This is a genomic window from Tsukamurella ocularis (assembly GCF_024807615.1).
Taxonomy (GTDB): domain Bacteria; phylum Actinomycetota; class Actinomycetes; order Mycobacteriales; family Mycobacteriaceae; genus Tsukamurella; species Tsukamurella ocularis.
This window is the reverse complement of the sequence record NZ_JANUCJ010000002.1, coordinates 1-225,905: the sequence shown is the minus strand read 5'-3', so window position 1 is coordinate 225,905 and position 225,905 is coordinate 1. Positions and strand designations below refer to the sequence as shown.

Annotated in this window: 223 protein-coding genes, 1 tRNA gene, 1 rRNA gene and 2 riboswitches (1 of these 227 running past the window's edge); of the genes, 112 read left to right on the top strand and 113 right to left on the bottom strand. The window is 70.7% G+C overall.

The genetic code is table 11. From position 1 onward, the window contains the following. Both mshC and HNP44_RS07125 read left to right on the top strand, forming a co-directional pair. On the top strand, window positions 1-281 hold the end of the coding sequence (mshC, locus tag HNP44_RS07130) for a cysteine--1-D-myo-inosityl 2-amino-2-deoxy-alpha-D-glucopyranoside ligase (protein WP_259143512.1). It extends 964 nt beyond the left edge of the window; the window shows 281 of its 1,245 coding nt (coding positions 965-1,245); its start codon lies off the left edge, out of view; its stop codon occupies window positions 279-281. Between the two features lie 25 nt (window positions 282-306). After that, window positions 307-618, top strand: a complete 312-nt coding sequence (locus HNP44_RS07125) for a hypothetical protein (RefSeq protein WP_259143513.1) — start codon at window positions 307-309, stop codon at window positions 616-618. Between the two features lie 19 nt (window positions 619-637). Here the strand turns inward: HNP44_RS07125 and HNP44_RS07120 are convergent, their stop codons facing one another. Continuing rightward, window positions 638-1,501, bottom strand: coding sequence for a PAC2 family protein (locus HNP44_RS07120; RefSeq protein ID WP_255604208.1), 864 nt, complete (start codon window positions 1,499-1,501; stop codon window positions 638-640). 53 nt (window positions 1,502-1,554) lie between these two features. Between HNP44_RS07120 and metH the strand changes: the two genes are divergently transcribed. Together metH and HNP44_RS07110 are read left to right on the top strand one after the other, a co-directional pair. Further along, the gene (gene metH / locus HNP44_RS07115) at window positions 1,555-5,160 is read left to right on the top strand and encodes a methionine synthase (protein WP_259143514.1); all 3,606 of its coding nucleotides are present in this window, start codon (window positions 1,555-1,557) and stop codon (window positions 5,158-5,160) included. Between the two features lie 6 nt (window positions 5,161-5,166). Next, window positions 5,167-5,343 (top strand): hypothetical protein, encoded by a 177-nt coding sequence (locus HNP44_RS07110; protein ID WP_259143516.1) that lies wholly within the window; start codon window positions 5,167-5,169, stop codon window positions 5,341-5,343. 20 nt (window positions 5,344-5,363) lie between these two features. On the opposite strand, the gene HNP44_RS07105 is transcribed toward HNP44_RS07110, so the two are convergent. After that, the gene (locus tag HNP44_RS07105) at window positions 5,364-5,732 is read right to left on the bottom strand and encodes a Uma2 family endonuclease (protein WP_374758752.1); all 369 of its coding nucleotides are present in this window, start codon (window positions 5,730-5,732) and stop codon (window positions 5,364-5,366) included. Between HNP44_RS07105 and HNP44_RS07100 the strand changes: the two genes are divergently transcribed. Next, entirely contained in the window at window positions 5,731-6,606 is an 876-nt protein-coding gene (locus HNP44_RS07100; protein ID WP_259143518.1) for a DUF2268 domain-containing protein, read from the top strand. The two genes, HNP44_RS07105 and HNP44_RS07100, sit on opposite strands and share 2 nt — an antisense overlap. Here the strand turns inward: HNP44_RS07100 and HNP44_RS07095 are convergent. Then, window positions 6,593-8,305, bottom strand: coding sequence for a bifunctional metallophosphatase/5'-nucleotidase (locus HNP44_RS07095; RefSeq protein WP_259143521.1), 1,713 nt, complete (start codon window positions 8,303-8,305; stop codon window positions 6,593-6,595). The two genes, HNP44_RS07100 and HNP44_RS07095, sit on opposite strands and share 14 nt — an antisense overlap. Window positions 8,306-8,389: 84 nt before the next feature. Here HNP44_RS07095 and HNP44_RS07090 point away from each other — a divergent pair, with 84 nt between their 5' ends. Next, window positions 8,390-9,052: an HAD family hydrolase gene (locus HNP44_RS07090; RefSeq protein WP_259143522.1), complete on the top strand. Its 663-nt coding sequence runs from the start codon at window positions 8,390-8,392 to the stop codon at window positions 9,050-9,052. Here HNP44_RS07090 and HNP44_RS07085 read toward each other — a convergent pair. Both HNP44_RS07085 and HNP44_RS07080 read right to left on the bottom strand, forming a co-directional pair. Beyond that, on the bottom strand, window positions 9,039-9,437 hold the full coding sequence (locus HNP44_RS07085) for a hypothetical protein (protein ID WP_259143523.1): 399 nt from the start codon (window positions 9,435-9,437) through the stop codon (window positions 9,039-9,041). The two genes, HNP44_RS07090 and HNP44_RS07085, sit on opposite strands and share 14 nt — an antisense overlap. A 116-nt stretch (window positions 9,438-9,553) precedes the next feature. Beyond that, window positions 9,554-11,452, bottom strand: a complete 1,899-nt coding sequence (locus HNP44_RS07080) for an alpha/beta hydrolase (RefSeq protein ID WP_259172111.1) — start codon at window positions 11,450-11,452, stop codon at window positions 9,554-9,556. 36 nt (window positions 11,453-11,488) lie between these two features. Here HNP44_RS07080 and HNP44_RS07075 point away from each other — a divergent pair, with 36 nt between their 5' ends. Together HNP44_RS07075 and hisG are read left to right on the top strand one after the other, a co-directional pair. Then, window positions 11,489-11,752, top strand: coding sequence for a phosphoribosyl-ATP diphosphatase (locus HNP44_RS07075; protein ID WP_068535820.1), 264 nt, complete (start codon window positions 11,489-11,491; stop codon window positions 11,750-11,752). 23 nt (window positions 11,753-11,775) lie between these two features. Then, complete coding sequence (hisG, locus tag HNP44_RS07070) at window positions 11,776-12,621, top strand: ATP phosphoribosyltransferase (RefSeq protein WP_224651288.1); 846 nt, start codon at window positions 11,776-11,778, stop codon at window positions 12,619-12,621. A 28-nt stretch (window positions 12,622-12,649) separates the two neighbouring features. Here hisG and HNP44_RS07065 read toward each other — a convergent pair whose 3' ends face one another. Continuing rightward, entirely contained in the window at window positions 12,650-13,480 is an 831-nt protein-coding gene (locus HNP44_RS07065; RefSeq protein WP_259143525.1) for a thioesterase family protein, read from the bottom strand. Window positions 13,481-13,544: 64 nt separating this feature from the next. Between HNP44_RS07065 and HNP44_RS07060 the strand changes: the two genes are divergently transcribed. The 5 genes from HNP44_RS07060 to HNP44_RS07040 all read left to right on the top strand — a co-directional run bounded on the left by HNP44_RS07060 (window position 13,545) and on the right by HNP44_RS07040 (window position 20,828). Then, window positions 13,545-14,372, top strand: coding sequence for a tRNA (adenine-N1)-methyltransferase (locus HNP44_RS07060; RefSeq protein WP_259143527.1), 828 nt, complete (start codon window positions 13,545-13,547; stop codon window positions 14,370-14,372). A gap of 33 nt (window positions 14,373-14,405) precedes the next feature. Then, window positions 14,406-16,133, top strand: coding sequence for a proteasome ATPase (arc, locus tag HNP44_RS07055; protein ID WP_259143531.1), 1,728 nt, complete (start codon window positions 14,406-14,408; stop codon window positions 16,131-16,133). 69 nt (window positions 16,134-16,202) lie between these two features. Further along, on the top strand, window positions 16,203-18,803 hold the full coding sequence (locus HNP44_RS07050) for an ATP-binding cassette domain-containing protein (RefSeq protein WP_259143533.1): 2,601 nt from the start codon (window positions 16,203-16,205) through the stop codon (window positions 18,801-18,803). Window positions 18,804-18,874: 71 nt separating this feature from the next. Continuing rightward, window positions 18,875-20,365: a depupylase/deamidase Dop gene (dop, locus tag HNP44_RS07045; RefSeq protein ID WP_259143534.1), complete on the top strand. Its 1,491-nt coding sequence runs from the start codon at window positions 18,875-18,877 to the stop codon at window positions 20,363-20,365. Window positions 20,366-20,369: 4 nt separating this feature from the next. Then, window positions 20,370-20,828: a nitroreductase family deazaflavin-dependent oxidoreductase gene (locus tag HNP44_RS07040; RefSeq protein WP_259143538.1), complete on the top strand. Its 459-nt coding sequence runs from the start codon at window positions 20,370-20,372 to the stop codon at window positions 20,826-20,828. A gap of 114 nt (window positions 20,829-20,942) precedes the next feature. Here HNP44_RS07040 and HNP44_RS07035 read toward each other — a convergent pair whose 3' ends face one another. After that, the gene (locus HNP44_RS07035) at window positions 20,943-21,131 is read right to left on the bottom strand and encodes a hypothetical protein (protein WP_259143539.1); all 189 of its coding nucleotides are present in this window, start codon (window positions 21,129-21,131) and stop codon (window positions 20,943-20,945) included. Window positions 21,132-21,403: 272 nt separating this feature from the next. Here HNP44_RS07035 and HNP44_RS07030 point away from each other — a divergent pair, with 272 nt between their 5' ends. From HNP44_RS07030 to HNP44_RS06985, 10 genes are all read left to right on the top strand, one after another. Next, entirely contained in the window at window positions 21,404-21,598 is a 195-nt protein-coding gene (locus HNP44_RS07030) for a ubiquitin-like protein Pup (RefSeq protein ID WP_224647175.1), read from the top strand. Next, window positions 21,595-22,371: a proteasome subunit beta gene (gene prcB, locus HNP44_RS07025; RefSeq protein WP_259143540.1), complete on the top strand. Its 777-nt coding sequence runs from the start codon at window positions 21,595-21,597 to the stop codon at window positions 22,369-22,371. The genes HNP44_RS07030 and prcB overlap by 4 nt, the downstream gene beginning before the upstream one ends. After that, window positions 22,368-23,078 carry a proteasome subunit alpha gene (gene prcA, locus HNP44_RS07020; RefSeq protein ID WP_259143541.1) on the top strand — a complete coding sequence of 237 codons (711 nt, stop codon included), beginning with the start codon at window positions 22,368-22,370 and terminating at the stop codon, window positions 23,076-23,078. The genes prcB and prcA overlap by 4 nt, the downstream gene beginning before the upstream one ends. A 1,529-nt stretch (window positions 23,079-24,607) precedes the next feature. Next, the gene (gene pafA / locus HNP44_RS07015; protein ID WP_259143543.1) at window positions 24,608-25,966 is read left to right on the top strand and encodes a Pup--protein ligase; all 1,359 of its coding nucleotides are present in this window, start codon (window positions 24,608-24,610) and stop codon (window positions 25,964-25,966) included. Window positions 25,967-26,020: 54 nt separating this feature from the next. Beyond that, window positions 26,021-26,995 carry a helix-turn-helix transcriptional regulator gene (locus tag HNP44_RS07010; RefSeq protein WP_259143544.1) on the top strand — a complete coding sequence of 325 codons (975 nt, stop codon included), beginning with the start codon at window positions 26,021-26,023 and terminating at the stop codon, window positions 26,993-26,995. Continuing rightward, window positions 26,992-27,966, top strand: a complete 975-nt coding sequence (locus HNP44_RS07005) for a helix-turn-helix transcriptional regulator (protein WP_259143546.1) — start codon at window positions 26,992-26,994, stop codon at window positions 27,964-27,966. The genes HNP44_RS07010 and HNP44_RS07005 overlap by 4 nt, the downstream gene beginning before the upstream one ends. A gap of 95 nt (window positions 27,967-28,061) precedes the next feature. Further along, window positions 28,062-28,316 carry a Sec-independent protein translocase subunit TatA gene (gene tatA, locus HNP44_RS07000; protein ID WP_259143548.1) on the top strand — a complete coding sequence of 85 codons (255 nt, stop codon included), beginning with the start codon at window positions 28,062-28,064 and terminating at the stop codon, window positions 28,314-28,316. 12 nt (window positions 28,317-28,328) lie between these two features. Continuing rightward, complete coding sequence (tatC, locus tag HNP44_RS06995; protein ID WP_259143550.1) at window positions 28,329-29,336, top strand: twin-arginine translocase subunit TatC; 1,008 nt, start codon at window positions 28,329-28,331, stop codon at window positions 29,334-29,336. After that, window positions 29,323-32,073 carry a DEAD/DEAH box helicase gene (locus HNP44_RS06990; RefSeq protein ID WP_259143552.1) on the top strand — a complete coding sequence of 917 codons (2,751 nt, stop codon included), beginning with the start codon at window positions 29,323-29,325 and terminating at the stop codon, window positions 32,071-32,073. Before tatC ends, HNP44_RS06990 begins: the two co-directional genes overlap by 14 nt. Before the next feature lie 70 nt (window positions 32,074-32,143). Then, a complete protein-coding gene (locus tag HNP44_RS06985; RefSeq protein WP_259143553.1) occupies window positions 32,144-32,797 on the top strand; it encodes a DUF4333 domain-containing protein in 654 nt (217 codons plus the stop codon). Between the two features lie 37 nt (window positions 32,798-32,834). On the opposite strand, the gene HNP44_RS06980 is transcribed toward HNP44_RS06985, so the two are convergent. Further along, entirely contained in the window at window positions 32,835-33,788 is a 954-nt protein-coding gene (locus tag HNP44_RS06980) for a 5'-3' exonuclease (protein WP_259143554.1), read from the bottom strand. A gap of 17 nt (window positions 33,789-33,805) precedes the next feature. Between HNP44_RS06980 and HNP44_RS06975 the strand changes: the two genes are divergently transcribed. After that, window positions 33,806-34,930, top strand: a complete 1,125-nt coding sequence (locus HNP44_RS06975; protein WP_259143555.1) for a M24 family metallopeptidase — start codon at window positions 33,806-33,808, stop codon at window positions 34,928-34,930. Between the two features lie 21 nt (window positions 34,931-34,951). After that, a complete protein-coding gene (locus HNP44_RS06970) occupies window positions 34,952-36,397 on the top strand; it encodes a sugar porter family MFS transporter (RefSeq protein ID WP_259143557.1) in 1,446 nt (481 codons plus the stop codon). 13 nt (window positions 36,398-36,410) lie between these two features. On the opposite strand, the gene HNP44_RS06965 is transcribed toward HNP44_RS06970, so the two are convergent. Next, a complete protein-coding gene (locus tag HNP44_RS06965) occupies window positions 36,411-36,812 on the bottom strand; it encodes a PPOX class F420-dependent oxidoreductase (protein ID WP_259143559.1) in 402 nt (133 codons plus the stop codon). 41 nt (window positions 36,813-36,853) lie between these two features. Here HNP44_RS06965 and HNP44_RS06960 point away from each other — a divergent pair, with 41 nt between their 5' ends. From HNP44_RS06960 to HNP44_RS06930, 7 genes are all read left to right on the top strand, one after another. After that, a complete protein-coding gene (locus HNP44_RS06960) occupies window positions 36,854-37,639 on the top strand; it encodes an SDR family NAD(P)-dependent oxidoreductase (protein WP_259143560.1) in 786 nt (261 codons plus the stop codon). Next, window positions 37,636-38,775 carry a precorrin-6y C5,15-methyltransferase (decarboxylating) subunit CbiE gene (gene cbiE, locus HNP44_RS06955; protein WP_259143562.1) on the top strand — a complete coding sequence of 380 codons (1,140 nt, stop codon included), beginning with the start codon at window positions 37,636-37,638 and terminating at the stop codon, window positions 38,773-38,775. Before HNP44_RS06960 ends, cbiE begins: the two co-directional genes overlap by 4 nt. After that, window positions 38,772-39,530 carry a precorrin-4 C(11)-methyltransferase gene (gene cobM, locus HNP44_RS06950; RefSeq protein ID WP_259143565.1) on the top strand — a complete coding sequence of 253 codons (759 nt, stop codon included), beginning with the start codon at window positions 38,772-38,774 and terminating at the stop codon, window positions 39,528-39,530. The genes cbiE and cobM overlap by 4 nt, the downstream gene beginning before the upstream one ends. Continuing rightward, the gene (locus HNP44_RS06945) at window positions 39,530-40,273 is read left to right on the top strand and encodes a cobalt-precorrin-6A reductase (RefSeq protein WP_259143568.1); all 744 of its coding nucleotides are present in this window, start codon (window positions 39,530-39,532) and stop codon (window positions 40,271-40,273) included. The genes cobM and HNP44_RS06945 overlap by 1 nt, the downstream gene beginning before the upstream one ends. Window positions 40,274-40,398: 125 nt before the next feature. Continuing rightward, window positions 40,399-40,728, top strand: a complete 330-nt coding sequence (locus HNP44_RS06940) for a nuclear transport factor 2 family protein (protein ID WP_259143569.1) — start codon at window positions 40,399-40,401, stop codon at window positions 40,726-40,728. 38 nt (window positions 40,729-40,766) lie between these two features. After that, on the top strand, window positions 40,767-40,994 hold the full coding sequence (locus HNP44_RS06935) for a hypothetical protein (protein ID WP_259143571.1): 228 nt from the start codon (window positions 40,767-40,769) through the stop codon (window positions 40,992-40,994). 7 nt (window positions 40,995-41,001) lie between these two features. Continuing rightward, window positions 41,002-41,589 (top strand): cysteine hydrolase, encoded by a 588-nt coding sequence (locus HNP44_RS06930; protein ID WP_259143572.1) that lies wholly within the window; start codon window positions 41,002-41,004, stop codon window positions 41,587-41,589. A gap of 11 nt (window positions 41,590-41,600) precedes the next feature. Here the strand turns inward: HNP44_RS06930 and HNP44_RS06925 are convergent, their stop codons facing one another. From HNP44_RS06925 to HNP44_RS06885, 9 genes are all read right to left on the bottom strand, one after another. Then, complete coding sequence (locus tag HNP44_RS06925) at window positions 41,601-42,032, bottom strand: PPOX class F420-dependent oxidoreductase (protein ID WP_259143573.1); 432 nt, start codon at window positions 42,030-42,032, stop codon at window positions 41,601-41,603. A gap of 54 nt (window positions 42,033-42,086) precedes the next feature. Continuing rightward, a complete protein-coding gene (locus HNP44_RS06920) occupies window positions 42,087-43,298 on the bottom strand; it encodes an MFS transporter (RefSeq protein WP_259143575.1) in 1,212 nt (403 codons plus the stop codon). Beyond that, complete coding sequence (locus HNP44_RS06915; protein ID WP_259143577.1) at window positions 43,295-44,203, bottom strand: alpha/beta hydrolase; 909 nt, start codon at window positions 44,201-44,203, stop codon at window positions 43,295-43,297. The genes HNP44_RS06920 and HNP44_RS06915 overlap by 4 nt, the downstream gene beginning before the upstream one ends. Window positions 44,204-44,289: 86 nt before the next feature. After that, on the bottom strand, window positions 44,290-45,135 hold the full coding sequence (locus HNP44_RS06910) for a helix-turn-helix domain-containing protein (protein WP_259143579.1): 846 nt from the start codon (window positions 45,133-45,135) through the stop codon (window positions 44,290-44,292). Window positions 45,136-45,214: 79 nt separating this feature from the next. Beyond that, a complete protein-coding gene (locus tag HNP44_RS06905) occupies window positions 45,215-45,505 on the bottom strand; it encodes a DUF1330 domain-containing protein (protein ID WP_259172117.1) in 291 nt (96 codons plus the stop codon). Between the two features lie 16 nt (window positions 45,506-45,521). Then, window positions 45,522-46,994 (bottom strand): precorrin-2 C(20)-methyltransferase, encoded by a 1,473-nt coding sequence (locus tag HNP44_RS06900; protein WP_259143583.1) that lies wholly within the window; start codon window positions 46,992-46,994, stop codon window positions 45,522-45,524. Further along, window positions 46,991-47,626: a precorrin-8X methylmutase gene (locus tag HNP44_RS06895; protein ID WP_259143585.1), complete on the bottom strand. Its 636-nt coding sequence runs from the start codon at window positions 47,624-47,626 to the stop codon at window positions 46,991-46,993. Before HNP44_RS06895 ends, HNP44_RS06900 begins: the two co-directional genes overlap by 4 nt. A gap of 9 nt (window positions 47,627-47,635) precedes the next feature. Further along, complete coding sequence (locus HNP44_RS06890) at window positions 47,636-48,655, bottom strand: precorrin-3B synthase (protein ID WP_445515063.1); 1,020 nt, start codon at window positions 48,653-48,655, stop codon at window positions 47,636-47,638. A 41-nt stretch (window positions 48,656-48,696) separates the two neighbouring features. Then, the gene (locus HNP44_RS06885; protein ID WP_259143586.1) at window positions 48,697-49,761 is read right to left on the bottom strand and encodes a beta-ketoacyl-ACP synthase 3; all 1,065 of its coding nucleotides are present in this window, start codon (window positions 49,759-49,761) and stop codon (window positions 48,697-48,699) included. A 168-nt stretch (window positions 49,762-49,929) separates the two neighbouring features. Here HNP44_RS06885 and HNP44_RS06880 point away from each other — a divergent pair, with 168 nt between their 5' ends. From HNP44_RS06880 to HNP44_RS06850, 7 genes are all read left to right on the top strand, one after another. Continuing rightward, a complete protein-coding gene (locus HNP44_RS06880; RefSeq protein ID WP_259143588.1) occupies window positions 49,930-50,547 on the top strand; it encodes a TetR/AcrR family transcriptional regulator in 618 nt (205 codons plus the stop codon). Next, window positions 50,544-51,026, top strand: a complete 483-nt coding sequence (locus HNP44_RS06875; protein WP_259143589.1) for an FAS1-like dehydratase domain-containing protein — start codon at window positions 50,544-50,546, stop codon at window positions 51,024-51,026. Before HNP44_RS06880 ends, HNP44_RS06875 begins: the two co-directional genes overlap by 4 nt. A gap of 108 nt (window positions 51,027-51,134) precedes the next feature. Continuing rightward, window positions 51,135-54,707: a cobaltochelatase subunit CobN gene (gene cobN, locus HNP44_RS06870; RefSeq protein ID WP_259143590.1), complete on the top strand. Its 3,573-nt coding sequence runs from the start codon at window positions 51,135-51,137 to the stop codon at window positions 54,705-54,707. A gap of 112 nt (window positions 54,708-54,819) precedes the next feature. Further along, window positions 54,820-55,347 (top strand): FxsA family protein, encoded by a 528-nt coding sequence (locus tag HNP44_RS06865; protein WP_259143591.1) that lies wholly within the window; start codon window positions 54,820-54,822, stop codon window positions 55,345-55,347. Window positions 55,348-55,365: 18 nt separating this feature from the next. Continuing rightward, on the top strand, window positions 55,366-56,928 hold the full coding sequence (locus HNP44_RS06860; protein WP_259143592.1) for an amidohydrolase: 1,563 nt from the start codon (window positions 55,366-55,368) through the stop codon (window positions 56,926-56,928). After that, window positions 56,925-58,460 (top strand): apolipoprotein N-acyltransferase, encoded by a 1,536-nt coding sequence (lnt, locus tag HNP44_RS06855; protein ID WP_259143593.1) that lies wholly within the window; start codon window positions 56,925-56,927, stop codon window positions 58,458-58,460. The genes HNP44_RS06860 and lnt overlap by 4 nt, the downstream gene beginning before the upstream one ends. Continuing rightward, window positions 58,457-59,215, top strand: coding sequence for a polyprenol monophosphomannose synthase (locus HNP44_RS06850; RefSeq protein WP_259143594.1), 759 nt, complete (start codon window positions 58,457-58,459; stop codon window positions 59,213-59,215). The genes lnt and HNP44_RS06850 overlap by 4 nt, the downstream gene beginning before the upstream one ends. 68 nt (window positions 59,216-59,283) lie before the next feature. On the opposite strand, the gene HNP44_RS06845 is transcribed toward HNP44_RS06850, so the two are convergent. Further along, window positions 59,284-59,619, bottom strand: coding sequence for an RNA polymerase-binding protein RbpA (locus HNP44_RS06845; RefSeq protein WP_068534369.1), 336 nt, complete (start codon window positions 59,617-59,619; stop codon window positions 59,284-59,286). 65 nt (window positions 59,620-59,684) lie between these two features. Here HNP44_RS06845 and HNP44_RS06840 point away from each other — a divergent pair, with 65 nt between their 5' ends. The 4 genes from HNP44_RS06840 to HNP44_RS06825 are packed head-to-tail and all read left to right on the top strand — an operon-like array spanning window position 59,685 to window position 62,166. After that, window positions 59,685-60,020, top strand: coding sequence for a hypothetical protein (locus HNP44_RS06840; protein WP_259143596.1), 336 nt, complete (start codon window positions 59,685-59,687; stop codon window positions 60,018-60,020). Between the two features lie 30 nt (window positions 60,021-60,050). Then, window positions 60,051-60,863, top strand: a complete 813-nt coding sequence (locus HNP44_RS06835) for a hypothetical protein (RefSeq protein ID WP_259143598.1) — start codon at window positions 60,051-60,053, stop codon at window positions 60,861-60,863. Then, entirely contained in the window at window positions 60,845-61,471 is a 627-nt protein-coding gene (locus tag HNP44_RS06830; RefSeq protein ID WP_259143599.1) for a CPBP family intramembrane glutamic endopeptidase, read from the top strand. Before HNP44_RS06835 ends, HNP44_RS06830 begins: the two co-directional genes overlap by 19 nt. Before the next feature lie 38 nt (window positions 61,472-61,509). Next, window positions 61,510-62,166, top strand: a complete 657-nt coding sequence (locus HNP44_RS06825; RefSeq protein WP_259143601.1) for a L,D-transpeptidase — start codon at window positions 61,510-61,512, stop codon at window positions 62,164-62,166. 89 nt (window positions 62,167-62,255) lie between these two features. Here the strand turns inward: HNP44_RS06825 and HNP44_RS06820 are convergent, their stop codons facing one another. Together HNP44_RS06820 and HNP44_RS06815 are read right to left on the bottom strand one after the other, a co-directional pair. Then, on the bottom strand, window positions 62,256-63,740 hold the full coding sequence (locus HNP44_RS06820; protein WP_259143603.1) for a flavin-containing monooxygenase: 1,485 nt from the start codon (window positions 63,738-63,740) through the stop codon (window positions 62,256-62,258). Window positions 63,741-63,861: 121 nt separating this feature from the next. Next, window positions 63,862-64,326 carry a Rieske (2Fe-2S) protein gene (locus HNP44_RS06815; RefSeq protein ID WP_259143800.1) on the bottom strand — a complete coding sequence of 155 codons (465 nt, stop codon included), beginning with the start codon at window positions 64,324-64,326 and terminating at the stop codon, window positions 63,862-63,864. A gap of 29 nt (window positions 64,327-64,355) precedes the next feature. Here HNP44_RS06815 and HNP44_RS06810 point away from each other — a divergent pair, with 29 nt between their 5' ends. Further along, on the top strand, window positions 64,356-64,841 hold the full coding sequence (locus HNP44_RS06810; RefSeq protein WP_259143605.1) for a DUF2231 domain-containing protein: 486 nt from the start codon (window positions 64,356-64,358) through the stop codon (window positions 64,839-64,841). A gap of 46 nt (window positions 64,842-64,887) precedes the next feature. Here the strand turns inward: HNP44_RS06810 and HNP44_RS06805 are convergent, their stop codons facing one another. Next, entirely contained in the window at window positions 64,888-65,406 is a 519-nt protein-coding gene (locus tag HNP44_RS06805) for a gamma carbonic anhydrase family protein (RefSeq protein WP_224647102.1), read from the bottom strand. 11 nt (window positions 65,407-65,417) lie between these two features. Next, window positions 65,418-66,140: a VIT1/CCC1 transporter family protein gene (locus HNP44_RS06800; RefSeq protein WP_259143606.1), complete on the bottom strand. Its 723-nt coding sequence runs from the start codon at window positions 66,138-66,140 to the stop codon at window positions 65,418-65,420. A 27-nt stretch (window positions 66,141-66,167) separates the two neighbouring features. Here HNP44_RS06800 and HNP44_RS06795 point away from each other — a divergent pair, with 27 nt between their 5' ends. Continuing rightward, the gene (locus tag HNP44_RS06795; RefSeq protein WP_259143607.1) at window positions 66,168-67,325 is read left to right on the top strand and encodes an iron-containing alcohol dehydrogenase; all 1,158 of its coding nucleotides are present in this window, start codon (window positions 66,168-66,170) and stop codon (window positions 67,323-67,325) included. Here the strand turns inward: HNP44_RS06795 and HNP44_RS06790 are convergent. The 4 genes from HNP44_RS06790 to HNP44_RS06775 all read right to left on the bottom strand — a co-directional run bounded on the left by HNP44_RS06790 (window position 67,322) and on the right by HNP44_RS06775 (window position 70,745). After that, window positions 67,322-68,725 (bottom strand): PE-PPE domain-containing protein, encoded by a 1,404-nt coding sequence (locus HNP44_RS06790; protein WP_259143608.1) that lies wholly within the window; start codon window positions 68,723-68,725, stop codon window positions 67,322-67,324. The genes HNP44_RS06795 and HNP44_RS06790 overlap by 4 nt on opposite strands. Before the next feature lie 181 nt (window positions 68,726-68,906). After that, window positions 68,907-69,542, bottom strand: a complete 636-nt coding sequence (locus tag HNP44_RS06785) for a DUF305 domain-containing protein (RefSeq protein ID WP_259143609.1) — start codon at window positions 69,540-69,542, stop codon at window positions 68,907-68,909. A gap of 81 nt (window positions 69,543-69,623) precedes the next feature. Then, window positions 69,624-70,037 (bottom strand): hypothetical protein, encoded by a 414-nt coding sequence (locus tag HNP44_RS06780; RefSeq protein ID WP_259143610.1) that lies wholly within the window; start codon window positions 70,035-70,037, stop codon window positions 69,624-69,626. Between the two features lie 30 nt (window positions 70,038-70,067). Beyond that, window positions 70,068-70,745 carry a FadR/GntR family transcriptional regulator gene (locus HNP44_RS06775; protein WP_259143611.1) on the bottom strand — a complete coding sequence of 226 codons (678 nt, stop codon included), beginning with the start codon at window positions 70,743-70,745 and terminating at the stop codon, window positions 70,068-70,070. Between the two features lie 84 nt (window positions 70,746-70,829). Here HNP44_RS06775 and HNP44_RS06770 point away from each other — a divergent pair, with 84 nt between their 5' ends. After that, the gene (locus tag HNP44_RS06770) at window positions 70,830-72,068 is read left to right on the top strand and encodes an MFS transporter (RefSeq protein ID WP_259143612.1); all 1,239 of its coding nucleotides are present in this window, start codon (window positions 70,830-70,832) and stop codon (window positions 72,066-72,068) included. A 1-nt stretch (window position 72,069) separates the two neighbouring features. Here the strand turns inward: HNP44_RS06770 and HNP44_RS06765 are convergent, their stop codons facing one another. From HNP44_RS06765 to HNP44_RS06730, 9 genes are all read right to left on the bottom strand, one after another. After that, on the bottom strand, window positions 72,070-72,657 hold the full coding sequence (locus HNP44_RS06765) for a vitamin K epoxide reductase family protein (protein ID WP_259143614.1): 588 nt from the start codon (window positions 72,655-72,657) through the stop codon (window positions 72,070-72,072). Between the two features lie 60 nt (window positions 72,658-72,717). Further along, complete coding sequence (locus tag HNP44_RS06760; RefSeq protein WP_259143616.1) at window positions 72,718-75,084, bottom strand: excinuclease ABC subunit UvrA; 2,367 nt, start codon at window positions 75,082-75,084, stop codon at window positions 72,718-72,720. 164 nt (window positions 75,085-75,248) lie between these two features. Beyond that, window positions 75,249-75,737, bottom strand: a complete 489-nt coding sequence (locus tag HNP44_RS06755) for a hypothetical protein (RefSeq protein ID WP_259143617.1) — start codon at window positions 75,735-75,737, stop codon at window positions 75,249-75,251. A 597-nt stretch (window positions 75,738-76,334) separates the two neighbouring features. Further along, window positions 76,335-76,496 (bottom strand): hexameric tyrosine-coordinated heme protein, encoded by a 162-nt coding sequence (locus tag HNP44_RS20900; protein WP_374758770.1) that lies wholly within the window; start codon window positions 76,494-76,496, stop codon window positions 76,335-76,337. A 105-nt stretch (window positions 76,497-76,601) separates the two neighbouring features. Then, window positions 76,602-77,111: a TspO/MBR family protein gene (locus HNP44_RS06750; protein WP_259143619.1), complete on the bottom strand. Its 510-nt coding sequence runs from the start codon at window positions 77,109-77,111 to the stop codon at window positions 76,602-76,604. Window positions 77,112-77,287: 176 nt separating this feature from the next. Next, entirely contained in the window at window positions 77,288-77,728 is a 441-nt protein-coding gene (locus HNP44_RS06745; protein ID WP_259143620.1) for an arsenate-mycothiol transferase ArsC, read from the bottom strand. Then, on the bottom strand, window positions 77,728-78,843 hold the full coding sequence (gene arsB, locus HNP44_RS06740; RefSeq protein WP_259143621.1) for an ACR3 family arsenite efflux transporter: 1,116 nt from the start codon (window positions 78,841-78,843) through the stop codon (window positions 77,728-77,730). The genes HNP44_RS06745 and arsB overlap by 1 nt, the downstream gene beginning before the upstream one ends. Continuing rightward, window positions 78,840-79,214, bottom strand: coding sequence for an ArsR/SmtB family transcription factor (locus HNP44_RS06735; protein ID WP_259143622.1), 375 nt, complete (start codon window positions 79,212-79,214; stop codon window positions 78,840-78,842). Before HNP44_RS06735 ends, arsB begins: the two co-directional genes overlap by 4 nt. Window positions 79,215-79,400: 186 nt before the next feature. After that, window positions 79,401-80,255 (bottom strand): SDR family oxidoreductase, encoded by an 855-nt coding sequence (locus HNP44_RS06730; protein ID WP_259143623.1) that lies wholly within the window; start codon window positions 80,253-80,255, stop codon window positions 79,401-79,403. Window positions 80,256-80,348: 93 nt separating this feature from the next. Between HNP44_RS06730 and HNP44_RS06725 the strand changes: the two genes are divergently transcribed. After that, window positions 80,349-80,714 carry a winged helix-turn-helix transcriptional regulator gene (locus HNP44_RS06725; RefSeq protein ID WP_259143624.1) on the top strand — a complete coding sequence of 122 codons (366 nt, stop codon included), beginning with the start codon at window positions 80,349-80,351 and terminating at the stop codon, window positions 80,712-80,714. Window positions 80,715-80,730: 16 nt separating this feature from the next. On the opposite strand, the gene HNP44_RS06720 is transcribed toward HNP44_RS06725, so the two are convergent. Next, window positions 80,731-81,333, bottom strand: a complete 603-nt coding sequence (locus HNP44_RS06720) for a TetR/AcrR family transcriptional regulator (RefSeq protein ID WP_259143626.1) — start codon at window positions 81,331-81,333, stop codon at window positions 80,731-80,733. Window positions 81,334-81,399: 66 nt separating this feature from the next. Between HNP44_RS06720 and HNP44_RS06715 the strand changes: the two genes are divergently transcribed. Together HNP44_RS06715 and HNP44_RS06710 are read left to right on the top strand one after the other, a co-directional pair. Next, on the top strand, window positions 81,400-82,929 hold the full coding sequence (locus HNP44_RS06715; RefSeq protein ID WP_259143627.1) for a flavin-containing monooxygenase: 1,530 nt from the start codon (window positions 81,400-81,402) through the stop codon (window positions 82,927-82,929). Continuing rightward, window positions 82,926-83,795 carry an SDR family NAD(P)-dependent oxidoreductase gene (locus HNP44_RS06710; RefSeq protein ID WP_259143628.1) on the top strand — a complete coding sequence of 290 codons (870 nt, stop codon included), beginning with the start codon at window positions 82,926-82,928 and terminating at the stop codon, window positions 83,793-83,795. The genes HNP44_RS06715 and HNP44_RS06710 overlap by 4 nt, the downstream gene beginning before the upstream one ends. A 52-nt stretch (window positions 83,796-83,847) precedes the next feature. Here HNP44_RS06710 and HNP44_RS06705 read toward each other — a convergent pair whose 3' ends face one another. Continuing rightward, window positions 83,848-84,522, bottom strand: a complete 675-nt coding sequence (locus HNP44_RS06705) for a cation transporter (protein ID WP_259256858.1) — start codon at window positions 84,520-84,522, stop codon at window positions 83,848-83,850. Next, the gene (locus tag HNP44_RS06700) at window positions 84,522-84,851 is read right to left on the bottom strand and encodes an ArsR/SmtB family transcription factor (protein WP_259143630.1); all 330 of its coding nucleotides are present in this window, start codon (window positions 84,849-84,851) and stop codon (window positions 84,522-84,524) included. The genes HNP44_RS06705 and HNP44_RS06700 overlap by 1 nt, the downstream gene beginning before the upstream one ends. Before the next feature lie 129 nt (window positions 84,852-84,980). Here HNP44_RS06700 and HNP44_RS06695 point away from each other — a divergent pair, with 129 nt between their 5' ends. After that, on the top strand, window positions 84,981-85,793 hold the full coding sequence (locus HNP44_RS06695; RefSeq protein WP_259143631.1) for a DUF998 domain-containing protein: 813 nt from the start codon (window positions 84,981-84,983) through the stop codon (window positions 85,791-85,793). 177 nt (window positions 85,794-85,970) lie between these two features. Here the strand turns inward: HNP44_RS06695 and HNP44_RS06685 are convergent, their stop codons facing one another. Beyond that, window positions 85,971-87,527: a 5-oxoprolinase subunit B/C family protein gene (locus HNP44_RS06685; protein ID WP_259143632.1), complete on the bottom strand. Its 1,557-nt coding sequence runs from the start codon at window positions 87,525-87,527 to the stop codon at window positions 85,971-85,973. Further along, window positions 87,514-88,854, bottom strand: a complete 1,341-nt coding sequence (locus tag HNP44_RS06680; RefSeq protein WP_259143633.1) for an MFS transporter — start codon at window positions 88,852-88,854, stop codon at window positions 87,514-87,516. Before HNP44_RS06680 ends, HNP44_RS06685 begins: the two co-directional genes overlap by 14 nt. Window positions 88,855-88,982: 128 nt before the next feature. Between HNP44_RS06680 and HNP44_RS06675 the strand changes: the two genes are divergently transcribed. Next, entirely contained in the window at window positions 88,983-89,645 is a 663-nt protein-coding gene (locus HNP44_RS06675) for a GntR family transcriptional regulator (protein ID WP_259143634.1), read from the top strand. Between the two features lie 24 nt (window positions 89,646-89,669). On the opposite strand, the gene HNP44_RS06670 is transcribed toward HNP44_RS06675, so the two are convergent. Further along, complete coding sequence (locus HNP44_RS06670; RefSeq protein ID WP_259143635.1) at window positions 89,670-90,296, bottom strand: LysE family translocator; 627 nt, start codon at window positions 90,294-90,296, stop codon at window positions 89,670-89,672. A gap of 154 nt (window positions 90,297-90,450) precedes the next feature. On the opposite strand from HNP44_RS06670, the gene HNP44_RS06665 reads away from it, so the two are divergent. From HNP44_RS06665 to HNP44_RS06650, 4 genes are all read left to right on the top strand, one after another. Continuing rightward, window positions 90,451-91,845 carry an MFS transporter gene (locus tag HNP44_RS06665; protein WP_310437664.1) on the top strand — a complete coding sequence of 465 codons (1,395 nt, stop codon included), beginning with the start codon at window positions 90,451-90,453 and terminating at the stop codon, window positions 91,843-91,845. A gap of 6 nt (window positions 91,846-91,851) precedes the next feature. Then, window positions 91,852-93,054 carry a lipase family protein gene (locus HNP44_RS06660; RefSeq protein WP_445515050.1) on the top strand — a complete coding sequence of 401 codons (1,203 nt, stop codon included), beginning with the start codon at window positions 91,852-91,854 and terminating at the stop codon, window positions 93,052-93,054. A gap of 4 nt (window positions 93,055-93,058) precedes the next feature. Beyond that, on the top strand, window positions 93,059-93,886 hold the full coding sequence (locus HNP44_RS06655; protein ID WP_259143637.1) for an SDR family NAD(P)-dependent oxidoreductase: 828 nt from the start codon (window positions 93,059-93,061) through the stop codon (window positions 93,884-93,886). A gap of 121 nt (window positions 93,887-94,007) precedes the next feature. Then, entirely contained in the window at window positions 94,008-94,613 is a 606-nt protein-coding gene (locus HNP44_RS06650) for a TetR/AcrR family transcriptional regulator (RefSeq protein WP_259143638.1), read from the top strand. Window positions 94,614-94,665: 52 nt separating this feature from the next. Here HNP44_RS06650 and HNP44_RS06645 read toward each other — a convergent pair whose 3' ends face one another. Then, the gene (locus HNP44_RS06645; protein ID WP_259143639.1) at window positions 94,666-96,903 is read right to left on the bottom strand and encodes an NADP-dependent isocitrate dehydrogenase; all 2,238 of its coding nucleotides are present in this window, start codon (window positions 96,901-96,903) and stop codon (window positions 94,666-94,668) included. A gap of 157 nt (window positions 96,904-97,060) precedes the next feature. Here HNP44_RS06645 and HNP44_RS06640 point away from each other — a divergent pair, with 157 nt between their 5' ends. Continuing rightward, the gene (locus tag HNP44_RS06640) at window positions 97,061-98,005 is read left to right on the top strand and encodes a DUF808 domain-containing protein (RefSeq protein ID WP_259143641.1); all 945 of its coding nucleotides are present in this window, start codon (window positions 97,061-97,063) and stop codon (window positions 98,003-98,005) included. Window positions 98,006-98,080: 75 nt separating this feature from the next. Here HNP44_RS06640 and HNP44_RS06635 read toward each other — a convergent pair whose 3' ends face one another. Further along, window positions 98,081-98,773 (bottom strand): lysoplasmalogenase, encoded by a 693-nt coding sequence (locus HNP44_RS06635; RefSeq protein WP_259143643.1) that lies wholly within the window; start codon window positions 98,771-98,773, stop codon window positions 98,081-98,083. Between the two features lie 28 nt (window positions 98,774-98,801). Here HNP44_RS06635 and HNP44_RS06630 point away from each other — a divergent pair, with 28 nt between their 5' ends. The 4 genes from HNP44_RS06630 to HNP44_RS06615 all read left to right on the top strand — a co-directional run bounded on the left by HNP44_RS06630 (window position 98,802) and on the right by HNP44_RS06615 (window position 104,052). Continuing rightward, window positions 98,802-100,085, top strand: coding sequence for a beta-lactamase family protein (locus tag HNP44_RS06630; protein ID WP_259143646.1), 1,284 nt, complete (start codon window positions 98,802-98,804; stop codon window positions 100,083-100,085). 196 nt (window positions 100,086-100,281) lie between these two features. Continuing rightward, window positions 100,282-102,495, top strand: a complete 2,214-nt coding sequence (katG, locus tag HNP44_RS06625; protein WP_259143648.1) for a catalase/peroxidase HPI — start codon at window positions 100,282-100,284, stop codon at window positions 102,493-102,495. Window positions 102,496-102,634: 139 nt separating this feature from the next. After that, on the top strand, window positions 102,635-103,402 hold the full coding sequence (locus HNP44_RS06620) for a thioesterase family protein (RefSeq protein WP_259143650.1): 768 nt from the start codon (window positions 102,635-102,637) through the stop codon (window positions 103,400-103,402). A 62-nt stretch (window positions 103,403-103,464) separates the two neighbouring features. Next, a complete protein-coding gene (locus HNP44_RS06615) occupies window positions 103,465-104,052 on the top strand; it encodes an LGFP repeat-containing protein (RefSeq protein WP_259143652.1) in 588 nt (195 codons plus the stop codon). 13 nt (window positions 104,053-104,065) lie between these two features. Here the strand turns inward: HNP44_RS06615 and HNP44_RS06610 are convergent, their stop codons facing one another. Next, window positions 104,066-104,923 (bottom strand): class I SAM-dependent methyltransferase, encoded by an 858-nt coding sequence (locus HNP44_RS06610; protein WP_259143653.1) that lies wholly within the window; start codon window positions 104,921-104,923, stop codon window positions 104,066-104,068. Between the two features lie 61 nt (window positions 104,924-104,984). Beyond that, window positions 104,985-106,403: a hypothetical protein gene (locus HNP44_RS06605; protein ID WP_259143654.1), complete on the bottom strand. Its 1,419-nt coding sequence runs from the start codon at window positions 106,401-106,403 to the stop codon at window positions 104,985-104,987. A 111-nt stretch (window positions 106,404-106,514) separates the two neighbouring features. On the opposite strand from HNP44_RS06605, the gene HNP44_RS06600 reads away from it, so the two are divergent. After that, window positions 106,515-107,885 (top strand): sugar transferase, encoded by a 1,371-nt coding sequence (locus HNP44_RS06600; protein WP_259143655.1) that lies wholly within the window; start codon window positions 106,515-106,517, stop codon window positions 107,883-107,885. On the opposite strand, the gene HNP44_RS06595 is transcribed toward HNP44_RS06600, so the two are convergent. Genes HNP44_RS06595 through HNP44_RS06585 form a run of 3 tightly spaced genes read right to left on the bottom strand, consistent with a single transcriptional unit; the run spans window position 107,882 to window position 109,597 of the window. Beyond that, a complete protein-coding gene (locus tag HNP44_RS06595; protein ID WP_259143657.1) occupies window positions 107,882-108,241 on the bottom strand; it encodes a holo-ACP synthase in 360 nt (119 codons plus the stop codon). The two genes, HNP44_RS06600 and HNP44_RS06595, sit on opposite strands and share 4 nt — an antisense overlap. Before the next feature lie 5 nt (window positions 108,242-108,246). Next, window positions 108,247-109,350 (bottom strand): glycosyltransferase, encoded by a 1,104-nt coding sequence (locus tag HNP44_RS06590; protein ID WP_259172119.1) that lies wholly within the window; start codon window positions 109,348-109,350, stop codon window positions 108,247-108,249. A 10-nt stretch (window positions 109,351-109,360) separates the two neighbouring features. Beyond that, window positions 109,361-109,597, bottom strand: coding sequence for an acyl carrier protein (locus tag HNP44_RS06585; protein WP_259143659.1), 237 nt, complete (start codon window positions 109,595-109,597; stop codon window positions 109,361-109,363). 124 nt (window positions 109,598-109,721) lie between these two features. On the opposite strand from HNP44_RS06585, the gene HNP44_RS06580 reads away from it, so the two are divergent. The 7 genes from HNP44_RS06580 to HNP44_RS06550 are packed head-to-tail and all read left to right on the top strand — an operon-like array spanning window position 109,722 to window position 117,268. Then, window positions 109,722-110,690 carry an amino acid--[acyl-carrier-protein] ligase gene (locus tag HNP44_RS06580; protein ID WP_259143660.1) on the top strand — a complete coding sequence of 323 codons (969 nt, stop codon included), beginning with the start codon at window positions 109,722-109,724 and terminating at the stop codon, window positions 110,688-110,690. Beyond that, the gene (locus HNP44_RS06575) at window positions 110,687-111,751 is read left to right on the top strand and encodes a glycosyltransferase family 4 protein (RefSeq protein ID WP_259143661.1); all 1,065 of its coding nucleotides are present in this window, start codon (window positions 110,687-110,689) and stop codon (window positions 111,749-111,751) included. The genes HNP44_RS06580 and HNP44_RS06575 overlap by 4 nt, the downstream gene beginning before the upstream one ends. After that, complete coding sequence (locus tag HNP44_RS06570; protein WP_259143662.1) at window positions 111,748-112,887, top strand: glycosyltransferase; 1,140 nt, start codon at window positions 111,748-111,750, stop codon at window positions 112,885-112,887. The genes HNP44_RS06575 and HNP44_RS06570 overlap by 4 nt, the downstream gene beginning before the upstream one ends. Beyond that, window positions 112,884-114,131 (top strand): lipopolysaccharide biosynthesis protein, encoded by a 1,248-nt coding sequence (locus HNP44_RS06565; protein ID WP_259143663.1) that lies wholly within the window; start codon window positions 112,884-112,886, stop codon window positions 114,129-114,131. The genes HNP44_RS06570 and HNP44_RS06565 overlap by 4 nt, the downstream gene beginning before the upstream one ends. Next, complete coding sequence (locus HNP44_RS06560) at window positions 114,128-115,123, top strand: CgeB family protein (protein WP_259143664.1); 996 nt, start codon at window positions 114,128-114,130, stop codon at window positions 115,121-115,123. Before HNP44_RS06565 ends, HNP44_RS06560 begins: the two co-directional genes overlap by 4 nt. Then, complete coding sequence (locus HNP44_RS06555) at window positions 115,110-116,714, top strand: hypothetical protein (protein ID WP_259143665.1); 1,605 nt, start codon at window positions 115,110-115,112, stop codon at window positions 116,712-116,714. The genes HNP44_RS06560 and HNP44_RS06555 overlap by 14 nt, the downstream gene beginning before the upstream one ends. After that, entirely contained in the window at window positions 116,699-117,268 is a 570-nt protein-coding gene (locus HNP44_RS06550) for a YdcF family protein (RefSeq protein ID WP_259143666.1), read from the top strand. The genes HNP44_RS06555 and HNP44_RS06550 overlap by 16 nt, the downstream gene beginning before the upstream one ends. Here HNP44_RS06550 and HNP44_RS06545 read toward each other — a convergent pair. From HNP44_RS06545 to HNP44_RS06535, 3 genes are read right to left on the bottom strand one after another with little or no spacing between them, the layout of a single operon-like run. Further along, entirely contained in the window at window positions 117,240-118,484 is a 1,245-nt protein-coding gene (locus tag HNP44_RS06545) for an APC family permease (RefSeq protein WP_445515054.1), read from the bottom strand. The genes HNP44_RS06550 and HNP44_RS06545 overlap by 29 nt on opposite strands. Window positions 118,485-118,495: 11 nt before the next feature. Further along, entirely contained in the window at window positions 118,496-118,951 is a 456-nt protein-coding gene (locus HNP44_RS06540) for an SRPBCC family protein (protein ID WP_259143670.1), read from the bottom strand. A gap of 46 nt (window positions 118,952-118,997) precedes the next feature. Further along, entirely contained in the window at window positions 118,998-119,735 is a 738-nt protein-coding gene (locus HNP44_RS06535) for a hypothetical protein (protein ID WP_259143671.1), read from the bottom strand. A gap of 116 nt (window positions 119,736-119,851) precedes the next feature. Here HNP44_RS06535 and HNP44_RS06530 point away from each other — a divergent pair, with 116 nt between their 5' ends. The 3 genes from HNP44_RS06530 to HNP44_RS06520 all read left to right on the top strand — a co-directional run bounded on the left by HNP44_RS06530 (window position 119,852) and on the right by HNP44_RS06520 (window position 122,820). After that, entirely contained in the window at window positions 119,852-121,018 is a 1,167-nt protein-coding gene (locus tag HNP44_RS06530; protein WP_259143672.1) for a zinc-binding dehydrogenase, read from the top strand. A gap of 14 nt (window positions 121,019-121,032) precedes the next feature. Then, window positions 121,033-121,884 (top strand): exodeoxyribonuclease III, encoded by an 852-nt coding sequence (locus tag HNP44_RS06525; RefSeq protein WP_259143802.1) that lies wholly within the window; start codon window positions 121,033-121,035, stop codon window positions 121,882-121,884. 66 nt (window positions 121,885-121,950) lie between these two features. Further along, window positions 121,951-122,820 (top strand): MetQ/NlpA family ABC transporter substrate-binding protein, encoded by an 870-nt coding sequence (locus HNP44_RS06520; RefSeq protein ID WP_259143673.1) that lies wholly within the window; start codon window positions 121,951-121,953, stop codon window positions 122,818-122,820. Here the strand turns inward: HNP44_RS06520 and HNP44_RS06515 are convergent. Genes HNP44_RS06515 through HNP44_RS06500 form a run of 4 tightly spaced genes read right to left on the bottom strand, consistent with a single transcriptional unit; the run spans window position 122,753 to window position 126,409 of the window. After that, on the bottom strand, window positions 122,753-123,931 hold the full coding sequence (locus tag HNP44_RS06515; RefSeq protein WP_259143674.1) for a cation:proton antiporter: 1,179 nt from the start codon (window positions 123,929-123,931) through the stop codon (window positions 122,753-122,755). The genes HNP44_RS06520 and HNP44_RS06515 overlap by 68 nt on opposite strands. A 10-nt stretch (window positions 123,932-123,941) precedes the next feature. Beyond that, window positions 123,942-124,451, bottom strand: a complete 510-nt coding sequence (locus HNP44_RS06510; protein WP_259143675.1) for a hypothetical protein — start codon at window positions 124,449-124,451, stop codon at window positions 123,942-123,944. Next, complete coding sequence (locus HNP44_RS06505) at window positions 124,448-125,584, bottom strand: alpha-hydroxy-acid oxidizing protein (protein ID WP_259143803.1); 1,137 nt, start codon at window positions 125,582-125,584, stop codon at window positions 124,448-124,450. The genes HNP44_RS06510 and HNP44_RS06505 overlap by 4 nt, the downstream gene beginning before the upstream one ends. A gap of 27 nt (window positions 125,585-125,611) precedes the next feature. Then, a complete protein-coding gene (locus tag HNP44_RS06500) occupies window positions 125,612-126,409 on the bottom strand; it encodes an alpha/beta fold hydrolase (RefSeq protein WP_259143676.1) in 798 nt (265 codons plus the stop codon). Between the two features lie 76 nt (window positions 126,410-126,485). On the opposite strand from HNP44_RS06500, the gene HNP44_RS06495 reads away from it, so the two are divergent. Next, entirely contained in the window at window positions 126,486-126,929 is a 444-nt protein-coding gene (locus tag HNP44_RS06495) for a flavodoxin domain-containing protein (protein ID WP_259143677.1), read from the top strand. Window positions 126,930-127,009: 80 nt separating this feature from the next. Here the strand turns inward: HNP44_RS06495 and HNP44_RS06490 are convergent, their stop codons facing one another. Genes HNP44_RS06490 through HNP44_RS06475 form a run of 4 tightly spaced genes read right to left on the bottom strand, consistent with a single transcriptional unit; the run spans window position 127,010 to window position 129,968 of the window. Beyond that, entirely contained in the window at window positions 127,010-127,507 is a 498-nt protein-coding gene (locus HNP44_RS06490) for a DUF4395 domain-containing protein (RefSeq protein ID WP_259143678.1), read from the bottom strand. 57 nt (window positions 127,508-127,564) lie between these two features. Further along, complete coding sequence (locus tag HNP44_RS06485; RefSeq protein ID WP_259143679.1) at window positions 127,565-127,999, bottom strand: MarR family winged helix-turn-helix transcriptional regulator; 435 nt, start codon at window positions 127,997-127,999, stop codon at window positions 127,565-127,567. A gap of 6 nt (window positions 128,000-128,005) precedes the next feature. Next, a complete protein-coding gene (locus HNP44_RS06480) occupies window positions 128,006-129,397 on the bottom strand; it encodes a flotillin family protein (protein WP_259143680.1) in 1,392 nt (463 codons plus the stop codon). 43 nt (window positions 129,398-129,440) lie between these two features. Then, window positions 129,441-129,968 carry a hypothetical protein gene (locus HNP44_RS06475; RefSeq protein ID WP_259143681.1) on the bottom strand — a complete coding sequence of 176 codons (528 nt, stop codon included), beginning with the start codon at window positions 129,966-129,968 and terminating at the stop codon, window positions 129,441-129,443. A 112-nt stretch (window positions 129,969-130,080) separates the two neighbouring features. Between HNP44_RS06475 and HNP44_RS06470 the strand changes: the two genes are divergently transcribed. Together HNP44_RS06470 and HNP44_RS06465 are read left to right on the top strand one after the other, a co-directional pair. Further along, a complete protein-coding gene (locus HNP44_RS06470) occupies window positions 130,081-131,457 on the top strand; it encodes an MFS transporter (protein WP_259143682.1) in 1,377 nt (458 codons plus the stop codon). Next, window positions 131,447-131,863 carry a MarR family winged helix-turn-helix transcriptional regulator gene (locus tag HNP44_RS06465; RefSeq protein ID WP_259143683.1) on the top strand — a complete coding sequence of 139 codons (417 nt, stop codon included), beginning with the start codon at window positions 131,447-131,449 and terminating at the stop codon, window positions 131,861-131,863. The genes HNP44_RS06470 and HNP44_RS06465 overlap by 11 nt, the downstream gene beginning before the upstream one ends. Here HNP44_RS06465 and HNP44_RS06460 read toward each other — a convergent pair. Then, entirely contained in the window at window positions 131,804-133,360 is a 1,557-nt protein-coding gene (locus HNP44_RS06460; RefSeq protein ID WP_259143684.1) for a DUF4407 domain-containing protein, read from the bottom strand. The two genes, HNP44_RS06465 and HNP44_RS06460, sit on opposite strands and share 60 nt — an antisense overlap. Before the next feature lie 168 nt (window positions 133,361-133,528). Between HNP44_RS06460 and HNP44_RS06455 the strand changes: the two genes are divergently transcribed. The 4 genes from HNP44_RS06455 to HNP44_RS06440 all read left to right on the top strand — a co-directional run bounded on the left by HNP44_RS06455 (window position 133,529) and on the right by HNP44_RS06440 (window position 136,023). Then, a complete protein-coding gene (locus HNP44_RS06455) occupies window positions 133,529-133,816 on the top strand; it encodes a YiaA/YiaB family inner membrane protein (protein ID WP_259143685.1) in 288 nt (95 codons plus the stop codon). 65 nt (window positions 133,817-133,881) lie between these two features. Then, window positions 133,882-134,520 (top strand): TetR/AcrR family transcriptional regulator, encoded by a 639-nt coding sequence (locus HNP44_RS06450; RefSeq protein WP_259143686.1) that lies wholly within the window; start codon window positions 133,882-133,884, stop codon window positions 134,518-134,520. Further along, window positions 134,517-135,743: a glycosyltransferase gene (locus tag HNP44_RS06445; protein ID WP_259143687.1), complete on the top strand. Its 1,227-nt coding sequence runs from the start codon at window positions 134,517-134,519 to the stop codon at window positions 135,741-135,743. Before HNP44_RS06450 ends, HNP44_RS06445 begins: the two co-directional genes overlap by 4 nt. A gap of 10 nt (window positions 135,744-135,753) precedes the next feature. Next, the gene (locus HNP44_RS06440) at window positions 135,754-136,023 is read left to right on the top strand and encodes a F0F1 ATP synthase subunit C (RefSeq protein ID WP_224651818.1); all 270 of its coding nucleotides are present in this window, start codon (window positions 135,754-135,756) and stop codon (window positions 136,021-136,023) included. A 6-nt stretch (window positions 136,024-136,029) separates the two neighbouring features. On the opposite strand, the gene HNP44_RS06435 is transcribed toward HNP44_RS06440, so the two are convergent. From HNP44_RS06435 to HNP44_RS06410, 6 genes are read right to left on the bottom strand one after another with little or no spacing between them, the layout of a single operon-like run. Beyond that, on the bottom strand, window positions 136,030-136,911 hold the full coding sequence (locus HNP44_RS06435; protein WP_259143688.1) for a hypothetical protein: 882 nt from the start codon (window positions 136,909-136,911) through the stop codon (window positions 136,030-136,032). Beyond that, window positions 136,908-138,725 (bottom strand): exodeoxyribonuclease V subunit alpha, encoded by a 1,818-nt coding sequence (recD, locus tag HNP44_RS06430; protein ID WP_259143689.1) that lies wholly within the window; start codon window positions 138,723-138,725, stop codon window positions 136,908-136,910. The genes HNP44_RS06435 and recD overlap by 4 nt, the downstream gene beginning before the upstream one ends. Beyond that, entirely contained in the window at window positions 138,722-142,075 is a 3,354-nt protein-coding gene (locus tag HNP44_RS06425) for a UvrD-helicase domain-containing protein (RefSeq protein WP_259143690.1), read from the bottom strand. The genes recD and HNP44_RS06425 overlap by 4 nt, the downstream gene beginning before the upstream one ends. Further along, a complete protein-coding gene (recC, locus tag HNP44_RS06420) occupies window positions 142,075-145,389 on the bottom strand; it encodes an exodeoxyribonuclease V subunit gamma (protein WP_259143691.1) in 3,315 nt (1,104 codons plus the stop codon). Before recC ends, HNP44_RS06425 begins: the two co-directional genes overlap by 1 nt. Window positions 145,390-145,420: 31 nt before the next feature. Beyond that, window positions 145,421-146,227 carry an HAD family hydrolase gene (locus tag HNP44_RS06415; RefSeq protein ID WP_259143692.1) on the bottom strand — a complete coding sequence of 269 codons (807 nt, stop codon included), beginning with the start codon at window positions 146,225-146,227 and terminating at the stop codon, window positions 145,421-145,423. Window positions 146,228-146,249: 22 nt separating this feature from the next. Beyond that, complete coding sequence (locus tag HNP44_RS06410; RefSeq protein ID WP_259143693.1) at window positions 146,250-146,681, bottom strand: type II toxin-antitoxin system Rv0910 family toxin; 432 nt, start codon at window positions 146,679-146,681, stop codon at window positions 146,250-146,252. An 80-nt stretch (window positions 146,682-146,761) separates the two neighbouring features. Here HNP44_RS06410 and HNP44_RS06405 point away from each other — a divergent pair, with 80 nt between their 5' ends. Together HNP44_RS06405 and HNP44_RS06400 are read left to right on the top strand one after the other, a co-directional pair. Next, window positions 146,762-147,610 carry a DMT family transporter gene (locus HNP44_RS06405; RefSeq protein WP_259143694.1) on the top strand — a complete coding sequence of 283 codons (849 nt, stop codon included), beginning with the start codon at window positions 146,762-146,764 and terminating at the stop codon, window positions 147,608-147,610. Window positions 147,611-147,629: 19 nt separating this feature from the next. Continuing rightward, window positions 147,630-148,142 (top strand): DUF1990 family protein, encoded by a 513-nt coding sequence (locus HNP44_RS06400; protein WP_259143695.1) that lies wholly within the window; start codon window positions 147,630-147,632, stop codon window positions 148,140-148,142. Here the strand turns inward: HNP44_RS06400 and HNP44_RS06395 are convergent. Continuing rightward, entirely contained in the window at window positions 148,139-148,573 is a 435-nt protein-coding gene (locus HNP44_RS06395; protein ID WP_259143696.1) for an acyl-CoA thioesterase, read from the bottom strand. The two genes, HNP44_RS06400 and HNP44_RS06395, sit on opposite strands and share 4 nt — an antisense overlap. 49 nt (window positions 148,574-148,622) lie before the next feature. On the opposite strand from HNP44_RS06395, the gene modA reads away from it, so the two are divergent. The 3 genes from modA to HNP44_RS06380 are packed head-to-tail and all read left to right on the top strand — an operon-like array spanning window position 148,623 to window position 151,182. Beyond that, window positions 148,623-149,405 (top strand): molybdate ABC transporter substrate-binding protein, encoded by a 783-nt coding sequence (gene modA, locus HNP44_RS06390; RefSeq protein ID WP_259143697.1) that lies wholly within the window; start codon window positions 148,623-148,625, stop codon window positions 149,403-149,405. Then, window positions 149,402-150,202 (top strand): ABC transporter permease, encoded by an 801-nt coding sequence (locus HNP44_RS06385; RefSeq protein ID WP_374758769.1) that lies wholly within the window; start codon window positions 149,402-149,404, stop codon window positions 150,200-150,202. The genes modA and HNP44_RS06385 overlap by 4 nt, the downstream gene beginning before the upstream one ends. After that, window positions 150,190-151,182, top strand: a complete 993-nt coding sequence (locus HNP44_RS06380) for a sulfate/molybdate ABC transporter ATP-binding protein (protein ID WP_259143699.1) — start codon at window positions 150,190-150,192, stop codon at window positions 151,180-151,182. The genes HNP44_RS06385 and HNP44_RS06380 overlap by 13 nt, the downstream gene beginning before the upstream one ends. On the opposite strand, the gene HNP44_RS06375 is transcribed toward HNP44_RS06380, so the two are convergent. Then, on the bottom strand, window positions 151,151-151,870 hold the full coding sequence (locus HNP44_RS06375) for a PadR family transcriptional regulator (protein WP_259143700.1): 720 nt from the start codon (window positions 151,868-151,870) through the stop codon (window positions 151,151-151,153). The genes HNP44_RS06380 and HNP44_RS06375 overlap by 32 nt on opposite strands. A gap of 147 nt (window positions 151,871-152,017) precedes the next feature. Beyond that, window positions 152,018-152,890, bottom strand: coding sequence for a hypothetical protein (locus HNP44_RS06370; protein ID WP_259143701.1), 873 nt, complete (start codon window positions 152,888-152,890; stop codon window positions 152,018-152,020). Between the two features lie 92 nt (window positions 152,891-152,982). Between HNP44_RS06370 and HNP44_RS06365 the strand changes: the two genes are divergently transcribed. Then, entirely contained in the window at window positions 152,983-153,501 is a 519-nt protein-coding gene (locus HNP44_RS06365) for a GNAT family N-acetyltransferase (protein ID WP_259143702.1), read from the top strand. Here HNP44_RS06365 and HNP44_RS06360 read toward each other — a convergent pair. Then, a complete protein-coding gene (locus tag HNP44_RS06360) occupies window positions 153,401-154,420 on the bottom strand; it encodes an EamA family transporter (protein WP_259143703.1) in 1,020 nt (339 codons plus the stop codon). The genes HNP44_RS06365 and HNP44_RS06360 overlap by 101 nt on opposite strands. A gap of 84 nt (window positions 154,421-154,504) precedes the next feature. Here HNP44_RS06360 and HNP44_RS06355 point away from each other — a divergent pair, with 84 nt between their 5' ends. Beyond that, entirely contained in the window at window positions 154,505-155,074 is a 570-nt protein-coding gene (locus tag HNP44_RS06355; protein WP_259143705.1) for a CGNR zinc finger domain-containing protein, read from the top strand. 70 nt (window positions 155,075-155,144) lie between these two features. After that, window positions 155,145-156,605 (top strand): NAD(P)/FAD-dependent oxidoreductase, encoded by a 1,461-nt coding sequence (locus tag HNP44_RS06350; protein ID WP_259143706.1) that lies wholly within the window; start codon window positions 155,145-155,147, stop codon window positions 156,603-156,605. A gap of 86 nt (window positions 156,606-156,691) precedes the next feature. Here HNP44_RS06350 and HNP44_RS06345 read toward each other — a convergent pair whose 3' ends face one another. Beyond that, window positions 156,692-157,117, bottom strand: coding sequence for a PaaI family thioesterase (locus HNP44_RS06345; RefSeq protein WP_259143708.1), 426 nt, complete (start codon window positions 157,115-157,117; stop codon window positions 156,692-156,694). 132 nt (window positions 157,118-157,249) lie between these two features. Here HNP44_RS06345 and HNP44_RS06340 point away from each other — a divergent pair, with 132 nt between their 5' ends. The 12 genes from HNP44_RS06340 (at window position 157,250) to HNP44_RS06285 (ending at window position 168,895) form a co-directional block, all read left to right on the top strand. After that, window positions 157,250-157,483, top strand: a complete 234-nt coding sequence (locus HNP44_RS06340) for a PspC domain-containing protein (protein ID WP_259143710.1) — start codon at window positions 157,250-157,252, stop codon at window positions 157,481-157,483. Between the two features lie 286 nt (window positions 157,484-157,769). Beyond that, window positions 157,770-158,156, top strand: coding sequence for a BlaI/MecI/CopY family transcriptional regulator (locus tag HNP44_RS06335; RefSeq protein ID WP_224650832.1), 387 nt, complete (start codon window positions 157,770-157,772; stop codon window positions 158,154-158,156). A gap of 21 nt (window positions 158,157-158,177) precedes the next feature. Further along, window positions 158,178-159,119 (top strand): M56 family metallopeptidase, encoded by a 942-nt coding sequence (locus HNP44_RS06330; protein WP_259143712.1) that lies wholly within the window; start codon window positions 158,178-158,180, stop codon window positions 159,117-159,119. A 47-nt stretch (window positions 159,120-159,166) separates the two neighbouring features. Then, window positions 159,167-159,658, top strand: a complete 492-nt coding sequence (locus tag HNP44_RS06325; protein ID WP_259143714.1) for a TM2 domain-containing protein — start codon at window positions 159,167-159,169, stop codon at window positions 159,656-159,658. Window positions 159,659-159,723: 65 nt separating this feature from the next. After that, the gene (locus tag HNP44_RS06320) at window positions 159,724-161,163 is read left to right on the top strand and encodes a GMP reductase (protein ID WP_259143716.1); all 1,440 of its coding nucleotides are present in this window, start codon (window positions 159,724-159,726) and stop codon (window positions 161,161-161,163) included. 133 nt (window positions 161,164-161,296) lie between these two features. Then, window positions 161,297-162,637 carry a hemolysin family protein gene (locus tag HNP44_RS06315; protein ID WP_259143718.1) on the top strand — a complete coding sequence of 447 codons (1,341 nt, stop codon included), beginning with the start codon at window positions 161,297-161,299 and terminating at the stop codon, window positions 162,635-162,637. Beyond that, entirely contained in the window at window positions 162,630-163,703 is a 1,074-nt protein-coding gene (locus tag HNP44_RS06310) for a hemolysin family protein (protein ID WP_259143719.1), read from the top strand. The genes HNP44_RS06315 and HNP44_RS06310 overlap by 8 nt, the downstream gene beginning before the upstream one ends. 155 nt (window positions 163,704-163,858) lie before the next feature. Further along, window positions 163,859-165,013 (top strand): GGDEF domain-containing protein, encoded by a 1,155-nt coding sequence (locus HNP44_RS06305; RefSeq protein WP_310437663.1) that lies wholly within the window; start codon window positions 163,859-163,861, stop codon window positions 165,011-165,013. Then, a complete protein-coding gene (locus tag HNP44_RS06300) occupies window positions 165,010-165,906 on the top strand; it encodes a 3-methyladenine DNA glycosylase (protein WP_259143720.1) in 897 nt (298 codons plus the stop codon). Before HNP44_RS06305 ends, HNP44_RS06300 begins: the two co-directional genes overlap by 4 nt. Beyond that, a riboswitch (cobalamin riboswitch) is annotated at window positions 165,906-166,042 on the top strand. (Overlaps the previous gene by 1 nt.) Before the next feature lie 105 nt (window positions 166,043-166,147). Continuing rightward, window positions 166,148-167,119: a FecCD family ABC transporter permease gene (locus HNP44_RS06295; protein ID WP_374758768.1), complete on the top strand. Its 972-nt coding sequence runs from the start codon at window positions 166,148-166,150 to the stop codon at window positions 167,117-167,119. Beyond that, the gene (locus HNP44_RS06290) at window positions 167,119-167,895 is read left to right on the top strand and encodes an ABC transporter ATP-binding protein (RefSeq protein WP_259143721.1); all 777 of its coding nucleotides are present in this window, start codon (window positions 167,119-167,121) and stop codon (window positions 167,893-167,895) included. The genes HNP44_RS06295 and HNP44_RS06290 overlap by 1 nt, the downstream gene beginning before the upstream one ends. 1 nt (window position 167,896) lies before the next feature. Continuing rightward, window positions 167,897-168,895 carry an ABC transporter substrate-binding protein gene (locus HNP44_RS06285; protein WP_259143722.1) on the top strand — a complete coding sequence of 333 codons (999 nt, stop codon included), beginning with the start codon at window positions 167,897-167,899 and terminating at the stop codon, window positions 168,893-168,895. 51 nt (window positions 168,896-168,946) lie between these two features. Here the strand turns inward: HNP44_RS06285 and HNP44_RS06280 are convergent, their stop codons facing one another. Then, entirely contained in the window at window positions 168,947-169,768 is an 822-nt protein-coding gene (locus HNP44_RS06280; protein WP_259143723.1) for an LppX_LprAFG lipoprotein, read from the bottom strand. A gap of 458 nt (window positions 169,769-170,226) precedes the next feature. Here HNP44_RS06280 and HNP44_RS06275 point away from each other — a divergent pair, with 458 nt between their 5' ends. The 6 genes from HNP44_RS06275 to HNP44_RS06250 are packed head-to-tail and all read left to right on the top strand — an operon-like array spanning window position 170,227 to window position 178,810. Next, window positions 170,227-171,657: a fatty acid desaturase gene (locus HNP44_RS06275; RefSeq protein WP_259143806.1), complete on the top strand. Its 1,431-nt coding sequence runs from the start codon at window positions 170,227-170,229 to the stop codon at window positions 171,655-171,657. 10 nt (window positions 171,658-171,667) lie between these two features. Continuing rightward, window positions 171,668-172,885, top strand: a complete 1,218-nt coding sequence (locus HNP44_RS06270) for a type III polyketide synthase (RefSeq protein ID WP_259143724.1) — start codon at window positions 171,668-171,670, stop codon at window positions 172,883-172,885. A gap of 7 nt (window positions 172,886-172,892) precedes the next feature. Then, entirely contained in the window at window positions 172,893-174,617 is a 1,725-nt protein-coding gene (locus HNP44_RS06265) for an ATP-binding cassette domain-containing protein (RefSeq protein WP_259143725.1), read from the top strand. Between the two features lie 41 nt (window positions 174,618-174,658). Further along, window positions 174,659-176,848: a malate synthase G gene (locus HNP44_RS06260; protein WP_259143726.1), complete on the top strand. Its 2,190-nt coding sequence runs from the start codon at window positions 174,659-174,661 to the stop codon at window positions 176,846-176,848. Window positions 176,849-176,892: 44 nt separating this feature from the next. Beyond that, window positions 176,893-177,696 (top strand): spermidine synthase, encoded by an 804-nt coding sequence (locus HNP44_RS06255; RefSeq protein ID WP_259143727.1) that lies wholly within the window; start codon window positions 176,893-176,895, stop codon window positions 177,694-177,696. A 10-nt stretch (window positions 177,697-177,706) separates the two neighbouring features. Further along, complete coding sequence (locus HNP44_RS06250) at window positions 177,707-178,810, top strand: substrate-binding domain-containing protein (protein WP_259143729.1); 1,104 nt, start codon at window positions 177,707-177,709, stop codon at window positions 178,808-178,810. Between the two features lie 103 nt (window positions 178,811-178,913). Here HNP44_RS06250 and HNP44_RS06245 read toward each other — a convergent pair whose 3' ends face one another. After that, window positions 178,914-180,173: a hypothetical protein gene (locus HNP44_RS06245; RefSeq protein WP_259143730.1), complete on the bottom strand. Its 1,260-nt coding sequence runs from the start codon at window positions 180,171-180,173 to the stop codon at window positions 178,914-178,916. A gap of 189 nt (window positions 180,174-180,362) precedes the next feature. On the opposite strand from HNP44_RS06245, the gene HNP44_RS06240 reads away from it, so the two are divergent. After that, the gene (locus tag HNP44_RS06240) at window positions 180,363-180,590 is read left to right on the top strand and encodes an antitoxin (RefSeq protein ID WP_259143731.1); all 228 of its coding nucleotides are present in this window, start codon (window positions 180,363-180,365) and stop codon (window positions 180,588-180,590) included. A gap of 64 nt (window positions 180,591-180,654) precedes the next feature. Here the strand turns inward: HNP44_RS06240 and gcvP are convergent, their stop codons facing one another. From gcvP to HNP44_RS06195, 9 genes are all read right to left on the bottom strand, one after another. Beyond that, on the bottom strand, window positions 180,655-183,486 hold the full coding sequence (gene gcvP / locus HNP44_RS06235; RefSeq protein WP_259143732.1) for an aminomethyl-transferring glycine dehydrogenase: 2,832 nt from the start codon (window positions 183,484-183,486) through the stop codon (window positions 180,655-180,657). Between the two features lie 56 nt (window positions 183,487-183,542). Further along, window positions 183,543-183,651: riboswitch (glycine riboswitch) on the bottom strand. A 72-nt stretch (window positions 183,652-183,723) separates the two neighbouring features. Next, window positions 183,724-184,308: a MerR family transcriptional regulator gene (locus HNP44_RS06230; RefSeq protein WP_259143808.1), complete on the bottom strand. Its 585-nt coding sequence runs from the start codon at window positions 184,306-184,308 to the stop codon at window positions 183,724-183,726. Window positions 184,309-184,553: 245 nt separating this feature from the next. Further along, window positions 184,554-185,072, bottom strand: a complete 519-nt coding sequence (locus HNP44_RS06225; protein ID WP_259143733.1) for a bifunctional nuclease family protein — start codon at window positions 185,070-185,072, stop codon at window positions 184,554-184,556. 83 nt (window positions 185,073-185,155) lie between these two features. Next, complete coding sequence (gene ftsR / locus HNP44_RS06220; protein WP_445515051.1) at window positions 185,156-185,890, bottom strand: transcriptional regulator FtsR; 735 nt, start codon at window positions 185,888-185,890, stop codon at window positions 185,156-185,158. Between the two features lie 5 nt (window positions 185,891-185,895). Beyond that, window positions 185,896-186,336, bottom strand: coding sequence for an oxoglutarate dehydrogenase inhibitor Odhl (gene odhI / locus HNP44_RS06215; protein ID WP_259143734.1), 441 nt, complete (start codon window positions 186,334-186,336; stop codon window positions 185,896-185,898). 137 nt (window positions 186,337-186,473) lie between these two features. Beyond that, a complete protein-coding gene (gcvH, locus tag HNP44_RS06210) occupies window positions 186,474-186,878 on the bottom strand; it encodes a glycine cleavage system protein GcvH (protein ID WP_224647836.1) in 405 nt (134 codons plus the stop codon). Between the two features lie 89 nt (window positions 186,879-186,967). Beyond that, complete coding sequence (locus HNP44_RS06205; RefSeq protein ID WP_259143810.1) at window positions 186,968-187,522, bottom strand: CDP-alcohol phosphatidyltransferase family protein; 555 nt, start codon at window positions 187,520-187,522, stop codon at window positions 186,968-186,970. Window positions 187,523-187,601: 79 nt separating this feature from the next. Further along, a complete protein-coding gene (gene secA2, locus HNP44_RS06200) occupies window positions 187,602-189,908 on the bottom strand; it encodes an accessory Sec system translocase SecA2 (RefSeq protein WP_259143735.1) in 2,307 nt (768 codons plus the stop codon). 69 nt (window positions 189,909-189,977) lie between these two features. Beyond that, window positions 189,978-191,459: a M28 family peptidase gene (locus HNP44_RS06195; protein ID WP_259143737.1), complete on the bottom strand. Its 1,482-nt coding sequence runs from the start codon at window positions 191,457-191,459 to the stop codon at window positions 189,978-189,980. Between the two features lie 38 nt (window positions 191,460-191,497). Between HNP44_RS06195 and HNP44_RS06190 the strand changes: the two genes are divergently transcribed. Then, window positions 191,498-191,959 (top strand): OsmC family protein, encoded by a 462-nt coding sequence (locus HNP44_RS06190; RefSeq protein ID WP_259143739.1) that lies wholly within the window; start codon window positions 191,498-191,500, stop codon window positions 191,957-191,959. A 7-nt stretch (window positions 191,960-191,966) separates the two neighbouring features. Here HNP44_RS06190 and HNP44_RS06185 read toward each other — a convergent pair whose 3' ends face one another. Continuing rightward, on the bottom strand, window positions 191,967-192,800 hold the full coding sequence (locus HNP44_RS06185; protein ID WP_259143741.1) for an alpha/beta fold hydrolase: 834 nt from the start codon (window positions 192,798-192,800) through the stop codon (window positions 191,967-191,969). A gap of 53 nt (window positions 192,801-192,853) precedes the next feature. On the opposite strand from HNP44_RS06185, the gene HNP44_RS06180 reads away from it, so the two are divergent. Beyond that, window positions 192,854-193,423, top strand: a complete 570-nt coding sequence (locus tag HNP44_RS06180; RefSeq protein ID WP_259256857.1) for a maleylpyruvate isomerase N-terminal domain-containing protein — start codon at window positions 192,854-192,856, stop codon at window positions 193,421-193,423. A 37-nt stretch (window positions 193,424-193,460) separates the two neighbouring features. Here the strand turns inward: HNP44_RS06180 and HNP44_RS06175 are convergent, their stop codons facing one another. Next, window positions 193,461-194,132 (bottom strand): LpqN/LpqT family lipoprotein, encoded by a 672-nt coding sequence (locus HNP44_RS06175; RefSeq protein WP_259143745.1) that lies wholly within the window; start codon window positions 194,130-194,132, stop codon window positions 193,461-193,463. 52 nt (window positions 194,133-194,184) lie between these two features. Further along, window positions 194,185-194,625 carry a nitroreductase family deazaflavin-dependent oxidoreductase gene (locus HNP44_RS06170; protein ID WP_259256856.1) on the bottom strand — a complete coding sequence of 147 codons (441 nt, stop codon included), beginning with the start codon at window positions 194,623-194,625 and terminating at the stop codon, window positions 194,185-194,187. Between the two features lie 61 nt (window positions 194,626-194,686). Between HNP44_RS06170 and HNP44_RS06165 the strand changes: the two genes are divergently transcribed. Further along, a complete protein-coding gene (locus tag HNP44_RS06165; RefSeq protein WP_259143747.1) occupies window positions 194,687-195,298 on the top strand; it encodes a DJ-1/PfpI family protein in 612 nt (203 codons plus the stop codon). Between the two features lie 583 nt (window positions 195,299-195,881). On the opposite strand, the gene HNP44_RS06160 is transcribed toward HNP44_RS06165, so the two are convergent. The 4 genes from HNP44_RS06160 to HNP44_RS06145 all read right to left on the bottom strand — a co-directional run bounded on the left by HNP44_RS06160 (window position 195,882) and on the right by HNP44_RS06145 (window position 199,413). After that, entirely contained in the window at window positions 195,882-197,237 is a 1,356-nt protein-coding gene (locus HNP44_RS06160; protein WP_259143748.1) for an ApeA N-terminal domain 1-containing protein, read from the bottom strand. A 711-nt stretch (window positions 197,238-197,948) separates the two neighbouring features. After that, complete coding sequence (locus HNP44_RS06155; RefSeq protein ID WP_259143749.1) at window positions 197,949-198,527, bottom strand: hypothetical protein; 579 nt, start codon at window positions 198,525-198,527, stop codon at window positions 197,949-197,951. Between the two features lie 266 nt (window positions 198,528-198,793). Beyond that, window positions 198,794-198,867, bottom strand: a tRNA-Pro gene (locus tag HNP44_RS06150). Between the two features lie 72 nt (window positions 198,868-198,939). Next, complete coding sequence (locus HNP44_RS06145) at window positions 198,940-199,413, bottom strand: hypothetical protein (RefSeq protein WP_259143750.1); 474 nt, start codon at window positions 199,411-199,413, stop codon at window positions 198,940-198,942. A gap of 69 nt (window positions 199,414-199,482) precedes the next feature. On the opposite strand from HNP44_RS06145, the gene HNP44_RS06140 reads away from it, so the two are divergent. Both HNP44_RS06140 and HNP44_RS06135 read left to right on the top strand, forming a co-directional pair. Then, the gene (locus tag HNP44_RS06140) at window positions 199,483-200,544 is read left to right on the top strand and encodes a PQQ-dependent sugar dehydrogenase (protein ID WP_259143752.1); all 1,062 of its coding nucleotides are present in this window, start codon (window positions 199,483-199,485) and stop codon (window positions 200,542-200,544) included. A 39-nt stretch (window positions 200,545-200,583) separates the two neighbouring features. Next, window positions 200,584-201,039 (top strand): hypothetical protein, encoded by a 456-nt coding sequence (locus HNP44_RS06135; RefSeq protein ID WP_259143753.1) that lies wholly within the window; start codon window positions 200,584-200,586, stop codon window positions 201,037-201,039. Between the two features lie 9 nt (window positions 201,040-201,048). Here the strand turns inward: HNP44_RS06135 and HNP44_RS06130 are convergent, their stop codons facing one another. The 3 genes from HNP44_RS06130 to HNP44_RS06120 form a co-directional block, all read right to left on the bottom strand. Continuing rightward, on the bottom strand, window positions 201,049-201,783 hold the full coding sequence (locus tag HNP44_RS06130) for a tyrosine-protein phosphatase (protein WP_259143755.1): 735 nt from the start codon (window positions 201,781-201,783) through the stop codon (window positions 201,049-201,051). 46 nt (window positions 201,784-201,829) lie between these two features. Continuing rightward, window positions 201,830-202,303, bottom strand: a complete 474-nt coding sequence (locus HNP44_RS06125; protein WP_259143757.1) for a hypothetical protein — start codon at window positions 202,301-202,303, stop codon at window positions 201,830-201,832. 68 nt (window positions 202,304-202,371) lie between these two features. Further along, window positions 202,372-203,751: a DUF2252 domain-containing protein gene (locus tag HNP44_RS06120; protein WP_259143759.1), complete on the bottom strand. Its 1,380-nt coding sequence runs from the start codon at window positions 203,749-203,751 to the stop codon at window positions 202,372-202,374. A 109-nt stretch (window positions 203,752-203,860) separates the two neighbouring features. Between HNP44_RS06120 and HNP44_RS06115 the strand changes: the two genes are divergently transcribed. Together HNP44_RS06115 and HNP44_RS06110 are read left to right on the top strand one after the other, a co-directional pair. Next, window positions 203,861-204,649, top strand: coding sequence for a siderophore-interacting protein (locus HNP44_RS06115; RefSeq protein WP_259143760.1), 789 nt, complete (start codon window positions 203,861-203,863; stop codon window positions 204,647-204,649). 126 nt (window positions 204,650-204,775) lie between these two features. Then, a complete protein-coding gene (locus HNP44_RS06110) occupies window positions 204,776-205,909 on the top strand; it encodes an MlaD family protein (protein WP_259143761.1) in 1,134 nt (377 codons plus the stop codon). Between the two features lie 25 nt (window positions 205,910-205,934). Here the strand turns inward: HNP44_RS06110 and HNP44_RS06105 are convergent, their stop codons facing one another. The 20 genes from HNP44_RS06105 to rrf form a co-directional block, all read right to left on the bottom strand. Next, the gene (locus tag HNP44_RS06105) at window positions 205,935-207,251 is read right to left on the bottom strand and encodes an MFS transporter (RefSeq protein WP_259143762.1); all 1,317 of its coding nucleotides are present in this window, start codon (window positions 207,249-207,251) and stop codon (window positions 205,935-205,937) included. Between the two features lie 4 nt (window positions 207,252-207,255). After that, complete coding sequence (der, locus tag HNP44_RS06100) at window positions 207,256-208,698, bottom strand: ribosome biogenesis GTPase Der (RefSeq protein WP_259143763.1); 1,443 nt, start codon at window positions 208,696-208,698, stop codon at window positions 207,256-207,258. Further along, window positions 208,695-209,378, bottom strand: coding sequence for a (d)CMP kinase (cmk, locus tag HNP44_RS06095; RefSeq protein WP_259143811.1), 684 nt, complete (start codon window positions 209,376-209,378; stop codon window positions 208,695-208,697). Before cmk ends, der begins: the two co-directional genes overlap by 4 nt. A 14-nt stretch (window positions 209,379-209,392) precedes the next feature. After that, entirely contained in the window at window positions 209,393-210,337 is a 945-nt protein-coding gene (locus tag HNP44_RS06090) for a pseudouridine synthase (RefSeq protein WP_259143764.1), read from the bottom strand. A gap of 42 nt (window positions 210,338-210,379) precedes the next feature. Next, window positions 210,380-210,973: a hypothetical protein gene (locus HNP44_RS06085; protein ID WP_259143765.1), complete on the bottom strand. Its 594-nt coding sequence runs from the start codon at window positions 210,971-210,973 to the stop codon at window positions 210,380-210,382. After that, window positions 210,966-211,619: an SMC-Scp complex subunit ScpB gene (gene scpB / locus HNP44_RS06080; protein ID WP_259143766.1), complete on the bottom strand. Its 654-nt coding sequence runs from the start codon at window positions 211,617-211,619 to the stop codon at window positions 210,966-210,968. Before scpB ends, HNP44_RS06085 begins: the two co-directional genes overlap by 8 nt. After that, window positions 211,616-212,521, bottom strand: coding sequence for a segregation and condensation protein A (locus HNP44_RS06075; protein ID WP_374758751.1), 906 nt, complete (start codon window positions 212,519-212,521; stop codon window positions 211,616-211,618). Before HNP44_RS06075 ends, scpB begins: the two co-directional genes overlap by 4 nt. Further along, window positions 212,518-213,405 (bottom strand): ParA family protein, encoded by an 888-nt coding sequence (locus HNP44_RS06070; RefSeq protein WP_374758767.1) that lies wholly within the window; start codon window positions 213,403-213,405, stop codon window positions 212,518-212,520. Before HNP44_RS06070 ends, HNP44_RS06075 begins: the two co-directional genes overlap by 4 nt. A gap of 501 nt (window positions 213,406-213,906) precedes the next feature. Continuing rightward, window positions 213,907-214,851, bottom strand: a complete 945-nt coding sequence (gene xerD, locus HNP44_RS06065) for a site-specific tyrosine recombinase XerD (protein WP_374758750.1) — start codon at window positions 214,849-214,851, stop codon at window positions 213,907-213,909. A 2-nt stretch (window positions 214,852-214,853) separates the two neighbouring features. Beyond that, entirely contained in the window at window positions 214,854-215,537 is a 684-nt protein-coding gene (locus HNP44_RS06060) for an NUDIX domain-containing protein (RefSeq protein ID WP_224647805.1), read from the bottom strand. Beyond that, window positions 215,518-217,251, bottom strand: coding sequence for a CTP synthase (locus HNP44_RS06055; RefSeq protein WP_259143767.1), 1,734 nt, complete (start codon window positions 217,249-217,251; stop codon window positions 215,518-215,520). Before HNP44_RS06055 ends, HNP44_RS06060 begins: the two co-directional genes overlap by 20 nt. Before the next feature lie 66 nt (window positions 217,252-217,317). After that, window positions 217,318-218,238, bottom strand: a complete 921-nt coding sequence (locus HNP44_RS06050; RefSeq protein WP_259256855.1) for a copper transporter — start codon at window positions 218,236-218,238, stop codon at window positions 217,318-217,320. Further along, window positions 218,239-219,429 (bottom strand): putative cytokinetic ring protein SteA, encoded by a 1,191-nt coding sequence (steA, locus tag HNP44_RS06045; RefSeq protein ID WP_259143769.1) that lies wholly within the window; start codon window positions 219,427-219,429, stop codon window positions 218,239-218,241. A 174-nt stretch (window positions 219,430-219,603) separates the two neighbouring features. Continuing rightward, complete coding sequence (recN, locus tag HNP44_RS06040; protein WP_259143770.1) at window positions 219,604-221,385, bottom strand: DNA repair protein RecN; 1,782 nt, start codon at window positions 221,383-221,385, stop codon at window positions 219,604-219,606. 4 nt (window positions 221,386-221,389) lie between these two features. Then, entirely contained in the window at window positions 221,390-222,295 is a 906-nt protein-coding gene (locus HNP44_RS06035) for an NAD kinase (protein WP_259143771.1), read from the bottom strand. Then, window positions 222,292-223,116, bottom strand: a complete 825-nt coding sequence (locus HNP44_RS06030) for a TlyA family RNA methyltransferase (RefSeq protein WP_259143772.1) — start codon at window positions 223,114-223,116, stop codon at window positions 222,292-222,294. The genes HNP44_RS06035 and HNP44_RS06030 overlap by 4 nt, the downstream gene beginning before the upstream one ends. Then, a complete protein-coding gene (locus tag HNP44_RS06025; RefSeq protein ID WP_259143773.1) occupies window positions 223,116-223,334 on the bottom strand; it encodes a hypothetical protein in 219 nt (72 codons plus the stop codon). The genes HNP44_RS06030 and HNP44_RS06025 overlap by 1 nt, the downstream gene beginning before the upstream one ends. A gap of 10 nt (window positions 223,335-223,344) precedes the next feature. Continuing rightward, window positions 223,345-224,295, bottom strand: coding sequence for an HAD-IIA family hydrolase (locus HNP44_RS06020; RefSeq protein WP_259143775.1), 951 nt, complete (start codon window positions 224,293-224,295; stop codon window positions 223,345-223,347). Then, entirely contained in the window at window positions 224,292-225,689 is a 1,398-nt protein-coding gene (locus HNP44_RS06015; RefSeq protein WP_259143776.1) for a hypothetical protein, read from the bottom strand. Before HNP44_RS06015 ends, HNP44_RS06020 begins: the two co-directional genes overlap by 4 nt. Window positions 225,690-225,827: 138 nt before the next feature. Further along, window positions 225,828-225,905 (bottom strand): 5S ribosomal RNA (gene rrf / locus HNP44_RS20935); the annotation flags it as partial.

Here is a 225,905-nt window from a genome sequence, read left to right as displayed (position 1 = left end):
ACCGGCAGGACCGGCCGTGGTCCGACGAGGTACTGCAGCGGGCGCTGGCGCGACTGGACCTGTGGCGCCGGGCTTTCCAGGCGTCGTCCGCGCCGGACGGCGCGGAGCTCATCGCACGCGTCCGGCGCTACCTTGCGGACGATCTCGACACCCCGCACGCCCTCACCGCGATCGACACCTGGGCAGAGAAGGCCGTCACCGTCGGCGGTCCGGATGCGGGCGCACCGGCCGCCGTCGCCCTCGCGGTCGACGCGCTGCTCGGCGTACCTGCGGCGGCCTGACAGCGCGACACGCTATATTGCGCCTGTGAGGACCGTCAGCGAGCTGGCCCCGGATCTGACCGAGGGCGTGTGGACCGTACAGACCCGCACGTCCACGTATGTGGTCGATCTGGGGGAGATGACCCTGATGCGCGCGCCGGGTATCGGCGGCGACGCCGAGGGGGAGCAATGGAGCATCAGCGCGCTGCGCCGTGACTCGGAGGACATTCCGCTGCTGGGCATCAAGAGCTGCCGGGTGGGCGAGTCGGCGCAGTTCTGGGTCCGCGCCGCCGACGATCCAGACGTGCGTACCTGGCGCATCACCACGCCGGTCGTCTCCATCGAGCGGATCGGCTAGCGCCACCCGCTCCCCACCACTACGGTCCCGTGCCCGGGTCGCGGCGGCGCAGGTACTTCTCGAACTCCTCCGCGATGGCGTCGGCATCGATGTGCTGCTCGACGTCCTTGGCCTCCGCGTCCCCGCGCTCCTCGAGCCCGCGCACGTAGTCGGCGATGTCCTCGTCATCCTCGGTCATCTCCGTCACGGACGCCTCCCACGCCTCGGCGCGCGTGGGCAGGTCACCAAGCGGCACTGCGAGGTCGAGCGCGTGCTCCACGCGCTGTAGCAGGGCGACGGTGGCCTTCGGGTTCGGGGGCTGGGAGACGTAGTGCGGCACCGCGGCCCAGAACGAGACCGCGGGGAAGCCGGAGCGCACGCACGCGTCCTGCAGGACGCCGGTGATCCCGGTGGGTCCCTCGTACCGGTTCTGCTCAAGGCCGAAGCGCTTCGCCGAGTCGGCGTCGTAGCCGGCGCCGGTCACGGGGACGGGGCGGGTGTGCGGCGTGTCCGCGAGCAGCGAACCCAGGATCACGACGCTATCGATGTGCAACTCGGTGAAGATCGCGAGCAACTGGTCGCAGAACGCGCGCCAGCGGAAGTTCGGTTCCGTGCCGCGGAGAAGCACGACGTCGCGGTCGGCTTTGGGCGGCCGGCACACAGACAGCGTCGTCGACGGCCACTCGACTGCGCGGGTCACGCCGTCGACCTGCTTGATGATCGGCCGGTTGACCTGGAAGTCGTAGAAGTCGTCCGAGTCGACCTCGGTGATGAGTTTCGCGTCCCAGGTCAGCTCGAGGTGCTCGACGGCTCCCGACGCGGCGTCACCCGCATCGTTCCAGCCCTCGAACGCCGCGATGAGGACCGGGCGGTCGAGCTCAGGGAAGGACGTCACTTCGATCAGAGTACGCGCCGGTCGTGACGATTCGATTTGCCCGCACCCACTACCCTGGGAGTATGACCCGTACGCATCAGCAGCCGCTGCAGTCGAGTTTCCTGGAGGCGGCGTCGAGCCGTGTTCTGATAGGCGACGGTGCGATGGGCACGATGCTGCAGGCAGCGGAGCTGACCCTGGATGATTTCCTGGGGTTGGAGGGCTGCAATGAGATCCTCAACGACACCCGGCCGGACGTGCTGGAGGAGATCCACCGCGCCTATTTCGCCGCCGGCGCGGACGCGGTGGAGACGAACACCTTCGGCTGCAACCTGAGCAACCTGGGCGATTACGACATCGCCGATCGCATCCGGGAGCTGTCGGAGAAGGGCGTCGCGATCGCCCGGAAGGTCGCCGACGAGTTCGCTGCGGACGGTAGGCCTCGGTTCGTCCTGGGCTCGATCGGGCCCGGGACCAAGCTGCCGACGCTGGGCCACACGTCGTTCGCGGTGATCCGCGACGCCTACGCGGAGGCCGCGCGCGGCATGCTCGACGGCGGCGCGGACGCCTTCCTCATCGAGACCTGCCAGGACATCCTGCAGTCGAAGGCCGCGGTCCTGGGCTGTCAGGACGCGATGGACGAGCTCGGCCGGCGCATCCCGGTCATCGTGCACGTCACGGTGGAGACGACCGGCACGATGCTGCTCGGCTCGGAGATCGGTGCTGCACTGACGGCGCTGGAGCCCCTGGGCATTGACATGATCGGTCTGAATTGCGCGACCGGGCCGGCGGAGATGAGCGAGCACCTGCGGCACCTGTCGCGGCACTCGACCATCCCCGTCTCCGTCATGCCGAACGCCGGGCTGCCGGTGCTGGGGAAGAACGGCGCCGAGTACCCGCTCACGCCGGAGGAACTGGCGGTCGCCCTGTCGGGCTTCGTGTCCGAGTTCGGGCTGAGCTTCGTGGGCGGCTGCTGCGGCACCACCCCCGAGCACATCCGGCAGGTCGCCGAGGCGGTGCGGGCCACCGAGCGCCTGCAGCGCGTCCCGGACACCGAGAGTGCGATCAGCTCGCTGTACACGTCGGTGCCGTTCGCGCAGGACGCGTCGATCCTGATGATCGCCGAGCGCACGAACTCGAACGGCTCCAAGGCCTTCCGCGACGCGATGCTCGCGGGCGATCACGACAAGTGCGTCGACATCGCCAAGGACCAGATCCGCGACGGCGCGCACATGCTGGACCTGAACGTCGATTACGTGGGCCGCGACGGCGCGGTGGACATGGCGGCGCTGGCCGCGCGCCTGGCGACGGCGTCGACGCTGCCGGTGATGATCGACTCGACCGAGCCGGAGGTCATCAAGGCCGGGCTGGAGCACCTCGGCGGACGGTGCGCCGTGAACTCGGTGAACTACGAGGACGGCGACGGCCCGCAGTCGCGATTCGTGAAGATCATGGAGCAGGTCAAGGCGCACGGCGCGGCGGTCGTGGCGCTGACCATCGACGAGGAGGGGCAGGCCCGCACCGCGGAGTGGAAGGTGCGGATCGCCGAGCGGCTCATCGCGGACCTCACCGGCAACTGGGGGCTGAGCCTCGACGACATCATCATCGATCCGCTGGTGTTCCCTATCTCGACCGGCCAGGAGGAGGTCCGGCGCGACGCGCTCGAGACTATCGAGGCGGTCAAGATCCTGCACGCGAAGTACCCGAGCCTGCATTTCACTGTCGGCCTGTCGAACGTGAGCTTCGGCCTGAACCCGGCCGCGCGGCAGGTGCTGAACTCCGTGTTCCTGCACGAGCTGACCGAGGCGGGGCTCGACTCCGCCATCCTGCACGCGTCGAAGATCCTGCCGATGAGCAAGATCGAGGACGTCCAGCGCGAAACGGCGCTGGACCTGGTCTACGACCGCCGCGGCACCGACGGCCTGCAGTCGGGCGGTGACGCCGACTACAACCCGCTGTCGAAGCTCATGGAGCTGTTCGAGGGCGTCTCCGCGGCCGGGGCGCGCGAGTCCCGCGCGCAGGAGCTCGCGAAGCTGCCGCTGTTCGAGCGGCTGGAGCGCCGCATCGTCGACGGCGAGCGGGAGGGCCTGGACGCCGACCTCGATGAGGCCATGACGACGGTGCCGCCGCTGAAGATCATCAACGACACGCTGCTCTCCGGCATGAAGACGGTGGGCGAGCTGTTCGGCTCCGGTCAGATGCAGCTGCCCTTCGTGCTGCAGTCCGCTGAGGTGATGAAGCTGGCTGTCGCATACCTCGAGCCGCACATGGAGAAGTCCGAGGACGACGCCGGCAAGGGCCGGATCGTGCTGGCGACCGTCAAGGGCGACGTGCACGACATCGGCAAGAACCTTGTGGACATCATCCTGAGCAACAACGGCTACGAGGTCGTCAACATCGGCATCAAGCAGCCTATCGCGGCCATCGTGGAGGCGGCCGAGGACAAGCACGCCGACGTCATCGGCATGTCCGGCTTGCTGGTGAAGTCAACGGTGGTGATGAAGGAGAACCTCGAGGAGCTCAATACTCGCGGCCTGGGGGAGAAGTACCCCGTGTTGCTCGGCGGCGCCGCCCTCACCCGTGCCTACGTCGAGAACGACCTGGCCGAGGTCTACGCGGGCGAGGTCAGCTACGCCCGCGACGCCTTCGAGGGCCTGCGCCTCATGGACGACATCATGGCGGTCAAGCGCGGGATCGGCCCGGATCCGGATAGCCCCGAGGCCCTCGCGGCCGCGGAGAAGGCCCGCGAGCGCAAGGAACGGCACGCCCGCAGCCGCCGCATCGCTGAGAAGCGCAAGGCCGAGGCCGCGCCTGTTGTGGTGCCCGACCGCTCCGACGTGGCGCTGGACTTCGAAGTCGCCACCCCGCCGTTCTGGGGCACCCGCGTGGTCAAGGGCATCGCGATCAGCGAGTACGCGTCCCTGCTCGACGAGCGCGCCCTGTTCTTCGGGCAGTGGGGCCTGCGCGGTGCCCGCAAGGGGGAGGGCCCGTCGTACGAGGAACTGGTGGAGACCGAGGGCAGGCCGCGGCTGCGGTACTGGCTCGACAAACTCAAGTCGGAGAAGATCCTCGACCACGCTGCCGTGGTCTACGGCTACTTCCCGGCGGTGAGCCACGGCAACGTCATCGACGTGCTGGAGTCGCCGGAACCGGATGCGCCCGTGCGGTACTCGTTCGAGTTCCCGCGGCAGCAGCGGGGCCGGTTCCTCGCGATCTCGGACTTCATCCGCGACCGCGAGACCGCGATCGCCCGCGGCGAGGTCGATGTCCTGCCCTTCCAGCTGGTCACCATGGGACAACCGATTGCGGACGCCGCGAACGAGCTGTTCGCGGCCAACAGCTACCGCGACTACCTGGAGCTGCACGGCATCGGCGTCCAGCTCACCGAGGCGCTCGCGGAGCGCTGGCACCAGCGGGTGCGGCAGGAGCTGATCCTGCCCGGCGGCCGGAAGGTCGCGGACACGGATCCGTCAGCGGTCACCGACTTCTTCGACCTCAAGTACCTCGGCGCGCGCTACAGCTTCGGCTACGGGGCCTGCCCGGACCTCGAGGACCGCGCGAAGATGGTCGACCTGCTCCAGCCCGAGCGCATCGGCGTCGAGCTGTCCGAGGAACTGCAACTGCACCCGGAGCAGTCCACCGACGCCTTCGTCCTCACCCACCCCGAGGCCAAGTACTTCAACACGTAGGCCGCAATGGACGACTACCGCCTGCACCTGCAGGCCGGCGAGCCCGGCGACGAGGGCGCCTGGTTCTGGCGACTCGACGACGCCGCGGGCCTGCAGATCGCGGCGTCCTGGGCGGTATCGCTCGCGGATGCTCTCGATGCCGTGAAGAAGGTGTCCACAGATCTCGGCCTGGACGACACCTGACGGCCAGGCCGAGGTCTGCGTCAGCGCAGCGCGGACAGATCGACGACGAGGGGGAGGCGTCCGTCGACAGCGACGCGGTCGGCCACGGTCGGGCCCTCGTACGCGCCGTCCACCAACGTGAGCACCTCGGCGGATGGGCCGTCGAGGTCGCCGATCCAGTAGTGCCGGATCCCGGCGACGGCGTACTCGGCGCGTTTGATCACGCGGTCGGTGCGCCCGGACCCGGGCGACAGGATCTCGACGGCAAGGAGTACGTCGGCCGCGGTGAGTCCTCCAGCGTGAGCAACGCGGGATCGGATGGGGCGGTCATGGCCCGAGGCTACTGCGAACGACCGACACGCGGAAGGGCTTGACTCTCCTGTCACGGGAGGTCCTAGCGTCGCGGACATGAAGATCACCGTCCTGGACACGTACACCGCGATGCGCGAGATCCTGTGTGCGCCCGAGGGGGAGCGCGCGGCGCTGCTGGAGGAGATGTGGCGGCCGGTCGCGGGCATGTACCGGTACTTCCCGGGTCCCGTCGACCTGGTCGCGATGCACGTCGCCTCTTCCGGGTTCCCGCTCGACCGCGACACCGACGCCTGCCTCGCCGCGATCGAGCGGCTCCGTGCCGCGGACGCGTGGGGCCGGATCGAGCGAGCGCTGCGGAAGGCGGCTGAACGGCTCGCGGACGCCCTCCGCCGCGTCGACCTGCCCGAGGTCACGGTCCTGTTGGTCGTCGGTGACCCGTCGGACCGCATCTACCTCGACGAGGCGCTCGGCCTCACCGCGAACGGCAGCGTCACCGGCTACCTGTACCTCAACGTCTGGCCGTCGCCCGAGAACCTGGACCGGCTGGAGGCCATGGCGGTCCACGAGTTCGACCACAACGTGCGCTACGCGCCCGGCGGTGTCGTCTGGGACCCGGCGACGGTCACCGTCGGGGAGCAGATCGTCTCCGAGGGGCTGGCGGACGCCCTGGCCCGCGAGCTGTACGGCGAGGAGCTGGGCCCAGCGCGCATCGGCGTCCCACATCGCCACGACGACGCGCTCTACGCCACCGTCGTAGACAACCTCGGCGTCACCGGCATGCAGAACTTCGCCTCGTGGGTGCTCGGCGACGCGATCGCAGGCCGGTTCGGTGCGCCCCCGATCGGTGTTCCGACGGGCGCGGGCTACGCGGTGGGCAACCGCCTCGTCGACGCCTACCTGGCGGCGACGGGCCGCACCGCCAGCGAGGCCGTGCACGCCGACGCGCGCGAGATCATCGCTACAGCTTGGTGACCCGGCTGGTGGGCACCTGCAGGTCCGGGGTGGCCTGCAGGTACTTCTCCAGCGCGTCGAGGTCGATGCCGCCGACGGCGAGCTCGGTCGACTGGGTGAACACGCTGAAGCCGTCACCGCCCGCGGCGAGGAAGTTGTTCGTGGTCACCCGGTACTTCGCGACGGGGTTCAGCGGCTGGTCGCCGACCTTGACGCTCTCGCGCACCACCTTCCGGTTCGGCGCGCCGTTCGGGTCGTAGCTGTAGGTGATGCCCGACGGTGCCAGGATCGTGGTCTTCGCGGGGTTCTGCCACTGCTGCTCGAGCAGGTCGATGATCTGCTGGCCGGTGAGCGAGACGGTGACCACCTGATTGCCGAAGGGCTGCACCGTGTACGCCGCACCGTAGGTCACGTCGCCGCCCTTGAGATCGGCGCGGACGCCGCCCGGGTTCATGAGCGCGATCTGCCCGGCCGCCTCGTTCGGCGGGCGGGTGGTGAAGAGCATCGCGTCCGCGATCACATCGCCGAGCGGCGAGTCGCCGCCGGGGAAGGCCTCCCGCTTGAGCTCGGTGGGGATCTTGCCGATCACCCGGTCGGCGCGCGGTTTGGCCTCCTTCTCGTAGAACTCGACGAGGCGCTGCGTCGCGGCGTCGGCGGGGAGGTCCCGGCTCACGACCCGGTTGACGGCCGTCGCCTTGGCCGCGGGGCCGCTGAAGTCGAGCGTGATGTCGGTGATGAGGCGGCCGTACGACGCCGCCTGGGTGACGGTGCGGCCGTCGATGGAGCAGTTGTAGGCCTGGTGCGAGTGTGCCGTGACCAGGGAGGTCACCGCCGGGTCGATCCGCTTAGCCAGGTCGGGCACAGGCGCGGAGACGTCCTTGCAGGCGTTCGGATCGGCCTCGCCCGAGCCCTTCTGCGCGCCGCCGTCGTGCATGGTCGCGACGATGGCCTGCGCGCCAGCAGACTTGATTTCGGGCACGTACCTGTTGATCGCGTCGGCCTCGTCGCCGAAGCTGTAGCCGCGCACGCCCTCCGGGGCGACGATGGTCGCGGTCTCCGGGGTGACGGTGCCGATCACGGCGATCTTCTTCCCACCGACCTCGAACATCTTCCACGGGACGGTGCCGGGTGGCAGCTGTCCCTGCTCGTTGGTGACGTTCGCGGCGAGGTACTGGTACGCCGCGCCGGTGAAGGGCTCGCCGGGCTCGCAGGCCTGGGGCGCGCAGCCGCCCTTCTGCAGCCGCTCCAGTTCGATGGTGCCGTGGTCGAACTCGTGGTTGCCCACCGAGCTCGCCTGCAGCCCCACGGAGTTGAGGAACTTGATCGTCGGCTCGTCGCGGAACAGCGCGGAGACCAGCGGGCTGGCGCTCACCAGGTCGCCCGCCGCGACGGTGAGGGTGTTCGGGTACTGCTCCTTGAGCCGCTGCAGGGCGGTGGCGAAGTACGCGGCGCCGCCGGCCTCCTTGCCGCCGATCTTCCCGGTGGAGCCCGTGGGCGGCTGGAGGTTGCCGTGGAAGTCGTTGAACGCCAGGAGGTGCACCTGGTCCGGGCTCGCTGCCGGCAGATCGTCGACGCCGGGCACGGTGAAGCTCGCCTTCGCGGTCGACGACGCTGCGCCCGAGGACGACGGTGCCGCATCGTTCCCGGAGCTTCCACAGCTCGCGAGGAGCGCGGCGGTCGCGGTCAGGGCCAGGGCGGTGTGCAGCCTGCGATTGCGCATGTCAGGAATTCGAACACAGACAGTCATCGTTCGGGTGACGAATGAATTAACACCCCGTGCGCGCACCGACCTAGGGTGGGCGGCATGACCACTCCGTCGCTGCCCGCCGCGGTCCTGTTCGATATGGACGGCACCCTCCTCGACTCCGAGAAGCTCTGGGACATCGCCGTCGCCGAGTTCACACGGGACCTGGGGATGGAGATCACGCCGGAGGCGCGGGAGTCGACGCTGGGCAACGCCACCGCTGACGCGCTGCGCAAGCTCTTCGACTTCGCGCAGGTCCCGGAGGCCGATCGGGACTACGCCGGCGCGGAGCGGTGGGTGTCGAACCGGGTGGTCGAGCTGTTCGACGGCGGCATCCCGTGGCAGCCCGGAGCCCGGGAGACGCTTGATCTGCTGGCCGCCGCGGACGTCCCGCTGGTGCTGGTCACGAACACGATCCGCGAGGTGACCGAGCACGCGCTCGGTACCCTCGGCCGCGACCGGTTCGTCGCCACGGTGTGCGGCGACGAGGTGCCCAGCCCCAAGCCGGCCCCGGATCCCTACCTGCGCGGCGCAGAGCTCGCAGGCTTCCGTCCGGCGGACTGCGTCGCCGTCGAGGACTCGCCGACCGGTTCGCGGTCCGCCCTCGCTGCGGGGTGCACCGTCCTGACGGTGGGGCCCGAGCCGGTGCTTGACGGTGCCCGCCACCTCGGCACGCTGTCGGGCGCCGGTCTCGCCGACTTCGCGCCGCTCAGCCGACGCTGAACGAAGCGTCGCCGGCGCGACAGACGGCCGGCGTCTCCGCCGTCGGGGAGCAACGCCACCCGCCCGTCTCGACGGTGACGGGCTGACCGTCCGCGTGGGCCGCGGCGGCGGCGTAGGCGCGCGCCGCCCGCAGGACTCGGACGCAGTTCGCCGATCCGGTGCGGATCACGACCTGCGCGTCGTCCTGCCCGGTCGCGACGGAGCCGCAGACCGTGCCCGAGGCCGCCAGTTCGACGGTGCCGGCGGGCGCGGACACGGAGGCGGAAGCGGTACCCGCAACGGCGGAGAAGCTCACCGCACTCGATTCCGTGTCGTCGTTCTGTGCCGCGCATCCCGCGGCCGGAAGCAGGAGGAGGGCGCACACCGCTGACCAACGTGGGTTCATTTCCAGGAAGCTAGCGGCGACGGCGGCCGCGCGCTCGCTCAGAGGCCCCGAAGGTGTTGGGCATCACGGTTCCCGCGGCGATCCGCTGCGCCGGCGGGCGGGAAGCGTCGGCGCGACTACTTCTCCGCGCCGTCGATGGCGGCACTGGCCATGACGGCCATCCGCACCCGCTCCGTGTCCGCGGACGTCCAGCCGGCGGGCGGAAGCACGGCGGCGAAAGCGTCGACCATCGCGGTCCCGTAGTTGTGTCCGTGCCCGTCGGGCACCCCGGCGGCGTTGGCCAGGTCCGCGGAGACCTGCCAGAACGTGACGAACGGATACCAAGCCATCGCGGGGCTGCGGTCGCGGCCGGGCGGCTCGCGGAGCCAGTCCGGTTGGCGCAGGATCAATTCCGGCGACCACCACACCACCGGGTCCGACGGGTGCTGGACGTAGACGATGTGCGGCGCGAGCCACTCAACCCCGCCGCTGCCGCCGTCGCCGGTCAGCGGCCGCTGACCGTCGGTGAAGCGGACGATCAGCCCGTCGGTGTACGTGGGCAGTACCTCGGGCGTACCGAGGTCGCGGCGGTCCGTGATCGCCGAGTGGATCGGATTCGCGCGCGGAGGACCGAGCCAGACGACACCGTCGACCTTGTCGCGAATATCAGACAGCCCGGCGAAGGCGCCCTCGCCGGCCCGGGAGCCCAGGCTCTCGCCCATGACGAGCAGTTTCGGACGCGCCGGGGCGGGCCGGGCGCGCACGTCGGCGACGACTGCGTCGATGAGCCGCTTCCCGGACCGCAGCGAGGCCTCACCGTCGGTGAGGAACGAGATCCAGCTGGGCAGGTACGAGTACTGCATCGCGACCAGGGCGACGTCCCCGTCGTACATGAGCTCGACGGCGCGGGCGGCGGTCGGGTTCACCCACCCGGATCCGGTGGTCGGCACCACCACGACGTGGCGGCGATCGAGTGCGCCAGTGCGGGCGAGCTCGCGGTGCACCAGCGCGATCCGGTCCTCGGGCGTGCCGGCGTTCTCCAGCCCCACGTAGACCCGCACGGGCTCGGTGACGGGGCGCGTGGTGAACCGGGCGATCTCCGCGGCCCGGAGCCCGCCGGAGACGAACTTGCGGCCCTCGTTCCCCAGCCCCGACCACTGCGCGGCGGAGCCCTCGGACCCTGACCGCCACGCCTCCGGCGGCTGCGGGAACTCGGCCAGTTGCTGGTCGTTGGTCGACGAGGCGAGGGTGTTCGCGGTCGCGGTGAAGGCACGGAAGCCCACGTCGTTGACCGTGAAGACCACGAGGACAACGACTAGCGCGAAGCCGAGCACCTTCGCTGCCGGCTGCGGCACGCGCAGGTACCGATTGGCCCGGCGAGCCAGGAACAAGCCGAGGTCGCGGAGCACCCGGAACATGGAGATCAGCACCGTGGACACCAGGAAGGCGACGATGGGTGTCAGCACGTACCAGACGTTCGAGCCAGGCGGCATGCCCATGAGCGCCCGGACGTCGTCCTGCCAGCGCTTCGCGGCCACCATCATGGCGAGCCCGCCGAGGAGGACGCCGAGCACGATGAGCGCCCGCCATACCGGCACGAAGCGGGCCCGCCGCGGATTGTCACGGATCGGGTGCGCCCGCACCAGCAGATCGACGATCACCCACTTGAGGAACACGCCGATCGCGTAGCCGATCACCGCGTTGATCCCCGAGACGATGCCCTGGAAGAACCACGACCGGGGGAGCAGCGACACCGTCAGGCTGCTCATCAGGAACAGGCCGCCGACGAACAGCCCCGCGAAGTCGAGGTGCAACAGGCTCCACGCCCACGCGAACAGAGGATGCCGGGCCGCGAACTCGTCGTAGTTCTCGCGCAGGAAACGGTCGGGGTCCCGCGCAGCGCGCACGAACCGCAGCCGCGCCCGGATCAGGGCGCGGGTGTACCGGTACTGGGTTGCGCCCTTCGCGGGCGGGGTGCCGGGCCCGTCCGCATCCGGGGCCGACGGTGCCGTCGCCTCGGTCACACTGCCCTCCACACGGACCACTCTAGTTCGCGTGGGACAATGACCTCCGTGAAGACCATGGAGACGCTGTTCGCGGAGTTGGCCGCCAAGGCCGAGGAGCGGCCCGCCGGGAGCGGGACCGTCGAGGCGCTGGACCGCGGTATCCATTTCCTGGGCAAGAAGGTGCTCGAGGAGGCGGGCGAGGTGTGGATCGCCGCCGAGCATCAGAGCGACGAGGACCTCGCCGAGGAGGCCTCGCAGCTGCTGTACTGGCTGCAGGTGCTGCTCGTCAAGCGCGGCCTGACGCTCGACGACGTCTACTCCTACCTCTGACTTTCCCCGAAGGAACCACTCACATGTTGCGGGTCGCCGTACCGAACAAGGGCGCGCTCTCCGAGGCCGCCGCTGCCATCCTCAGCGAGGCGGGCTACCGCCGCCGCTCCGACGCGAAGGACCTCACGGTCCTCGACAACGCCAACGAGGTGGAGTTTTTCTTCCTCCGCCCCAAGGACATCGCCCTGTACGTCGGCTCGGGTGAGCTGGACATGGGCATCACCGGCCGCGATCTCGCGCTGGACTCGGGCGCCGAGTTCACCGAGCGCCTCGCGCTGGGCTTCGGCCGCTCCACCTTCCGCTACGCCGGCCCGGCCGGCCAGGAGTGGACCGTCGCCGATCTGGGCGGCAAGCGGGTCGCCACGTCATACCCCAACCTGGTGCGCCGGGACCTCGCGAACCGGGGCCTCGACGCCGAGGTGATCCGCCTCGACGGTGCCGTCGAGATCTCCATCCAGCTCGGCGTGGCCGACCTCATCGCCGACGTCGTGGAGTCCGGCCGTTCCCTGCGGCAGAACAACCTGGTCGCCTTCGGTGACTCCCTCTGCGATTCCGAGGGTGTGCTGATCGAACGCGTCGGCCTCGACTCGGACCGCGCCCGCGACCAGCTCACCGCGCGGCTCAAGGGCGTCGTCTTCGGCCGCCAGTACGTGATGCTCGATTACGACTGCCCGCGCACCCTGCTCGACGGTGCCATCGCCGTCACCCCCGGCCTGGAGTCGCCGACGGTGGCCCCCATGGCCGACGACAACTGGGTCGCGGTGCGCGCCATGGTGCTTCGCAAGGAGGCCAACGACGTGATGGACGACCTCGCCGAGCTAGGCGCCAAGGCGATCCTCATGACGGACATCCGCAGCTGCCGGTTCTGACAGCGGCCGCCGCGTCTCTGCGCTGCCCTCAGCGGGCGGCGACGAGGAGCGTCTGCGCGCCGACGGCGAAGGCCCCAGCACCGTCGTAGAGGCGCGAAACGGTCGTGCCGATGCCCTCGCCCCCGACCAGCTGGTCGCCGAGCAGGCCGACCCAGCCGTCGACGGGCTGCGGCGACCGGTGGAAATGCACTGTCATGTCCATGTTCATCCAGGTCACGGCGGTGGGGTCGAGGTAGGCGGAGATGCCGTTCGCGGCGTCGACCACCGAGAAGACCTGCACCAGTGGCGAGGGCTCCTCACCGGCGACGAGCGGCATCTTCGCCCGGATCCAGCACTGCTTGACGCCGTCCGGCCCGTCCGGGCCGTCGACGAACCTCCAGTCGCACGCGGCCAAGAAGCCCTGGTCCTTCAGGTGCCGGAAGAAGTCGGGCATGAGTCCTTGCGAGGCGCCCGCCGGCGGAAGGGCGGGGGAGAGGTCCCGCGCGATGGCGGTGGTGTCCGACGCGGCGAGCGCCCAGGCCTGCGCCCTGGCGACGGTGCGGTACTCCCCGGCACCGTCGACGCAGTCCATCTCCGCCGCGATGAGCGAGATCGTGCGGCCGGGCCGCGCGACCCAGGCCCGCACGCGGGTGCGTGTGATCGGCACGACGCCGAGGAGGTCGATCGTCACGCGGGAGACCCGCCCGCCGTCGCCGACCAGCTTCTCCATGGCGCGCACCATGATCGCCGCGGGCGGCGCGCCGTGCTGCATGGTGTCCGCCCACACGCTGGCGGTGGACGGCGTCGGGTCGAAGACCTCGTACTCGAACCCGTCGGCGTCGACGGTCCCGGCGGAGTGGAAGAACGCGCTATCGGCCATGCACCAGTCCTACCGATAGGTCGGATTCGCTCCGCGACCGGGGTGGCTGGGAAGATATCGCACCATGGCGAACAGTGGACCCTTCGTGGTGGGCGACCGAGTACAGCTGACGGACGCGAAGGGCCGGAAGTTCACCGTCCATCTGGAGGCGGGCAAGGAGTTCCACACGCACAAGGGCGGCATCCGGCACGACGAGCTCATCGGCGCCCCCGAGGGCAGCGTGGTCAAGGCCGTCAACGGCACCCCGTACCTCGCGCTGCGGCCTCTGCTCACGGATTACGTGCTGTCGATGCCTCGCGGCGCGCAGGTGATCTACCCCAAGGACGCCGCGCAGATCGTGGCCGAGGGCGACATCTTCCCCGGCGCGCGGGTGCTCGAGGCCGGAGCCGGTTCCGGCGCCCTGACCTGCTCGCTCCTGCGCGCCGTCGGCCCCGAGGGCTCGGTGACCAGCTGGGAGGTCCGCGAGGACCACGCCGAGTACGCGGCGAAGAACGTCGAGGAGTTCTTCGGCGGGCGCCCCGAGAACTGGAACCTGCAGCTCGGTGACCTCGCCGCGTACGACGGCCCCCAGGTCGACCGCGTGGTCCTCGACATGCTCGCCCCGTGGGACGTCCTCGACGCTGTCGGCAAGGCTCTGGTGCCGGGCGGCGTGCTCACCGTCTACGTCGCTACCACCACGCAGTTGTCGAAGGTGGTCGAGGCGATGCGCGAGCAGGCCATCTGGACGGAGCCGCGGTCCTGGGAGGCGCTGGTGCGCGAGTGGCACGTCGTCGGCCTCGCGGTGCGGCCCTCGCACCGGATGCAGGGCCACACCGCGTTCCTCATCACGTGCCGGCGCCTGGCCGGCGGCACGGTTGCGCCGCGTCCGCAGCGGCGGTCCAACAAGGGGTAGCGTGAGAAGTCCCCACGGAAAGGGAGTTCACTCGTGACGGAACCGGATCCGACCCGTCCCTCGGCCGCGTCGGCGGACTCGTCCGCCCCGCAGGCCACGTCCGCGGCCGTGCTGCGCGAGCGCGTCGACGCGCTCACCACCCGCAACGCGAAGCTGCTCGAGACGCTGCGCGATGCCCGCAATCAGCTGCTCACGCTCCGCGAGGAGGTCGAGCGGCTGGGGCAGCCCCCGTCGGGCTACGGCGTGCTCCTGGGCACCTACGAGGACGACACGGTGGACGTCTTCACGTCCGGGCGCAAGATGCGGCTCACGTGCTCCCCGAACCTGGACGTCGTCAGCTTCCGCACGGGCCAGACGGTGCGCCTCAACGAGGCGCTGACCGTGGTCGAGGCGGGGGAGTACGAGACGGTGGGCGAGATCTCCACGCTCCGCGAGATCCTGGATGACGGGACCCGCGCCCTGGTCGTCGGGCATGCCGACGAGGAGCGCGTGGTGCGCCTGGCCGCGCCGCTGGCCCTGCAGGCCTCCGAGGATCCCGGTCTCGACGAGTTCGGGCTGCCGAACCGCAAGCTGCGCATCGGAGACTCGCTGCTGGTCGACACCAAGGCCGGCTACGCCTTCGAGCGCATCCCCAAGGCCGAGGTCGAGGATCTGGTCCTGGAGGAGGTGCCGGACGTCGACTACTCGGACATCGGCGGCCTGGGCCGGCAGATCGAGCTGATCCGCGACGCCGTCGAGCTGCCCTTCCTGCACAAGGACCTGTTCAAGGACTACTCGCTGCGTCCGCCCAAGGGCGTGCTGCTCTACGGCCCGCCCGGCAACGGCAAGACGCTCATCGCGAAGGCCGTGGCGAACTCGCTCGCGAAGAAGATCGCCGAGGTTCGCGGCGACGACTCGCGCGAGGTCAAGTCCTACTTCCTCAACATCAAGGGCCCCGAGCTGCTGAACAAGTTCGTCGGCGAGACCGAGCGGCACATCCGCCTGATCTTCCAGCGGGCCCGCGAGAAGGCGTCCGAGGGCACGCCCGTCATCGTCTTCTTCGACGAGATGGACTCGATCTTCCGCACCCGTGGCTCGGGCGTCAGCTCGGACGTCGAGACCACCGTCGTGCCGCAGCTGCTCTCGGAGATCGACGGTGTCGAAGGGCTTGAGAACGTCATCGTGATCGGCGCCTCCAACCGCGAGGACATGATCGATCCGGCGATCCTCCGCCCCGGTCGACTCGACGTGAAGATCAAGATCGAGAGGCCCGACGCCGAGGGCGCGATCGACATCTTCTCGAAGTACCTCACGCCCGAGCTCCCGATCCACGAGGACGATCTGGCCGAGTTCGACGGTGACCGCGAGGCCTGCGTGAAGGCGATGATCGAGCGCGTCGTCGAGCGGATGTACGCGGAGACCGACGACAACCGGTTCCTGGAGGTGACCTACGCCAACGGCGACAAGGAGGTCATGTACTTCAAGGACTTCAACTCCGGCGCGATGATCCAGAACGTCGTGGACCGGGCGAAGAAGCACGCTATCAAGAGCTTCCTCGAGACGGGACAGCCCGGCTTGCGGATCACGCATCTGTTGGAGTCCATCGTCGACGAGTTCGCCGAGAACGAGGACCTGCCCAACACGACCAACCCCGACGACTGGGCGCGGATCTCGGGCAAGAAGGGCGAGCGGATCGTGTACATCCGCACGCTGGTGACCGGCAAGAACTCGAGCGCCTCCCGGGCTATCGACACGGAGAACAACACCGGCCAGTACCTGTAGGGCGCTGCAGTCGCACAACAAGCGCGGCATAAGCCCAGGGCAAGCGGCGTCTGAATAGAATGCTCCGTGATGAGTACGGATACTGCGGTTCTCACCGTCACAGTGGACGGGCAGACGCTGACCTTCGCCCCCGGTAAGACGGTGACCTTCGGGCGCACCCTCGAATCGGACGTGACGATCAACCACCCGTTGGTCTCGCGGACGCACGCCGTGGCGTCCGCGGGACCGACGGGGTGGATCCTCACGGACCGCAGCACGAACGGCGTGTTCGTGGGCGGGGTCCGGCGCCCGACGATCGCGCTGAGCGGCACCCAGCAGCTGATGTTCGGTGACCCGCGGACAGGCGCTCCCGTCACCTTCTCGGCGGCAACCAGGTCGAACACGCCGCCCCCGCCGCCGCCCCGGACTCCGCCGCCCGCTGCCGCGCAGCAACCGGTCCAGCAGCTCCCGGCGGCGCGCCGCGCACCGTCGAATCCGGTGCCCCGGACGCCCCCGCCGCCCGCGACCGGCGGCATCCCGTCGAACGCGGGACCGGTATCGGGGCCGCCGCCCACCCCGGCGCCCCCGTCTCGCCCGATGCAGCTGCCCCCGCGCCAGCAGGCACCGTCGGCCCCGATCCCCGCGCAGCAGGCCCCGGTCCCGTCCCGCCCGACGGGCGACGTCGCGCCGCACCTGCGCGCCATGGCCGGTAACACCGGTCTGTACCAGGTGGCGAAGATGCCCTCGCGGCCCGTCGGCACCGGCCAGCTGACGATCGGCCGCACGCCCGACAACGACATCGCGATCGGTGACATGCTGGTCTCGCGCCGCCACGCCCGCCTGCTCACGGGCCCGCAGGGCCTGGTCATCGAGGACCTGGGCTCGGCAAACGGTACGCAGGTCAACGGCCGGCGCATCGGAGGCCCGACGTCCTTGCGCGACGGCGACCTGGTCACCGTCGGCAACTCAGACCTCATCGTCGAGCAGGGCCGGCTCGAGCGCCCGAAGGCCCAGCAGTTCGCGGGCGCCGGCCTGGCGGTACAGGGCATCACGCTCACCGTCGACGGCAACAAGACGCTGCTGCACGGGGTCGACTTCCGCGCCGCCCCGGGCACGCTGACGGCCGTGATCGGCCCGTCGGGCGCCGGCAAGTCGACGGTGTCCCGGGTGGTCTCGGGCGCCGTCACGCCGACGGCGGGCCGGGTCGAGTTCGAGGGCCGCGACGTGCACCGCGACTTCGACGCGCTCCGCTCCCGCATCGGCATGGTCCCGCAGGACGACGTACTGCACCGCCAGCTCACGCTGCAGCAGGCGCTCCGGTTCGCCGCGGAGTTGCGCCTGCCTCCTGACATGTCGAAGGCCGACCGCGACCAGGTGATCGACGGCGTGCTCGCGGAGCTGCAGCTCACCGAGCACAAGCAGACCCGCGTGGACAAGCTCTCCGGCGGCCAGCGCAAGCGCGCGTCCGTCGCCATGGAGCTCCTCACCGGTCCGTCGCTGCTCATCCTCGATGAGCCCACGTCGGGTCTCGACCCGGCGCTGGACCGCCAGGTCATGCAGACCCTGCGCCGCCTGGCCGACGCAGGGCGCGTCGTGATCGTCGTGACCCACTCGCTGACTCACATCGACATGTGCGACCAGGTCCTGCTGCTCGCGCCCGGCGGCAAGACCGCGTACTGCGGCTCGCCGAAGGGCGTGAAGGCCGCGATGGGCACGAGCGACTGGGCCGAGATCTTCGATTTCGCCGCCAAGCAGCCCGACGTGGCATGGCAGCGGTACCGGTCGGCGCACCCCGCCCCGCCGCCGCCCGCGCCCACGGGCGCGCCGCCGTCCCCTACGAAGGCGCGGAAGACCTCGGTGCGCAAGCAGCTTTCGGTGATCGCGCGACGCCAGGTCCGGCTGATCCTCGCCGACCGTGCCTACCTCGTCTTCCTGCTGCTGTTGCCGCTCGTACTCGGCGGGATCACCTTGCTCGTGCCCGCGGACGACGGCCTGGCCTCGCCGTACTCGCTCCCGGACGGCTACAGCGGCGCGAAGATGATCCTCGTCCTGCTGGTCGTGGGCGCCTGTTTCATGGGCGCCGCCCTGACCTCGCGTGATCTCGTCGGCGAGCGCGCGATCTTCCAGCGCGAACGTGCCGTCGGACTCGGGTCGGGCGCGTATCTGTCGGCGAAGACGCTGGTGTACTTCATCGCGGCCGCCATCCAGGCGGCCATGATGATGGCGATCGTCATCGTCGGTGTGAAGCAGTCGACGGCGCAGGGATCGGTGCTGGCCAGCGCGCCCGTCGAGCTGGTCATCGACATCGCGGTTCTCGCGTGCGTGTCCACGCTGGTGGGCCTGCTGATCTCCGCGCTGGCCAGGTCCAGCGAGCAGGTGATGCCCATGCTCGTGGTTGTCGTCATGGTGCAGCTGGTGATGAGCGGCGGACTGTTCACGCTGCACGATCGCGTGGGCCTGGAGCAGATCTCGTGGCTGTTCCCGTCGCGCTGGGGCTTCGCGGCGAGCGCGTCCACCGTCGAGCTGCAGAAGCAGATCGACGCGGTCTCCGGGCGGCCGACCATGCAAGCGATCGATCCCCTGTGGGACTCGACGCCCATGCACTGGGGCATCTCGATCGGCGTGCTCGCACTGATGGCGGTCGCGCTGTGGGCCGCGACGCGCTGGCGGATCGGGCGGCAGTCGGCCTGATGGACGGGTGATGGTCGCCGCCGCCGGGAGCGGGGCGAGCGGGCGGGATCAGCCCCGATAGGCTGGACACCATGCAGCGCATCATCGGGACCGAGGTCGAGTACGGGATCTCCGCGCCGAAGGATCCCACCGCCAATCCGATCCTCACGTCCACCCAGGCGGTGCTCGCCTACGCGGCGGCCGCGGCGGTGCCGCGCGCCAAGCGCACCCGGTGGGACTACGACCTGGAATCGCCGCTACGCGACGCCCGCGGCTTCGATCTCGGCCGCGGCGGCCCGGCGCCGATCATCGACGCCGACGAGATCGGCGCGGCCAATATGATCCTCACCAACGGCGCGCGGCTCTACGTCGACCACGCGCACCCCGAGTACTCCGCGCCCGAGGTCACCGACCCGCTCGACGCGGTGATCTGGGACAAGGCGGGGGAGCGGGTGATGGATGCAGCGGCTCGCTACGCCTCGACGGTGCCCGGCGCCCCGGCGCTGCAGTTGTACAAGAACAACATCGACGGCAAGGGCGCCTCGTACGGCACGCACGAGAACTATCTGTGCCGGCGCGAGACCCCCTTCGCGTCGATCGTCACCGGCCTGACGCCCTTCTTCGTGACCCGGCAGGTCTTCACCGGCAGCGGCCGCGTCGGCATCGGCGCCAACGGCGACGAGCCGGGCTTCCAGCTCTCGCAGCGAGCCGACTACATCGAGGTCGAGGTGGGTCTCGAGACCACCCTCAAGCGCGGCATCATCAACACCCGCGACGAGCCGCACGCCGATCCGGACAAGTACCGCCGGTTGCACGTGATCATCGGCGATGCCAACCTCGCCGAGACCTCCACGTACCTCAAGGTGGGCACGTCGGCGCTGGTCCTGGACCTGATCGAGGCGGGCGTCGACCTGTCGGACCTGCAGCTCGCGACCCCGGTGACCGCGGTGCACCAGGTCTCGCGCGACCTTTCGTTGACGGGAGTGCTCGAGCTTGCGGACGGCCGGACGATGACGGCGCTCGATCTTCAGCGCGCCTACGCCGACCGCGTCGGCGCCTTCCTGGACGGGTCCGATGACGCCCGCGCGTTGGACGTCCATGCCACCTGGGTGCGCGTCCTCGACACCCTGGCCGACGATCCGCTGCGGCTCGCGGACGAGCTCGACTGGCCGGCCAAGCTACGCCTGCTCGAGGGCATCCGGCAGCGCGAGGGCCTGGGCTGGGCGGCGTCGAAGCTGCAGCTCGTGGACCTGCAGTACTCCGACGTGCGACTCGACAAGGGCCTGTACAACCGGCTCGTCGCCCGCGGGTCGATGAAGCGTCTGGTCACCGAGCAGCAGGTGATGGACGCCGTCACCGCGCCGCCCGAGTCCACCCGCGCCTACTTCCGCGGCGAGTGCATGCGCCGCTTCGGTACCGAGATCGCCGCCGCCAGCTGGGATTCCGTCATCTTCGACGTCGGCGCCGAGTCGCTGGTCCGGATACCCACCCTGGAGCCGCTGCGCGGCACCAAGGAGCACGTCGGCCGGTTGCTCGACGACGCCGCCTCCGCGCGCGAGCTCGTCGATTCTCTGCGAGGCTAGGGCCATGGACATCGGTCGCGAAGTGGGGAAGCTCTACGCCAAGGCCTTCCCGGAGGTGCTCAAGGCGCACGGCGAGCTCTACGTGCGCTCCGGCGGCCGCATCGGGCACAAGATGCTCTTCGGTGTGCCCAGCCTCATCGTGCGCACCGTCGGGGCGAAGTCGAGCGAGCCCCGCACCACGGTCCTCACCTACGTGCGCGACGGTGACGACTACGTCGTAGTCGCCTCCATGGGCGGCGCTCCCCGTAATCCGGCCTGGTTCCACAACATGGTCAAGGCCGGCACCGTCGACGTGCAGGTCGCGACCGACCGCTTCCCGGCCACCGTCGAGGCGCTGAAGCCCGGCGACACCGACTACCAGCGGCTCTGGGACCTCGCCGATGCCAACAACGGCGGCCGCTACACCGCCTACCAGCGCAAGACGACGCGCCCGATCCCGGTGGTCCGCCTCCGCCCCGCCTGATCGACGGCACCCGCATCCGCTGACGAACACTTTCCGAAGCGTTCTGCGACGGTTTCGGCCCGGCGAGTCGCAGAACGCTTCGAGAAGTGTTGCCCGTGACGGCGGACCGTCGGGCTACATGCCGATGGCGAGGTTTCGGGCGTATCCGACGCGGTTGAAGACGACGTGTAGGGCCGCACAGGAGTGCACGGGCACGCTCGTGGTGGACGAACGCCCCTCAGGACCGAAGACGGTGACCTGCACGAATCCCTGCGCGCGGTCCTCCCTGGCGACCAGGAAGAACAGCGAGACGAGACACACCACGAAGGCGGCCTACGACGGCGAGCACCATCGCCCACGTGGGGATCTCTCGCGTCGTCACGCCGTGATTCGTCACAGTCCATTGTGCGCCGGTGATTGGGAAGGTCCCGGTCGGGCGATCACCTCGGTTCGGGTGCAATGGATGTCGCCGATCCTCGCGAGCACCGGTTCGGACGTGCCGGGCGGCGTGTACGGATCCACGAGAGCAGTCCAGGCCGGTAGTGTTGGCACATCGGGTCATGCGGCCCGGATTCGGTCGCTAAGGAGGCAGCGAGATGGCGCAGGAGCAGGTCAAGCGTGGCGGCGGCGGAGATGACGAGGATGCCACGGGTGCACCGTCGGGTGCCGGCCAGGAGCGCATCGAGAAGCTGACCGACGAGACGGACGATCTGCTGGACGAGATCGACGACGTGCTCGAGGAGAACGCCGAGGACTTCGTGCGTGCGTACGTGCAGAAGGGCGGCCAGTGACGCCGCTGCGCGGCGGATCGTCGTTCGTCGAGCACCTCGCCGCGGTGGCCCCCGAGGCGCTGCCCGGCCGGGGTACCGGGTCCGACGGTGCGCCCGACGTCCCGCACGGCACCACGATCGTCGCCGTGGCCTTCGACGGCGGAGTGCTGCTCGCGGGTGATCGCCGCGCCACCATGGGCAATCTCATCGCGCAGCGCGACATCGTCAAGACCTTCGTCACCGACGAGTTGACCGCGGTCGGCATCGCCGGAACCGCGGGGATCGCCAAGCAAATCGTGAAGCTGTTCACGGTGGAGTTGGAGCACTACGAGAAGATCGAGGGCGTGCCCCTGACCTTCGAGGGCAAGGCGAATCGCCTGGCCGGCATGGTGCGCAGCAATTTCGGCGCCGCGCTGCAGGGCCTCGCCGCCGTACCGCTCCTGGTCGGCTTCGACGAGGCGCAGGCCCGCGGCCGGATCGTCTCCTACGACGTCACCGGCGACTGGCACGACGAGGTGGGCTACCACTCGATCGGCTCGGGCTCTGCGTGGGCGAAGTCGTCGATCAAGAAGCGCTTCCGCCCCGGTCTCGACGCCGACGGTGCGCTGGACGTGGCCGCGGAGGCCCTGTTCGACGCGGCCGACGACGACACCGCGACCGGTGGTCCCGACGTGCTCCGCAAGCTCTATCCGACGGCGATAGCCATCACCGCGGACGGCGCCGTCGAGGTGTCTGAGGAGGACGTGGCCGCCGCGACCGTCCGAGTGATCGCGGCGAGGGGAGGCGAGCAGTGACGTTCCCGTACTACGCGTCCGCCGAGCAGATCATGCGCGATCGCTCGGAGCTGGCGCGCAAGGGCATCGCCCGCGGTCGCAGCGTCGTGGTGCTCAAGTACGCCGACGGGGTGGTCTTCGTCGCCGATAACCCGAGCTCGCTGAACAAGATCAGCGAGATCTACGACCGCATCGGCTTCGCCGCCGTGGGCAAGTACAACGAGTTCGAGTCGCTGCGCCGCGCGGGCATCCAGTTCGCCGACACCCGCGGCTACCAGTACTCGCGGCGCGATGTGACCGGCTGGTCGCTGACCAACGCCTACGCCTCGACGCTGGGCACCGTCTTCACCGAGCAGGCGAAGCCCTATGAGGTGGAGCTGTGCGTCGCCGAGGTCGGGACGCCCGAGAACACCGGCTCGCGGCTCTACCGCGTGGGCTATGACGGTTCCGTCGGCGACGAGAAGCAGTTCGTGGTGATGGGCGGGCAGACCGAGTCGATCACGCCGGTGCTCACCGAGGGCTACGCCGAGGACCTGGACCTGGCTGGCGCCGTGGCGCTGGCGGTGAAGGCACTGAGCGCGCCGGCACCGTCGAACGGATCGGCCGCGACGGCGGAGCCGAAGAACTTCGCGGCAGGTGAGCTCGAGATCGCGATCCTGGACCACACCCGCCCGCGCCGGGCCTTCAAGCGGCTCTCGGACGAGCGGGTTGCGCAGTTCCTTGAGTAATTCGTGATTCGATGACAGAAATAGACAAATACTTCAGGAGGGCAAGGAATGCCAACACTCCCTGACCCACATTGGAGGAATCGTGCTGACTTGGCGGTGCAGGTCGAGTCGAATAGTGCTGCAGTCGACGTAAACAACTCGTACGACGGGAAGTTCAGGCGGGAGCAGAATTGCCTATACTTCTCGAGAGACAAAGTTAGACTTCGGGCTGAAGTTCTGAACCTTGACGTCCCAAGCAGTTCGACCGAGTCCAGCGAGAGGTCAATCTCTGGGAACGCTGGACTATCTGGTTCTTCGATTGGCGCAGGGCGTAAGATCTCAACTACGAGGCAGACGGCCCCGATATCCGGCGACGAGCTATCGATTGCAGATGAGGTTGCCGCCCTGACAGCATCCAGTCAAGTGAGCGATGTGTCTGAATTGGGATATGGTCGAGTCCGCGCGCGATTCACAGTTGGAATTCTGTCCGATTCATTCGGAGAACACAATTCCTGGCTTGATAGCGCGATGTGGTGGACGGGCTACACGGCCGATGGGTCGGCGATATTTCTAACTTCAAGCATCAAGCACTTCCGTTCGCCAGTTGCTCAGTGCTCGCGAAGACTGTTGGAGCTTGGCAACGATATCCAGTTCACATGGAATCCGTCTGGGATCGGTGGCGCCGCAGCGCTGCTAAGATCCACGGTAGATTGGGCCGACTCAACAAGTACGACCATCGATACGGGAGATTGTCATGCTAGTGACGCGAGCCGAAGAATTGGGTCGGATTGGCCAGACAGGGTAGTTGAGTCCTTCAACTCCGGAGTGCAACGGGGAGAAGTTGTCCTAAATGCCGGGTGGGTCGATTGCGTCTTCCAGGCGCATTCAATCGGGCTGACCAGTTCTGGACGACGTGTGATAACCGGATCGCCGCTATGGGTGCTCAAGGTAGATGATCCACCGTATGGATGGTACTCGATTCCGGCACTCCGACGTCCCGAGTTCAGGACCGCGAGTCGTTATCAGTGCTTCGCAGAATGGAACGGAACATCGTGGACCGGGCGCCTCGGAATCGACGTCGGGTTCAACTCTGAGGTTGAGGACGTAGGCGAGATCATCCAGCACGCTCGGTCGAGATTGCCCGACCGGCCAAATATCGACAGTTTCTACTCATCGTACTGGGAGACGCGCCAGTACGGGTTGGATGTAGATCCCGACCAGAACTTCTACTCATACGACCTCGGCGACCGACGTGCAGTTCTTGACATGGAGGAATCTTTCAAACACAAGAGGGTGCCACTTCGAGAGGCATTGCTCTTTAGATTTCGAGGACGCCGCGCCGACACCGACGATTCAGGTGAAATATTGCGCCTCGGCTATTGAGCCCACGCTGTGGGCGCCGATGTTGGTTCAGGGTCGCTTCGTAAGGCGCTCGACCGGTTCGTCGCGTCTCGAATCGCTCTGCGGGGAGCGGACGAGATGTTCGTAGCGTTCGGTGGCAACACGACCGCGAGGGCGGATCCGTGGCACCCGCGGGGTATGTTCGTGACGTGCAGCGCCGAATCATGGGAATCGAGACCGAGTTCGGTGTCACGTGTACTTTTCACGGGCACCGTCGACTGAGCCCGGACGAGATCGCCCGGTACCTGTTCCGGCGCGTGGTCTCCTGGGGCCGCAGCTCGAACGTCTTCCTGCAGAACGGCTCGCGCCTCTACCTCGACGTGGGCAGCCATCCCGAGTACGCGACCGCGGAGTGCGATTCGGTGCTCCAGCTGGTCACGCACGACAAGGCGGGCGAGCGCGTCCTCGAGGACCTGCTACTCGACGCCGAGCAGCGGCTGCAGGACGAGGGCATCGGCGGCGACATCTACCTGTTCAAGAACAACACCGATTCGGCGGGCAACTCCTACGGCTGCCACGAGAACTACCTCGTGGGTCGCGTCGGGGAGTTCTCCCGCATCGCCGACGTGCTGCTGCCCTTCCTGGTGACCCGGCAGCTGATCTGCGGGGCCGGCAAGGTCCTGCTCACGCCGAAGAACGCGACCTATTGTTTGAGCCAGCGCGCCGAGCACATCTGGGAGGGCGTCTCCAGCGCCACCACCCGCAGCCGGCCCATCATCAACACTCGCGACGAGCCGCACGCCGACGCGGAGAAGTACCGCCGCCTGCACGTGATCGTGGGCGACTCGAACATGTCCGAGACCACCACGATGCTCAAGGTGGGCACCGCCCACCTCGTGCTCGAGATGATCGAGGCGGGCGTCCAGTTCCGCGACTTCTCACTCGACAACCCGATTCGCGCCATCCGCGAGGTCAGCCATGACACCACCGGCCGGCACGAGGTACGGCTCGCGGGCGGCAGGCAGGCGGGCGCGCTCGACATCCAGCGCGAGTACTACGGCAAGGCCGTCGAGTACCTCGCCACCCGCGAGCCCGACGAGCAGCTCGCGAAGGTCGTCGACCTGTGGGGCCGCACGCTGGACGCTGTCGAGTCGCAGGACTTCTCCGGCATCGACACCGAGATCGACTGGGTGATCAAGCGCAAGCTCTTCCAGCGCTACCTGGACAAGTACTCGATGGACCTGTCCGATCCGAAGATCGCGCAGCTCGACCTCGCGTACCACGACATCAAGCGCGGCCGCGGCGTCTTCGACGTGCTGCAGCGCCGCGGACTGGCCGCGCGGGTGACCACCGACGAGGCCGTCGACGCCGCCGTGAAAAACCCGCCGGAGACCACCCGAGCGAAGCTTCGCGGCGACTTCATCACCGCCGCGCAGGCCGCCGGCCGCGACTTCACCGTCGACTGGGTGCATCTCAAGCTCAACGACCAGGCGCAGCGCACCGTGCTGTGCAAGGACCCGTTCCGCAACGTGGACGAGCGTGTCGAGCGGCTCATCGCCTCGATGTGACGCGGCATCGCGTCGATCCGGGCTGAGCGCGCGCATAGAACGTAAGATCGACACGTGGCCACTTCACGGATCGAGCGTCTCACCAACCTGGTGATATGCCTTCTGTACACCCAACGACCGCTCGATCGGGACTACATCCGGACGAACGTCTTCGGGTACGACCCGGACTCGGACGACGAGGCCTTCGAGCGGATGTTCGAGCGTGACAAGGCCGACCTGCGCGAACTCGGGGTCCCCATCGAAGTGGCCCCGGTCTCCCGGATCAACTCCGCCGTCGGCTACCGCATCGCCCTCGACGAGTACGCCCTCGGCGACATCGACCTCGACACCGAGGAGGCGACCGCAGTGGCCGTCGCCTCGGCCCTGTGGCAATCACCGGAGCTGTCCGCCGCGGCTCAATCCGCGGTGCAGAAGCTGCGCGCCGGCGGCATGGACGTCGATGGCCCCGGCGCGGGAGTGAGCCCCGGCATCGCCCCCGATCGCGGGGCCGAGGGGGCGCTGCTCGCCATGCTCGAGGGCGTCGACCGACGGCGCCAGGTCACCTTTGAGCACCGCGCCAACCCGGCCCAGCCGTACGTCGACCGCACCCTGCATCCGTGGGGCGTGGTCACGTTCCGCGGCAGCGCCTACGCCGTCGGACACGACGTCGCGCGTGACGCGGTGCGCACCTTCAAGCTCAGCCGTGTTCGGGGCGGCTCCGTCACGGGCAGTCCCGCGACCGTCCGGCCGCCGGAGGGCTTCGACCTCCATGCGCATGTCGTGGCCACCGTTGCCGAGCGCGATCCGGTCGGCACGGCCCGGCTGTGGGTCGCGCAGGGCAAGGGGGACGGGCTGCGCCGGCTCGCCTCGACCCAGGCCGACGGTGACTTCCGGGGACGGCCCGGTACGGAACTGACGGTGGAGATGCGGTCGGTGGACGCCGTGGCCCGCGAGGTCAGCGGCCTCGGGCCGGACGCGGTGGTGTTCGAGCCGCAGCAGTTGCGCGACGCCGTGGTCGAACGACTCACTGCACTGGTGGGGGAGCGATGAGCACGCAGTCGAAGCAGCCGAGCCGGCAGATGCAGCGCTTGGCGCGCTGGCTCAACGTGATCCCGTACTTCCGCACCCACCCCGATGCCCACCTCGAACGGGCGGCGGCCGACCTCGGCGTCACCGTCGCACAGCTGCGCAAGGACATCACGGGCCTGACGATGTGCGGGCTGCCCGGCATGTTCCCCGGCGACCTCATCGAGATCGACTACGACGAGGACGGGGTCGACATCGAGTTCAGCGCCAACCTCGACCGCCCGCTCAAGCTCACCGGCCCCGAGGCCGCGTCGCTACTGCTCGCCCTGCGGGCGCTCGCAGACTCGCCCGGCGTCGCGGACCCCGCCGCCGTGCTGCGGGCCATCGCCAAGCTGGAGGCGGCCGTCGCCGGCGCGGGCCGCGACACCGTCGCCTCGATCGACGGCGCGCAGGACGCGGGCCCCGTCGCCGCCATCGCGAGCACCGTCCGCGGTGCCCTCCGCGATGGCCGCGCGCTGCACCTGCGCTACTACTCCGCCACCCGAGACGCTGCCACCGAGCGGGACGTGGATCCCATCGCCCTCGACACCTTCGCCGGGCACAGCTACCTGCAGGCCTGGTGCCGCAGCAGCGAGGGCCTGCGGATGTTCCGGCTCGACCGGATCGACGAGGTCGTCGTCCTCGACGAGGCCGCGTCGGTGCCGCAGCACGTCGAGCCCGCGTCGGGCCTGTTCGACGGTGCCGCCGCTGACGAGCTGACCACCGCCACGCTCGAGGTCGGGCCCGGCGCCGCCTGGGCGCTGGAGTACCACCCGTTCACGGTGCGCACCGACGAGCCTGGCGGCGCAGTGACCGCGACGATGCAGTACGCGACCGAGGCCTGGATGGTGCGGTTCGTGCTCAGCTTCGGTGGCGAGCTGACGGTGCGCGGCCCGCAATCCCTGGCCGACGCCGTCGCCGACCGGGCGGCGGCCGGGCTCGCGAACTATTCATGAAGTGGACATGTCCGGCGGGACTCCAGCGGGCACTTCGGGTGGACGCGGTCCGGTAGTCTCAGAAGAGATATTCGCGAAGTTAGTGAGGCAGCATCATGGGGCTCACCCATTCTCCTTGGGCATGGATCGTCATCGCCGTCGTCCTGCTGATCCTGTTCGGCGGCAAGAAGCTGCCGGATGCCGCGCGCGGGCTCGGTCGTTCGATGCGCATTTTCAAGAGCGAGATGGACGAGATGAAGACCGAGGGTGACGGCAAGGCCGCCGCCCCGAAGCCGCAGGCACAGGTCACCGACCAGCCGATCGACGTTCAGACGGTGCAGCCGTCCGAGGCCGATCACAAGTCGGCGTAGCCGCCTGCCCCTTTGAAGATCCCGTTCGATCCGCGTCGTCGTCGTGCCGTCGTCAATCCCGACGGCACGATGTCGATCGTGGAGCACCTGTACGAGCTGCGCGCCCGACTGCTCTGGTCCCTCGCCGCGATCGTGCTCACCTCGATCGTCGGCTTCTGGTGGTACAGCCACGGGCCTTTCGGGCTGCCGTCCACCGGCCATCTGCTCGTAGGACCGTACTGTGACCTGCCCGCCACGTCGCGTGCCGAGATCACCCGGGACGGCGAGTGTCGGCTGCTCGCGACGGGTGTTTTCGATCAGTTCAACCTGCGGCTCAAGGTGGCGGTCGCCACCGGAGTACTGCTGGCGTGCCCGGTGTGGCTCTACCAGATCTGGGCATTCATCGTTCCCGCGCTGCACCGCAACGAGAAGCGCTACACCGCGACCTTCGTCAGCCTGGCGGGCACGCTCTTCGTCAGCGGCGCGGTGCTGGGCTACTTCATGATCACCAGCGCCTTCCGGTTCTTTCTCACCGTCGGCAACGAGACCCAGGTGACGGCCCTGCAGGGGCCGGAGTACTTCAGCTTCGTGCTCACGGTGATGGCGATCTTCGGCGTGAGCTTCGAATTGCCGCTGTTCATCGTTGCGTTGAACATGGTCGGCGTGCTGCCCTACGCCAAGCTGGTGAAGTGGCGCCGCGGCCTGCTCCTGTCCATGTTCATCTTTTCCGCCGTGATCACTCCGTCCGGAGATCCGTTCACCATGCTCGCGCTGGGCGCGGCGCTCGCCGTACTCCTCGAGCTGTCGATTCAGTTCGCCCGCTTCCACGACCGGCGCAAGGCCAAGCGCAGCGTCGGCGCGGATGCCTGGACGGGCGAACTCGATGACGAAGCGGCGTCGCCGGCACCGTCGGCCCCGCAGCCGATCGGCGCGTCCACGGGCCCGTCGGGCAGCGCCCTCACCGCCCCGGCCCCCGTCGGGCAGCCGGACAAGCTGACGCGCACGTCGATCCCGCGTTCGGGGTTCGATGACGTCCTCTGAGTTCGACAGCTTCACCGCCGCCCTCGAGTTCACCCTCGACCCGTTCCAGGTCCAGGGCTGCCGTGCGCTCGAGCAGGGCCGCGGCGTGCTCGTGTGCGCTCCGACGGGTGCAGGCAAGACCGTGGTCGGCGAGTTCGCCGTCCACCTCGCCCTGGCCGGCGGTACCAAGTGCTTCTACACGACGCCGATCAAGGCGCTATCGAACCAGAAGCACGCCGAGCTGACCGCACGATATGGCGCCCACAATGTCGGGCTGCTCACGGGCGACACCGCGATCAACTCCTCCGCGCCCGTGGTCGTGATGACCACCGAGGTGCTGCGGAACATGCTGTACGCGAACTCGCCCACCCTCGACGGCCTGAGCCACGTGGTGATGGACGAGGTGCACTACCTCGCGGACCGGTTCCGCGGTGCGGTCTGGGAGGAGGTGATCCTGCATCTGCCCCAGGAGGTGCGGCTGGTCAGCCTCTCGGCGACGGTCTCCAACGCCGAGGAGTTCGGAGCGTGGATCGCCGAGGTCCGTGGCAGCACCGAGGTGATCGTCGACGAACACCGACCGGTGCCGCTGTGGCAGCACATGCTCGTGGGCCGCCGGCTCTTCGATCTGTTCGACACGAAGGCCTTGCGCGCCGCCCAGGAATCCGGCCAGAAGAATCTCGTCCTCGACGCCGACCTGGTGCGCTACGTCAAGCAGCGCGAATCGCTGGACCGCAGCTTCGAGCCCGGCATCAACAGCCGCACCGGGCGGCGTACCGGCGGCCGGGGCCGCCCACAGGCGACCCGCCGACCGATCCCGCGACCCGATGTCATCGCGCTGCTCGACGCCGAGGGCCTGCTGCCGGCGATCACTTTCGTCTTCTCGCGCTCCGGCTGCGAGCAAGCGCTCACGCAGTGCCTCCGGTCGCCCGTCGTCCTCACGGACCAGGCGCAGGCCGACGAGATCGGCCGCGTCGTCGACAAGCACATCGCCGAGTTCGCGCCCGCCGATCTCGAGCTGCTCGGGTACGAGGAATGGCGCGCCGCGCTGCTCCGCGGCTTCGCGGCGCACCACGCCGGCATGCTGCCCGCCTTCCGGCACGCGGTCGAGGAGCTCTTCGTCAAGGGCCTGGTGCGGGCCGTCTTCGCCACCGAGACCCTGGCGCTCGGCATCAACATGCCCGCGCGCACCGTCGTGCTCGAGCGCCTCGTCAAGTACAACGGCGAGTCGCACGTCGAGCTCACGCCCGGCGAGTACACGCAACTCACGGGCCGCGCCGGACGGCGCGGCATCGACGTCGAGGGCCACGCCGTGGTGCTCTGGCAGACCGGCGTGCGCCCGCAGGAGGTGGCCGGGCTCGCCGGCGCGCGCACGTTCCCGCTGGTCAGCTCGTTCTCTCCCGGCTACAACATGTCGATCAACCTGCTCGACCGCCTCGGGCGACTCGGCGCCGAGCGCCTGCTCGAGGCCAGCTTCGCGCAGTTCCAGGCCGACCGGTCCGTCGTCGGGCTGGCCAAGCGCGTCGAGCGCGGAGAGAAGGAGTTGGCGACCCTCAGCGCCCAAATCACCGAGGCCGCCGGCGGCGCCGACTATCTCGAGTACGTGCGGCTCCGGGAGGCCGTCCGAGCTCGGGAGCGGTCACTGCGTCGTGAGCACCTCGCGGACCGGCACGACGGCGCGGCCACCGCGCTCGCGGAGCTGCGCCGCGGCGACGTCATCGCCGTGACCGGCGGCCGCCGCCGGGGCCTCGCCCTCGTCGTGGAGCCGTCCGGCGACCGGCGCGACCCCAAGCCGGTGGTCGTGACCGAGAGCAGCTGGTCGGGCCGCGTCGGTGCCTCCGACTTCGTGGGCGACGTCGCGGTTCTCGGCACGCTCCGGGTGCCGAAGAACGCCGACTACCGGTCGGGCCGCGGCAAGCGCGACCTGGCGTCCACCCTGCGCAACAGCAATATCGCCGCGCCGCGGCAGCAGGCGAAGGCGGCGCGCCCCGCAGCATCGGACACGCAGCTCGCAGACCTGCGCGCCCGGATGCGGGCGCACCCCGCGCACACCGGGCAGCGCGCCTCCGAGCTGGACCGTCTCGCCGAGCGCTACGCGCGGCTCGAGCGCGAGGTCACGGCCTCGGCGGCGACGGTCCGTGCCACCACCTCCTCGCTCGCCGTCACCTTCGAGCGGATCGTCGCGCTGCTCGGCGACCGCGGCTACATCGAGACCGGCGACGGAGAGTCGGAGCTCACCGAGGCCGGGCATCGCTTGGCGCGCGTGTACAGCGAGTCCGACCTGCTGGTGTGCGAGTGCATCGAGGACGGTGTCTTCGACGGTCTCGACCCGGCCGGCCTGGCCGCGGTGGTCAGCGCGCTCGTCTTCGAGTCCCGCGGCGAACGCGGCGGCATGCTCCTGACCGGCGAGAAGGTGCCCGGCGCGGTCCGCTCGGCGATCCGCGACATCGCGGATCGGTGGACCGACATCGTCTCCGCCGAGGCCGCGCATCGCCTGGAGCCCAGCCGCGAGCCGGACATCGGCTTCGTCGCCCCCATGCACCAATGGGCCGGGGGCGGCACGCTCGCCGCGGTGCTGCTGGCGGCGGGCGAGCGGGGCCGGCCGCTGCCGGCGGGAGACTTCGTCCGCTGGTGCCGACAGGTGATCGATCTGCTCGATCAGATCAAGCAGACCTCGTTCGACACCCGCCCGGGGTTGGCGGCCGTCGCCACCGCGGCGATCGCATCCGTCCGGCGCGGCGTCGTCGCGGAATCGGGCTGATGATCGGGTATCTTGACCGAAGAGGCGTACGTCGCGGGCCGTCGGCCGGCGACAGGGGAGGAGTGGACACATGAGCAACCCGCAGGATCCGAACCAGTGGGCGCAGCAGGGCTGGCAGCAGCCGGGGCAGCAGCAGCCGCAGGATCAGACCCAGATCGCACCGCAGTACGGCCAGCAGGGTTTCGGTGCGCCGACGGGTGATCAGACCCAGATCTCGCCGCAGTACCAGGGACAATGGGGCCAGCAGCCGCAGCCGCAGGGCCAGCAGTTCGGCGGCTACCAGCAGCAGCCCTCGCAGTTCGGACAGGACCAGTTCGGCCAGCAGCCGGGCCAGCCCGCGCAGTTCGCAGGCCAGCAGTTCGGACAGCAGTTCGGCCAGCCGCAGCCCGTCGGCCCCAAGAAGTCGAAGACCGGCCTCATCGTGGGCATCGCCGCCGCGGCGATCATCGCCATCGTGGCCATCGTCGTTCTCGTCGGCTGGCTGACCGGCGCCTTCTTCAGCAAGAAGTTCGACAACGCCAAGGTCAACGAGGGCGTGACGAAGGTCCTCAACGACAGCTACAACGAGACCGATACCAAGGACGTCGACTGCAAGACCGACGGCGTCAAGGTCAAGACCGGCGAGACCTTCACCTGCAGCGCCACCATCGGCGGCAAGCAGAAGACCGTCGAGGTCAAGGTGCTCGACGACAACGGCAAGTACCAGGTGGGCGCACCCTCCTGATACCGGTGGCCCGCGGGGGTTCCCGCGGGCCGACCCGTCAGCCCGCGAGGGCGGCGAGCAGGCGCTCCACCTGCGCTCCGATCCGCAGTTCCTCGGCCAGTTCGGCCAGGCGCTGCGGATCGCGTGCTTCTCGGGGCATCGCGTCGGAACCGGACAGCGCGACGTCCGCGTCGCGCTGCACCCAGACCACGTCCCAGGCGGCGTCGAGGTAGTCCGCCGACGCGGCGATCGACGTCGCCGCCCGGGCGGCCAGCGGCGACGGGGTCCGCGCCGCGGCCTCGCGGATCGCGGCGAGGGAGCCGTACTCCAGCAGCAGTTTGGAGGCCGTCTTCTCGCCGATGCCGGGCACGCCGGGCAGCCCGTCGGACGGATCGCCGCGCAGCAGGGCGAGCTCGGCATAGGCCTCGCCGGCCCGGTCCAGAGGCAGGCCGTACTTCTCCGCCACCTCGGCCGGCCCGAACATCTCGGCCTTGGCGATGCCGCGGCCGATGTACAGGCACCGCACGCCGGGCGGGGTGTCGTCGGCCACCTGCAACAGGTCGCGGTCGCCCGAGACCACGATGACCGGGTCGTTCTGCTCGCGCGCGGCCAGGGTGCCGAGCACGTCGTCCGCCTCCAGGCCGACGGCGCCGCCCGTCGCAATCCCGACGGCGTCGAGCACTTCGAGAATCATGTCCACCTGGGGCGAGAGGGTGTCGGGCACCTCCTCTGCACTGCCGTCGCCCTCCTCCGCCACGCGGTGGGTCTTGTACGTGGGCAGCAGCTCCACCCGGAAAGCGGGCCGCCAGTCCAGGTCGAGGCACGCCACGAGCCGTCCCGGCCGATGCGTGGTGATCAGCTGCGAGGTCATGTCGAGGAAGCCGCGCAGCGCGTTGACCGAGCGGCCGTCGTCGGCCTTCACCTTGTCGGGGATCGCGTAGAAGGCCCGGAACCAGAGCCCGGCGGAGTCGAGCAGCATCAGTGGGCGCGCGTCGTTCGTCACGGGAATCATCGTGTCACAATCGGATCATGAGTAACCCCCAGTCCTTTCCCGCCTCGGTGTACGCGACCCGTCTCACCCGGGCCCAGCAGCTCGCGGCCGCGGCCGGCACTCCGCTCGTCATCACGCCCGGGCCCGATCTCGCGTACCTCACCGGCATCGTCAGCGAATCCTTCGAGCGCCTCACCGCTCTCGTGGTCACGGATGCCGGCTTCGGCTTGGTGGTACCGCGCCTCGAGCTGGCGATCCTCAAGGACTCCTCGGTGCCCGGACTGCCCGCGGCCGGGGTCGAGGTCGCCGTCCACGACTGGGTCGACGGTGACGACCCGTACGCCCTGGTCCTGGGCCTCCTGTCCGGTCCGTCGACGGTGGCCGTGGCCGATGCCGTGCCCGCGCTGCACCTCGTGCCGCTGCTCGACCGGGGCCTGAGCGTGCGCCTGGCGACCGAAGTCCTGCGCCGGCTGCGGATGATCAAGGACGCCGCCGAGCTCGACGAGCTGCGGGCCGCGGGCGCCGCGATCGACCGTGTCCACGCCCGCGTCGGCGACTTCCTCAAGGTCGGGCGCACGGAGCGAGAGGTGGCCGACGACATCGCCGCCGCCATCGTCGAGGAGGGCCACACCGAGGCCGCGTTCATCATCGTGGGATCGGGCCCGCACGGCGCCGACCCGCACCACGAAGTCTCGGACCGCGTGGTCGAGGCCGGCGACGTGGTCGTCGTCGACATCGGCGGCCCGCTCGCCTCGGGGTACAACTCGGACTGCACCCGCACCTACGCCATGGGTGAGCCGTCGGCACAGATCCTGGAGCAGTACGCGCTGCTCGAGCGGGCCCAGCGTGCCTCCGTCGACGCCGTGCGGCCGGGCGTGAGCGCCGAGTCCATCGACGCCGCGGGCCGCGATCTGCTCGCCGACGCCGGACTGGGGGAGTTCTTCGTCCACCGCACCGGGCACGGGATCGGGCTGTCGGTCCACGAGGAGCCCTACATCGTTGCGGGCAACGACATTCCGGTCGAACCGGGCATGGCCTTCTCGATCGAGCCGGGAATCTACTTCAGTGGCCGATGGGGAGCGCGGATCGAGGATATCGTCATCGTCACCGAGGACGGCTGCGAGCCACTGAACACGAGGCCCCACAGCTTGACGATCCTCTAGGAGCGACACAGCGGAGGCATCATGACGCACGGCGGCGGCACCACGGCCGATGGGCCCTCGATCTTCGAGGAGGGCGACGGCAACAGCAGCCGCGTCGTCCAGATCGCGATCGTCGCCGCGATGGGTGGCCTCCTCTTCGGCTACGACAGCGCCGTCATCAACGGCGCCACGAAGGCCATCGAGGGCCGCTTCGACATCCACGGCTACACGCTCGGCTTCGCCGTCGCCTCCGCGCTGCTGGGCGCCGCCGCGGGTGCGATGACGGCCGGCCGCATCGCGGACCGGATCGGCCGCCTGCGCGTCATGCAGATCGCGGCGGTGCTGTTCTTCCTCAGCGCCATCGGCTGCGCCTTCGCCACCCACACCTGGATCCTCATCCTGTTCCGCGTGGTCGGCGGCGTCGGCGTCGGCGTGGCGTCGGTGATCGCCCCCGCCTACATCGCGGAGGTCTCGCCGGCCCGGATCCGCGGGCGGCTGGGGTCGCTGCAGCAGATGGCGATCGTGCTCGGCATCTTCCTCTCACTGCTTATCGACTGGCTGCTGGCCTCCCTCGCGGGCGGCGCATCGAACGACCTGTGGTTCGGGCTGGAGGCATGGCGGTGGATGTTCCTCGTCATGGCGATTCCGGCGATCGTCTACGGCGTGTCGTCCACCATGATCCCCGAGTCGCCGCGCTACTTGGTGTCCCGGCACCGCATCCCCGAGGCCCGCAAGGTCCTCACGATGCTGCTCGGCGAGAAGAACATGGACATCACGGTCACCCGCATCGAGGAGAGCCTCGCGGGCGAGGAGAAGCACTCGTGGCGCGACCTGGTTCGGCCCGGCGGCGGTATCTACCCGATCGTCTGGGTGGGCCTGTTGCTGTCGATCTTCCAGCAGGCCGTGGGCATCAACGTGATCTTCTACTACTCGAACATGCTGTGGCAGGCCGTCGGCTTCGAGGAGTCGCAGTCGAATCTGATCAGCGTCTTCACCTCGATCGTCAACGTCATCGTCACCATCGTCGCCATCATGCTGGTGGATCGGATCGGGCGCCGGCCGCTGCTGCTCATCGGCTCGATCGGCATGGCCGTCTCGCTCGCCACGATGGCGGTCTGCTTCAGCACCGCCGAGATCATCGACGGGAAGCCCTCGCTCACCGGCGTGGTCGGCGTGCTCGCCCTCGTCGCGGCGAACCTGTTCGTGATCTTCTTCGGCGTCAGCTGGGGCCCGGTGGTGTGGGTGTTACTGGGCGAGATGTTCCCGAACCGCATCCGGGGCGCGGCGCTCTCGCTCGCTGCGGCCGCGCAGTGGGCCGCCAACTGGGCCATCACCGTGACCTTCCCGAAGATGGAGGGCAACCTCGCGCTGGCCTACGGGCTGTACGCGACGTTCGCGTTGCTGTCGCTGCTGTTCGTCTACCGGTTCGTGCCCGAGACCAAGGGCAAGTCGCTGGAGGACATGGACGGGAACATCCCCGCGCGCTAGCCGCTCCCGCCCGTCAACCGCGGAGCGTGCTCGATCCCAGCACTCGGGTCACGTCGATCTCGATCACCACGCGCTTCGGGTTCTCCCGCGGCGGCTTGTAGCGCACCGCGTAGCGCGCCTCGGCGTCGCGCACCGACTCGGGGTCGGCGAGTACTCGCGCCGGCCCCTCCAGGGTGAGCCAGCGGGCACCGTCGACCTGGGTCAGTGCGGCGTACCCGCCCCTTCCTGCGTTGCGGGCCTTCTGGCTGTCGCCGGAGGTGATGACGCGGGCGATGCCGGTGGCAGGGTCGTACGTGAACGCGATCGCCACGGTGTGCGGCGTCCCGTCGGCGCGCAGAGTGCTCAGCGTCGCGAGGTGACGGTCGGTCACGAAGGCGAGGGCATCGGGATTGAGGACGGGGCGGTCGTTCGGCACACCGTCACGGTAGCGGGACGGTGCGCGTCTAGTCTGGTCCGGTGAGTGCGGACAGGATTCCCGACGGGGCGGTGCTCCTCCTGGGCGGCCGGAGCGAGGTCGGCCTGGAGGTGGCGCGGAGGATCGCGCCGGGCCGCGACGTGATCCTTGCGGCCCGCCGTTCAGAGTACCTGGACGAGCAGATCGCGGCGCTGCGCGAGGTCGGCGCCACCGGCGTCTTCCCGATCGAGTTCGACGCGGACCGCACCGAGCGGCACGCCGCTTTCCTGGACGAGGTGGCCGACCGGTTCGGCCGCATCGGCGTCGCGGTCGTCGCCTTCGGCATCCTCGGCGACCAGGCCCGGGCCGAGGCCGATCCCACGCACGCCGTCCAGATCGCGCAGACCGACTACGTGGCGCAGGTGTCCATCCTGCTGGGGCTGGCGAAACTGCTGCGCGCCCAGGACGACCGGGACGGAGGCCGGGGAGCCATCGTCGCCTTCTCATCGGTCGCCGGGGTTCGGGTGCGCAAGGCGAACTTCGTCTACGGCAGTACCAAGGCGGGCCTCGACGGATTCGTCCAGGGCTTCACGGACTCGCTGCACGGCAGCGGGATCCAGGTGGTGCTCGCTCGCCCGGGATTCATCGTCGGGGCGATGACGCGCGAGCTCATGGCGTCCGGGGTGAAGCCCGCGCCGTTCAGCCGCACCGCGCCCCAGGTGGCGGAGGCGACGGTGCAGGCGCTGCGTCGTGGCCGCCGCGTCGTGTGGATCCCGCCGGTGCTGCGCCCGCTGTACGCCGGGCTGCGATTCGTCCCCCAGGCCGCCTGGCGGCGGATGCCGCGATGACGGTGACCGTGGTCGGCATCGGTGCCGACGGCTGGCTCGGGCTGACCGACGGTGCGCGCCGTGCCCTCCTCGACGCGACCGTCGTCCACGGCGCGCCCCGTCAGCTCGAGTTCCTGCCGAAGGGGCTGGCCGACGAGGTCGCGCGCCCGTGGCCGTCGCCGCTGCTGCCGGCGATCGACGGGCTGGCCGACGGGGGGCACGTGCTGGCCAGCGGCGATCCGATGTTCTACGGCGTGGGCGCGACGATCGCGCGCCGCCGCCCTGATCTCGACCTGCACGTGATCCCGCACCTGTCGTCGTTCGCGCTGGCCTGCGCCCGGTTGCGATGGCCGGCCGAGGAGGTCACTGTGGTCTCCGCGGTGGCGCGGGACCCGTCGCCGGTGGTCCGCGCCGTCCGCGACGGTCGGCGGACCCTCGTCCTCAGCGAGTCCGCCACCACGCCCTTCCTCGTTGCGGATCTGCTGCGCGATGCCGGCCTCTCGGCGACGATGACGGTCCTGGAGCAGCTCGGCGGGCCCCGCGAGAAGGTCCGCCCGTTCCGGAAGAACCTGCGCATCGACGACCTGAACGTGGTCGCGATCGATCCGGCCGGGCCGGCGGGGGAGTTCGTCTTCGAGCACGACGGCCAGATCACCAAGGCCGACGTCCGAGCCATGACGGTGGCGGCACTGCGTCCGACTCCCGGCTGGATCTGGGACTTCGGCGCGGGCTCCGGTTCCGTCGGGATCACCTGGGCGCTGCAGGGCGGCGGCTCCGTGGTCGCGGTGGAACGGCGGGCCGAGCGGGCCGAGCGGGTGGCGCGCAACGCCGCCCGTGCCGGCGTGCCTGTGGAAACGATCGTCGGCGACACGGCGGACATCACCGCGGACCTGCCGATACCCGACGCGATCTTCGTCGGCGGCGGCCTCACAGAGACGCTGGCAGCGGCCTGCGTCGGGGCGCTGCCTGCGGGCGGGCGGCTCGTGGCGAACACCGTCACCGTCGAGGGCCAGGCCGTAGCTGCCGCGCTGCGGGCCCGGTACGGCGGCGAGCTCCGCAGCTGCACCGTCGCGGACCTCGCGCCCCTGGGCGGCGGCACCGCGTGGCAACCGCGACGGCCGATCGTGCAATGGGTGTTCGTGAAAGGGGTGGCGTGACCGTCTACTTCATCGGCGCGGGTCCCGGCGCCCCGGACCTCCTGACGCTCCGCGGCGCGGAGCTGCTCGCCCACTGCACGGTGTGTCTGTACGCGGGATCGCTCGTCCCGCCGCAGATGCTGGACCGGTGCCCGCCTGGAGCGAAGCTCGTGGATACGGCACGGATGCCCTTGCCCGACATCGTCGAGGAGCTGGTCGCGGCGCACGCGGCGGGTCTCGACGTGGCGCGCTTGCACTCGGGCGACATCTCGCTCTACTCCGCGTTCACCGAGCAGGCCCGCCGGCTCGACGCCGTCGGCGTGCCGTACGAGATCGTCCCGGGCGTTCCCGCCTTCGCCGCCGCCTCCGCCGCACTCGGCCGGGAGCTGACGGTCCCCGGCGTCGGCCAGTCGTTGCTCATCACCCGCGTCTCGACCCTCTCGACGGACATGCCGGCGGGGGAGGACCTCGCCTCGCTGGCCCGCACGGGGGTGACGCTGGCGCTGCACCTCGCCGCGCACCGCGCCCAGGCGCTCACCGACGACCTGCTGCCGCACTACGGCGCCGACTGTCCGGTGGCGGTCGTGGCCTTCGCCAGCCGCCAGGACGAACGGATCGTCCGCTGCCGGCTCGCGGAGCTGCCCCAGCGGCTCGCGTCCGAGGGCATCACGAAGACCGCGGTCATCTTCGTCGGCAGGGTCCTCGACACGGAGGCCTTCGAGGAGAGCTACCTGTATTCGGCGCGGCGGCTGCGGGCCCCGGGGGCGAGCCACTGATGCAGCGCGTGCTCGTCCTCGGCGGGACTGCCGAGGCCCGCGAACTCGCTCGCCTGCTCGACGAGGACCGCCGGTTCACGGTGCTCAGCTCACTCGCCGGCCGGGTGGCGAATCCGCGCCTGCCGGTGGGGGCGACGCGGATCGGCGGGTTCGGGGGACCGTCGGGCCTGGCTGCCTTCCTCGCGGAGGACGGCGTCGACCTGCTCGTGGACGCGACCCATCCGTTCGCGGCGACGATCTCCCGCAACGCCGCGCTCGCCGCGGAGACCGCAGGGATCCCCCTGTTCGCGCTCGTCCGCCCGGAGTGGGTTCCGGGCGAGGGCGATGCGTGGACGCGTGTGCCGACGGTGGCCGCCGCGGCCCGTCTCCTAGCTCGCCGGGACGGCGGGCGCGCCATGCTCACGACCGGCCGACAGGACGTCGGCGAGTTCGCCTCGCTCGAGGACTGGTGGTTCCTGATCCGCGTGGTCGACACCCCGTCGGGCTCCCTACCGCCGCGGCACGAGCTGCTCCACGACCGTGGACCGTACACGAAGCAGTCCGAGCGGGCGTTGCTGCGCGAGAACGGGATCGACGTGCTGGTGACCAAGAACAGCGGCGGGGACCTGGTTTCGGCGAAGCTGGCCGCGGCTCGGGAGCTCGGGATCGACGTGGTCGTCGTCGACCGGCCCGAGCGTCCTGCGGGTGTGCCCGCGGTGCCGACGGCGGCCGCCGCCTACGCCCGGCTCGTGGGGGATGCCTGACCTCCTCCGACCTACAAGCAGGGCTTGTGGATTGGACTGGATTTCGAGCGGTGAGGCGGCGAGCATGCACCTACGATGACGGGTGTGGGACTGCGACCTGCGGACGTTACGACGAGGAGACGCTCATGACGAAGATCGATATCCCCAGCCCGGTCGCGGAGTTCATCGCTTCCGTGAACGCCGGTGACGAGGCGGCCTTCCTCGACGCCTTCACCGCCGACGGCTTCATCGACGACTGGGGCCGTGTCTTCGGTGACCGCGCAGCGATGCAGGGGTGGAGCGCGAAGGAGTTCATCGGTGCGAAGGGCGTGCTGACGCCGGAGAAGGTCACCGTCGACGGCGACACCGTGACGGTGGTGGGCGACTGGCGCAGCACCCACGCCAACGGCCTCAGCGAGTTCACCTTCGCCGTCGCAGGGGATCGCTTGGCGTCCATGACGATCCGTGAGGGCTGAGGGCCGTGCGGACGGTCGTCATCGTTACGATCGGGATCGTGCTGGCGCTGGTATTCCTCGCCGTCGCACGCAAGGTCGGCTCGATCGGACCGCGGCGGGCGGCCATCGCCTTCGTCGTGCTGTGGACGCTGGCGATGCTGGGCAACCTCGCCGTGGGCGTCTCGCACGGCTACAGCGTGGCCGAGGAGTTCCCGATTCTGCTGATCAACATCCTGCCGGGCGCGGTCGTGGCCGTAGTGGGGACGCGCCTGTTCAACCGGGCATGATCGAGACATGACAGCTGCTGTTCTCGCCCTGCACTGGCAGGTGAACGTGATCGAGCCGGACGGCTTCTTCGGTCCGATGCTGGCGGCGCCAGTCGCGGAGTCGGGCGTCGTGGACCGCGCCGCGGCCTTCCACGACGCGGCGCTCGCGGCGGGCGTGCCGGTGATCTTCACCAGGTTCACCGTCCCGGAGGGCGAGGGCGACCTGGTGCGGAACACGCCGTTCATGCAGGCGGTCGCCGACGCGCAGGAATTCTTCCGCCCGGACGCCCCGGGCGCGAGCATCATCGCGGCGATGGCGGATCAGCCGACCGCGATCTACGACAACCAGCGTCTCTCCGGGCTCGCCGGCCCGGCCACGGAGTGGCTCGCGGAGCACGGGATCGACACCCTCTACCTCACCGGCGTCGCGACCAACCTCACGGTCGAGCAGACCGCACGGCACGGCACCGACCTGGGGCTCGTCGTGCACGTGGTCGAGGACTGCGTGGCGGCCGCCGACCCCGCGGTGCACGCGGCATCACTTGCGAACCTGGACCTCGCGACGGCGGGCCGTGTGACCGCCATCGAGGCCGCCTCCCGCTTCGGGGCCGTCTGAGAGTCCGACCGTCAGCGCAGCTTGGCGCCGTACACGTGCGTGAGCTGCAGAGACAGCAGCACACGGCGATCCGCGACCATCACGTCGCGGTACTCGCGCCAGTCGGGGTGCTCGCCGGCGCCGCTGCGGTAGTAGTCGACGAGCGCGTCCACCTCGGCACCGTCGGGATCGGTCGACGGGCCGATCAGCGTCGCGGCGCCCTCGGCGGTGGCCCAGGTGTAGCCGTCGGCGCTGGTGAACTCAACGGCGGCCCGGGGATCGCGACGCAGGTTCGCCTCCTTCGCGCGACCGGCGGTCATGGATACCAGGATCCGGTCGTTGTCCGCGTCGTACACCGTGGTGACGGGGGAGAGCTGCGGCATGCCACTGGCCCGGAGCGTCGCGAGGACGCCGATCCGGCTGGCGGCGATCAGGGTACGGGGATCGAACTCGGTCGAGGCCATGAACGGTGCAACGCCTCGCCCGCCCCCGCTGTTCCGGGGACCCGGCGAGCGGGCTCAGACCGCCGCACCATCGACCCGCACGCCGGGACGAGGCGCGCGCCGGCGGCGTCGCTCGGCGGCGATGCTCGCGGCGGCCACCAGGGCGCCCGCGCCGCTGAGCGCGACGCCGATCCAGACCGGCGAGGTGGGGCCGCCTCCGAGGCCGATACCCGTGCCGCCGAGTTGTGCACCTACGGCGTTGCCGAGATTGAACGCCGCGATGTTGGCGGACGAGGCGATGAGCGTCGCGGTGCCGGCGTTGCGCAGCACGCGGAGCTGCAGGGCGGGCACCGTCGCGAATCCGATAAGGCCCATCACGGCGAGCGCGACCGCGACGAGCGGCTTCGAGCCGGCGAGCACCGCGACCGCCGCGATGGCGAGGGGCAGCAGGGCGGCGAACGTGAGCAGCGCGCGGTCGGCGTCCCGGTCAGCGGCGCGACCACCGACCAGGTTGCCGGCGAACAGGCCCAGGCCGAACAGGACGAGGAGCCAGGGGATCGCCCCGGCGCCGAAGCCGGTCACGGACCGCAGCAGCGGCTCGATGTAGGTGAAGGCGCCGAACAGCCCACCGAAGACGAGAGCCGTGACAGCGCAGGCGATCCAGACGGACGGGCGCAACAGTACGGACAGCTGGGTCCGCACTGACGTCGTCTCGGCGGGCACGCTCGGCACCAGTAGGGCGATCGCCGCCATGGCCACGAGGCCGATCACGGCGACCGCGACGAACGTGGCCCGCCATCCGAATCGGTGGCCGAGCGCGGTGCCGGCGGGGACGCCGAGCACATTGGCGACGGTCAACCCGGCGAACATCAGCGCGATGGCAGACGCCTGGCGGTCGGGGGTGACCAGCCGCGCCGCGAGCACAGCGCCGATCCCGAAGAATCCTCCGTGGCACAGTGCCGCGAGGATCCGACCCGCCATCACCAGCTCGTAGGTGGGGCCGGCCGCCGAGAGGGCGTTTCCCGCGACGAAGAGAGCCAGCAGGATCAGAAGTGCGACCTTCGGTGGCCGCGACACCAGGGCCAGCGTCACGGTGAAGGCGCCGAACACGACTCCCAACGCGTAGCCCGTGACAAGTCCACCGGCAGCGGGGATGCTCACCTCGAGATCGCTCGCGACGTCGGAGAGCAGGCCGGTGATGGAGAACTCCGTGAGTCCGATGCCGAAGCCGCCCATAGCGAGAGCCAGCAGTCCGGGATGTAGTCGGCGATGCGTGGTGATGGTCATCGGGTTCCGTTCAGGGTTGTGCGCAGCCAGGTGGCGAGATCGCGCTGGAGGTCGGTGGCGGCGTCGAGCACGGCGTCCATCCAGTAGAAACCGTGCAGGGTGCCGGGATAGTCGAGGTACTCGACGGCACCGCCCGCTGCCCGGAGGGCGTCTGCGTATTGCCGGCCGTGGCCTCGCAGCACGTCGTACTCCGCCGTTGCGACGAAGGCCGCCGGGAGCCCGGCGAAGTCCGTGGCGTCCAGGGGCGCGGCGCCCGCCGGCGCGGCGCCGTCGGGCAGGTACTGGCGCCAGAACCAGTCCATGTCGGCGGGCGACAGACCGACCTCTTCGGGCACGAGATCGTCGTAGTCGCCGGGGCGCAGGGGCGGATAAAGGACGGCGTGCGCCGCGATCCGAGGCCCACCGCGGTCCCGAACGCGTTGCACGAGAGCGGCGGTCAGCGTTCCTCCCGCGCTGTCGCCGACGATGGCGATCCGGTCGGCGTCGACGTCGATTGCGCCGGAGGCTATCCAGTCCAGCGCTGCCGCCGCGTCGTCGAGGGCGGCGGGGTAGGGGTGTTCCGGGGACTTCCGGTAGTCGACGGTGACCACCGTCGCGCCGGTTGCGCGGGCGAGCAGCCTGGCGGGTTCGTCGCTCAGTTCGATGTCGGCGGCCACGAAGCCGCTGCCGTGGAGCATCAGGACGACCGCCCCGCCGGGCGGTCCGTCGCGGTAGATCCGCACAGGAAGTGACGATCCTGGTCCCACGACGTACGTGTGCTGCACGTGGGTGATGTCCACTGGGGGTCTCTGCAGATCGAGATAGCCCCGCAGGGCGCGACGGACGTCGGGGACGGCCAGCGTGTGCAGCGGGGCGGCGCTCGCCGCCGCGGCGAGGTGGGCGGTGGCTTGGGGGTGCAGGGGCATGACGGGGTCCGTTCTTCGGGAAGCGGGTATCGCCAGCGGTCGCGCCGGTTCGGCGACCCTGGTGGTGAGGGAGCACGGTGTGGAACTCAGTCAGCGACGCGGTGCCTGAGCAGCGTCAGGGCGTCGTCGTCCGCGCTGCCAGGTGCGGAGCTGAACGCGATCATCCGGGCGCCGTCGGACTCGGGGAGGTGGAGCATCTGATAGCAGAGGTCGAGTCGGCCCACCCACGGGTGGCGGAACCGCTTGACGCCACTGGTGCACAGCTCGACAGCCTGCAGTGCCCACAGCCGGGCGAAGTCGCGGTCGAGCACGAGTTCGCCGAGCAGGCCGCGGAGCGCCTCGTCGCCGGGGAATTGGGCGGCGACCCACCGGAGCGACGCGACGGCCAACTCGGCCTCGAGCTCCCAATCGACGAAGAGCGATCGGACCTCAGGATCGAGAAAGGTCTGCCGCACTTTGTTCGGCGGCGGATCGGCGTGCAGGTCCTCGAACGGGACGTGTGGCGCAAGAACGGCGTTGCCGAGGCGGTTCCACGCCAGGATGTCCTGATTGCGCGAGAGCACCACGGCGGGGGTGTCCATCGCGTCGACGAGCTGGCGGACGCCGGTGAATCCGGCGCCGTGCCGGTCGATCGGCGCCGCCCCCTCGCCAGAGGGATGGGCCAGCTCCAACAGGTGGAGGCGCTCGACCTCGCTCAGCTGCAGGGCGCGAGCGAGTGCGCTCAGGACCTCGTCGGAGGGATTGTCTGCGGCGCCCTGCTCGAGGCGGGTCAGATAGTTGACCGACACCCCGGCGAGGTCGGCGAGCTCCTCGCGGCGCAGGCCAGGGACACGACGGTGGCCGTAACTGGGGAGGCCGAGTGCGTCGGCGTCCACCGCGGCGCGCCGGGAGCGGAGGAAGGACGCCAGTGTCGGGGCGGTCTCATCGATCATGTCCCCGAGTCTGGTGCACTGCACGCGCGGTTGCCTGCCCCTGCGAGGGGCAGGCTCCGCAGCGGCGGGTCAGCGCAGGTCAGGAGCCTTCGCAGATACGGATCTCGCGGACGGCACCGTCACCAAGGGCGGCGAGGGCCTCCTGGTAGGCGGGGGAGTCGTGCGTGGCGACGGCCTGATCGAGGCTGTCGAACTCGATGACCGTGGTGCGCTCGATCTTCCCGGCTTCGTAGGCGACAGCGGCCTGGCCGCGGACGATGAAGCGCCCGCCGCCCTCGGTGATCGCCGGCCCGCCGAGGGCCGCGTACGCCGCCATCTTCTCGGGATCCCTGATCTCCTGGTAGAACGCGATCCAGTACGCCTTCGCCATCATCCGTCTCCTTCTGTCAGTACTTACGGGGAGTGTGCACGATTCGTCCGCCGGTGCGTTCGGTGACCTCGGTGCGCGTGGACCCGACGATGAGGAGGCAGCGCATGTCCACCTGCTCGGGGTCGAACGCACCGAGGGTGGTCACCGTCAGCGTCTCCTCGGGCGAGCCGACGGCGCGCCCGACGATGACCACGGTCTCAGGGGAGCGCACCTCGAGCAGTACCTCGCGCATCCGCACGAGTTGTTCGCGGCGCGTCCGCGACGCTGGGTTGTACACGGCGATCGCCAGATCCGCCGCGGCGACGGAACGCAGCCGCTCCTCGATGACCTCCCACGGCTTGAGGTAGTCCGAGAGCGAGAGCACCGCGTAGTCGTGGCCGAGGGGCGCGCCCACGCGGCTCGCGACGGCGTTCGCCGCCGTCATACCCGGCAGCACGCGGACGGGGACGTCGTGGAAGGCGGGATCGGCGGCCACCTCTGCAACGGCGGAGGCCATCGCGAAGACGCCGGGGTCGCCGGAGCTGACCACAGCGACACGGGCACCGCCGGCCGCGAGTTCCAGCGCGTGCCGAGCACGGTCGGCCTCCACGCGGTTGTCGGAGGCGTGCACCCGCTGCCCGGGTCGGGGGCGCACGCGGTCGGTGTAGGTCTGATACCCGACGATGTCCGTCGCCTCGGACAGCTCGTGCCGGACCTCCGGAGTGGTCCACGCTTCGTCGCCGGGACCCAGGCCGACGACCACCACCTCGCCGCGCGGCGCGTGCGTCGGCGCGTTGATCCGGCCGGGCACCAGCACCGTGGCGAAGTACGGCACGTCCTCGGCGCTCACGTCGGCCACTGACAGCACCCGCTCGTCCGCGCGGCTGGCACGCTCGACGTACCAGGCCGCGCCGTCGCGATCCGCGCCGTGCAGCGCGTCGCGCACCGTCGGGAAGGTCCGGCCCAGCTTCATGATCGCCGCGGCGTCCGTATCGGCGAGGCGACGGCGCAGTTCGGTCTCGGGGAGCGTGCCGGGGAGCACGGTGAGCACCTCGTCGGCCTCGACCAGCGGGACGCCGGTGGCGGCGGCCGCGGCGCTGACGGAGGTGACGCCCGGGACCACAATGCACTCGAACCGGTCGCGCAGTCGCTTGTGCATGTGCATGTAGGAGCTGTAGAACATCGGATCGCCCTCGGCGAGCAGCACGACGTTCCGCCCCGCCGTCAGGTGCTCGGCGAGCTGCTCCGCGGCGCCAGCGTAGAAGTCGTCGAGCGCGCCGCGGTAGCCGCCGGGGTGGTCGGTGGTCTCGGTGGTCACCGGGTACATCAACCGGATCTCCGTCTGGCCCTCGCGCAGGTAGGGCGCGGCGCACGCGCGCGCGTTCGAGCGGCCGTGCCGCGCACTGTGATAGGCCACCACGTCCGCCTCGGCAATGAGGCGCGCGGCCTTGACCGTTACCAGCTCGGGATCGCCCGGGCCCACACCCACGCCGTACAGGATCCCCGTCACAGCTCCTCCTCCCGCGCCAGCGCGTTGAGCGCCGCCGCCGTGATCGCGCTGCCGCCGCGGCGGCCCAGCACGGTGATGTACTCGACGCCCAGCCCCGCCGCCTCCTCGACGAGCGCGTCCTTCGACTCCGCGGCGCCGATGAAGCCGACCGGGATCCCCACGATGACCGCGGGTTTCGGCGCGCCCGACGCCAGCAGGTCGAGCAGGTGGAACAGGGCCGTCGGCGCGTTACCGATCGCGACCACCGCGCCGGCCATGCGTTCGCCCCACAGCTGCAGGGCCGCGGCGCTGCGTGTGTTCCCGGTCTCGGCGGCCAGCGCGGGCACGCGCGGATCGCGCAGCAGGCACAGCACCTCGTTGTCCTCGGGCAGGCGCGCGCGGGTCACGCCGTGCACCACCATGTTCGCGTCCGCAAGGATGGGCGCCCCGGCGCGCAGCGCGGAGCGTCCGGCAGCGACGGCGCCGGCCGAGAACCGGATGTCACGATCCAGATCGACCTGACCGGCCGCGTGGATCATGCGGACCGCCACCGTCTCCGCGTCGGCGGCGAGGGCCGAGAGGTCGGCTTCGGCGCGGATCGTGGCGAAGGATCGCCGGTAGATCTCGGCACCATCGGTGAGGTAGTCGTGCACCCGGGAAGTCTATTCGCCTGGATCGCCGGTCACGACCACCCGCCGGTGTTCGCCCGACGGTGCGCCGCAGCCGCGCTCGCACGCGACCACGTGGACCCGTTCGTCGTCTGCGATGTCGCCGGCGAGATCAGCGGCGTGGCCGAGCGAATCGCCCTGCGCACGGACGCATCCGTGGTCGCCGACGCAGGCGCTCACCCGCAGGAGCGGCGCGTTCGCGTCGAAGATCAGACCCATCGGCGCGAGCACCCTCACCACGGTCTCGGCGGCGCCCTCGTCGAGGCCGTGCAGGTGCACCGTCCGCCACGGGGTGATCGTGATCGGGTGCTCGACGGCGGCGACGAACCGGGCGGTGCGCGGGTCGAGCCGGCCGAGCGGAACGCCCATCCCGAGGGTCACCGAGCCGTCGGCCCGGTCGAACCAGCCGACCGGAGGCGGCGTCGGGGGCGCCGGGACCGCGCGCGGCCCGATCACAGCGCCGCCGAGGGCGGCGGCGATGCGGTCGGCACCGTGGGGCAGGTCCTGCACGCGCCATTCGTCGCCGCGCAGATCGAGAAACGCCTGCGCGGCGTCGAGTAGCGCGTCGACGGTGCCGGGCAGGTCGGTCGGTCGCCCGGCGAGGTGGAGCACGCCGCCGCGCGACTCGGCGTCCGCACCGAGCGCCGCGACGTCGCCGGCACCGTCGTCGAGGGCGAACAGGAACCGCCCCGGGAGCTGGGCGAGTGCGGCGCGCGCCACGAGCGCCCGGTCGAGCGCCGCGGCCGTCTCCCGGAGCTCGCCGGCCTGCGGCGAGGCGACGATGTTGCGCACACGCTCGTGCGTCGGCGAGGGCAGCAGGCCCGCGTCGGCGAGGCGTTCGCGGGCGGCGTCGAGATCGGCGACGCCGCGCAATTGGACGTTGCCGCGCGAGGTCAGTTCGATCGGCTCGTCACCGGCGAGCTCGGCGAGGGCCACGAGCTGCGCCGGTTCGAGCGCGCCGCCGGGCAGCCGGACCCGGACCAGGGCACCGTCGGCCGCGGTGTGCGGTCGCAGGACACCCGGGCAGGAGTCGGGCTGCTTCGGCTGCAGGACGATCAGTCCTCGAAGTGGACCGGCGGCAGGGTGATGACGTGGCCGGCGTAGGCCAGGCCGGAGCCGAAGGCCATGACGAGAGCGGTCTGGCCGGGCTTCGCCTTGCCGGTGCGCAGCAGCTCCTCGACGGCGAGCGGGATGGACGCCGCGGAGGTGTTGCCGGTGGTCACGATGTCCTCGGCGACCACGCAGTCGTCGCGCAGCTCGAGCGCCTTGATGAGCACCTGGGTGATCCGCAGGTTGGCCTGGTGCGGCACGAAGACGTCGATGTCCTTCGAGGTCAGGCCGGCGAGCTTGAGCGCCTCCTGGCAGGCGGGGAGCAGCGCGGTCGCGGCCCAACGGAAGACCTTGCGGCCCTCCATGCGCAGGAACGGACGAACGGGCGCCTCGGTCGTGGTGTCGTCCCGGAAGGCGTGGACCTCGTCGAAATAGGTGCCGAAGTCCTTGTCCTGGAAGATCGCGGTGGTGAAGTCGCCGTCGGCGCCCCACGACACCTGGGAGACACCCACCTCTTCGGACGGTCCGAGCACGGCGGCACCGGCACCGTCGGCGAAGATGAACGCGCAGGTGCGGTCCTCGGGCGAGATGAGGTCGGAGAGGCGCTCGACACCCACCACCACGACGTACTTGACGGTGCCGGCGCGGATCAGGTCGGTACCGACGGCGGCCGCCGTGGTGAAGCCCGAGCAGCCGGCAGTGATGTCGAATGCAGGGACCCCGACGCGCCCGAGTTCCTTGGCGATCTGCGGGGCGAGCGAGGGGCCCAGCTCCAGGCGGGTGTTCGTCGCCGAGATGACGCAGTCGACCAACTGCGGATCGATGCCGGAAGCCGTAATCGCACGCTGGGCGGCCTTCACCGACATCGACAGGATCGTCTCGTCGTCCTCGGCGAAGTGCCGAGACTCGATGCCCGAGCGAGTCTTGATCCATTCGTCACTCGACTCGATCTTGTCGACGATCTCGGAGTTGGGCACTACGCGCCGCGGACGGTACGCGCCGATCCCGAGGTAGCTGACGTTCGACTGCTCAGCGGGGGCGGGAGGGGCGATCCGGGCGGGGGCGGTCATGCGTGAGGTACTCCGTTCGAAGGGGCGGCGAGGATGAACCATTCGGTTCATCGACCCGTCATTGGTAACATGAACCGAGCGGTTCAAACAAGCGCCGCCACGCCGCGTGGCGAACCCCACCGAAGGGTGGTTCGTCGTTCTTCACGAATCAAGGAGGGTTCGGCCCCGATGTCCGCCGCCCCCAAGCCGCGTCCCCGCCCTCGGGTCCGGTTGGTCAACACCGCGCTCAACCTCGTCGGCCGCCATGGCTTCGCCGACGCGGGCCTCGCCGAACTCACCGCCCAGTCGCAGGCCTCGAAGAACTCGCTGTACCAGTACTTCCCGGGCGGGAAGGCCGAGCTCGTCGAGGCGTCCACGTCGCTCGCGGGCCGCCGCCTGCTCCGCTACATCGACGCCGCGACCAGCAAGGGTGAGCCTCACGAGTGGATCGGCCGGTTCATCGAGCTGTGGAAGCGGGTACTGGTGCGCTCCGAGTTCCAGGTCGGGTGCCCGCTCCTGGCGGCCGCGCTGGCCGACGGCGCGCCCCGCGTGCAGGACGCCGCCACCGCCGCGTACACCGAGTGCGAGCGTCGCTTCGCCTCCGCGCTCGTCGCCTACGGCGTGGAGGAGCGCGGCGCGCTCGTCTTCGCCTCCGTCTTCATGAGCTCGATCGAGGGCGCGGTCGCGCGGGCGCGCGCCGCCCGTGACATCTACCCGCTCACCGACGTCTACCACTCGATGATGGCCCTGCTCGACCTGACGATGGCGGCTCCCGACGTGGTGCGGGGCGCTACAGTCGCCGAATGACCGACGCCGACTACACCCACTGGCTGGACGATTGCTACTCCGTCGATTCGGAGGGGCTGCGGTCGTACGGCCGGGCGACCAGGTCCCCGCACGTCCCCTACGCAAGCAGCCGGGTCGTCCCGCGGGACACGCCCGTTCCGCCGCTCATCGTGGCCGATCCGGTGTTCAAGATCGCCGCGCGGTTGCTGTCGGAGCAGATCGAGGACTTCAACGTCGGCCGGCTGCTGCACGTCTCGCAGACGGTGCGGCAGGTGGAGCCCATCCACATCGGCGACGTCGCGTCGCTGGGCGCCCGGATCGCGGACCGCGTCACCAAGGCGGGTATCGACCTGTTCACCGTCGACTGCATCATCCGGGTCGCCGGTGAGACGCGGATCGAGACCTCGAGCGTCGTCGCCTACGCCGGCGGCGAGGAGGCGAACACCGACCTCGTCGACGCAGCCGCACCCGGGATAGTCATGCACGGCGCCGTGCTCTGAGCCCGTTCACTCCACGACGATCACTGCCAGCCTTCCGGCACGGGTGGTCGCTGCACGGACTGCAGTCGCGCACGATCGTCTGACGCGGCGCCGACTAGGGTTGGTGAGGTGATCCTTCTTCTCTCCACCTCGGACACCGACCTCCTCAGCGCGAAGGCCAGCGGCGCCGACTACCGCTGGGCCAATCCCGCGCGGATCAGCGTGGAGCTCGACCTCCCCGACTTGCTCGACGGCGCCGACATCGTGCTGGTCCGCATCCTCGGCGGCCGCCGGTACTGGGAGAGCGGCCTTGACGCGCTGGCGGCGAGCGGGAAGCCCGTCGTCGTGGTCTCGGGGGAGCAGGCGCCCGATGCCGACCTCATGGAGGCCTCGACGGTGGCCGCCGGCGTCGCCACCCAGGCGCACGCCTATCTCGCCGAAGGCGGCCCCGACAACCTGGCGCAGCTGTACCACTTCCTCTCGGACACGGTGCTGCTCACCGGCCACGGTTTCGAGCCTCCGGTGGCGGCGCCGCAGTGGGGGATCGTGGACCGGCCCGCGGCGCCGCAGGAGGGCCCGCGCATCGGCGTGCTCTACTACCGCGCCCAGCACCTCGCGGGAAACACCGCCTACATCGACGCGCTCGCCACGGCGATCGACGCGCGCGGCGCTGTCGCGGTGCCCATCTTCTGCGCCTCGCTGCGGACCGCCGACGACGCTCTCTTCGCCGAGCTCGGCACGCTCGACTCCCTGGTTGTCACGGTGCTGGCCGCGGGCGGCGTGAACGCCGCGGGTGCCGCCGCGGGAGGCGACGACGAGTCTTGGGACGTGGGTCGCGTCGCCGCGCTCGACATCCCGATCCTGCAGGCCCTGGCGCTCACCACCTCGCGCGAGCAGTGGGAGGGCAGCGACGACGGCCTCAGCCCGCTCGACGTGGCGACGCAGGTGGCGATCCCCGAGTTCGACGGCCGCATCATCACTGTGCCCTTCTCCTTCAAGGAGATCGGCGACGACGGGCTACCCGCGTACGTCCCGGACCTCGAGCGCGCCGACCGAGTCGCGGGCCTCGCGCTGCGGCACGCGCGGCTGCGCTCCATCCCGAACGCGGACAAGAAGATCGCGCTCATGCTCTCGGCGTACCCCACCAAGCACGCGCGCATCGGCAACGCCGTCGGCCTGGACACGCCGCAGTCGGCTCTGGAACTGATCCGCCGGCTCGCGGACGCGGGCTACGACGTCGGCGCACCGTCGGACATCCCGGGGCTCGACGCCGACGACTCCGACGCCTTCATCCACGCCGTCATCGCCCGCGGCGGCCAGGACCCGGACTGGCTCTCGGACGAGCGCCTCGACGGGAGTGAGGTCACCGTCGACCCCGTGACCTACCGCGCCTGGTTCGCGACGCTCCCGCAGGACCTGCGCGACGCCGTGACGGAGCACTGGGGCGAGGCGCCCGGCTCGCTGTTCACCACCGGCTCGGGCGACATCGCGATCGCCGCGCTGCGCTTCGGCAACCTCACCGTCATGGTGCAGCCGCCCCGAGGCTTCGGCGAGAACCCCGTCGCGATCTACCACGACCCGGACCTTCCGCCGAGCCACCACTACCTGGCGAGCTACCGGTGGCTCGCCGATCGCGAGCACGGCTTCGGCGCCGACGCGGTGATCCACCTCGGCAAGCACGGCAACCTGGAATGGCTGCCCGGCAAGACGCTCGGCATGTCCGCGTCCTGCGGCACCGACGCCGCGCTCGGCGACCTGCCGCTGATCTACCCGTTCCTGGTCAACGACCCGGGCGAGGGCACGCAGGCAAAGCGCCGCGCGCACGCCGTGCTCGTCGACCACCTCATCCCGCCCATGGCCCGCGCGGAGAGCTACGGCGACATCGCGCGCCTGGAGCAGCATCTCGACGAGTACGCCAACGTACAGAGCCTGGACCCGGCGAAGCTGCCGATGATCCGGCAGCAGATCTGGACGCTGCTGCAGGCGGCGAAGCTCGATCACGACCTGGGCCTGGAGAACCAGCCCGACGAGGACGCCTTCGACGACATGATCCTGCACGTCGACGGCTGGCTGTGTGAGATCAAGGACGTCCAGATCCGCGACGGGCTGCACATCCTCGGGGCGGCACCGTCGGGCGACGCGGAGACGGATCTCGTGCTCGCTATGCTCCGGGCCAAGCAGATGTGGGCGGGCTCCGTGCACACGCCGGGCCTGCGCGAGGCGCTGGGCCTGGAGGAGGACGGCACCGCGTCGAAGGCGAAGACGGACGAGTTCGAGGCCCGCGCCCGCGAGCTCGTCGTCGCCGCCGCGGCCGCCGACTGGGCACCGTCGGCGATGGCCGGCCTCACCGACGACCCGGCGGTGGCCAAGATCCTCGACTTCGCGGCGACCGAGGTCGTGCCGCGACTGCGCCGCACCGGCGACGAGATCGACCACGTCCTGCGCGCGCTCGCCGGCGGCTTCGTGCCCGCGGGCCCGTCGGGCTCGCCGCTGCGCGGGCTGGTCAACGTGCTGCCGACGGGCCGCAACTTCTACTCGGTGGACCCGAAGGCCGTGCCCTCGCGGCTCGCCTGGGCGACGGGGCAGGAGCTGGCCGCCTCGCTGGTCGCGCGGTACTTCGGCGAGCACGGGGAGTACCCGAAGTCCGTCGGGCTGTCGGTGTGGGGCACGTCGGCCATGCGCACCGCGGGCGACGACATCGCCGAGGTCCTCGCCCTGCTCGGCGTCACGCCCGTGTGGGACGAGCAGTCCCGGCGCGTCTCCGGCCTCGAGGTCATCGGGCTGGAGGAGCTCGGCCGCCCGCGCATCGACGTGACCGTCCGCATCTCCGGCTTCTTCCGCGACGCCTTCCCGCACGTCGTCGCCATGCTCGACGACGCCGTGCAGCTGGTGGCGCAGCTCGACGAGCCCGACGAGTCGAACTTCGTCGCCGCGCACACCCGTGCCGCGCTCGCGGACCACGGGGACCAGCGGCGCGCCACGACGCGCGTCTTCGGCTCGAAGCCCGGCACCTACGGCGCCGGCCTGCTGCAGCTCATCGACTCGAAGAACTGGCGCAGCGATGCCGACCTCGCCGAGGTCTACACGGCCTGGGGCGGCTACGCCTACGGCCGTGGGCTCGACGGTGCGCCCGCCGCCGACGACATGCGCGCCGCATACCGGCGGATCAACGTCGCCGCGAAGAACATCGACACCCGCGAGCACGACATCGCCGACTCGGACGACTACTTCCAGTACCACGGCGGCATGGTCGCGACGGTCCGTCATCTCACGGGTTCGGACCCCGAGGCCTACGTCGGCGACTCCACGCGGCCGGACGCGGTCCGCACCCGCACGCTAAGCGAGGAGACCAACCGCGTCTTCCGCGCCCGCGTCGTGAACCCGCGGTGGATGGCGGCGATGCGCCGGCACGGCTACAAAGGCGCCTTCGAGATGGCCGCGACGGTCGACTACCTGTTCGGCTTCGATGCCACAGCGGGTGTCATGGCCGACTGGATGTACGAGAAGCTCACCGAGAACTACGTCCTCGATCCCGAGAACCGGAAGTTCATGGAGGAGTCCAACCCGTGGGCGCTCCACGGCATTGCCGAGCGGCTGCTCGAGGCCTCACAGCGCGAGCTGTGGAAGTCCCCGGACCCCGAGCTCCTCGCCGCCGTCCAGCAGGCCTACCTCGACACCGAGGGCGACCTCGAGGACCGCTGATCCCCGATTGAACGTCGTTTTGGAGAACGCCACCTGCGGGTTTCCTCTCCAAAACGTCGTTCAATCGCGAGGGGGCCGGGAACCTTTCGCCCGGTTCGCCCGTTGTACCGGTATGAAGCTCTTCGCGTTCCTGACCTACATCGTCGTGGAGATCGCGGCGTTCGCCGGACTGGTGTCCTGGCTCGGCTTCGGCTGGGCGGTGCTCGCCATGATCGGCGCCACCGTCCTCGGCGTGCTCATGCTGCGTCGCACCGCCGCAGGCGTGCTCCGCGACCTCGGGAAGGCCCTCGACGGGCAGCGGTCCGCGGGGCCCGCGCTGATGGACACCGCGATCCTCGCGGCCGCCGTCTTCCTACTCGCGGTACCCGGCGTCGTGAGCACCGCGCTCGGCCTGCTCCTGCTGGTCAAGCCGGTGCGCGCGGTGGTCCGGCCCGCCGTCGCCTACGTCGGTGCCAAGCGCGTCGCATCTTTCGTCGAGGAGTCCGGCCTGGTGACGGTCCTCGCCGGACAGCCGCGCGGCTACGGCACCGTCGTCGACGGTGACGTGGTCACCGACCGGCGCACCCCGGCCGAGCCCGTGGTCGACTTGGGCGGCCCGGGACCGCGCCCGGGGTACCGCGAGTTGCCGCCCGCCCCGTAGTTGGCAGACTGGTCCTCCGTGACCACCGAACTGCTCGTCGGCGGGCGGATCTACACGCCCACCTCCACTTCCGCTACCGCGATCGCCGTCGAGAACGGGGTGATCGGCTGGATCGGGGAGGACCGTGCGGCGCGGGCCCTGCACCCGGACGCGCAGGTCACCCACCTCGACGGCGCCTTCGTCGCGCCCGCCTTCGTCGACACCCACGTGCACCTCACCGCAACGGGCCTCGCGCTCACCGCCCCCGACCTCACCGGCGGGTTCGACGCCGTCCGAGCGGCGTTGACCGGCGCCTCCGGCGACACAGTGATCGCCCGCGGGTGGGACGACACCACCTGGGAACGCCCGCTGCAGCGGACCGACCTCGATGAGCGCCGGGTGATCTACGCGGCCCGCATCGACGAGCACTCCGCGCAGGCCAGTACCGCGCTGCGCGCCCTCGTGCCCGGCCTGGAGGGCCTCGCAGGCTTCTCGCCCGACGGTCCGCTCACCGCCGCCGCGCACCACGCCGTCCGCGCGGCCGCCACCGAGGCCCTCACCGACGCACAGATCACCGCCGCGCAGACCGCGGCCCTCGACGCCGCGTCGGCCGTCGGCATCGCCGCCGTCCACGAATGCGGCGGCCCCGACATCGCGGGGGAGCGCGACTTCGCGCTCCTCGGCGCCCTGACCCACCGAGTCCGCGTGCGTCGGTACTGGGGCGAGGCGGCACGCGACGCCGACCACGCCCGCGCGATCATCTACCGCACGGGAGCAGACGGCCTGGCCGGCGATCTCTTCGTCGACGGATCGCTCGGCAGCCGCACCGCCCTGCTGCACGCGCCGTATACGGACGCACCGTCGAACGGCGCGGCGTACCTCGACCAGGAGGCCGTCACCGCTCACATCCTGGCCTGCACCCGGGCCCGGATCCAGGCAGGGTTCCACGCCATCGGCGATGCGGCGGTCGCCCGCGTCGTCGCAGCCTTCGAGGCCGCCGTCGATGCCTTCGGCGGGCCGCGGGTCGCCTCCTGCGGGCACCGGGTCGAGCACGCGGAGATGGTGACGCCGGACGAGGCCGCGAAGCTCGGCGACTGGGGCGTGAACGCCTCGATGCAGCCGCAGTTCGACGCTCTGTGGGGCGGACCGGACGGGATGTACGCCCGCCGCCTCGGTCCGGAACGCGCCGCGACGCTCAACGACTTCGCCTTGCTCGCGAAGAACGCCGTGCCGCTGGCCTTCTCCTCCGACTCGCCCGTCACCCCGCTCGATCCCTGGGCCACTCTGCGTGCCGCGACGCAGCACCGCACACCGGGCAGCGCCGTCTCGCCCCGCGCCGCGTTCGCCGCCGCCACCCGCGGCGCCTGGCGCGCTGGGGGAGTCCGCGACGGCGTCGCCGGGACCCTGGTCCCCGGCGCGCCCGCGACCTTCGCCGTCTGGGACGCCGACGAACTGGTCGTCCGCGCACCGTCGGACGCCGTGCAGCGCTGGTCGACCGACCCCCGCGCCGGGGTCGCGCCCCTGCCTGACCTCTCGCCCGGCACCCGCCTGCCCCGCTGCCTGCGCACCGTGGTCGACGGCCGGACGGTGTTCGCGGCGTGACGCTCCTGATCCGCGGGGGCGCCGCGCTGCTCGCCGGCGTCGCACTGTTCTTCGCCTTCCCGCCCGTGGGCCTGTGGTGGCTCGCGCCGATCGGTGTGGCGGCGCTCGTCACCGTGGTCGCCACCCGCGAGCGCCCGACACTGCGCGGCGGATTCGGCTACGGCTTCCTCGCCGGACTCGGCCTGTTCATCCCGCTGCTCAAGTGGATCGACTCCATGGTCGGGGCTCTCCCGTGGATCGGGCTCGGCATCACCTGCGCCCTCTACTACGGCGCCTTCGGACTGATCGCGACGCGAGTGGCCCGCGCCCCCGGCGGCCCCGTGTGGATCGCGGCCGCGTTCTCCGTGACCGAGTGGGCCCGCGCCTCCTTCCCCTTCGGCGGCTTCCCGTGGGGGCGACTCGCCTTCAGTCAGGCCGACGGTCCGCTGCTAGCCCTCGCCCGGTACGTCGGGGCGCCCGGCCTGTCCTTCGCCGTCGCCCTGCTCGGTGCCTGCCTGGCTGCGGCGGGCGTCGCGGCGTACCGTCGCGCGGACCGTCGGACGTACGTTCTGCCCGCGGCCGCCGCGGCCCTCGTCGCAATCGGCGCGGCGGCGGCCTGGCCTGCCGTCGGCGCACCGTCGGCGGGGCGCGACGTGACCATCGCCGCGATCCAGGGGAACGTGCCGGAGCAGCGCTGGGACGTCGCGACCCAGCGGGAAGCCGTGCTCACCAACCACCTGACCGAGACCCACCGACTCGCGACGGAGGTCCGGGAGGGCCGGCAGAAGCAGCCCGACGTAGTGGTGTGGCCCGAGAACTCCTCGGACGTCTCGCCGGAACGCGACCCGGAGGTCGCGGCGCGGATCCGCGCGGCAGCCGCCGACGTGGGCGCCCCGATCCTGGTCGGCACCGTGCACTACGACGGCACCGGCCGCTACTACAACAGCATGATCCTCATCGATGCGAGCGGCCCGCTGGAGCGGCACGACAAGGCGATCCTGCAGCCCTTCGGCGAGACCATGCCGATGCGGGACTTCTTCCGCCTGTTCAGCGACTACGTCGACCTCGCGAACGACTTCACGCCCGGCACCGGGCCCGGCGTGGTGCGCCCGAACGACGTGCCACTCGGGGTCGCCACGTGTTACGAGGTGGCGTTCGACCGGGCGCTGCGCGGCTCCGTCGAGAACGGCGCGCAGGTGCTCACCGTGCCGACCAACAACGCCACCTTCGGCCGCACCGGGATGACCTACCAGCAGCTCGGCATGTCGCGCGTCCGGGCCGTCGAACTCGACCGCGACGTGGTGGTCGCGGCCACCACCGGAGTGAGTGCCCTGGTGCGCCCCGACGGGAAGGTGACCCGACAGACGAGCATCTGGACCAATGACCACCTCGTCGAGACGATCCGCCTGCGCGGTGGCCTCACCCCGGCCGCACGGCTGGGGGATTGGGGCGAGGTCGCGCTGCTCGTGGCCACCCTGTGCGGAATCGCGATGGCCATAAGGCACGATGGAGGTCTGTTTCAGCCCCGCCCACGGACCGAGGAACCTGCATGAGTGAGACGTCAGCGCCGTCGTCGAAGACGCTGGTGATCATCCCCACGTACAACGAGCTGGAGAACCTGCCGCTCATCGTGGGCCGGCTGCACCGCGCGCAGCCCGGTGTCGACGTGCTCGTGGTCGACGACAACAGCCCCGACGGCACCGGCGACCTCGCCGACTCGTTGGCGGCCGAGGATCCCCGGATCCACGTGCTGCACCGCGCCGAGAAGAACGGCCTCGGCGGCGCCTACATCGCGGGCTTCAAATGGGCTCTGGAGCGCGACTACCGCGTCATCGTCGAGATGGACGCGGACGGCTCGCACGCCCCGGAGCAGCTCGAGCGGCACCTCGCCGCGATCGACTCCGGCGCCGACCTGGTGATCGGCTCCCGCTATGTCTTCGGCGGCAAGACGGTGAACTGGCCGCTCTCGCGCCAGCTGATCTCCCGCGGCGGCAACGTCTACAGCCAGATCATGCTCGGCACCCGCATCCGCGACATCACGGGCGGCTACAAGGCCTTCCGCCGGGAGACCCTCGAGGGCCTCGGGCTCGACGAGGTGGAGTCGCTGGGCTACAGCTTCCAGATCGACCTGACCTGGCGCGCCGTGCAGGCCGGCTTCACCGTGGTCGAGGTGCCCATCACCTTCACCGAGCGGGTGATCGGCGATTCGAAGATGAGCGGCTCGATCTTCAAGGAGGCGGCCACCCTGGTGCCGAAGTGGGGCTTCCGCGCTCGCAAGCGCAAACTGCAGAAGCTGCGCGGCAAGTAGGACCGCAGGAACGCCGAAGGGCCCCGGAGTACTCCGGGGCCCTTCGTGTTCGTCGGACGTACCTCGCGTTACTTACCGCGCCGCGCCTTGAGCAGGTCCAGCCGCTCCTTGAGGAGCTCCTCGAGCTCGCCCTCGGACCGCCGCTCGAGCAGCATGTCCCAGTGCGTGCGCGGCGGCTTCGCCTTCTTCTCCTCGGGTGCGACCCCGTCGATCAGGGTGCCCTCGAGCCCGTTCTTGCACAGCCAGGTGCCGGGGAGCTCGGCGTCGTCCGCGAACGGGACGTCGAACTCCTCACCGTTGTCCGTGCGGTACCGCGCCACCCGGCGCGGAGCGAGGTCGTGGTCCCGATCCGTCTCATAGCTCACCGCGCCAAGGCGGCTGCCCCGTAGAACTCGATCTGCCATGCTTCTCCCAACCTCTTGCCTACGCCGAACATTCCCAGTCTACCCGGTTCACTAGACTGCGGCCCATGACCACCGCTCGCCGTCGCAGGTCCGCCGCATGTGCGTGGTGCGGACGCGAGGTGGTCTCCGAGGGACCGGGCCGCACCCGCAAGTACTGCCGCCGGTCCTGCCGGCAGCGCGCCTACGAGGCCCGCAACGCCCTCGCCGGTACCTCCTTGCCGCCGGATTCGGTGGTCCTCACCGCGGACGAGGCCGAGTCGGTCGGGGAGCGTATGTTCGAGGTGAGATGTGCCGCGGAGGACGTGCGGACCGCCATCGCCGAGGGCGCCGAGCCGGACGAACTCGCCGAGCTCGCGGACCGGCTCGTCGAGACCGCGCGCGCCGCCGAACGCCTGCGCTGACCACGCGCCGAACCACGAGAGGGAAAGTCGATGCCCCACGCCCGGACGCGGTTCGCCGCGGTGCTCCTCGCGATGCTGCTCGCCGTCGCGTCGTGCGCGTCGGACAAGCCCACCCCGGTGATCTCGCAGGAGGCCGCGCCGCCGGCACCCGCGGCGCTGCCCGCGGACTGGAACGAGTCGACCGTGGAGGTGCCCGTCACCGCGGGTGCCGCCGTGTACGTCTCGCCACGCAACCCGCAGCGGCTGCGCGCCGCGCTCATCCTCGCCGGCCCGGGTCGGGCCGGCCAGATCGCAGCCCGCGAGCTCTCGGTGATGCTCGCCCAGCACGGCGTGGCCTCACTCCGGTTCGACGGCGCACCGTCGGACGTCCCGGACTACGCGACCCAGCTGGACCGTGCGGGCAAGGGCCTCACGGCGCTCGCCGAGCGCGCCGGCCTGGGCGACGACCGGCTGCTCGCCGTCGGTCATGGCACCGCCGCAGCACTGGCTCTCGCGCTGGGCACCGGCGCCACCGGACGCGCGGCTCTGCCGATGGCCCTGATCGAGCCCGTCCTGACCGGGCTTCCCACGGGGACGCCCGACGTGCTGCGCACCGCGATGACCCTGCCGCCGCAGAAGCACAACATCGTCACCTGCTCGGACGCCGACGTCGCCGTCGACTGCTCGGCCACGCAGGACCTCGCCGACGTGATGACGGGCACCCACGCGAACTACGTGCGACTGCGCGGGGTGAGCCACGCCCTGCAGGAGGACGTCTCCCGCGATCCGGCGCGGTACGGCGGCGACCTGCCCTTCTCCGCCACGCTGTTCCGCTCGCTCGGCTCGTGGGTGACGATGCAGTGACCCGGGCCCGGCGGGGAGCACCCGCGCTGGCGGCAGGGGCCGCGGTGGCGTGGTCCAACGCGCTGCTCCCGCGGCTCGCGGAGCGGTTCGGCTGGCACCGGGACGCCCGCGCGGCGGCGACACTCGCCTTCAGCGTCGCCGACGCCGCCCTCGCCCGCTCGCGCGTCCCGACGGCGGCCGGCGTCGCCGCCGGGGGAGTGCTCGTGGGGGCCGGCCTCGCCCTCGTTCGGCCCGTGCGGCGGGAGGCACCGTCAGACCGGGCGACATGGATCCTCGTGGATATCCCCCTCGGCACCGCGCTGCCGGAGGAACTGCTCTTCCGCGGGTCGCTGACGCCGGCGCTGGTGGCCGCGTACGGACGGCGGGTGGGCGCAGTGGCGGGGCCTCTGACGTTCGGCCTCTGGCACGTCGGCGCCGCGCACAGCGCTCACGACCCCGTATTTCCGACAATCGCCGTCACCACGGGGTTCGGGGCCGCGATGGACGCCCTAGCGCAGAGAACCGGCAGGTGGTGGCCCTGTTTCCTGATCCATTGGATGCTTAACGGAAGCGGTGTGATCCTCAGCTCAGGTTCAGGGATTTCTTCACCTGACGCTCTCGACCCGTAGAATCGTGCGCAAAGCTTGATACCGCAGGAGGAACAACGATGACTGACCGGAACCTCGGTCCCACCGGCGTCAACCGCCGCGGCTTCGCACGCCTCGGCGCGGGCGCAGCAGCGGCGATCGTCGCCGCCACGGCCTCCGCGGCCGTCGCGGGCGCAGCGCCCACGACCCCGTCGCGCCCGACCACCCCGCGCCCCACCGGGCCGGCGACGCCCTCGGGCGCCACCGAGACGAGCACGACCGTCGCGGCCTCGCCCGAGCCTCCCGTCGCCACTAAGACCGGGTGGGTCGCCCTCGCGGACGACAACACCAAGCAGATCACCATCTGGCACGACGGCGAGGTCGTCAAGACCATGCCGACGTCCTTCGGCACCAATAAGCACCCCACGCCGAACGGCACGTACTACACCATGGAGAGGAAGCGCGATATGTACATGGACTCGTCCACGTACGGCGTGCCGGTCGACTCCCCGGAGGGCTACCGCACCTACGTCGAGTACGCCACGCGCATGTCGTGGAGCGGCATCTTCGTGCACGCCGCCCCGTGGTCGGTGAACCAGCAGGGCGTCTCCAACGTGAGCCACGGCTGCCTCAACGTGAGCACCGCCAACGGCAAGTACTTCTACGACAACTTCCCGATCGGCTCGCCGATCGTGGTGCGCAACACCGTCGGCGGCACCTACGTCCCGGGCTCGTAAGCCACACCCGTGGGGCCTCCCGGCCCGCACGACGACAGAACCCGCCCCCTCCTCAGAGGGGGCGGGTTCGTCGATTCCGGGTCAGGCGATCAGACGCCCGCCTTCGACGCCGCCGCGACGGTGCCGAACTTCAGCTCGGGGGCGTCGACGCGCGAGCGCTGGTAGTCGAGCGAGTCCAGCACGAAGTTGTGCCGGATCATCCACGGCTGCTCGGTGGCGGCCTTGGGCATCGCGTCGGGCGAACGCTGCACGTAGCCCGAGCTCAGGTCGAGCGCGGGATGCTCGGTGAGCACCTTGCCGCCGACCTGGGGCTCGACGTGCGTATAGCCCTTGACCACCATGTGGTTGAGGAGGCGGGCGATGCCGCGGGCGGAGATGTCGGCACGCAGGGTCCACGAGTTGTTGGTGTACCCGATGATGAACGCGAAGTTCGGTACGCCCTCGAGCATGTAACCGCCGAACGCGAACTTGTCGTTGGGCTTGATCGGAGCTCCGTCGACGTTGACCTCGACGCCGCCGAAGGCGAGCAGCTGCAAGCCGGTCGCGGTGATGACGATGTCGGCCTCGAGCTCGCGGCCCGAGGTCAGGCGGATGCCCTTCTCGGTGAAGGTCTCGATGGTGTCGGTGACCACCTCGGCCTTGCCGTCCTTGATGGTCTTGAACAGATCGCCGTTCGGGACGACGCAGAGGCGCTGGTCCCAGGGCTCGTACTTCGGCTTGAAGTGGACGTCCACGTCGTAGCCCTCGGGCAGCATGGCCTGGTTGAGCTTACGCAGGAACTTGCGCGAGGTCTTCGGGAAGGATCGGGCGAGGACGTATTGGCCGACGTTGATGACGGCGTTCACGTTGCGGGTGATGGTGTGGGCGGCCGCGGCCGGGAGCACCTTGGCGCCGAACTTGGTCAGCGGGTCGGCGTTGGGGACCGGCAGCACGTAGGTGGGGGAGCGCTGCAGCATGGTGATGTGCTCGACGTCGTCGGCCATCGAGGGGATCAGGGTGATGGCGGTGGCGCCGGACCCGATGACCACGACCTTCTTGCCCTGGTACTCGAGGTCCTCGGGCCAGTGCTGCGGGTGCACGACCTGGCCCTGGAACTGATCCACACCGGGGAAGGGCGGCTCGTAGCCCGCCTCGTAGTTGTAGTAGCCGGTGCACGCCACGAGGAACCGCGACTGGTAGGCGACCTGCTCGCCGTCGCGGACGGCCGTGACGGTCCACAGGTCGGTGCTCGAGTCGAAGTCTACGGTGCCGACCTTGGTGTTGAAGCTGATGTTCTTGTCGATACCGAACTTCGCGGCGGCCTGCTCGATGTAGGCCTTGATCTCCGGGCCGCTGGCGAGGCGGTTTGTGCCCTTCCACGGGAGGAAGGGATAGCTGAGGCTGAAGATGTCGGAATCGGAGCGGATGCCGGGGTACTTGAACAGGTCCCACGTGCCGCCCATCTCGGCGCGCTGCTCGAGAACGGCGTAACTGAAGTGCGGGACCTCGTTCGACACGCGGTAGGCGGTGTCGATACCGGCGAGTCCGGCGCCCACGATGAGCACGTCCTTGTAGATCGCCTCGGGATTGGCCACGGGAGTCTCCTCGTCGAAGTGGTGACGGTCCCGGCAGTGGCTGCCTACTGAGACCAATTCAATAACGTTCCCGCAATGTTACAACGCGGTAGCTACCGGGTCCATGTCTATCAGCGGGCAGTCATCCGACGACGAGGTTCTCCCCGTCGCGGCGCACGGGGACCGAGGCCAGCGCTGTTTTCGCCGGGCCACCCTCGACTGCTCCCGTTGCCCCGTTGAACTTGCTCCCGTGGGCCGGGCATTCGAGGCTGAGCCCGTCCTGCGCCGCGACGGTCGCGCCCTGGTGGGTGCACGCCGCGTCGAAGGCGACGAATGTGCCATCCGTGGGCTGGGCGACCACGTAGGGCTTCGCACCAGCGATCACCACGGCGCTCCCGACGGGTACCTGGGCGACGGGGATCAGTGCGCCTCCGCCGGGCGCGGTGCCGCCGGCGGCGGAGTCCTTGGTGGGGGTGGAGCCCGACGAGGAGTCGTCGGTCTTCGAGGTCGTTCCACAGGCCACCGCGACGGGCAGGATCGCGATACCGGGAATGGCCGCGAGTACCGCGCGCCGCGTGGGGCAGAAGCTTGGCTGAGTTGTCTGCATCACGGGCTCCACTCTGCCAGCATTGGTGCGTGCTCACCGAGATCGCGGGAATTCCGAGTCATCCGCTGTTGGTCCATGCCGCGGTGGTTCTGTTGCCGCTGGCCGCGCTCGCTCTCATAGTCGCCGCGTGGTGGCCCGCGGCGCGTGCCCGACTGGGCGTAGGGCTCCCCGTGTTCGCGGTGGTCGCCGCGATGGCGTGCTACCTCGCGAAGGAATCGGGCGAGAAACTGGAACAGCGACCTTCGATGGAGGGGATGCGCGAGCAGATCGCGGGCCACTCCGCCCAGGGGACGGCGACGTTCCTGTGGTCGCTCGCGCTGCTCGTGGTGGCCGTCCTGGTGTGGGCGGGCTCGAGCCCGGCGGTCGCCGCCCGTGTCTCGGCGGCGACGGTGCTGTCGGGTCGTGTCGGGTCCGTGGCGCTGGGCGTGCTGTCGACGGTGGCCACGGTCGCGTGCCTGTGGGGCGTGATCGCCGCGGGGCACTCCGGCGCGACGATGGTGTGGTCCGGCCTCTGACGCGCCGGCGGCCGCTGAACCCCGGAGGGCCGCCCGTCGGACCGGGCTAGGCCGGCCCGGTCTGCGTCGCGTGGGCCTGCGTGAGGAACTGATATCCGGCCGCGTTGGCGGTGATCCCCGCGCGCTCGTCCTCGGACAGCTCTCGCCGCACTTTGGCAGGCACCCCCGCGACCATCGAGCCGGGCGGCACCTCCATCCCCTGCGGGACCAGAGCGTTCGCCGCGATCAGGCTGCCGGCGCCGATGACCGCCCCGTTGAGGACGACGGCCCCCATGCCGATCAGAACGTCGTCGCCGACGGTGCAGCCGTGCACCACGGCGTTGTGGCCGATCGAGACCCGCTCTCCGACGGTCAGCGGGAAGCCCGGGTCGGCGTGCATCGCCACGCCGTCCTGGACGTTGCTGTTCTCGCCGATGACGATCGGCGTCGTGTCGCCGCGCACGACGGCGCTGTAGAAGACGCCGACGCCCGGCCCGAGCTCCACGTCGCCCACGACGGTGGCGGTCTCGGCGACCCACGCCGTCTCGGCGATGCGGGGCGTCTTGTCTGCGAACCGTGCGATCACTCGCGGCCTCCTCAGGCGATTCCGGTGGTGCCGAGGAGCCTACCCACGGCATAGGTGACGGCCATCGCGATGAGCCCGCCGATCACAACGCGCGCCGTCGCGCGCCGGACGTCCGCATCGCCCAGCCGCGCCGAGATGTAACCCGTGAGCGCGAGCCCCACCAACACTGCCAGCACGATGGCCAGGATCCGCGGCCCGTGGATGAGTGAGGCCAGGATCGGGATGCTCGCGCCCACACTGAAGGACACGGCCGAGGACAACGCCGCCGCGACCGGACTGGTGAGGTTCTCCTCGTCGATGCCGAGCTCGGCGTCGAGGTGCGCCTGCAGCGCGTCGTTCGCCGTGAGCTCCTCGGCGACGAGGCGCGCCGTCGTGGAGGAGAGCCCCTTCTGCCGGTAGATCTGTTCCAGCTCGGCGAACTCGTCGTCGGGCATCTCCGTGAGCTCGGCCTTCTCCTTGGCGATGAGCGCGACCTCGGTGTCGCGCTGAGTGCTCACCGAGACGTACTCGCCGAGCGCCATCGACACCGCACCCGCGGTGAGGCCCGCGATGCCCGCGGTGAGGATCGCCGAGGACTCGCCGGTGGCCGCGGCAACGCCGATGACGATGCCCGCCGTGGAGATGAGCCCGTCGTTCGCGCCGAGCACACCGGCCCGAAGCCAGTTGAGACGATCCCCGATCGCGGCGTGGTGCGGCTCGAATTCGTGTGTGCCTTCGCCGATCTGCTCAGCCATGGGAAGGAGTCTAGGTACGTTCGTGGCATGACTGCAGCGCAGATAGGACTTCCTCGCCGGCTCGCGGTCGGAGGGGGCGCACTCGCCGACGCCGGCCACCTGGTCCGGAACCTCGGTTTCTCCCGGCCCGTGGTCGTGACGGACGCCTTCCTCTCCGCACAGGGCACCGTCGCGCGGCTGGTCGCGGCCCTGACCGGCGCGGGCTGCGAGGTGTCCGTCTTCGACCGGACGGTGCCCGATCCGACCACGGATTCGCTCGTGCCAGGCCTCGACGTGGTCCGCGAGCACGGCGCCGACTGCGTCATCGGGCTCGGCGGCGGCAGCCCCCTGGACACGGCCAAGGCCCTCGCGGTCCTCGCCGCGGGCGGCGGCACCATGCGGGACTACAAGGCCCCGACGGTCACCGTCGGGCCCGCGCTCCCGGTGATCGCGATCCCGACGACGGCCGGGAGCGGCAGCGAGGCCACGCAGTTCAGCATCATCACCGACAGCACCAGCGACGAGAAGATGCTCTGCCCGGGGCCGGCGTTCCTGCCCGTGGCGGCGATCGTCGATTACGAGCTGACCCTGTCGATGCCCGCGCGCCTCACTGCCGACACCGGCGTGGACGCCCTCACCCACGCGATCGAGGCGTACGTCAGCCGCAAGGCGAATCCGTTCGCCGATGGCTTCGCCCTCACCGCGATCTCCACGATCTCCACGCACATCCGAGCCGTCTACGCCGACGGCGCCGACCGCCCGGCCCGGGAGGCGATGATGCTCGCCGCCACGCAGGCCGGCGTCGCCTTCTCGAACAGCTCGGTCGCGCTCGTGCACGGCATGAGCCGGCCGATCGGCGCGCACTTCCACGTCGCGCACGGACTCTCGAACGCGATGCTGCTGCCCGCGGTGATGCGTTTCTCGGTGGGCGCGGCACCGTCGCGCTACGCCGACTGCGCGCGGACCTACGGGCTGACCGGCGACTCGGACGAGGCCCTCGCGCAGGCGCTCGTCGGCGCGATCGAGCAGCTCTGCGCCGACCTGGCCGTGCCCACGCCCCGCGCGTTCGGCATCGATCGGGCGCGGTGGGACGAACTCGCGCCGCTCATGGCGGAGCAGGCCTTGGCGTCCGGCTCGCCCGGCAACAACCCGCGGGTCCCCGACGCCGAGGAGATCGTTGCACTCTACGACGAGGTGTACGGCTAGGCGGCGGTCTCCGCCGCGACGCTCGTGGCCTGCTCGGTCACCGCGGGCTCGGAGACCTCGGCCTCCGGGGTCTCCGACGGCGCGACCTCGGCGGACGGGGTCTCGCCGGACGGGGCCTCGGGCGCGGGAATCTCGGCCTGCGGCTCCGAGGTCGCCGACGGGACGGAACCACCGGTGACCGGCTCCGGCGGCGCGACCGGCTCGGTCGGGGGAGTCGACCGTGCAGGCACCACGACCGTCGCCTGCTCCGTCGGCGCCACCGGCTCGACCGCGGGTGCCGGCTTCTGCTCCTCGCGCGCGACCAACTCCGCGACGGTGACCGCATCGGGCCGGTCGGTGCCGTGCCGGGCGGGCGACGAGGTCCGGTCCGCCGGAGACGCGGTCGGCACTCCCGGAATCAGACCGGAATCACCGGGCTCGGGCACCGGAATCAGGGTGTTCAGGAGCTGATCGAACTCCTTCGGCACTGCGATCCCGCTGCGGCGCAGCATCCATCCCCACGGATTCTCACCCTTGTCGATCGACACCCACGTCGTATTGTCCTCGGTCCAGGTGCGCTTGACGGTGCCGTCCTCGTAGGTCTCGACGGTGACGGTGTTGCCGTTGCGGATCTCGGTGCGGGTGCCGATGGGCGTCTCCGGGGTCGATCCCGGGGTGAACGGCTCGCCGGAGGTCGGGGAGTAGCGGCCGATGTTCTCCGCGGTGTAGACGGTGCCGTGCATCATGAATCCGGGCACGAGGTAGACCATCGCGACGACCGGGTTCAGTCCCATCGCGCAGCCGATGTCGCCCTTGACGCAGATGCTGACCACCGTCGCGCCGGACGCGCCGTCATTGCGGACGGGTCCGTTGTGCAGACCGGGAATGCCCGCGGGGATCACGCTCCAGGCGCCGGAACGGATGAAGCTCGGGCTGCCCTGCTCGATGAACGTGAGCTTCGCCGAGCCATCGGAGGGGCGCGGGTGGTCCTTCCCGTACCGCAGGACCGCGAGGCCAACGACGTCGGCACCCTGGGAGATCGTGTAGACGACGACGTCCTCGTCCGGATTCTGCTTCGCGGCAGCGATCGCGTCGACGGTGGCCGCGGCGCCGATCTCGTTGGACTGGGCGTAGGTGTGCTTGAAGTCGCTGCTGAGCGCGAACCCGGGGTAGCCGATGCCGAAGACTGCGGGGTACTGGACGAAGACCGGCGCCGGCCCGGTGTAGTCGCCGCTGATCCTGGTCCACTGATCCTTGCCGGTCGGATCATTCGCGCCGCCGACGACGATGATCGTCTTGGCCGCGACCTGCGCCAGGTAGTCCACACCACCACCCGTGAGGGCGAGCACGCCCGCGAGCCCCGTTCCCGCTGCCGCGAGTGCGATCGGTCGGGGCTTACGGAGCGCATGCGTCGCTGTCATCCTTGCTCACTTTCCCGAAGCAATGAGGGGTCGCCGGTGCGCTGCTGATTCTGCCCGGAGAACGTTCCGGCGGAAGAGTTTTGCCCGATCTCGCGGCGTACGATTGCGGGGCCCGCTCCGCGCGGCCCGTGCAGCCGCCGCTCGCAGAACGCGAGCGGCGGCCACTGCCATCTCTGTCGGGCTACGCGAGGAGCTTCTCCATGCGGGCGATCTCCGCCTGCTGGCCGCTCTTGATCTGCTCGGCGATCTTCCGGTTCTCCGGGTTGACGCCCTTCTCGAGTTCGGTGTCGGCCATGGTGATAGCGCCCTTGTGGTGGGTGATCATCATCGTGAGCCATTCGCGGTCGAACTCGGCGCCCCGGAGAGTGCCGAGCTTCTCCATCTGGGCGGGCGTCATCATCCCGTCCATGGTGTGCGCCATCGACGCGGAGGGGGCGGGCTTGCCCCACTGCGCGAGCAGGCGGGTGAAGGCGTCCATCTCGGGCTGCTGCGCGCCCTGGACCTCGGCCGCGAGGGCGACGACCTCGGGGCGAGCCCCCTTGCCGTCGACGAGCTTCGCCATCTCGACGGCCTGGGCGTGGTGCGGGTACATCATCGTGGCGAACTCGACGTCGGCATCGTTGAACTGTGCGGCGACGGCATTACTGGACGGTGCCACAGTGCCGCCGCCGTGGCCGGCATGCTCGCCGGCACTGGTGGCGGCGACACTCGAGCCAGCGGACTCGGTCGACGTGCCAGTGGTGCACGCGCCGATCAGGGACGCGCCGACGGCGATGGCCGACAGCATGGTAGCGATGCGGATACGTGAAACGGTCATGGTTGTTTCCTCTGCGGATCTCGAACGTCTGATGGGTCGGCTCAGCGCGCCGCGGCCAGGGTGGCCGCGCGCGGGCGTCGATCAGACTCGGAGAACGCAGAGCTGTGCGAGGTCGAAGACCGTCCAGGACGGCGGACCACGCGCGACGGCGGCGAGATCCGCCGGGGTGGCGGGAGCGCCGCGGTCGACGAGGGGGAGGACGGCGACGAGCGGCGGCGCGCCGACGGTCTTGTGCACGACGACGGTGCCGGCGCAGTCGTGCGACCCGTGGTCGTGGACCGCGTCGACGGTCTGCTTCTGCACCGAAGGTCCATGATCGGCCCGGTCCATCACCGTGCGATCGACAGCGGCGTCGCGGGGTGCGCCGTGGTGCGTCGCCGATGCGGACGCCGCGGGCATCGCCATCGGCGGCATGCCCAGGTGCATGAGAACGACGGCGAACGCGAGGAGCACGGCCGTGGTGGCCCCGGTCCATCCGCTCCGCATCGTCCGCACGGCCCGAATAATACCCCAGTGGGGTACCACTCAGCGCTCGCGGAGTCGCACCTCGGCGAGGAGTTCGCGGGCGGCGGCGCGGGCGGCCGCCGCATCGCCCGCGGCCACGGCGTCGATGACGGCGATGTGGGCGCACTCGTACGAGGTGGCGAAGCCCACGGGGAACTCCTGGAGGTGCTCCTGCAGGACGGGTACCAGCGAGTCGTAGAACTCGAGGTAGATCGTGTTGTGACTAGCGGCGACCACCCCGCGGTGCATCGCGAGGTCCGCCGCGATGGCCTCCCGCTCGGCGCCGGACGCGACCTGCTCGGGCGCCCAGAGCCGGTTCCGCGCCTCGAGGAGACGCCGCAGTTCGGCGACGTCGTCGTCGTCGCGGCGCTCCGCGGCGAGGCCGGCCGCGGTCACCTCGAGCGCCTCGCGCAGCTCGAGGAGGTCGGTGTCGCGCGCGGCGGAGAAGTAGTCACCCAGCGTGGACGTGGCGCACGCGGACAGCACATAGGTACCGGAGCCCTGACGGCGCTCGAGCATGCCGGCGTGCACGAGCGCCTGCACCGCCTCGCGGACGGTGTTGCGCGCGGTGCCGGTGAGCTCGCGAAGCTCAGTCTCGGTGGGGATTCGGCCGCCCACAGGCCACCGTCCGCTGGCGATCTCGCCGCGGAGCTGTTCTGTGACCTGCGCTATCAAGGTCTGCCTGCGTACCGGTTGCATCACAGTCATCCTATCCGGACGAAAACCGTCTTGCCGCCATACATCCATTCATCCTATGATTTGTGTCGACCGTAAGGAGGGCGAATGACCAGCATCGCGACCGAGCCGCAGGAGGCCGATCAGACCATGGTGCGATCCGTGAAGCAGGGCCGGCTGCTCGTACTGCTCGCGATCGTGCTGTTCGCGCTCACGTTGCGGACCGCGGTCACTTCCCTGACGCCGCTGCTCACGCGGATCAGCGAGGATCTCCACTTCGGCGCGACGATCATCGGCGTCTTCGGTATGTTGCCCACCGCGATGTTCGCCGCGGCGGGCATCGTGACGCCGCTCCTGACCAGCCGGATCGGCCTCGAGCGCACGACGCTGGTGGCGGTCGTCGCGACCGCCATCGGCATCGGCGTGCGCTCCCTGATGGGCGGCACGCTCGGCCTGCTGGCGTTCTCGTGCCTCGCGCTGATCGGCATGGGTATCGGCAACGTCGTGCTGCCGCCGCTGGTCAAGCGCTACTTCTCGGACAACGTCGCCGTGCTCAGCACCGCGTACCTGACCTGCGTCCAGCTGGGCACGATGGTGCCCGCGCTCGCCGCGGTCCCGGTCGCGGACGCCTACGGCTGGCGTGTCTCGCTCGCGATCTGGGCGATCATCCCGATCGCCGCGTTCCTGCCCTGGCTCGGCATCGTCCTGGCCCGGCGCGGCCACGACGTGGAGGACGTGACGGGGGAGGCACCGTCGGAGCCGACGGGCCGGATCTGGCGCTCCCCGCTAGCCTGGGGCGCGGCCGCGATGTTCGGCATGACCTCGCTGAACACCTACGCGATGTTCACCTGGATCCCGACGATCCTCTCAGACTCCGGCGGCAGCGCCGCGCTCGGCGGCAACATGGTCGCACTGTTCTCCGGCGTCGGCTTCCTGGCAACGCTGGTCGTGCCCGGCCTGTGCACCCGGATGGCGAACCCGTTCCCGCTGGTGATCGCGTTCCTCGGCTGCTTCGTGGTGGGCTTCCTGGGCCTGCTGTTCGCGCCGATGACGCTGACCTGGCTCTGGGTGATCGCGCTGGGGCTCGGCCCGACAACCTTCCCGATGGCGCTGACGCTGGTCAACCTGCGCACCCGCACGGGCGCCGGATCGGCCGCGCTGTCCGGCTTCATGCAGGGGGTGGGCTACCTCGCGGCGTGCGCCGGCCCGCTGGGCTTCGGGCTGCTGCACGAGGCGACGCACGGCTGGACGGCGCCGTTCATGATGCTCTTCGGCTGCCTCGTGATCCTCGGCCTCGGCGCCTACCAGGCGTGCAAGCCGCGCATGCTCGAGGACACCTGGAACTGATCTAGAACTTGCTGCTCCAGTAGTCCCAGAACTGCACGCCGATCAGCGTGATCACGACGATGTACCAGAGCAGCACCAGGGCGGCGAGCCCCTGCTTGACCGGCTGGGTGGCCTTGGGGCCGAGCGCGGCGGCCACGGCGGTCGCGAGCACGATGGGCATGATCGTCCAGACGAGCATGCACCACAGGCACAGCGCGTGGATCACGAACAGGCTCGAGTAGATGAGGAAGGCCACCAGGGCGAGTCCGGCGGCCGCGCCGATCGCGAGGCCGGTCCAGAACCAGCGGGGGAGTGCGACGCCCCCGACCGCGAGTACGCCGGCGACGATCACCACCGAGAACGCCGCGATCCCGATCAGTGGGTTGGGGAAGCCGAACAGCGAACCCTGCCAGGACTGCATCACCGAGCCGCACGAGATCGTCGGGTCCAGGCTGCACCCGGGCACGAAGTTCGGGTCCTCGAGCAGCTTGATCTTGTCGATGGTCAGCATCGCGGAGGCCAGGAGCCCCAGCACGCCGGTCACCAGCAACAGAATCCCGGTGGTGCGACGGTTCTCGGTGGCCGGTGCGGCAGTCTCGATCGTGGACACGTCAGCGATCGTATGCGAACGTGCTGTGGACTCGCTGTTAGCCGGCCATCGATCGGGACGTCAGGCCTCCACGTAGGCCGCTAGATGCTCCCCGGTCAGGGACGATCGTCCCGCCACCAGGTCCGACGGGGTCCCCTCGAAGACGACGCGGCCACCGTCGTGCCCGGCGCCTGGACCGATGTCGATGATCCAGTCGCCGTGCGCCATCACGGCCTGGTGATGCTCAATGACGATCACCGACTTGCCCCCGTCGACGAGGCGGTCGAGCAGGCCGAGGAGTTGCTCGACGTCCGCGAGGTGCAGGCCGGTGGTGGGCTCGTCGAGGACGAGCACGCCGCCCTTGTCGCCCATGTGCGTGGCGAGCTTGAGCCGCTGGCGCTCGCCGCCGGACAGCGTGGTGAGCGGTTGCCCGAGCCCGACGTACCCCAGACCCACGTCGTCAAGGTGGCCGAGGATCTTGTGCGCGGCGGGGATCTTCGCCTCTCCCGTGCCGAAGAAATCCAGCGCCTCGGCGACCGGCATGCTGAGCACCTCGCTGATGTTCTTCCCGCCGAAGTGGTACTCGAGTACCGCCGCCTGGAACCGTCGGCCCTCGCACTCCTCGCAGGTGGTGGAGACGCCGGCCATGATGCCGAGGTCGGTGTAAATGACACCGGCACCGTTGCAGGCGGGGCAGGCACCCTCGGAATTGGCGCTGAACAGCGCGGGTTTCACGCCGTTGGCCTTGGCGAAGGCCTTGCGGATGTGGTCCAGCAGGCCCGTATAGGTGGCGGGGTTACTGCGCCTGCTGCCCTTGATCGGGGTCTGGTCGACGGTGACGACGCCCTCCCGAGGACTGATCGAGCCGTGGATGAGCGAGCTCTTACCCGACCCGGCGACGCCGGTGACCACGACGAGCACGCCGAGCGGCACGTCGACGTCGACGTCCTGCAGGTTGTGCTCGGTCGCGCCGCGCACCTCGAGCACGCCCGACGGTGCCCGGACCCCGTCCTTGAGGCGGGCCCGGTCGTCGAGATGTCGCCCCGTGAGCGTGTCGGCGGCACGCAGGCCGTCGACGGTGCCCTCGAAGACGATCTCGCCGCCCGCGGTCCCCGCCCGCGGGCCGAGGTCGACGACGTGGTCGGCGATCGCGATGGCCTCGGGCTTGTGCTCGACGACGAGGACGGTGTTGCCCTTGTCGCGCAGGCGCAGCAGCAGGCCGTTCATGCGGGCGATGTCGTGCGGGTGCAGGCCGATGGTGGGTTCGTCGAAGACGTACGTGATGTCGGTGAGCGAGCTGTTGAGGTGCCGGATCATCTTGGTGCGCTGCGCCTCGCCACCCGAGAGAGTCCCCGCGGGTCGGTCCAGGGACAGGTAGCCAAGACCGATCTCGACGAAGGAGTCGAGCGTCTGCTGAAGGTTCTCGATCAGCGGCGCCACCGACGGATCGTCGACGCCGCGAATCCACTCGGCGAGCTCGTTGATCTGCATAGCGCAGCAGTCGGCGATGGACGTATCGTTGATCTTCGAGGACCTCGCGAGTTCCGAGAGCCGCGTTCCGTCGCACTCGGGGCAGGTGCTGAACGCGACGGCGCGCTCGACGAAGGCGCGAATGTGCGGCTGCATCGCCTCGACGTCCTTGGACAGGAACGACTTCTGGATCTTCGGGATGATGCCCTCATAGGTGAGGTTGATCCCCTCGACCTTGATCTTCGTCGGCTCCTTGTAGAGCAGGTCGTTCAATTCGCGCTTGGTGTACTTCGCAATGGGCTTGGCCGTGTCGAAGAAGCCGCTGCCGCGGTAGATACGGCCCTGCCATCCGTCCATGCTGTATCCGGGAATGGTGAACGGGCCGTCGTCGAGGGACTTGGTGTCGTCGTAGAGGGCGGTGAGATCGATATCGGTGACGCTGCCCCGACCCTCGCACCGCGGGCACATGCCGCCCGTAATGCTGAAGCTGACCTTTTCCTTGACCTCGCGTCCGCCCTTGTCGTGCTTCACGGCGCCGGCGCCGCTGACTGAGGCGACGTTGAAGGAGTATGCCTGCGGGGAGCCGATGTGCGGGTCCCCGAGCCGGCTGAACAGGATCCGCAGCATGGCGTTGGCGTCGGTGGCGGTGCCCACCGTCGAGCGCGGGTCGGAGCCCATGCGCTCCTGCCCGACGATGATCGCAGTGGTCAGGCCGTCGAGGATGTCGACGTCGGGCCGCGCGAGGGTCGGCATGAAGCCCTGTACGAAGGCACTGTACGTCTCATTGATCAGCCGCTGCGACTCCGCGGCGATAGTGCTGAAGACGAGCGAGCTCTTACCGGACCCGGAGACGCCCGTGAACACCGTCAACCGACGCTTGGGGAGCTCGATGCTGACGTCTTTGAGATTGTTCTCGCGCGCCCCGTGGACGCGGATCCTCTCGTGGCTGTCGGCGGCGTGCGGGACGGACTGCGGCATGAACGCTCCTGATGACCTCGTACGGCAACCGCACCAGCGTACCGGCGAGAACGCGTCCGAGTGCGGCCATCCGGTCGGGCACGGCGCCGGCCGCAGCCCTCCGAGAAACAGAGAAGTCGAGCACGCCTCAGAGGCGCGCTCGACTTCGTGGACAGGGAATTGGCTCAGTCGTTGTACTGGGAGAGGGTGACCTCGCCCCACTTGTAGCGGTTACCCGGAGTGAGGGTGGCGCGACCGAAGCCCTCGAGGTCCTCGAAACCGCTCCAGTTGTCCTCACCATCCGTGAGACCGAAGGCGTAGACGTCGGTGCCCAACAGGTGCTGAACGCCGACGGTGTAGCCCTCGACGTTGGTGACCAGCATCGGCATGCGATGCATGTCGACCATAAGATCGTTGTCCTCAGGGTTGAACGAGATCAGCTTCTCGCCGGACGCGGAGAGCTGCCACTTGATCTTGTCGACGGGTCCGTCCTTGGTGGAGAAGTCCAGCACCTCCGCGAGGCGGAGCGCGCAGTCGGCACTGTAGGTGGCGATCAGCGAGCCCGTCTGGCGCACCCGGCCTTCACGCTCGACCCGCTGAGCACGGAGCTCCTCATCGTGCTTGCGGACGAGTTCTTGCGCGCGCTTGAGGACGGAGAGGTCATCATTGGTCATGGTGTTAACAATAGCGTTATCCGACCACCGATGGTTAATGTTCCCCGCGGACGGCTGCGTGTCGCCGGCAGATTCTCCTGTGAGCCGGTGCCGGCCGCCGATAGGCTGCCGCATGCGCGCCGCCGCGGCGTGCGCGAATCGATTACCAACCGTGGCGATCTGCCGGAAGTTCACGAGCGAGCTGCGCTGCCCGGCACGCCGGGCCGCCCGGGGATCCGGCGCATTGTCGATCATGTCTATCAAATCAATCATGCGCGAAATCGAATCTATGGCCATCTGGCGCGTATCAGAAGTGGCCAGCACAGAGGTCGGGCGAGCGAGACTGAGCCCAGGGAGGCTGAACTGCACAGTCTCTTCGAGGGAGATGTCACCGCGCGGAGCGTCCGCGACTCGCTCATGGCTATGCCGACCCATAAGTTCTCCTTACCCCGTACGAACGAACTTCTATTCACCCGCGGCTTAACTTGTGTCACAAGAGTAGAAGAGTGATCTTGCTATCGCAACAAGTGATCGAGCCGCCCTCGTCCAGAGAGCTTCAGGAAGACCAAGCAGCCGAATGGGGCCAGGGTTCCGAATCCCTGACAACTGTCCCTATGTTTACGTCACTGTGACGTAAACATAGGGACAGTTTCCCGTCACACGAAGCTCCGGAGCAGCGGGCGACAGAGGTCTCGCGTTGCCCCATCGCCAGTAGTCATTCGCCGCAGCGATGGTCTGGAAGATTGTCGCAACGACCTGCGACGTCGCGAGTGCTTCGATCGGGCGAGCGTGGGGCTGGCTGGGACTACATTGGGAGGCCCGCGATGCTCAAACGTGATCCGCATTTCATCAATGCCGCCGCAAGCCTCATTCCGTCGCGTCGCGCTAGGAGTTGAGTGACCAGACCGAAAAGTTGAGCGCCGTCGCGAACAGGGACCATGCCAGGTATGGCGTAAGCAGTAACGCCGCGAGGCGATCGCGGAACCAGAAGGCCGCGATCGTTCCTACCACCAGGGCATCCAGCGCGACGATATCGACGAGTGCCCATCCTCGCTGCTCCAGGCCGAAGAAGAGTGGTGACCACAGCAGGTTCAGGAGCAACTGCGCGCCGTAGAGCACGATCGCTCGGTTGCCGACCGTAGGTTCCCTGCGCCAGATTCGCCACGCTGCGATCGCCATAAGGATGTACAGGACAGTCCAGACGGGACCGAATAGCCAGCTCGGAGGCGCCCACGACGGTTGGGCGAGCTGCGAGTAGTCCGACGCCGCGTCCGCTGACGCCGCGCCACCGACGCCGGCGACGAGTCCGACGCATAGCAACGAGATCACCAGGGCCACGGGGCGGAACTCTCGGCGGTCGGCGAGACTCTCACGGTGGGGTGCTCCTGTAACCATAAAGATCAGCTCACATTCGTTGGCTTGTCCCTGTCGTTGGTGCGCCGGGTTCGGTGCACCGTCGCGCGACGCTTCGTTCGGCGCTATCCAGTATTCGGCGCCGCAACAGCTGTGGATGGCGTTGCGCCCGCGACACCACTCAGGCCCGTTCTTTGCCGATAATCTACATTATGACATTACGAGTCTGTCGACCCGTCCCCGGTGAGTTCGGCGGTCAACGCGACGACCCGGGCGGCGATGTCGTCGCGGATGAGACGCATCCGCTCGATGCCGTCGATGCCCCGCTCGGAGGGCTCGTCGGTGTCCCAGTTGACCAGCCGCACCCCCGCGGGCGGTTCGACGACCGCCTCGCGCCCGAGGACGACCACCAGATCCACGCGCGCGAGCACACCAGGGTCGATAGCCTTCGGCGTCTCGCCGGTGACGTCGATGCCCACTTCGGCCAGTGATTCGGCGGACAGGCCGTTGACCGCGCTGCCGGGCCTGGCCCCCGCCGAGTGCACCTCCACGGCGTCGCCGGCCGTCGCGCGCATCAGGCCGGCCGCCATCTGGGACTTGCCACCGTTCTTTACGCACACGAACAAGACGCTCGGCGTGCGGGTTTCGTTGTCGGGCATCAGTTCACACTCCTGGACGAATCCACCCCAACTGCGGTGGACGACGGGGCGAGGGGGAAGCGCTTGCGCAGGGCCAACGAGACGTACACCAGGGCGACCAGGACGGGTACCTCGATGAGCGGTCCGACGACGCCGGCAAGGGCCTGGCCTGAGGTGGCGCCGTAGGTGGCGATCGCGACGGCGATAGCGAGCTCGAAGTTGTTGCCCGCGGCCGTGAAGGCCAGCGTGGTGGTGCGTTCGTAGCCCAGGCCCATGACGGCGCCGAGCAGGTACCCGCCGCCCCACATCACGGCGAAGTACACCAGCAGCGGCAGCGCGATCCGCGCGACATCCCACGGGCGGGAGGTGATCTGTTCGCCCTGTAGGGCGAACAGGATGACGATGGTGAACAGCAACCCATACAGGGCCCACGGGCCAATGCGCGGGAGGAACCTCGCCTCGTACCAGTCGCGGCCCTTGGCCCTCTCCCCGATCCGCCGCGACAGATAGCCGGCGAGGAGCGGGACGCCGAGGAAGATCAGCACCGACTTGGCGATCTGCCACGGCGAGGTACTGATCGTCGTCTGTTCGAGGCCGAGCCAGCCGGGCAGGATCGAGAGGTAGAACCAGCCGAGGACGGCGAAAATGATCACCTGGAACACCGAGTTCAGCGCCACGAGTACCGCAGCGGCCTCCCGATCGCCACACGCGAGGTCGTTCCAGATGATCACCATCGCGATGCACCGGGCCAGGCCGACGATGATCAAGCCGGTCCGGTACTCGGGCAGGTCGGGTAGGAAGAGCCACGCGAGGGCGAACATCAGCGCCGGGCCGAGCACCCAGTTCAGCAGCAACGAACCGAGCAGGAGCTTGCGGTCGCCGGTGACGGTGTCGAGGCGGTCGTAGCGGACCTTCGCCAGCACCGGATACATCATGACCAACAGCCCGACCGCGATCGGCAGGGAGACACCATCGACCTGGATCTTCTCCAGCACAGCGTTCAGGCCCGGGATCACCCGGCCCAGCAGCAGGCCGGCGACCATGGCGACGCCGATCCACACCGGCAGGAACCGGTCAAGAGTCGACAGCTTGCCGACGACAGGCTTGTGCCCGACGGTCGGCGCGGTGCCCGTCACGCGCGCACCCCGACCGGCTCGTCCGTCCCGGTGGACTGCAGGACGCCAGAGAGCGAGGACAGGACCTCGGGAACAACACGGTAGTACACCCACGAGCCACGGCGATCGGATTCGACCAGCCCGGCCGCCTTCAGGACCTTGAGATGGTGGGAGATCGTCGGCTGCGAGACATCCACCACCGGCGAGATGTCGCACACGCACGCCTCACCGCCCTCGTGGCTGGCGATCAAACTGAACAGGCGCAGCCTGATCGGGTCGGCCAGGGCCTTGAACACTGCGGCGAGATCGACCGACTGCACCTCCGACAAGGGCTCACGGACCAGCGGTGAGCATCGCACTGCTACGTCGGCAAGAGGGAGTGGATTCGACATATATCGATATTGACAGACATCAATTCCGTGGACAAGAGGGCCCTGCGAACCTGAACCCGCAACGAGCGATGGCCGCCACCGAATTCAGTGACGGCCATCGCTCGAGGGCGAATTGGCAACAGTTCGCTCTCGAAGGCGCACGAGCTTGTGCTTGCCCGCGCCGGGCGCGAGGGCGCGGACCGGCAATCAAGCGAGCGCGCGGACCCCGTCGATGAGCGGCGTCGTCGGGCGTCCCAGCAGGCGTGCCAGAGTTCCGTCGGTCTCGGCGAGAGCGCCGTCCCGGATACCGGCATCGAGCGCGACCAGGAATCCGATCGTGCCCTCCTCGAGTCCCGCCGCCCGCAGTGCCGCCGCGTTCTCCTCCTCCGACAGCGCCCTGTACTCCACCGGCCGACCGGTGGCCTCCGCGATCGCGGCTGCGAGATCGCGGTAGTCCCACGCCACGTCGCCGCCGAGTTCGTACACGGCGCCAACATGCCCGCCTCCGACCAGCACCGCAGCGGCCGCCTCGGCGTAATCCCTCCGGCTCGCAGAGGCCACCCGGCCGGCACCCGCACCTGCGGCCAGCACACCGGTATCCGCCGCCCTGGTCACAGCGTCGGCGTAGTTCTCCGTGTACCAGTTGTTTCGGAGGATCACCGCGGGCAGGCCCGACGCGGCGATCGCCTCCTCGGTCGCCTTGTGCTCGGGAGCGAGCACCAGGTCGGAGGAGGTCGCCTTCGGGGCGCTCGTGTACACGAATTTCGAGACGCCAGCGGCCTTCGCGGCGTCGATCACCGCCTGATGCTGCGCGGTCCGGCTCCCGACCTCGGAGCTCGAGATCAACAACACAGTGTCGACCCCGTCGAACGCAGCTCCGACGCTGGCCGGATCGGAGTAGTCGAGGTGGGCGACGCGTACCCCGCGCACGGCGAGATCGCCGGCCTTCGCGATATCGCGTGCCCCGGCGACGATCGCCTGCGGGTCGACGCCCCGCGTCAGTAGGCCGTCGATGACGAGGCGTCCGAGCTGTCCGGTGGCGCCGGTGATGAGGATGGTCATGGGATTCCCTTCGTGGTCGGTCGTCCGGCTCAACCGGCTGCACCAGGAAAGCATTCCAATGGCTGGGTACGCACTTTGAAGTAAGGTACCCACATGAACGTAAGTGTCCCGGTCAGCGGCTTCGATCGTCTACAGCCCTTCGAGAAGAACTGCTCGACACGCGTGGCCCTGGACCACGTGATGAGCAAGTGGGGCGTGCTGATCCTGGTGAGGTTGTCGGCCAGCACCCTCCGTTGGGGCGAGCTGCGCCGAGCGGTGGACGGGATCAGCGAGAAGATGCTCGCGACAACGCTCCGCACGCTCGCCGACGACGGGCTCGTGCACCGGGAGTCCTTCCCGACGGTGCCGCCGCACGTTCAGTACAGCCTGACCCCGCTCGGGATCGATCTGATGCAGCGAATGCTGCCGCTCGTGGAGTGGATCGCCGACCACGCAGACGTCATGATCGACAGAGATTGATGACGCCGCCGGGCAGTCACCAGGCTGACTCCCCCAACAGCCGCTGAACGAAGAGCGCAACGACGTCCGTCGACACCGACGGATCGGTCGCGCGCTGCATGCCGAGCCCGAGGATCAGGCTGAACAGCCCCAGCGCCAGCGTCTCGGCATCTACCGGAAGCGCCAGCCCGTGCGCGGCCTCCAGCTCCCTCACCAGCGTGGCCGTCGCCGCGCGGATGCGCTCGTACCGCGACGCCGTCGCCACCATCAGGCCGCCGTCCTCCTCATTGGTCGCCGCGACCGCCATCTCGAGCCGGAACCACGCCCGGTCCCCCACGATCGTCCGACCCCACGCGTCGACGGAGGCGATCACCGCGGCGAGTCCGTCGGCGCGCGCAGCCTCGGCCAGCGCCAGCACCCGGGCGGTCTCCCTCTCGTACAGGGCATCAATCACCGCACTCCCCAGCGCGACCTTTCCGGCGAAGTTCGAGTACACCGCGCCCCGAGTGAAGCCGGCGTGGGCCGCGACCGCCTCCAACGAGGTCGCCGTGAATCCGTCGCGAAGGAACAGCTCGGTCGCCGACGCCACGATCAGTTCCCGCGTGCGGACCTGCGCCTCCGCTCTCGACAGTCGTTGCATCCGGCCATCCTATCGGGATACAGTCTGAATTCGAATACTCTCCGTATCTGAAATGAGGTGTCCGTCGTGCCCGATGCACCGCTCCCCGTCGCTCCGCAGCACGAGATCGTCATCGTCGGCGCCGGCTTCTCCGGCCTCGGCACCGCGATCGCACTGGCCCGGGCGGGATTCGACGACGTGCTCCTCGTCGATGACGCCGCAGGCCCTGGCGGGACGTGGCACTGGAACACGTACCCCGGCGTCGCCGTCGACATCCCATCGTTCAGCTATCAGTTCTCCTTCGCCCAGCGCTCGACGTGGTCGCGCAGCTACGCGCCCGGACGGGAATTGCGCGCCTATGCCGAGCAGATCGTCGAGGAGTACGACCTCGCGCCACGCCTCCGATTCGGCACGCGCGTCCACTCCGCATCGTTCGACGAGGTCACCTCTCGATGGACGATCGCGACCAGCACGGGCGAGATCACCTCCCGCTGGCTGATCCACGCGGGCGGACCGCTGAGCCAGCCCAAGCTCCCCGAGATCGAGGGCATCGACTCCTTCGAGGGCGAGACGATGCACACGAGCCGGTGGAACCACGACGTCGCGACGGCGGGCAAGCGTGTCGGCATCATCGGCACCGGCGCCACCGCCGTGCAGGTCATCCCCGAGATCGCCCCTGCCACCGAGCGACTCACCGTCTTTCAGCGCACGCCGATCTGGTGCCTCCCCAAGCCCGACTTCCCGCTCGGCCACGTGGGCCGCGTGGGCCTAGCCGCAGTCCCCGGTGTCCGGCAGGCCGCCCGGCTCGCCAGCCAGGCGTTCGTGGAGGCGACCTTCCCCGTACTCGCCCACTTCCACAAGTGGATCCCCGGCACCGACGTCCTCGAGGTCGCCGCGCGGAACTACATCCGGACGCAGGTCTCCAATCCCGAGACCCGCGAGAAGCTCACACCCACCTACGCACTCGGCTGCAAGCGGCCGAGCTTCCACAACTCCTACCTCGCGACCTTCAACCGTCCCAACGTTGCGCTGGAGACCACGTCGATCGAGGCGATCACACCCGCCGGGATCCGCACGACCGACGGCACCGAGCACGCCCTCGACGTCCTCATCCTCGCGACGGGCTTCAAGGTCACCGATCGGGACGCGCTCCCGACGTACCGGCTGACCGCCTCCGACGGCACCGATCTCGCCGAGCACTGGGAGGCGGGCCGATTCCACTCGTACCAGGGCGTGGCCACCGCAGGCTTCCCGAACTTCTTCACCGTCTTCGGGCCGTACGGCTACAACGGCGCATCGTTCTTCACCCTGGTTGAGAACAGCGCCGCCCACATCGTGCGGGTGCTCGACGAGGCCCGGCGCCGCGTCGCGACCACTGCCGAGGTGACCCCTGCCGCGCAGGAGTCCTACATGGAATCGATCCTGGCCCGCAGACCGTTGCAGGTCTTCTCGAATCCCAGCTGCGCGGGCGCCAACAGCTACTACTTCACCAAGCAGGGCGACGTCCCGTTCCGGGCCTCCACCACCGTCGAGGCGGCGTGGCAGAGCCGCCGTTTCCCGCTCACCGACTACGCCTTCGCGGGCGCGCGAACCACGACCAAGGAGAAGCACTCATGAACCTCGACCTCGCCGGCCGGACCGTCGCCATCACCGGAGCCGCGCGCGGCATCGGCCTCGGGACCGCGAAGGCCGCCGCCGCACGAGGCGCCCGCGTCGCCGTGCTCGACCTCCGGCAGGAGGACGTCGACGCCGCCGCCGCCGAGATCGGCGACGGCGCGATCGGCCTCGTGGCCGACGTCACCGACCGCGACGGGCTCGCCGACGTGTTCTCCGCCGTCGCCGATCGGTTCGGGGCGGTCGATGTGGTGGTCGCGAACGCGGGCATCGCTCCGCGCGGTGCGACCGTGCAGGGCATGACCCCCGAGGAGTTCGACCGCGTGCTCGCGGTCAACCTGCACGGCGTCTACAACACGGTGCTCGCCGCGATGCCGCACATCCTCTCGACCGGCGGCCATCTCCTGCTCACGTCCTCGGTGTACGCCTTCGTCAACGGAGTCGGCGTCTCCCCCTACGCGGTCGCGAAGGCCGGCGTCGAGCAGCTCGGGCGTGCGTTGCGCGTCGAGCTCGCGCCCTACGGTGCGACGGCCGGCGTCGTCTACTACGGCTTCGTCGACACCCATATGGTCAAGGTCGGCTTCGATGAGGACCCGCTCGCCTCGGCAGTGACCGACCTGCTGCCGTCTTTCCTGACCTCCCGCATCACGCCGGAACAGGCGGGCGAATGCACAGTCCGCGGGATCGAGCGCCGTGCCGCGCGGACGATCGCCCCCGCCCGGTGGATCGGTTACAGCGCCCTGCGCGGGCTCGTCAATCCCGTCCTCGATGTGATCGCCGCCCACCATCGCCCGGTCGTCGAGCTGGTCCGTGCCCTCGATGTCAGGTCGCGTGCCGGCCGCCCGACGGTGCCCGCCGAATCCCGCTGAGCGCACCGACACCGTTCACGGCTAAGGGACCGGCGTCGCGCACGCCGGTCCCTCATTCGGCGCAACATCCACAGTGATCGTCGCCGCCCGTCACCGGCCGCGGCGGAGCGGGACCGCACGGATCGCCCCGCCACGCGTTGACCCCCTCGCGGACCGCGATCACAGCGATCACCAGTGCGGCGATCGGATCGGCCCAGGACCATCCAAACGCGCTGTTGATGACGAGGCCGGCAAGGAGTACTGCCGACAGGTAGGTACACAGCAGGGTCTGCTTGGAATCCGCCACCGCGGACGCCGAGCCCAACTCCCTGCCCGCCCGGCGCTGAGCCCACGACAGCACCGGCATGATCACCAGACTCAGTGCCGCAAGGGCGATCCCGACCCTGGACGGTTGCGCCTCGTCGGCCCCGATCAGCGACCGCGTCGCGCCGACCGCGACGTACGCCGCCAGCGCGAAGAACGCGAACGCGATGATCCGGAGCGCCGTCTTCTCCCGTGCCTGCGGGTCTCGACCCGCGAACTGCCACGCGACAGCGGCGGCCGACGACACCTCGACCACGGAATCGAGCCCGAAACCGACCAGGGCGGTCGACGATACGCGGGTGCCTTCGGCGAGCGCGACCGCGGCCTCGAGGACGTTGTAGGTGATCGTGACGGCCACGAACCACCGAATCCGTCGGCTCAGGAGCGCGCGCCGAGCGGCGGTGGGCACGGACACGGTCGCCATCAGCAGCAGTCGTCCCGCGAGGAGACGGCGCAGCACACGGGATCCACCGCGAGTACGAGGCCCAAGAGATCGTCGAGAGCGCGACCGATCCGGGGATCGGCGAGTTCGTACCGACTCCTCCGACCCTCTGGTACCGCGACGACGAGGCCGCACCCGCGGAGGCACGCGAGGTGGTTCGAGAGGATCTGCCTCGACACGCCGATCTCCTCGGCGAGCTCCGCCGGATATCCGGGCCGCTCCCGAAGCGACAGCAGGATTCCCGTCCGCGTCGCATCCGACAGCGCATGACCGAACCGGGTCAGCGCGTCATAGCCGAGGGTGACGTCCATGAGCACATAGTACATATTTTTCTGAATTCAGGACTACATGAATAATAAGATGGACGCGCGCCGTCCGTGCGGCACCCAGGGGAGACGCTCACCACTGCGTCCGCTCTCAACATCGACTACAAATACTGAATGCGGCTAACGACCAAAGAGCTCCCTCAGGCCCGCCCGGTCGACTCGCTGAGCAGACGACGCACCGTGCTCACCGGAGCGCTACTGACCGCCACGCTGATCTACTTCCTCACAGAACTGATCGTCGCGCGGCAGTGGCCGCGCCCGTACAGCTGGACCGACAACATGATCAGTGATCTGGGCGTTCCCGAATGCCTCGGCGACCTCAGCCGCGACGGCGGGCTCGCGGTCTCGGACCGCTTCGTGTGTTCGCCCTGGCATCCACTCATGAACACGGCCTTCGTGACGGTCGGCGCACTGGGAATTGCGGCCGCGATCGCAGTTCGGCCGCTGCTCCCCCGCCCCTGGGACCGGGCCGCCGTTGCACTCGCGACGATCAACGGCGTCGCCCTCGCGTGTGTCGGGATCTTTCCCGGGAGCGCGGGCGAATTCCCCGGCGGGCCAGGGACGCGCATCGTCGTCCATCCGATCGCGGCATACGTCGAGCACGTGAGCGGAATGGCTCTCATGGCCCTCGCCGCCACGGTGCTACTCCGTTCGCGCCCGCGGCTTGCCCTGTTCACCACTGCCTGCATCGCGATCTCGGGGCTCGCCGCGCTCGTCATCCCCTGGGCGAATCCGCTCGGCGCAGGCGGTACCGAACGAGCGGCGATCGACCCGTTCCTGTGGTGGCGGTGCGTCCTGGGCGTGGCCGTCCTGGTGGTCGCGCAGCGGGTGCGCCCACGCCCGCCGGTGGAACCGGACTTGCCCTGCGCCCTGAACCCCACGTCGCCCGGGCGTCCTGCAGCCCCGCCGGGACGATCGAGCCGTTGACGCTCCCGGCGTTGTGGTCGCCCGGTAGAACCACGCCCAGCGCCGTGCGCTGCGCCTGCGTCGCGGCGGAGTACTTGGCCGCGATCGGTCCGGTCAGCGTCACGTCGCTACCGCCGGCGCCCTTCACCTTGACCGCGCCTGGCTGCGCCACCGCCGAGGAACCGGCCGCGCTTTCACTCACCCATCGGAGACCGCGTCCACCGCCGCGAACCGCACCGGTGACCCGAGCGGCAGCTGCGCCAACCGGTCGAGGTGGTGCTCCGCCACGACGGCGAGCACCGGATAGCCGCCGGTCGTCGGATGGTCGACGACGAAGACCACCGGCTCCCCGGACGGCGGGACCTGGATCGCGCCGGGCACGAGCGCCTGGCTCTGCACCTCACCGTCGGCGCGCGCGAGCGGCCGTCCCGTGAGCCGCACCCCGACGCGGTCGCTCTGCGGCGTGACCTCCCATCGCTCCTCGAGCAGGTGCGCCCAGGCGCCATCCGGGAAGAGCGCCACATCGGGTCCGGGCAGCACGTCGAGCACAGTCGGGCGGCTCCCGTCCGGGACGACGGGCAGAGCTTCGGGCTCACCGACGACGGTGCGCGGCGCCGGGCCGACCGGCAGCACGTCGCACGCAGCGACTGGGGAGGGCCCGAGATGCGCGAGGACGTCCGTGCTGCGGCTGCCCAACACGGACGGGACGTCGATGCCTCCGCGCACCGCGACCACAACGCGCAGGCCGGCAGTCACCGGACCGACCTCGAGTAGGTCACCGTCGTCGAGGGCGAAGGGACGACCGCGCTCGACGGTGCGCCATCGGCCGTCCGGCGACTCGACCACGAGTGCCGCGTCCGCGCCGGTCACGGCAATCACCTGCTCCCCCGCTGCGACGAGTTCCAGCCCACCCCCGGCATTCTCGATCCCCGCGGCCCCGGCCGGGTTGCCCACGAGCCGATTGGCTTGACGCAGCGCGCCGCGGTCGGCGGCGCCCGACCGGGTGACGCCGATCGCGGCACGCCCCGGTCGTCCGAGGTCCTCGACGAGGCTCTGCAGCCCCGTCTCCCGCACGACGAGCCCCCGGTCCGCGCGCGGCGCAGGCGGGTTCGGTGGCGTCCCCACCGGGGCCTCGATGCGCGCACGGACCGCCGTGAACCGCACCCGCGCTCCCGGGACGAGCAACGCGGGCTGGTCGCGGTCGAGTGCCCAGAGCTCGGCGTCGGTGCGGCCGATCAGCTGCCAGCCTCCCGGCGAGGTGCGCGGGTACACCGCGCTGTACTCCCCCGCCAGCCCCACGGCGCCGGCCGGCACCCGCACGCGCGGCGAGGCCCGGCGCGCGATCTCCGGCCCCGGCTCCGTCGAGCGGAGGTAAGCGAAACCGGGCGCGAAGCCGAGGAAGCCGACGTGCCAGGCGCGCTCGGTGTGCATCCGCACGACTCCGGCCTCGTCGGTGCCGAGTTGCTCGGCGACGTCGCGCAGGTCCTCGCCGTCGTAGACGACGCCGATCTCTACCAGCGGTCCGTCGAGGATGATCGCTTCCGGCGGCGGCATTGCCGCGAGGAGGCGTTCGCCCACCGCAGCCGACCCGGCACTGTCGAACAGGACCGTGACGGTCTCACCCCCGGCGACGAGTTCCTGCTGCCCGGGCAGCGGCTCGGCGGCCAGGCGGGCGCGGAGCGGTTCGACGGTGCCGGGCGTCACCGTGACGCGCACGGCGCTGGCGCCGAGGCGGCGGATGTCAGTGAGGAGCATCGACACCGTCCGGGGCGTCGGCGAGCAGCTCGAGCTCCTCCTTAGGGTCGGGATCGCTGCCGATGCACATGCCCGCGACGGTCGCGGCGGCCGTCACGGCGACGTAGACCGCGATGATCACCCAGGAATCGGTCCAACGGAAGAGCACCGTGAAGATGAGCGGGGCCATGCCGCCGCCGACGACGCCGGCGAACGTGTACGCGAGGGAACTACCCGCGTAGCGCAGCCGCGCGGGGAACTGCTCGGTGATGAACGCCGCCTGCGGGCCGTACATCAGCGCGTGCAGCGTCATACCGACGACGACGCCCAGAGTCAGCAGGACGCGGCTGCCCGACTGGATCATGAGGAACAGCACCGGCACCCACGCCGCGGTGAGCAGCGCGCCGACGCCGTAGACGAGGCGGCGATTGAAGCGGTCGGTGAGCGCGCCGGCGAGCGGCATGACGAAGACCTGCACCGCCGACCCGGTGAGCACCGCGGTCAGCACATGGCTCGTCGGGAAGTCCAGTTCCTTGGTCGCGTAGCTGGCGAGGAAGACGGTCAACAGCGAGTACAGGACGTCGGGGCAGATCCGCGAGAGCGCCGCGGCGAAGAGCGCCCGCGGGTGCCCGCGCAGCACCTCGGAGATCGGGGCCTTCGGCTGCTCGGCGCGCTCAGCGATCGCCTGGAAGACGGGGGTCTCCTCCAGCCTGAGCCGGATCATGAGGCCGAACACGACGAGCACAGCTGAGAGCAGGAAGCCGATGCGCCAGCCCCAGTCACGGAAGGCGTCCTCGGTGAGCAGTGCCGCGACCAGGGCCAGCACGCCGTTCGCCATCAGATTGCCGACGGGCACGCCGATCTGGGCCGCGGACGCCCAGAAGCCACGCTTGCGCGGATCGCCGAACTCGCTGGAGAGCAGCACTGCACCGCCCCACTCGCCGCCGACGCCGACGCCCTGCGCGAACCGCAGGAGCACGAGGATCGTCGGGGCGATCGCGCCGATGGTGCCGTAGCTCGGCAGCACGCCGATGAGCACGGTGGCGATACCGATCAGCAGGAGCGTCGCGACCAGGACGTTCTTGCGACCGATGCGATCGCCGAGCCGACCGAAGACGACCCCGCCGATGGGCCGGGCGAAGTAGCCGACGGCGAAGGTCGAGAACGAGAGGAGCAACCCGATGAACGGATCCTCTGCGGGGAAGAAGACGTGGGGGAAGACGAGCGCTGACGCGACGGAGTACAGCGCGAAGTCGTAGTACTCGAGGGAGGTGCCGGTCAGGCTAGCGATGTACGCCTTGACGGCGCCCTTCTGTACGGCGCCCTGCCCGGGCTGATCAGTGGACATGGATGGTCTCTTCTCGGTGAGCGGTCGGCGCTGATGTGATCCACACCATAGATGATTGTTGAACAATTTGTCACTACCCTGCGCCCGATTTGTTCAACAAAGTTCCGCACCGTCCGTACGATCGAGCCGTGAGCAGAGGCAGACAGCGCGGCCACGCCGCCACGGAGGCCACGGACGACCTGCGGCGCGCCATCGTCGAGGGCATCCTGCGCCCGGGCGACCCGCTGCGCGAAGAGCGCCTGGCGGCGGAGCTCGGCGTCTCGCGGAACACCCTGCGTGAGGCGATGCGCACGCTCGCCCACGAGGGGCTGATCGTGCACGAGGCCAACCGCGGCGCCCGGGTCACCGCCCCGACCCGCGCGTCCGTCCGCGACATCTACCTGGTGCGGCGCACCATCGAACCACCCGCGCTCCGTACCGCGGGACCGGATCACCCCGGGGCAGTGCGGATGCGCGATGCGGTCGCAACCGCGCAAGCGGCGGCGCGCCTTGGCGACTGGCAGGCGGTCGGGACGGCCGACCTGGCGTTCCACCGCGCCATCGTCGGGCTCAGCGACAGCCCCCGCCTCGACGCGGTCCTCGATTCGATCCTCGCCGAGCTGCGTCTCGCCTTCGGGGCGATCGCGGACCCCGAGTTCTTGCACGCCCCGTTCCTCGACGACAACGTGACGATCCTTGAGACCTTCCTGGAAGGTAGCCGAGACGAGGCCGCCGACCTCCTCGCGGAGTACCTCATCAGGTCGGAGGAGACCCTGTTCGGCGCGCAGCCGAGCGCGACGGTCACCCCGTGACGGCGTCGCGCCCCCTGCCGGCGACTACCGCTCGGTGACCAGCTTGGCACCGAAGCCGATGAGCGCGACCCCGGCGACACCGTCCAGCATCCGCCGGGTGCGGGGAGTTCGCATCCAGCGGGTCACCGTGCCGGCGGCCGCGATCAACACGCCGCAGTAGACCGCCGTCAGCGCAATGTAGACACCGCCCAGGGCGAGCGTCGTCCAGGTCACCGAGTAACCCGACGGGACGAAGCCCGGGAGCAGACTCACGAAGAGGACACCGATCTTCGGATTGAGCAGGTCGGTGAGGAAGCCCGCAGTGAAGCCTCCAGTGCGCCACGACCGCTCCATCGGAGCGACCGGCTGATCCCCCAGCGCGGCCCCGTTCACCACGGCGCGTAGCGACTGCACACCCATGTAGATCAGATACGCGGCACCGACCACCTTGAGCGCGGTGTAGCCGTATTCACTGGCCCTGAGCATCGCCGAGAGCCCGACGACCGCGGCGAGCACCCAGATCACGAGGCCACTGAGCACGCCGAGGCTCGTGCGCAGCCCGGTTCCACGTCCTCCCTGCGCAACGCCGCGCACCACGACGAGGGTGTCAGGTCCGGGTACGATCACGAGCACGGCGGAGGCGGCCGCGAAGGAGAGCAGGGCGACAAGCATTCGACGATCCAATCAGACGGCGCGAGCCCCGCGGAAGTCACCGCCGCGCTCGTCGCGCCGGCCGCCCGTGGCGCATTGTTAGAATCGCTACCTACCCACCGTCGATCACGAAGGCGCAGCCCTGTCCGAGTCATATCCCCGCGCCGCAGTCGCCGTGCTGTGCGCTGCGGGCATCGTGGTCGCGCTCATGCAGACGATCATCGTGCCGCTGATCCCCCAGCTGCCGGGGATACTCGCCACGTCGCCGTCGAATGCCTCGTGGACGCTCACGATCACGCTGCTCGTCGGTGCGGTCGGCACGCCGATCGCCGGCCGGCTCGGCGACATGTTCGGCAAGCGCCGTGTGCTGCTGGGCACGATGGCCGCGGTCGCATTGGGCTCGACGGTGTGCGCCCTCGCGAGCGCCTTCCTGCCCTTCTTGATCGGCCGCGGCCTGCAGGGGCTCGGCATCGGTGCGATCGCCGTCGGTATCAGCATCCTGCGCGACATCGTCCCGGCGGTGCGACTCGGCTCCGCGGTGGGCACGATGAGTGCGTCCCTGGGCGTCGGCGGCGCCCTCGGGCTGCCCTTCGCCGCGTCGATCGCGCGGCACGTCAGCTGGCACGCCCTGTTCTGGGCGTGTGCGCTCGCGGCCGTGGCCTGCGGCGCAGCGATCCTGCGGTCGGTCCCCGAGGGCCCGGCCGACGCCGGCGGCACCTTCGACGCGATCGGTACCGTCGGCCTCACCGCCGTCCTGACGTTCATCCTGCTTCCCCTGTCCAAGGCGTCCGAGTGGGGCTGGACGGATCCGCTCACGCTAGGACTGTTCGCCGCCTTCCTGATCACGGGTGCCGCGTGGTGGCGCTATGAGCTGCGCACCCCGAACGCGCTCATCGACGTCCGCACACTGCTGCACCGCCCGATCCTGCTCACCAACGCGGCGTCGATCGCGACCGGTTTCGCCTTCTACGCGATGCAGATGATGCCGATCCAGGTGCTCATGGCGCCGGAGCAGACGCCCGCCGGGCTGGGTCTCGGGATGGTCGAGGCGAGCCTCGTCCTCATGCCGAGCGGCCTGGTGATGTTCGCCTTCTCCCGGGTCAGCTCGTGGATCACCGACCGCCGCGGGGCCCGGATCTCGCTCGCCGTCGGCGCCGTCGTCATCGCGGGAGGCTATCTGGTGCTGCTCCTGGCGATCGCCGGGCCGTGGCCCATCGACTGGGCCTGGATCTTGGCGTCGAGCGCGCTGGTCGGGGCCGGGCTCGGCATCGCCTACTCGGCGATGCCGGCGCTGATCATGGCCGTGGTCCCGGTCGAGCAAACCGGCGAGGCGAACGGCGTGAACGCGCTGATGCGTTCGGTCGGTACCTCGATGGCCACGGCCGTGGTCGCCATGGTGCTGACCGGCGGCACCGTCATCACCGCGACCTCGGCGGGCCCCGTCGAGACGCCCTCGTCCGGCGCGTACACAGAGACAATCCTGCTCTGCCTCGCGGTCTGCGCTGTCGCCGTCGCCTGCTCGCTCGCGATACCCCGTCGCCCGGCGGCGGGCACCACGCGCGACTGTTAGGTTGGCGTGGTGCCGATCACGCCGTCCGCCCTGCCACGCGCGCTGACCAGCCGCGTCGGCGGCCTGTTCCGCAGCCTCGCGACCCCCGATCCCGTCACCCCCATCGGTCCACCGAACTGGTCCGGTCTCGATGCGCGCGCGTACTCCGGCCCCGCGCCGGCGGCCGGCACGCCGATCGACCGGGTGCCGCTCGACGCAGGGCTCGGCCTGGACGAGGCGGCGCAGGCGTACCGGTTCCTGTACGCCACCACCAACCAGCGCGGCGCGGCCGTGAGCACGGCCTCCCTGTTCCTGCCCGACGGGGACGCGCCCGCGGGCGGATGGCCCGTGGTGGCCTGGGCGCACGGCACCGTCGGGCTGTGCGACGAGGCGACCCCGTCGGCCCAGCCCCAGTCCGAGCGGCAGCAGTTCTACCTGGGGCACTGGCTGCGACACGGCTACGCGGTGGTCGCCACCGACTACGCGGGCATGGGCACCCCCGGCCTGATGAGCTACCTCAATGGCAAGGTCGAGGCGCACAACCTGATCGACTCGGTGCAGGCCGCACGGCAGTTGGGGCTGCCGCTCGCCCGACGGTGGGCCCTCGTCGGCCAGTCGCAGGGCGCAGGCGCGGCCATGAACGGCGCCCGCTACGCCGCGGAGTTCGGCGCGGGCTACGACCTCGACCTGCGCGGGACGGTCGCGACCGGCACACCGGCGAACATCGAGCGGGTGGCGCAGTTCCTGCGACCGTCCTTCCCACCGATCGCGCTGCCGCCGCTGACCAACGTCTACGCGGCGTACATTCTGGCCGGGATGCGCGACGCCCGGCCTGACCTGGGGATCGAAGGCCTGCTCAGCGACGAGGGCCGGCGGATCGTCGACCTCGCCGAGCGGCTGAGCCTGTACGACACCCGCGAGGCGGTGCGCGGCGCGCGGATCAGCACGTGGGTGACCGCGCCGCTGCGCAGCATACCCGGGATCTACGACGCCCTGCACGCGCACATGGGCACACCGACGCAGGGCTACGACCGGCCGATCTTCCTCGGCCACGGCCTCACCGACATCGACGTGCCCGTCGCGTCCGGCCTGTCGCTGGCCGTGGCGCTCGCGGTGCACCGCCAGCCGGTCGCGCTGAAGCTCTATCCCACCGACCATTTCGGCACCGTGTACGCGGCCGCCGACGACGCCGCTGCGTTCCTCGCGCGGGTCATGGACAACCAGGAGTAATCGTATGAAGGACTTCCACGGCAAGGTCGCTGTCGTCACGGGCGTCGCCTCCGGCATGGGCCGCGAGCTCGCGCTCGAACTGGCGCGCCAGGGCGCGAAGCTCTCACTGTGCGACTACGACGCCATCGGCCTCGAGAAGACCGCGGACGACGCGCGCGCCCTGGGCGCGGAGGTCCACACCAAGGTTGTCAACGTCGGCGAGCGCGAACAGATCCTCGCCTACGCGGACGAGGTCGCCGAGCACTACGGCGTGGTCAACCTCGTCTTCAACAACGCGGGCATCGCGCACCACGCGAGCGTCGAGAAGACCTCCTTCAAGGACTACGACCGCCTGATGGACGTCGACTTCTGGGGCGTGGTCAACAGCTCCAAGGCCTTCCTGCCGCACCTGATCGCCTCCGGCGACGGCCACATCGCCAACACCAGCTCGATCTTCGGCCTGTTCGGCGTCGGCGGCCAGAGCGCCTACAACGCCGCCAAGTTCGCGGTGCGCGGCTTCACCGAAGCCCTCCGGATCGAGATGCTCGCGAGCGGACACAACGTGGGCGTCAGCTGCGTGCACCCCGGCGGGATCAAGACCGACATCTGCAACAACGCAACCGTCGCCGAGGGCCAGGACCAGGCCTCGTTCGCCGACTTCTTCAACCAGCACCTGGCCCGCACCGAGGCCGACGCCGCGGCGCGCACCATTCTCAAGGGCGTGCAGAAGAACCACGGCCGCATCCTCATCGGCCCCGACGCGGTGGCACTGGATCTACTGGTCCGGGTCACCGGCTCGGGCTATCAGCGGCTCATGTCCTTCGTCGACGGGCAGTCGAAACGCTTCCTCTGAGCCGCTAGTCCGACCGGGCGAGGATCTCCTCGGCATAAGCCGAGTCACACCCCTGTGTCGAGACCTGGACCGGAATCCGGTGTGCTTTGCTGGACACCCACCCCTTGGAACCGGAGGCCGGATGCCCTACGTCGAGTCCGCGGTGCGCGGCCCGCAGATCGTCGCTGCGGCGCGCGCGGTCCTGATCCGCGACGGGGTCGCCAAGACGAGCCTGCGCGCGGTCGCCGCCGAAGCCGGGATCCCGCTGGGCACGTTGCAGCACGTCTTCCCGAGCAAGCAGCAGTTGCTCCACGCCGTCATCGAGCGTGTGGTCGACGACATCTCCGACGTGCTCCGGCGCACGGCCGAGACCGATGCGGGGCTGGCGCACGCCATTCGCAACGGCATGCGGAACTTCTGGTCGGCGCTCGTGACGGACGAGCGCGAGCTCCAGGTGCTGCAGTACGAGCTGGTGACCCACGCTCTCCGCACCCCGGGCCTCGAGGAGCTGGCGCGGATCCAGTACGAGCGCTACACCGAGGTCGTGCGGCAGTGGTGCGCCGAGGCGGCCGACCGCGCCCACGAGACCAGCGCCGTACCCCTGGACCGGCTCGCCCGTGCCATCCTCGCAGCCGTCGACGGCCTGATCCTCCAGCATGTGGCTCATCCCGACCCGGCGCGCTCCGCCGCTGACCTCGACACCGTCGCCGACATGGTCGTCGCGCTGGCCGCACCCGTCCCGCGATAGCAGAACGGGCACCGCCGACCTGAGTCGGCGATGCCCGTTCCAGCGGGATCGATCAGGCGTCGAGCGACGCCAGGTCCGCGTTGAAGGTGGCGCTGGGACGCATCACCTTCGACATCTTCTCGGGGTCCGGGTAGTAGTAGCCACCGATGTCGGCGGGCTCGCCCTGGACCGCGCGCAGCTCCTCCACGATGGTGGCCTCGTGCTCGGTGAGTGCCTTCGCCAGCGGCGCGAACTTCGCGGCCAACTCCGGGTTCTCGGTCTGCGCGGCCAGCTCCTGCGCCCAGTACAGAGCCAGGTAGAACTGGCTGCCACGATTGTCCAGCTCGCCGGTGCTGCGCGACGGGGCCTTGTTGTTCTCGAGGAGCTTGCCGGTCGCGGCGTCCAGCGTGGTCGCCAGGATCTTCGCCGCACCGTTCTCGTTCTTGATGCCCATGTCCTCGAAACTCACCGCGAGCGCGAGGAACTCGCCCAGCGAATCCCAGCGGAGGTGGTTCTCCTCCGTGAGCTGCTTGACATGCTTCGGCGCCGAGCCGCCGGCGCCCGTCTCGTACATGCCGCCGCCCGCCATGAGCGGGACGATCGAGAGCATCTTCGCCGAGGTGCCGAGCTCGAGGATCGGGAACAGGTCGGTGAGGTAGTCGCGCAGGATGTTGCCCGTGGCAGCGATGGTGTCGAGGCCGCGCATCGCGCGCTCGAGCGTGTAGCGCATGGCGCGCACCTGCGACATGACCTGGATGTCGAGACCCTCGGTGTCGTAGTTCTTCAGCTCGGCCTTGACCGCCTTGATGAGCTCGTTCTCGTGCGGGCGGTACGGGTCCAGCCAGAACAGCACCGGCGTACCGGAGTTGCGAGCGCGGTTGACGGCCAGCTTGATCCAGTCGCGGATCGGGGCGTCCTTCACGGTGCACATGCGCCAGATGTCGCCCTCTTCGACCTCCTGGGAAAGGACGACCTCGCCGGTGGTGTTGTCGACGATGTTCGCGGTGCCGGCGGCCGGGACCTCGAAGGTCTTGTCGTGGCTGCCGTACTCCTCCGCCTTCTGCGCCATCAGGCCGACGTTGGGCACCGTGCCCATGGTGCGGGGATCGAAGGCGCCGTTGGTCTTACAGAAGTTGATGATCTCCTGGTAGATACGCGCGAAGGTCGACTCCGGCATCACGGCCTTGGTGTCCTTGGTGCGGCCGTCGGCGCCGTACATCTTGCCGCCGGCGCGGATCATGGCGGGCATCGAGGCGTCGACGATGACGTCGGACGGCGAATGGAAGTTGGAGATGCCGCGCGCCGAATCGACCATCGCCAGCTCCGGGCGGTGCTCGTGGCAGGCGTGCAGATCCTTGACGATCTCCTCGTGCTTGCTGGCAGGCAGCGTGGCGATCTTGTCGTACAGGTCGCCGAGGCCGTTGTTGACGTTGACACCCAGCTCATCGAAGAGCTCCTGGTGCTTGGCGAAGGCGTCCTTGTAGAAGACCTTGACGGCGTGGCCGAAGACGATGGGGTGCGAGACCTTCATCATGGTGGCCTTGACGTGCAGCGAGAACATGACGCCGGTCTCGTAGGCGTCCTGCATCTGCTCCTCGTAGAACTCGAGCAGGGCCTTCTTGCTCATGAACATCGAGTCCATGACGTCGCCGGCGCCGAGCTTGACGCTGTCCTTGAGCACGTGGGACTGGCCGTCGGCCGTGACGAGCTCCATGCGCAGGTCGCGCTCGCGGTCGAGCGTCGTGGACTTCTCGCCGTGGTAGAAGTCGCCGTGCTTCATGTGCGCGACGTGGCTGCGCGAGGCCATCGACCACTCACCCATGCTGTGGGGGTTCTTGCGGGCGTACTCCTTGACGGCGCGCGGGGCGCGGCGGTCCGAGTTGCCCTGGCGCAGGACCGGGTTCACGGCGCTGCCGAGGATGGTGGAGTAGCGCGTCGCGATGTCGCGCTCCTCGTCGGTCTTGGGCTCCGACGGCAGGTCGGGGATGTCGTAGCCCTTGCCCTGCAGCTCCGTGATCGCGGCCAGCAGCTGCGGCACCGAGGCGCTGATGTTCGGGAGCTTGATGATGTTCGCCGACGGGTCGAGGGTCAGCGCGCCGAGCGAGGCCAGGTTGTCCGGCACCTTCTGCTCGTCGGTCAGGCGCTCGGGGAAGGTCGCCAGAATGCGCGCCGCGACCGAGATGTCGCTCGTCTGCACGTCGATGCCGGCGGGCCCGGCGAAGGCGCGGATGATCGGCAGGAACGACGCGGTGGCCAGAAGTGGGGCCTCGTCGGTCAGCGTGTAGATGATGGTCTGCTGCTGCGCACTCATGTGTGTTTGCTTCTCCCGAATGTCGTGGTCGGTCGACTCTGTACGTACTGCTCTGACAGTCTCCATGTAACGGTTCCTCCATTATCCTCCCTCACCCCAACGGCCCGCGACGGCAGTCCGGCAAACGCGGGTACCCCTCCCCGATTACGCTGTCGCCATGGCCGGAGGACTCGCTGCCCTGCTCGACGACATCGCCGCTCTCGCGCGGCTCGCCGCCGCGTCGGTCGATGACGTGGCCGCCGCCGCGGGGCGCGCGAGCGTCAAGGCCGCGGGCGTGGTGGTCGACGACACCGCGGTCACGCCGCGGTACGTACAGGGCATCAAGCCCGAGCGCGAGCTGAGCATCGTCGCGCGCATCGCGAAGGGCTCGCTGCGCAACAAGCTGGTCTTCATCCTCCCCGCGATCCTGCTGCTGAGCTGGCTCGCCCCATGGGCCTTGACCCCGATCCTCATGCTCGGCGGCACCTACCTCAGCTACGAGGGCGCCGAGAAGATCTGGGAGAAGCTCAGCGGCCACGGGGACGTCGAGGAGCCGTCGTCGTCCACGGGCGAGGTCGACGAGGACACCGTGGTCGCCGGCGCCATCCGCACCGACTTCATCCTGTCGGCGGAGATCATGGTGATTGCGATGAACGAGGTCGCGAGCGAGTCGATCTGGTCCCGGGCGCTCATCCTCGTGGTGGTGGCGATCCTGATCACCGCCCTGGTCTACGGGGTGGTCGCGGCGATCGTCAAGATGGACGACGTGGGTCTCGCACTCGCGCAGCGCCCCTCCGAGTTCAGCCGCACGGTCGGCACCGCGATGGTCAAGGCGATGCCGGTGGTACTCACCGTGCTCGCGAACGTCGGCATCGTGGCGATGTGCTGGGTGGGCGGGCACATCCTCCTGGTGGGCCTCGACGAGTTGGGCTGGCACTGGCCGTACTCGGTGGTGCACCACGTCGAGACCTGGGCGCACGACCTGATTCCGTCGATCGGCTCCGTCGTGGGCTGGCTCGCCAACACCCTCGGCTCCGCCCTGTTCGGGCTGGCGGTGGGCGCCGTAGTGGTCGCGATCGTGCACGCGATCGGCAAGCTCCGCGGGGTCCCCGCGTCCCACTGAACCACCGCACCGGCAGCATGGCCCGGGCCCGGGTCCGCACCTCGCTCTCCGGGGCACAGCCCCGGGCAGCGCGGATTACGCCGCTGGCACCCCGGCCCGCGCCGCGCCCTCCGCGAGCAGGAATTGCGCTCCGGTGTAGGTGGCCATGACGGCACCCTCGAGCCACCCAGGAGGGTCGGCGAGAACGAATTTGCGCAGCCCGAGGATCGAGTCGCTGAGCAGGAACAGGCCCGCGCCGGCGAGGGTGGCGCGGCGGGCGCCCGTAGGGATCTGCGGGCCGAGCACCGTTGCAGCCGCGGCGGTGCCGCTCAGCAGCGCGGAATAGCCCCCGAGAACCGGAGCGAGGAAGGGCTCCGTCCGGTATGCGGCGAGCAGGGTCCGCGGAGCGCCGACGGCCCAGGCGGCGCCGACGGCGGCGGGACGCGCGAGTGATGCGTCGGGATCGCGCTGCGCCAGCAGCCCGCTGATGTAGGCGGCGTGGCCCGTGGCGAAGGCACTCGCACCCAGGGCGAAGTGCTTCGGCTCGTCGCCGAGGAGCGCCACGTCGCCCACCCAGCCGGCCGCCTGCCCCGCGAGTGTGCTGTTGCGCAGCGGCGAGCACTGCGCCCGCGGATCGGTCGCGAAAGACGCGGCGAGGGTCGGGAGCAACAGCGGCTTGGTGAACCGGCGCGCGCGGTGGCGGGCCGGCTTCGACGAAGCCGAGAGCGCAGTGTCGACGACCGCGAGAGCGGCGTAGGCGAGCTTGAGGGCGGTGCTGGGGTGGGTCACCGCGCCAATCTATCCGTAGGCTCGTCCCGTGAGCAGCGACACCGTGTCCGAGGCCCCCGCGCCCGAGGAGGGCCGCATCCGCGTCCCGCGTGACCTGGACGTGATCACCGACGTGGGCGTCGAGGACCACACCAGCGCGGATCCGCGCGCCGTCGAACGGATCTGGCTCGCGGCCCGGTCCTGGTACGCGGCCGGCATGCAGCCGGCCATCCAGGTCTGCGTGCGGCACCAGGGCCGCGTCGTGCTGAACCGGGCCATCGGCCACGCCCGCGGCAACGGCCCCGACCTCCCGTCGAACCGCGACGAGGCGGCCGAACCCGTGGCGGTCACCGTCGACACCCCGTTCTGCACGTACTCCACCGCCAAAGGCGTGGCGGTCACGGTGCTGCACCGCCTGATCGAGCGCGGCGACCTCGACATCGAGGCCCGCGTGGCCGACTACATGCCGGAGTTCACCAGCGACGGCAAGGACCGGATCACGGTGCGGCACGTCCTGACCCACAGCGCGGGCATCCCGATCAACACCGGCCCTAAGCCGGACCTCAAGCGGTCCGAGGACAGCGCGTACACCCGGACCATGCTCGCCGGGATCAAGCCTGTCTACTCCCCCGGCCGGCTGCACTTCTACCATGCACTGACCTGGGGCCCGCTGGTCCGCGAACTGGTGCTCGCCGCCACGGGGCGGACGATCCGAGAGATCGCCGCCACGGAGATCCTCGACCCGCTGGGCTTCCGCTGGACCAACTTCGGGGTCGCGCCGGAGGACCTACCCGCCGTCGGGCTCAGCTACGCGACAGGCCGGCCCGCGCCGCCCGCGATCGAGGCCGCGTTCCGGAAGGTGGTGGGCGGCACCATGCAGCAGATCGTGCCGATGTCGAACTCGCCGCAGTTCCTCACCGGCGTCGTGCCGTCGTCGAACCTGGTCTCGAATGCGCAGGAACTGTCCCGGTTCGCCGAGATCCTGCGGCGGGGTGGGGAACTCGACGGCATCCGCGTGCTGCGGCCCGAGACGCTCGCCGCGGCGACCCGGCAGGCGCGGCGCCTGCGCCCCGATTTCGCAACCGGCGGCGCGCCCCTGCGGTGGGGCACCGGGTACATGCTGGGCTCCGAGAGGTTCGGCCCGTTCGGGCGGCATGCTCCTGCCGCCTTCGGGCACACCGGCCTCACTGAGATCGCGATGTGGGCCGACCCCGAGCGGGATCTGTCAGCCGCCGTCGTCTCCAGCGGCAAACCGGGCAGTCACGCGGAGGCGAAGCGCTACCCCGCCCTCCTGGACGCGATCAATAGCGCCTTCCCCCGGGCCCGTCGCTGAGCCCGTCAATCGCGCCCATAGGCCTTTCCTACCGCACCGATAGGGCCTTTCACCTCGACTTTCAGGTATTTCTAGAATAATTCCAGAAAAGCTGGAATCCGCGGCGCAACGGACGTACAGTGGGTGACGCGCGGCCCGACAGCCCGGCCGCCTCGCTTTCAACAGCCGTACACACATCCGTACCGAGAGGAACGCCGTGTCCGAGGATCAGACCACTTCCCCCCAGGAGCAGACGAGCGGCGGCTGCCCCGTCGCCCACGGTTCGCTGCGACCGCCGGTCGCCGGCGGCGGCAACCGCGATTGGTGGCCCGACGAGGTCAACCTGAAGGTACTCGCGAACAACCCCGCCGAGGGTGACCCGCTGGGCGCCGACTTCGACTACGCGGCCACGGTGGCCACGCTCGACGTGGAAGCCGTGCGCGCCGATGTCGTCGCCGTCATGCGCGACTCGCAGGACTGGTGGCCCGCCGACTTCGGCCACTACGGCCCTCTGTTCATCCGCATGGCGTGGCACTCCGCCGGCACCTACCGGACCACGGACGGCCGTGGCGGTGGCGGGGCGGGCCTGCAGCGTTTCGCCCCGCTCAACAGCTGGCCCGACAACGTCAGCCTGGACAAGGCGCGGCGACTGCTGTGGCCGGTCAAGCAGAAGTACGGCCGCTCGCTGTCCTGGGCCGACTTGATCGTCTTCGCGGGCAACGTCGCGCTTGAGGACATGGGCTTCACCACCGAGGGCTTCGCCTTCGGTCGCGCCGACGTCGCTGAGCCGGAGGACGTCTACTGGGGCCCCGAGCACACGTGGCTCGGCTCGGACGGCCGCTTCTCCGGCAAGCGCGACCTGGATCAGCCGCTCGGCGCCACCCACATGGGACTGATCTACGTCAACCCCGAGGGCCCCGAGGGCGTCCCGGACTTCCTCGCCGCCGCGGACGACATCCGAGAGACCTTCGGCCGGATGGCGATGAACGACGAGGAGACCGCGGCGCTCATCGTCGGCGGTCACACCTTCGGCAAGACGCACGGCGCGGGCCCCGCCGAGAACGGTCCCGAGCCCGAGGCGTCGCCCATCGAGCAGCAGGGTCTCGGCTGGAAGGGCGGCAACGGTACCGGTGTCGGCCCCGATGCCGTGACCAGCGGCCTCGAGGTCATTTGGACGCACACCCCCACCAAGTGGGACAACAGCTTCCTCGAGATCCTCTACGGCAACGAGTGGGAGCTCTTCCAGAGCCCCGCGGGCGCGAACCAGTGGCGCCCGAAGGACGGCGGCTGGGCGAACTCCGTGCCGGACGCCTTCGGCACGGGCAAGACCCACCCCTCGATGCTCACCACCGATCTCTCCATGCGGTTCGACCCGATCTACGGCGGGATCACCAAGCGCTGGCTGGACAACCCGCAGGAGCTCGCCGACGCCTTCGCCAAGGCCTGGTTCAAGCTGCTCCACCGCGACATGGGACCGACGTCCCGCTACGTGGGCCCGCTGGTCCCCAAGACCGAGCACCTCTGGCAGGACCCGATCCCCGCGGCTGACGGCGCGCCGATCAGTGCGGCCGACGCCGACGCGATCACCGAACGCATCCTGGCCAGCGGCCTCACCACCGCGCAGCTGGTGAAGACCGCATGGGCGGCCTTCTCCTCGTTCCGCCGCACGGACAAGCGCGGCGGCGCCAACGGCGGCCGCCTGCGCCTGCAGCCGCAGGCGGGCTGGGAGGTCAACGAGCCCGACGAGCTCGCACAGGCTATCCGGACGCTCGAGGGCGTCGCCGAGGGCTTCACCGCGGAGTCGGGCACGAAGGTCTCCTTCGCCGATGTCGTCGTCCTCGCGGGCAACGCCGGCGTGGCGCAGGCCGCGAAGGCTGCGGGTGTCGACGTGACGATCCCGTTCACGCCGGGCCGTACCGATGCGACGCAGGCCGATACGGACGTCGAGTCCTTCGCCGTGCTCGAGCCGCGCTTCGACGCCTTCCGCAACTATGTCGCAAAGGGTGCGCCGATGCCGGCGGAGTACCTCCTCGTCGAGAAGGCGAACCTCCTCGGCCTGACGGCGCCGGAGATGACGGTGCTCCTCGGAGGCCTCCGCGTGCTCGGCAACAACTACGGCGGGTCCGAGGCGGGCGTGTTCACCGACCGCCCGGGCACGCTGAGCAACGACTGGTTCGTGAACCTGCTCGACATGTCCACGAAGTGGGCCCCGGCGTCCGACGACGACGCGACCTACGTGGGCACCGATCGCGCCACCGGCGAGAAGAAGTGGACGGCCACCCGCGCCGACCTCGTCTTCGGCTCGAACTCGATCCTCCGCGGTATCGCCGAGGTCTACGGCGCCGCCGACGCCGGCGAGAAGTTCGTGGGCGACTTCGTCGCCGCGTGGACCAAGCTCGCCAACGCAGACCGGTTCGACGTGAAGGCCTGATCCACTTTCCCCGGCCGGCAGCCGCGCCCCGTACACCGTTCACGGCGTACGGGGCGCGGCCGTCTCCGGGAGCGAATTACGGTTAGTGAGAATTAACCCTAAGCCCGATCCGGGCCGGTCGCAGGCGTACGCTCACCCCATGCCGTACTTCGACCGGGTCTCCGCGACCGCGTTCCGTCCGACTGAGCACGTCTCCGGCGGTTGGAACACCGCCGAACAGCACATCGCCCCTCCTATGGCGCTCCTCGCGCACGCGGTGGAACGGGATCGCGACGCGCGGCGCGACGACGACCTGCGGCTCGCGCGCCTGTCCTACGACATTCTCGGAACTCTGCCGATGGAGGTCGTCGAGGTGGACGTCCGCGTCATCCGCCCGGGCCGCACCATCGAACTCGTCGAAGCGACGCTGAGCCACGCCGGCCGCGCCGGCCTCATCCTGCGCGCGTGGCTGCTCGACCGGCGTGACACCCGCGGCGTCGCTGGCTCCGAACTCGACCCGCTCACGCCCGCGGCGGGGATGCCGGAGTGGGACCCGAGCACCGTCTGGCCCGGCGGCTACATCGCCTCCGCCCGCACCCGCCGCCTGGAGGTGCGGCCCGGCCGCGCGGCGTACTGGGTGGAATCCGACGTCAACCTGGTCGACGAGCCATCGGGGCCGGTCGCACGAGCCGCGAGACTTTTTGACATCGCTAACGGGATGACACCCCGGTTCACGCCGGAGGAGGTCGCATATCCGAACCTCGACCTCACTGCACACCTGTTTCGCGACCCGGTGGGCGGCGCGATCGGCTTCGACACGAGCGTGTCCACCGGACCGGACGGCGCAGGTCTGACGCATTCGGTCATTCACGACATCGAGGGCCCAGTGGGAACGGTGGATCAGATACAAACAGTGCGTCTGCGCTGAAATCGAGCCCGGAATGTGGTTACATTCCGAGCGTTCGATTCACGCTGCCGAAGGGAGCTCTTATGAATACTCGGATCTCACGGACGATCGGTGCAGTAGCCGCCGCCGTCGCGCTGACCGCGACTGTCTCCGCCTGCGACAACGCCAAGGACGCGGCGAACGACGTGAAGGACGCCGCCACGTCGGCGGCCGGGAGCGCGGCCTCCGCGGTCACCGGCGCCAACGGATCCGGCGCGGGCGAGTCCGGAACGAACGGCGCGGGCTCAGAGTCGCAGGCTGCCGTGCCCTCGACCAGCATCGCGACGCCCGGCGGCACGGAGGTCACGCTCACCGACGGCCCGATCATCGGCGAGTACGCGAAGTACGGCTACGAGAAGGGGCACCTCGGCGCGCCCCTCGGCCCCGTCTCCGCTCTGCCGGACGGCAAGGGCAAGTACCTCACGCTCAAGGGCGGCACCATCTACTGGTCGGAGGCCTCGGGCGCGCACGTCGTGCACGGCGTGATCGGTGACAAGTGGGGCGACGCGGGCCACGAGACCGGCAAGCTGGGCTACCCCACCAGCGACGAGACCGCCGAGAACGGCGCGATCAAGCAGACCTTCCAGCACGGGACGATCACCTTCCGCGACGGAGTCGCGACGGTCTCCTAGTCTCCGACGACGGTCACGACGCCGTCCCGATGTACACCGTTCGTGCGGCCAGCACGAAGGCATCGGGGCGGCGTCGCACGTTCTGCGGGTCGTCCGGGTCCGTGAGCCGGCGCAGGACCGCCGCGTCGTCCGAGTCCAAGCGATCCGCCATCCGCAAGTAGCGGCCGAGCATGAGGGCGACACCGCGCCGCGCGCCGTCGTCGAGCGGGGCGGGTCGATCCACCAGGAACGTCCGCGCGTGCACGTCGCGCAGCCCCGCTGCCCGCAGGAGCGCGGGCCAGTCCTCCGGCGCGTCGACGGTGCCGTCGAGCGCGGCCCGCATCTCCCCGAAGCCGACGGCCTGCAGGGCGTCGAGCCGCTCGGCGAGACCCGGGCGCCCGAGCCCGATGTCGCGCGGGAGGAACCGCGACGGCAGGCCGCCCTCGGCGACCGCGAGCACGCCGCCGGGATGGAGCCCACTCGCGAGGGCCGCGACCGCAGCGCCCTGATCCCCGACGTGGTGCATCGTCTGCGCGGTCCAGATGAGGTCGGCGGCAGGCAGTTCGGCGAACCCCGCGGGCAGATCGGTGCACAGCGTCTCGATCGGATGTCCGGCGGCCGCCGCGCGCTCGCGGGCCCGCTCCAGCAGGGCGGGGGCGCCGTCGACCGCGATCACGCGCGCCTCCGGGAACCGCGCCGCCAGCGCAGCAGTGAACACCCCCGGGCCCGAACCCACGTCGAGCACCGTCGCGGGCGCCGCGACGCGGTCGGCGATCGCTTCGAGCGCCTGGGTCACGTACGGCAGGAGGGTCTCCCCCTCGGATTCGATCTCGGCCGCGAGGGCCTCCCAGTCCGGATGCGTGTGCGTGTGGGCGTGTGCGTGGTCGGCCATGGAACCCAGCGTGCCCAGGATCGGGTCGGCTGGCAAGTTCTCGTGCCGTTCCAGCAAATCGTCAGCCGATCCGGACGCGAACACCCGGCGGCAGCACTGCCCGCGCGTCCGGCAGGCGCGCGGGGTCCATGCCGTGCAGCACGACGGTGACCGGCGGCGCAGTCCGCAGTTCGATCCCGTCCGTGGGGAAGCCGGCGGCGGCCAGGGCGCCGTGGATCCGCGCGGGCACCACCCACCCGCCGGGGACCGCGATCCGGTCCGGATCCGTCGGCCGGGCGGACACCGCGGGCAGCGGCGCGTCCGGCTCGGCGAGGGCCGCACCGAGCAGCACCGCCACGGCGTCGACATGAACTGCCGCCTGCGCCGCGTCGTACAGCTCAGGGTGGAACACACCGTCGACGACGAGGACGTCGCCTGGCTCGGAGTACACCGAGATCAGGCAGTCCGAGACGGGCCCCCAGGCCGTCACGTCGAGCGACCAGCCGTCGGTCCGCACGTCCGCCAGCACGTTGACGATCGGTCCGTAGAGGCGTCCGGTGCGCCACGCGGCCGGCACCTCGGTGAGCAATTGTTCGGGCCGCTCGCCTGCCGCGATCCGCTCGAACGCCGCTGCCAGCCAGCGCCGCACGTCGGCGGCGAGGGTCGCGGGGGTCGCGTCCGGCGGTACGGCCAGGCAAGTCGGCACCACCGCCATCCACTGCACGGGCGTGGCCCGTTCAAGGGGAGTGCGGCGCCGACCCGCGGTCACGCCGACGTGGGCGGCGGCGGTGCCGAGGTGCCGGGCGGTGTACGCCGCGACGGTCCCGACGGCCTCCGCGGGCCACGTGCGACGGTCCGCGACCCCCGGTGCCGCGATCCTCGCCCGGTGCTGTCGGGGGCGGCCCGACGGTGGCGCGGCGCGGTCCACGAAGGCGATCTCCCGGCCGAGACCGCCGACGCCGTCGGTCGCGGCGGACCAGAACGCTGCGTCGGGTGGGCGCAGTGGGGCGGCCTCTGCAGCGAGGGCCGCGAGATCGCCGAGGCGCTCGTGCGGGAGAGGTGGACCGTCGGCCTCGGCGCGGACGCGGGCGACGATCCGGCGGAAGACCCGAGTGACGGCGTAGCCGTCGAGGACGGCGTGATGCGCGAGAAGCCGCACGACGTGGGCGTGTCCCACCCGCACGATGCTCACGCGCACCAACGGCTCACCGTCGAGCTGGAACGTGCCGGCCGCGCGCCACGCCTCGTACTCCGCCTCTGTGACGAAGCGCTCCATCCCCACGGGAGCGCGACGAGCAACCACCAGCCGCGCCCCACCGTCGACGACAGCTCCCATCCCAGCGGCCTCGGTCTCAGCGAGCGCGCCCGTCGCTGCGCGGACGAGGGCGTCGGTGTCGATGGGGAGCTCGGTGCGCCACGCCGCGTCGATGACGAGCGACCGCGCGCCCGGGTGCTGGGCGGCGAGTTGCAGCATCGCGACCTGGGACGGGAGTGGCTGCACGCCGCTCACCCTACGTGCGGGCGGGCCGCGGAATGCACTGGTTGTCACAGCATCGCACCAATGTCCTATATTCGAGCGACGGAGCAACATCGGAAAGTCTCGAGGAGCACATTGAGCACGAACGGTGCACCGGCCGGCAGCGGCCGCCGCATGCGCCGCCACTCGTGGGCGCTCGCATTCCTCGACTTCCTGATCGTCTACACCTTCCTGGCGTCCACGAACACCTCTACGCCGTCGCACGTCAGCCACGCGATCGAGGGCATCGCCGGAGCCTCGTTCACGGTGAGCGTCTTCTATCTCTTCGGGCTGTACCGCACGCGGATCACGCTCAGCGCCCTCGATGCTGCACCGCAGCTGGTGATCGCGGGGTGGATGCTCGCGCCGCTCGGCGTCATCACCGTCTGGCAGGACGACCACTCGCAGCTGATCGGCGCCGCCGTGTGCTGGGTCCTGCTGTTCGCCGCGCGGGTGCTCTACTACGGCGCGGTCCGGCGGCATCGAGCGCGGCACCCCGGGAACGGCGGGCGCACCTTGGTCATCGGCGGCGGCAAAGTCGCTGGCGGGCTGGTCCAGTCGATGTTCATGTTCCCGGAGTACGGCCTGCGGCCCGTGATGGTGATGGACGACGACCCACTCGACGCCACCGCGTTCCCGGTCGAGGTGATCCCTCGTCGCAACGACCTCGCCCGCCTGATCCGCGAGCGCAACATCGACACGGTGATCGTCGCCTTTTCCCGCGATCGCGACTCCACGCTGGTCGAGCCGCTGCGCGACTGCGACACCCTGGACTGCGAGATCTACGTCGTGCCACGCCTCTACGAGTTCGTGCACCAGGACCGCGACATGGACCGAATCCACACCACCCCGCTGGTGCTGGTGCGCCGCCTCGCGCTGCGCTCGAGCCACTGGCGGGTCAAGCGCGTGACCTCGTTCGTGACCTCGCTCGTGGGCCTGGTCCTGTTGTCCCCGCTCCTGCTCGTGGTGTCCGCAGCGATCAAGCTCCAGGAGCCGACCGCGCCGATCCTCTTCCGACAGACCCGCGTCGGCCAGGACGGGCGGTTGTTCTCGCTGTACAAGTTTCGGACGATGCGACCGGTCCCCGACGAGGAGTCGGACCGCGACTGGACCGACGAGCGACTCCGGATCACCCGGCTCGGCGGGTTTCTGCGCCGCCACTCGATCGACGAGCTACCGCAGCTGTGGAACGTGGTCCGCGGCGACATGTCGGTGGTGGGGCCGCGGCCGGAGCGGCCGCACTTCGCGAACCGCTTCGGCGCGGAGATCCCCGCCTACCAGTCCCGGCACCGGGTGATGGTGGGCCTGACCGGATGGGCCGCGATCCACGGTTTGCGCGGCGACACCGACATCCGCGACCGCGCCTCGTACGACAACTACTACATCGAGAACTGGAGCCTATGGCTCGACGCGAAGATCCTCCTGATCTCGGTCGGAACCGTGCTCTTCGGCCGCGGGGGGCGCTAGCAGGCGAGCTCGACCACCACCACCGCGGCCGCGACGTGATCCGTGTGGGTGAGCGAGACATCGGCGCGGACCCAGCCCTGCTCTCGGGCGGCGGCGGCGAGACCGCCGTGCAGCCGCACTTCCGGCCCGTGCGGCGTGTCGACCAGCTCGATCTCGCGCGGCGGCGTCGCCACGTCGGGGCCGAGGCGCAGCGCTTTGACCGCGGCCTCCTTTCCCGCCCAGCGCGCGGCGAGGCGCCGCGCATCGCCCGCGCACGCGGTCAGCTCGCCCGGGGTGAAGACCCGCTCGGTGAAGTTCGTCCCGAAGAGGGCCAGCGACTCCTCGATGCCGGCCACCTCGGCGAGGTCGATCCCCACCCGGTTCACCGGACCGCCGCCGCCACGATGGCCCGCATCTGCTCCTGGAAGGCGGGTACGGAGAAGCGCTCGGCGTGCGCGCGCAGCGCCGCGGGATCGAACTCGGCGGGGCGCAGATCGCGCATCGCCACCGCGAGGGCGTCGATGAAGACCTCGTCCGGCGCGTCGGGCACGAGCACCCCGGAAACCCCGGGGACGACCGTGTCCAGCGCGCCACCCGCGGCGCGGGCCAGCACCGGGGTGCCCGCGGCCATGGCCTCCACCGGGACGATGCCGAAGTCCTCCTCGCCGGGCATGACAGTCGCGATCGCGTCGCGCTGCAGGCGCACCATCTCCGCATCCGAGACCCGGCCCAGGAAGTCCGTCCCGTCGCCCGCGATGCGGCGCAGCGCGGCGTCGTGCCGCCCGTCTCCGGCCACGATGAGCCGCACCCCGGCGCGCTCGGCGGCGCGGATGGCGAGGTCGACGCGGCGGTACGGCACGAGGCGCCCGGCGACCAGGAAGTAGTCGCCGGTCGCGGCACCGTCGGGAGTGAAACGCGCGACATCGACGGGCGGCGCGACCACCTGCGCGGCGACGCCCCACCAGCGCTCGATACGGTCCGCCACAGCGGTGGAGTTCGCGACCACCACGTCGAGGAGCGGCACGGCGGCCGTCTCGACCGCACGGGTCCGCGCGGCGAGCGCCGCCAGCGCGAGCCGGCCAACCCCGCCGAAGGCCTCCCCGGACCACAGCTCGGGCAGCCACGCCCACCGGGCGGGCGAGTGCACGTAGGCGACGACCGCAGCATCCGGCCAGGATCGCGCTGCAGAGACCGCCATCGCGTGGTGACTGATGACGACGGCGTCCGCGTCGGAATCCGGCCGGTGGCGGCGCCACGCCGCCGGCGCGAGCGGGATGAGCGGCGCATGGGAGCGGCGACGGAGGGCGCGGTGCACCGCGTCGAGCCCGGTGACGGCGATCCGGTCGCGCAATTCCGCTGGAACGGTGCGCGGATCTGCGAAGGCGACGTGGAGGCGGCTGCCGGGCCAGGTGTCGACGAGCGCCCGCGCGACGTTCTCGGAGCCGCCCTGTTCGGTCCACCGCTCATGGACGACGGCGATGCGCATCGTCGGCTCCTCAGCCGACGAGAGCGCGGACCATCGCCGCGATCGAATCCAAGGTGCTGAATGTGTTCTTGCTCATGAGGGAGTCTGGGAACTCCACCGCGAATCGATCTTCGATAGCCAGCATGACGTTCACGGCCGCGTGGGACGTGAGACCGAGCGCAAAGAGATCGTCACCACCCGCAATTTCCGCTGCCGGCCTGGTCAACCGGCCATGACGCTCCACGATCGAGCGAATCGCCTCGTCCACCGCACCTCCCACCAGCGTCGCACCCCGGCACAACACCGCAGCGAATCCCTTTGCAGTCGCGACTCTCGCGCCGCCGCCATACACCCTAGCCTGGTAACATGTTGCAGTGACAACGGTTCCAGCCATGGAGAAGAGACCGATGACGCAGGCCGCAGCAGCCCGTGCGATCGACTTTACTGACCTGCACGCGCGTCAGCAGGAATTCCGCGCGTCCCTCTTCGACGCGGGGCTCCTGATCCCCTCGGGCGTCGACGGCGTGTACGGCCAGGGCGCGGCGTTCGCCGAGCTCACCGCCGCGATCGACGCGCTGATCGGCGTCACGGTGCGCGACGTGCACGGCGGCGCCGCCACGGTGCTGTCCTTCCCGCCTGTGATGCCGCGTGAGTACCTCGACCGCACCGACTACATCGTGTCGTTCCCGCAGCTCGCGGCCGCGGTCTCCACCTACACCGGCGGCGACGCCGAGCACCGTCTGCTGCTCGTGGGCCGTGACGCGGGCCACGACTGGGGCGGCCACTTCCGCGCCAGCGACGTCGCGCTCGTCCCGTCGGCGTGTCATTCGGTGTATCCCGTCCTGAGCGGGCAGCTCCCCCGCGACGGCGCCTGGATCGACGTCTCCGGCCACTGCTTCCGGCGCGAGCCATCCGCCGATCCCGCCCGAATGCAGTCCTTCCGCATGCGCGAGATCGTCCGCGTCGGCTCGGACCGCGCGGCGGTCGCCCATCGCGACACGTGGGTGGCACGCGCCGCCGACCTCCTCGGCGACCTCGGCCTGGCCGTCCGGCAGAGCCCTGCGACCGATCCCTTCTTCGGCCGCGCCGGCCGCATGCTCGCGGCCAACCAGTCGGCGGAGAACCTCAAGACCGAGCTCCTGGTGCCCATCTATGGCGAGGACGTTCCGGGGGTCGCCGTCGCATCCAGCAATTACCACCGCGATCATTTCGGGGTGCACTTCGACATCACCACCGTGGACGGCGCGCCCGCCCACAGCGCCTGCCTCGGCTTCGGCATCGAGCGGATCGCCCTCGCTCTGCTCGCCCGGCACGGCCTCGACCGCGCGACGTGGCCCGGTTCCGTCTCCGCCCAGCTGTGACCGCGGTCCCCGTCCACCTCACCGGCACCACCTGGCCGGGTACCGCGCCCGGCGGTCTCCCCCGCTACTTCGCGGACCTGTTCGCGGCACTGCGCCGGCGCACCGACGTCGCCGCCACCGCCGCGGCCTTCGGCGACCCGGAGTCGGGCGGCTCGACGTGGGGACCCGACGCGGGATCGACCGCGGCCCGGGTCCGGGCGTCCCGCCGCCCCGCGCCCGTGGACACCGCTGTCCTCGACCGGCACTTCGCGCTGTTCGGCCCCGCGCCCCGCGGGGCCGCGCTCGTCACGCACTTCCACGGTCCGTGGGCGCAGGAGAGCGCCACCGCAGGTGAGGGCCGCGCTGCCGTAGCGGTCAAGGCGCTCGTCGAGCGCACCCGGTACCGCGACAGCGACCACTTCGTGGTGCTCTCCCAGTCCTTCGCCGACGTACTTGTCGAGCGGTACGGAGCGGACCGCGGAGCGATCACCGTGATCCCACCCGGCGTCGATCTCGCCCGGTTCGCAGCGGCCCCCGCCCCCGACGGTCCGCCGCGCGTGCTCTGCGTCCGGCGGCTCGAGCGCCGCATGGGTATCAACGTGCTGCTGCGGGCGTGGCCGGCGGTGACGGCGCGACATCCCGACGCCCGGCTCGACGTGGTGGGCGACGGCTCAGAGCATGGCCTTCTGCGCCAACGCGCGGCGGAACTGGGGATCACCGATACTGTGACCTTCGTGGGAACGATCGACGACGCCGACCTCGCGCGCAGGTACGCCGCCGCCACCCTGACGGCGGTTCCGTCCCTGGCGTGGGAAGGTTTCGGGCTCGTCGCCCTCGAATCCCTCGCCTCGGGACGCGCCCCGGTCGTCACCGACGTCGGGGGGTTGCCCGACGCGGTTCGCGATCTCGCCCCCGATCTCGTCGTGCCCGCGGGTGACGCCGAGGCCCTCGCGGACCGTCTGGCCTCGGGGCTCGACGGTCTCCGACCATCTGCGGAAGCATGTCGGGCCCACGCCGAGCGCTTCACCTGGGACGCCGCTGCCGCACAGCACGCGGCGCTCTACCGAGCAGTCGCCGCATGAGCGCGCCCCGGCCCGTTTTCCTCGGGCACACCGCCGCGCCGTCGGGCGCGGAGCTGGCCTTCGCCCGCCTCGCCGGAGCGCTGCGCCACCGCGGCGTCCCCGCCTCGGTGATGCTGCTCGCTCCCGGTCCCCTGACCGATGTGCTCAGCGCAGCTGACGTGCCGGTCACCGTCGTCCCGGGCAGCCCGCCTGCGGTGCGGCGGGACGCGGGGCCGCTGGGTGTGGTGCGCGCAGCGGTCGGCCTCTACCGCGCGGGCAGACGGCTCGCCCCGATGCTGCTCGCCGCCGACGCCGATGTCGTGGTCGCCGAATCGACGAAATCGCTGTTGGTCGGGGCGGTGGCCTCCCGCCGCACGGGCATCCCGCTGGTGTGGCAGGTGCACGATCGGCTGAGCGCGGAGTACTTCGGGCGCAAGCGCTTCCCCCTGCGTCTGCTCGGTCGGGTCGCCGCGTCCGGCTACCTCGCCAACTCGCGCGGGACGCTGCGCACCATCTCGACCGGCGGCAGCCCGACCGCGGTGTGCCACCCCGGCGTCGACCTGAGCACGGTCCCCGCCGCGGCGCCCCAGCGCGCCCCGAAGAGCGTGAAGATCGCCATGATCGGCCGGATCACCCCGTGGAAAGGTCAGGACCTGCTGCTGCGGGCGCTCGCCCAGATGGAAGCCCAGCCCGAGGTACGGTTCGTCGGCGGCGCCCACTTCGACGGCGATGATCGGTATCTCGCCGAACTCGAGGAACTCGCCGAGCGCCTGGGCGTCGCGCACCGGGTGACCTTCACCGGGCATGTCGCGGATCCGCTCGCCGAGGCGGCGGACGCCGACGTGGTGGTGCACTACTCCCGGCTCACCGAACCGTTCGGGCAGGTCGTGGCCGAGGCGATGGCCGCGGGCCGGGTCGTCGTCGCCGCCCGCGCGGGCGGGCCGACCGAGCTCATCGTCGACGGGCAGACCGGAGTGCTGGTGCCGCCGCGCCGCCCCGACCAGTTGGCCGTCGCGTTGGATGCGCTCATCGCTGACTGGGAGCTGCGCGAGCAGCTCGCTGCGGCGGCGCGCGACCGCAGCCGCGATCTCGATCTCAAGACCTCCGCGGCGATCGCGGACTCCCTGCTGGCGCGGGTGGCCCGGGACGTCCGATGAGCTCAGGGCGACTCCGCGGCTCCGCGGGGGTGCTCCGGGACGTGGTCCTGGTCTCGGCAGGGCGGTACGGCCAATATGCGATCACCCTCATCACGATCCCGCTGTGCGCGCGGCTGCTCGGCCCCGCCGGGATGGGCCTGCTCGCGATCGCGATGTCGACGTACTTCCTCGGCGCCCTCTGCACCGACCTGGGCATCGCGGCCTTCGTCGCCGCTCGCGCGGCGAAGCCGGGGCTGGCGCGACTACGGGGCGACTACGCGGGGCTCCGCGCCGCGGCCCTCGCGGCGTTCACCGCACTGTTCGCGCTGGCGGCGGCGCTGCCGGTGCCCCGCGCCGTGGAGATGGGAGCCCTGGGCCTCGTCGTGGGGTCGGTGAGCGCCTGCGGCGACGACTGGGTGCTCCTCGGCACCGGCCGGTTCGGCGCCGTCGTGGCCCAGCAGACCGCGGGTCGGGTCGCGTACCTGGCACTGCTGATCGCGCTGCTCCCGCAGGTTCGGACGCCGGAGGCGGCGATGGGCTGCCTGCTGGCCGGGAACCTCGTCGCGGTCGGGTGGTCCTGGGCCCGCACCCTGCGGGAGCACGGCCGGCCCTCATGGCCCGGCCCGCCGCGCGACCTCCTCCGGACGGGGGCCCCGGTGTTCGCAGCGCGACTGCTGTCCTCCTCGTACGGCCCGGGCGCCGCCACGGTCTTCGCGCCGGCGCTGCCACCACCTGCGCTAGGCCTGTTCAGCGCAAGCGATCGTCCGGTGCAGGCGGCCGGCTCACTGCTCGACGCCGTCGGGGTCAGCCTGCTCCCCCGGCTCGCCCGGAGGGACGGCGACGCCTTCTGGACGACCGCGCGCCGAGGCGTCCTCGTGGTCGCGTCCGGCGGGGCCGCACTCGCCGCAGCCGCTACGGCACTGGCCCCCTGGCTCCTCCCGGCGATCTTCGGGGAGGAGTTCGACGGCGCCGTCCCCCTGCTGCAGGTGCAGGCGTGGGCCCTCCCCGGCCTGGCCGTCGCCTCGTTCATCGCGACCGCCGTCCTGCCCGTGCTGGGCGACGCGCGCGGGGTGCTACTGACCGGGGCGGTGGGGGCCGCGGTGATTGGTGCGACCCTCGTGATCGCGCTGCGCACGCACGACCCGCTCACCGTCGTGGCCGGGATCGTCGCCGCCCAGACCGCAGCGGCGGCCTTCTCGGTCCTGCGCGCCCGTCGCCTCGAAGCCGCGGCGGTCTCGGCACCGGCCGGTGGGACTGCCTCGTGAGGATCCTCTTCGCCGGCGACGACTGGTACGGCAGCAACGCCCGCTCTCTGGCCGAGGGCTTCCGTCGGGCGGGCCACGAGGTGACCGTCGTCGACACCACCGCGGTCACGCTCCCCCGCCGCGGTGGCGCGGCGTGGTGGTACGCCAAAGGCACCGGGCGGCGAGCGCCCCGCACCGTCGAGGCCGTGCACCGGCGCCTGGAGACCCAGCCGGTCGCCGACCTCCTGTTCTGCTACACCTCCGTGCACCTGGACCAGGAACGCCTGCTGAACCTATCTGCGGGCCGGCACGTGCACTACAGCGCCGACGACGTCGCCAACCCCGCCAACACCACCGCCGAGTACCTCGCCGCGGAGCCCGGTTGGGACGCGATCGTCACGACCAAGGCGCACAACGTGCCCGAGTTGCTCGCCCGCGGGGCGCAACGCGCGATCCTCGTGCGCAGCGCCTACGACCCCGACTGGCACCGCCCCGTCGCGCCGCGCTCGGCCCGACGGTACGTCGCCGGCTTCGTCGGCAACGCCCGCCCGGACCGCACCGACCTCGTCACCGACCTCGCCACCCGGCTCGGCCCGGACTTCTACCTCGCCGGTCCGGGCTGGCGCCGCAGGCCCGCCGTCCTGCGCAGCCGGGCGACGGTGCGCGGCCCGCAGTACGGCACGGCGCTGGCTGCGGCGATCGGTGCGATCGACGCCAACCTGGTTCTGCTGAACTCCGACAACCGCGACACGCACACCTGCCGCACCTTCGAAGTGCCCGCAGCGGGCGGACTCTTCGTGGGCCCGCGGACCGCCGAGCACGCAGAGTTGCTCGCCGACGGCCGCGAGGCGTTGTTGTACGACGACCCGGCCGAGATCGACGACATCGTCGCGCGAGTGCGGGCGGACCCGACCGCCGCGGCGAGGATCGCCGCCGCCGGGCACGCCGCGATCACTCTGGGGGCGAACACGTACAAGGACCGGGCGAGGGAGATCCTCGATGCCCTCGACTGACGCCCCCTTGGAGCTGCGGACGTACTTCGGCCCCGCCGACGCGCCGCTGTACGGCGCGCTCCACCTGCCCTCGTCGCGCCGGGTACGCGGCGCCGTTCTGCTCGTGCCGCCGCTGGCGAAGGAGCAGTACGACGCGCTGCGTGGACTGCGCCGGCTCGCCGCGACGCTCGCCGCGGACGGCCTCGCAGTACTCCGCTTCGACTATCTCGGCACGGGCGACTCCGCCGGCTCTGCGGGCCTGCCCGACGCTGCCGAGGGCTGGATCGCCTCCGTGCGACATGCGGACGCGTACCTGCGCGGGCTCGGGACAGGCGCCCCCGCGGTGGTGGCGCTCCGGGCCGGCACAGCCATCGCGGGGGCCGCCGGCCTCGCCCCGCCCGCCGCGGTGCTGTGGGACCCGATCGGCGGCAGGCCCTTTGCCCGTGCACAGGGGACGCTCGCCAGGATCGCCATCGGTGCTGGACCGGAGACGTGGATCGGCCTCGACGTGCACGCCACGGCGGTCGCGCGGATCGCGACGCTGCCGGCCGACGCTCTGGCCGCGCCGCGCATCCTGATCGCGGCGCGCCCTGGCGTGGCACCCGTCGGCCCCGACGACGCCGACCGGATCGCCGTCGACGGGATGCCGGAGTTCGTCGAACCAAGCGCGCACCTGGTCCGCATCCCCGACGCGGCGGTCGCGGACATCGCCGCGTGGCTGGGCGCCGCCCTCCCCGACGCCGCGCCCGTGCTGGTCGCCCCCGAACTGCGGACGAGTGCCCGTTTCGACGGGGTCGAAGAGCGGATCGAGGACATCGGTGGCGCCGCGGCGATCCGCACGGTCCCGGCGGGGAGCGCCGCCCGGCGCTCGGTGCTGCTCTGTGCGACCGCCAACGACACGCGACACGGCCCGAACCGCGCGTGGGTACAGCTGGCCCGGGACGCCGCTAGCGCCGGCGCCGCGACGCTGCGTTTCGACCGGCGCGGCACCGGCGAAGCGGGCACCGTCGGGCCTGGCGAGGCCGTCGCGCTGTTCCCCCCGACCGGTGTGGACGACGCCGCCGCGGCGGCCAGTTCGCTCGACAGCCCCCTGCTCACGGCCGGGGTGTGCTCGGGCTCCTGGTACGCCGCGCACGCCGCCCGCGCGGAAGCGGCTCAGACGACGGTCCTGGTGAACACGGTGCTCTACTCATGGCGACTCAAGCCGCAGATCGCGACTGCGCCCGTGCAGGACCTGGGCGTGCCGCGGACGGATCCCGCCTTCGCGCGCAGCCCCCGCGGCCGAGTGAAGGAGGTGCTGCGAGCCCGGCTGCCCTACGCCGCCTGGCGTCTGCTCGGCCAACGCGGGGTCACGCAGGTCCCCGAGGTCCTGCTGCGGCCAGTCGTTACGGAGGGGACCGATGCGATCCTCGTCCTCGCGCCGCCCGACGCCGCGTGGTTCGACTCCCAACGCGGCCCCGAGGGACTCCGCCGCCTGCTCGACCTCGCCCGCCGCGGCGGCGCGGGCACCGTCCGCGCCATCCGGCCGAGCGCCGGCGACCACCCCGGATATCACCCCGATGTGCGCGCAGATGTTGCAACCGCGATACTGCAGTGGTGCGAACAGCGGTGACCCCAGCGCGGTGGATGCGTCGCCTGATCGCGTGCGCCCTCGTCCTCGTGCTCGTCGCGGTCGTCGGCGTCGCGCTCGACCGCGCCTACCTCCAGCCGAAGATCGACCGAGAGCTCACGCCCGCGGACGCGATCGTCGTACTGGGCGGGAATCCGTACGACCGGTTCGAGTACGGACTCGAGCTCGCGGAGCGGGGCCTGTCGACACAGGTCGTGCTGTCCAACTCCGTCGGCGCCGCCGACACCCGGATGCAGGAGCTGTGCGCGCGGACGATCACGGGCGTGCAGGTCACCTGCTTCCTGCCGGAGCCGTGGACCACGCGCGGCGAGGCGCAGGAGGTGCAACGACTCGCGGCGGCCCGCGGCTGGGACGACATCATCGTGGTCACCACCACCGCGCACCTCGAGCGCGCCCGCTTCATCCTCCAGCGCTGCTACGGCCGCGCGATGCAGATGACCGATTTCCCTGAGGACCGCGGCACCGCCGAGACGGTCTTCGGCTGGGGCTATCAGAGCGCCGGGTGGCTCAAGGCGTTGTACCAGACCGGCTGCTAGCCGGACCGCTGTTCGCGCGGGTCATGACGTAGGCGAGCGCGCCCGCGACCAGCACGAGGATCCCCACGGACACCGAGCCGGCGGGCAGCGACAGTGCCACCAGGAGGCACCCGGCCAGGCCGATGGCGGGCACGATCCGGGAGCGCAGCGCAGCGTCGAGCGTCCACGCGGACGCGTTCGCCACGGCGTAGTAGACGAGCACCGCGAACGACGAGAAGCCGATGGCGGCTCCCAGATCGGCTGTGGCCGCGACCACCGTGACGACGGCGCCGACGGCCAGCTCCGCGTGCATGGGGACGCCGCGCCGACCGTCGACCGCGGCGAGCCGCCGTGGCAGATGACCGTCGCGGGCCATCGCGAGGGCGGTACGGGAGACGCCGAGCAGCAGGGCGAGCAACGAACCGAGGGCCGCGACGCAGGCTGTCACCGTGACCACCGCCACCGGGAATCCGACCGCCCTTGCCGCGTCGGCGACCGGCGCGGCCGACGCCGCGAGCCCGGCCGTGCCGAGGACCGCGACCAGCGCGACACCGATGAGCACGTACACCCCGAGGGCGAAGGCCAGGGCGACGAAGATCGCACGCGGCAGGGTCCGCGCAGGGTCGCGCACCTCCTCGCCCAGGGTGGCGATGCGCGCGTACCCCGCAAACGCGAAGAACAGCAGGCCCGCGGCTTGCAATACGCCGAACGGGCCGGCCGGCGCACCGTCGAAGACCCGGGTCGGTTCCGCCGCGCCGGAGGTGAGCGCGGCGACCGCGACCGCAACGAGCACGGCGAGAACGACGGCGACGACGACGCCCGCGACCCGCGCCGAGCGCTCCACACCCGCGACGTTGAGGGCGGTCAACGCGATGATGGCGCCCGCGGCGACGGCGTGCGCCTGGGCGGGCCAGGCGTAGTGGCCGACGGTGAGTGCCATCGCCGCGCACGACGCGGACTTGCCGATCAGGAAGCTCCATCCGGCGAGGTGGCCCCAGAACGGGCCCAGCCGCTCGCGGCCGTAGACGTACGTACCCCCGGATTGCGGGTACCGCGCCGCGAGGCGGGCGGAGCTGCTCGCGTTGCAATACGCGATCAGCGCAGCGACGGCCAAGCCGACGAACAGCCCGGAGCCCGCCGCCGCGGCGGCCGGCGTGAAGGCGACGAAGACGCCCGCGCCGATCATGGCGGAGAGGCCGACGGTGACGGCGTCCCCGAGGCCGAGTGTCCGCTGCAGTACGGGACCGCTCACCGTTCCTCGGCGCGGGCCGCGAGCCGGTCGACGGACGCGGCCAGACGGTCCGCGGTGGTCGCCCGGGCCCGCGGGAGGCGCTGCTCGTCGTGGAGCTGCGTCCAGTCGTAGGTGTGCGTGACCCGGGTGGCTCCGTCGGCGAGCGGCGCCAGCTCCCACCGCCAGAGGTGACCCGGAGCGGGCTCGCCGACGGGCGACGGCTTCCAAGCGATGAGCCGGCCCTCGTCGAACTCGGTGATGTGGTTCTCGCGGACCTGGCTGTTGGTCAACGTCATCGTGAAGACGTCCCCGACGGCGCGCACCCGCTGGCCCGGCGCCGCCTCGGTGAGGTTGTCGTTGCCGTCCCACTCGGGCTGGCGCGCCGGATCGGCGATCAGGTCGAAGACGAGGTCCGCCGGGGCCGCGATGTCGCGGGAGGCGGAAACGATGCGGGTGTCATCCGATGTGCTCACGCACTCATCGAACCAGGTGCACCCGCATCGCGCCCAGGGATGGAATCTACGTGCGGTTCATGTCGACGCTGTTCTCGTAGGTGACCGAGCCCTCGGGCGAGTTCACCCACTGGCCGGGGCAGCTCCCCCTGAGCGAGCTGATCACCAACGGCACGACGCGCGGGTCCCAGCCGAGCCAGGCGTGGTCCACCGACGCGGCCGCAGGCAGGTAGCCCTGGACGCTCGCGCGGCACTGCCGCCCGTCGAGGTTGCCCGAGAGCGGATCGCGGGTGCTGCGGATCGAGTAGTACTCGGTGGGTCCGGGAGTGTCGAGGCCCGCATTGAGTTGATTGATCAGCGCGGAATCGTTGCAGGACTGATTCGCCGGGGCCGGCAGCATGCAGCCGGTCGGCGAGCCGTACTCCACGCCACCGAGCACGACGGACCGCTTGACGTCCTTCGTGCCGCCGAGCACCTTGAGGTAGTAGCGGTCCACCAGCGCGTTGTTGCTGTGCGTGAGGATCGAGATGTCGCGGCTCGGGTTGGCCCTCTTCTGCGCATCCACGATGCCCTTGAGACGGTTCGCGTCGGCCTTGTGGTCGAGACCGGTGAGCCAGAGCGGCTCGACATCGAATCCGGCGCCGCGGATGTGCGTGTTCAGGGGCTCGTACAGGGTGCCCGGAGCGATGAAACCTCCGATCACGTAAACGAGCGGCTTCGCCTCTGCGTGCACGGCCGCGGGCAGGACGGCGGTGGCACCCACAGCCGCCGCGAGCGCGATGAGGGTCTTCTTCAGAATCTGCATGAACGCAACATAACAGTCAGTGTTGCGATTGCAATATCGAGGAGGTGGGGGTTGCCTCGAGTGCCCTGTCGGGGCGGGAAACCGGTTGCCCGGCGCCAGCGATTATTCTCGGACGTATGAAAGCTGTCGTGTGCACCGAAGGCCGCCTGACCGTCGAAGAACTCCCCGCCCCGAGCCCCGCCCGCGGGCAGGTGCTGCTGAACGTGACCCGAACCGGGATCTGCGGGTCCGACCTGCACGCCCGTCATCACGCCGACCTCGTCGCCGACCTCGCCGCGAAGGCCGGCTACCCCGATTGCATGCGCACCGACCAGCGCATCGTCATGGGGCACGAGTTCGTGGGCACGGTCGCCGAGTACGGGCCCGGCTGCCGCAAGCGCTGGCCTGTGGGGACCCGCGTCGTCTCGCTGCCGACGCTGATGGTCGGCAGCGAGCCGCAGCTCGTCGGACTGTCCGAGCGGTCCCCCGGCTCGTACGCCGAGCAGGTGCTGGTCCAGGAGTCCATGACGATGCCCGTACCCGGAAAGCTCTCCGACGAGGAGGCCGCCCTCACCGAGCCGATGGCCGTGGCGTGGCACGCGGTGCGCCGGGCCGAGGTCGGCCGCGGGCAGACCGCGATCGTGATCGGCTGTGGCCCGATCGGCCTGGCCGTCATCTCGATGCTGCGCGCCTCGGGCGTCAAGAAGATCATCGCCAGCGACTTCTCCCCCGGCCGTCGCGCCCTCGCGAAGCTCATGGGCGCCCACGTCGTGGTCGACCCGCGCGAGCAGCAGCCGTGGGACGCCTACAAGCAGCCCCGCAACGAGATCCGTAGGGCCAGCGACCTCTTCAAGCTGGGCGTGAGCACGATGGACAAGCTCACCCTGGTCCCCGGCCCCGTGCCGTGGTGGCACGTCTTCCGCCTCGCGGACAGGATCGGCGAGACCCCGTCCGGCCCCGTCGTCTTCGAGTGCGTGGGCGTGCCCGGCATGATCAACTCGATCATCGAGGCCGCGCCCCTGCGCACCCGCGTGATCGTCGTCGGCGTATGCATGGAACCCGACCAGATCATGCCCGCCCTCGCCGGCAACAAGGAGATCGACCTGCGATTCGCCTTCGGCTACGACCCCGGCGAGTTCCACGACACGCTGCACATGATGGCGGACGGTAAGGTCGACGTGAAGCCGCTGGTCACCGGCACCGTCGGGCTCGGTGGGGTCGAGACCGCGTTCGATGCGCTCGGCGATCCCGAGGTGCACGCCAAGATCCTGATCGACCCGTCGAGCACGGCGACCGCGCCCTGACCGCACCGAATGCGCTGAGGATCGGCACGTTCAACGTCAACGGGATCCGGGCGGCGCGACGCCGCGGCTTCGACGCCTGGCTCGCGGCCCGCGGCCTGGACGTGCTGGCCCTGCAGGAACTGCGCTGCCCGCCGTCCGAGCTGGGCGACTTCCCGAGGTATCACGCGACTGTCGACTGCGGCTCGGTCCCGGGCCGCAACGGGGTGGCGATCCTGAGCCGGGAGGCACCGTCGGCCGTGCGAACGTGGACGAGCGATCCTCCGCGGGCGCGCGGGCTGGCCGAGTACGCCCACGAGGGCCGGTACGTCGAGGCGGACTTGTCCGGCCTCACTGTGGCGTGCCTATACCTTCCCAAAGGCGGCCTGCCCGCTCACCTGCAGCGACCCGGCAACATCCGCGACGTACCCGACGACGGCGCGAAGTACGCGCGCAAGATGCGCTTCCTGGACGCCTTCGCCCGCGAGCTCGACCGCAACCGGAGGGCCGCGCTCGCGGCCGGCCGGGAGTTCCTGCTGCTCGGCGACCTGAACCTGGCGCACCTGCCGCACGACGTGACGAACTGGCGGCCGGCGCAGAAGATGGAGGGCTTCCTCCCCGAGGAGCGCGCGTGGCTCGGCGCGCGAATCGGTCCGCGTCGGCTCGTCGACGTGGTGCGCACGCTGCACGGCGACCGGCCCGGGCCGCTGTCGTGGTGGAGCTGGGCCGGTGAGTCGTTCACCAAGGACGTGGGCTGGCGCATCGACCATCACCTCGCGACCCCGCGCCTCGCCCGGGCCGCGGTGGACGTGACCGTCGACAAGGAGTCGTCGCCCGACGAGCGGCTCTCCGACCACGCCCCGGTGGTCGTGGAGTATGCGATCAGCTGAGGCCCGCGGGATCACCGTGACCGCAACCCTTTCCGCACGACGAGCGCTACTGCACACTGGGCCCTCGTGAAAAGAACGGCTACCGCCCTCCTCGCAGTCCTCGTGTCCCTCGTCGCGGTCGGCACCACCGCCTGCACGAGCGACGCCCCGTCGAACGAGATCAAGCTCGGAGTGGTCGACGTCGGCAAACCCCACTGGAAGGTGTTCACCGACGTCGCGAAGGAGCACGGCTACACCGTGAAACTCGTCTCCTTCTCCGACTACAACGCCCCGAACCCGGCCCTCGCAGACGAATCCGTCGACCTCAATCAGTTCCAGCACGTGCGCTACCTCGCCACGTACAACGTCAAGAACACCGTCCGCCTCACCCCGGTCGGCGCCACCCAGATCTATCCGCTGCAGCTGTACTCGAAGCGGCACCGCTCGATCGATGCCTTGCCGCAAGGAGCGACGATCGCCCTGTCCGACAACCCCGCGAACCAGATCCGGCCGCTCCTCAGTCTCAAGGCGGCGGGCCTCGTGACGTTCCGCGACGGCGCAGGCACGTGGCAGTCCTCGCTGGCCGACGTCGACCGGTCGCGGTCGAAGGTCACGCTCGTCACGCTGGACCCCACCCAGATCGGCCCGGCGCTCGACAGCGTCGACGCCGGGTTCGTGGACGACACCTTCGCGGTGAAACTAGGGCTCACGAGCAAGGACTCGATCTACACCGACGATCCGCGCCGCCCCGACCTGGCACAGTACGTCAACGTCTTCGCCGCCCGTGAGAACGATCCCCGTACCGGGGACTACACCGCGCTCGCCGCGTTGTACCACGACCAGCGGGTCCATGACGCCGTCGTGAAGGACTCCGGCGAGACGGCGATCTTCACGACGGATGCGCCGGAGGCGTTGAGGGCGACGCTGGCCCGTGTGGAGCAGTCGCTGCGGAGCTAGCAGCGGGGCCCGCCGCGAGGGCGACGCCGCCGATGGTGACGAGGGCGCCGAGAATCAGGGCGGCGCCCTCCCCGGCGGCGAACAGGTGCAGTTGTTCACCGAGGGTGACCGCAGCGACGGGAACCCCGATCTGCGCGGCCGCGAGCACGCCCAACGGCACGGGGAGACCTCCGAGCCGCATCGCGACGTGCGCACCGATCGCGCCGAAGCCCAGGGCGAGACCGAGCACGATGAACGACGGGTGCTCGACGAGGTCGCGCAGGTTCGCGCGCGCGCCCAGCCAGACGAAGAAGAGCGGCGCGAGGAATCCCTCGCCGAGCGCGAAGAGCTGCGCCGCCATCCGCCGCGGCTCCCCCACCGCGGCAACGGCGAGGCCGAGGGAGAAGCCCGCGACCATGACCGAGACGTGCATCGTGGTCGCGATCGCCGCGAGCAGGAACAGCGCCACCAGACTGATCCGCAGTTGCAGCGCGAACTCGCGCTCCTCCGAGAACTTCTCGATCCGATCCCGCACGCCGCTGTTGTCCGACCAGCGCAGGATCAGGTAGAGCACGACTGCGGTGCCGCTCACCGTGAGGCCGCCGAGAGCGGCCCGGCCTGCAGTCGGCGGGTCGATGACCAGGGGAAGCGCGACGACGCAGACGGTATCGGCGAGCGCCACCTGTGCGGTCAGCGCCAGGACAGGCTTGCCGATGAGGTGGTTGTCGTTGATGATCGGCAGCACCACGGCCGCCGACGACGACGCCATGAGCACGGCGTACAGCGCGGCGTGACCGGTGTCGAAGGCCGCCGAGAGGGTGGCCCCGAGGACCGCGGCGATTACACCCACCGCGGCGGCTCGCATCACACCCTGGCCCAGCGCCGCCCGCACCGCCGGGTCGCGCACCGGGACGTGCGTACCGGCGACGAACATGACGATGGCGAAGCCGATGTCGGCGAGGAAGGCGAAGGTCGGCTCGGTTGCGTCCAGGACCCCGAAGCCCGTGGCCCCGAAGACCACGCCCGCCAGCATCGGTCCCAGGATCAGCGGCAGATGCCAGGACCCCTTCGCCGCGAGGAGCGGGCCCAGCAGCCCGAGCGCGGTGACCAGCGCGAGCGTCGAGAACGTCATTGCGAGGACGCTACTCCGCCCGAGCGGCCCAGTAGCCCCGAAGTTCTTGCTCGGAAGCCGATTTCACGACGAGCTCGCCGTGCTCGTCGTCGAGCAGGCCGATGGCCTCCCGCGGGAGGGCGTCTTCCGCGACGAGCTCTGCCTTCGCCCGGCGCATCGCCCCGAGCAGCGCGTATCCGTAGCGGGCGTACGCAGCGCTCCACTCCGCGGCGTCGAGGCCCTCGACCGCGTCACTGAGGGCGTACTGCCAGCCGTCCAGAGGTGGGCGCCGAGACCACTCGCGGTCGCACAGAGGCCACGCGGGCGGATTCCAGAGCTCGTGCGGCGGCACGGATTCGACGGTGCCCAGCGCCGGGTGGGGCAGCAGAATCACGCCACCCTGCTCGGCCTGAAAGGTGGTCAGCGCGTACGCGTAAGGCAGTTCGCCGTCGGCCTGGTAGACCAGCGCCCGGGCCACGGTGCGCAGCTCGGCGCACACCGCATCCTCGAAGCCGAACCAGTCGAAATCGGCGCCGGTCACCGCTTCGCGACGTGCAAGTCGGCGAGCGTGGTCAGGCAGTCGGCGGCCATCGTCAGGTCGGCCTCGGCGAGCATCGACCGGAGCACGTGCTCGACGCCCGCTGCCCCGCCGAGGGTGAGGCCGTACACGTAGGGGCGGCCGATACCGGCCAGTGTCGCGCCGAGGCCCACGACACGCAGGATGTCGACGCCGTCGCGCACGCCGCTGTCGAAGGTGACGGGCAGGCCCGCGTCGAGCACGCCCTCGAGGTGGCTCACGGCCGGCAGCCCGCCGTTGGCCTGGCGGCCGCCGTGGTTCGAGCAGGCGATCGCGTCGACGCCCTCGGTCGCCGCCTTCCGCGCGTCCTCGGCGTGGCAGATGCCCTTGAGGATGATCGGCACGTCGGTGATCCGGCGGATGCGGGCGACGTCGTCCCAGGAGAAGGTGGGCTTGCTGAAGAGCGACGACCACACGATCCCCGCGTGCAGCGGCGGTGGGTTCTCCACTCCGCACAACTCGATGAACCGCGGGTCGGTGAGGTAGTTCGCGAGGCTGCGGCCGCGCAGGAACGGGATGTAGCCGTTACGCAGGTCCCGCGGCCGCCAGCCCAGGCTGCCGGTGTCGAGGGTGATGGTGAGGGCGTCGAAGCCGGCCTTGTCGGCACGACGCACCAGGTTGTCGGTGAGCTGGTCGTCGTTGGTCGGGTACAGCTGGAAGGCGGCGAAGGAGTCGCCGCGGGCATCGGCGATCTCCTCGAGCGGCGCCTCCGAGAGGGTCGAGTACATCGCGGCCACGTTCAGTTCCGCTGCGGCGCGGGCGACCTCGAGGTCGCCGTTCTCGTGGACCAGGCCGTTGACGCCGACGGGGCAGAGGATGAGCGGGGCGTCGAGCTCGGTGCCGAGGAAGGTGGTCGACAGGTCGCGGATGCTGCGGTCGCGGAGCATCCGCGGGACGAAGCCGTAGCGCCGCAGCTCCGTGACGTTGACGTCCTGCGTCGTCTCGTCGCCGGCGCCGCCGCGCACGTAGTCGAAGAGGGAGGGGTCGAGTACCTGCTGCGCGCGCGCCTCGAGATCGGTGAAGGTGTACGGGAAGTGGCGGTGCTTCGCGAGCAACCCCTCCGCGTAGATGCCGTCCTGGAAGCTGCCGTAGTCCACCATGGATGGACGGTAGCAGTGGCGGGGTCAGGGCGCGGTGAGGAAGTCCAGGGCGTCGACGGTGGCCGCCGGCTCCTGCAGGTGGTAGCCGTGCCGCATGTCCCGGTACACCCGCATCCGGGCACCGTCGATACCGGCGCGGAGGATCTCGGCGTTCTCGGCGGGGCACATGCGGTCGTCGGCCCCGTGCAGGATCAGAGTGGGCGCCCCGATCCATGGCAGGGCCGCGGCGGCGTCGTGATCGGTGCTCGCGGCGAAGTGCGCGCGCTGGGCCGGCAGCGAGCGCGGCCGTGCGAGGATCGCCTCGGCCGCCTCGGGGTGCGCGGCGAGCCAGTCGGGGGTGAAGAAGAGCTCCAGCAGGGCCCGCCGGTCCGAGCGGACCAGGATCCGGAGCACCTCGCTGGGGCGAGCGACGCCGTGGGCGTCGCCGACTGTCGTGGCGCCGAGGATCAGGCGGCGGACTCTTGCGGGCTGGTCGGCGGCGAGCCATTGGGCGGCACGGCCGCCCATGGAGAAGCCGTAGACATCGACCGCGTCGCCGATCGCACCGTCCGCGCGGGCGGCGTCGAGTACGGCGAGAGCGTCTGCGGCGCAGTCCCGGGTGCTCCAGCCGCGCGGGAAGACGTCGTCGCTGAGGCCGATGCCGCGGTGGTCGAAGGTGATGACGGGTCCGGCGGCGCGGAATGCGTCGACCACCGGCGCCCAGGACGATCCGGCGAGCGCCTGACCGGCGAACAGCAGCACCCCGGGACCGCTCGCACCGGGCGCCGCGGGATGCACCGTGTAGGCGAGCCGGGCGCCGTCGGAGAGAGAGACGTGGGGCATGACGGCAAGCCTAGGACGTCACACCGACAGGATGCAGCTCACACCGCGAGGTAAGGCTTGGCTAGAATCTCGTCCCATGTCTGTTCACATTTTCTACGGTTCCTCGACCGGCACCGCCGAGGGCGCGGCGAACGCCATGTTCACCGTGTTCGCCAAGGCCGGCTCCGTCGAGCTGCACGACATGATGGACGGCGAGATCGACGCGCTGGATCCCGCGGACTTCCACGTCTTCTCGTGCGCCACATACGGCGATGGCGAGCTGCCCGCCGGCACCACCGAGTTCTTCGAGGACCTGCTCGAGGCCGCGCCCGACCTCACCGGCCTGCGCTTCGCGGTCTTCGGCCTGGGTGACACCATCTACGTCGACACCTACAACGCCGGCGGCAAGACGATCGTCAAGCACCTCACGGGGCTGGGCGCCACCCAGGTAGGCGAACGCTTCGAGCACGACAACTCGGGCACCGACGACGTGGACGACAAGGCCGTCGAGTGGGCCGAGGAGATCGTCGGCCAGATCTGACGTCCTTCAGCGACGCCCCCTGACAGACGAACGCCGCCGCGGAGGAATCCGCGGCGGCGTTCTTTCGTCGGTGGGTACCGCTACTGCGGCACCGTGAGGGTGGGAGGTGTCGTGTTGACACCCGCGCACGCCTCGCACACCGAGGCGGGGATGACGCCGCGGCGCTGCAGCCAGCCGAAGACGATGCAGCCGAGGCACAGGCCCGCGGCCGACTCCAGGAGCGCGGCGACCACGAGCAGCCCGAGCACGACCTGCGCGGCGACAGTATTCCCCGTCAGGAACAACACCAGAGCGACGGCGGAGAAGACAAGGCCGATCGTCTGCGCGAACCGCTTGGGCGGACCCGGCACCAGCTTCGCCGGGCCGAGCCGCGGCGCGATGACGTGCACCGACAGCCGACCGAAGGGCGAGTAGCGGGGCCCGCCGGCGACGCGCAGCGCGAAGCCGATCGCCAGGGCGGCGTAGAGCCACCACTGCCCGGAGACGATCGTGACCACCGCAAGGACCACGACCAGCGCCGCGGTCGCGCGGGCCGCGTATTCGTTGACCGGGTTCGGGAAGGAGAAGAGACCACTCACGAGGCTGAGACTATCGTCGCCCGGCGACGCCTATAAGGGTTGCGCTCGCGGTGATTCTCATGTGTCGGTCCCAGCGCCCGCCGCCAGCCGGAGGAGCAGTGGCACGGCCTCGCGAAGTCGGGCGGCCTCGTCGGCGGTGAGCTGTGCGCTGCCGGCCTCGACGAGCCAGGCGTCCTGTGCGGCGTCACGGGCGTGCAGCACCTCCCGCCCGCGATCCGTGAGCGCGACGGGCCGCCGCCGGCCGTCGGAGCCGTCGGCGTCGCCCTGGAGGAAGCCGCGGCGCCGCAGGTCGGCGACGGTGACCGAGACGTTCGAGCGCTTCATCGCGAGTCGATCCCCGATCGCCGTCGGGAAGGCGTCCACGCCGAGCGCCTCGACAGTGGCGAGCACGAACAGCTCGGAGCCCCGCAGCCCAGCGGCGGGCAACTGCCGGAGTCGCTGCTCCAACAGGCCCACCGCGAGGCGGAGCGCCTCGGCGTCGCCGGGCTTCACCGGTCGCTACTCGTCGACGACGACGGCCTCGCCCGGGGCTGCACCGAGCAGCTGCCCCAGGTCGATGCCCTGCGATTTGAGCGCGGCCACGACCGACGCGACCGACTGTCCCGACAAGCCGAGAAGACCACCGGCGGCGTCCCCCTGACCTCCGCCGATGATGCTGATGCTGTCGATTGCGGCGGTCGCCTCGGATTGCGCGCGAACGGACGCCTCCACGGTGGCGAGCACCTGCGGCGCGAGCAGCAGTCGGACGGCCTCGGCGTTGTACTGGTTGAACGCCTCGGCCTGCGCCTGCTTGCCCGCCGCGTCGGCGCGCAGCTCGGCCTCCAGAGCTTCCGCTGCGGACTTGCGGGCCTGCGCCTTCGACTCGCCGTCGAGGCGGGTCGACTCCGCGGATGCCTCGGCGGCCAGGATCGCAGCCTGCCGCTCGCCCTCGGCGCGCGCGACCGCCGCCTGGCGCGCGGCCTCGGCGGGCGCGATGACGTCCGCCTCGAGCGAGGCCTCGGCCTGCGCGCGGCGCTTGCGCTCGACCTCGGTGCGGGCCTCGACACGGGCCGCCTCGGCCTCCTCGAGCGCGATGCCGACAGCCTTCTCCGCCTTGGCCTTGGCGAGCGGACCGGCCTGGTCGGCCTCGGCGTTCTGTGCCTCGGTCTCGGCGCGGAGCTGGGCGATACGGACATCGCGGCCCTGCTGAGCCTCGGCGATCGCGGTCTCGGCCTCGGTCTGCGCGATCTCCCCGGCGCGGCGAGCGTCTGCGGAACGGATCAACGAGTCGCGCTCGGCCTCGGCCTTGCCGATGTCGGCGTCACGCTTGACCTCGGCGATGCGCTTCTGGCCCAGCGATTCGAGGTAGCCGTTGCGGTCCTCGATGCCGGCGATCTTGAGGATGTCGACCTCCATGCCGATGCGCGCCAGGTCGCCGCCGGCCTCGTCGACCACACCGCGCGCCAGGGCCTCGCGGTTGCTGTTGAGCTGCTCGACGGTCATGGTCGCTGCGATGCCACGGAGGCTACCGGCCAGGATCTCGTTGATCTGGTTCTCGAGCTCCGCCATGTTGGCGGTGAGGAAGCGCTGGGCCGCGGTACGGGTCATCTCGTCAGTGGTGCCGATGCGCACCAGACCGACGGCCTGCAGTTCGACGGGCACACCGTCGATGCTGCGAGCGTTGCTCAATGCGATCCGGATCTCGAAGGGGCGCAGCGGCATGTAGTCGACGCGCTCGAGTCCGGGCACCTTGAACCGGGCACCGCCGCGGACGACCTTCATCTCGCCGCGGCCGGTGAAGATGGCCACCTGGTCGGGCGGGGACTTGATGTAGTTGTGGAAGAAGATCCACAAGGCGAGCAGGATCACGATCACCGCGGCACCGGCCGCGATCAGGATCGATACGGTCATTGATTCCCTCCCTCTGCCGGGCGCGACGGCCCGGCGCTTGTGATCAGGCCTGAGTCTCGAGCGGCTGCACCACGAGACGGTCCCCCTCGACGTCCACGATGAGCACCGAGGCGCCCGCCGCCGCGACCGCGGTGGGATCGACGAGGATCGCGGTCGTCGTCGCGCGCACCGACTCCGAGTCCACGTAGGTCACCCGGCCCCAGCCGCCGGCCGGGATCTCCATACTGAGCTCACCGATGGTGCCGACCGCGGCGCGGAGCCCAGCGACGGTGCCTGTCTGCGCCCGGCGCATGGCGCGGAGCACCACCATGAGCAGGCCGTAGGCGGCGGCGCCGGAGGCGGCGGCTGCCCCCACGACGACGGGCGTCGATAGCGACGCCCCGGCGGACAGGGGCCAGCCGACCACACCGAAGACGCCGACGGCAGCGGCCAGCGCGGGCGCGCTGAGCCAGGGCAGGCCGGCGTCGGCGCTACCGACCTCGACTCCCCCGACCTCGAAGTCTCCCAGGACCAGTGACGCGATCAGGACCAGGACCCCGACGGCGGCACAGACTGCGAAAGCGGTAACCACGGGCGCCTCCTCTGCGCTCGGATCTCCTTTTTGCAGTATAGCAAACATTGCGTACGAGGCGTACGCGGGAGCATCGCTTCCATTCTATTAGTTGTGCACATATAATCCTTGTATGCCTACAAGTGTTTCGCTGCTCGGGCCGCGGCGCCGCGCGCTCGTCCTCGTCGCGTGCAGCCTCAGCCTGCTGATCTCCTCGATGGACGTGACCATCGTTAATGTCGCGCTCCCCGAGATCGGCCGACGGATGGCGGCATCGGTCACGCACCTGCAGTGGGTCGTCGACATCTATACGCTGACGCTCGCCAGCCTTCTGGTCCTGTCCGGCGCCACGGCCGACCGCTTCGGGCGCCGCCGCGTCTTCCGGATCGGACTCACGGTCTTCGCGGCGGGCTCCCTGCTCTGCAGCCTCGCTCCCACGGTCGACGTGCTGATCGCCGCCCGCGGGATCCAGGCCGTCGGCGGCTCGATGCTGACGCCCGTCGCACTCTCCATCGTCACCGCGGTCTTCACTGAGCCCTCCGAGCGCGCCCGCGCGATCGGCTTGTGGGGCGCGGTGGTCGGGGTCTCCACGGCGGTCGGCCCGCTCGTCGGCGGCGTCCTCATCGACACCCTCGGCTGGCAGTCCGTGTTCTGGGTGAACCTGCCGATCTGCGCCGTCGCGCTTGCGCTCACGTACGCCGTGGTGCCCGAGTCGAAGGCGGCCGTCCCGCGCAGCATCGACCCGCTCGGGCAGGTGCTCGCGATCGCGGTGATGTTCACCGCGGTATTCGGCCTCATCGAACGCGAGCCGCTGATGTTCGCGCTCACGGTCGCCGCGCTCACCGTGTTCATCGCCCACGAGCGTCGGCACCCGTCGCCGTTCGTCGACCTGCGCTTCTTCCGCAGCATCCCGTTCTCCGCCGCCACGCTCACTGCGGTCTGCGCCTTCGCGGGATTCGGCGCCTTCCTGTTCACGATGTCGCTGTACCTGCAGAACACGCGGCACTTCTCCGCGGTCCAGACCGGGCTGATGTTCCTGCCCATGGCACTCTCGGTACTCGTCGCCTCGCCCGCGTCCGGGCGGCTCGTGGCACGGTTCGGACCCCGGCCCTCGCTGCTCGGCGCGGGCGTCCTGATGACGGCTGCGGCGGTGGCGCTGACCGCGGTCTCCCCGGGCACGCCGCTGCCCGCACTGGCCGTCGTCTTCGCGGTCTTCGGCATCGGCTTCGGCCTGGTCAACGCGCCGATCACCAATTCGGCGGTGAGCGGGATGCCGCTCGACCGCGCGGGAGCCGCGGCCGCGGTCGCCAGCACCAGCCGGCAGCTGGGTATCAGCCTGGGCGTAGCCCTGTCCGGGCTCATCGCCGGGTCCTCGCTCTGGTGGGCAGTCGCGGGATTCGCCCTGGTGGTCGTGGCGCTCGCCGTCCTGTCGACGGGAGTCCGGGCCGAGCGCTCCCGCGCGCGGATCGCGCCGCTGCTCGAGACGAAGGAGACGGCCGATGCCTGCTGAGACCCCGGACGAGGTGTGGAGCCTGCTCGTGCACGCCGTGATCGACAGCCGCTCGGACTGGCGCCGCGCGGTCGTCGAGCGCACCGGCCTGCCCTTCAGCCGGCTGCGGGCGCTCAAGCGTCTCGACCGCTACGGCTCGCTCACACTGAAGGAGCTGGCCGCGCTCGCCGACATGGACGCCCCTGCCGCCACCGTCGCCGTCAACGACCTGGAGGCCCGCGGGCACGTCGAGCGCACCGTCTCGCCCGAGGACCGTCGGGTGAAGGTCGTGACCATCACCGACTCCGGACGCACCGTCATCGACGCCATGGCGTCCGTCGAGGATCCGGCGCCGGCCGCGATCCGGTCACTGCCTCCCGGTGAGCTCGCGCGCCTGGCCGAGCTCGCGCGCACGCTCGCCGGGTAGCCCGGCGACGGGCTCGTGCGCGACGTCGAGCGGCTCCTCGGCGGACGCCGAGGGTGCGGCGGGGCCCGGGGCACCGTCGGCCGGCGGTGCCGGAAGGCTCTGTTCGACGGTGCCGACGACCACCTTGCGGGTGCGACGCATCGCGAAGGTGACCTCCTCGACCTCTTCGTAGGACTGCTGCACGGTGCGGGTCCCGCTGCCGCCTCCGCCGGGCAGGACGCGCGCGACGATGGGCGGCATGAGCGGCCGGACGAAGCCGGCAATGGTGCGCGCGGCCTCGTCGAGTACGGGCGGGACGAACGGGTTGGGCTTGTGCGGGATCTCGCGCGCGGGGACCGCCGGGGCCGTGTCGGCGACCCGGGCGGGCAGGTTCGTCTCGTCGGGCATGACGGTCTCCTCGGTGCTCTCGTCGGCGGGAGCGGGTGTCGCGTCGACCTCGCGGGTGACGGGGAGCGGCCCCGTCGGCGTTTCGTCGCCCGGGGGCTGGCCCGGCGCCCGGGCCGCGAGGCTGGCCGCCTCCGCGGCAGCGGCGATGGGCAGGAAGTCGTCGTTCACGGCGGGGATCTCCTGTCGGTAGCGCCGCGCGGTCACCGCGACCGGCTCGAATCCGGCGGCCTCCAGCGCCGCGGCGCCGGCCGCCGCGCCGCCGAGGGCGGGCAGCAGCTCGGTGGGGCGGTCGTCGGCGATCGCGAGCTCGACGCGACGCTCGTGGTCGCGGCGCTCGATGGCGAGCTGCGCGGCGGAGGCGAGGCGCTCACTCTCCAGGTCCCGGCGGCGGCGGATATCGCGGACTGTCTCGCCGCGCCACAGGCGCAGGAGCAACGGCAGCAGGGCGAGGACCACGCAGACGAGGTCGATCGCGATCCGGAGCGCGGCGGTGGGGAGCGAATGCGCGGTGACGCCGTTCAGCGCGACCCAGCGCGCGCCGAGGCCGTCGTCGGCCCCCGCGGTGGCGTCCTGCCGGGCGGCGGCGGCCTCGGTCCGCGCGGTCACGACGCGGGCGTCGCGGCCGGGCGCATCCTTCGCCCGGGTCGCGGTCGCGCGGTCGAGGTCGGTCTGGGCCGAGGCGAGCCGCTCGTTCGCGGTCCGGGCCTCCGGGCCCCGGCCGGGGACGCCGGTGATCGAGGTCTGCGGGCAGGCGGGGCCGGGCCGGTACTCGCATCGGGCGACGACGAGCGCCTGGTCGCGGCGGGTGGAGGCCTCGGCGACCGCGGTGTCCAGGGCGGTGCGGTCGGCGCGGGCGGCGTCGAGCTCGGCCTGCGCGGCACGCACCGCGGGCGCCGAGGCCGCCGCGGTGTCGGCGTCCCCGCGCAGCCGATCTTCGATCGCGCCGTTCAGGACCAGCATCGAGAAGAGTTCGCCGACGACCAGGCCTATGAGCACGGAGACGAGGCACCGGCTGGGCAGCGCAGCGCGACGCCCGGGGGCTGCCACGGCGAGGCAGATCGCGCCGCCGATCAGTAGCGCGAACACCGCGGCTACCAGGATCGTCGTCATGTCGCCTCCTTCGCCGCGATAGAACTCCGCCGATCTTCTCTCAGATGAGAATCGCAGTCCACTGCGGTTCCCGCCCAATCGTGTGGCCGCTTTCACAGCACGAAGTACCCACCACCGAGGCGTAGTTCTACTCATCCGCGGCAGCTCGGCGAGCGGCACGCTGTGTGCATGACCACCATCGCAAGCTCGCCCAAGCCCACCGCCGCCTTCTTCATCCAGTCCGCCATCGCGTTCGCCGTCTCGTCGGGCAGCCTGCTCGTCGGAGCCTTCTACCTGCCCATCGACCCCTGGCAGCGCGGCTTCCTGCTCGTGGGAGCCCTGTTCCTCATCACCAGCACCTTCAACCTCGCGAAGGTCATCCGCGACCAGCAGGAGGCGAACAGCGTGCGCGTCCGCGTCGACGAGGCCCGGATCGACAAGCTCATGGCCGAGCACGACCCGCTGCGCGCCGCCTGAGCGTCCCACCTGCAACGACTCCAAGGACCTGGACACCTCTAGACCGTACGGTCTATGTTTAGACCATGCGGTCTAGAGACACGTTCACTTCCGAGCAGCGGCGCGCCCAACTCGTCGACGCGGCCATCGCCGTCATCGCCGAACGCGGCTACCCGGCGGCGTCCGTCGCGAAGATCGCCGAGCACGTCGGCATCGCGAAGTCCGTGGCGCTCTATCACTTCCGCACCAAGGACGAGCTGGTCGCGGCGGTAACGACCGCGGTCTTCACCGCCGCGGCCGGGTACATCGTGCCCGCGGTCGCCGCGGCGGAGACGGCCACCGACAAGCTCGCCGCCTACATACGCTCCAACGCCGCCTTCCTGTCCGAGCACCGCCTCGCGACTGTCGCGCTGCGCGAGATCGCGACCTCCTACCGCACGGCCGACGGCCGCCGATTCGACGAGGCGGTCACCGAGGACACCGCGGCGAACCCGCCCCAGGGCGACCTCGCGCTGCTTGACCCCGCTGCGATCTTCACCCTCGGCGTCGACAGCGGCGAGTTCCGGGCCGACCTCGACCCGGTGCGGGCAGGTTCGGCGCTGCGCGGCGCCCTCGACGGTGCGGCGTCCGACCTCGCCAGGCTGGGGACGATCGGCGTCGACTACGACCCAGTGGCGTACGGCGAGACGCTGGTCGAGATCTTCACCCGCGGGGTGCGCGCATGAGGACCGCGATCCTGGCCTTCGGTACCCGCGGCGACGTCGTCCCGCTCACCGGCCTCGCAGGCCGGCTGCAGTCCGACGGCCACGACGTCGTGCTCGCCGCGCAGGAGCCCTACCGCGCCGAGGTCACCGGCGCCGGCGTTGCCTACGCGCCGCTGCCGAAGGACACCCGCGCCGAGACGCTCGCTTCCCCCGCTGCACAGGCCCTCGTCGACGGCCGGACGATGCGGCCCTCGAAGGAGTCGCTGGAGGAGATGCGCGAGGGGCTGCGCGGCGTCGGGCAAGCAATGGCCACGGCCGCCGAGGGCAGTGACCTCCTCCTATTGGAGGGCCCCGTCGGCGCGCTGCTCGGCCGGCACGTCGCCGCGGCACTCGGCGTCCGCAGCGCGGGCATGATGTTCCAGCCCGCCTCCGCCACCGGCGATTTCAGCCCGCCGGCGCTCGGCGTGCGCTCCTACGGATGGCTCGGCAACCGGTTCGTCTGGTGGGCGGGCGGCTTCGCCGAGCGCGTCTACGCGCCCGTGATCGCCGAGCTGCGTCACGACCTCGGCCTGCCCGCGAAACCCTCGCGCGCGGAGCGCGATCGCTCCTGGCCCGTGCTCCACCCGTTCAGCGAGCACGTCCTCCCGCGGCCCGCCGACTGGCCGGAGCACGTGCGCGTCACCGGATACCTGCGCCCCGAACCCGTAGGCGCGCTCGGCGCTGACCTCGAGGCCTTCCTGTCCAACGGTCCGCCGCCCGTCGCCGTCACGCTCGGCAGCACCGCCACGGCGAACGGCGCGGCGATCTCGGCAGTCCTCGCCGAGGCGACCGCGGCGGCCGGAGTGCGCGCCGTCGTGCAGCGCGGCTGGGCCGGGCTCGATCCCGTCGGCGAGCACCTCCTCGTCGTCGATGAGGTGCCGCACGCGCTGCTGTTCCCGCGCTGCGCCGCGGTGATCCACCACTGCGGCGCCGGGACCACCGCCGCCGCGCTGCACGCCGGGGCACCGTCGATCCCGGTCCCGGGCATCATGGACCAACCCTTCTGGGCGCAACGCCTACACCGCCTAGGCGCGGGCACCGCCCCGCTCCCCCGGCACTCCCTCACCGCCGACGGCCTGACGGAGGCGCTGCGCACCGTCGAGCAGCACCGGCCGACAGCCGAGCGCATCGGCGCGGCCCTGCGCGCCGAGGACGGCGCCACCCGCGCCGCTGCGGCGATCTCCGACCTGTTCCACCCGAGTTAGGAGCCACCCCATGGCAGATCAGAACCTCGTCAACGCGATCATCACCGCCGGCGCCCTCGGCGGCGGCGGGCTCATCATGGCCGGCGGCGCGATCGGCGCGGGCATCGGCAACGGCACCGCCGGAGCCAAGCTCGTGGAGGGGATCGCACGCCAGCCCGAGGCGGCGTCCCGCCTGCTCCAGCCCTTCTTCATCACCGTCAGCCTGGTCGAGGCCGCCTACTTCATCAACCTCGCCTTCATGGCGCTGTTCGTCTTCGCCACGCCCGTCTTCGCGGGATAGCTCGCATCACAGCGCCGCGGCGAGATCCTCACGAAGCGAGTCCAGGGCGGGCGTGGCGCGCGGGGTCATTGCCCGCCAGGCGTCGAGGATGCGCAGGCTCTGGTCGGCATGCCGGACGAAGTGGTTGCCCGCGAACTTCGGGAAGTCGAACGGTGCCGTCCGACAGAGCTGCCGCAGCACCGCGCGGACGACGATCGCGGGCGGCGCGAACACCGGCAGCCCGACGTCCACCCGCATCGCCTCCGCCATCGCACGTCCCGGCCGGCGCAGCCGCCGCAGGAACGTAGGCCAGTCGCCGCCGACGACCGCGAGTTCCGCCGCGTAGGGCACCATCAACGTCCCCACGGCGGCCACTGCGCGCGCCGGCACGCGCCCGATCACCGCCGGATACTCCCTGACGAGCCGACGCGGTAGGTCACGCGAGGATCCCTCGACCGCGACCGCGGAGAAGGCGGGGGTCAGCGGCGGAACCCAGTACTCGGCGCGGGTCTCTGTACCGCGCGACGTCGCGAACGACAGCAGCCCGGGCGCGAGCGTGGCCACGTCGGCGCCGGGAAAGACACGCTGCGCGATCGCCGCATCGCCGATGACGGGGCTCGTGACGCCGACGACCCTCGGCCGAGACGCCGCGAGTGCGGCGGCGACCTCGTCGTCCAGCTCGCCCGGCGCGGACGTCAGGACCAGCAGGTCGACGGTGCCGGGCTCGACGTCCGCGTACCGCACCACCGGCACGTGCGCCACCACGCCGCGCGGGTCGACGGCGGTGAGGATGACGTCGTCGCGGCGGGACGCGGCCCGCACCTCGGCGCCGGTCCCCGCCAGGAGCACGCCGGCCGCGGCCGACACCGCCCCGGCCCCCTGGATCAGGACGCGCCTGCGCTCGGTCATACCCCAGCGTCTCCCCGGAGGCCGCTCGCCCGCAACACCTGCCGCTCGACGCCGGCCCGCAGCGCCTCCTCGCCGCCGACCAGCCGGACGCGCTGCCGCGCACGGGTGATCGCGGTGTACAGCAGCTCGCGGGTGAGGAGCCGCGAATCGGCGGGCGGGACCACGACGGAGACCGCCTCGTACTGGCTGCCCTGGCTGCGGTGGATCGTCATCGCGTAGACGGTGCGCACTGCGACCAGCTGGTTCGGGTACAGCAGCGCGACGTCGCCGCCGCGGGCGAAGGCCGCGCGCAGGTCCGCCAGGTCACCGTCGTGCGCGATGACCACGCCGACGTCGCCGTTGTAGACCTTGGTGTCGTAGTCGTTGGCGGTCACCAGCAGGGGCTGCCCGGCGTACCAGCCGGAGCCGCCGCCGCGGACACCCGCCCATTCCTCGGCGAGCTGCGCCCAGCGGGTGACGCCCGACGGCCCCTCCGAGTGTGCGCACAACACGCGGTGCAGCTGGACCCCGGTGGCGGCCTCGGCGGCGAGCCCGCGCTGCGCGGCACCGACGGTGACCGCGCTCGCCCGTTCCACGTCGGCGCGCAGGCCCTCGCGATCGTCCGGCTCGCACCACTCGATCGCACCGTCGCCGCCGGCGCGGGCCAGCTCGACGACGCGGTCGGCGTCGCCGCGACGCACCGCGTCGGCCAGCTCGCCGAGCGCACCCGTGAACCGGCGGCCGCGCCGCAGCCGCACCACACCGCGGCGCGCGTCGGCGAGCTCCGCGTCGTCGATACCGGCCTCGTCGCCGCCTGGCCGCCCTGTCTCGTCGGCGAGGAGCGCCTCGAGCTCCGGCGACGGTGCCGTCGTCACCCCGCGCGCGACCAGATCGCCCAGGACCGCGCCCGCGTCGACGGACGCGAGCTGATCCGGGTCGCCTACCAGGATGAGCCGCGCGTCCGGCCGCAGCGCCTCCAGCAGCCGGCACATGATGGTCAGCGAGACCATCGAGGTCTCGTCGACCACCACCACGTCGTAGGGCAGGTGGTTGCTGGCGTCGTGCCGGAACCTGCTGGCGTTGCCGGGCTTGAAGCCGAGCATGCGGTGGATCGTCTGGGCCGGGATCTCCCGCGGCAGGCCCAGCGTCGCGCCCTGCGCGCGGACCTCGCCCGCGAGCTGCGCCGCCGCGCGGCCGGTGGGCGCGGCGAGACCGATCCGCAGGTCCGGGCCGTGCTGGTCGAAGAGGAGCGCGAGGATCCGGGCCACCGTGTACGTCTTGCCGGTGCCGGGGCCGCCGGCGAGCACCGTCGTCTGCCCGAGCACCGAGGCCGCGGCGGCGAGCCGCTGCCGGTCCGGACCGGGCTCGGGGAAGCGGGCGCGCAGTCCCTCGCGCAGGCGCGCGGCGTCCACGCCGGGGGCGGCGCCGGCGCGGGCGTCGAGGATCGCGCGGACCGTCTCCTCCTGCCGGTGGTAGCGGTCGAGGTAGAGCAGCTCGTCGCCGACGAGCCGCAGCGGGCGCAGCGGCCCCGACGCGGCGCCGACCACGAGCGGGCTGCGCCGCAGGCCCGCGAGCACGGCGGCGTCCTCGGGCCAGGGCAGGGCGGCCACATCGACCTCGCGCTCGCCGTCGACCGCGACGTCCCGCAGGCGGGACAGCTCGAGGCAGACCGAGCCCAGCCGCACCGCGCGGGTGGCGAGCGCGGCCGCGAGGAGCACCGCCTCGTCGGACTCGCCGCTGAGGCGGCCCAGGGTGGCGGCGACGTGCACATCGGCGGGGCCGAGGACCCCGGCCTCGGCAAAGGTCTCCAGCAGCGTCGGCTCCGTCGTGATCATCGTCCGCCCCCTGCCAGCGCGTCGGACACCGCGACGACGAGCGCCGCCGGCGGGTGCCACTCGAAGACGCCCGCGCCGGGCGGGCCGTCGGGGCCGATCATGGCGCGCACGAAGTGGTACTGGACGACACCGAGGTGCGTGGCCGGCGCGTAGCCGGGCACGCGCCAGGACAGGAAGCGGTGCAGCGCCACCGAGTAGAGCAGCGCCTGCAGCACGTAGTGCGACGAGATCATCTCCCGCGCCATCGCCTCGGCGGTGTAGTCGGCCGTCGTCAGATCGCCGCGCGCCAGGCGGTTCGTCTTGTAGTCGACCACCGTGAACCGGGGGCCCTCCGGCGTCGCGACGCGCAGCACCGAGTCGATGCTGCCGGTGAGGTAGCCGCGCAGCGCCGCGCCGGGCACCTCGCGCAGCCGCTCCGCGTACGGTGCGAGCGGATCGCCGGCGGGGAGATGCCGTTCGAGCAGGTCGGCGATCGTCGACAGGGTGGCCGCGGCCCCGTCGTCCGCGCCCAGGGGGATCTCGAAGTCGAGCTCGGCGAGGTGATCCGCCGGCGCGACCCCGGCGAGGGTCAGGTGTGCGAGGTCGCCGGTGCCGAGCGGCGTGTGCAGCACGGCGACGAGCGCCGCGGCCACCTCGGCCGGATCGTCCGGGGTGGCTCCGAACTCGGCCGCCTCGCGGCATCGGGCCAGCACCTCCGCCGCGAGATCCGGCGCTCCGGTGTCGACGTGCTCGAGGATCTCATGCACGAGGGTTCCGAAGACCGCGCCGCCCGACAGCCCGTTCATCAGGGACGACGGTGCGCCGCCCGCCTCGGCGGGAGCGTCCATCGGATCCTCGGTCGGCTCGTCGTCGGTGACCGGCTCCTCCGGCTCGCTACCGGTGTCGGGCACGGCGTCCGCCGGGCCGTGGGCCGCGTCGGCGACGAGCGCCGAGTAGCTGGTGCGGCGCCACGTGGGGTCGATCCGACGCGCCGCCCGGCCCAGTTCGAGAGCCGGGTAGGCGCGGTCGTCGGGCCGCCAGGGCTCCGGCTTCGGAGCGGCGAGGTCGACCGCCTCGATCGACACCGCGGCCGCGACGGGCGCGGCCCACTCCCGCAGCCTCGGGCCCACATCGGCGTCGCGCGGGATCGGCGCCTGATCAGCGGGGATCCGGCCGCCGCCCACGTCGGCGGAGAACAGCAGGCGATGCAGCGGCGAGCTACGAGTGGTGGTGCCGGGCGCCCACCACAGCACCAGCCGGGACTGCGCGCGCGTGGCGCCGACGTAGAACAGGCGCAGCTCCTCGCCGGCCGCCTCCTTCTGCGAGACGGCGTACCGCTCGGCGTAGCCGGGCGCGTACTCCCCGCCCACGTCGATGAGGCGCTCGCCCTTCTCGTCGTGGAAGACGAAGGTCTTCTTGCCGCCGAAGGAGCCGTCGTCCCAGCCGAAGGGCAGGTACACCACGGGGAACTGCAGGCCCTTGCTCGCGTGCACGGTCATCAGCTGGACCGCGGCCGTGTCGGTGGCCAGCCGTCGCGCGGGGTCGGCGGTGCCGCCGAGACCCGGGTCGGCGATGCGGTCGGCGAGCCAGCGGGTGGCGGCGCCGAGGCCGAGGCCCAGCGTCACGGTGGCGTGCTGGACCAGTTCGGCGACGTGCCGCAGATCGGTGAGCATCCGCTCGCCGCCGACGCGGCCGAGCAGCCGCTCGTCGAACCGAGAGCGGGTGGCGAGGGTGTCGAACATCGCCGCGAAACCGGAGCGGGCGAAGACGCCCGCGAGGGTGCGCAGCTGGCCGCTGATCGCGGAGACCAGCTCGTCGCCGCGCTCGTCGAGGTCGCGGGCGGTGAACTCGAACAGCGGGGTGAGCGCGGCGAGGCGGGCGCGGTCGCTGCGGCCCGGGTTCTCCAGGGCCTGGAGCACCCGGAGCCAGTCGACGGCGGCGGCCGTGGTGAAGACGCTGGCGCCGCCCGCGGCGACGGCCGGTACGCCGTAGTCCTGCAGCAGCGCCTGCAGCTCGGCGACGTGCGCGTTCTTCCGCACCAGCACCGCGACGTCGCCGGGGCGGAGCGCACGGCTCTCGCCGGGCGCCGTCTCCAGCTGCTCCCCTGCCGTGAGGGTGCGGGTGATGTCGGCGGCGGCGTCGCGGAGCACCGCAGGCCGCACGTTCCGCACGTACGGGGTCCCGGACTGGGTCTTGGGGCCGAGGCCGTTCGAGCCGAGGTGGCGCAGCCGCAGCGGCGCGCCACCGGCGAGCCGGGAGGTGCGGCGGTGCGCCTCGACGGAGCCGGCCACGATGAGCGGATCCCCCAGCGCGACATCGCCGTACAGGTGCTGCAGGGCGTCAACGAGGGGCGCGTCGGAGCGGTGGTTGACGGTGAGCGCCTGGTGCCGGTCCGCGGTGGTGGCGGCGCTGAGGTAGCTGTAGACCTCCGCGCCGCGGAAGGCGTAGATCGCCTGCTTCGGGTCGCCCACCAGCACGAGCGTGCTCGTGCGGTGGAAGGCGGCGTGTAGGATGTCCCACTGCACGGGGTCGGTGTCCTGGAACTCGTCCACCAGGACCACCGAGTAGAGCGCCTGCAGCCGGGCGCAGGCCCGGTGCCCGTGCCCGCGGTAGGTGAGGGCGTCGCGCAGCAGGCCCTGCAGATCGTCGTAGTCGCGCAGGCGCCCCATCCGCTTGCGACGGTCCACCTCGCGCCGCACGATCCGCGCGTAGTCGACGCGCATCCCCGTCTCCGATTCGGGTTCGGCATCGACGGGCGTGATGTCGGCGCGCGGATTGGCGACGACGGTGCGGGCGTAGATCAGGGCGTCCGCCAGGGAGAAGGGCGCGCGCTCACGGCCGGCGAACATGCCGAGGTAGACGTCCTCCGCCACCTCCTGCACCAGATCGTCGACGTCCTCAACGAAGACGGCGCCCGGCTCGAGGTCGCCCGCGAGGCCCAGGGCGTCGAGCATGCGCTGGCAGAAGCCGTGGGTGGTGGTGATGGTGGCGGCGTCGAAATCGGAGAGCGCGGTGACCAGCCGGCGGTGCCGGGCGGTGATCTCGGCCGGATCGCCGGTGGCGAGGTGCCGGATCAGCTCGTCCTCGGACGCCGCCGCAGCGACGGGGTCGCGCAGGGCCAGCTCGACGGACAGCAGCCGGGCGCGGGCGCGCTCGCGCAGCTCCTGGGTGGCGGCCCGGGAGAACGTGATGAGCAGCATCTCCCCCAGCTCCGCGACGCCCTCGGCGACGTACCGTGCCAGCAGCCCGACGATGGCGTAGGTCTTGCCGGTGCCGGCGCTGGCCTCGAGCACCGTGGTGGTGGGCCCGGCGGGCAGGGGGCCGGTCAGCTCGAAGGGGACGGCGCCCAGCACGGGTTCGCGCGCGCTCATCAGATCATCTCCTCACACGCGAGGATCGGTACCCACAGCCGAGCGGCGAGGGTGCCGAACCGGCTGCGCTCGAAGGAGAAGCCGGTCTCGCCGTCGTGCGGTGCGCCCTGCGCATCCGCGAAGGCGTTCTCCCCCAGCGCGAACCGGATCGACCGGTCCGCCTGATCGCCGAAGGTGTCGTCGAAGGCGCGCAGCGCCGCCTCGGTCGCGGCAGCTTGGTCGTCGCCGTTCTGCCGCCGCTCCGCGTACACCGCCGACGCCGACGGGAAGAGCGGCAGCGGTTCGCGCTGCCCGCGATCCCGCAGGTCGACCAGCGACCGCAGCACCTCCGCGGGGTCCGGCGGGACCTGCAGGCGCGATGTGAGCACTCCGCGGAACCTGGCCCGGCCGATCGCGACGGCGGACGCACCGTCGTGGCCCGCTCCGGCCAGCGCGAGCAGCGCGATCCACGCCGCCACCCGGTGCTTCGGCGCGAGCCGGGAGAACGAGGCGCGCACCACCCCGTCGGGCCGGACGGCCGGCACCGAGCCGACGAGCCTGCGGCCGTCCCCGACGTCGACCGTCACGTCGACGGTGGTCGCGGCGCCGGTCATGAGCGGCCCCGCGACGCGGGCCAGCTCGGCGACGGTGGCGCCGATGTCGCCCAGCACCGCCGAGCCGAGGGCGAAGGGCGGAAGGGTGCCGCGGCGCACCTCGGCGGCGGCGAACTTCTCCGGCGGCACGCCTGCCAGGGCGGACGCCAGCATCCGCTCCCCGATGTCCCACTTCTGCAAGCCGTCGGGGGCGATGGTCAGCGTCTCGGCGAGCTCGTCGTCGGCGTCGGGGACCGTGAACCCGAGGCGCTGCCGCAGGAAGGCCTTGACGGGGTGCTCGCAGAACCGCACCAGCGCGTCGAGGTCGACGTCCTCCACCGCGGAGGCGAGCAGCGGCGCGGCCAGGAAGGGCTCGGGCGCGGCGGGCGTCGTCAGCGCGGCGACGGCGCCCGCGTACGCCGCGGGGTCGAAGGAGAAGGGCTCGCCCCGGCCGAACGCCGCGGGGTCGAAGTTGACGGGATCGAAGGGCTGCAACGGATGCCGGAACTCCAGCCCGGCGGCCGCCGGGTCCGCGAGCAGGGCCTGCGCCGCATCGCGCAGCTCCGAGGCGGGGACCGCGGGCGGGCGGCGGGTGCCCTTGACCGGATCCGCGCCGGTGTAGAAGACGAGCAGCCGGTCCGTCGCGCTGGTCACCGCGTCGAGGAAGAGCTCGCGGTCCTCGGCGCGCGGGTCGCGCTCGCCGACGCAGGGCGTGCGGCCCAGAACGTCGTCGCCCGAGTAGCGGGTGGAGCGCGGGAAGACCTCGTCGTCCAGCCCGAGCAGCACGACGACGCGGTGCGGCACCGACCGCATCGGCACCAGGGTGCACACCGTGAGTTCGCCGGTGCGGAAGTTCGCGCGGGTCGGCTTGGCCGACAGCCGCGAGGCGAGCATCGCCCGGACCTCGGTGAGCGTGAGGTCGCGGTCGGCGCCGTCGCGGAGGGCGGCGGTGAGCTCGCGGCCGGCCTGGGTGACCTGCCAGGAGTCGGCGGCGGGCACGGCACCCACCTCGCCGAGGAGCCGCTGCAGCGACTCCGCCCACGCGCGGGCGGGCCGCCGCCCGCGGCTGTCGGCGCTCGCGCGGGTGAGGACGCCCTGGAACTCGGCGAACCGGCCGACGAGGTCGATGTCGGTCGAGTCCACGTCGTCGAGCGGCAGCCCGAGACCCAGCCACTCGCCCTCGGACTCGTCCGCGACCACGCCCAGGACGATGCGGTCGAGCGCCGTGGCGAGGGTGTTCTGCGGGAAGCCGCCGAGGCCGTAGCGCTCGCGGCCCGCGGCGTCGAGGCCCCAGCGGGCGCCCGACGGGCCGGCCCAGGCGCGGAGCCGCTCGATGTCGGAATCGCCGAACCGGTAGCGCCGGCGCACGGGCTCGGTGGCGGCGAGGTCGAGGACCTGCGCCACGGTGGCGCGGCCGTCGGCGATCTCCAGCACGGTGACCAGCGCGTCAAGCAGTGGATTGGTGAAGCGCAGCGCCCGGTCCGCGAGCCGCACCCGCAACCGCTGCGCCGGATGCACCTGCTCGCCCGAATCGCCGTCGATCCCGGTCACGGCCTGGCCGAACGCGGAGCGGATCAGCGGCGCGTAGGTCTCGATGTCGGGGCAGGTGACGAGCACGTCCCGGGGCTGCAGCGTGGGATCGTCCTCGAACAGCCGCACCAGCCGCTCGCGCAGCACCTCGATCATGCGGGCGGGGCCGTGGCAGGCGTGGAACTCGAGCGAGCCGTCGGGCGCGTGCCCCCCGGCCAGGGGCTCGTCGTCGGCGACGGAGGCCTGCAGGGCGCCCAGCAGCGTCGCGGGGCGCGCCGGCGCCGCGTGGTGCACGTCGGCGTCCGCGAGGGGCGCGACGCGCTGCTGCAGCTCGCGCGCCTCGCGCCCGAGCGACCCGAGGAGCGGGTTCGTGGCCGGCGCTGCCGCGATCCGGGGCACCGGCGCGGGCAACGGGCCGGCGGTGGCGGCACCGTCGGACAGCGCGGACCAGAGGGCCGGGCTGGGGTGCGGGAGCCACAGGTGCACCTCGCGCCCCGCCGCGAGTGCGCCGAGGACCGCGACCAGGTCCGACGGGAGCCGGGTGGGGCCGTACACCGAGAGCCGGCCGGGCAGGCCGACGACGCCGGGCTCGCTCCGCAGCCGGGCGCACGCCTCCTCGAGGCGCTCCGCGGGGCTGGGCACGCCCGCCAGCGCCCGAACGCGGCGGTACAACTCTGCCTGCCAGGCCAGGTCCTCGGGGAGCTCGCCGCCGAGGCCGTCGGTGTCGTGGCCCGCCGCCCACGCGGCCAGCATGCCGGGGCGGTTCGCGCCGTACGACCGCAGCAGTCCGGCCAACAGTTCGGCCGTGGGATACCGGCGACGCGGCCGATGCCCCGGCTGATCCGCCCAGCCGCCCTCCGCCACCACGCCCAGATGCCGCGCCAGCACGGCGCCGTCGGGTTCGAAGGCCATCGCGTCGATCGCGGCGAGCACCAGCCACACGAGCCGTTCGCCGCGCCACGGATCCTGGTCCGGGACGACGCCCGAGGTGGCGCCCACCGCGTCTGCGACGAGCGCTGCGGGCGTGGGGAAATCGATGTTCGCCGCGATGCCCAAACGCGAGGCGAGCCCCTGGATGATCCACCGCTCGACCCCGCGGGCCGGGACCGCGATCAGTTCCGGGACGAAGGGATCAGCGCCGGGCACCGCGAGCACCTCGGCGAGCGCGTCCAGCAGGACGTCGCCGCGTTCGGACCGGTGCACGGTGAGCATGGGGGCAGTTGTAACACGGGCCACCGACAGGTCAGACCGCCCGGGTCAGGGCCGCCGGGAGCTCGGCGAGCGAGCGGATGGTCGGCGGCTCCCCGCCGGTGCCCCGGCCGGACCGGTCGAGCCACAGGGCGCGCAGCCCCGCGTCGCGCGCGGCGACCACGTCGTTGCCGTAGTTGTCGCCGACCGCGACGCACGCGTCGGGGGCGGCGCCGGCCAACTCGCAGGCGTGCAGGAAGACGCTGGGGTCCGGCTTACCGATACCGAGGGTGTCCGTGGTGACCACCCGCTCGAACCGATCCGAGACCCCCAGCACCTGGAGCTTCATCCGGGTCGCCGGCGATGACGAGTTGGTGAGCAGGACGACGGCGATCCCCCACCGCTCGGCGGCCATGACCGCCGGCATCGCGTCGGAGAAGAGGTGTTGGGCGGCGGCGAAGGCCGGGTCGAAGCCGCTGCAGAAGCGGCGGTACCGCCGCGCCTCCCAGACCAGCCCGGACCGCTCGGCGGCGACGGCGATCCGCGCCTTGCGCATCTCGTGGAAGCGCAGCTCTCCCGCGGTGTACCGGCCGAAGACGCCCTCGGGGTCGGTGAGGAAGAGCTCCGCGAAACCCTCTCGCACCGTGGCGTTCGACGTCGGCCACACCTCGAGCGCGGCCGCCCGGGCGGCGGTACGAAGGGCGGCGTCGGTGTCGACGAGCGTGTCGTCGATGTCGAGGATCAGGCCGTCACAGGGCCGCGGACCGTCGACACCGGCCCGCTGGCGCAGCCGGGCGACGGTGTCCGCACCCCAGCTCAGGCCACCGCGGACCGCGGCGCCGACCAGATCCGTGAGTTCCACGCGCCCGCCCTCCCCGGTGCCGCTACTGCTCGTACATCCGCTTGAAGGTCGCAAGGGATTCCGCGATGTCGCCCTTGAGCGCTCGCGCGACCGTCGCGCCGATGGGGCCGAACAGCGGCGCTCCGCCCAGATCGGCGCGCAACGAGATCGTCGATCCGCTGCCCTTGGGCGCGATCGCGACGGTGAGCTTGTACTTGGTACCGGCGACGCCCTTTCCGTCGAGCACCAGGGTGCGCGGCGGGTCGTACGACGTGATGATCCAGTCGACCCGGTTGCGGAAGTTCTTCACCTTCACCACGCACGCGATCTTCGCGCCCTTCGCCAGCTCGGGTAGCGGCCCGCGCCAGCCGTCGTGCAGGGTCACCCACTGCGGCAGCGTCTCCAGGTCGGCCGCCTTCGCCCAGGCCTCGTCCGGGGGTAGCGCCACCTCAACGGTGCTCTCGACCTTCGCCACGTCATTCCTCCTTCGCGAGTTGCTGCTGTCGAACTTAGCGTGCGCTGCGGCGGCCGCTCGCGCGAGCGTAGATTTCACGGGTGTCCGCCACCTCGGCCTCGGTCGTCCTCGCCCTCGTCGCCGCCTTCCTGTTCGCCTGCGGCTCCGCCGCGCAGCAGGCGGAGGCCGCCACCGTCGACGACGGCGACTCACTCATCGCAGAGCTCATCCGCCGGCCGCGCTGGTGGCTCGGCCTGCTCGGTGACCTCGGCGGATACGCCTTCCAGGCGTGGGCCCTGGCACTGGGCCCGGTGCTCGTGGTGCAGCCGCTCATCGTGGCGGCCCTGCTCTTCGCGCTGCCGGTCTCGGCGCTGCTCAATCACACCCGGGTCACCGCGCGCGAGTGGACATACGCGGCCGCGCTCGCGGCCGCGCTCGCGATCTTCCTCATCGCGGGACGGCCCACCGACGGCGTCCCCGATGCTCCGGGTGCCACCTGGCTCCCCGCGCTCGTCGTGGTCGGCGTCGTCGCCGCCACCGCCACCGGTTTCGGCCTCGTGCGGACACTGCCCGGCCCGGCCCGCGCCCTGTCCTTCGGCGTCGCCTCGGGCGCCCTGTTCGGCGTAGCGACGGTCCTGACGAAGCCGGTGCTGACCTCGTACGACCACGCCGAGTTCCTGGCGAACAGCATGCGGCTGCTCACGGATTGGCGCCTGTACGTCCTCGTTCTGTGCGGGCTCGGCGCGATGTATCTGCAGCAGCGTGCCTTCCAACCGGCCCCGATCTCGGCGTCGCTGCCGGCGATCACCCTCGCCGAGCCGGTCTGCGCGGCGGCGCTCGGTGCCGTCGTGCTCGGCGAGACCGTCACGTTGAGCGGCTGGCACGGCGTCGCGGTCGTCGCCTCGGGCCTGGTCGGCGCCGCCGCTGCGGCCCGCCTCGCCCGACGGTGACGGCGTACCGTCGGGCGGTATGACGGACCTCGCGGCACTGGTCGACGCGCCCTTCACCTATCCGGAGGTCGGCGCGACCCGCGGCACCCCGCCCGGCGACGCCCACGCCGTCCGCGCCGAGCGGGTCGTGGGCCGCGGCCGGGAGGACTTCGCCGCCGTGCGGGACGCGATCCTCGAGTACGGCATGCAGCGCGGAGCCGGGATGCGGGTGCGCGCAAGCACTCCGACTGCCGAGGTCGGAACGGTCATGGTCCTGACGGCGCCGCTGTTCGGCCCGATCCGGATTCCGTGCCGCGTCGTCTACGTGCTCGACGAGACCGACCGCGCCGGCTTCGCCTACGGCACGCTCCCGGGGCACCCGGAGAGCGGCGAGGAGCTGTTCTCCGTGGAGCTGCGCCCCGACGGTACGGTCGTGGCGGTGGTCGCCGCGTTCTCCCGCCCGGGACGCTGGTACTCCTGCCTGGGCGGCCCGGTCGCCCGCGCGCTGCAGGCGGTGATGACACGGCGCTACCTCGCCGCGATGGTCCGCTAGACGGAGACCCGGCGGCGGCGGAAGGGCACCGGATCGCCGACCAATCCCGCGAGTTCGGTGCGCAGCTCGGCGGGCAGCGGCGCCGGGCGGCCGGCACCGTCGACGACGACCATGGAGGTCTCCGCGATGGCGGAGACGGCGCCGTCGGCCCCGATGACCTCGTAGCCGAGGTCGAAGCCCGAACGGCCGATCCGCGTGACGTGCAGGACGATCCGCACCGGCTCGGGTGAGTAGAGCAGCGGTGTGAGGTAGTCGATCTCCTGGTGCGCGACGAACATCGTGACTTTCGAGTCGCCGTGCTGCGCGAAGTTCTGCGTCATGAAGCGGATGCGCGCCTCTTCGAGCAACCTCAGCATCGCGACGTTGTTGATGTGTTGGAGGGCGTCCATGTCGGCCCACCGCATCGGGACCGCCACCTCGTGAGTTGCCATGGGGATAGTCTCGACCATCGGAAGCCGACCACCGTCACCGGGAGTTGCCATGCGCGTCGCACGTGTCCTGACCGCCGCCGTCCTCGCGGCGGGCCTCACCGCCTGCTCCACCCCGACCTCCCCCGAGACCTCGACGTCCTCGTCGGCGGCCGCGGGCTCCGGCACCGTCGTCGTCTACGCCGCCGCGAGCCTGCAGGCGACCTTCGAGAAGCTGGGCGCCTCGTTCTCCGCCGCTAACCCCGGCACGCCGGTCAAGTTCTCCTTCGGCGGGTCCTCTGGTCTGCTGACGCAGCTGCAGCAGGGCGCTCCCGCCGACGTCTTCGCGACCGCCGACACACCCACGATGGACAAGGCCAAGGCCGCTTCGTTGGTCACCGACCCGCAGCCCTTCGCCACGAACGTGCTGACCATCGCCACGGCGCCCGGCAACCCGAAGGGCATCGCCTCACTCGCCGACCTGGCCAAGCCCGGCGTCTCCGTCGTCGTGTGCGCGCAACCCGTGCCCTGCGGCACCGCGACCGCCAGGGTGACCAAGGCGGCCGACGTAACCCTGACGCCGGTCAGCGAGGAGGACTCGGTCTCCAGCGTGCTCGCCAAGGTCCGGCACGGGCAGGCCGACGCGGGGCTCGTCTACCGCACGGACGTCAAGGGCACGAAGGGCGCCGTCGCGTCCGTCGACTTCCCCGAGGCCGACGGCGCGGTCAACGTTTATCCCATCGCCCCGCTGACCGGCGCGAAGAACGCCGACGGCGCGAAACGGTTCATCGACTTCGTCCGCGGCGCCGAGGGCCGGGCGGCGCTCGCGGACGCCGGATTCGGGGCACCCCACTGACCCCGTCCGCCCGCTCCACGCCCGTGACCGGGTATCCGCGCTGGATCGTCCTCCCCGCCGGCCTGGGCGCGGCGTTCGTGCTGATCCCGCTCGTCGCGATCGTGGCGAAGGTCGACTGGCCGCGGTTCGGCGAGCTGGTGACCTCCGAGGACTCCCGCACGGCGCTGGTCCTGTCGCTCGAGACCTCCCTCGCCGCGACGGTGGTGTGCATCCTGGTGGGCGTGCCGCTCGGGGTGATCCTCGCGCGCAGTCGCTCCCGATTCGTGGGCGTACTCCGCCCGCTCGTGCTGCTGCCGCTGGTGCTGCCGCCGGTGGTGGGCGGCATCGCGCTCCTCTACGCCTTCGGCCGGCGCGGCCTGGTGGGCCAGTACGGCGGGGTCGGCGGGCACATCGCCTTCACGACGACGGCCGTGGTCCTCGCCCAGGCCTTCGTCGCGCTGCCCTTCCTGGTGCTGGCGGTGGAGGGCGCGCTGCGCACGCTGGGAACGGATTTCGAGCACACGGCGGCGACGCTGGGCGCCCCGCCGTCGGTCGTGCTGCGGCGCATCACGCTGCCGCTGGTGCGGCCGTCGATCGCCTCGGGCGTGGTGCTGACCTTCGCGCGGGCGCTGGGCGAGTTCGGCGCGACGCTCACCTTCGCGGGCTCGCTCGCCGGGACCACCCGCACGCTTCCGCTGGAGATCTACCTGCGCAACGAGACGGATCCCCAGGCGGCGGTGGCGCTGTCGCTGGTCCTGCTCGCGGCGGCCGCGGTGATCGTCTCCGGCGTCTACGGGGTCCGGGCGTGGCGCCGGTGACCGCGGGCCTGGAGGTCGACGTGACCGTCGCGGGCCGCGGCGTCGACGCGGTCTTCGCAGTGCCCGAGGGGCGGACGCTGGCGCTGCTCGGCCCCAACGGCACCGGCAAGTCGACGGTGGCGGGCGCCGTCGCGGGCCTGGTCCGGCCCGATGCGGGGCGGATCGTCGTCGCCGGCGAGACCGTCGCGAACGGCAGCACCTGGGTGCCGGCGCACCGTCGGCGGGTCGCGCTGCTCGGCCAGACGGCGCGGCTGTTCCCGCACCTGCGGGTCCGCGCGAACGTGGCCTTCGCGCCCCGGAGCGCGGGGGTGGACCGTCGGGCCGCGGCGGCCGCAGCCGACCACTGGCTCGAGGCCGTGGGCGCCGACCACCTCGCGGACAGGCGCCCCGACGAACTGAGCGGCGGGCAGGCGCAGCGCGTCGCACTTGCCCGGGCCCTCGCCGCCGAGCCGAAGGTACTGCTCCTCGACGAGCCGCTCTCGGCCCTCGACGTCTCGGCGCGGGCGGAGGTGCGCTCGCTCCTGCGCGTCCTACTGCGGGACCGGACGTGCGTGCTGATCACGCACGACGCCGCCGACGTGGTGTCCCTCGCGGACGAGGCCGCCGTCCTCGAGGACGGACGGGTCGCCGATCACCGCCCCGCGGCCGAACTGCTGCTCTCCCCCGCAACCCACTTCGCCGCCCGGCTGGCAGGGATGAACCTGCTGCCGGACGGCGAAGGGGTGCGGGTCTTCCCGCCGGACGCGGTGCGCGTCGACGGGCCCGACGGTGCCGGGATGGCCGGCATCGTGGTCGAGGTGACGGTGGCGGGCGGGCACTGCCGCGTGACCGCCACCGTCGAGGACGGGACCGCGCTGGTCGCGGAGCTCCCGGCGGAGCGCTACCGAGATCTGCATCCCGGCGACGCGGTGCGCCTGCTCCCCGATCCGGCGCGGGCGCGGCGAGCGGCTACTGCTCGTCCGGCTCCGCGGCGTCGCTAGCCACACCGTCGGCGGCCGGGTCACCGGCGGCCGGGGGCGTGCGGTCCACGCCGGCGAGCAGCAGGTACACCTGCTTGATCGCATCGCCGAGGATGGTGTCGACGGCGGCGGTCTGCTCGGCGTTGCCGGTGCGGGCCACCCGGCGGGTGACCTCGTGCAGTTCGCGCAGCGTGTCGCGGAGGTGGCCCCGCTCGGCCGAGCCGCCGTCGAACCCGGCGAACGGGTCCGGCGCGTCGGCGAGGGCGGTCTCGATGTACGCGCGACCCGCGTCGGTGAGCGTGGCGACCTTTCGGCCGTTCTCGCGCTCGATGGTGATCAGCCCCTCGTCCTCGAGCTGGCTGAGTGTGGGGTAGATGGCGCCGGGGCTGGGCTTCCACGCCCCGGCCGTGCGCTCCTCGATCGAGGAGACGAGCTGGTAGCCGTGCATGGGCTCGGCCTCCAGCAGCTTGAGGACAGCGATCCGGACGTCGCCGCGCTGGACGCCGCGGCGTCCGCGGCCACCGCGGTGTCCGCCGCGGCCGTGCCCACCGGGACCGCCGGGGCCGAACGGGCCCTGGCCGCCGAAGCCGGGCCCGCCCGGGAAACCGCCCTGGCGGAACCGGCCTTCGAAGCGGCCCTCGAACCGGTCGTCGCAGGAGCGGGCGCCGCGGCCCTCGAAACGCTGATCATCGTGAGTGTGCCTACGCATGGTGGCACTCCTTTCGGTAGGGGGCCGCACGTTTCGCGACCCGATGCGTTCACGATATATCGCGATATGTTCTTTGGCAACCCCCTCCCACGACGAAGTCCCCGCCCGGATCTCCGGACGGGGACTTCATTCAGCTGTTCGGGCTGGTCAGGCCTTCTCGGCGGCCACCCGCGCGAGGACCGCCTGGGCGAACTTCTCCGCGCCGCCGTCGAGCCGCTCGAGGTGCAGATCGGGCTGGACGACCTGCACCTCGAGGATGACCGGCACCCCCTCGGGGGTGCGGACGATGTCGATGCGCACATACAGCGGCGGGTTCGCCGGATCGATCGGCTTCAGTGCCGCCTCGGCGACGGCACGCTCGGCGTCGGTCGGCTCCGCGTCGACAAGAACCTCGGCGGGGCGCCCCTCGGTCGGGTCGGCGTTCACCTCGGCGGCGAGGTCGCGACCGAAGGCGTGGCTGTACTCCCCCCCGATGTAGACCAGCGAGATGCCGCCGGACTCGACCGAGTACGGGAAGACCATGACGCTGCTGCCGGAGGCCTTGATCTCCTCGAGCTTGGCGCGGCTCGCGTCGTCGTCGCCGGGGCCGAAGCGGAAGGACTGCGCGAGGCCGCCGCTGATCGACGGGCGCACGACGTGATCGGTACCGAGGTAGTCGTGGTCGAGCGTGGCATCGTGCACAGTGATGAACTGAGTCGGCACGATCGGGATCCCCTCGGACTCGTAGTCCCGCAGGTAGCGCTTGTCGGCGTACCACCGGACGAGGGGCTCGGGGTTGAGCACGAGCGACTGGGCCGCCGCGCGCCAGGCCCAGCCCAGGAAGTCGTCGTAGCGCTGCGCGTAGTCCCAGGCGCCGGCGATCACGACCGCGTCGAACTGCTCCCAGTCGACGGCGGAATCGGACCACACGGCGGCCTCGGCCTCGTGACCGGCGGCGCGCAGGGCGGCGAGGATCTCCTGGCCACGGTCGTCGGTGTCCGGCTGCGCCGCGGAGGAAGCAAGAGCGATTCGGTACGTCACGCGGGACAGTATGGCAGCCAAGGGCGCCCCGCCGTCGCGACACCCGCGCGAACTGCCCCGTACACCGGCGCCGAGGCGATACGCTGGGCACCGTGAGGGGAGATTTGCACGTGCACATCGAGACGGCGCGTCTACATCTCTCTCCTGCCACCGGTACCACCGGCGACGCCGACGGCCGATTCCACATCGTCGACCGACACAGTCGCCGCCCCCTCGGTCGGATCGCACTGCGTGCGTCCCGGCACAGTCGGGCCCGGGGACTGGAGCTGAGCTACGCGGTCGCGGATGCGCACCGTCGTCGGGGTTTCTGCGCCGAGGCGGCGCATGCGCTCGTGGGCCACGCGCTCGAGCACGGTCTCACCGGTCGCATCTACGCCTCTACCGCCTGGTCGAACGTCGCCTCCCGCCGGGTCCTCGCGGGCCTCGGGATGCAGCAGCTCGACATCGCCATGCTCGACTGGGAGTCGCTGCAGGGCGAGGTGGACCTCGGCGAGGAGGCCGAGGCCGACCTCACGCCGTACGCGCGGGTGGAGTACGAGCTCCATCGCGCGGACTGGCTGGCGCGTCTGGCCGCGGACCGTCCGACGTTCCGCTCCGCTCGCCCCGCTTGACCGCGATCACGCCCGCGACGATCGCGACCGCACCCACGATCTGCAGCGGCGTCAGGGCCTCGCCCAGAATGAGCCAGGCCACGACACCCGAGGCGATCACCTCGGAGAAGCCGAGGAACGAGGCCAGCGTGGGGCCGACCATGTTGATGGCGAGGATGCCCGCGACGTACGCGAGGCCGGTCGCGACCGCGCCGATCACGACGGCGGGCACCCACCACGGGGTGGTCCCCAGACCACCGAGAACTACCGGCTCGGTCGAGATGCGCACGGGTGTGAGACCGGCGAGCGAGGTCAGAGAGAGCACGACCGCGCCCACAAGGAGGCCGCCGACAGCAAGTGCCAACTGGTCGACCGCCGGCTTCGCACCCTCGATGCTCGCGACGTCGATGTCGTCGGCCCGGGTGCCGTCCTCGGCGAGGAGGAAGTACGCCGCGAGTCCGACGAGCGAGACGAAGGCCCAGGCCAGGCCTATGGGGGTGACGACCGCGCCGCCGGACGCCGCGCCGACGACCGCCACGAGGCCCGCGACGGCGAGCGCCGCACCGAGGACGGTGCGCAGCGTCGGGCGCCGGCCGAACCTGGCCCACAGATACACCAGCACCAGCAGGGGCGCGGAGAACTCGATGAGCAGCGCAACGGTGACCGACATGTGCGCGATGGCATTGAAGTACGCGAGCTGCACGCCGATCACAGCGAGCAGGCCGTACGCCAGCACCGTGAACGGCGCGTGTCGCAGCGTCGCCAGGCGGGCCCGCCCGACGATCAGCATCGGGATCAGCGTGACCATCGCCGCGATCCAGATGCGCACCAGCACGACGCCGGCCGGGCTCCATCCCGCGGCGAGCAATGGCTTGCCGAACGGGCCGGACATCGCGAAGGCGAAACCCGACAGCAGTGCGATTGCGATACCCCGACCCATGCGTCACCTCCGTGTCTGCGCGTTCCGTAAGGAGTCAATTGAAGTACACTCATGACGGTAGCGGGCCTTGCCGTAAGGAGTCAAATGAAATTCGCACATGACACGGAGCCGTCCCTGATCATGGCGGCCGACCTCGTGAACACCGCGTACGGCGACGAGGAACGGCTCGGCACCGCGGAGTCACTGAAGAAGTACCTGCATCGGCACGAGTTCACGGGGTGGAGCAGCGCGCAGGCGCGCGACGTCGCGCCGATCCACGCGCTGCGCGCCGAACTGGAGCGGGCCTTCGCCGCGCACCATCCCGACGCCGTGGCCGGGATCGTCAACGAGATGCTGGCGGCCACGCCGCAGCAGCCCCGGCTGACCCGGCACGGCAGCTGGGACTGGCACCTGCACTTCGTCGACGACGACGCACCGATCCCGGTCCGCGTCCGCGTGGAGTGCGCGATGGCCCTCGTCGACCTGGTCCGCAGCGGCAACGTCGACCGGCTCAAGACCTGCGCGGCCGACGACTGTGACCGAGTTCTCGTGGACCTGTCGAAGAACCGCTCACGCCGCTTCTGTACCGAGGGGAACTGCGGCAATCGGACGCACGTCGCTGCCTATCGGGAGCGCCGGGCCACGAGTTCGGGCATGCAGCGCGACGAGAGTTGAGCAGGCGACTACGGTAGGACTGCACACGCCGGGATCCCGGCTTCGACGCGAATCAGGAGCGACGAGAGTAATGAGCGACGCAGGGCACCGCCACAAGGTGGTCGTCATCGGATCGGGGTTCGGTGGCCTCTTCGGCACGCGCGCCCTCAAGCGCACGGACGTCGACGTGACGATGATCGCGAAGACGACCCACCACCTGTTCCAGCCGCTGCTGTACCAAGTCGCGACGGGCATTCTCTCCGAGGGCGAGATCGCGCCCGCGACCCGCATGATCCTGCGCAAGCAGCGCAACGCTGAGGTACTCCTGGGCGAGGTCACCGACATCGATCTCGAGAACCGCACGGTCACGAGCCGCCTGCTCGATCGCGTCACCGTCACCCCGTTCGACAGCCTCATCGTGGCCGCGGGCGCAGACCAGTCGTACTTCGGCAACGACCAGTTCGCCGAGTTCGCTCCCGGCATGAAGACCATCGACGATGCCCTCGAACTGCGCGGCCGCATCCTCGGCGCCTTCGAGCAGGCCGAGCTCTCGCACGACCACGAGGAGCGCATGCGCCTCCTCACCTTCGTCGTGATCGGCGCCGGCCCCACAGGAGTCGAGCTGGCCGGGCAGATCGCCGAGATGTCGGACAACACGCTCAAGGGAGCGTTCCGCAACATCGACCCCACCGAGGCGCGCGTGATCCTCCTCGACGCAGCCCCCGCCGTGCTCCCGCCGATGGGCGAGAAGCTGGGCACCATGGCTGCAAAGCGCCTGGAGAAGATGGGCGTCGAGATCCAGCTGAACGCCATGGTCGTCGACGTCGACGCCGACGGCCTCGTCGTCAAGGAGAAGGACGGCACCCAGCGCCGCATCGAGGCGCAGTGCAAGGTCTGGTCCGCCGGCGTCGCCGCCAGCAAGCTGGGCAAGATCCTCGCCGACCAGTCCGGCGCCGAGACCGACCGCGCGGGCCGCGTCCGCGTGCTGCCCGACCTCACCATCCCGGGCAACCCGAACGTCTTCGTCGTCGGCGACATGATGCTGGTCGACGGCGTCCCGGGCATGGCGCAGGGCGCCATCCAGGGCGCGACGTACGCCGCGAAGGCGATCAAGGCCGGCCTCGAGGGCCAGTCCCCCGCCGACCGCAAGCCCTTCAAGTACTTCGACAAGGGCTCGATGGCCACCGTCTCCCGCGCCAGCGCCGTGGCGAAGGTCGGGAAGCTCGAGTTCGGCGGCTTCCTCGCCTGGCTCGGCTGGCTCGCGCTGCACCTCTGGTACATCGTGGGCTACCAGAATCGCGTCATCACGCTGACCTCGTGGGCGATCACCTTCCTCACCAACAAGCGCGGCCAGATGACCATCACCGAGCAGCAGGTCTACGCCCGCACCGCGCTCGACGCGCTGCAGACCGGTGCAAAGCCCGTCATCCCGCCGGTGCACACCAGCTCACCCACCAAGGCGCTGCCACAATCGGCGCCGAAGGCGGACGTGCAGGTCCAGGCTCCGGGCGCACCGTCGGTCACCTCGGACAAGGCCGAGAAGACAGGCTGACGCCCGGCCGGCGCGAACCGGCACGAACGCATGCGAGCGCGCCACCCCTTCCGGGTGGCGCGCTCGTCGCATTGCGGGAGCCGCCGTCAGGCGTCGATGTTCTGCAAACGGACCTGACCGCGTGCGACGGCCTTGCCGTCCTCGGAGTCGATCTCGACGAGCCACAGCTGCTGGCGGCGGCCGCGATGGATCGGGGTGGAACGGATCGAGAGGACGCCGCTGGAGAGCGCGCGCAAGAAGTCGGTGTTGTTGTTCACGCCCACGACGTGTCCCGCGCCACCGAGCCACACCACGCCGGAGACGCTCGCGACCGATTCGACGATGGCGCAGTAGACACCACCGTGGGTGATGCCGAAGGGCTGGTGCAGTTCAGGGCGCAGGGTGAGCGTCGCCTGCACGCCGTCGGCGGTCACGGCGGTGTACTCGAGGCCGAGGATCGTGTCGAATCCGGCGGTGCCGCCGGCCAGGATCCCGTCGATGACCTGCTGCTGTCCGGGTGTCGGTTGCGTCATGGATCCACCCTAGAACCGGGTGCCGTCCGCCACGTCCCCGGGCTGGACGATCGGGGCCGCGACCGGAAGATCGGGGCCCGGGTCCGGGTAGACCCCGATGCGGTCGTGGCCGCGGCCCGGCACTGTGGAGTCATGACCGAGAACGATCCCTTCGCCCCCAACCCCTACTTCCCTCCCGCGCCGCCGCAGAAGCGATTCGCCCGCGACGTCCAGAACAACTGGATGGGCGGCGTGTGCGCCGGCATCGCCCGGTACTTCGGCATCGACGCGACGCTGGTCCGCGTGCTTTTCGTGGTGTCGTGCCTGTTGCCCGGGCCGCAGTTCCTGCTGTACCTGCTGCTCTGGCTCGTGATGCCCAAGGAGTGATCCGCGATCGGCGGCGACGGGCTCATCCACGTCGGCGATACCACGACGCAGAGAAAGAAGTCGGCGGGTCCGGGGGCTCAGCCATCCCCCGGACCCGCCGTGGCACAGACCGGCGGATTACTGCAGCCCTCAGTTCGCGTCACGGTCCGATGTGGTTCGGTGTCGCTCTCGGCGACAACACCCACTCTAGGGCAGGCTCCCCTAACTTAGCAAGCCCTCAGTGGTGTGGCGTGGATTACGACAGGTCGTCGTAGCGATACGGGCCATGCCGAGTAGAATCGGAGCAATGGCGGCATTGGGAGATCTCGAACGCGCGGTCATGGACCATCTCTGGGCGTCCACTGAACCGCAGACCGTGCGACAGGTGCACGAGTCGCTCGCCGCTGACCGCGAACTCGCCTACACGACGGTGATGACGGTTCTGCAGCGTCTTGCGAAGAAGAAGCTGGTGAGCCAGATCCGCACGGACCGGGCCCATCGCTACGCCGCGAGCTTCGGCCGCGAGGAGCTCGTCGCGGACCTGATGTTCGACGCGCTGAACCAGGCCGAGAGCTCGCGCGAGGCCGCGCTTGTGCACTTCGTCGAGCGCGTGGGGGCCGACGAGGCGCAGGCACTGCGTCGCGCGCTCGCCAAGCTCGAGGCCGGCGACGCCGGTCGTCGCGCCGAGCCCTGATCAACCAGTAGGCTCGTCCTCATGGCGGCCTTCATCTTCGGAGCGCTGGCCCTGCTGCTCGCGGGGCCGGTGCCCGCGTGGCTCTCCCGCGCCTCCTGGCCGTTGCGCGCCCCCCGCGCCGCGCTCGTGCTGTGGCAGGCGATCGCCCTGGCCGCGGTGCTCTCCGCCTTCAGTGCCGGCCTGGTCATCGCGAGCCGCCTGCTGGTCCCCGGTGCCGACGGTCGGCCCACCACCAACCCGATCGACGAGATCCGCCAGCTCGGCCTCGTTCCGTGGATCGTGGCGGTGGTCGCCTTCGCACTGACCCTGCTGATCGGCGCCCGGCTCATCACCTCCACCGTCCGGCTCGCGATCCGCACCCGCCGGCGCCGCGCCCGGCACCGCACCGTCGTCGACATCCTGTCTCAGGCGGTCGACGGTGACCACCCCGTCTCCGCCGCCGACCTGCGCGTCCTCGGCGTCGACCAGCCGCTGGCCTACTGCCTGCCCGGGCTGCGGCACCGCGTGGTGCTCAGCGTCGGCACGATCAACCAGCTCAGTCACGAGGAGCTCACCGCGGTCGTCGCACACGAGCGGGCGCACCTGCGGTCCCGGCACGACCTGGTACTCGAGGCCTTCACCGCCGTCAACCACGCCTTCCCCAAGGTCGTCCGCTCGTCCGCCGCGCTCGACTCGGTGAAGCTGCTCGTCGAACTGCTCGCCGACGACGAGGCCGTGGCCGCCGCCGGGCCGCTCCCTCTCGCCAACGCCCTGGTCACCTGCGCACAGAGTCCGGCGCCTCGGGGCGCCCTCGCGGTCGGTGCGACCGGCACGGTCGTCCGCGTCGAGCGGCTGTCGATGCCCCCGGCCAGTAATCTGTTCAGCGCGTCGGTATACCTGCTCGCCGGACTGATCCTGGTGGTGCCCACAGTCGCCGTCGCGGTGCCCTGGCTCACCGAGCTCTCCCGCCTGATCCTGCACTGATTCCGCGCCGGTACGCTGGGGCCTCAGGGGAGAGCGAGGAGACCACCATGACCGATCCGCACCAGCCGTACGGCCAGCAGTACAACCCGTACGGCCAGCAGGGCTACGATCCGCAGCCGTACCCGTCCTACGACCCGTACGCCCAGCAGCCCGCCGGCTACGGTCAGCATCCGTACGCGCAGCACCCCGGATACGGTCAGCCGCAGTCGGGATTCCCGTACGGCCAGCCCTTCGGAGCGGATCCTTCGGCACCGTACGGCCGCGACCCGCAGACCGGAGAGCCCTACTCGGACAAGTCGAAGCTCGCCGCGGGCCTGCTGCAGATCTTCCTCGGCGGGTGGGGCATCGGCCGGTTCTACCTGGGCTCCACCTCGATCGCGGTGACCCAGCTCGTGCTCACGGTGATCGGCATCGTGACGTCGATCATCCTCATCGGCTTCGTCATCCTCATCGGCGTCGGTATCTGGGCACTGGTCGACGGCATCATGATCCTCACCGGCAGCGTCCGCGACCCGTACGGCCGCCCGCTGCGCCCCTGACGACACGAGCGTCGCGACCTCGACCGTGACGGGGACCACCGCCGAATCGGGTAGACTGCCCTCACGTGCAGTTCCTTCCTGATAGCCGCCCGCAGTACGACCTGACCTACGACGACGTCTTCCTCGTCCCGAACCGGTCGGACGTCACCTCCCGATTCGACGTCGATCTGGCATCGGTCGACGGGACCGGCACTACGATTCCCCTCGTCGTCGCCAACATGACGGCCGTCGCCGGCCGCCGTATGGCCGAGACCGTCGCTCGCCGCGGCGGCATCGTCGTCCTACCGCAGGACCTGCCGCTGCAGGCCGCCGCCGAGACGGTCTCCTACGTCAAGAGCCGCGACCTCGTGGCAGATACCCCCGTGACGCTCAGCGCGGACGACTCGGTGAGCGACGCGGTGGCGCTGCTCCCCAAGCGCGCCCATGGCGCCGTCGTGATCGTCGACTCCGAGACCCGGCCGGTCGGCCTCGTCACCGCCGCGGCCAGCGAGGGCGTCGACCGGTTCGCGCGCCTGCGCGACATCATGACCACCTCGTTCGTGTGCGCCGCCGCCGGCACCCCGCCCGAGGCCGTCTTCGACCTGCTGGACAAGGACCACTCCGACCTCGCGGTCCTCGTCGACGGCGACGACCGCCTGCACGGCGTGCTCACCCGCACCGGCACCGTCCGCGCGGGCATCTACACCCCGGCGGTCGACGGTGCCGGCAAGCTCCGGATCGCCGCTGCCGTCGGCATCAACGGCGACGTGGCCGCCAAGGCCCGCGCCCTCGCCGAGGCGGGGGCCGACGTACTCGTCGTCGATACCGCGCACGGCCACCAGGCCAAGATGTTCGACGCGCTCGAAGCCGTCGCCGCCCTCGACCTGGGCCTGCCGCTGGCCGCGGGCAACGTGGTGGCCGCCGCCGGCGCCCGTGACCTGGTCAACGCCGGCGCCACCATCGTCAAGGTGGGCGTGGGCCCCGGCGCGATGTGCACCACCCGCATGATGACGGGCGTCGGACGGCCGCAGTTCAGCGCCGTGCTCGACTGCGCGGCGGCCGCCCGCGAGTTGGGCGCCCACGTCTGGGCCGATGGCGGCGTGCGGCACCCCCGCGACGTCGCGCTGGCGCTCGCCGCCGGCGCCTCCAACGTGATGGTGGGCTCGTGGTTCGCCGGCACCTACGAATCGCCCGGCGACATGAAGTACGCGACCGACGGCTCCGCCTACAAGGAGAGCTTCGGCATGGCCTCCAAGCGCGCCGTCGCCGCGCGCACCGCCGGCGAGGGCGCCTTCGACCGCGCCCGCAAATCCCTGTTCGAAGAGGGCATCTCCAGCTCGCGGATCCGCGTCGACCCGGACGCCCCGAGCGTCGAGGACCTGCTGGATCGGATCACCTCGGGCGTGCGCAGCTCGTTCACCTACGCCGGCGCCCGCAGCGTGCCCGAGTTCCACGCGAAGGCCACCGTCGGCGTGCAGAGCGCGGCGGGCTTCGCAGAGGGCCGGCCGCTCCCCGGCGGTTGGTGAGAAAGCCGACGGATCGTCGGTAGGATGCAGTGATTCCCACCGACGATCCCTGGAAGGACCATGAAGTCCCGAAGACCCGGCAAACGCCGCCGACGAGCGCAGACCGCAGTGACCACGTCGACGGGGCGGGTCGATGTCTAGCGCGCTGATCACGGTCGGCGCCGTCGTCGGCTTCCTCGCGCTCACCGTCGGCACCGCGCTCTTCGTGGCGGCGGAGTTCTCGCTGACCGCGCTCGAGCGGTCCACGATCGACGCGGACGTCCGCGACCGCGGGGACCGCCGATCGAAGCAGGTGCAGAACGCGCACCGCACTCTCTCCTTCCAGCTCTCCGGCGCACAGCTGGGCATCACCATCACCACCCTGGTCACCGGCTACCTCGCCGAGCCGGTGCTCTCGAAGTTCCTGCGCCCCGCGCTGGAATGGACGGGTATGCCCGGGGTCTGGTCGTCGGCGCTCACCCTGGTCCTAGCCCTGGTCATCGCGACCTCATTGTCGATGGTGCTGGGCGAACTCGCGCCGAAGAACCTCGCGATCGCCCGGCCACTGCAGACCGCGCGGCTCACCGCGGGCGCGCAGTCCCTGTTCTCCTCGACCTTCCGCTTCGCCATCTCCTTCCTCAACCGCTCCGCGAACGCGCTGGTCCGCCGCCTGGGCATCGAGCCCGCGGAGGAGCTGAGCTCCGCACGGTCGGCGCAGGAGCTCAGCGCCCTCGTGCGCAATTCGGCCGCGCACGGCGCGATCGACGAGATGACCGCCGAGCTCGTGGGCCGCAGCCTCGAGTTCGGCGAGCTCACCGCGGAGGAACTCATGACCCCGCGGCAGCGGATCCACTCGCTGGACGCGGACGACACCGTCGCCGACCTGGTGGCGCTGTCGATCGAGTCCGGTCGCTCCCGGTTCCCGGTGGTCCGGGGCGACCTGGACGACACCATCGGCCTGGTGCACGTGAAGCAGGCGCTGACGGTGCCGGCGGACCGTCGCGCGACGGTGACCGTCGCGCAGATCGCCACCACCGCCCCTGTCGTGCCCGCGACGCTCGACGGCGACGCCCTGATGGAGCAGCTGCGCGCCAACGGCCTGCAGATGGCGCTCGTCGTCGACGAGTACGGCGGCTCCGCCGGCATCGTCACGGTCGAGGACCTCATCGAGGAGATCGTGGGCGACGTGCGCGACGAGCACGACGCGAACGAGCCGGTCGACGTGCAGCGCACCGACGATGGCTTCCTCTGCGCCGGCCTGCTCCGCATTGATGAGCTCGAACGCGACACCGGCTACCGCGCCCCCGAAGGCGACTACGACACCCTCGGCGGACTGGTGATGTTCCTGCTCGGCCGGATTCCCACGGCCGGCGACCGCGTCTCGCTGCCGAACCACCCGTCAGTCGACGACGAGGTGCAGGTCCCGCAGTGGTCGGCCCGCGTCGCCAGGATGGACGGCCGCCGCGTCGACCTCGTGGAGGTGACCCATGAATGATCTCCTGGGCGTCGCCCTGACCGTGCTGCTCCTGGCCGCGAACGCCTTCTTCGTCGCGGCCGAGTTCGCCCTCATCGCGGCCCGGCGCGACCGGCTCGAGGCCCTCGTCGAGCAGGGCCGGTCGAGCGCGAAGGCCGTGATCAAGGCTTCGGAGAACCTCTCGCTCATGCTGGCGGGCTGTCAGCTGGGCATCACGATCTGCTCGATCCTGCTCGGTAAGGTCGGCGAGCCTGCCATCGCGCACCTGCTGGAGAAGCCTCTGGCCTGGGCACACGTCCCCGACGCGCTGCTGCACCCGATCTCCTTCACGGTCTCCCTGGGCCTGGTCGTGGTGCTGCACATCCTGCTCGGCGAGATGGTGCCGAAGAACATCGCGCTCGCCGGCCCCGAGGCCGCGGCGATGCTGCTCGTGCCACCGCACGTCGCGTTCGTCCGCCTGGTGCGGCCGCTGATCGCGGTCTACAACTGGCTGGCGACGCTGGTGCTGCGCACGGGTGGGGTGGAGCCGCGCGACGAGCTGGACAGCACCGTCTCCGCCGGCGAACTGAGCGTGCTCATCGCCGAGTCGCACGACGAGGGTCTCATCGACGCCGAGGAGCGGGTCCGCCTGACCCGCGCGCTGCAGACCTCGCGCCGCACCGTCGCCGACGTGGCGATCCCGCTGACCGAGATCCGCGGGCTGCAGGCGGTGCAAAGCACCAGCGGCGCCTGGGGCCCGACGCTCGGCGACATCGAGTCCGCCGTCGCCGAGACCGGCTACTCCCGCTACCCGGTACGCAGCAGCGCCGGCGCCTTCACCGGCTACCTGCACGTCAAGGACGTGCTGCCGGACATCATGGACGCCGCCGTCGGCCCCGAGTCGGTGATCGGCGCGAGCCGCATCCGCCCGCTGCCGGTGGTCGACGGCAGCCTGTCGCTGGATCAGGCCGCGGGTGACCTGCGCCGCCTCGGCGGGCATCTCGCCGCCGTCGCCGACGACCACGGCCGGACGATCGGCATAGTCGCCCTGGAGGACGTGGTCGAAGAGTTCGTCGGCACCGTCCGCGACGGGACGCACCGGGTGTAACCACGCACCCACCCGGTGGCGGCCACGCGACCGACCGGACGGTATAGAATGCGCTCCTGGTCGCCGAGAGGACGACACGCGCCCGATCTCGATACCAGGGCGGCAGTGATGGACCACACGGCGGACGCTCCGCTCCAAGGATCGGGGGTGCAGTGATGGAAGGAGACGACGGCCGGACGTTGCTCGCGCAGCTCGCGTCCGAATGGTGGCGCGGAGGCCCTACCTACGATGAGCGGATCACCTACCTAGAGAACCGATCCCTGTTGCGCGTCGTGCGGACGGTGGTGAGCGCGTGCGCACTGCTGCTCTGCCTGATCTTCGTGGGAATGTTGGCATCCGGTCCGCTCAGTGCGGCCTTCGTCGGAGCACACGTCGCTGCAGCCGTGACCGCCCTCTACTGGGTGATCCGGTGGCAATTCGGTGGCGCTCTCAGCCGGCGCGAGGCCGTGCTGTTCGTCACCTCGTCGATCGCCGCGATCTACTCGGTCGCCGCCTTCTGCGAGCCGCTCACCGCCGCGATCTGTCTCGCCAGCTTCGCCTTGATCGCGACCTTCGCGGCACTCGTGCTGACCACACAGGCGTTCCTGCTCAACGCGGCCCTCATCCTCGCCGCACTCGTCACCGTCGTCGTCGCGATCGGCGGTGAGCACGGCGTCGTCACAGCCGCCCTGACCGCGACTGTGCTGGCCTGCACCACCGTCGGGGCGCCGACGACCCTGCAGTTCTCACTCTGCATCTCATGGCAGGACACCACGGAAGTGGGCACCGACCTGCTGACTGGAGCGCTCAACCGCCGAGGACTCCGGACTACGTGGGCGGCATGGGTGATGCGGCGCGCATCCGCGGCAGAACAGGTCTGCGCCCTCGTCATCGACCTCGACGGGTTCAAACCTGTCAACGACACCTACGGCCACGCCGCCGGCGACGACATACTCATCCGCGTGACGCGAGTACTCCGTGCCATCGGCGCCGAATACGACGCCACCGTCGCTCGACTCGGCGGAGACGAGTTCGCATTGCTGGTCCTCGGACGTCCTGCGGCGGACTGCCTCGCACTCGCGGAGCGGATCCGAGTGGCGATCACCGAGATCTCCCTGGTCGACGGCGTCCGAGTAGCGGCCAGCATCGGCGTGAGCGTGCACGAGAGCCCTCGGCTCGGCACGACTCTCCTCGACCGCATCCTCGCCGACGCCGATTCCGCCATGTACCAAGCCAAACGGACCGGTGACGGGGTGGCCCTCTCCGGTCGGTCCGCTCCTCGCAGCGACGACTACATCCCCGCAGTGCCGCCCGGGACACCCCGCCCATGACGGTGATCCTCTCCGACACGGAGTGGGTGGCCCGCGCCGAAGCCCACCGTAATCGCCTGACTCCGTTCGTCGACGCGCACCGCAGCCGGGCCGCGCGCGGCGACAAGCACCCCGTCTGGGACTTCCTGTTCACCTACTACGGGCACCGCCCCGCACACCTGCTCCGCTGGCACCCGGGCCTCGGGACCGAGCTCGACGGCCCGCGCGCGGCGGACGAGTTCAGCGGCGCGCGCGGCTACCTCGTCGAGGGCACGCGGGTCCGGCCGGACCCGGCGGCGCTGGCCAAGCGCGCCGGCACCGCGCAGTACGTCGCGCGGCTCCTGGAGGCCACGGCCGCGCGCCGGCCCGTGTTCGGCTGTTTCGGCCTGCACGAGTGGGCGATGGTCTACCGCGAGGCCGATCAGGCGCGGCATCCGGTGCCGCTTCGTCTGGGCCCGGCCGGAACCGACGAGGTGGTCCGCGCGGGGCAGCTGACGTGCACGCACTACGACGCCTTCCGCTTCTTCACCCCCGACGCGGCGCCCCGGAATGCCGTCGAACTCACTCGCGAGACCCAGGTCGGCTCCGAGCAGCCCGGCTGCCTGCACGCCGGCATGGACCTCTACAAGTGGGCGTTCAAGCTGGTGCCCGGCACCCCGTCGGACCTGGTGGCGGACGCCTTCGACGTGGCCCGGGACGCGCGAGAGCTGGACATGCGGGCGAGCCCGTACGACCTCGCGGACTACGGCTTCGAGCCCATCGCGATCGAGACGGCCGAGGGCCGCCGCGAGTACGTGCGGCAGCAGATCGGGCTGGCCGAGCGGGCGACCCCGATCCGCGAGCGCCTGCTCGCCGTGGTGCGCGCCTGGCCCGCCGGACGCCCCGCCGCCGATATGTCCGCATCCCCCGCCTAGACTTCCCACCCAGCGACGGTCCGTGAGCGCGAGCTCACGGCGTAAGAGGGAACCCGGTCCGAATCCGGGGCTGCCCCGCAACGGTGACACGCGCAATGCGTGCGAGCCCGATACCTGCCCTCGCGACCGCCCGGAGCCGGGCGGTGCTCACCGACCCGAGGGGAGTCGCGGAGTGCGAGTGGTCTCGTCGCGCCGTGTGGCAGTGCTGTTGGCCTGCCTGTTGATCGCGCTGATCGCCGCGATGTGGCTGGGCGTGTTGCTGGGCACCGTGCGCATCCCGTGGCAGGACTCGACCCGGTACGTCTGGGCCTTCCTCACGGGCGGCACCATCGACGCCGAGCACGGCACGCATTATCGGATCGTCGCGGATTCGCGGATCCCGCGGGTCCTCAGCGCCGCGATCGTGGGTGCGGGGCTGAGCGCGATCGGCGTCGCGGTGCAGGCGATGGTCCGCAACGCCCTCGCGGACCCGTACGTACTCGGCATCTCCTCCGGAGCGTCGGTCGGCGCGACGACGGTGGCCCTGTTCGGCGTCTTCGGCACCCTCGGCCTGTACGCGCTGCCCGCCGCGGCCTTTCTCGGCGCGCTCGCCGCGACCGCGCTGGTCTACCTCGTCGCCTATCGCGGAGGCGGGCTCACCCCGCTGCGGCTCGTCCTCACCGGGACCGCCCTCGCCTACGGCTTCTCGGCGGTAACCACGGTCCTGGTCTTCCTCGCGCCGCGCGGCGACGCCGCCCGCACCGTCATGTTCTGGCTGTTCGGCAGCCTCTCCCCCTCGACGTGGCGCACCACGGCCCTGCTCGCAGTCACTGTCGCTTTTGGGCTGGTGACGCTGCGGTACGGCGCGCGCAAGCTCAACGCGCTGGCCCTCGGCGACGAGGTGGCGATCTCCGTCGGACTCTCGGCCTCCGGCTACCGGTCCGCTCTGTTCGTTCTCACCGCAGCGATGACCGGGATCATCGTCTCGGTCTGCGGCGCCATCGGCTTCGTCGGGCTCGTGGTACCGCACGTCGCCCGGCTGCTGGTGGGCGCCGACCACCGCCGGGTCCTCGTGATCGCGCCCGCGTTGGGCGCGGTCTTCCTCGTGCTCGCCGACATCGCGGCCCGCACTGTCGCGCCGCCGCAGGAGCTACCGCTCGGCGCGATCACCGCCGCGGTCGGCGTGCCGGTGTTCATCTCGCTCATGCGCCGCAGGTCAGTCGGGAGCGCGTGATGCGGGTCGAGTACCGCGGTGTCTCCGTCGAACTGGGCGGACAGCGGATCGTCGACGATATCTCGCTGACCGCGGGCACGGGCGAGTTCATCGGCGTCGTCGGCCCCAACGGCAGCGGCAAGTCGACGCTGCTCCGGTGCGCGTACCGGGCGCTGCGACCGGCGACGGGCACCGTCACCGTCGACGAGCGGGACGTCACAGCCATCAGCCTCGGGGAGAACGCGCGGCAGGTCGCGGCCGTGATGCAGCACGCTCCCTTCGACATCGGCTTCACCGCCCGCGAGATCGTCGAGACCGGTCGACTGCCGCACCGCCGCCGGGGCGTCCCGCTCGCCGCGCACCGTCGGGCGGTCGACGGTGCGCTCGCCGCCGCCGGCGCCGCGGACCTGGCCCGGCGAGACTTCGGCACGCTCTCGGGCGGCGAGGCGCAGCGTGTGCTCATCGCCCGGGCTTTCGCGCAGGAGCCGCGGGTGCTGGTGCTCGACGAGCCCACCAACCACCTCGACGTGCGGCACCAGTTCGCGGTGCTCGGCGCCGCCCGGGACCTGGGCGTCACCGTGATCGCGGTGCTGCACGACCTCAATCTCGCGGCGCAGTACTGCGACCGCCTGTACGTGCTGTCCGAGGGCGCGCTGGCCTGCTCCGGCACTCCGGAGGAGATCCTCACGCCCGCAATGCTGCGGCGCTACTTCGACATCGGGGCGCACGTGCTGCCCCACCCGCGCCTGGGCGTGCCCCAGGTGATCTTCGACAGTGGTCTGACGGAAGGGACCTGACATGAAACGACTCCCCCTGGTGTTGCTCGCGGGCGTCCTGCTCGCCGGTTGCGGTGCGACTGTCGAGGAGGCGGCACCGTCGGCGTCCTCGGGTGCGCCCGCCACCGTCACCAACTGCGGTGCTCCGCTGACGGTGCCGGGCCCGCCCAGCCGGGTGGTGGTCAACGACACCGGAACCGCGGAGATCCTGTTCGCGCTGGGCCTGACCGACCGCATCGTCGGGTACACGACCTACGACGGCAAGCACGTCGACTACAACACCTCGCCGTGGAAGGCGGACTTCGACCGCGCCCCCAGCCTGGGCACCGCCTTCACCCGCGAGACGATCCAGGCGGCGCGGCCCGATTTCGTCTTTGCGGGCTGGAACTACGGCTTCAAGGAGACGACCGGCGTGACGCCGGACTGGATCCGCGAGATCGGCGCGGTGCCGTACCAGCTCACCGAGGCCTGCCGCCAGACCGGGAGCACAAAGCGAGGCATCATGCCGCCGCTCGACGCGCTGTTCGCGGACCTGACGAATCTCGGGACCCTGTTCGGGGTGCCGGAGCGCGCCGAGAAGCTGGTCGCCGAGTACCGCGCCCGGATCGACAGGGTCCGGACCTCCGCGCCGGCGGGGAAGAAGGCACGGGTCTTCCTGTTCGACAGCGCCTCCCCGGACCCGTTCACGTCCGGCCGGACCGGCACGCCGCAGGCGATCATCGAGAACGCGGGCGGCGAGAACGTCTTCGCCGACCTCGACGACTCGTGGACGACCGCGTCCTGGGAGGCGGCGGCGCAGCGCGACCCGGAGGTGATCGCGATCGTCGACTACGGCGTGGGCCCCGAGAACACCCCGGACGCGAAGATCGCGCAGCTGCGCTCGCAGCCGCTGATGGCAAACACCACCGCCGTGCGCGAGGGCAACGTCGTCGTGATCCCGTACGCGGGCTGGGTCGAGGGTCCGCGCACGCCGGGCAGCGTCGAGACGCTGGGCGCGTACCTGCGCTCGAAGGGCTTCTGACAGCGGAAAGCCGGACCTCCCCCCGAAGGTCCGGCTTTCGTGGAGCACTCGTTACGTGGCGGGCTTGGTGATCTTCACGTCCTTACCGAACTCGGTGAGGTTCAGCGTGATGGGCAGCTCCTTCAGCTTGACCTCCATGCGCGTGACGTTCGGCTTGGGCTGCGGGTTCGCCGACGGGTCGAAGACGATCCACAGGGTGATGGGCAGCGCGGTTCCGGCGTTGCCACGGGTGGCGATGTCGGTGATCTGCGGCAGCAGCGGGTCGAGGACCTGCGTGGCGACGGTGCCGGTGACCTTGACGGTCTTGAGGCCGTTCGCGGTGTCCTTGCCGTCGACCTTCGGGTTCTGCACCGAATCGAGGATCTTCGCGAGCCCCTTCTCCAGGTCCAGGATGATCGCCGGGTCGTAGACGCCCTTCTCACCGGTCTTGCCCATCGGCTGGTACTTGGCGCCGCCGAGGTTGGCGTACATCACGCCGTCGATGACGACGAACTTCGTCTGCACGTAGTTGTCCTGAACGCGGACGTTGGCGTCGCCCTGCGCGGCCACGCGCTTGGTGTCCTTGAACGAGATGATATCGCCGGTGACACTGGTGACGGGCAGGCCCTGGATCCCCTTGTCGACGGCGAGCGTCAGGTGCTCCGAGTAGGTCTCCCGGGTGGCCAGGGCCGCGTCCTGCACGATCTGGACGGTCGGCAAGCCGCTCGCGTCGACCGAGGGTGCGGCCGTCGGCGAGCCAGAGGCGCCGCTCGCCACTGCGGCGGTGCCGGTCGTAGGTCCGGTGTCGTCGGTCTTCTTGTCCGCGCAACCGGTGAGTACCAGCGCGCCGGCGGCGAGCAGCGCTACAGCCGCCCGCGATGCCTTGAGGTTCATAGGGTTCCCCCCTGGAATCTGTCCGGGCGGAACCGCCCGGGGCCGAATGAAAAGGGCGGAAGCCCCGCCCTCACCATGAAGTATGCATGAATTCCGGAGTCGATCGAAGCATTCCCCGGCGTCACTTCCGGGCAAATCAGACACTGGGCGGTAGCGGCAAGCGCACCTTCAGTGATCGATTAGCGTGACCGGAGAAGGTCTACACAACCGCCGGATCCGGCAGTGTTCAGGAGGAGCCAGAAGTGTCGATCAATTCCACCCCGCCACCGGTGCCGTCGGAGCGCGGTGCGGCTGACCCTGGCCCCCGCGATCTCGTGCGCGGCACGGACCCGGGTCGCGGAGGTGGCGCAGGTCATGACGGTGCTTCCAGCTCCGATGAGCGCGACCCCGGGCGTCGTCCTGCCGGCCCACGCGGCCGCGACTTCGATACCGAGGGCGGCGACCCCGGACCCCGCGATCTGGGGCGGGAACCCGGCCCCGGCGGGGGGCCGCAGTTGTCGAACGTGTGGGTCTATAAGGGCCGTGCCTACGATCTCTCGGAATGGATCAACAAGCATCCGGGCGGGGAATTCTTCATCGGCCGCTCGAAGAATCGTGACATCACGTCGATCATCGGTTCGTATCACGCGAATCCCGAAAAGGTCGAAAAGATGCTGGAACGGTTCGCCCTCGATCGCGATGCCCGCGTCGAAGACGTCCATCCCAAGAACAATGCGCCCGCCTTCCTCTTCAAGGATGGATTCGACAGTTGGCGCGACACCCCGCGCTATCGGTTCGACGACCCGACGGATCTGCTGCACGCCGTGAAGGCGCGGCTGCGCGAGCCGGCGATGAGGGCGCGCGTGAAGCGTATGGACCGCTGGTTCAACGTCGTCGCGGCGGCACTGGCCGTCGCCTACGTCGCGGTCATCGCCACCCGCCTGAGCGTCCCGTCGTGGATGCCGATCTGGCTGTTCGTGCTGCTCATGGTCGTCCTGCGCAGCTCGCTGGCGGGTTTCGGCCACTACGCGATCCATCGCAAGCAGAAGGGTGCGACGAAGGTGCTGGTCAACGCCTTCGACATCAACTACGTCGCGCTGTCCTTCGTGACGGCCGACGGCCACGCACTGCTGCACCACCCGCACACGCAGAGCGAGGTGGACATCAAGAAGAACGTCTTCACCATGATGATGGACATCCCGCGCTGGTACCGGATCCCGATCCACACACTGCACAAGTTCGGGCACACCGCGACGGGCATGACGATGCGGCTGTTCGAGATCGTCAAGCTCACCCGCCAGGTGGGCGTCGCCGACATGTACGGCTCGCTGCGTGGCGCGCTCCCCCACTTCATCGGCGCTTTCGCGATGCGCGCGCTGCTCATCGGCGAGTTCCTCCTGTTCCTGTTCCTCGGCGACGTGTGGGCCTGGGTCGCGCAGTTCGTCGCCGTGCTGTGGGTGAGTACCTTCCTGGTGGTCGCGAGCCACGACTTCGAGACCGATGTCGACGACCTGCCCGAGGTCGAGACCGAGGACTGGGCTGTCAACCAGCTCAACCAGGCCTACGACCTGTGGATCTCGGGCAACCGGTACGTCGACTGCTTCCTCTCGGCCGGCCTGTCGAGCCACCGCGTGCACCACGTCCTGCCCTACCAGCGCAGCGGCTTCGCCAACATCGCCACCGAGGAGCTGATGGCCGAGGAGGCCGCCAAGTTCGGCGTCGAGTGGCTGCCCCGGCGCAGCTTCTTCTTCGATCGCCTGCCCGACCAGGTCAGCACCTTCCTCGGCAGTAAGGCCCGGCCCGCGCAGGAGCAGGGCCACGGCTTCTTCCGCGAGCACTTCTCGCCGGCGGCCCTCAAGACGTCCGGTTCGTACGTCGTCGCGGGCTTCACCGGCATCGGCACGGTTTAAGGAGATGACCATGAACGCCACCCCCCAGGGCGCCCCTGCCCTCGACGGCGCAGCCCCCCTGCTTCCCGCACCCGGCACCTGGCTGGGCGCCCCGCCCGCGCCGCCGACCTCGGTCGCGGTGATCGAGTCGCTCGCGACCGGCTCGCCCGCGCAGACCTACGGTCAGGCCGAGTCCGCAGACCGGGTGGCCGCGCGGGTCGACGACCCGAAGCAGGCCGAGCGGATCCGACGCGTCTACGCCAAGACGAAGGTCGCCGAGCGGCACCTCGCCATCGACCCGCTCACGCCGGAGTTCGCGGAGTTCAGCACCCGCCCGGACACCATCCGCGAGCGCATGGACTTGTTCTACGAGCACGCCGCGCCGCTGGCGATCGAGACCGCCCGCCGCGCCCTACGCGTCGGTACCGAGAACGAGGTCTCCCCCGAGGACGTCGGCCAGTTGGTCTTCGTCACCAGCACCGGCTTCCTCGCCCCCGGCGTCGACGTCGCGGTGATCCGCGCGCTCGGCCTCGCGCCGCAGACCAGCCGCGTGGTCATCAACTTCATGGGCTGCGCCGCAGCGATGAACGCGCTGCGTGTCTCCACCGACTACGTGCGTGCCCACCCGGACCGCAAGTCGCTGATGATCTGCCTGGAGCTGAGCTCGGTGAACGCCGTCTTCTCGGGTGACCCGAACGACGTGGTGATCTCCAGCCTCTTCGCCGACGGTTGCGGCGCCGCCGTCATCGGCGCCAGCGAGGTCGGACACCCGCTCCCCGGCGGCCGGATCGTCGTGCGCGACACCTTCACCCACCTGCTCGACGGTGCCGAGGACGGGATCGTGCTCGGGGTCAACGCCAACGGCATCACGTGCGAACTGGCCGAGGCCCTGCCGCAGTACATCGTGAACGGCGTCGCGCCGGTAGTCGACGAGGTGCTGGACCGCAACGGACTGGGCCGGGAGGCCATCGCGCACTGGGCGATCCACCCCGGCGGGCCGAAGATCATCGAGTCCGCATCCGCGGCGCTGGGCCTGCCCGGCGAGGCGTCGCGCACGAGCTGGGACGTGCTCGCCGAGCACGGCAACATGCTCAGCGTCTCGCTGCTGTTCGTCCTTGAACGCCTCCTGGTGCAGGTCTCCGACGGTGCCGGGCCCGACGGGGCACCGTCGACCGGCATGGCCTTCTCCTTCGCACCCGGCGTGACCGTGGAGGGTTTCCTGTTCGACGTCGTGACCGCCGGCGAATGAGCGCGCCATGAAGCTCTTCAAGTTCCTGCTCTCGATCTCGCCCGCGGCGATCGCTGCGGCGGTCATCGCGGGCCTGGTCGCGGGCGGCGCGAACGCCTACCTCCTGACGCTCATCAACGGCCTGGTGGCTCCGGGCCCGATGCCGACGGTGACGGTCACCCAATTCGTGTTGACCGCGGTCGTCGTGGTCATCGCGGGCGTCACCTCACAGCTGATCCTGCTGCACCTCGCGCAGGCCGCCGTGTACCGGCTGCGGGCGCGGCTCTCCCAGCGGGTGCTGGCCGCGCCGCTCGAGCACATCGAGCGGCTCGGCGATCACCGGCTGCTGGCGACCCTCACCGAGGACGTCCGGTCGCTGTCGATGGCCGTTTCCGGCATTCCCGGACTGTGCATCGACTTGGCGACGATCATCGGCGCCCTGGCCTATCTCGCGACGGTGTCCGGCACGTTGTTCGCGGTCTCCGTGGCGGGCACGCTCATCGGCATCGCCTGTGTGGAGACTGTCCTGCGCCGGGTCCGGGAGACCTACCGCCGGGCCCGCGAGCTCGACGACGCCCTCATCGGCTCCTTCCAGGAGGTCACGCACGGCGTCAAGGAGCTGAAGCTGCACCGCGCGCGGCGCACCGACTTCCTGGATCGCAAGCTGTTGGGCACGGCCGAGGACCTGCGCGGTCAGCACGTCGCCGCGGGCACGCGGTTCGCCGGCGGCCAAGCCCTGGGCCAGGTGCTGCAGCTGGGCACCATGGTGGTCATCCTGTTCGTCCTCGCCCGGGCGATGGAGTTGCCGCGGGAGACGATGATCGGCTACGTGCTGGTCACTACCTTCCTGTCGATGCCCATGCAGAGCCTGATGCACCGCATCCCCGACCTGCTGCGCGGCGATGTCGCGCTGGCGAAGATCCGCGGCCTCGACCTCTCGCTGGAAACCCCGCGCGACGAGTCGGTGCTCCCCTACGACGGGCGGCCCGTCGGCGACGGCACCGTCGAACTGCGGGGCGTCGGCTACGAGTACCTCCCCGAATCCCCTCCCGGCCCGCACGGACCCGGGCACCCGCCGCGCGGCGGTCCCGGCGGCCCGCCGCCGCACCCTCCCCAGGGTCCGCCACCGGGCGTGCCGCACGGCTTCCGCCTCGGTCCCGTCGACCTGACACTCCGCCCGGGCGAGGTGACCTTCGTGGTCGGCGGCAACGGCAGCGGCAAGTCGACGCTGGCGAAGCTCATCTGCGGGCTGTACGCGCCGCGGATCGGCGAGATCCGCGCCGGCGGCGAGCCGATCGGCCCGCAGAACCTGGAGTGGTTCCGACAGCACACCACGGCGGTCTTCTCGGACTTCCACCTGTTCGACGACTATCTGGGCCTGTCGGCCGACGACCTGGACGACCGGGTGCGCGGGCTGCTGCACGACCTGGAGCTGGCGCACGCGGTCACGGTGCAGGACGGGAAGCTCTCGACGCTCGCCCTCTCGACGGGGCAGCGCAAGCGGCTCGCGCTGCTGACCGCGCTGCTCGAGGACCGGCCCGTGTACCTGTTCGACGAGTGGGCCGCCGATCAGGACCCCCGCTTCCGCGCCGTCTTCTACGACCGGATCGTCGCCGACCTCAAGGCGCGCGGGAAGACGGTGGTGGTGATCACCCACGACGACCGGTACTTCGACCGCGCCGACCAGCTCGTGAAACTGGACTTCGGCCAGGTGGTCCCGACGTCGGCGGCGATCACGCGCGGAGTAACCTGATCCGTACCTAGTCACGTGCTACGAAGGGGTTGAAGTACTTCATGGTTGACACCGCCCGGACATCCGTCGCCGGCCTCGAGGTCGCAACGGTCCTCTACGACTTCATCAATAACGAGGCACTTCCGGGCACCGGTGTAGACCAGACCGCCTTCTGGGCGGGCGCCGCGCAACTGATCGGAGATCTGGTCCCGAAGAACCGGGCGCTGCTGTCCACCCGCGACGAGCTGCAGGCGAAGATCGATGAGTACCACGCCGCCGCGCCCGGTGAGATCACCGACTTCCCCGCGTACAAGCAGTTCCTCACCGATATCGGCTACCTGGTGCCGGTCCCCGAGGACCGCGAGATCACCACCGGAGGCGTGGACACCGAGATCACCTCGACCGCCGGCCCGCAGCTGGTGGTGCCGATCCTCAACGCCCGCTTCGCGATCAACGCCGCGAACGCTCGTTGGGGCTCGCTGTACGACGCCCTCTACGGCACCGACGCCATCTCCGAGGCCGACGGCGCGGAGAAGGGGAAGGGCTACAACAAGGTCCGTGGCGACAAGGTGATCGCCTTCGCCAAGGACTTCCTCGACAAGGCAGTGCCGCTCGAGTCCGGCTCGCACGCCGACGTCGTCGAGTACCGGATCAACGGCACCGAGCTGCTGGCCACCGTCAAGGGTGCGTCGGGCTCCAGCGAGGACGCCTCGGTCTGCCTGGCGGACCCGGCGGCGTTCGTCGGGTACTCCGGCGAGAAGGGCGCCCCATCGGGCATCCTGCTGCGCCACAACGGCCTCCACCTGGAGATCCAGATCGACGCCACCTCCCCGATCGGCTCGACCGACCGCGCCGGCGTCAAGGACGTGCTCGTCGAGTCCGCGGTCACCACGATCATGGACTTCGAGGACTCGGTCGCGGCCGTCGACGCCGACGACAAGGTCGTGGGCTACCGCAACTGGCTGGGCCTGAACAAGGGTGACCTCGCGGAGGAGGTCAGCAAGGGCGGCAAGACCTTCACTCGCACGTTGAACCCGGACCGCGTCTACACCGCCGTCGACGGCTCCGAGCTGGTGCTGCACGGCCGCTCGCTGCTGTTCGTCCGCAACGTGGGCCACCTCATGACCACCGACGCGATCCTGCTGAACGGCGAGGAGATCGGCGAGGGCATCCTCGACGGCATCGTCACCTCGCTCATCGCGATCCACGGCCTGTCGGGCGACATCCGCAACTCGCGCAGTGGCTCGGTGTACATCGTCAAGCCCAAGATGCACGGCCCCGAGGAGGTGGCCTTCGCCGCGGAGATCTTCGCCCGCGTCGAGCAGCTGCTGGGCCTGCCCGCGCTGACGCTCAAGGTCGGCATCATGGACGAGGAGCGCCGCACGTCGGTGAACCTCAAGGCCTCGATCGCCGCCGCGAACGATCGCGTGGTGTTCATCAACACCGGCTTCCTGGACCGCACCGGCGACGAGATCCACACCTCGATGGTCGCGGGTCCGATCGTCCGCAAGGGCCAGCTCAAGGGACAGACCTGGTACCCCGCGTACGAGGACAGCAACGTCGACATCGGCCTGCATGCGGGCCTGCAGCACAAGGCGCAGGTCGGCAAGGGCATGTGGGCCATGCCCGACCTGATGGCCGCGATGCTCGAGCAGAAGATCGCCCAGCCCAAGGCCGGCGCGACCACCGCGTGGGTGCCCTCGCCCACCGCCGCGACCCTGCACGCCCTGCACTACCACCTGGTGGACGTCTTCGAGGTGCAGAACGAGATCGCCAAGCGCGATCCCGCGTCGGTCGACGACATCCTCACCATCCCGCTCGCGCCGAACGCGAACTGGTCGGAGGAGGAGAAGCGCGAGGAGCTCGACGAGAGCGCCCAGTCGATCCTCGGCTACGTCGTCCGCTGGGTCGACTCGGGCGTCGGCTGCTCGAAGGTGCCGGACATCCACGACGTCGCCCTCATGGAGGACCGCGCCACCCTGCGCATCTCCTCGCAGCTGCTCGCGAACTGGCTGCGCCACGGCGTCGTCACCGAGGACGAGGTCATCGAGGCGCTCCAGCGCATGGCGCCGGTCGTTGACCAGCAGAACGCCGGTGACCCGGACTACCGCCCGCTGGCGCCGGACTTCGACACCAACATCGCCTTCCAGGCCGCCAAGGACCTGATCCTGCTCGGTGGCACGCAGCCGAACGGCTACACCGAGCCGATCCTGCATGCGCGCCGTCGCGAGTTCAAGGCCGCGAACAGCTGAGCAGCGCAGCCGAGACCGACACTGCGTCGGATTCCGGGCCGGTCGTGATCGACGCCGATCGCGACCGGCCCGGTGCGTTCACGGTGCTCCTCGACGGGACGCCCCAGAGCTACGTCGACACCGGTGACCCGACGAACCTCGTCTTCGAGTACGTCCGGCGCATCGGGCACGTCGTGGACCTGGTGCGTCCGGCGGGTGAGGCCGTCACCGCCGTCCACCTGGGAGGCGGCGGCTTCACGTTGCCTCGCTACGTCGCCGCCACCCGTCCCGGCTCGCGCCAGCAGGTGCTGGAGAACGATCGCGCGCTGATCGACGCGGTGCGCGCCGCCGCGCCGCTGCCCAAGCGCGAGCAGATCAAGATCCGCTGCGCCGACGCCGCGGTCGCCGCCACCGCTCTGCCCCCGGGCATGCTCGGCACCGTCGACCTGCTTGTCCTGGACGTCTTCGCCGGGGCCCGCACCCCGGCGTCGCTCACCACGCGCGAGTTCTTCGCATCGCTCGTCCCCCTGCTCGGCCCCGGCGCGGTGGTCGCGCTCAACATCGCCGACGGTGCGCCGCTCGCCTTCGCCAGGTCCGTGACGGCGACAGTCGCGCGGGTCTTCGGCGACGTGGCGATCGCGGCCGAGCCGGCGGTGCTGAAGGGCCGCCGATTCGGGAACCTGGTGCTGGTGGCGGGCGCCGTGCCAGATCTGCTGGAACGCGGGCTGGGCCGCCGCCTGGCCGGCGACCCGTTCCCGGGAACGCTGCTGGCGGGGGCCGAGGTGACCCGCTTCGTCGCCGGGGCGAAGCCTTTCACCAGCGCGAACGCACAGGAGTCTCCTATGCCTCCGCGCGGGCTCTTCGGGTAGGTTGCTCTCGATGGGATCACATCGTTCTGGAACCGGTTCCCGTGGCGTCGCGCGCTGGCTGATCGCTGCGGTGGTCGTCGTCGTCGTGATCGCCGCCGTCGCGGCCGCCATGGTCTGGCTGTCGGGGCGCTCCGAGCAGGAGGGCCGCGATGCGGCGGCCTCGTGCGTGCGCGGCGACCTCACGGTGCAGGTGGCAGCCGCTCCCGCCCTGGTCGGCCCGCTGCGTCGGGTCGCGGAGAGCTTCAACGCGAGCGGCACCGTGTCGGCGGACTACTGCCCGAAGATCGAGGTGTCGGGGATCGACTCCCCCGTCGCACTGGAGGCATTGATCGGAACGTGGGACCCGAAGCTCGGCGCGGCGCCGTCGCTGTGGATTCCGGAGAGCACGCAGTGGACGGCGCGGCTCGCGGCCGCCAAGCCGGCGGAGGTATCCGGACAGCCGACGTCGATCGCCTCGTCGCCGGTGGTGCTGGCCGTGCGCAGGTCGGCGCGTTCGACCTTCGACGGTGTCCGCTGGCTCGATCTCTCCGCGCGCCAGGAACAGCTCCGGATCGCGCTGCCGACGGGAGCCGAGGCCGACGGTACGTATCTCGCGGCGCAGTCCATGGCCGCTGCGGTCGCCCGCACCGCGGGCGCCGCCCTGTCCGACGAGGCCGCCCAGAGCCCCGTGGTCACGGGCTCGCTGTCGCGGTGGGCGAAGGACGCCCCGAAGTCCACCACCGCGGGTGCCGCCCTCGACGCGCTGACCAAGCCCGGCGACTCGGTGCGCGCTGTGCCCGTGACCGAGCAGCAGCTCGCTGCCTTCGCACGGGGTCGCGGCAACGCCGCCCCGGTCGCGGTGTACCCGTCGGGGCCGACCGCCTCGGCGACGTACCCCGCGGCGGTTCTCGACCGCGAGGACACGACCGACGCCCACGATCGCGCGGCCGCCGACTTCGTCTCCTTCCTCACCCAGGGCGGCAACGCGAAGCCGCTGGCCGAGGCCGGATTCCGGGTCGTCGGCGAGCCCGCGCCGGCGAAGACCCCGTCGGTCGAGTTCGGCACCGTCGAGCCCCTGGCGCCCGCTTCCAACGCCGCCGTCATCTCCCTCGCGGATGCCGTGAACCGCCGCTGAACCTCGGTGGGGCCCGCGTCCCTCCTAACGGCGGCGATCACCTCCAGGCCCGTCCGAGCGATTACGCCACAGTTACTCGAACACTGATCGAACAGATCGCCGTTCAGCCGTACCTCCGCGAGAGGTACGCCGCGAGGTCGCCGCGCACGCGCGCGAGCCGGGTGTCGTCCGCTACCGGTAGATACCAGGCATAGCGCAGTTCCTCGAGCTCTCGGGCGTGATCGAAGTCGAACTCGATCCGATGCAGACGTCTGGATTCCTCCACCTCCGAACCGTTCACCACCGCCCGGTACGCGGCACCCTCGAGCGCGTCGATCTCGACCTCCTGCGGGGTGCGCGCGTACCCGATCTCCTGCGCGGCCCGATCGAGGATCGGGAGCAACTCCGAGCGCGACTCGTCAGCGGACGCCATGGCGAGCTCGGCCCAGGCCTGCCCCGCGCCCGGCAGATCGGCGATGACCAGAGCCGCGAGCCGCGGCACATCGGCCGAGGAGATCACACCGGTGCGATAGCCGCTGATCAGGTCGACGGCCCTCCCGGTCGGCCCCGTGAATCGGCGGTGCACGCCCTCGCTCAGCGGAATCGCATAGGTCGAATCGAAGCGACTCCGCAGCAACTCCCGAAGTCCACTGACGCGCGCAGCACGGAAACCGATGTCCTCGAACGTCGTCCGCGGCTCGACGGTCTCACCGAGCACCTCGAGAACGTCGCGCCGCAGCCGCGGGTCGTCGCTGCACAAGGCCCAGTAGACGAGGCGCTCGACGACCTCGTCGCACTCCTCCTGGTCCGAGGGTGCGTAGCCGATCTCCCTCGCCGCGCGGTCGACGGCGTCGTCCAGCCCCTCGCCGCCCTGCCACCGCGCCAGCCCTGCCCAGGCGGCACCGTCGGGCAGGAGCGGCGCGAGATCCGCGGCGAGGCCGGGCACGAAGCCGGGCGCGATCAGGCCACGACGGTACGCGGCGATCACGTAGCGAGCGCGCACCGTCGGCTCCGCGAAATGACGGTGTACCGCGTCCGCAAACCCGGCAGGTAGAACGGTGGGGCGCCCCGCCACGACAGGGCGCGGCGGGCCCGGCGTCGGACGCCTGCGATGACGGAGCGCCGCGACGACGTCGGGCAGGAAGGCCACCGCGCCGACGACGGTGCCGGACAGCGCGCCGCGAACGAAGGTCGGCCGATGCGGCCAAAGCTGATTCGCGATGAGCGTGACGACGACGAGCACTGCGAGCGCTGCCACGCCCCCGAGGACCCGATCCGGCCAGGTCCGGGCCGTCGGACACCGCCGCTCCAGCCGGGCGGCGCCCGGGATCAACACCGCGAGCGCGACCATCCACCCCGCGACAAACGCGATCCAGTAGCTCACGATTACAAATTTACCTAACTGAACAGCATGTGTCATCGCAATCGGCCAGCACCGGCTGGAATCGGTACGAGCGAGACCTCGGCAGCACCCCCGATCTCGGTTACGGTGAACGAGGAGCACAGGCGCGGGATGTCGCGGCGAAGCAGACGGCGACGGCGACCGCGGACGAGTCCACCGGAAGGTTGCACCATGGCGCTTCTCGACAAGATCAAGGAACTGCTCGGCAAGAACCCCGACCAGGTCAACAAGGTGATCGACAAGGCGGGCAGTGCGGCGAAGGGCAAGTTCGCCGGGCACGAGGACACGATCGACCAGGCGGTGAACAAGGTCAAGGACGTGACCGGCGGCGGCACGACGCCGCCTGCCGGCGGCGCGGCTCCGACCCCCGACACCCCGCCCCCGAACCCCCAGGGCTGACACCGACCCCACGAACAGCCGTGCCCACCCCCGCGAGCGGGGGTGGGCACGGTCGGCTTCGGGACTACTCCGCGAAGGCCTCGATCGGCGGGCAGGAGCAGACCAGGTTGCGGTCGCCGTAGACGCCGTCGATGCGGCGGACCGACGGCCACACCTTGGCGCGCGCGCCGCCGGACGGCAGGCCCTGGGGGTAGACGGCGACCTCGCGCGAGTAGGGGTGATCCCACTCGGTGACCAGGCACTCCGCCGTGTGCGGGGCGCCGCGCAGCGGGTTGTCGTCCACCGGCCACTCTCCCGAGGCGACCCGTGAGATCTCCGCGCGGATGGCGATCATTGCGTCGCAGAACTCGTCGATCTCGCCGAGCGACTCACTCTCCGTCGGCTCCACCATGAGCGTGCCCGCGACGGGGAAGCTCATCGTCGGCGCGTGGAAACCGTAGTCGGCCAGGCGCTTCGCGACGTCGTCGATGGAGACGCCGGTCTCCTTCGAGATGCCGCGAACGTCGAGGATGCACTCGTGGGCCACGCGGCCGTTCTCGCCCGTGTAGAGCACCGGGAACGAGTCGTTCAGCCGCGCGGCGATGTAGTTCGCGGAGGCGATCGCAGTGAGCGTCGCGGTGCGCAGGCCCGAGGCGCCCATCATCCGGATGTACGCCCACGTGATGGGGAGGATCGAGGCGCTGCCGAACGGTGCGGCTGAGATCGTCGGGCCGTTCCCGAGCGAGGGCTCGAGCGGGTGCCCGGGCAGGAAGGGCGCGAGGTGGCTGCGCACGCCGATCGGACCGACGCCGGGGCCGCCGCCGCCGTGCGGGATGCAAAAGGTCTTGTGCAGGTTCAGGTGCGAGACGTCGCCGCCGAACTTGCCGGGCCGGGCCAGCCCGACCAGCGCGTTCATGTTGGCACCGTCGACGTAGACCTGACCGCCCGCCTCGTGCACCGCCGCGCAGATCTCCCGCACCTCATGCTCGTACACGCCGTGCGTGGACGGGTAGGTGATCATGATCGCCGCCAGTTCATCGGCGTGCTTGGCGATCTTCTCCTTCAGGTCCGCGGTGTCCACATCACCGGACTCCCGCGAGGCCACCACGACGACGCGCAGGCCCGCCATGACGGCCGACGCGGCGTTCGTCCCGTGCGCGGACGACGGGATCAGGCAGACGGTGCGGTGCGCGTCCCCGCGCGAGAGGTGGTAGTTGCGGATCGCGAGGAGGCCCGCGTATTCGCCCTGCGAGCCGGCGTTCGGCTGCAGCGAGACGCTGTCGTAGCCGGTGATCGCGACCAGCCACTCCTCCAGCTGACTGATCAGCGCGCGGATGCCCTCGGTGTCCGCGGCCGGTGCGAACGGGTGCAGCCGCGAGAACTCGGGCCACGTGATGGACTCCATCTCGGCGGTCGCGTTGAGCTTCATCGTGCACGAGCCCAGCGGGATCATCGAGCGGTCCAGCGCGATGTCTTTGTCGGAGAGCTTGCGAAGGTAGCGCAGCATCGCCGTCTCGGTGCGGTACGCATGGAACGCCGGGTGGGTCAGGAACTCAGAGGTTCGGTTCTCGATGTCCGACGGTGCCACCTGAACCGGGCTCGCATCGAACGCCGCGAGGACGGCAGCGACGTCGGCCTCGGTCGAGGTCTCGTCGAAGGCGACGGAGATGTGGTCGTCGTCCACGCGCCACAGGTTGTAGCCGGCGGCCTTAGCTGCGGCGAGCACGTCGTCGGCGCGGCCGGGAACGTTGACGAGCACGGTGTCGAAGAACTCGGCGTGCACCACTGCATCGCCCAGCGCCGCGGCGAGGGCGGAGGCGCGCGCGTGCACGCGACGTGCGATCGCCCTCAGGCCGTCGGGGCCGTGGTAGCTGGCGTACATCGCGGCGAGCACGGCCAGCAGCACCTGCGCGGTGCAGATGTTCGACGTGGCCTTCTCGCGGCGGATGTGCTGCTCGCGGGTCTGCAGGGCGAGGCGGTAGGCGAGGTTGCCGTCGGCGTCGACGGAGACGCCGACGAGGCGGCCGGGGATCTGGCGGGCGTGCTTACTGTGCACTGCGAGGTAGCCGGCGTGCGGGCCGCCGAAGCCGAGGGGCACGCCGAAGCGCTGCGTGGTGCCGAAGCAGGCATCAGCGCCCTGCTCGCCGGGAGGCGTCAGGAGCGTCATCGCCAGGAGGTCGGCGCCGACGGCGACGAGCGCGCCACGTTCGTGGGCACCGTCGATCACGGCCTGCACGTCGGCGATGCGGCCCGACGCGCCGGGAGTCTGCAGGATGACGCCGAAGAACTCGCCCTCGGGCAGGCCGGTGGTCACGTCATGGACCAGCACCTCGATGCCCAGCGGCTCGGCGCGGGTCTCGATCACGGCGAGAGTCTGCGGGAAGACGTCACGGTCGACGACCAGCCGCGGGCTCTTCGACTTGCCGGCGCGGCGCAGCAGCGTCATGGCCTCGGCGGCGGCGGTCGCCTCGTCGAGCATGGAGCTGTTGGCGATCTCCATGCCGGTGAGGTCGGAGACCATGGTCTGGAAGTTGAGCAGGGCCTCGAGGCGGCCCTGGCTGATCTCGGGCTGGTACGGCGTGTACGCCGTGTACCAGGCCGGGTTCTCGATGATGTTGCGCAGCAGCACCGGCGGGGTCAGCGTGTCGTAGTAGCCGAGGCCGATCATGGTCCGGTCCACGGTGTTGCGGTCCGCGAGGGCACGCAGCTCGGCGAGGGCGTCGTGCTCGTCGATCGGGGCCGGCAGGGCGCCGAGGCCGTTGTCTGCCTCCGGGTCCAGGATGGCCGACGGGACCGCGGCGCGTGCCAGGTCGTCGAGGCTGTCGACGCCGATGACGCGCAGGATCTGCTCGAGCTCGCTCGCGTCGGGGCCGATATGGCGCGCGGGGAAGTTGCTCGCGGGAGTGGTGTCGGACACTGGGGACCTCCGGGCCGGGTGCCCTCTCCCTCAGTCGCCGGCGGCTCCAGAGGCGCCCAACCCACGTGGTCCTGGTGCCTGAGAGATTGACGGAGAGGTGTTGCTCCTTCGGCGCCCGTGGGCCCGTGCTCGACGGTGCCCGCTGGGCTCTCCCACGCGGTGTTGCGACGCACGAAGATTCTAACGCATTTCAGCAGGACGCCCGTACGGTGACCCGCCCGGTGCGCGGGATGCGATCTATCCGGTGGCGCGGGCGCGGTTGCGACGGCGCGAGGCCAGCTCGTCCTCGGGGGCGGCCTCGGCGGCCACGCCATCGGCGCGCTCACCGGGGAAGTCGGCGATGGTGCCGGTGAGCTCGCGCATCGCGCCGGAGACGGCGATGCCGAAGACACCCTGACCGTGCTGCAGGAGGTCGACGACCTCCTCGGCGCTGGTGCACTCGTAGACGGTGGTGCCGTCGGAGAAGAGGGTGATGCGGGCCAGGTCCTCGACACCGCGCTGGCGGAGGTGATCGACGGCGACGCGGATGTTCTGCAGTGAGATGCCCGTGTCGAGCAGGCGCTTGACGATCTTCAGGACGAGCACGTCCTTGAAGGAATACAGGCGCTGGGTGCCCGAGCCGCCCGCGCTGCGGATGGAGGGCACCACGAGCGAGGTGCGGGCCCAGTAGTCGAGCTGGCGGTAGGTGATGCCGGCGATCTGGCAGGCGCTGGGGCCGCGGTAGCCGAGCAACTCGTCCGGGATGGTGTCGTTCGGGAACAGGCCCGGGGCGATGTCGTCGAGCGAGCCCTGGGTGCCCACGGCGTTATCCGCCTGCGGCATGTTCTGCCCGGTGCCGTCCTGATCGGTCACTGCCGTCTCCCTCATGAGGTCCGTGCGCACTCCTGAGAGTACGCCTCCCGCGTGGAGGCCGTCGGTGTAATTCCCTCGGTGCCATTCCGCGGTGTTCGGCGTGAACGCTAGGGCCCGCAGGGCGACGAATCAACGCGACACACCGACACCCTCAAGTTGAAGTTGAGGTCGAGATCGAATCGTGACCTCGCGGCGACCCCGGATCCGCACCGGTGTCAAGAGTCGCCCGGCGCCTTGAAGTCGTCCGCGGAGATCGAATCGAGGAATTCCTTGAACGCCTCGACCTCCTCGTCGGCGGGCGGCTCCTCGCCGGATTCGCTTGCCTCCGTGGCGACCTCCTCGTCGGGCAGCAGGAGGCCCGCCTCGGCGAGTACCTCCTCCTCCGCGAAGATCGGGACCTCGAGCCGCACGGCCATGGCAATGGAGTCCGATGGCCGGGCCGAGACGGTCTGGTCACCGTCGAGCACGAGGTCCGCGAAGTACGTGCCCTCCTGGAGCCCCGTGATGCGCACCTCGGTAACCGAGCGTCCCAGGGTCTCGAGCAGGTCGACGATGAGGTCGTGCGTGAGTGGGCGGCGCGGCTCGACGCCCTGCAGCTTGATCGCGATCGCGGTCGCCTCGCCCTGGCCGATCCAGATGGGCAGGTACCGGAGGCCGGAGACCTCCCGCAGGAGCAGGACGGGATCGTTCTGCGGCGGGTCCATCCGGATGCCCGCGACGGTCATCTCGATCATGGTTCCAGCTTACCGGCGCGGCAGGCGGGATCCAGCGCCGACGCCCGGTTCGGGGAGTCCAGCGAGACGCTCGCGGGACGGCGTCAGCGCACCGCATCCTTCACGGCGGCCTTGACCAGCTGTGTGTGGAAGGTGACCGACAGGGCGGCCAGTTCGCGCACCAGCTCGGCCGCGCGCTCGGCGGCACCCGCGTCGCCGCCACGGGCGATGGGATTGGCGATCTGGGCGATGAGGCCGGCCTCGCGGTCGGCCGAGGTCTTGAAGGCGCGCAGATGCCGCGCCTCGAGGCCGTACTCGGCGAGGGCCTTGGCCGCCTGCACCAGCGCGACCGCGTCCTCGTCGAAGAAGCCGGCCTTGCCAGAGGTGAGCAACGCCGAGCGCTCCAACTCCCGCAGGAAGGCCTCGTCGGCTCCGGACCGGGCGAGAAGGTCGGCGCGACTGATCCTGGTCTGCCGGCGCGCCGAGAAGTCGGTGGCGGGCGCCGTCTTCGACGACACCGCCGCGAGCACGCGGGGCGCACGCGGAGCGGGGCCCTCGACGGCCTCACCCCGATCGTGCGCGTCCAGCTGCTCCTTGATGATCTTCAGCGGCAGGTAGTAGTCGCGTTGCGCGGTGAGCACGTACTTGAGCCGCTCACAATCCTTCGGCGAGAACCGCCGATATCCCGACGGGGACCGGTCGGGCGTGACCAGCCCCTCCGACTCGAGGAATCGGATCTTGGAGATGGTCACGTCCGGGAACTCGTCACGAAGACGTTCGAGGACGGCCCCGATCGACATCGCGCTCGGGGCCGCCGATTCCTGGCGTGGGGCCGTCACAGGTGTCAGCCGGCCGCCGGGACGAAGAAGACCAGGCGGAACTTGCCGATCTGGACCTCGTCGCCGTGGGCCAGCGGCGACGCGTCGACCGGCTCGCGGTTGACGTACGTGCCGTTGAGACTGCCCACGTCGACGACGGTGAAGCCGCCCTCGACGGAGCGGAACTCCGCGTGGCGACGCGACACGGTCACGTCGTCGAGGAAGATGTCGCTGTCGGGATGACGACCCGCGGAGGTGGTCTCCTGATCCAGCAGGAAGCGGGAACCCGCATTCGGGCCGCGCTTCACCACGAGCAGAGCCGCGCCGGCCGGGAGGTTGTCGAGGCCCTGGACGGGCGCATCGCTCTCGGATCCGCCGGTGGCGTCCATCTCGCGGATGATGTCGGCGCGGAACACCGAAGTGGTCTCAACGGGGGCCGATTCGTTGCCCTTGTCGTTCTCGCTCACATCGCTCCTTCGTCAGTGATTACTGCACAGGTCTGTAGTTCACGACACCTGATGGACGTACGGGTCCACGGTACCGCGCCCGGCGCCTCGGAGGCGGCCGGATTCGTCGGCTCTAAAGCCGTTCTAAGGAAAGGCGATCACGCCTCGGCGGTCAGCGCCTTGTACGCATCCGCGTCGAGCAGCTCCCCCAGGGCGGTCTCCAGGTCCTCGGGAGACGCGGCCTCGATCTCCACGATCCAGCCCTCGCCATAGGGATCCGAGTTGATCAGGTCGGGGCTCGAGTCCAGCTCGCCGTTGATCGCGACGACGGTGCCCGACAGCGGTGCGTAGATGTCGGAGACGCTCTTGGTGGACTCCACCTCGGCGAACGAATCGCCGGAGGCCACCTCGGCGTCGTCCTCGGGCAGCTGCACGAAGACCACGTCACCCAACTGATCCTGCGCGAAATCGGTGATCCCGATCCGCACCACGGTCTCGCTCTTCTTCAGCAGCCACTCGTGATCGGGGGTGTACAGCAGTTCTCCGGGGAAGCTGGCACTCAACGTGATGTCCTTTCGCGAGGGCTGAGCGGGGCCGCGCAGCGGGTTACAACTTAGTGGGCGACACGATGATTGAGCAACACAGCCCCCGGTTACCCCACCCGGGGCAGGTCACGCACCACGAGCACCGTCTGCCACCAGTAGAGCACCAGGGTCCACCAGTACATCCCCAAGCCCCAGATGAGGAACGCCCAGCCCAGCGGGTGCATGATCGCGCCGAGCATGTTGTCGAAGGTGCCGGCCAGCAGCATCGGCAGCGCGTACATCAGCGCGAAGGTCGCGGCCTTGCCGAGGTACAGCGTCGGTAGAGCGGTGATGCCGCGGCTCCGCAGGAAGGGCACCGTCCCGGCGAGTACCACCTCGCGGCCGATCAGCAGCCCTATCACCCACCACGGCAGGATCCCGCGGATGCCGAAGGCGATCGGAACTGCGATCATGTAGAGCCTGTCCGCGGCAGGATCGAGCAACTCCCCCAGTCGCGTTTGCTGGTTCAGCAACCGCGCGAGCTTGCCGTCGAGCCAATCGGTGAATCCCGAGACCATCAGCACCGCCAGCGCCCACACGTCGGCGTGCTCCACCAGCACCAGCCACAGGAACAGCGGCACGCCGAGCAGCCGGAGCGCACTCAGAGCGTTGGGCACGTTCAGCGGGCTCGGCGGCTTCCCCGGGGCCGACGGTGCGCCGTCGGCCCCGGCTGCGGACCGCCCGGGTTCGCTCACGACCGGCTCAGATCATCCCGAACATGTTCGCCATACCCTTGGTGGCGAACGGATTGTCGTGGACCATGTAGGTCCAGGTCAGGGTGTTGCGACCGAGGTCGGCACCGTCGAGGTCGATGCCGTCGTCGGTGATCTCGGCCTCCCGCAGCGTCTCCCGGGCGCGGCCCACAGCCTCGTCCGGGAGCTTGCGGAACTCCTCGATCACGAGGCGGTGGAACTCGTCGAGCGGCGACTGGCGGCCCAACGCGCGCAGGTGGATCGTGGTCTGCACCTCGGAGACGAAGGCGAGGTGCTCGGCCCAGGTGCGGTCGAGGTGGTAGAGGAAGGCCTCGCGGGCCGCCTGCTCGAGCACCTCGTCGGAGATCCCCGTCTCGCGCAGCTCGGCGAGCCGCTCCGGCTCCAGCTCGGCGAAATCCGTCAGCGGCCGATCGCTGGTGAGCAGCGTGTGCCGCCGCGCCATCACGAGGTCGCGCTGCTGGTTGACGAGCTGGTTGTAGCGCCAGGTGTTGGCGTGGGTCTCGAGCATCCCGCCCTCGGCGACGCGTTGCGCCGAGTCGAGGAGGTCGGCGGCCTTGGTTCCCGGGAACTCGCCGGTCTCGGGGTCCGCGCCGCCCGGCGGGCGCCCGCGCGGCAGGTGCCGCTCCACGATCGGGTCCTCGACGGACGCGAAGATCACCGACGTGCCGGGATCGCCCTGACGGCCGGCGCGGCCGCGCAGCTGCTGGTCCAGGCGCTCGGTGTCGTGCAGGCCGGTGCCCACGACGGCGAGGCCGCCGAGCTCGGCCACCTCGTCGTGCTCCGGGCTCTCGTCGCCGGCGTCATGGCCGCCGAGCTTGATGTCGGTGCCGCGACCCGCCATCTGCGTCGAGACGGTGACCGCCCCCTTGGTGCCGGCATCGGCGATGATTCGCGCCTCGTCGGCGTCGTTCTTGGCGTTGAGCACCGTCGCGATCACGCCCGAGATCTTGAGCATGTGCGCGAGTTCTTCGGACTCGGCCACGTCGTGCGTGCCGATGAGCACCGGCTGGCCGGTCTCGTGCACCTCGCGCACGTAGTCGACGATGCCCGCGACCTTGTTGCCCTTGTTGTCGTAGACCCGCATGGGCTGGTCGACGCGGACGGTCGGGGTGTTCGGCGGGATCTGCGAGACGCCCAGGTCGTAGAACTGGCGCAGCTGCTCGCCGGCCGCGATCGCGGTGCCGGTCATGCCGCACACCAGGGCGTAGCGCTGCAGCAGCGCCTGCACCGTGATCGTGTCGATCACCTCGCCGGAGTCGGTCTGCGACAGGCCCTCCTTGGCCTCGACCGCCGCCTGCAGGCCGTCGGGCCAGCGCTGCAGCTCGGCGACGCGGCCGCGGGAGGAGTTGATGAGCTTCACCTGGCCGTCGCGCACGATGTAGTGCACGTCGCGCTCGACGAGCGAGTAGGCGTGTAGCGCGATGTTGACCTGCGGCAGTGTCGACGCGACGTGCGCGTCGGAGTACAGGTCGATGCCGCCGAGCTCCTCCTCGACCAGCTTCGCGCCGTCGTCGGTGAGGAAGGCGGACTTGCCGTCGGAATCGATCTCGAAGTGCTTGCCTTCACGCAGCCGGGCCACGACCTCCATGATCGCCGCCTGCGGCACGTCGCCCTTGACGGAACCTGCCAGCACCAGCGGTATCAGGGCCTCGTCGACCAGCACCGAGTCGGCCTCGTCGACGATCGCCACGTCCGGCTTCGGGGACAGCAGGTCCTCGGCGCGGGTGGCGAGTTGGTCGCGGAGCACGTCGAAGCCGATCTCGTTGACCGAGCCGTAGACGACGTCCTTGGCGTAGGCCTCACGCCGCTCCTCGCGGGTGGACGACTCGGCGACGTAGCCGACAGTGACGTCGAGCAGGTCGAAGAAGGGCGTCATCCACTCCGCGTCGCGCCGGGCGAGGTAGTCGTTCGGCGAGATCACGTGCACGGAACGGCCGGCGAGCGCCATGCCCGCGGCGGCGACGGCCCCGGCGAGGGTCTTGCCCTCGCCGGTGGCCATCTCGATGACGTCGCCCTCGAGAAGCCGGTCGGCGCCCTGCAGCTGGACGTCGAAGGGCCGCAGCCCGAGCGCGCGGTCGGCGCCCTCGCGGGCGATCGCGATGAACTTCGCGCGATCGTCCGACTTGGCGGCGTAGACGTCCAGCGCCAGCGCGGCGTCGGGGAACTCGTCGTCGGAGAGTCCCTGCGCCCACTCGTCGAATGCGGCGGACTGCTCGATCAGCGCGACGGACCGGGTCTGGTTCCGTGTGCTCTGCGCGCCGAGCACCTTCCACATCTTGTTGCTGAACCTGCCCACCGGACCTCCGCACTGACATCACGCACTGTGAATCACTCGACCGCTTGCGCAGTCGAGACTACCGGTGCATCAGAGCGCCGCGAAGTACGCCGTGGAGAAGCCGACCGAACCGAGCGAGATGCGGTACATCTCCCGGTTGACGTTCTCGATCGTGTCGCGCGGACTGTGGTAGTTCGGGTCGAAGATGTCTCCGGCCGTGCCGCCCCACTGCCGCTGCTGCTCCGCGGTCTTCTCGCCGTCCGCGCCGGTATCCATGCCGCCCGAGGCGATGCCGACCTCCTTGAAGGGGCCGTAGTCCGAGCGGCCGTCGAAGGCGGAGGCCTCGACCGGCACGCCCCGCCAAGCGAAGTAGTTGCGGAAGACCTGCTCGATCACGCCCGATCCGGCCGGGCCGGCACCACCGTCGAGCTTGGACGAGCCGTCGCCGTCAAAGGTGAAGTAGCCGCCGTTGGGCGAGCCGAGCATGTCGAAATTGAGGTAGCGCTTGATCTTCGACGCCTGCTCCTCGCTCAGCTCTTTGACGTAGTGCTCCGAGCCGACCAAGCCCTCCTCCTCGGCACCCCACAACGCGAAGCGGACCTTGTTCTTGACATCGGCGCCCGCGCCGAGCTTGGCGGCGGTCTCCAGGACCGCGGCCGAGCCCGAACCGTTGTCGTTGATGCCGGGCCCCTCGGTGACGCTGTCGAGGTGCGCGCCGACCATCTGCACGTTCGCGTCGTCGCCCTTCGCGGTCTCCGCGATGATGTTCCAGGTCTTCGCCTTCTGGGTCTTGGCTTCGACGGTGAGCGTGATGTCCTGGCCGTCGGTGATCGGTGCGTCCTGGGCGACGCCGACGACGGCGATCGAGGCACCGTCGTCGAGGCCCAGTGTGCCGCCCTTCCAGTCCCCTGCCTGGTTGTTGGTGATGACGAGGGCCTTCGCGCCCTTCGCAGCGGCGGCCTTGTACTTCTCGCCGAAGGTGCACGTGCCGCGCTGCACGACCGCGATCGAGCCCGCGGTGACCTTGGCGAGGTCGGCGTCGCTGCAGCCCTTCGTAGCGGTGACCACGGCCTTGGCGGTGACGGTGCCCTCAGTGGCGCCGGAGAACGAGAGGGCCGCGGCCTTCACGGGGGCGCCCCCGGCCTGCACGTCGACCTTGGACGCGGACCAGACGGCCGTCGAGAACTCCTGGCGCTGCGGGGTGTAGCCGGCGTCGCGGAGAACCTTCTCGGCGTACTCGACGCTCTGCTCGTAGCCCGGCGAGCCGAGTGCACGGTTGCCGCCGTTGCGGTTCGCGATGTCCTGGAAGGCCTCGAGGTGCTTGATAGCGCCGTCGAGGGTGACCGCATCGGCGAGCGCGCGCGCCTTCTCGGTAGCGCCGGCGTCGTCGGCCGCGCCGGGAGGCGCGGGGCGGTCGACGCTGCTGGGGGCGGACTTCGACGACGAGCCGGCGGCCGTGCTCGACGACGCCGCGCCGTCGCCCGACGTGCCACAGCCCGCCGCGACGAGGCTCACGGCCGCCAGCACGCTGGCGACCCGGACGGTGGTGGACTTCTTTCGCCTGTGCAACATGCTCCCCATTAGATACACAACAGGGGGACGATTGCGGGGTGAACGAGCACACTTTTTCCGTCGAAGTCGAATGGTCCTCGGCCGAGGGCACGACCGACTACCGCTCCTACCAGCGGGAACACCGGCTCAGCTCCGCGGCGGCGGCCTCGATCACCGCCTCGGCGGACCCGCACTTCCGCGGCGACCCCGCTCTCTGGAACCCCGAGCAGTTGCTCGTCGCGGCAGCCGCGAACTGCCACATGCTCTCCTACCTGGCGCTGTGCGCACTGCGGGGCGTCGTGGTGGTCGACTACGTGGATGCGGCCGTCGGCACCATGGTCGAGAGGCCCGGCGCCGGTGGGCGGTTCACCTCCATCGACCTGCGGCCGCGGGTGGTCCTCGCGCCGGGCGCCGACGCCGAGGTGGCGCGGGCGTTGCACCACGAGGCCGGCGAGCAGTGTTACATCGCGGCGTCGCTCAGTTGTCCGGTGACGCACGCCCCGGAGATCATCCCCGGATAGGCCGACCTCAGGTCGCGTCCAGGTGCTCGAGCAGCATCGTGGTGATCGCCTCGGGCGCCTGCTCGGGCGCCCAGTGCGAGACGTCCTCGAGCATCTCGAACCGGTACGGCCCGCCGCAGTGCGCGGCTGTTCCGAGGGCGGCGACGTCGCCGAATGCCACGTCCTCGGTCGGCCAGACGTACAGGACCGGGGTGTCGACGGTGCCGAGCGCCGCCGGCGGTCGGCCGCTGCGGTACCAGTTCAGCGCGGCCGTGAGGGCACCCGGCTCCTGCAGGCGCTGGACGTAGTCGTCGACGGAATCGCGCGGCACGTCGCGCCCGAAGATCTGCCGCAGCGCGCGGGCGTCGTCGGCGAGCATGGCGTTCTCCGTGGCCGGGATGGCGCGCCACTCCGTCATGTAGCGGGAACGGCTGGCCTGGTCCTCGTCCGTCTTCACAGCGACGGCGAGGGCGGCCGGGTGGGGCGTGGAGACGACGGCGAGCGACCGCAGCCGGTCCGGGTGCTCGGTGGCGGTCCACCAGGCCACCGCGCCGCCCCAGTCGTGCCCGACGAGGTCGAACCGCTCCCAACCGAGGGCGTCGGCGATCGCCACCACGTCGCCGATCAGCTCGGAGAGCCCGTACTCGGCCGGCCGTTCGGGCCGCACACCCGGCGAGTAGCCGCGCTGATCGACGGCGACGGCCCGGAATCCGCGCTCCCCCAACACCGCGACCTGATACCGCCAGGCGATGGCGGCCTCCGGGAAGCCGTGCAGCAACAGCACCGGTCGCCCGTCCTCGGGGCCGGCGGCGATCGCGTCGAAGGAGCCCGCGGCGGTGGGGATGCTCAGGTGTTCGGTCACGGATGTTCACGGTAGGCCACGCGCCTGTCGGTGGCCCGTGCCAGAGTGGCGCCATGACCGAACTCAGCACGCTCTCCCCCGCCGATCGGCACCGCGCCGCGGCGGCCACCTTCGCCGGTGTCGCCGGCGCGATCACCGACTGGGACGCGCAGACGCCCGTCCCCGAGTGGAAGGCCCGCGAGGTGGTCGGCCACCTCGTCGAGTGGCTGCCCGGGTTCCTCGCGATGAATGGCGTGGAACTGCCCGGCGCCCCCTCGGACGCGGCGGAGCCCGCGGCCGCCTTCGGCCAGCTGACCGAGGCGGTACAGGCCCTGCTCGACGCCCCGGACGCGTCGCGGGTGCTCACCACACAGATGTTCGGGGAGAAGCCGCTGGATGCTCTGGTCGACCAGTTCTACACCGCGGACGTCTTCATGCACTCCTGGGACCTGGGCCGCTCGAACGGCATCACCCCGGATCTCGATCCGGCGTTCGCGAAGGCGCTGCACGGCGGGCTCGAGTCGATGGGGCCGATGCTGGAGGAGTCGGGGCAGTTCGGCGCCCCGATCCCCGTCCCGGCCGGGACCGATGAGGTGACCTCGCTGATGGCCTTCATCGGCCGGGATCCGGCGTTCGGCGAGTGACAGTGGGTGGCGCCGCGCCCGGCGCCACGCCGGGTCGTCACTTCGTGATCTGCAGCCCCGTCAGGATCGCCTGCGAGTCGCGCCGGTAGATCGGATCGTCGGGCATCTTGGACTGCACGGTGATGGTGACCGACCACAGGGTTACACCGTCGGGGATGGAGACCGCGAGTGTGGTCGATTTATGGTTCGGCGTGCTACCGGGCATCGTGTACGTGACGATGGTACTCGGGTAGCCGCAGAGGCTACCCGGCACGGGCTGCAGGCCCGTGACCTTGAGGCCCTGGCGCAGCGAGTCCACCTGGGAGTCCAGCGCCTGCTGGGCGGTCATGCCCTTGGCGTTCTCCAGCGTGATCACCGCGTTCGCGGCGAAGGCGTCGCTGACCAGGTCCTTGTTGACGATGGCGCCGCGGATCACGTCGGAGTCCTGGGAGGTCTCCCTCTCCCATCCGGTCGGCTGCGGCAAGCCGAGCGTGGGCTCCCCCGCCGCCTTCGTCGGCAGCGTCAGCACCCGGCCGGATACCGGCGCGCACTCACCGGGCCTTGCCGCTGCCGAGGTGGCCGATGTCGCTGCTGCCGTCGCCGTCGCGGAGGATGTGCCCGCCGCGACCGGCTCGCCGCCCGTCGACTGGGAGCACCCGGTGACGCCGAGGACCACGACCGCGGGCACCGCGAACGCAGTGGCGAACTTCTTCACACGCTGATTCGTCATGTCCGGAACGGTAGCCCGCGCCTCGAATCGATACGGGTGAATCGGCGATGCGTCAGCGCGGGGTCAGAACCACCACGGGGATGTCGCGGTCGGTGCGTTTCTGATAGCCCTCATAGCCGCTGTAGGCCTTGGTGATCTGCGGCCAGATCTGCGACTTCTCGCCCGGGTCGGCGGCCTTGGCGGTCCACGGGCTCGTGACCTCGTCGACGGTGATCTCCACGTCGGGATTCGCCGCCAGATTCTTGAACCAGTCCGGGTTGTCCGAGTGCCCGCCCTTGGACGCGACCACCACGACGCGGTCGGGCCCGTAGATCGGCGCCGTGAGCATCGTCGAGCGACGCTGCCCGGACTTCCTGCCGATGGTGTGCAGTTCCAGAGTCTGCATGCCGAGCACGCGCTTCGGGAAGCGGCCGCCCGTGATCGCGAGCAGGGCGCGGTGCCCGTTCTCGAGACCCCACGCGCCGAGCTCGGTGACCTTGTCGGAAAGACTCATGGGGTCATCATGCCCGGTCGGCCCTCGGGGCGCCCGCCTGTGGTTCCCGTACCGTCGGGTCATGGCCCCGCGCTCCGTGCAGATCGTCCTGTTCGACGGCTTCGAGCTGCTCGACGTCTTCGGCCCCGTCGAGTTGTTCGGCCTGCTGCCGGAGCACTTCTCGGTCACCTTCCTCGCCCCCGGCGACGCTCCCGTGCCCAGCTCGCAGGGCGTGACCGTCAACGCCGACCACACCTACGCCGCGGCGCCCGCGCCGGACATCATCCTGGTCCCGGGCGGCCTCGCCACGCGCGAGATCATCACCGACGGTGCCTTCCTCGCCTGGCTGCGCGACCACGGCACGGCCGCCCGGCTGGTGACGTCCGTCTGCACGGGCTCCGCGCTGCTCGCGGCGGCGGGCTTGCTCGAGGGCTACCGCGCGACGTCGAACAAGTACGCCTTCCGCTGGGTCGAGACCTTCGGCAGCACCGTCGAGTGGGTGCCGCACGCTCGCTGGGTCGAGGACCGCGACCGCTGGACCTCGTCCGGCGTGGCAGCGGGGATGGACATGACGGTCGCCCTCATCCGAGCGCTCTGCGGCGACGAGTTCGCCGGCGTCGCCGTGACCATGGCCGAGCTCGACCACCGGACGGACTCCACGCAGGACCCGTTCGCGGCGCTGCACGGCCTATGACCGGTGCCGGTGCGCCGGCGCTCCCGCCAGCCCCGCCGCGACGTGTCCCTGCTCTACTCGAACCCAGGCGCGGCCTCCGCGTCCAATGGGAGACCGAGAAACTTTAGGACGGCTCGCGCAACCAGACCTGCGCCTGTGTCAAGGGCCGATTCGAGATAGCCACGGGCGCCGGTGACGTCACCGGAGGAGCCATCGGTCTCGTGGGCGATATCTCCAACCACGCCGTCGAGTCCGTTGCTGAACCCTCAACGGAGAGGGCTGCCCCACCAGACGCTGGCATGCCGGCTTCATGGATTCAGACGGTCTGCGGGCTGGTGCGCAGCGTCGGCGCCCGCGGTCCCACCACAGTACGGGGAGCGTTCGGCCGTGATCCAGCGGATACCGCGGGGAACCGCTCCCGCATCGTCTGCCAAAACTGTGCGAGAGGACCCACGACGCCGGTCAACTCAGTTCGACCGTCAGGACCTCTACATGGATCACCAGAGCGCAAGGACTCCGTACTCCGAACGACCACTACCGTCCCGTGCGTCGGCCAAACGCCTCGCCGGTTTACTTCTTCGGGCGGGGTCGCAACAACTGTCCGTTATCGCTTGTATAGCCTCGGGTTGCTCGCCATGAGGTCCCGAGTCCGCTCGCCTAGATGATAGAACTGGGCGGACTGACAGATCCACCTAGTGGGCGCTTTCGAGCCAGCCGCCCGGTTCAGCAGAGCACACATAAGGAGGATCCGGCCGCCCCTCATCAAAGTTGAAATCTCGTATGAGTCGTAGGACACCAGCGGGTTGTGTTTGAGTGCGGTGTAGCGGTCCCAGAACAGGCGCGCCCACTTGCACTCGTCGCCGCCGACAAACCTCCGGAACTCTGAGCCGACGCGCATGGCCAGCAATTCGGCGTAGCCCTTATTCCTGACCTTGGTCCACTTCGGCCTACTGCTCGACTCCTTTTTGCACGCTCCGACCCAGTACTCGATCGCGACTGCGATGTTCATTAGTTCGACTTCGACTGTCGTCATGCCGAATCGTCGGGCACTGGTCAACGGCCCCACCGCCCGGGGATGCGCCTCAGCCAACAGCAGCCAGCGCCGCACTCCCGGCGCCCCACCAATTGCCCCCAGGGAGAATGCCGGTCGCTCCGACTTTTCGGAGGCACGCTTTACCCCGTCGGGAACATCCATTAGGGAATTACTCCAGAGCGCACCCTTGCTTGACTCAACATCCTTTCGGAAATGAGGAACGAGCGACCCGCCGACGCACGGAACGAATGCGTCGTAGGCCAGGTTGATCAAATCTTGAAAGGCAATCACCGGTCGGATGAGCTCGTACCAAGTCCCGGGCCTCGACCTGGTGATCGTAAATGTAAGTGGCGTAGACGCGGAGAACTGATCGAACTGACGCTCACTTGCTTCCCAACTGACACCAATCTCCAAGGTCCGCCCGCCGCTTATCTTCGCAGTAACCGGAGTAACCCGCCGGACCGTGTAGGTCATCGTGTTAACCCGACCGTCTGGCTGCTTGCCGTAGTCAATGTGAGCCCCCTTCGCGCCGCTCCACATGACGAGCCCGTAGAATTGCGCAGTGATCGAGACAACTTTCGCGCTGGCTAGCTCGCCCGGATCAATCCCGACGACAAATCCTCGCGCGAGATACGAGCGCACAGAAATCTTGCTACCCCCGAGCACGCTGTTCTCGGGAACACTTCGAATGTCATAGGCAACCGTACCGCCGACCTCGGTAGCGCCGTAAACAGCCTCCGGCATAGGAGTCGCCCCAGGCTGCGGGAGTCCCTCGTCGGGTCGCTTGATAGTCCGGATGGCAAGATAGTCGTCTCGTTGCTCAGCATGCCCTTGCCACGAGATGTCTGCTCGATTGTAGGTCGTCAGGTCTAGCCAAAAATGCCCCATCGTTCCGCTGAGAGTCGCGTCGACCATCTTGTCCACCACGTAATCAAAGCATGGATCCAGGCCCTGAAGAGTGCTGATTGAAGCGCAATGTTTGGCACGTAGTCGACACAAGCGACCACGACCAGCGCATAGGCGCTGGGCAGAACATCGCGCTGACAAGATTCGAACCTGCGACTAACTGCCCTCCTTACGCCGTCGGAGTAGAGCCTGAGCCCAAACGAGACTGAACATGCTCGCGTAGCAATCGGGGCCCAGGGACGGCGTTCAGTAAGATCAGGCCGTCCAGCCCGGTACAGCCGAGTCTTGACGGGCTGGCGGCAAACCCATGGGTCGCTTGTGACCGCTCCATGCCGGGTAGCGCAACTGCGCCTGACCGCTGCAGTTTGGCCTTCAAATGCGTCCCGAGAAATCGTAGATGCGGCCACCTGGCGAGGTAAGCCGCGCTGCTCATCGACGCCTCCCCTACGCCCGCCCGTGGCACTCAAGAGGCCCGCGGCCGCGAGGCGCTCGCGCTCGGCGTCCCAGGGACGAGCGCGGCCTGGTCGATGTGCGCTAGGACGACGAGACCAACGCGTTGGCTGGGCCGAGTTCGACCGGCAGCACGCCGCGGCCGGGCAGCGACGGATCACGCTCAAGGGGCTCCGCGCCTGGCCATGCTCGCGGGGCGTCCCGCTACGCGTCTCAGCGATGTGGCACTCCAAGCTGGAGGCAGCGACGCCGGTGCGGTTCGCTCGCACCCAGGACGACGATCTACGCCGCTCCTCCACTGCAGCGTCCGGGTGACTCCTCAGCGTTCCCGCTTCGCCGTCTTCTTAGTTCGGCGCGCGCGGCCTTGTTCTGCATCCACAGCGGTAACGGTCGACTAATGCGTTGCACCGGCGCTCTGTCCCACCCGCTGGGCTCCGGCATGAGGGACTTCGGTCTGCGCGAGTACCTTTGCACGAAGTCCTTGGGAAGCCCTTCTCTTACAAAGCGATGACGCTCGTGCCTAGTCCAGCCGATAGCCTCCAGTCCCCACTTCGTCAGGGCATATCCTGGCGACAGAAACACGACGAAGGCCACCCAAAAGATGGCGTCGCCCCAGTTTGGCCAATCCACGTCGCGCAGGACTCGCAGTCTCCAATGAAGCAAGCCGAACATGCCACCATAGGTCCACCCATAACCGACAAATAGGACGAGGATCATCATCCATTCGGTGGGAACGCGATGGTACGCGGCGACTCGTTTCGACAGCCGTTCGGCCTCCGCTTGTAGCTCGCGGCGCGGCGCGTCGAGCCTCGGCAAGGTGTCCTGCTTCATCTTATCGAGCAGATCTAAGGTCTTCTGCAACTTCCAACCGTAATAGCGCCCAGGGCCTGCGAGCGCCAACGCAAGGGCAACCGCCGCGCCGACTGATGCGGCCGCTAGCGGCCCAGCGAGCAGCTCAACCAAACCACGCGATCCGTCCACCACCGGCTCAGTATGCCTCCGCCCGGTCGGCGCACCGCAAGCGCTTGGCGAGTTCTAGGCAAGCCGGAGGCTCAACCACAACCGGGACGAGCCGCCCGAGAAACAAGAAAACCTCTTCCGAACTGGTCGGAAGAGGTCTTGCGTTGTCGGGCTGACAGGATTTGAACCTGCGACCACCTGACCCCCAGTCAGGTGCGCTACCAAGCTGCGCCACAGCCCGTGGCCGCACTCGCGGTGCTGTAGGAGATTACCCCATGCCTCGCGCGGAGGAGAAATCGCCTGCACGCGGGGCTCAGCGCCGCATGTTGGCGAAGGGAAGCCGCCCGTGCTGCGCTGCGAAGGCGGCGAGCATGGAGCTCTCGGTGGGTGCGGCGTCGTCGTCCGCGGTCTCGCACCATGCGACGAGCAGGTCGCCGTGGTCTGCGAGCTGCCAGATCCGGCGGCCGCCCGAGTGCCCGACGCGCTCGCCCGCTCCGTAACGGCGGTACTCGTCGAGCCGTTTGCGCAGCCCGCGACGCCCGCGACGGCCGGCACCCGCCTTGCCGATGTACACGACCCGCTCCCCCGCGACCCAGCGCCGCTCGAGCTCGGCGACGGGCACGGTCGGATCCTTCCCTTTCCAGAGACCGGCGGGCGACACGTCCAGGAAGACGGGCGGCGCGTCGGACGGCCGCACGACCACGTAGACGCCCGGGCCGCGCGGCACGTCGGCCGAGGGCAGCTCGGTGAAGGGGATCCAGCCCGCGAATCCGGTCAGCGCGTCCACGCGCCCAGTCAAGCACCGATCGCAGTCGCAACGCCGGTGGAATCGGACGTTCCGCCCTACTGTGGACGCATGCGCACCCCGATCCGGCACCGAGGCGTTGCTGTCGCGCTGCTCGCGACGTTGGCCCTAGCGGGCTGTGGCGGCGCACCGTCGGAGACCGCGGCGCCGAGCGCGAGCGCCGGGCCCGCGCTCGACGACACGATCGCGACGGGCCTCGACGCGCCCTGGTCGATCGCCTTCACCGACGGTGCGCCGCTGGTCAGCGAACGGGATCGCGGCAGGATCGTGGAGATCGTCGACGGGAAGCCGCGCGAGGTCGGCCGGATCGACGGCGTCGCCGCGCGGGGCGAGGGCGGGCTGCTCGGGATCGCCGTCCGCGACGGCGACCTGTTCGCCTACGTCACCACCGCGACGGACAATCGGATCGTCCGGATGCCATTGCTGGGCGCGGCGGGTTCACGCTCCCTCGGTCCGGCCCGCGCGATCCTCACGGGCCTGCCCGCGGCGTCGATCCACAACGGCGGGCGTATCGCCTTCGGGCCCGACGGGATGTTGTACGCCACCGTCGGCGACGCGGGGCGGCCTTCCGACGCGCAGAACCCGCGGGAGTTCGGCGGCAAGATCCTCCGGATGACGCCGGACGGGGCGCGGCCCGCGGACAATCCGTTCCCCGATTCCCTCGTCTACAGCCTGGGACACCGGAACGCGCAGGGCCTGGCCTGGGGGCCCGACGGTGCGCTGTACGCCAGCGAGTTCGGCCAGAACACTTGGGACGAGCTCAATCTCATCCGTCCGGGCGCGAACTACGGCTGGCCGGAGGTCGAGGGCATCGGGCGACGCGAGGGCTTCGTGGACCCGCTGCAGCAGTGGTCGACGTCGTCCGCGAGCCCGAGCGGGATCGCCATCGTGGGCAACGACCTGCTCATCGCGAACCTCCGCGGTGAGCGGCTGCGGACGGTCCCGCTCGCCGCGACCGGCACGGCGACAGAGCGGTACCGCGAGAGCCTGGGCCGCCTGCGCGATGTGGTGCGCGCTCCGGACGGCTCGGCCTGGATCCTCACCAACAACACCGACGGGCGCGGCGACCCGCGCCCCGGTGACGACCGGATCGTACGGGTGACCGGACGTTAGCCCTGCTAGTCGCGGTGTACGCGCGGTACAGTGGCGTGCATGAAGCGTGCTCTCCTGGTGTCGGCGATCGTCGCCGCCTCGTTCGCGGTCGCGCTGCCCGCGGCCGCGGAACCGGCAGTGGACGCGGATCGCTACCGCGCCGACGACGGGTACGCCTTCCTCTACCGCTACGACGGAGGCAAGCGGGTGTGCACCATCGAGGCGGATCCCACCACCCTGCGGTGCGGGATCTCCGCGCCGGCGGGCACCCGGATCACGGTGAAGAACCGCACCGTCCGGCCCGAGGCCGTCGAGGTCACAGAACGCGGCTGGCGCTACCTCGACAAGCTGTCGGTCCAGGAGCGCCCCCGCGAACTTCCCGCGGGCGCCCGGCTGTCGGTGCACGGCGCCTCGTGCACCGCCCTGCGCGACGGCGGGCTGGAGTGCTCCGTCGACTCCACCGGCTTCACGCAGGACGACGGGCGCTTCTCGACCCGCGGCCGCAAGCTCGGCTAGAAGTTCGCTCTACGCTACGAGCTTCGCGCGCAGCCGGGCGATGACGGCGCCATCTATTCCGAGCCCCTCGCGCACGTACCCGTCGAAGTCGCCGTATCGGGCGTCGGCCTCATCGAAGGCCGCAGTCAGGGCCTCGGGGAAGACCCCGGCGAGCACCCGCGCGGCCTCACCGACCGCCTCACCCCGCTCGGCGGCGGCGCTGGCCGCGATCTTGTCGATCACGGCGGCGGAGTACTCATTGGTCAGCAGGTAGTCGGCCATCACGTCGTCGGGCGAGACGCCCACGATCCGCTGCACGACCGCCGCCGCCCAGCCGGTGCGGTCCTTGCCGGCGGTGCAGTGGAAGACCTGCGGACGCTCCTCGCCGGCGACCGCGCGCGCGAGCGCCGCGAACTGCGCGCGGGCGTTGTCCTCGGTGACGAACATCCGGTAGACGTCGGAGAGCAGCTCGCGGGCACCCGCGGCGTCCTTGAGCGACGTGGGATCCAGCGCTCCGAGCTCGACGTCGTCGCCGATCACGTTGAGCCGCACATACCGCGCGCCATCGGGCACGACGTCGGGCTTCGGGGTCACCTCCACCGTCATGCGGAGGTCGAAGACGTCCGCCAGGCGGGCCTCCGCGAGGCGGGCAGGGTCGATCGCGTCGGCGTCGAGGGCGCTGGACCGGAAGAGCAGGCCCCGGCGCATCCGGCCCCCGTCGGCGAGGTAGCCGTCAGTACCTGCTGCGTCACGGAAATTGTGCACGCACCGAGCCTAATCGACCGCGCCGCTCCCCCGACAGTGACGTCGCTCAGGCCAGGCGTCCGAGGCCGCGATGCGCGTCCACGGCGGGCCACCAGGCCCGGGAACCGGGGGTCGCGAGGCCGTGCGGCAGCGCGAGCGCCAGGGCGATCGGCGCGTTCACCGGGACGTCGACAGGAACTTCGACGCGAGCGGCGAGCCGCGTACCGTCGGCTCCGCGCACCAGGAGCTGCCGCATGCGGGCCCCGGCGAGCCGGGCACCGGGCCAGGCGACGTCGGCGAGCCGCGCGTGCGGCGGCAGCTGCCCCGCGACGTCGCACAGGACCACGGGGCCGGAGCGCACGAGCCGGCTGATACGGCTCACCACGACGGGGTAGGCCGACGGTCCGCCGTCGGCCAGGGAAGCCGCCGGGGTGCCGGCGATGAGGACCTCGTCGCCGTCCATCGCGGTGCCTTCGGGCCAGATCGTGGGATCGAAGGTCCGGGCGATGCCGGCGCGGGCGAGTGAGGGCAGAACCTCCATCAGAGTCACGCTTACCGGTCTACGCGGGCCGCGGCACGGGCGGAAGGTCCGGCGCCGTCAAGGTCGCGCTAAGACTCCGCGAACGCCACGTCGGCGCACGGCAGGACACCCGCCTTGACGGCGGCCTCCACTGCGGCGTAGTCCTTTTCGTTCTGGTCGGCATAGGCGGTCGCGAACGAGGCCACGGCCTCGTCGAACTCGGTGGACTTTCCCAGGTACGCGGATGCCACGGCGGATTGCGGCGACTGGGCGTGTGCGCGCGCCAGGACACCTGCGCAGGATTGGCCGTAGCGCTCGAACTGATCGTGGGTCAGCAGCTCGGTCGCCACGGACCCCTTCATGTCGCGGAACTGGCGCCAGTAGAAGTCGTGACCGCGCAACGTCGGTGTGAAGCCGAGGAACGAATCGGCGTGCGACTGCAGGATCTGCTGACCCGCCACGACTCGCCACGCCTGTGTGCCGGTAGCCGGCGCCCTGGGCGGCATGATCGACGGCCCCAACTTGCCGTAGGTCTGCAGCACAGACTGGGTCGCCTCCTTGACCTGGAGGAACAGCGTCTCGGTGGCGCCCTCAGGGGTCTCCCGCCCCAGCAGCACGATGAAGCATCGGGTACCGACACTGCCGACGCCGACGACGCGCAATGCCCAGTCGATGACGCGGAACTGCGCAAGCAGCGCGCGTGCGTCGGGGCGAAGGGTGTCGAGGTAGCGGTCGTAGACACCTTCGAAGCCCTCCACCAGCTTCGCCGGAGCGGGAATCAACGTGGGCGGATCGGCGACGATGTGTAGCTCGCCGTCGTCCCGGGTAGCGGTGATCTTCTCGACCATGCGGGCGGAGGTGCGCTTGCGCGCCTTCTTCGCGGTCTGCTGGATGAGGTCCTTGAGGGATTCGTCGCCCGACGCGGCCGTCGTCAGCGTGTCCACATCGACCGAGACGTAGTAGCGCTCAACCGCGCCGAGTCGGACGAGCTTCGCCAATGTGGTGCGGTACACCCCGACGGCGCCGGTCACCGCGCTCTTCGCCTGGTCCTCGGTGTACCCGTTCTCCCTGGCGGAGATCATCACGCTGGCGGCCAGCCGCTTGACGTCCCACTCCCACGGTGCGATCCCGGCCTCGTCGAAGTCGTTGACGTCGAATAAGAGCCGGCGCTCCGGCGAGGCGAACAGGCCGAAGTTGGAGATGTGCGCGTCGCCGCAGCTCATCACACTGAGACCGGTGTTCGCCTCCCCGGAGAGATCGTGCGCCATGAGCGCGGCCCCGCCGCGGTAGAAGGAGAACGGGGAGTGCAGCATCCGGGAGATCCGCTCCGGCACCAGCTCCTGGATCCGGGTGCTGTTCTGCTCGCGAATGATTGCGACGGGGTCGCGGCCGTCCGGAGTGAATTCCGCTTGGGCGGAACGGGACACGCGCTTGCGAAGATCCTTACCATTCGGGGCGTCGACGCTCATGGTGAAAGATGCTAGTCCCGGCGCCGCCGGTACCGGACGTTCTGAGTAGCGAACTCTCCGAGATCATTCGATTAGGCGACCCTAATTTTTGAGGCGTACGGTGGGAGTCATGACTGAATCGCGTACCGACACAGCTCCCACACGTGCTCGCCGCGCGCGGCCGACCTTCGAGGTCACGGTCGTGCGCACCGAGGCGATCGGCGACCACCTGGTCCGCGTGATCGCCGAGGGCGAGGCCCTCGCGTCGTTCGGCGATCCCGAACTCCCCGGACTGCCCAGCACGGACTCCTACGTGAAGCTCGCCTTCGGCGAAGCAACCCGCACCTACACGGTGCGGTCCTTCGACCGTGCCGAACGCCGGATCGCGATCGACTTCGTCGTCCACGGCGATGAGGGGCTGGCCGGCCCGTGGGCGCAGCGCGCGCAGCCGGGCGACGCCATCACCATCATGGGACCGGGCGGCGCCTACTCCCCCGATCCCACTGCCGCGTGGCACCTCCTGACCGGCGACCTCTCGGCGGTGCCCGCGATCGCCGCAGCACTGGAAGCACTACCGGCCGATGCCCGCGGAGCCGCGATCCTCGAGGTCGAGAGCGATGCCGACCGGATCGCGCTGACCGCACCGGCGGGCGTGGACGTGCGGTGGGCCGTGAACCCCGACGTGGCCGACGTCGACTTCCTTGCCCGCCAGGTGGCCGTCGCGGACTGGCCCGCAGATCGGGCCACGACCCATGTCTTCGCGCACGGCGAGCGCGAGTCGATCAAGGCGATCAGGAAGGTTCTTCGCGAGCTGAAGGTCCCTCGGGAGCGGCTCTCCATCTCCGGCTACTGGGCACGCGGACGGGCCGAGGACGCCTTCCAGGCGGAGAAGCGCACACCGGTCGGGCAGATCGACTAGCGCCGTTCGGAGCGGCGCGGTCCGACTCAGTGGCAACCGTCACAGTGTGCGTCCGGACGTGAGTGTGGGCACAATACACCTCGTCGGAGCATTGATTTCAGACAACAACGGATAATTTGTCTATCTGTGGATCTTGCACCGGTGCCCGGCTTCTCCCCGACGCACGCGCAGCTTCGGCGGCGCGGCGTGGCGTTCAGCCTCTGCCTGGCGCTGATCGCCTTTGCCGTGTGGGGCGTGCAGGCGCTGCGGCCGCAGGACGTCTTCACCCTCACTCTCCGCACACCGACGGTGGCTGCCGGGATCGTCGAGGGCGCCAAGGTGCGGATCCAGGGACTCGACGTGGGCTCCGTGAGTGGGATCCGATCACTCGGCAATGCGCAGCAGGGCGTGACACTGCGCCTCGACGGCCCGCAGGGTCGCAGCCTCACCAACAACGTGGAGGCGGCCTTCTCCGCGGGCAATCTGTTCGGTGTCTCCGAAGTCATCCTCACCCCACACGAGGGCGGTGGCGCGCTGCGGGACGGCGCCGAACTCGCCCCGACGCGTCCGATCACCGACAACACCGTCTCGAACATGATCGCGACCCTCGGTGACGTGAACAACGACGCCCTGCGCCCTTACATGGGTCAGGTGCTGCTGAACTTCGACGCCTCCTCGAAGGCGATGCTTCCGTTGCTCACGGCGCTCGGCAGCGTGGCACAGACGATGCAGGACACGCAGCGCTTGTCCACCGCGGAGACCTTCCCGACGGTGGTCGCCGCACTCAAGGCGGCCGATCCCGCACTCGGCGCGATGATCCCGGCGTTCCAGTCCGCGCTCGACCACACGCCGCTGCACAACGGCGACAGCAAGAAGACCATCGCCATCCTCGACGACGGGATCAACGACGAGCGCGCCGGCCTGATCGCGGGGCTTCAGGCGATCCTCACGCCGCAGGCGGTGGACGGCCTCAAGACTGCTTCGCCGATGCTGCTGAGCCTGCTCCAGCCGATCCTCGCCGCGTTCCCGAACGGCAGCGCCGGCGGCGTCGGAATCCAGCTCTCGCAGCTGCTCGACAACGTCCGCAAGGCCATGCCGAACACCCCGAACGGTCCCGTGCTCAATCTGCGTCTGTCAGTGGACTACCCCGCCGTCGCCGCAGCGCTGCCGCCCGGCGTGGACACCGCGAAGCCGGGCACACCGGCGTCGAGCGCGAAGCCCACGCCCGGCAAACCCGCAACGCCGTCAACGACGCCTTCCGCAACCTCGACTCCGCGCTAGCGCCCCGGGGGGTCGACGTGAGCGCTCACGCGAGAGCGCGGTCGCGGGCGGGCCGCACCTGCGTGAGCAGCCCCAGCCCCAGCGCGAGGACCAGGATGATCCCGCCGATCCCCGCGCGGTCGGTGCCGAAGATCCAGACGAAGAGACCGAACAACGCGGGCCCGAGGAACGAGGCCGCGCGGCCAGTGGTCTGGTAGAGCCCGAACATCCGGCCCTCGCGGCCGGGCACCGTCATCCGCGCCAGCATGCTGCGCGCCGACGACTGGGCCGGCCCCACGAACACCGTGAGCATCAGCCCGAAGATCCAGAACATGGTCTCGCCGCTCACAACGAGCAGCACTGTGCCGGCGATCAGCATCCCCACGAGGCACGTGACGATCACAGGCTTCGGGCCGATCCGGTCGTCGAACCGCCCGGCGATCACCGCGCCCAGCGCGGCCACGACGTTGGCGGCCACGCCGAACAGGAGCACCGTCGACGCACTCATCCCGTAGACGCTGTGCGCAAGCACCGCTCCGAAGGTAAAGGTCGCGGCGAGCCCGTCGCGGAAGACCGCGGACGAGACCAGGAACCACACCACGTTCCGGTCCTCGCGCCACAGCGATCGGATGGTCGCAAACAGGTCCCGGTACGCGCCGACGACTCCACGTCGCTGCTCGGCCGACGGGTCCGCGGGCAGCTCGGGCACGAGGAACAGTGCCGGCAGCGCGGAGATCGCGAACCACGCGGCGGCGAACAGCGCCACGAGCCGGATGTTCATCCCGCCTTCGGTGGGCACATCGAGGAAGCCGCGGGTCGGGCCGTCTCCCGCGATGAAGCCGAAGTTGCAGATCAGCAGCAGCGCGATGCCGCCGAAGTAGCCGCAGGCCCAACCGATCCCGGAGACCCGGCCGATCGTCGCCGGCGTCGACACCTGCCGCAGCATCGCGTAGTAGGGCACGTTCGCCAGCTCGAAGGCTGCGGTTCCGACCGCGAGCAACACGAGCCCCAACCACAGGTACTGGTACTCGTCCCGCACGAAGAAGCACGCGGCGGTGCACACCGTGACGACCGCGCTCCACACGGCGAGGGAGAACCTCCGCCGGCCCGCGGCATCGGCGCGCCCGCCGAGAACCGGCGCCGTCAGCGCGACGACCACGCCCGCGGCGGCCATCGCCCACGACAGCCAGCTGGTGGCGCTGATCGAGCCGGGGAGGTCCTCGCCGACGGCACCGGTCAGGTACACGGTGAAGATGAACGTGGTCATCACCGCGTTGAACGCGGCGCTCCCCCAGTCCCACGCGCACCACGCCGCCACCTGGCGGCGCGGCACGGGCGCCGTCGGCACCTCCACCGCCGTCATGGCGCTACTTCTTCGCGCGCTTCTCGCGGACCCGGACGTTCACCCGCACGGGCGAACCGTCGAAGCCGAACTCCTCGCGGAGCCTGCGCTCCAGGAACCGCCGGTAGCCCGCCTCCAGGAACCCGGAGCTGAACAGCACGAACGTCGGAGGGCGCGTCGCGGCCTGGGTGGCGAACAGCACCTTCGGCAGCTTGCCGCCGCGCAGGGGCGGCGGCGTCGCGGCCATGACGTCGCGAAGCCAGTTGTTGAGGCGGCCCGTCGGGATGCGCTTGTCCCACGACTCGAGCGAGGTCTCGATCGCGGGCACCAGCTTCTGCAGTGCGCGGCCGGTCTGCGCAGAGATGTTCACGCGCAGCGCCCACGGGATCTGCACGAGCTCCCGGTCGATCTCCTTCTCGAGCATGTACCGGCGGTCCTCGTCGACGAGATCCCATTTGTTGTAGGCGATGACCAGCGCGCGGCCCGACTCGATGACCATCGACAGCACCCGCAGGTCCTGCTCGGTGATCGGCTGGGAGGCGTCGATGAGCACGATCGCGACCTCGGCGGCCTCGATCGCGCCCTTGGTGCGCAGCGAGGCGTAGAACTCGTGCCCGCTGGCCTGATTGACCTTCTTGCGCAGGCCCGCGGTGTCGATGAACTTCCACGTCTTGCCGCCGAGCTCGACGAGCGAGTCCACCGGGTCGACGGTGGTGCCCGCCACGTTATCGACGACCGACCGGTTCTCGCCGGTCAGCTTGTTCAGCAGTGAGCTCTTTCCGACGTTCGGCTTGCCGATCAGCGCGATGCGGCGTGGCCCGGTGCCGCCGGTGCCCTCGCGCGGCGTCTCCGGCAGCTTCTCCAGAATGACGTCGAGCAGGTCGCCCGTCCCCCGGCCGTGCGCGGCCGAGATCGTGTGCGGCTCACCGAGCCCCAGCGACCACAAGGTCGCGGCCTCGGCCTCCGTGCGCTGGTCGTCGACCTTGTTCGCCGCCAGGATGACGGGGGCCTTCGAGCGGCGCAGCACGCGGGCGACGGCCTCGTCGGTCGACGTGGCGCCGACGGTCGCGTCCACCACCACGACGATCGCATCCGCCGTGCGCATGGCGACCTCGGCCTGCGCGGCAATGGACTGCTGCATCCCCTTGGCGTCCGGCTCCCAGCCGCCGGTGTCCTGCACCAGGAACCGTCGGCCAGCCCAGTTGGCCTCGTAGCTGATCCGGTCGCGGGTCACGCCCGGGATGTCCTCAACCACGGCCTCGCGGCGGCCGAGGATGCGGTTGACCAGCGTCGACTTGCCCACGTTGGGGCGTCCCACGATGGCGACCGTCGGCAGGCGCATGGCCTCCTGCGCGGCCTCCGCCTCGAGGTCGGCGAAATCACCCTCGTACTCGGCGAAGTCGCCCTCGTCCTCCCACACGCCGTCGCCTGCATCGGAGCCGGCGTACTCGAACTCGTTGTCACTCATCGCGTGACCTCCTTATCGCGGGAGGCGCTGAGCGCGCGGTCGGCCGTCTCGGCCACCGCGGCGACGGTCTCCTCCAGGTTCATGTCCGACGAGTCCAGCTCGATCGCGTCCTCGGCCGGGCGCAGCGGCGAGATCTTCCGCGTCGAATCCAGGCCGTCGCGGCGCTGCACTGACGCCAGCACCGCATCGTAGTCGCTGGGCAGTCCCAGCTCGATGTTCTGCGCGTGGCGGCGCTGCGCCCGCGCCTGCGCCGAGGCAGTCAGGTAGATCTTCACCGGCGAGTCGGGGAAGACGACGGTGCCGATGTCCCGGCCCTCCACCACGATCGGCGAGTCGTCGTCGGCGGCGATGGCCCGCTGGTAGCCCACGAGCTGCTCGCGCACCTCGGGCACCGCGGACACGGCCGACACGGCGGCGGTCACGTCGTCCTCGCGGATCCGACGGGTGATCGAGATCCCGTCCAGCTCCACCTGCTCCGACAGGGGGTCGCAGCCCATTGCCAGCGGCAGGTCCGCCGTGGCCGCGGCGATCGCAGCCGGGTCGGTGAGGTCAACCTCCCGCTCCAGCGCCCAGACGGTCGCGGCGCGGTACATCGCACCGGTGTCCAGGTAGCGCGCGCCGAGGTTCTCGGCGATGCGCCGGGCCACCGTCGACTTGCCGGTCCCCGAGGGGCCGTCCATGGCGATCACGAGGGTCACAGTCCCACCGCCTGGTACAGCGCCGAGACCTCGTCGCGGCCGAGGACGCGCAGCGAGCCCGGGCGCTGATCGCCCAGGGCCACCGACCCGACGTGCGTGCGCACCAGGCGCTCGACGGGGTGCCCGACCTCGGCCAGTAGCCGCCGGACGATGTGCTTGCGGCCCTCGTGCAGCACGACGCGGACCATCGAGCGGCCCTCAGATGCCTCGAGGACGGAGAACTTGTCCACCTTCGCGGGGCCGTCCTCGAGCTCGACGCCGGAGCGCAGCGTGTTGCCGAGCCGGCGCTGTACCTCGCCCTGCACCCACGCGAGGTACGTCTTCGGCACCTCGTAGGAGGGGTGCATGAGCCGGTGCGCGAGATCGCCGTCGTTGGTGATGAGCAGCAAGCCCTCGGTGTCGGCGTCGAGGCGACCGACGTGGAAGAGCCGCTGGCCGGCCGCGACGCGCTCGGCCACGATGTCGCCCACGCAGGGGCGGCCCATGTCGTCGCTCATCGTCGACTGCCAGCCGCGGGGCTTGTTCAGCGCGAGATGCACGAGGTTCTCGTTGACCAGAACGCGCACGCCGTCGACGCGGACGACCGCGACGTTCGGGTCCACGCGGCGGCCCTGCTCCGTCACGATCTCGCCGTCGACCTCGACGCGTCCGTCGGCGATCATGTCCTCGGCCACCCGCCGCGACGCGACGCCGGCCTGGGCCAGCACCTTCTGCAGGCGGATCTTGTCGCTGTCGCCACCGGGATGCGGGGTCTTCTCCGGCGCGTCCCAATCGTCGACGTCGCGAGTGGGGACGTTCTGCGTACGTGCGGGTTTGGCGTTCGACAGCCGGGGGACGCCGCCCTGGCGCCCCGCCTGCTCCTGCGGCGGCTTCGCACCCTGTTTCGGCTTGCTGGTTCTGCTTCGGTCCGGTGTGCCATCACGGCGAGCGGGTCTGTTCATGATCACTCCATGATCGCAGGTCGCGACCGAAATCGGTATTCGTCAGCGCGGCGCGGCGCGGGCGGCGCTCAGCGGACGGTTCCGGCGGCCCATGAACAGCACCGACGCCCCGGTGGACGTGACCACGATCGTGCTCACCAGCCCGCCCTTCGGCGGGAAGAACAGCGGGTCACCGCCCGCGTCGCCGCCGGTCAGGTCCTCGAGTCCGCTCATCATCATCGCTGGGAAGATCCACACCAGGATCGACAGCACCGCGGCCAGTCCGAGGAGCCCGCTCGCGAGGGCGCGGCCGCGGGCGGCGAAGGACGGCCGCACCGTGGCGACGATCACCAGGATCAGGGCGGCGATCGCGAGGCCCGCCGTGGCGTAGCCCCACGGGAGCACCCCGTCGGTCGTCGCGCCGCGAGCCGGCCCGCCCTCCGATTCGGGACCGGTGACGACGGCCCGTCCCGTACCCGTGAATCCGAACGGCACGCCGACGCGGCCGATGGTCAGCCCGAACCAGGTCGCGGTCGCGGCCCACCCGCTCAGCGCGGCGACGGCCCCGGTGAGGACGAGCGGCCACCAGCGGCGCACCGTCGGGCCAGCGGCGCCGAGCGGGAAGGCCTCGCGGAGGACGGCGGAGAGGTCAGGCATCGGGATCGAATCCGATCACGTCGGCGCTCTTGCGGCCGAGCTTGGCGAAGCGCGGCTCCTCGTCGAGGTGGGAGCTGAGGTCCTCGATGACGTCGATCTCGGGCAGCAGGGGCGCGAGCGGCGGCAGCTCGTCGAGCGAGCTCAGGCCGAGGCGCTCGAGGAAGAGCTCGGTGGTCGCGTAGGTCGTGGCGCCGGAGTCGGTGCCGGCCTCCACGATGAGGCCGCGGGCGGCGAGCGTGCGCATCACCCCGTCGACGTTGACGCCGCGCACCGCGCCGACCTGGGACCGGCTCACGGGCTGTTTGTACGCGATCACCGCGAGGGTCTCGAGCGCTGCGCGGGTCAGCTTGGACCGCACCCCGTCGAGCAGCAGCCGCTCGACGTAGGGCGCGTACTCGGCGCGGCTGTAGAGTCGCCAGCCCTCCGCGGACTCGCGCAGCTCCATGCCCGACCGCCGCTCGGCGAGCTCCCCGGCCCAGGCGCGCAGGTCGGCGGTGATCCGTTCCTCCGGCTCCTCCAGGGCGGTGCCCAGCTGCTCCGCGGTCGCGGGCGCGTCCACCACCAGCAGCAGCGCCTCCAACGACGACCGCAGCTCGTCGGGTTCCATGCCCTCTACGAGGGCGAAGTCCTCGGCCTGCTCGCTCATTGTTCCTCCTGCCAGTCGTCGCCGGGTGTCTCGTCGTACTCGTCGCGGGTGCCGCCCACGACCAGGTTCTCGTTCTCTCCCGACCAGCGCACCTTGAGGTCGCCGAGCGCCTCGGGCTGGTCGAACAGCACGGCCCGCTCGCGGTACAGCTCGAGCAGCGCGAGGAAGCGGGCGATCACGGCGATGCCGGAGTCGCAGTCGGCGACGATCTCGGAGAACCCGGACCAGTGGTCGGGCCGCTCCCGCAGCCGCGCCGCGATGAGCCGGGCCTGTTCCGGCACCGAGACCTTGGGCACGTGCAGGTGCCCAAGGCCGACGGTCGGTTTGGGCTTCGGCGTGAACGCGGACGCGGCGACGAGCGCGAACTGCTCGGGCGTGACGCCCAGCTGGACCGGGGGCACGAGCTCCTCGAACCGGGGCTCCAGGCCCACGGCCCGGGGGTACCGACGGTTCGCCTTCGCCTCTAGCTGGGCCATCAGCTCGGCCACCTGCTTGTACGCGCGGTACTGGAGCAGGCGGGCGAACAGCAGGTCGCGGGCCTCGAGCAGCGCCAAGTCCTCCGCGTCCTCGACCTCGCCCGCGGGCAGCAGCCGCGCGGCCTTGAGGTCGAGGAGCGTCGCGGCGACGACCAGGAACTCGGTGGTCTGGTCGAGGTCGGCCTCGGCGCCGAGCTGCTTGGTATAGGCGATGAACTCGTCGGTCACCACGTGCAGCGCCACCTCGGTGACGTCCAGGCGGCGCCCACCGATCAGCTGCAGCAGCAGGTCGAAGGGGCCCTCGAAGTTTGCGAGCTTGACCGTGAAGCCGGCCTGTGGCGCTTCCGCGTCCGACGGTGCCTCGGGGGCGGGGTCGAGGGGGACCTCGGCTTCGATCGGCTCGGGGGCCGCCGCGGTGTCGGTCACTTCTCCTGCGCGATGACCTCGCGCGCGAGGGCGCGATAGGCGGTGGCGCCGGACGACTTCGGCGCCCACGAGATGATCGGCTCACCGGCGACGGAGGTCTCCGGGAAGCGCACGGTGCGCGAGATCACGGAGTGGTAGACGGCATCGCCGAAGACCTCGACGACGCGGGCCATCACGTCGCGCGAGTGCAGCGTGCGGGAGTCGAACATCGTGACCACGATCCCCGCCATGCCCAGCCGGGGGTTCAGGCGGTCCTTGACCTTGTCGACGGTGTCCGTGAGCAGCGCCAGGCCACGCAGCGCGAAGTACTCGCACTCCATCGGGATCAGCACCTGATCCGCGCACGCCAGCGCGTTCACCGTCAGCAGGCCCAGGGAGGGCTGGCAGTCGATGAGGATGTAGTCGTAGCGGTCCAGCACCGGGTACAGCGCGCGACCGAGGGTCTGCTCGCGGCCCACCTCGTTGACCAGTTGGATCTCTGCCGCCGAGAGGTCGATGTTCGACGGCAGCAGGTCCAGGCCGTCCACTCGGGTGCGCAACAGCACGTCGTCCGCGGAGATGCGGGACTCCATGAGCAGGTTGTGCACCGTGAGCTCGAGCTCGTGGTGCGCGACGCCGAGGCCTGCGGAGAGCGCGCCCTGCGGATCCAGGTCGACGAGCAGCACCCGTCGCCCGTATGAGGCGAGCGAGGCGCCGAGGTTGATGGTCGTCGTCGTCTTGCCGACGCCGCCCTTCTGGTTGCACACCGCGATCACGCGGGCCGGGCCGTGCGTGGTCTTGGGCGTCGGCTCGGGGAACTCGACGCGCGGCCGGCCGGTGGAGTCCAGCGAGTCGTCGTGCGGGTCCCGCGCTGCGGGGTGGTGCGCGAGCTCACCCAGGTCCAGGCCCGGGTTCTCCGCGTCCGGCGCTGCCGCCAATGTCCACCTCCAGATAAGTCCACACCCACCCTAATGCGCGCGACGCGCGTGCCGCCGCAGCGGCACGCGGGTCAGCCCCGCAGCTGCGTGGGCCAGTCCGGATCGAAGCCCCCACAGCTCGCCGATGGGCGGGCGGATCGGGTGCGGATGGTTTCCCGCACCCGCGGCACCCCGTCGCACCCGGCGTGCCGGGTGCGTAGGCGCGGAACGGGTGCAGATGGGTGACCGCACCTGTTCTGCCCACTGGTCCGCATTCGCGATGCCCCCTGCGCCAGCAGCGCCCTTCCAGCGCATGTTCGGGCACGCCAGGGTCTGCGCGGGAAGCATCACGCGTGGAACATAAGCCTAGTTCAGAAGGGGTATGCGTGAAACGCATAGCTGATCGACCGAGTGATCGCCTCGGATCCACCCCGGCGCCGGGCGCGCCAAGCCCCGAAGGGCACACCCGGCCCCGCGCACCATCGGCCCTCAGCCCAACGCGCGCGGGTGGGCCTGCGCGTACACCTCGCGGAGCGCACTCACCGTCACCAGCGTGTACACCTGCGTCGTGGTGACGGAGGCGTGGCCGAGCAGTTCCTGCACTACGCGCACATCGGCGCCGCCCTCGAGCAGGTGGGTGGCGAAGGAGTGCCGCAGGGTGTGTGGCGAGACGTGCGTGGTCGCGGTGTCGATCCCGGCACGCTCCGCCGCCGCCGCGAGCACCTGCCAGGCGGACTGCCGGGACAGCCGGCCGCCGCGGACGTTGAGGAACAGCGCCGGATTCGAGCGCTTCACCAGCGCGGGGCGCCCGCGCACGAGGTACGCGTCCAGAGCCGCCAGCGCGGGCCTGCCGATCGGCACCACCCGCTGCTTGCCGCCCTTACCGAGCAGCACCACCGAGCGCGACTCCGCGTCGATGTCGTCGACGTCGAGCGCCGTGACCTCGGAGATACGAGCGCCGCACGAGTACAGGAGCTCGAGCATCGCGCGGTCGCGCAGGCGTGAGGGGGTGTCCGCGTCCGACTCCCCGCCGGCCGCCTCGAGCAGCGCGATGACCTGCTCGACGGGAAGCGCCTTGGGCAGGCGCTTCGCGGGCGCGGGCGGGCGCACCTCGCGCGCGACGTCGACCGGCGTCATGCCCTCGGCGGCGGCGAACCGGTGCAGCCCGCGGACGGCGATCAGCGACCGCGCGGCGGAACTCGCCGCGAGCGGCGGATGATCGTCGCCGCCCTCGCGCAGGGCGACGAGGAACCCGCTGACCTGGTTCTGCGTGACATCGGCGAGATCGCCCACGCCGAGCGCAGCCAGGTACTCGCGGTACCGGCCGAGGTCACGCCGGTAGCTGCTCAGCGTGTTCGCCGCGGCGCCCCGCTCGACGGTGAGGTGGTCGACGTACGCGCGCAGCTGATCGTCGAGTGCCACCCCGACCGACACAGTTACCGCCCGTCCTCCACGGGCCGGCCCTTGCGGGCGGCGAGGGCCGTCGGGCGGCCCGGCCACGGCGCGTCGGAACAGCGCAGCGGGGTGTCGTCGTCGGTGACCATCGTGGCGGCGAGGATGGCGCTGACCGAGGTCGAGTTCACGATCTCGCCGGAGAGAACCATGCGGACGGCGTCCGGCATGGCGATCCACTCGACGGTCATGTCGAGCTCCTCGTCCTCCTGCTCGGCCATCTCGCAGTAGCGCAGGTCGGTGGCGAGGAAGACCCGCACCATCTCGTCGGTGAAGCCGGGCGACGGGGCGAGGTCCACCAGGACGTGCCAGTCGCGGGCGCCGAGCCCCGTCTCCTCCGCGAGCTCGCGCTGCGCGGCGCACACGGGCTCTTCCTCGCCGGTGTGGTCGAGCAGCCCCGCGGGGATCTCCAGCATCCGCCGGCCCATGGGGTGGCGGTACTGGTTCACCATGGCGATGGCGCCGTCGGCGTTCATCGCGACGACGGCCACGGCACCGTCGTGCTCGACGACGTCACGGACGGCCGTCCCGCCGCCCGGCATCGTCACCTCGTCGCGCCGGACCGCGAAGATCGGGCCCTCGTACACCGTCTCACTGCTGAGTGCCTGGAAGTCGTGCGTCTGCACGGAACCGAGCGATTCGAGCTGCTCAGTCATCTGCGTGGTCATCCTCCGACGGTACCTCTTCCACGGCGGTGCGGACGCCGACCGGGAGTTCGAGCTCGGCCCGGTACTTCAGCGCCGCGCCGACGAACGCGGCGAACAGCGGGTGCGGGCGCGTGGGACGCGACTTGAGCTCGGGATGCGCCTGCGTGCCGACGAGGAACGGGTGCGCCTCCTTCGGGTACTCGACGAACTCGACGAGGTGCCCGTCGGGCGAGACGCCCGAGAACTTCAGGCCCGACTCGGCGATCTTGTCGCGGTAGGCGTTGTTGACCTCGAAGCGGTGCCGGTGGCGCTCGGAGACCTCGGTCGCGCCGTAGGCGTTCGCCACGATCGAGCCGCGCTCCAGCGCGGCCGGGTAGGCGCCGAGGCGCATGGTGCCGCCCAGGTCGGCCTCGCCGGCGACGGCCTGCTCTTGATCCGCCATGGTCGAGATCACGGGGTACTGCGTGTCGTCGTCGAACTCGGTGGAGCTGGCGCCCTCGAGCCCGACGGACCGCGCCGCCTCGATGACGATGCACTGCAGGCCGAGGCACAGGCCGAGCAGCGGCACGCCGCGCTTGCGGGCGTACCGGATGGCGCCGAGCTTGCCCTCGATGCCGCGGATGCCGAAGCCGCCGGGGATCAGGATGCCGTCCATGTCGCGCAGCGCGGCGGAGGCGCCCGCCTCGGTCTCGCAGTCGTCCGACGGGACCCAGGAGATCTGCACCTTGGCCCAGTTGGCGAAGCCGCCGGCGCGCAGCGCCTCGGTCACCGACAGGTAGGCGTCGGGCAGGTCGATGTACTTGCCGACCAGCGCGATGTTCACGGTCTCGCGGGGCTCGTGGACCCGCTTGAGCAGGTCGCCCCACACGGACCAGTCGACGTCGCGGAAGGGCAGGCCCAGCTTGCGCACGACGTAGGCGTCGAGCTGGTTGCGGTGCAGCACCTTCGGCACGTCGTAGATCGAGCCCGCGTCGGGGCAGGAGATGACGCCGTCGATGTCGACGTCGCACATGAGCGCGATCTTGTTGCGCTGTCCCTCGGGCACGTCGCGGTCGCAGCGCAGGATGAGTGCGTCGGGCGTGATGCCGATGCTGCGGAGCGCGGCGACGGAGTGCTGCGTGGGCTTGGTCTTGAGCTCGCCGGACGCGGCGAGGTACGGGACCAGCGAGACGTGCAAGAAGAAGACGTTGTCGCGGCCCACGTCGTGGCGCACCTGGCGGGCGGCCTCGAGGAAGGGCTGCGACTCGATGTCGCCGACGGTGCCGCCGATCTCGGTGATCACGACGTCCGGGACGATGCCCTCGGAATCGGGCGCCTGCATCGCGAGGATGCGGGACTTGATCTCGTCGGTGATGTGCGGGATCACCTGGACGGTGTCGCCCAGGTACTCGCCGCGACGCTCCTTGGCGATGACGGTCGAGTACACCTGGCCGGTGGTGACGTTGGCGATCCCGGAGAGATCCCGGTCGAGGAACCGCTCGTAGTGGCCGACGTCGAGGTCCGTCTCTGCACCGTCCTCGGTGACGAAGACCTCACCGTGCTGGAACGGGTTCATGGTGCCGGGATCGACATTGAGGTACGGATCGAGCTTCTGCATCGTGACGCGGAGACCGCGGGCCGTGAGGAGCTGTCCCAGACTGGAGGCCGTCAGGCCTTTACCCAGGGAGGAGGCAACGCCTCCGGAGACGAAGATGTGCTTCGTGGCGACACGCGCGCCAACGCGAGGAGAGGGCAACGAGACTCCCGTATTCGAGCGGACAAACCTGCTTCTACTACGGGACTTCAGCCTATCACCTTCTCGTCAGCGGACGCCCGATCCATAGGCCCGGACGTCGCCGCGCGTCGCCTGCGCGAGCGCCAGCGCAGCGGAGACCTGCCCGACGACGGTGTCGACATCGTCGACGGTGCCGAGGCCCGCGGCGAGCCCCTTGTCCTGTCGGACCACTACGATCGGGCCCGCACCCTGCGGCGATCCGGTGCGGCCGGCGAGCACGGAGCCCTCGCCGTGCCGTGACAGCGCGGCCGCGAGGCGTCCGATCCCCTGCCCCTCGCCCGCGCGCTCACCCGGAACTGTTCCGCCCGTCACGATCACCGCGGCGCGCGCGCCGGGCACCGTCGGGCCGGAGAAATCGATGAAGCCGGCCTGCTTCAGGGCGGCCAGGGCGTCGGTCCGGCCGTTCGACGGCGGCTTCACCGCGCCCTCGGAGAGAAGGACAGTGCCGAGCAGGTCGCCGGCGCGGGCGCGGGGGTCGACGAGCGAGGCGTCGAGGGTGACGCCATTGGGGACGGCGTTGTCGACGACGCCGCGCAGGCGCTCGGCCTTGTCCTCGGCGTAGAGATCGTCGGTCAGCGTCAGCGTGCCCGCGACCGTGCCGCCACCCTGCGTGACCCGCCGACCGATCTGCCCGGCGTCGCCGCGGTCGGCCGACGGCGCGACGACCATGAGGACCGGGATGCCGGCCAGGCTCCGGCCCAGCGTCGACGGTGCCGCCGCGTCGGCGAAGGCGTCCGCAGCACGGGCGCGGTCGGTCAGCGCGGCATTGGTGCCCTCGAGCTGCTCGACCTGCGCGCGCAAGTCCTTGAGGTCACCGTCGGTGGTGAACCGGGCGAGGACTCCCCCGCCCAGCGCGACACCGACGGCGAAGGCGAGCAGCACCGCCGCCCAGACGAGCGCGGGGCGGCGGGCGCCGGACGAACGGAGGCGGCGCGACGGGCCGGGCACCTAGAGTGCCCGGAACTGGCCCTGGACCCAGAGCGCGAAGCGGTTCCACTGGTCGATGACCCACTGCAGCAGGTCATGACCCTGGTTGGAGACCAGCACCGCCGCGACGACGGCGACCAGCGCGGCGAGGATGAACAGCGCAATCGCGCCGCCGTGGCCGCGGCTGCGGTACAGGGTGGCGACGGCCTTGCCATCGACCAGCTTGGTGCCCACCTTGAGCCGAGTGAGGAAGGTCGACGGGTTCGACTCGCGGCGGCCCGCGTCGAAGAACTCCTCCAGCGACGCGGAGTGGCCGACGGAGACGATGAGCGAGGCGCCATGGTGGTCCGCGATGATCAGCGCGAGGTCGGCGGCCGAGCCTGTGGCCGGGAAAGTCATCGCGCCGATGCCGAGGTCCTGGATGCGCTCCAGGCCCGGGGCGTGGCCGTCAGGCGCGGCGGGCAGTACGACCTGTGCACCGGAGCGCAGCGTGTTGGTCGTGATCATCTCCGGGTCGCCGACGATGAGGTCGGGGCGGTAGCCGGCCTTGACGAGCGCGTCCGCGCCGCGGTTCACGCCGATGAGGACCGGGGCGTACTCCTTGATGAAGGGCTTGAGGCGCTTGAGATCCTCGACGTGGTCGGCGCCGTCGGAGACGACGAGAACGTGCCGGTTGTTGAGGTTGACCTCGACGTCCGGGATGCCGACACCGTCGATGAGCAGCGGCGACTCGACGCGGATGAACTCGACGGTGTTGCCGGCGAAGGCCTCCAGATGGTCGACGACACCCGAGCGGGCGGCCAGCATGCGGGAGGTCACGTCGGTATCGGTGAGCGGCTCGCCCTGGGCCAGCTCGCGCTCGCCGGTGTAGACGACGCCCTCGTGGACGCGGATCTTCGCGCCGTCCTTGACGCGGGAGAAGACCTCTTTGCCCGCGTCGTCGACGAGCTCGATCCCGGCGGCCGCCAGCACCTCGGGTCCGAGGTTCGGGTAGCGGCCGGAGATGAACGGCGACGCGTTGACCACCGCCGCGACCCCCGCCTCGACCATGAGGTCGGCGGTGGTGCGGTCGAGGTCCAGCTCGTCGCACACCACGATGTCGCCGCGGCCGATCCGGCCGAGCAGACGCGTGGTGTCCTTGTCGACCCGGGCGGTGCCGGTGACGCCGGGCAGGTTCGACGTGTTGCGGGACAGCAGGCCAGTGAGCTTCATGCCGCACATACTGCCCCGTGAGTCACACAAGTCCCGTGAGGCGCGCCGACACCACTGGAAACTTTGAGTGACTTCCACCGCACTGGTGCTGTGCCCTGCCGTCGACGATTCAGCCGAAATCGGCACGGCCCCGGTATATGCCGTCGCCACGCCGAAATCGGCGGATTCTCCGAGCTATGCGCTCGCGTGTGCCCCCGACTGCGCGACCTTGTCCGAGTCGGCCGCCTCGAGCAACTCCTCCGCGTGCGCGCGACCGGTGTCGGAATCGCCCAGGCCGGCGAGCATGCGCGCCAGCTCGGCGATCCGCTCGTCGCGCGACAGTGCGGTCAGCGTCGACGTGACCGAGCCCTTGCCGGTCTGCTTGCCCACCGTCAGGTGCGTGTCCGCGAACGCGGCGACCTGCGGCAGGTGCGTCACGACGATCACCTGGTGCCGCTGTGCGAGCGCGGCGAGCCGCCGGCCGATCTCGACGGCGGCCTTGCCTCCGACGCCGGCGTCGACCTCGTCGAAGACCATGGTCAGGCCGTGCTCGGTGGCCGCGAGGACGACCTCGAGCGCAAGCATCACACGGGAGAGCTCGCCGCCCGACGCGGACTTGCCGATGGGCAGCGGGTTCGCGCCGTCGTGCGCGACCAGCCGGAACTCGACCACGTCGGTGCCGTGCGTGCCGGCCCGCCGCGGCGCACCGTCGACGACGACCCCGTCGGCATCGGGCGCGACGGCGTCCGGCGCCACGTCGACGGTGATCGACGCCCCGCCCATCGCGAGCTTGCGCAGCTCGCCAGTCACCTTCTTGCCCAGGGACCCCGCGGCCTTCACCCGCGCGGCGGTCAAGGTCGCCGCGGCCCCGGCGAGGTCCGCTTCGAGCGACGTGACCCGGGCCTGCAGCGCGGCGAGTCCCTCGGCGGAGGTGTCGATGCCCTCGAGCCGGGCACGCGCCTCGTCGGCCCACGCGATGACGCCGTCGATGTCGGGCGCGTACTTGCGAGTGAGGGTCTTGAGCTCGGACTGGCGCAGGAGCAGCGACTCCAGCTCCGACGGGTCGCTCGGCAGGTCCGTGAGGTAGGCGCCCAGCTCCGTCGCCACGTCGCCCGCGACGGTGGCCGCCTCCTCGATCCGCTCGGCGAGCGCGCGCAGCGCCGCATCGTCGGAGCCCGAGAGCGAGGCCCGGACCGTGCCGAGCAGGTCGAGCACGGCGCCGGCGCCCTCGCCGTCGCTGCCGTAGCCCGCGCCGGTGAGCGCGACATAGGAGGTGTCGGCTGCCTCGCGCAGGCTGTCCAAATCGGAGAGCCGCTTGATCTTCTCGACGGTGTCGACGTCCTCGCCCGACACCGGATCCACGCCGTCGATCTCGGCGAGCGACGCGGTCAGATGGTCCTGTTCGAGGGCGAGCTCGCGGGAACGGGTGGTGCGGTCGGCGAGCTCGGCGCGCGCGGCGAGCCACTCCTCGCGGACGCCCTGGTAGGCGCGCAGCGCCTTGGTCGCCGGGGAGCCGGCGAAGGCGTCGAGCAGGTCGCGCTGCCGCTCCGGCCGCAGCAGCCGCAGCTGGTCGTTCTGCCCGTGCACCGTGAGCAGTGGCCCGGCGAACTCGGACAGGGTCCCGACGGGGACGCTGCGCCCGCCGAGGTAGGCGCGCGAGCGACCGTCGCTGGCCACGCTGCGGACGGCGATCACGGCATCGTCATCGAGCTCGCCGCCGGCGTCGTCGACGGTCGCGCGGACCAGGTCCGCGGAGCTGGCGCCCGCGAGCGAGAACCGGCCCTCGACCACGGCCTTGTCGGCCCCGGCTCGGATGCGGCCCGGATCGGCACGCGCGCCCGCGAGCAGGTGCAGGCTCGTGACGACCATCGTCTTGCCCGCGCCGGTCTCGCCGGTGAGCACCGTGAGGCCGGGCGCGAACTCCGCCGCGGCCTGCTCGATGACGCCGAGCGACGAGATGCGGATCTCTTCGAGCACGTTGTTATCCCCCGATTCCCGTGCTGATGTCCGCGACGCCGTCGCCGTCGCGGCGGCCACGCCAGCCGCTGATGGGCAGCTGGAACTTCGTTACCAGGCGGTCCGTGAAGGGACCGGCGCCCAGCTTGATGAACCGCACCGGCTCCTCACCGCGCCGGATCTCGATGCGCCCGCGCTCGGGCACCTCGAGGGTGCGACGCCCGTCGCAGAAGGCGATCGCCTCGTGCCGGCTGCCCTCGACCTCGATCGCGATCACCGACCGCGGACTGGTGACCATGGGGCGCGCGAACAGGGCGTGGGCGTTGCTGGGCACGATGAGCAGGGCCTCGAGGTCGGGCCACATGACGGGCCCGCCCGCCGAGAAGGCGTACGCGGTGGAGCCGGTGGGCGTCGCGACGAGCAGTCCGTCGCAGGCGAAGCGGGAGACTGGGCGGCCGTCGACCTCGGTGACCAGCTCCAGAAGACCCTGGCGGGAGCGGTTCTCGACGGAGACCTCGTTGAGTGCCCAGCCCTGGGAGACCAGGCCGTCGCCGTCATGGATCTCGACATCCAGCGTCATCCGCGGGTGCACGGCGTACCGGCGGTGCACGAGGTCGTCGATGGTATCGGGCACCGTGTCGACCTCGGACTCGGCGAGGAAGCCGACGTGCCCGAGATTGATGCCGATGATGGGGACGTCGGCGCGGCGAGCGAGTTCGGCGCCGCGGAGGAAGCCGCCGTCGCCGCCGAGCACGACGACGACCTCGCAGCCGACCGCGGCGTCGTCGGGCGCCTCGCGGACGTCGCTCTGGAGCTTCATCCGCACGCCGGCCTCGTCGAGCCGGCGACGGATGTCCTCGACGGTGCGGTCAACGTCGCTACGGAGCGTGTGGACCACCACCAGGAAGGTGCGGTCGTGCGGTGCGGTCACTGCGGTCCCTCCGTCACTGCCGTGTCGATCATGTCGTCCACCTCGTCGGGGAGCGCGACGGGGCCGTCCCCGTCGGATTCCCTGCGCAGCCACAGGAAGTACTCGACGTTGCCCGACGGGCCGGGCAGCGGGCTGAAGGTGACGCCGCGGGTCGTCAGGCCCGCCGAGGCCGCAGCCTCGGCGACGCCGCGCACGGCGCTCGCGCGCAGTTCGGGCTCCCGGACCACGCCACCGGAACCGAGGCGGTCCTTCCCGACCTCGAACTGGGGTTTGACCATGGGCAGCAGATCCGCACCGGGCGCCGCGCAGAGCGCGAGCGCCGGCAGCACGAGGCCCAGCGAGATGAACGACAGGTCGCCGACGACGAGGTCGACAGCGCCGTCGAGGGCATCCGGCTCGAGGAAGCGAACGTTCGTGCGGTCGAGGACCGTCACGCGGTCGTCGTCGCGGAGCCGCCAGATGAGTTCCCCGTAGCCCACGTCGACGGCGTACACACGCTCGGCGCCGCGGTGCAGCAGCACATCGGTGAAGCCGCCTGTCGACGCGCCGGCGTCGAGGCACCGTCGGCCTCCGACCGCGACGTCCGGGAAGGCGTCGAGCGCCCCGATCAGCTTGTGCGCGCCACGAGAGGCCCATTCGATCTCGCCGGCGACGGCGGTGACGTGCACGGGATCGGCGGGGTCGATCTGGTTCGCGGCCTTGCGCGCGACCTGCTTGTTGACTGTGACCCGGCCCGCCTCGATCAGCTCGCGAGCATGGTCGCGGGATCGGGCCATACCGCGGCGGACCAGCTCGGCGTCGAGCCGTACCCTCCGAGCCATCAGGCGCGATCCACGGAGTCGAGGGCGCCGACCAGCAATTGGTGCGCCTGCTCGAACAGGGCCGCCTGCCGGCCGAGAGTCGCGAGCTCGCCGACGCCGGCCACCGCGCCGGGGTCGACGACGGGCGCGGCCTCGAGCTCGTCGACGCGGTGCATCAGGTCCTCGACGGCCGTGCGCACGTCGGCCGGATCGCCGGATCGAAACACTGCTGGCTCCACGGTGTCCACGCTATCGGATGGTCAGCTTCAGGCCCGACCGGCGCTCCTCGGAGAGTTCGCGGGCGGCGGCGATGGCCGCGTATTTCGCGTCGGCGGGGTCCGCGCCGGGGGCGCCGGTCACGGTCAGGTCATCGCCGTCGACGGTGACGGTCCACCCGTCTCGCGGTCCGGGCAGCGTCGCCTCGCCCGGCAGGCGCAGGCCCGCGAGCGTTTCGGCGACGTACGTCGGCTGGTGCAGATCCGGCGCGGCGACCACGTCCTGCACGTCGTTGACGCCGGTGAGCACGAGATAGGTGTCGGCGCCGAAGGCATTGCCGCCCTCGATGTCGGTGTCGAGGCGGTCCCCCACGACAAGGGCTGTGGTGGCCCCGGCCGCGCGCATCGCGTCGACGAAGATCGGAGTGTAGGGCTTACCCGCGACCTGGGGCTCCTGCTCAGTGGCGTTACGCACGGCGGCGACCATCGAGCCGTTGCCGACGACGAACCCGCGCTCGGTGGGGAGCGTCGCATCGGTGTTGGTGGCGACCCAGACGGCGCCGGCGCGGATCGCGAGCGCGGCCTCGGACAGTCGCGCCCAGCCGGTCTCGGGGCTGTGCCCCTGAATGACGGCGCGGGCGTCCTCGGCCTTCTCCACCAGGGTGAGGCCACGGGCCTCGACCTCGGCACGCAGCGCGGGGGCGCCGACCACGAGGACCGGCGTGCCGGCAGGCACGAGGGACGCGAGCAGCCCGGCGCCGGCCTGGGCGCTGGTGACGACGGTGTCGTCGGGCGCCGCGAAGCCGAGGTCGCGAAGGTGTTGCGCAACGTCGCCGGGTCCGCGGCTGGCGTTGTTCGTCACGTAGGTGACGGGGAAACCGTCGAGGGCCTCGGCGGCGCCGGGTATCGCAACGGCGCCCGCGTAGGCGGTCCCGTCGAGATCGACCAGCAGCCGGTCGTACGCCGCCGCCAGCGGGGCCGTCATTCGGCGGAGTCGTCCGCGGACAGCTCGGCGACGCGCTCTTCGGCGTCCGTGACCTCGTCCTCGTCCGCGGCCGCCGCATTGAGGAACCAGGTCAGCGCGTCGTCGCGACGCTCCGCCCCGAGGAGCGCGTCGGCGTAGACGTAGAACAGGCGGGCGGCGTGGAAGCCGCGGCGCGCGGGGTCGAGGTCCTCGGCCTGCAGCGTCACAACGGCCTTGTCGTACTCCCCCAGGTCCATGCGAGCGCCGGCCTCGACCATGCGCAGCTCGGTGCGGTCGTCCCCGATGAGCTGAGCGGCCTCGTCGCCGCGGGCGGTCTCGATGGCCTTCTCGGGCCGGCCGAGGCCACGCTCACTGTCGGCGATCATGGGGAGCAGATTGACGGTGCCGCCCATCCGCTTGGCAGCTCGCAGCTCGCTGAGGGCCTCGGACCATTCGCCGTTCATGTAGGCGGCGATACCGCACGCCTCGCGTACGGCGGCGATGCGCCCGGCGCGTTCGCGGGCGGCCCGGGCGTGCGCCAGCGCCGCAACCGGGTCGGAGTCGAGCAGGCGTCCCGCAAGCACGAGGTGCGAGGAGACGAGCTCGGCATTGTTCTTGTCGAGGCTCAGCAGGTCACGCCGGATCGCCGGATCGAGCTCCTTGGGATCGACGTCCTTCGGGATCGACGGTTCGCCGGCCCGGGTCCGCGGGCGGTCCGAGCGCTCGTCGCGCTGGAAGCCGCCGGAACGTCCGCCCTGGCCCGCGGGACGCGAGCCGGATCCGTTGCGGGAACCGTAGGAGCCCCCGCCGGAGCGGCGATCGCCGCTGCCGCCACGGCGGTCGCCGCCGGGACCTGAGCCCCGACGGTCCGCGGAGCCCCCACCGGTACGACGGTCGCCGGACGGCCTGCCGCCGAAGTCGCGGCGATCGCCCCGGCCCGAGGACCGGCGATCAGCCGACGGGCGGCCACCGAACTCACGCCGATCGCCGCCCCGGGAATCCCCACCGCGGCTGTCGCGACGGTCACCGCCGCGGGAATCTCCACCGCGGAAGTCACCACCACGGCTGTCCCGGCGGTCGCCGCCGCGGGAATCTCCACCGCGGAAGTCACCACCGCGGCTGTCCCGACGGTCTCCACCGCGGGAGTCACCGCCACGATTGCCGCCGAAGTCGCGACGCTCGCCGCGGCCGCCCTCGGAGCGCCGTTCGCCACCGGATCGTCCCTGGTAGCCGCCGCGCTGGCCGCCGCCGGAGCGCTCGCCACCACCGCGCCGGTCGTCGGAGCGCCCGGCGCCACGATCGGCCCCTCGGCTCGCGCCACGTGACGAATCTCCGCCGCTGCTGCGGTCGGTCCGGTCGGCGGGATTGGTGAACCCCGCACGCTGCCGGCGGTCGCCGTTCGACTCAGCCGCCACGTTGCACCCGCTTCCCGTCGCCTCTGAGGCGACCCACGCTATTACTGTACTTGGACATGACGAAGGCCCCTGGGGAGGTGGAACACTGCGAAGTGTTCGACACGATCCCCAAGGGCCTTCATCCTGTATCTAATTTTAGTCCGGCGGTGTCCTACTCTCCCACACCCTCGCGAGTGCAGTACCATCGGCGCTGGAGGGCTTAGCTTCCGGGTTCGG

Bases quoted from the DNA above. Each gene is read 5' to 3' on its own strand.
- metH (WP_259143514.1), top strand. From the start codon at position 1,555: ATGACCCGTACGCATCAGCAGCCGCTGCAGTCGAGTTTCCTGGAGGCG.
- HNP44_RS07110 (WP_259143516.1), top strand. From the start codon at position 5,167: ATGGACGACTACCGCCTGCACCTGCAGGCCGGCGAGCCCGGCGACGAG.
- HNP44_RS07100 (WP_259143518.1), top strand. From the start codon at position 5,731: ATGAAGATCACCGTCCTGGACACGTACACCGCGATGCGCGAGATCCTG.
- HNP44_RS07105 (WP_374758752.1), bottom strand. From the start codon at position 5,732: ATGTCCGCGACGCTAGGACCTCCCGTGACAGGAGAGTCAAGCCCTTCC.
- HNP44_RS07095 (WP_259143521.1), bottom strand. From the start codon at position 8,305: ATGCGCAATCGCAGGCTGCACACCGCCCTGGCCCTGACCGCGACCGCC.
- HNP44_RS07090 (WP_259143522.1), top strand. From the start codon at position 8,390: ATGACCACTCCGTCGCTGCCCGCCGCGGTCCTGTTCGATATGGACGGC.
- HNP44_RS07085 (WP_259143523.1), bottom strand. From the start codon at position 9,437: ATGAACCCACGTTGGTCAGCGGTGTGCGCCCTCCTCCTGCTTCCGGCC.
- hisG (WP_224651288.1), top strand. From the start codon at position 11,776: ATGTTGCGGGTCGCCGTACCGAACAAGGGCGCGCTCTCCGAGGCCGCC.
- HNP44_RS07065 (WP_259143525.1), bottom strand. From the start codon at position 13,480: ATGGCCGATAGCGCGTTCTTCCACTCCGCCGGGACCGTCGACGCCGAC.
- HNP44_RS07060 (WP_259143527.1), top strand. From the start codon at position 13,545: ATGGCGAACAGTGGACCCTTCGTGGTGGGCGACCGAGTACAGCTGACG.
- HNP44_RS07050 (WP_259143533.1), top strand. From the start codon at position 16,203: ATGAGTACGGATACTGCGGTTCTCACCGTCACAGTGGACGGGCAGACG.
- dop (WP_259143534.1), top strand. From the start codon at position 18,875: ATGCAGCGCATCATCGGGACCGAGGTCGAGTACGGGATCTCCGCGCCG.
- HNP44_RS07040 (WP_259143538.1), top strand. From the start codon at position 20,370: ATGGACATCGGTCGCGAAGTGGGGAAGCTCTACGCCAAGGCCTTCCCG.
- HNP44_RS07030 (WP_224647175.1), top strand. From the start codon at position 21,404: ATGGCGCAGGAGCAGGTCAAGCGTGGCGGCGGCGGAGATGACGAGGAT.
- HNP44_RS07005 (WP_259143546.1), top strand. From the start codon at position 26,992: ATGAGCACGCAGTCGAAGCAGCCGAGCCGGCAGATGCAGCGCTTGGCG.
- tatA (WP_259143548.1), top strand. From the start codon at position 28,062: ATGGGGCTCACCCATTCTCCTTGGGCATGGATCGTCATCGCCGTCGTC.
- HNP44_RS06990 (WP_259143552.1), top strand. From the start codon at position 29,323: ATGACGTCCTCTGAGTTCGACAGCTTCACCGCCGCCCTCGAGTTCACC.
- HNP44_RS06985 (WP_259143553.1), top strand. From the start codon at position 32,144: ATGAGCAACCCGCAGGATCCGAACCAGTGGGCGCAGCAGGGCTGGCAG.
- HNP44_RS06980 (WP_259143554.1), bottom strand. From the start codon at position 33,788: ATGATTCCCGTGACGAACGACGCGCGCCCACTGATGCTGCTCGACTCC.
- HNP44_RS06975 (WP_259143555.1), top strand. From the start codon at position 33,806: ATGAGTAACCCCCAGTCCTTTCCCGCCTCGGTGTACGCGACCCGTCTC.
- HNP44_RS06970 (WP_259143557.1), top strand. From the start codon at position 34,952: ATGACGCACGGCGGCGGCACCACGGCCGATGGGCCCTCGATCTTCGAG.
- cbiE (WP_259143562.1), top strand. From the start codon at position 37,636: ATGACGGTGACCGTGGTCGGCATCGGTGCCGACGGCTGGCTCGGGCTG.
- HNP44_RS06945 (WP_259143568.1), top strand. From the start codon at position 39,530: ATGCAGCGCGTGCTCGTCCTCGGCGGGACTGCCGAGGCCCGCGAACTC.
- HNP44_RS06940 (WP_259143569.1), top strand. From the start codon at position 40,399: ATGACGAAGATCGATATCCCCAGCCCGGTCGCGGAGTTCATCGCTTCC.
- HNP44_RS06930 (WP_259143572.1), top strand. From the start codon at position 41,002: ATGACAGCTGCTGTTCTCGCCCTGCACTGGCAGGTGAACGTGATCGAG.
- HNP44_RS06925 (WP_259143573.1), bottom strand. From the start codon at position 42,032: ATGGCCTCGACCGAGTTCGATCCCCGTACCCTGATCGCCGCCAGCCGG.
- HNP44_RS06920 (WP_259143575.1), bottom strand. From the start codon at position 43,298: ATGACCATCACCACGCATCGCCGACTACATCCCGGACTGCTGGCTCTC.
- HNP44_RS06915 (WP_259143577.1), bottom strand. From the start codon at position 44,203: ATGCCCCTGCACCCCCAAGCCACCGCCCACCTCGCCGCGGCGGCGAGC.
- HNP44_RS06910 (WP_259143579.1), bottom strand. From the start codon at position 45,135: ATGATCGATGAGACCGCCCCGACACTGGCGTCCTTCCTCCGCTCCCGG.
- HNP44_RS06905 (WP_259172117.1), bottom strand. From the start codon at position 45,505: ATGGCGAAGGCGTACTGGATCGCGTTCTACCAGGAGATCAGGGATCCC.
- HNP44_RS06885 (WP_259143586.1), bottom strand. From the start codon at position 49,761: ATGACCGCCCCCGCCCGGATCGCCCCTCCCGCCCCCGCTGAGCAGTCG.
- HNP44_RS06880 (WP_259143588.1), top strand. From the start codon at position 49,930: ATGTCCGCCGCCCCCAAGCCGCGTCCCCGCCCTCGGGTCCGGTTGGTC.
- HNP44_RS06875 (WP_259143589.1), top strand. From the start codon at position 50,544: ATGACCGACGCCGACTACACCCACTGGCTGGACGATTGCTACTCCGTC.
- HNP44_RS06865 (WP_259143591.1), top strand. From the start codon at position 54,820: ATGAAGCTCTTCGCGTTCCTGACCTACATCGTCGTGGAGATCGCGGCG.
- HNP44_RS06850 (WP_259143594.1), top strand. From the start codon at position 58,457: ATGAGTGAGACGTCAGCGCCGTCGTCGAAGACGCTGGTGATCATCCCC.
- HNP44_RS06845 (WP_068534369.1), bottom strand. From the start codon at position 59,619: ATGGCAGATCGAGTTCTACGGGGCAGCCGCCTTGGCGCGGTGAGCTAT.
- HNP44_RS06840 (WP_259143596.1), top strand. From the start codon at position 59,685: ATGACCACCGCTCGCCGTCGCAGGTCCGCCGCATGTGCGTGGTGCGGA.
- HNP44_RS06835 (WP_259143598.1), top strand. From the start codon at position 60,051: ATGCCCCACGCCCGGACGCGGTTCGCCGCGGTGCTCCTCGCGATGCTG.
- HNP44_RS06825 (WP_259143601.1), top strand. From the start codon at position 61,510: ATGACTGACCGGAACCTCGGTCCCACCGGCGTCAACCGCCGCGGCTTC.
- HNP44_RS06815 (WP_259143800.1), bottom strand. From the start codon at position 64,326: ATGCAGACAACTCAGCCAAGCTTCTGCCCCACGCGGCGCGCGGTACTC.
- HNP44_RS06800 (WP_259143606.1), bottom strand. From the start codon at position 66,140: ATGGCTGAGCAGATCGGCGAAGGCACACACGAATTCGAGCCGCACCAC.
- HNP44_RS06795 (WP_259143607.1), top strand. From the start codon at position 66,168: ATGACTGCAGCGCAGATAGGACTTCCTCGCCGGCTCGCGGTCGGAGGG.
- HNP44_RS06790 (WP_259143608.1), bottom strand. From the start codon at position 68,725: ATGACAGCGACGCATGCGCTCCGTAAGCCCCGACCGATCGCACTCGCG.
- HNP44_RS06785 (WP_259143609.1), bottom strand. From the start codon at position 69,542: ATGACCGTTTCACGTATCCGCATCGCTACCATGCTGTCGGCCATCGCC.
- HNP44_RS06775 (WP_259143611.1), bottom strand. From the start codon at position 70,745: ATGCAACCGGTACGCAGGCAGACCTTGATAGCGCAGGTCACAGAACAG.
- HNP44_RS06770 (WP_259143612.1), top strand. From the start codon at position 70,830: ATGACCAGCATCGCGACCGAGCCGCAGGAGGCCGATCAGACCATGGTG.
- HNP44_RS06760 (WP_259143616.1), bottom strand. From the start codon at position 75,084: ATGCCGCAGTCCGTCCCGCACGCCGCCGACAGCCACGAGAGGATCCGC.
- HNP44_RS06755 (WP_259143617.1), bottom strand. From the start codon at position 75,737: ATGACCAATGATGACCTCTCCGTCCTCAAGCGCGCGCAAGAACTCGTC.
- HNP44_RS06750 (WP_259143619.1), bottom strand. From the start codon at position 77,111: ATGGTTACAGGAGCACCCCACCGTGAGAGTCTCGCCGACCGCCGAGAG.
- HNP44_RS06745 (WP_259143620.1), bottom strand. From the start codon at position 77,728: ATGCCCGACAACGAAACCCGCACGCCGAGCGTCTTGTTCGTGTGCGTA.
- HNP44_RS06735 (WP_259143622.1), bottom strand. From the start codon at position 79,214: ATGTCGAATCCACTCCCTCTTGCCGACGTAGCAGTGCGATGCTCACCG.
- HNP44_RS06730 (WP_259143623.1), bottom strand. From the start codon at position 80,255: ATGACCATCCTCATCACCGGCGCCACCGGACAGCTCGGACGCCTCGTC.
- HNP44_RS06725 (WP_259143624.1), top strand. From the start codon at position 80,349: ATGAACGTAAGTGTCCCGGTCAGCGGCTTCGATCGTCTACAGCCCTTC.
- HNP44_RS06720 (WP_259143626.1), bottom strand. From the start codon at position 81,333: ATGCAACGACTGTCGAGAGCGGAGGCGCAGGTCCGCACGCGGGAACTG.
- HNP44_RS06710 (WP_259143628.1), top strand. From the start codon at position 82,926: ATGAACCTCGACCTCGCCGGCCGGACCGTCGCCATCACCGGAGCCGCG.
- HNP44_RS06705 (WP_259256858.1), bottom strand. From the start codon at position 84,522: ATGGCGACCGTGTCCGTGCCCACCGCCGCTCGGCGCGCGCTCCTGAGC.
- HNP44_RS06700 (WP_259143630.1), bottom strand. From the start codon at position 84,851: ATGGACGTCACCCTCGGCTATGACGCGCTGACCCGGTTCGGTCATGCG.
- HNP44_RS06695 (WP_259143631.1), top strand. From the start codon at position 84,981: ATGCGGCTAACGACCAAAGAGCTCCCTCAGGCCCGCCCGGTCGACTCG.
- HNP44_RS06685 (WP_259143632.1), bottom strand. From the start codon at position 87,527: ATGCTCCTCACTGACATCCGCCGCCTCGGCGCCAGCGCCGTGCGCGTC.
- HNP44_RS06680 (WP_259143633.1), bottom strand. From the start codon at position 88,854: ATGTCCACTGATCAGCCCGGGCAGGGCGCCGTACAGAAGGGCGCCGTC.
- HNP44_RS06670 (WP_259143635.1), bottom strand. From the start codon at position 90,296: ATGCTTGTCGCCCTGCTCTCCTTCGCGGCCGCCTCCGCCGTGCTCGTG.
- HNP44_RS06655 (WP_259143637.1), top strand. From the start codon at position 93,059: ATGAAGGACTTCCACGGCAAGGTCGCTGTCGTCACGGGCGTCGCCTCC.
- HNP44_RS06650 (WP_259143638.1), top strand. From the start codon at position 94,008: ATGCCCTACGTCGAGTCCGCGGTGCGCGGCCCGCAGATCGTCGCTGCG.
- HNP44_RS06645 (WP_259143639.1), bottom strand. From the start codon at position 96,903: ATGAGTGCGCAGCAGCAGACCATCATCTACACGCTGACCGACGAGGCC.
- HNP44_RS06640 (WP_259143641.1), top strand. From the start codon at position 97,061: ATGGCCGGAGGACTCGCTGCCCTGCTCGACGACATCGCCGCTCTCGCG.
- HNP44_RS06620 (WP_259143650.1), top strand. From the start codon at position 102,635: ATGCCGTACTTCGACCGGGTCTCCGCGACCGCGTTCCGTCCGACTGAG.
- HNP44_RS06615 (WP_259143652.1), top strand. From the start codon at position 103,465: ATGAATACTCGGATCTCACGGACGATCGGTGCAGTAGCCGCCGCCGTC.
- HNP44_RS06610 (WP_259143653.1), bottom strand. From the start codon at position 104,923: ATGGCCGACCACGCACACGCCCACACGCACACGCATCCGGACTGGGAG.
- HNP44_RS06590 (WP_259172119.1), bottom strand. From the start codon at position 109,350: ATGCGCATCGCCGTCGTCCATGAGCGGTGGACCGAACAGGGCGGCTCC.
- HNP44_RS06580 (WP_259143660.1), top strand. From the start codon at position 109,722: ATGGAGAAGAGACCGATGACGCAGGCCGCAGCAGCCCGTGCGATCGAC.
- HNP44_RS06570 (WP_259143662.1), top strand. From the start codon at position 111,748: ATGAGCGCGCCCCGGCCCGTTTTCCTCGGGCACACCGCCGCGCCGTCG.
- HNP44_RS06565 (WP_259143663.1), top strand. From the start codon at position 112,884: ATGAGCTCAGGGCGACTCCGCGGCTCCGCGGGGGTGCTCCGGGACGTG.
- HNP44_RS06555 (WP_259143665.1), top strand. From the start codon at position 115,110: ATGCCCTCGACTGACGCCCCCTTGGAGCTGCGGACGTACTTCGGCCCC.
- HNP44_RS06535 (WP_259143671.1), bottom strand. From the start codon at position 119,735: ATGCAGATTCTGAAGAAGACCCTCATCGCGCTCGCGGCGGCTGTGGGT.
- HNP44_RS06530 (WP_259143672.1), top strand. From the start codon at position 119,852: ATGAAAGCTGTCGTGTGCACCGAAGGCCGCCTGACCGTCGAAGAACTC.
- HNP44_RS06515 (WP_259143674.1), bottom strand. From the start codon at position 123,931: ATGACGTTCTCGACGCTCGCGCTGGTCACCGCGCTCGGGCTGCTGGGC.
- HNP44_RS06500 (WP_259143676.1), bottom strand. From the start codon at position 126,409: ATGCCCCACGTCTCTCTCTCCGACGGCGCCCGGCTCGCCTACACGGTG.
- HNP44_RS06495 (WP_259143677.1), top strand. From the start codon at position 126,486: ATGTCTGTTCACATTTTCTACGGTTCCTCGACCGGCACCGCCGAGGGC.
- HNP44_RS06480 (WP_259143680.1), bottom strand. From the start codon at position 129,397: ATGACCGTATCGATCCTGATCGCGGCCGGTGCCGCGGTGATCGTGATC.
- HNP44_RS06470 (WP_259143682.1), top strand. From the start codon at position 130,081: ATGCCTACAAGTGTTTCGCTGCTCGGGCCGCGGCGCCGCGCGCTCGTC.
- HNP44_RS06465 (WP_259143683.1), top strand. From the start codon at position 131,447: ATGCCTGCTGAGACCCCGGACGAGGTGTGGAGCCTGCTCGTGCACGCC.
- HNP44_RS06460 (WP_259143684.1), bottom strand. From the start codon at position 133,360: ATGACGACGATCCTGGTAGCCGCGGTGTTCGCGCTACTGATCGGCGGC.
- HNP44_RS06455 (WP_259143685.1), top strand. From the start codon at position 133,529: ATGACCACCATCGCAAGCTCGCCCAAGCCCACCGCCGCCTTCTTCATC.
- HNP44_RS06450 (WP_259143686.1), top strand. From the start codon at position 133,882: ATGCGGTCTAGAGACACGTTCACTTCCGAGCAGCGGCGCGCCCAACTC.
- HNP44_RS06445 (WP_259143687.1), top strand. From the start codon at position 134,517: ATGAGGACCGCGATCCTGGCCTTCGGTACCCGCGGCGACGTCGTCCCG.
- HNP44_RS06440 (WP_224651818.1), top strand. From the start codon at position 135,754: ATGGCAGATCAGAACCTCGTCAACGCGATCATCACCGCCGGCGCCCTC.
- HNP44_RS06435 (WP_259143688.1), bottom strand. From the start codon at position 136,911: ATGACCGAGCGCAGGCGCGTCCTGATCCAGGGGGCCGGGGCGGTGTCG.
- recD (WP_259143689.1), bottom strand. From the start codon at position 138,725: ATGATCACGACGGAGCCGACGCTGCTGGAGACCTTTGCCGAGGCCGGG.
- HNP44_RS06425 (WP_259143690.1), bottom strand. From the start codon at position 142,075: ATGAGCGCGCGCGAACCCGTGCTGGGCGCCGTCCCCTTCGAGCTGACC.
- recC (WP_259143691.1), bottom strand. From the start codon at position 145,389: ATGCTCACCGTGCACCGGTCCGAACGCGGCGACGTCCTGCTGGACGCG.
- HNP44_RS06400 (WP_259143695.1), top strand. From the start codon at position 147,630: ATGACGGACCTCGCGGCACTGGTCGACGCGCCCTTCACCTATCCGGAG.
- HNP44_RS06395 (WP_259143696.1), bottom strand. From the start codon at position 148,573: ATGGCAACTCACGAGGTGGCGGTCCCGATGCGGTGGGCCGACATGGAC.
- modA (WP_259143697.1), top strand. From the start codon at position 148,623: ATGCGCGTCGCACGTGTCCTGACCGCCGCCGTCCTCGCGGCGGGCCTC.
- HNP44_RS06375 (WP_259143700.1), bottom strand. From the start codon at position 151,870: ATGCGTAGGCACACTCACGATGATCAGCGTTTCGAGGGCCGCGGCGCC.
- HNP44_RS06360 (WP_259143703.1), bottom strand. From the start codon at position 154,420: ATGGGTCGGGGTATCGCAATCGCACTGCTGTCGGGTTTCGCCTTCGCG.
- HNP44_RS06355 (WP_259143705.1), top strand. From the start codon at position 154,505: ATGAAATTCGCACATGACACGGAGCCGTCCCTGATCATGGCGGCCGAC.
- HNP44_RS06350 (WP_259143706.1), top strand. From the start codon at position 155,145: ATGAGCGACGCAGGGCACCGCCACAAGGTGGTCGTCATCGGATCGGGG.
- HNP44_RS06345 (WP_259143708.1), bottom strand. From the start codon at position 157,117: ATGACGCAACCGACACCCGGACAGCAGCAGGTCATCGACGGGATCCTG.
- HNP44_RS06340 (WP_259143710.1), top strand. From the start codon at position 157,250: ATGACCGAGAACGATCCCTTCGCCCCCAACCCCTACTTCCCTCCCGCG.
- HNP44_RS06335 (WP_224650832.1), top strand. From the start codon at position 157,770: ATGGCGGCATTGGGAGATCTCGAACGCGCGGTCATGGACCATCTCTGG.
- HNP44_RS06330 (WP_259143712.1), top strand. From the start codon at position 158,178: ATGGCGGCCTTCATCTTCGGAGCGCTGGCCCTGCTGCTCGCGGGGCCG.
- HNP44_RS06325 (WP_259143714.1), top strand. From the start codon at position 159,167: ATGACCGATCCGCACCAGCCGTACGGCCAGCAGTACAACCCGTACGGC.
- HNP44_RS06315 (WP_259143718.1), top strand. From the start codon at position 161,297: ATGTCTAGCGCGCTGATCACGGTCGGCGCCGTCGTCGGCTTCCTCGCG.
- HNP44_RS06310 (WP_259143719.1), top strand. From the start codon at position 162,630: ATGAATGATCTCCTGGGCGTCGCCCTGACCGTGCTGCTCCTGGCCGCG.
- HNP44_RS06305 (WP_310437663.1), top strand. From the start codon at position 163,859: ATGGAAGGAGACGACGGCCGGACGTTGCTCGCGCAGCTCGCGTCCGAA.
- HNP44_RS06300 (WP_259143720.1), top strand. From the start codon at position 165,010: ATGACGGTGATCCTCTCCGACACGGAGTGGGTGGCCCGCGCCGAAGCC.
- HNP44_RS06295 (WP_374758768.1), top strand. From the start codon at position 166,148: ATGTGGCTGGGCGTGTTGCTGGGCACCGTGCGCATCCCGTGGCAGGAC.
- HNP44_RS06290 (WP_259143721.1), top strand. From the start codon at position 167,119: ATGCGGGTCGAGTACCGCGGTGTCTCCGTCGAACTGGGCGGACAGCGG.
- HNP44_RS06285 (WP_259143722.1), top strand. From the start codon at position 167,897: ATGAAACGACTCCCCCTGGTGTTGCTCGCGGGCGTCCTGCTCGCCGGT.
- HNP44_RS06280 (WP_259143723.1), bottom strand. From the start codon at position 169,768: ATGAACCTCAAGGCATCGCGGGCGGCTGTAGCGCTGCTCGCCGCCGGC.
- HNP44_RS06270 (WP_259143724.1), top strand. From the start codon at position 171,668: ATGAACGCCACCCCCCAGGGCGCCCCTGCCCTCGACGGCGCAGCCCCC.
- HNP44_RS06265 (WP_259143725.1), top strand. From the start codon at position 172,893: ATGAAGCTCTTCAAGTTCCTGCTCTCGATCTCGCCCGCGGCGATCGCT.
- HNP44_RS06260 (WP_259143726.1), top strand. From the start codon at position 174,659: ATGGTTGACACCGCCCGGACATCCGTCGCCGGCCTCGAGGTCGCAACG.
- HNP44_RS06250 (WP_259143729.1), top strand. From the start codon at position 177,707: ATGGGATCACATCGTTCTGGAACCGGTTCCCGTGGCGTCGCGCGCTGG.
- HNP44_RS06240 (WP_259143731.1), top strand. From the start codon at position 180,363: ATGGCGCTTCTCGACAAGATCAAGGAACTGCTCGGCAAGAACCCCGAC.
- HNP44_RS06230 (WP_259143808.1), bottom strand. From the start codon at position 184,308: ATGCCGCAGGCGGATAACGCCGTGGGCACCCAGGGCTCGCTCGACGAC.
- HNP44_RS06225 (WP_259143733.1), bottom strand. From the start codon at position 185,072: ATGATCGAGATGACCGTCGCGGGCATCCGGATGGACCCGCCGCAGAAC.
- HNP44_RS06195 (WP_259143737.1), bottom strand. From the start codon at position 191,459: ATGTTGCACAGGCGAAAGAAGTCCACCACCGTCCGGGTCGCCAGCGTG.
- HNP44_RS06180 (WP_259256857.1), top strand. From the start codon at position 192,854: ATGACCGAACTCAGCACGCTCTCCCCCGCCGATCGGCACCGCGCCGCG.
- HNP44_RS06175 (WP_259143745.1), bottom strand. From the start codon at position 194,132: ATGACGAATCAGCGTGTGAAGAAGTTCGCCACTGCGTTCGCGGTGCCC.
- HNP44_RS06170 (WP_259256856.1), bottom strand. From the start codon at position 194,625: ATGAGTCTTTCCGACAAGGTCACCGAGCTCGGCGCGTGGGGTCTCGAG.
- HNP44_RS06165 (WP_259143747.1), top strand. From the start codon at position 194,687: ATGGCCCCGCGCTCCGTGCAGATCGTCCTGTTCGACGGCTTCGAGCTG.
- HNP44_RS06140 (WP_259143752.1), top strand. From the start codon at position 199,483: ATGCGCACCCCGATCCGGCACCGAGGCGTTGCTGTCGCGCTGCTCGCG.
- HNP44_RS06135 (WP_259143753.1), top strand. From the start codon at position 200,584: ATGAAGCGTGCTCTCCTGGTGTCGGCGATCGTCGCCGCCTCGTTCGCG.
- HNP44_RS06125 (WP_259143757.1), bottom strand. From the start codon at position 202,303: ATGGAGGTTCTGCCCTCACTCGCCCGCGCCGGCATCGCCCGGACCTTC.
- HNP44_RS06120 (WP_259143759.1), bottom strand. From the start codon at position 203,751: ATGAGCGTCGACGCCCCGAATGGTAAGGATCTTCGCAAGCGCGTGTCC.
- HNP44_RS06115 (WP_259143760.1), top strand. From the start codon at position 203,861: ATGACTGAATCGCGTACCGACACAGCTCCCACACGTGCTCGCCGCGCG.
- HNP44_RS06105 (WP_259143762.1), bottom strand. From the start codon at position 207,251: ATGACGGCGGTGGAGGTGCCGACGGCGCCCGTGCCGCGCCGCCAGGTG.
- der (WP_259143763.1), bottom strand. From the start codon at position 208,698: ATGAGTGACAACGAGTTCGAGTACGCCGGCTCCGATGCAGGCGACGGC.
- cmk (WP_259143811.1), bottom strand. From the start codon at position 209,378: ATGGACGGCCCCTCGGGGACCGGCAAGTCGACGGTGGCCCGGCGCATC.
- HNP44_RS06090 (WP_259143764.1), bottom strand. From the start codon at position 210,337: ATGAACAGACCCGCTCGCCGTGATGGCACACCGGACCGAAGCAGAACC.
- HNP44_RS06085 (WP_259143765.1), bottom strand. From the start codon at position 210,973: ATGCCTGACCTCTCCGCCGTCCTCCGCGAGGCCTTCCCGCTCGGCGCC.
- scpB (WP_259143766.1), bottom strand. From the start codon at position 211,619: ATGAGCGAGCAGGCCGAGGACTTCGCCCTCGTAGAGGGCATGGAACCC.
- HNP44_RS06060 (WP_224647805.1), bottom strand. From the start codon at position 215,537: ATGACCACGCAGATGACTGAGCAGCTCGAATCGCTCGGTTCCGTGCAG.
- steA (WP_259143769.1), bottom strand. From the start codon at position 219,429: ATGAAGCTCACTGGCCTGCTGTCCCGCAACACGTCGAACCTGCCCGGC.
- HNP44_RS06030 (WP_259143772.1), bottom strand. From the start codon at position 223,116: ATGGCTCGGAGGGTACGGCTCGACGCCGAGCTGGTCCGCCGCGGTATG.
- HNP44_RS06020 (WP_259143775.1), bottom strand. From the start codon at position 224,295: ATGACGGCCCCGCTGGCGGCGGCGTACGACCGGCTGCTGGTCGATCTC.